Origin of the sequence: Citrobacter sp. CF971, assembly GCF_006385635.1 — a bacterium.
Lineage (GTDB): Bacteria > Pseudomonadota > Gammaproteobacteria > Enterobacterales > Enterobacteriaceae > Citrobacter > Citrobacter freundii.
This window is the reverse complement of sequence record NZ_CP041051.1, coordinates 4,602,464-4,833,149: the sequence shown is the minus strand read 5'-3', so window position 1 is coordinate 4,833,149 and position 230,686 is coordinate 4,602,464. Positions and strand designations below refer to the sequence as shown.

The following is a 230,686-nucleotide window of genomic DNA, read 5'->3' as shown; positions in this document are numbered from 1 at the left end:
GGTTCGCCAAAGCACCCTGGTGGTTAAACATATCCACCTTAATCTCAGTGATGAATTCCTGCTCTGTTTCTTTATCCCATTCCACCGCCATAAATTTCTCTGGCTCTTTCTGGTAGCCACGAATATTACGGCAGGACTCATGGTGAATCACCAGACCTTTACCCGGACTGACGTGGGCAATGATGGGATCGCCTGGAATTGGACGGCAGCATTTCGCGAAGGTGATCAGCACGCCGTCTGCACCTTTGATCGGCAGATGACCATGGCCAGATTGTGCCGGTACGTTCGCTGTTGCTTCGCCCTGCTGGAGGTTTTTCGCTACCACCACGCTCATGGCATTACCCAGACCGATTTCTGCGAGCAGATCGTCAAGAGTGGCGAGCTTCATGCGCTCAAGCTCACGCTGGATGCTCTCTGGCGGGATCTCAGCCAGTTTACGGCTACCGCCCAGGGCATGGTTGAGCAGTCGACGGCCCAGACTGACGGAATCATCGCGCTTGAGGTTTTTCAGCAGTTGGCGAATCTTGGCGCGCGCTTTCGAACTGACGACGAAGTTGAGCCACGCGGCATTCGGGCGCGCACCCGGGGCGGTAATAATCTCAACTGTCTGACCGCTAAAGAGCGGTTGTGAAAGCGGGTAAGGCTGTCTGTCGACGCGCGCGCCGACGCAAGCGTGACCGATATCGGTATGCACGGCGTAGGCGAAGTCGACAGGCGTTGCACCGGCGGGCAGTTCGACAATGCGCCCTTCCGGTGTGAAAACATAAATCTCATCCGGGAAGAGATCAGATTTAACGCTTTCAATAAATTCAAACGAGCTACCGGCGCTCTGCTGCAGTTCCAGCAGGCTTTGCATCCAGCGTTGAGCGCGGATTTGCGCAGTGGTGCTGCTTTCGCCGCCGTGCTCTTTGTAAGCCCAGTGCGCTGCGACACCCATCTCTGCCATCTGGTCCATGTCTTCAGTACGAATCTGTACTTCAACCGGGACGCCATGAGGGCCGATCATTGAGGTGTGCAAAGACTGATATCCGTTCGCTTTTGGGATGGCAATATAGTCTTTCACGCGGCCAGGACGTGGTTTGTACAGGCTGTGCATCTGGCCGAGTACGCGATAGCAGGTATCGGAATCATGAACGATGACGCGAAATGCGTAGATATCCATGATGGAGTGAAAACGCTGCTCTTTGAGCACCATTTTGCAGTAAATAGAGTACAGGTGCTTCTCACGCCCGCTTACGCGACACGGAATACCTGCCTCCTGCAAACGCCCTTCGATTTCCGAGAGGATTTTTTGGATCATCTCTTTGCGGTTGCCGCGAGCGGCTTTAACCACTTCTTTAATCACGCGATAGCGGTTCGGGTACAGCGCTTCAAAACCCAGCTCTTCCAGCTCGGTTTTAATGTGATGAATACCTAAACGGTGTGCCAGCGGACTATAGATTTCGAGGGTTTCACGGGCGATGCGGCGACGCTTGTCCGGGCGTAATGAGCCCAGCGTGCGCATATTGTGGGTACGGTCGGCAAGTTTGATGAGAATGACGCGGATATCCTGCACCATCGCCATAATCATCTTGCGAAAGTTTTCGGCTTGCGCCTCTTTCTTATCGCGAAACTTAAGCTTATCAAGCTTCGATACCCCTTCTACCAGCTCTGCAACGCTTTTACCAAAAAGCTGTTCCATGTCCTGATAGGTGGCAGGGGTATCTTCAATCACGTCATGCAGCAGCGCAGCCATCAGCGTTTCGTAGTCGAGTTTCATCTCGGCCAGAATACAGGCTACCGCTACCGGGTGCGTGATATAGGGTTCACCGCTTGAACGTGTCTGGCCCTCGTGAGCGTCACGTGCAACGAGATACGCCTGCCGAAGACGCTTAATCTGGTCTTCCGGCAGGTAGTTTTGAATCAGTTGATTCAGGCTTTCAAACAGATACAAGGGCGACCCGCTTTGTGATTAACGACGACCTTCAGCAATAGCGGTAACGGCTTGTAATTCAGCGGCTTCCTGCTCTTGCTGTTCCTGGCGCTCACGCACGTCGAGGATCTGGTTGTTGATCAGACCTTCTTCGATTTCGCGCAGCGCGATAACGGTAGTTTTATCGTTTTCTTCCGGTACGAGCGGATCCTTTCCGCCTACCTGCATCTGACGAGCGCGACGCGCGGCGACCAGTACCAGGTCAAAACGGTTACCAATTTTCTCTACAGCGTCCTGAACAGTTACGCGTGCCATACTTAAAATGCTCCACAGGTGAAGAAATGACTGGGCATGATACTGAATGTGGGTTCAGTCTGCCAACAGTTTGCTGATTAAAGCGTCATGACGCTGCTTTTGGCGGCTCATGCGCAGACGTTCGGCGCGAATGATGGTTTTCAAATCGCCCAGGGCGGTATCGAAATCATCGTTCACAATAAGATAATCATATTCGGCGTAATGGCTCATTTCTGCAACAGCTTGCGCCATACGTTTTGCGATCACGTCTTCGCTATCCTGACCGCGGCCACGCAGACGGCGGTCCAGCTCAATCTTAGATGGCGGCAAAATAAAAATACTGCGCGCATGCGGCATTTTTTCGCGAATTTGCTGCGCACCTTGCCAGTCGATATCTAAAAAGACGTCTACGCCGGATGCTAATACTTGCTCAATGGTTTCACGTGAGGTGCCGTAGTAATTACCGAAAACCTCCGCGTGTTCCAGGAACGCGTCTCTGCCAATCATGGTTCTGAATTCATCATGGTTCACAAAAAAATAGTGTTCACCGTGCACTTCCCCCGGGCGCGGTGCGCGCGTGGTGTGCGAAACAGAAACCTGGGTGTCATACAACGGTTGGGTCTTTAATAAAGCCTGAATCAGGCTGGATTTACCCGCGCCACTGGGGGCAGAAACAATATAAAGCGTGCCTTGAGCCATGAGTATCTTAATGTATGTGATTGTCGAAAGAGAGCCTACATACGGGCTTATTATACACGTAGCCGCTATGTGACGTAGCCCTTGTCACACTTTTTGCGCATGTTTATTGCGTTTTGCGTATCAGTTTCCTGTTTTATCGATGATTTGCAGCAATACGTGCAAATGTCAGGAACGGTGCTCGCAGGATGCTTTTTTGCCGCTCTGTTTCCCTATTATTTCGCGCTATACCTGCCAGGAAATGCAGTGCTCAGCGGAGGTAACATGGGATTATGGAAAGGCATAGGGCTGGTTTTGCTAATGGGGTATCTACCCGCATGGGCGGTATGCCCCGTCTGGTCGCCTGCCAGGGCAAACGAGGAAATTTCACGACTACAGCAGCAGATAACACAGTGGAATGACAGTTACTGGAAACAGGGTGAAAGTGCCGTAGATGACGGCGTTTATGACCAGCTCAATGCGCAACTAATTCAATGGCAGCGCTGTTTTGGTGATGAAGTTCCACCAGATCTGTCTGCGCCACCAATGGGTGGCACAGTATCGCACCCCGTTCCCCACACGGGTGTTCGAAAACTTGCCGATAAGCAAGCGCTACAGCAATGGATGCACGCGCGCAGCGATCTCTGGGTGCAACCGAAGGTGGATGGCGTGGCAGTGACGTTAGTCTATCGCAATGGCAATCTGGTACGGGCGATTAGCCGTGGTAATGGCCTGAAAGGCGAAGACTGGACGCAAAAGGTTCTTCAGATCCCTTCCGTACCACATTCCACCAAGGGGAATCTCGCTAACAGTACGTTGCAAGGTGAGATTTTTTTGCAGCAAGAGGGGCATATTCAGAAGCAGAGAGGGGGAATGAACGCCCGCTCGAAGGTTGCTGGATTGATGATGCGCCAGAGCAATCAGGAATTATTAGGCTCGCTGGCTATTTTTATCTGGGCCTGGCCCGATGGTCCTGCGGTCATGTCTGAAAGACTGGAGCAGCTCACTGCTGCCGGGTTCAGTTTCACGCAACATTTTACCAAGGCCGTGAAGAGTGCGGATGACGTAGAGCAAGTGCGAGCAAAGTGGTGGACTTCAGGATTACCTTTTGTCACTGATGGCGTGGTCGTGCGAACAGGAAAAGAGCCGCAGGCGCGATACTGGCTACCCGGACAGGGAGACTGGCTGGCTGCGTGGAAATATCCTCCCGTGGCCAGGGTATCTGAGGTAACCGGTATTCAGTTCTCCGTTGGTAAAAGCGGGAAAATTGCGGTGGTAGCATTGCTGACTCCCGTCATGCTGGATGATAAACGCGTACAGCGCGTCAATATTGGCTCCGTTCGACGCTGGAATGAATGGGATATCGCGCCTGGCGATCAGATTCTGGTGAGCCTGGCCGGACAAGGGATCCCCCGTATAGATGAGGTGGTCTGGCGCAGTACCCAGCGTATTAAGCCAGTGCCACCTGAGGGGCGCTTCAATTCATTAACCTGTTTTTATGCCACAGCGGAGTGCCAGGAACAGTTTGTTGCCAGACTGGTCTGGCTGGGGACCAAAGAGGTGCTGGGGCTGGAGGGCATCGGAGAGGCGGGATGGCGGGAGCTCCACCAGGCGTATCGTTTTGAGCATATCTTTTCCTGGCTCGGGCTAACTCAGGAACAACTACAGTCCACATTTGGTGTAAGCAAAGGGGAGAAGTTATGGCATCAATTCAACCTGTCACGCGATCTTCCGTTCACGCGCTGGGTGATTGCCATGGGAATACCGTTAACACAGGCAACGCTGAATGCCAGCCGGGATGGTTCGTGGCAGCAATTGCAAGAACGCGATGAACAAAGCTGGCGGCAGCTTCCTTTCATGGGGGAGCAGCGGGCACGGCAGGTTATGCAGTGGCTGGAGGATCGAGAGGTCACAGCGCTGAGCAACTGGTTAGCTGCTCAGCGGATCGCGGGCTTTATGCCTTAATGGCCTTCATGGCGATAGTAAAATACTGGCAGACCTAACTTCAGGCGCAGCGCCAGTAGTCGGGCGGTAAAGCCGAAGAGCAGGGTAGAGATAACTACCACATCATGACTGGAGACATAATGCTGCAGCACGATGTACAGCACGGCAGCGGCAAATGATACGCCGGCATACAGTTCTTTCTGGAACACCAGCGGGATGCGTTTGCAGAACATATCGCGTAATACGCCGCCGAAAACCCCGGTAGTGACCGCAGCGACCACGGCGATAATCGGTCCATGGCCCATATCCAGTGCCACCTGAGCCCCGATAATAGAAAAGACCACCAGGCCCAGCGCATCCAGTACGAGGAATATTTTGCGCAGATAGGGCATCACGGGAGCAATAATAGTGGTCAGTACCGCGGCAGTGGCTACGATAATGACGTATTCAGGGTGCTTTACCCAGCCGAGCGGATAATGGCCGAGAAGAATATCGCGTACTGAACCACCGCCAATGGCTGTCGCGGTGGCAATGATAATGACGCCAAATGTATCCATACGACGACGCCCAGCCGCAAGCGCACCGGTCATGGCTTCGGCAGTAATACCAATTAAGTATAAAACGTGTAACAGCATGTATTCCCCCTGATTTGCTGGGGGCTAAGGTTAACGATTTGTGCGCACTGTCACGATTGAGATTTTCTAAGGTGAAGTGATTCTAATAACTACAGCTAATGCGAAATTGTTGTAAACACGTTATGGCATGCGCTTTGTGATATGAGTGGTGACAATAAATGATGAGAAAATATAAGTCTGATCGCATAGATGAGAACTGATAGCGTCGGGAAAAGCACGTAGCGCCGCCGTTTATTGACGGGCTACGTGAGATGGTGACTTACTCGATATTCTGAATTTGCTCGCGCATTTGCTCGATCAATACCTTCAGTTCAATTGCGGAGTTAGTCACTTCGGCATTGATAGACTTCGATGCCAGAGTATTCGACTCACGGTTGAATTCCTGCATCATGAAGTCCAGACGACGGCCAACCGCCTCTTTTTTCTTCAGAATGTTGTAGGTTTCTTTGACGTGAGCTTCCAGGCGATCCAGTTCTTCAGCCACGTCGATACGCTGTGCCATCAGCACCAGCTCTTGCTCAAGGCGGTTATTTTCCAGCTGCACCTGAGCATCTTCCAGTTTGGCTACCAGACGCTCGCGCTGCCATTGCAGGATTTCCGGCATATGTGCGCGCACTTTTGTGACTTCAGCGCTGACGCCTTCCAGACGCTGCTCGATCAACGCCTTCAGTGCCTGACCTTCGGTTTCACGCGCAACGATAAAGTCATCCAGCGTACCGTCAAGCGCGGCGAGGATTTCGGCGGCAATGGCGTCCAGATCTTGCTCCTGGGCTGCCATTACGCCTGGCCAACGCAGGATATCAACCGGGTTAATTTCACCTTCATCACTCTGCATTTTGACCCAGTTAGCAGCGCTAACGAGCTGTTTAGCGAGTTTTTCATTCAGAATCAGCTCGCCTTGTGCACTGGCATCAGGCTCAAAACGCAGCGTACATTCGACTTTACCGCGCGTCAGACGCGTGCGAATACGTTCGCGAACTACGGGTTCGAGACTACGGAACTGCTCCGGCAGGCGAAAATAAGTTTCCAGATAACGCTGGTTTACCGAGCGCATTTCCCAGGTAGCGCTACCCCATTCACCCTTGATTTCACGCCGGGCGTAAGCGGTCATGCTGCGGATCATAGACGTTCCTGTTTTTAAAGATGAGATGGGAGGATTATAGCCATCCACGTCTTGTCAGGATAGGAATAACAGTCGGAAGTCCGTATAATGCGCAGCCACATTCGTTTCAAGCCGGAGATTTTATCATGCGTCCAGCAGGTCGTAGTGCCAATCAGGTGCGTCCCGTCACCCTGACCCGTAATTATACAAAACACGCTGAAGGCTCCGTGCTGGTCGAATTTGGTGATACCAAAGTGCTATGTACCGCTTCTATTGATGAAGGCGTACCGCGTTTTCTGAAAGGTCAGGGCCAGGGTTGGATCACCGCAGAATACGGCATGCTGCCACGCGCCACACACACCCGTAACGCCCGTGAAGCAGCAAAAGGTAAGCAGGGCGGTCGTACCATGGAAATCCAGCGTCTGATCGCTCGTGCGCTGCGCGCTGCCGTTGACCTGAAGACGCTCGGTGAGTTCACCATTACGCTGGACTGCGATGTTATCCAGGCCGATGGCGGTACGCGCACTGCATCAATTACCGGTGCATGTGTTGCGTTAGCTGATGCGCTGAACAAGCTGGTCGCGAGCGGTAAACTGAAAACTAACCCGATGAAAGGGATGGTCGCCGCGGTTTCCGTGGGCATTGTGAACGGTGAAGCACTCTGTGACCTTGAGTACGTTGAAGACTCTGCTGCAGAAACCGATATGAACGTAGTGATGACTGAAGACGGTCGCATTATAGAGGTTCAGGGCACGGCGGAAGGTGAGCCATTCAGCCATGAAGAACTTCTCACCCTACTGGCGTTAGCCCGAGGGGGAATCGAATCCATTGTAGCGACGCAGAAGGCGGCGTTAGAAAATTGATTTAAAGGCGACTGATGAGTCGCCTTTTTTTTGTCTGTAATAAAGTGAGATGAGGAGCGAATCCATGAAACCGTATCAGCGCCAGTTTATTGAGTTTGCGCTTAGCAAGCAGGTACTAAAGTTTGGCGAGTTTACGCTGAAATCCGGGCGTAAAAGCCCCTATTTCTTCAACGCCGGACTGTTTAATACCGGGCGCGACCTGGCTCTGTTAGGCCGTTTTTACGCCGAAGCGCTGGTGGATTCCGGTATTGAGTTCGATTTGCTGTTTGGTCCAGCGTACAAAGGTATTCCGATTGCGACTACAACGGCCGTTGCGCTGGCTGAACACCACGATAAAGATTTGCCGTACTGCTTTAACCGTAAAGAGGCGAAGACCCACGGTGAAGGTGGCAATCTGGTCGGTAGTGCACTTGAGGGGCGCGTGATGCTGGTGGATGATGTTATCACCGCAGGTACGGCGATTCGTGAGTCGATGGAAATTATCCAGGCGAATGGCGCCACTCTGGCGGGGGTACTGATTTCTCTCGATCGTCAGGAACGCGGTCGCGGCGAGATTTCCGCTATTCAGGAAGTGGAACGTGATTACGGTTGCAAAGTGATCTCTATTATCACCCTGAAAGACCTGATTGCGTATCTGGAAGAGAAACCGGAGATGGCGGAGCACCTGGTGGCAGTACGAGCTTATCGCGAAGCATACGGTGTATAAGGACAGCCGGATAGCGCTGCGCTGATCCGGCCTACGCACTTACCGGGCCTACGGTATACGTAGGCCGGACAAGACGAAATCGCTACTGCAATTGAGCGGCAACCAACGGCCAGCGGGTGTCAAAATCATCCGTTGGGCGGTATTTAAATTCGCTACGTACAAACCGGGATAGCATACCTTCGCAGAAAGCCAGTAACTGGCTGGCCAGCAGCGTTTCATCCACGGTGTAGCCTTCACCTTCACGCATTCTTTTTTCTCGTAGAACCTGGCGCAACTGCGCTTCAATGCGCTCAAAAAGTTGGTTAATGCGACCTTGCAGACGGTCTTGCTCGAACATCAACGCGTGTCCGGTCAGAATTCGCGTCAGGCCCGGATTACGCTCACCAAACCCTAAAATCAGCAGAACGATCAGACGCAGACGCGCGCTGGTGTCCTTTTCATCTTTCAAAATCAGATTGATACGGGTAATCAGACTATCTTCGATAAACTCAATCAGGCTATCGAACATGCGAGTCTTGCTGGGAAAATGGCGATACAATGCCGCTTCGGATACGCCAACTGAGGCTGCCAGCTTTGCTGTGGTGATGCGTTGGCTACCATCGCTGGACTCAAGCATCAGTGCCAGAGACTGAAGTATTTCTTCGCGACGATTCCTTTTCGCAGTTTGCTTTTCTACCATGTTACAAAATACCCCTGAAAATAAGCTCTTGCCAGGCAGGCATCCACACAGCGACCGCAAACTGTTGTTTGCGGTGTGTTATTGCGTTATTACGCTATGGGATACTTTTCTGCGGGTTACTTGCGCCCGGAATGGCCGAAGCCACCTTCGCCACGATCGGTGGTTTCAAACTCTTCCACCAGATTAAATTCAGCCTGCACGACCGGTACAAATACCATCTGCGCGATACGTTCGCCCGGCTCAATAGTGAAGCTGTCCTGACCACGGTTCCAGATGGACACCATCAGTTGGCCCTGGTAGTCGGAATCAATCAAACCAACCAGATTGCCCAGCACGATACCGTGCTTATGGCCCAATCCGGAGCGCGGGAGCATCACCGCTGCCAGAGAAGGATCGGCAATGTGGATAGCTAACCCGGTTGGCACCAGCGTTGTTGCGCCCGGTGCCAGTTCTACGGCGTCATCAAGACAAGCACGCAGGTCAAGTCCGGCAGAACCAGAAGTGGCGTACGTCGGGAGCGGAAATTGTTGCCCTACGCGCGGGTCCAGAATCTTAACGTCGATTTTTTTCATCATAACGGGTCACGATCTCGTCGAGTAATAATTGGCCCAGGAGTTCTTTACGCTCAAGCGGTAAGACTTTGTCTCCATCCTGCCAAAAAAGGTGTAATGCGTTGCTATCGCTGTTAAACCCTTGAGTTGACAGCGAAACGTCGTTCGCACAGATCACATCAAGGTTTTTGCGGATGCGTTTTTGCCGGGCATATTCTTCCACATTATTTGTTTCGGCGGCAAACCCAACGACAAAAGGACGGTTAGCATCCAGTGCGGCAACACCGGCGATAATGTCCGGGTTTTTGACCATTTTTACAGTTAATTCATCACCCTGCGTCGCTTGTTTTTTTATTTTTTCGTGGGCGACAGTTTCAGCGCGATAATCAGCGACTGCAGCGCAGCCGATAAAAATATGCTGTTGTTGCACTGCAGACTGCACAGCGGCTTCCATTTCCAACGCGGTCATCACATCAACCCGCTGAACAAATGGTGGTGTGGATAACGAAACCGGACCCGACACCAGTGTGACGTTTGCCCCGCGCTTTGCTGCAGCGGCCGCGATAGCAAATCCCATCTTCCCGGAGCTATGGTTGGAAATATAACGCACGGGATCAAGCGGTTCACGCGTTGGACCCGCCGTAATCATGATGTTGAGATGTTGCAGATCGTTGACAGGCGAAAAATGTTCTGCCGCCATATCCACAATCGTTAACGGATCCAGCATACGTCCAGGACCGACATCGCCACATGCCTGGCTACCGCTGTCTGGGCCCCAAATGAGCAAACCGCGTGAGGCAAGAATACCCAGATTGTGCTGGGTCGCGGCTGCGCGATACATCTGCTGGTTCATGGCTGGCAGTACAGCAACAGAAGCAGGCGTTGCCAGACAAATCGTTGACACCAGGTCGTTGGCCATACCTGCGGCGACACGAGCAATCAGGTCTGCTGTAGCGGGCGCCAGGATGACCAAATCGGCCCATTTTCCCAGCTCAATGTGGCCCATCGCAGCTTCGGCTGCGGGATCAAGCAGGCTGTCGGAAACGGGATAACCTGAAACTGCCTGTAAACTCAGGGGAGTAATAAATGCTTTTGCCGCTTCGGTCATCGCCACGCGGACGTCAGCGCCGCGTTCCCGTAAACGACGCACCAGCTCAGGGGTTTTGTACGCAGCAATACCGCCACTGACGCCAAGTACGATTTTTTTACCGGCCAGGCTCATCATGATCTTTCCTGTTGGGTTTCACCAGAAGGCGGATATTTTATCACAATCCGCAATTTGTCGTGCTTTTGACCGCCTTCTACTTTGCGAGGCACTACGAAGAAGTGAAAACAGCGCGTCGATTCACCGTCGGTGTTATGCCACTATGCGGACGCGAAAGGAGGGAAAAGTATGGACAATACAGGAAGTATGATGCCCAGGGAAAAGCTGTTGGCACAGGGGGCCAGTTCGCTGACCGATGTTGAGTTACTGGCGCTTTTTTTACGTACCGGCATTCAGGGTAAAGATGTGCTTACGCTGGCGAAAGAGATGCTTCAGCATTTTGAGTCGTTGTATGGTTTGTTGTCTGCTGATTACATGGATTTTAGCTATGTTTCGGGAATCGGTATCGCGAAGTACGCACAGTTGAAGGGTATTGCGGAGCTGGCAAGACGCTACTACAACGTGCGAGTGATAGAGGAGCGTGCCCTACTTAGCCCGGAAATGGCGCGTGAATTTCTGCAAAGCCAGCTCTCGCAAGAGGAACGCGAGATCTTTCTGGTGATCTTTATGGATTCTCAACATCAAGTGATTAAACACAGCAAACTTTTTTCCGGGACACTAAGCCACGTCGAGGTACATCCGCGAGAAATTGTCCGCGAAGCGATAAAAATGAATGCTTCCGCCGTGATCCTTGCTCATAATCACCCTTCGGGGTGTGCAGAGCCGAGTAAAGCAGATAAACTCATCACCGAGCGTGTTGTGAAATGCTGTCAGTTCATGGATATCCGGGTGCTTGATCATCTGGTCATTGGGCGCGGAGAGTACGTTTCTTTTGCGGAACGCGGTTGGATTTAACGCACTTTACGCGATCCATCGGGATCTTTGTCTGTTCGGGACTTGAGCATAACGCCGGGTCAGCGTATACTACGCCACCTTTGAGAATCTCGGGTTTGGCATTTGGGCCTGGCAATCGAGAGTTCACTTAGAACTATGCGATGACCGGGCTGTAAAGCCTGACGAGGCGCCGATACCCCATACGAAGCTCGAGCTAATTTGATTTTTGGAGAATAGACATGTCCCGAGTCTGCCAAGTTACTGGCAAGCGTCCGGTGACCGGTAACAACCGTTCCCACGCACTGAACGCGACTAAACGCCGTTTCCTGCCGAACCTGCACTCTCACCGTTTCTGGGTTGAGAGCGAGAAGCGTTTTGTCACCCTGCGTGTATCTGCTAAAGGTATGCGTGTAATTGATAAGAAAGGCATCGAAACAGTTCTGTCTGAACTGCGTGCCCGTGGCGAAAAGTACTAAGTACTAAGAGGAAATAAATCATGGCTAAAGGTATTCGTGAGAAAATCAAGCTGGTTTCTTCTGCTGGTACTGGTCATTTCTATACCACTACGAAGAACAAACGTACTAAGCCGGAAAAACTGGAACTGAAAAAATTCGATCCAGTTGTACGCCAGCACGTACTGTACAAAGAAGCTAAAATCAAATAATTTTAGTTTCGATGTAGCAAAAAACCTCGCCTCGGCGGGGTTTTTTGTTTTCTGGCCGTCCCCATATAAATGAGACCTGATACACCGCCGGAGATACTATGCCTGAATTACCTGAAGTCGAAACCAGTCGCCGTGGGATTGAGCCGCATCTGGTGGGGGCAACGATTATGCACGCGACTGTGCGTAACGGTCGTTTGCGTTGGCCGGTATCAGAGGAAATCTATCGCCTGAGCGATAAACCTGTCCTGAGCGTACAGCGGCGCGCAAAATACCTGCTTCTGGAGCTGCCGGATGGCTGGGTAATCATTCATCTGGGGATGTCGGGTAGTTTGCGTATCCTTCCTGAAGAGCTTCCGGCAGATAAGCACGACCACGTTGACTTAGTGATGAGCAATGGCAAAGTTCTGCGTTATACCGATCCCCGTCGCTTTGGTGCCTGGCTGTGGACTAAAGAGCTGGATGGACATAATGTCCTCGCCCATCTTGGCCCTGAGCCGCTGAGTGACGATTTCAACGCCGGTTATCTACAGCAGAAATGTGCAAAGAAGAAAACGGCGATTAAACCCTGGCTGATGGATAACAAGTTAGTGGTGGGGGTGGGAAACATCTATGCCAGCGAGTCGCTGTTTGCGGCTGGTATCCATCCTGACCGTCTGGCGTCATCGCTGTCACAGGATGAGTGCGAACTGCTGGTACGCGTTATCAAGGCGGTTTTGCTGCGTTCTATCGAGCAGGGCGGGACGACGCTGAAGGACTTTCTGCAAAGTGACGGTAAGCCGGGCTATTTTGCCCAGGAGCTGCAGGTCTATGGGAGAGAAGGTGAACCTTGCCGCGCATGTGGCGCACCGATTGTTGCGACAAAACACGCCCAGCGTACAACGTTCTATTGCCGTCGCTGTCAGAAATAGTGTCATTGCTGGCCGGATGCAGCATCCGGCCAGGCACATTACTTCAACTTACTCATTAACGCCTGATGGACGTTTTCCGGCAGAAAGTGCGTCACATCACCCTGATGGCGGGCGACTTCTTTCACCAGTGACGATGAGATAAATGACCACTCTTTAGACGGCATCAGAAAGACGCTTTCCAGTTGCGGCATTAGGTGGCGGTTCATGTGCGCCAGCTGCATTTCATACTCAAAATCTGCTACCGCGCGTAGGCCTCGGATCAGAATGTTAGCCTGATTATCACGGGCAAAATTTGCCATTAAGTCGCTGAATCCCAGAACTTCCACATTGCCGAGATGCGCCGTTGCCTGTTGCGCCAGCTCGACGCGCTCTTCAAGGGTAAACATCGGTTTTTTACTGGGACTTGCAGCAATCGCCAGGATCACGTGATCGAACATGCTGGTCGCACGCGTCACGATATCAAGATGGCCGTTAGTTATGGGATCAAAGGTTCCTGGATAAATCGCCCGTTTTTGCATGGCTTGCCTCAATGCGTTTTGGGTGGCAGATAAGGTTCCAGCAGCTGCAGCAGACGCTGTAACGCGCCCTGATTTTGATACAGAACTTCAACTGCGTGACGGCCATAAAAATTACGATAATCTGCATCGGTCAGTAAAGAAGATACTTCTTTTACCAGCGTAGGTGCGTCGGTGACGGTGATCAATCCGCTTGCCTGTTCGAGGCGGGCGCAAATATCTTTAAAATTAAACGTATGTGGTCCCATCAGCACTGGAATAGCATGTGCCGCGGCTTCCAGTGGATTGTGCCCACCACGTTCAACCAGTGAACCGCCGACAAAAGCAAGGTCGGCAATGCCATACAGCAACATCAGCTCACCCATGGTATCGCCGATCACAACCTGAGTGCCTGAGGACGGAACTTCACCCGAAGAACGAGTGGTATAGCTTAGCCCAGCCTGGCGTACGAGGTTAATTGCATCCGGGAACCGTTCAGGATGTCTGGGAACCAGAATTAGTAAAAGATTCGGGAACTGATTTAATAACGCCTGATGGGCGGCAATGATGATGCTTTCTTCGCCGTCGTGGGTGCTGGTTGCAATCCATACCGGACGGTGAGGAGCCCATTGACGACGTAATGTCACCGCTTTTGCGGCCAGTTGTGGCGTGACGGATATATCAAACTTCAGGCTGCCAGTAACGGTGACCTGATTGCTTCTGGCACCAAGTGTAATAAAACGTGCGCCATCTTCTTCGTTTTGTGCGGCAATTAACGTAATTCGACGCAGTAGTCTGCCAACAAATTTACCTAATTTCGCATAGCCAGCTGCTGAACGAGCAGAAAGACGTGCGTTGGCAATAACCAGAGGAATGTGGCGCTTATGGAGTGCCGCGATCAGATTTGGCCACAGCTCGGTTTCCATAATTAACACCAGTTTGGGGTCAACTTTATTCAGAAAACGGTTCAGGGCATCCGGTAAATCGTAAGGCAGATAAATATGCTGAACGTCAGTGCCAAAAGCAGATTGTACGCGCTCGGAACCGGTTGGCGTCATAGTGGTGACCGTGATCGGCAAGTCGGGATAACGGTGGCGCAGAGCGCGAACTAATGGGATTGCAGCCAGCGTTTCGCCCACAGAAACCGAATGAAGCATGATCCCGCCGGGTTTTAGCGGGCGGCGATAAAAGCCGTAGCGTTCGCCCCAGCGTTTACGGTAGGCCGGAGCCTTACGTCCGCGCACCCAAAGCCGTATCCAGATCAAAGGCTGAATAAGGTAGAAAAGGGCGGTGTAAAGCAATTCGAGCATAATGGTAGCTGACTTATGAATGTGCTGGGGATTCTATGTATTTAGCTGTGGCTTTACCAATACTTTTCCTATTTTTAAATTAAATAGCGTCCTTTGTGGGAACTGCCAATGGGAACAACATCTTTTTCATCTTTACGTTTTTTGTTGAAATTTTCAGGTTTAGTCGAGATATAGTGCTAAAACTCAAAAACATGTAACATATCAACATATTGATTTAAAAGAATAAAAAACATTATTTGTGCAAAGATTATTCGAGTCGGAACATGGCAAAAGAAGTGATACACTAGCACGTAAAAATCAGTGCGATATCAGTAATCAGGTAGCTGTTGAGCCTGGGGCGGTAGCGTGCTTTTTTCTGCTTAACTTAACCAGACAATCACAACAAAAGAGTCGCTTGTGGAAAAGCCATTTCGAAAAATCCTGGTCATAAAAATGCGTTTTCACGGAGATATGTTGTTAACAACTCCTGTTATTAGTACGCTAAAGCAGAATTATCCTGACGCTAAAATAGATGTGCTGCTTTACCAGGATACGATCCCAATTTTATCTGAAAACCCTGAAATTAATGCACTTTATGGGATCAGTAATAAGGGGGTAAAAACCACAGATAAGATTAAAAATGCCCTTTCGCTGATCAAAACTTTGCGCGCCAACCAGTATGATCTTGTCGTCAATCTCACCGATCAGTGGATGGTGGCAGTCATTGTACGTTGTCTTTCTGCTCGTGTGAAAATCTCACAGCTTTATGGTCACCGACAACATGGTTTTTGGAAAAATAGCTTCACACAATTAGCACCTATTCATGGTACTCATATTGTTGAGCGTAATTTATCTGTGCTGGAGCCTTTAGGTATCACTGATTTTTATCAAGATACTACTATGAGCTATGCTCCCGAGCACTGGCAGAAAATTCATAAAAATTTGGATACCTTGGGAATTAAAGGGCGCTATGTAGTTATTCAGCCAACCGCAAGACAGCAGTTTAAATGCTGGGATAACGACAAATTTTCTCGTGTAATTGATGCACTACATCGTCGTGGATACAAGGTTATTCTGACGTCAGGCCCTTCGGCAGATGACCTGGCTTGTGTGGAAGAAATTGCACAGGCATGCGAAACCCGGCCCGTTACGGAACTTGCTGGCAAAACCACTTTCCCCGAGTTGGGAGCATTGATTGACCATGCGGATCTCTTCATTGGCGTCGATTCTGCGCCTGGTCATATTGCTGCAGCGGTAAAAACGCCAGTGATTTGCCTGTTTGGTGCCACCGATCATATTTTCTGGCGTCCCTGGACTGACGATATTATTCAGTTTTGGGCAGGCAATTATCAACCCATGCCACAGAGAAACGAGCTCGATCGGAATAAAAGATATCTTTCCGTTATTCCCGCCGAAGATGTGATTGCTGCTACGGAAAAAATGTTACCGCAAAATGTGCAAACCGACATCCGAGATGTATCGCTATGATCGTCGCTTTCTGTTTATATAAATATTTCCCGTTTGGTGGCTTGCAGCGGGATTTTATGCGAATTGCTCAAACTGTTGCCGCCCGCGGACACCACGTTCGGATCTACACTCAGTTTTGGGAAGGGGAATGCCCTGATGTTTTTGAGTTGATTCGGGTTCCGGTTAAATCGCGAACGAATCATGGTCGTAATGCTGAGTATTATTCATGGGTACAAGTGCACTTACGTGAACATCCTGTCGATCGCGTTGTGGGGTTTAATAAAATGCCGGGGCTGGACGTTTACTATGCTGCAGACGTCTGCTATGCCGAGAAAGTGGCACAAGAAAAAGGTTTTTTCTACCGTCTAACGTCACGTTATCGTCACTATGCTGCTTTTGAACGCGCGACGTTTGCGCAGGGTAAACCGACACAGCTATTAATGCTAACTGACAAACAGATTGCTGATTTCCAGAAGCATTATCAGACCGAGGCTGGGCGTTTTCATATTCTCCCTCCGGGAATTTATCCGGACAGAAAATATAGCCAACAGATCCCAAATAGCCGTGAAGTTTATCGCCAGAAAAACGGCATAACGGAGCAGCAGCATTTATTGCTGCAGGTGGGGTCTGATTTTACCCGTAAAGGGGTTGACCGTTCTATTGAGGCGTTGGCATCCCTGCCCGAAATGTTGCGGCATAATACGTTGTTGTTTATTGTTGGGCAGGATAAACCGCGAAAATTTGGAGTGTTGGCGGAAAAGCATGGAGTTCAGGCTAATGTCCATTTTTTCTCTGGGCGGAATGATGTCGCAGAATTAATGGCTGCTGCCGATTTGCTCTTGCATCCAGCGTACCAGGAGGCTGCGGGTATTGTGCTTCTGGAGGCAATTACTGCGGGGTTGCCAGTTTTGACATCGTCGGTATGTGGATATGCGCACTATATTGAGGATGCAAATTGTGGTGTGGTAATTGAAGAGCCCTTCCGGCAGGACATGTTAAACAAAGTCTTATGTGAAGCGCTGACGCAACCTTCATTGCGTGCTGCGTGGGCAGAAAATGCACGGCATTATGCGGATACACAGGATTTGTATAGTTTGCCGGAAAAAGCGGCAGACCTCATTACAGGTGGTTTGAATGGTTGAGTTGAAAGAGCCGTTGACCACACTTTGGCGCGGCAAAGATGCTTTTGAGGAAGTCAAAACATTGCAGGGTGAAGTATTCAGAGAGCTGGAAACTCGCCGAACTTTGCGATTTGAACTAGCTGAAAGAAGCTATTTCCTCAAATGGCATCGGGGTACTTCTCTTAAAGAGATCGTGAAAAATCTGCTCTCTTTTCGCATGCCTGTTTTAGGTGCGGATCGAGAGTGGAATGCTATTCACCGGCTTAGTAATTTAGGCGTAGATACGATGCATGGCGTTGGTTATGGCGAAAAGGGGTTGAATCCTCTGACCAGAACGTCGTTCATTATTACAGAGGATCTGACGCCAACGATTAGTCTGGAAGATTATTGTGCCGATTGGGCGATGAATCCTCCTGATATCAAAGTTAAGCGGATAATTATAAATCGTGTCGCCACGATGGTCCGTAAGATGCACGCAGGAGGGATTAACCATCGTGATTGCTATATTTGTCATTTCCTACTGCATTTACCCTTCACTGGTTATGAGGATGATTTAAAGATTTCTATTATTGACCTGCATCGTGCTCAGATTCGCAGTAAGGTTCCTCGCCGCTGGCGAGATAAAGACCTGATAGGGCTCTATTTTTCATCAATGAATATTGGTTTGACGCAGCGCGATATTTTCCGGTTTATGAAAACTTACTTTGGCATTTCTCTAAGAAATGTTCTTTCTCGGGAAGAAAAATTGCTGACCCAAACAGAGATGAAAGCTGAAAAAATTCGTGAACGTACACAACGAAAATCTCTTTAAAATATAATAAACTAACTTTATGAAAATAACATTCGTCGGTGAAGCTGTTTCCGGATTCGGTGGAATGGAGACAGTAATTAAAAATGTCATCAGTACTCTTCAGACCAAATCACAACCTGATGAGTGCAGTGTTTTCTTTTTTTGTCGAAATGATAAAATGGATAAAAATTGGTTGCGTGGAATTAATGTCGAATACTCTCTCTCCAGGCAAAAAATTTCCTTTTTAAGACGGATGAAACTAGTTTCTGATTTTAAAAAATGGCTTAAAAAAAATAATCCTGATGCTGTTATTTGTATCGATGTTTTATCCTGTCTTCTGGTAAATAAGGCCAGATTGAAGTCAGGGGTAAATTTCAAAATTTTTTCATGGCCACATTTTTCTCTTGATCATAAGAAGTATGCTGAGAACATAGTCTATGCCGATCATCATCTGGCAATCAGTTCTGGTATTAAACGGCAGATTATGGCGAGAGGTGTACCAGAAGGCTCGGTCAGTCTCATTTACAATCCAATCGCTAGGAAAGAAGAAACAATTCCATCACCAGGTAAAGAAGATGTAACAACCTTCCTCTATATCGGCCGTATGAAATTTGAAGGACAGAAGCGAATAAAAGATTTACTTGATGGGCTTTCTAATGCGAACGGAAAATGGAAGCTTCATGTCATCGGTGATGGTTCAGATTTTATTAAGTGCCAGAGTTATGCTAAGGAGCTTAAAATTGATAATCATATTACTTGGCACGGTTGGCAATCGGATCCCTGGGCTCTGGTAAAAAATGAGATAAAATATGTTAGTGCATTATTACTAACATCATCCTTTGAAGGATTCCCTATGACATTGCTAGAGGCTATGTCATATGGCATACCATGCATCAGTTCTGATTGTGAGTCTGGTCCTGAAGATATAATAAAGAATGGTATAAATGGTTTTTTATATTCACCGGGTAATCTAACTGAATTCACTATGCTATTAAATAAAATTATTTCTGAACCTCTTACTATATCTGCGAAAGAAATCAAAGAATCAATGTTTGAATTTTATGATTCCGTATATTATAAAAATATGAATGAGACCATCTTATCTGTAGTCCATAAAAGTGAGAAGTAAATCGTATGTGCTTAAATGATAATAGATTTATCCTTTCTCAAATAGATTATAATTATTCTGGATATGATGAGACGGAATGTTTTAATGTCTGTTATGGATTGGACAAAAATTTCTTATTTGGATGTGGTGTATCTATTGCCTCAATTTTAATTAATAATCCACAAGAAAAACTTGCTTTTCATGTATTCACGGACTATTTTTCAACGGATTTTCGTGAAGAATTTGAAATGTTGGCCAAAAAATACAAAACCCGTATTTTTATATACTTAATAAACGGAGATACGCTAAAAACACTCCCTAGCACAAGCAGTTGGTCTTATGCGATCTATTTTCGGTTTATTATTGCTGATTATTTTTCTGATAAACTTGATAGGATTCTGTATCTTGATGCTGATATTGTCTGTAAAGGAAGCATTCAAGAGTTAATTGACTTCAACTTTGATCCTGATGATATTGCTGCTGTTGTTGCCGAGGGCGATGAAAAATGGTGGAAACGGAGGGCAGAGCATTTATCAACACCGGGTCTAGTTGATGGGTATTTTAATTCCGGCTTTCTTTTAATTCAGCCACCTGTTTGGGCTGCTCAAAGAATATCCTCAAATGCTATTGAACTGTTGAATGATCAAGAAATAACGAAAAAAATTACACATTTTGATCAGGATGTTTTGAATATTTTGCTAACGGGTAAAATCAAGTTTATAGATAGGAAATTTAATACTCAGTATAGTATTAACTACGAATTGAAAGACATTACTGTAAACCCGGTACGAAATTCAACTGTACTTGTGCACTATATCGGGCCAACGAAGCCTTGGCATTCATGGGGAGATTATCCTGTCTCAAGTTTTTTCTATCAGGCAAAAGATGCCTCACCGTGGCAGAATACAAAACTTTTTGAACCTCAAAATACAGTGCAAAGTCGGTATGCAGCTAAGCATTTTTTGAAACAGAAAAAATTTACTCAAGCATTTCTCTGTTGGGGAAAATACTATGCCTATAAAGCAAAAGCAATCATCAAGTAATTTGGTTGTCTCAAATCCAACGATTTGTTTGATTTCTTTTGGGTGGAAAATATGGATGTATTAACACAATATATTAAGAAAGAGTATTCATTTACTAATAATAATCTATTGCGGGTTCAAGATGGTTACTTTAACATTGCATATGGTACAGATGCTAATTACCAGATGGGAGCTGCAATTTCCATAGCATCTATTCTCGAAAATAATAAAAAAAGAAAACGAAATTATTGTTTCCATGTTTTTACTAATGCTATATCAGAAGAATACGCTAGGCGCTTGAAGTTAATTTCTGAGCAGTTTGATGCCGTCATTAATATTTATACGATTGATGAGAGAATTCTCGGTAAATTACCAGTAAGTGCAATATGGCCATTGTCAATATATTACCGGTTATTGGCATTTGATTATCTATCTCAAAGTGTGAATGTGCTCCTCTATCTTGATTCTGATGTAATTTGTAAAAATGAACTGACAGAGTTAGAGGAGTTGTATTTAGGCGATAAGTTTGCCGCTGTTATCCCTGATGTTGAATCTACGCAGAAACGGAACCAGCAGCGATTGAATATTGATTTTCAAGGTAAATATTTTAATTCGGGTGTTATTCTTGCTAACTTGCTGCAGTGGAAAGAAAAAAATATCTCAGATCAAATATTTTCTCTAATTAGAAATGAGGGAGATAATTTAAAATATCCTGATCAAGATGCATTAAATATAATTTTCCGCGGGCGGTTGGTCTATCTCGATAGAATATATAACTCAATTTATCCGTTGAAGTCTGAGTTTGAAAAAAAAGATAAAAGTAATTATAAAAAATACATTACAGAAAAAACCGTCTTTATTCATTATACAGGTGTCACGAAACCATGGCATGAATGGGGAGCATATGACGCCTCAAGTTATTTCCGGACTGTTTATGAGTTAACACCATGGAAAAATGACAGGTATTTAAAGGCAAAGACGAAACCTGAATATAAAGAAGAGTATAAGCACTATATATATCAAAGGAGTTATATAAAAGCTTTATGTTCATTGTTTCTATATCAAAAAATTAAGATTTTTAATTAGGCTGTAATGCAGTGAATACTATACCTATGAATAATAACTTTCCTGTTTTTATCATTTCTCTTAAGAATGATGTTGAGCGAAGAGAAAATATCTCGAGGCTTCTTGCCAATGTAAATATTGGCTATGAATTTTTTGATGCAATTGATTACCGGAGCGAATTATTTCAAGATAAAAAAAGGAACGTCCCTATTAACTCAGGGAAAGTATATGGTGAGATGACTGAACCAGAAATGGCTTGTACATTAAGCCATCTCAGTGTGTATCAAAAAATATTAGATAACAATTTCAAGTGGGCTCTTATACTTGAAGATGATGTCTCATTTGATTCTAGGTTGGCTGCTGTGGTACACACACTTTCTCAATCAACGGATATACTTAAGAATGGTTGCTCATATGTACTTGGTGGTCAACAGGGAACTTCTGACCATCAGCTTTTTGGCTTAAGTTTACTTAATGTTTCAAAGATTGGACCTGTTAATTTTCGGAAGGCAACATATAAGAAGCACAAAGTAACGCGGACGTGCTGTTATATTGTTGATAGACAATACTGTCAACGAGCTTTGTCATTACTCTCCACCCATGGATTTTATTTGGTCGATGATAGAAAAATTCTATTAGATAATGGTGTGATGAATGATATTTATTTTTGTGATATAGTCTCTCATCCCTTGGTTAACTCATTGAACTCACATCTGGAAAATAGTCGTATTAATAAAAAAAACCAGACTAAAGTAAAAAAAAGAAACTATTTAATTTCCAAGTTGCTATTATGGCGATATAAGTTTAGGGTGTTACTTGGTTGCTTTATATAATAAAAAGCCAGGATTTTATAATTCTGGCTTTTTTTGTCAGATTTTTTCTTTGTTATTAACTAGTGAGCATATTAATGTTAATGTTAATAACCATGCGAGTGGTACTGGGACTGCGTATGTCAAAATGTCACTTAATCCATATAATACTATTGCCACCACATAAGTATACATCATCGGTATATTTTTCTTGTGTATGAATGTAATTATAGAGATTAAGAATAAGATATTCAATATTACGCCTAACCAACCAGTGGTTGATAGTGTATCAATTATCTGATTATGAAGATGAATGTTAAGAAATAACAGTGCTCCAGATAGTTCCTTATTATTTTCGACAATTTTTTTGATTTTATATCCTCGTTCTTCAAGCGATTGTCCTGTGAAGTTATTGTACGAGGATTCGATACCCGTTTTATACATCGCAAAGCGAGCTCCCACAGACGTCACTGTGTTATTCTCATGGTATTGCTCTATATCTGACTTTAAATTGTTCACCCTTTCAATAATTGGCTTATATAATAATACACCGGAGAACATCGCAAGTACAATAATAGAGAAAATACTGGTTTTTCTTGCTTTTACACTGTGTCTTTTTAGCTCATTCCAAAAAATAAAGATAATAACTAATGGATATATAATAATTCCTGCTCTTGTGCCTGTTGCAGAAATAGCAATGAAGTTTGCAAAGCTAATAATTATAAGCAGTGGTAATCTAAATTTTGTGACAAGCGTTGATATCGCGATTAATGCATACAATGAAATAAAAGTAATTGTATATGCTGCACCTGTTGCATTTGGTCCATACGCCAATGATAAAGTTGCTCTGTTTTCATTAAGGATGAAAAATTGATAGTACGCATATACTATATATATCAGATTAACTAATAGAGCGATGAAAAGATGAATATTTTTCATTATCTTTTCTGAGCGATCTCTTATGCTGGTCACGACAGGAATAGTAAATGCTGTAAATAACCCTGCCAGGCTCCAGTCTCGATAGTTCATATAAGCACCTACATATTCTGAATCTGGTGTTTTATATATCCTGAACCATAAAAATGACAAAATTGACAGGGCTAAGAGACTGAGTGCTATATATCTATGTTCTGATTTTAAATATTTATTTGGCGAAATTATGATAGCTAGTAATGCAATTTCTCCAGCAATTCTTAGCGATTTTAAGGCAAAGCCTTGCTCAAATGGTAAAAGCAATAACGCAAGGAAACATAATCCCATTGTTATTGAATACATTATGCTATCGGCGTTATTTCTATTTATCATAAAAAAGATGATCCACAATTTTTTAAATGCATATGTTTGTTTTTATTATGTCCAGTATATCTTGAGATGGGATATCTTCAAGGTCATGCGATGATGAAATACATGCTATCTGATTCTTCCCATATCCACCAATCAATCCCGGGTCTGTCGGGCCATACAACGTAATATTGGGGCGATCCAAGGCGGCGGTTAAATGGCTGAGACCTGTATCAACCGACACCACAAACTTTGCCCCCGCCAGAATGCGAGCAACCTCTTCCAGACTCATTCGCGGCAGGACATCAACGTAGGGAAAACCTTCCGCCAGCCTTTTGGCGCGCTCTTCTTCATGAGGGGCGCCCCAGGGGAGTTTAATACGGATGCCCGTATTATTTAACAGCTCAATCAGCTCCCGCCAGTTGGCTTCTGGCCAGTGCTTATCATCACGTGTTGTGGCATGCAAAAATACGGCATATTGGCCTGTATCAGCATTACATTCATTCACAAAATGCTGAGCGATAGCGTAATCACCCTGCGACTGCGGTTTGGCATATCCCAGACTTTTGGCGAACAATTCACGCGTACGTTCTACCGCGTGCTGCTGTTTGGCAATGTGATGTTTGCGATTATAAAACAGGCTAGCCAGCGGCTCGCGGGCCGTACTCCAGTCCATACCATGCTTGACGCCACGTGCCAGACGCGTCACCAACGCCGCACTTTTAACCAGACCCTGCGCATCAATTATCGCGTCATACTGCTGCAAACGTACCGCATCGCGAAACGCTTTACGCTCGGCTTTAATCGGCGCTGAAAACCAGGCTTTACGCCAGCGGCGAATCGCCACTGGGATGACCCGGTCAACGGCTGCATGCCAGGAAGGGATCTGCGCGAATCCTTCTTCCACCACCCAATCAAATTGAATACCCGGAATAGCCTGCTGCGCATCGGTTAATGCGGGCAACGTATGCAGTACATCGCCCATAGACGACGTTTTAACGATCAGAACCCGCATCCGTCAGGCTTCCTCTTGTAACAACAGGTCGTTGAGTTCTTCCAGTACACGCTGGGGTGTGATGTCAATCAGGCTTTGGTGATAGCCTTCAGCCGCATCGCCCTTGCGCACTTTGTGATAGCCCGTAATCAGACGAATGACCCGCGCTTTGTGCGACAACGGCGGGGTAAAGTCCGGACTACTTGGGCCATACAATGCTACCAGAGGTCGATTCAACGCTGCGGCAACGTGCATTAATCCAGAGTCGTTGGTGACGACCGCTTTGCAGGCGGCGAGCAGAATAACGGCCTGCTCCAGCTGCGTTTCGCCCGCCAGATTACGACACCAGGCCTGCTGCTCAACGCTTAACGTTGCCAGGATTTCATTTCCGGCTTCATGATCTTTTGCCGAGCCAAACAGCACAATCTGATGACCTTCGTCGATCAGCTGTTTTGCCAGTTCAGCATAATGGTAGTGTGGCCAGCGTTTCGCCGGACCAAATTCCGCACCCGGGCAAAAACCGATGATGGGGCGTTCGGCAGAAAGGGAGAACTGGCTACAGGTCAGAGACTTTTCACCTTCGCTGACCTGCAACTGTGGCCACAGCAGAGGTTGCGGCAAATCTTTAGCCGACAGCATCACGCCTTTATCGTAGGCCAGGGCCACATAGCGTTCGACCATCAGCGGCCATGCGTCTTTATCCAGCACGCGCGCATCGTTGAGCAGGCCGTAGCGCATTTCACCACGCCAACCGGTACGATGCGGAATACCTGCAAAAAAGGGCACCAGCGCGGATTTAAACGAGTTAGGCAGCACATAAGCGCGGTCATAGCGCTTTTCACGCAGGCTATGACCGAGCTTACGCCGTTCACCAATTTCCAGAGCGCCATGCCCAAGTGGCATCGCGATCGCTTCATTGACTTCCGGCATCCGCGATAACAGCGGACGGCACCATGCAGGTGCCATCACGTCGATTATCGCCTGGGGATAGCGCGCCTTGAGCGTGCGATAGAGACTTTGCGACATCATCATGTCGCCCACCCAAGACGGGCCAACCACCAGAATCCTCATAGATTGCCTGCCTTATGCGTCGCGGTTCAGCCAGGCCATATATTCCGTTACGCCTTCAGCAACGGTCTTAAACGGCTTGTCATAGCCCGCTGCGCGCAGGTTGGTCAGGTCTGCCTGAGTAAACGCCTGGTAGCGGCCTTTCAGTTTTTCCGGGAATGGAATGTACTCAATGCTGCCTTTTTTGTGGTACGCCAGCGTTGCGTCAGCAACGGCCTGGAAAGATTCCGCACGACCGGTACCGAGGTTAAAGATGCCGGATACCCCGTTTTCCAGGAACCACAGGTTTACCGCAGCCACATCGCCAACATAAACGAAATCACGTTTGAAGTTTTCGCTGCCTTCGAACAGTTTTGGTGTTTCGCCATTGTTAAGCTGAGTATTGAGGTGGAAAGCGACGCTCGCCATGCTGCCTTTATGGCCTTCACGCGGTCCGTAGACGTTGAAATAGCGGAAGCCAACAATCTGAGAGTTGGCTTCTGGCAGGATCTGACGCACGTACTCGTCGAACAGGAATTTTGAGTAGCCATAGACGTTCAGCGGTTTCTCATATTCACGGGATTCGATGAAATCAGAAGTGCGACCGCCATAGGTGGCGGCAGAGGACGCGTACAGGAACGGGATTTCACGCTCCAGGCAGTAGTGCAGCAGCTCTTTAGAGTATTGATAGTTGTTGTCCATCATATACTTGCCGTCCCACTCGGTGGTGGAAGAGCATGCGCCTTCGTGGAAAATAGCTTCGATATCGCCGAAATCTTCCCCGGCCATAATCTGGATCAGGAAGTCTTCCTTGTCCATGTAGTCAGCAATATTCAGATCCACCAGGTTAACAAACTTGGTGCCGTCTTTCAGGTTGTCCACCACCAGGATGTCGGTGATGCCTTTATCATTCAGGGACTTAACGATGTTGCTGCCGATAAAGCCCGCGCCGCCGGTAACGATGATCATAAATGTAACCTTCGAATTATGGAGTCAGAGACAATCTCAGACACGAATACTTTCTATCATATCACTACATGGCTCAGGCTTCAGCCATTCACCGATAAGCCGTGCGGGTACACGTGATTTATGCTTCATTTTGAAGAAGTGATGATGCGTCATCTCGTATCAACGTATAGCTTTGGGTAATATGTGCTGAAATTTGCCCAGTCTGGAGAATTGAAATGCGTGGGGATTTTTACAAACAGTTAACCAACGATCTCGACACCGCACGTGCGGAAGGATTGTTTAAAGAAGAGCGCATTATTACATCTGCCCAGCAGGCAGATATCACCGTGGCGGACGGAAGCCACGTTATTAACTTTTGTGCGAACAACTATCTGGGACTGGCCAACCACCCGGAGCTGATTGCAGCGGCAAAAGCGGGTATGGATTCTCACGGATTTGGTATGGCTTCGGTTCGCTTTATTTGCGGTACCCAGGATAGCCATAAGCAACTGGAGCAAAAACTGGCGGCATTCCTCGGTATGGAAGATGCCATCCTTTACTCTTCCTGCTTCGACGCCAATGGCGGCCTGTTTGAAACGCTGCTGGGCGCAGAAGACGCAATTATTTCCGATGCCCTGAACCACGCTTCTATCATAGATGGCGTTCGTCTGTGTAAAGCAAAACGTTTCCGTTACGCCAACAACGATATGGTGGAACTGGAAGCTCGCCTGAAAGAAGCACGTGAAGCGGGCGCTCGTCATATCCTGATCGCCACTGATGGCGTGTTCTCTATGGATGGTGTGATCGCTAACCTGAAAGGCGTTTGCGATCTGGCGGATAAATACGACGCGCTGGTCATGGTTGATGATTCCCATGCCGTCGGTTTTGTCGGCGAAAATGGTCGTGGCTCCCATGAATACTGTGACGTGATGGGTCGCGTGGACATCATCACCGGTACTCTGGGTAAAGCACTCGGCGGCGCATCCGGTGGTTACACCGCAGCGCGCAAAGAAGTTGTTGAGTGGCTTCGTCAGCGTTCCCGTCCTTATCTGTTCTCCAACTCACTGGCGCCAGCGATTGTTGCGGCCTCCATTAAAGTGCTGGAAATGGTTGAAGCAGGCAGCGACCTGCGCGACCGCCTGTGGGCGAACGCACGTCAGTTCCGCGAGCAAATGTCTGCCGCAGGCTTTACGTTAGCCGGTGCCGATCACGCGATTATCCCGGTGATGTTGGGTGATGCAGTGATCGCGCAGGACTTTGCTCGTGAACTGCAAAAAGAGGGAATTTACGTTACCGGATTCTTCTATCCGGTGGTTCCAAAAGGCCAGGCGCGTATCCGTACCCAGATGTCTGCGGCGCATACCCCTGAGCAGATTACGCGTGCTGTTGAGGCGTTCACACGCATTGGTAAACAACTGGGCGTTATTGCCTGAGGATGTGAAATGAAAGCGTTATCCAAACTGAAAGCGGAAGAGGGCATTTGGATGACTGACGTTCCTGAACCGGAAGTCGGTCATAACGATTTGCTGATTAAAATCCGTAAAACAGCCATCTGCGGGACTGACGTTCACATTTATAACTGGGATGAATGGTCGCAAAAAACCATCCCAGTACCGATGGTCGTTGGGCATGAATATGTCGGCGAAGTTGTTGGCATCGGCCAGGAAGTTAAAGGCTTTAAAATCGGCGATCGTGTTTCTGGTGAGGGTCATATCACCTGCGGACATTGCCGTAACTGCCGCGGTGGACGTACTCACCTGTGCCGCAATACGACCGGTGTCGGTGTAAACCGTCCGGGCTGCTTTGCGGAGTACCTGGTGATCCCGGCATTTAACGCATTTAAAATCCCGGACAATATCTCCGACGACCTGGCGTCTATCTTCGATCCGTTCGGTAATGCAGTGCACACGGCGCTGTCGTTCGATCTGGTTGGGGAAGATGTACTGGTGTCCGGTGCGGGTCCAATCGGTATTATGGCGGCGGCAGTCGCGAAGCACGTTGGCGCACGCCACGTGGTGATCACCGACGTTAATGAGTATCGCCTTGAGCTGGCGCGCAAAATGGGTATCACCCGCGCGGTCAACGTATCGAAAGAGAATCTGACCGACGTGATGGCTGAACTGGGTATGACCGAAGGGTTTGATGTGGGCCTGGAGATGTCCGGGGCGCCGCCAGCGTTTCGCGCTATGCTGGACACCATGAATCACGGTGGCCGTATTGCTATGCTGGGTATTCCGCCATCTGATATGTCCATCGACTGGACGAAAGTTATCTTTAAAGGACTGTTTATTAAAGGTATCTACGGTCGTGAGATGTTTGAGACATGGTACAAAATGGCTGCACTGATCCAGTCTGGTCTGGATTTGTCGCCGATCATCACCCATCGATTCTCCATCGATGAATTCCAGCAGGGCTTTGACGCGATGCGTTCAGGCCAGTCAGGGAAAGTGATCCTGAGCTGGGATTAACCGTATCCACCCTGTGGATTCTGTGTGTTGTCCCCGGATGTTGATTATCATTAATCATCCGGGGCGTTTTTTGCCTGCACAATCTCCCCCGCCCGGCGCATTTTCCGCTAAAGAATTAATAATTTTTTCTGAAAATCTACCGCTTAATATGCTAAAAAGTGCCGATTACTCTATTGTCTGGCTGGATTTGATATGACCTATATCCCTGGTCTCCTGAGCGTCATTATGCCGCTTTACAACACGGGTGAACCGTTCATTGCGTGTATGGATTCGCTGATTGCGCAAACCTGGAAGAACCTGGAGATCATCATTGTTAATGATGGCTCTACGGATAACTCTGCGGAGCTTGCTCAGTCTTATGCGGATCGTTATCCACACGTTCATCTGCTGCACCAGCGCAATGGGGGCGTTTCGGCGGCGCGCAATACCGGGATGAAAGTCGCCAGGGGGGAGTACATCGCGTACGTAGACGGCGATGATATTGCCTATCCGGAAATGTATGAAACGCTGATGACTATGGCGCTTAAAGACAACCTGGATGTTGCGCAGTGCAACGCTGATTGGTGTATTGCGGAAACCGGCCACACCTGGGCATCCATTCCTACCGATCGTATTCGTTCTACCGGTGTGATGACCGGGCCAGACTGGTTACGCAAAGCGTTAGCCAGCCGCCGTTGGCGACACGTTGTCTGGATGGGCGTTTATCGTCATCAGACTATCCGCGACGCGGGGCTGACCTTCCTGTCTGGCCTGCATCACCAGGATATTATCTGGACGACGGAGTTTATGTTTAATGCGAAGCGCGCGCGTTACACGGAAATCCCTCTGTATAAATACTTCCTGCACGGCGCATCTGTTAGCCGTCTGCCGCGCACCGGGCTGAAAAATCTCGCTTACCAGCGCCACTACATCAAAATTACCCGTCTGCTGGATAAGATGAATCATGATTACGCCGGGCGCATTCCCATTTACCCGGAATTCAAACAGCAGGTGATTTACGAAGCGCTACGCGTTTGTCATTGCATCCGTAAAGAACCGGACGAGAAAATCCGCCAGCGCATGATTGCTGAAGTATTCGTGTCAGGTATGTTCAAGCGTATGGTAAGCAATATTTGCAGCGTTAAGCTGGGTTATCAGGTGCTGTTGTGGGCCATCCGCTTTAGCCAGTGGCGCGATAAAGCACTGACGCCGCGCCGCCTGGCTCATTTAACGCTGGATAGCAAAGACTGATTATTGCCAGCCCTGCCACTGCAGGCGCATATACTGCACCAGCGTGCTTTGGGTAATGCTTTCGCCGAGCACGCTGAAGAAGCGGCTGGCGTACACTGGCTCTAACGGCTGCTTCGGTTTGCATAATTTCACCCCGCGGAAAGGATTACGCGGCGCATCAGGTATACCGTTCTTCGGTGGCGTGAGGTTTGGTCTGGAGGTATCCACCTGCGGTTCATTGAGCAGGCTGCTTGGGCGAACCAACGTGATGTCGGCTGGCAGGCTATACAGCATCTGCTGCAGGACACGAACCGTAGACGGGTGAGGATGGCCAATGGCGATTGCGGAACCGTTGCGGCGCGCCAGCTCGACGGCACGATTAAACTGACGGCGAATATCGGCTTCGTTTTGCGTGTCATCCAGGAAGACTTTGCGTTTGATGACTTTCACACCGGTCCCTGACGCTGCGCGCATTGCCTGGCTGTTACCAATGGTCATGCTGTCCAGGAAGTAGAGATCGTATCGCTCCAGCGCCTGCATCACCTTCTGCATGCCAAACAGGCTGGAGGTCATCGCGCTGCCCATATGGTTGTTCAGACCGACCGCATTCGGTACTTTGCTTACCGCGTCGCGAATAATTCGCTCAATCTCTTCGCTGCTCATTTCAGGGCGTAATGTATCTTTCTCTAACGGCTGCTTGCTCAGCGGCGCCATTGGCAGATGGATTAATACTTCATGCCCGCTGTTATGCGCTTTGATTGCCATTTCACGTGCATGTGGGGCGTTAGGCAGAACGGCAACGGAGATGGTAGAAGGCATCGCCAGTACCTGGTTTTCAGTGTGTGGGCGATAGCCGAAATCATCAATGACGATGGCGAGTTTGCCAGCAAAAACAGGTGTTGCGAAGGCCAGCAGGCTGGCGAGAGAGAGTAGTAGACGACGAAATTGTTGTGGCAAAACTTATCTTCCCAACCACGGCTGTGGATTGACCGCCTGACCCTGGCGACGAATTTCGAAATAGAGTGCCGGCCTGCCCTGACCGCCGCTGCTACCCACTAGTGCTATAGGCTGCCCGGCGCGAACCTGCGTACCGACGCTGACCAGTGCGCTCTGGTTATAACCGTACAGGCTCATATCGCCTTTACCGTGCTCAACGACGACCACCAGGCCATAGCCCTGCAACCAGTCCGCCAGAATGACGCGACCATCGGCAATGGCTTTAACTTCGGTGCCTTCGGATGCGCCAATAACCATCCCCTTCCAACGTAGCTCACCCTGCAGTTGTTCGCCATAACGATGTAGGGTTGGACCCCGAACGGGCCAGAATGCCTGGCCGCGTGGCGAACCCAAACCGCCGGTACGGGACATCAGTGATTTTTCGCTTTCGGTCGGCTTGTAGGTCGAGCCTTTTCGTGACGCATCCTTCTGCTTATCACGTACGGCCTGCGCCTCGCGCGCTTCACGTTCCGCGCGCGCTTTGGCCGCAGCTTCGGCGCGAGCAATGCTGTTGCGCAGACGGGATTCGTTAGCGCGCATTTCGCCCAGTTGCTGCTGGCCCTGTTGAATCGAGGACTCCAGACCCGCCAGTGTTTTCTGGCGTTCGTTACGCGCCTGCTCCAGCTTAGCCTGCTGAGCGCGTTGTTCGTACAGCAGGGTCTGCTGTTCGCTCTGCTTATCTTCCAGCTCGGCTTTTTGCGAATCGACCTCTTCGCGCGTTTGTTTCAGCTGCGCGATAGTTTCTTGCCTCGCCTGGTTCAGATAGCCGAAATAGGCCTGCAGACGCTGTCCGCGCTGGCTTTCTTCGCCGCTAAGGATGAGCTGAATACCGGTGTGTTCACCCTGGCGAAACGCGGCGTCTAACTGGGCTGCCAGACTGCGCTCTTGCGCTGCTCGTTGCTTTTCCAGCTTCGCGAGTGCTGCGTTCATCTCTGCGATTTGCGCGTTCAGTTGTGCCAGTGAGTTCTGCGTTTCGCGTAACTGCCTTGCGGCAACGGCGATGGCTTGTTCCTGAGCTTTAAGCTGAGCGAGGAGAGTGGAACGTTGTTGTTGCTGTTGGCGTACCGCGCGTTCTTTTGCCGCGATATCGGCCTGAATAGATTTGAGCTGATCGCGTTCGTCCGCGTGGGCGGAAAAGGAGCACAGCAATACGCCAGCGCTAAGCGCGCTGGCGTAGAACAAGGGCCTGACTGAAAACTTACGCGGTTTCACGGCCCGAGTGATGGTATTAATCGCCTTTCCCCTCATGGGGAGGGATTATTCCACGATGAACAGCGGCTTACCAGTCATCTCTTGCGGGATTTCCATACCCATCAGCGTCAGCATCGTCGGGGCGATATCAGAAAGTTTGCCGCCTTCGACTGCTTTGACGTTCTTACCACCGACATAAATCAGCGGAACGGGCAGGTTGGTATGTGCAGTATGTGCCTGACCGGTGGACGGATCGCGCATCTGCTCTGCGTTACCGTGGTCTGCGGTGATCAGCAACTGGCCGCCAACGGACTCAACCGCTTTAGTCACCTGCTCAACGCAGTGATCCAGCGCTTCAACCGCTTTAACTGCTGCTTCCATCACCCCGGTGTGACCAACCATGTCGCCGTTCGGGTAGTTACAAATGATGGTGTCGTATTTACCGCTCTCAATCGCTGCAACCAGCTTCTCAGTCAGTTCAGCAGAGCTCATTTCCGGCTGCAGATCGTAGGTCGCAACTTTCGGAGAGTTGATCAGGATGCGGTCTTCGCCTTTGAACGGCTCTTCTACGCCGCCGTTGAAGAAGAAGGTCACGTGCGCATATTTTTCAGTTTCGGAAATACGCAGCTGCGTTTTTTCGTTCTTCGCCATCCACTCACCAAAGGTGTTGGCCAGAGATGCTGGTGGGTAAGCAACCGCAGTTTTGATGTCTGCCGCGTATTCGGTCAGCATCACAAAGTTGAGGTTAACGACTTTCTTACGGGCGAAGCCGTCGAAATCAGCGTTAACAAACGCACGGGTGATTTCACGCGCACGGTCAGCACGGAAGTTCATGAAAATCAGCGTATCGCCATCTTCCATAGCAGCATCTGCCTGACCTTCGGCACGGATCACGGTGGCTTTAACGAATTCGTCGTTTTCGTCGCGGGCATAAGCAGCCTGCAGACCTTCAACCGCCGTAGCGAACTGGAACTCGCCCTTCGCCAGCGTCATCAGATCGTAAGCCTGTTCTACGCGATCCCAACGGTTGTCGCGATCCATAGCGTAGTAACGACCGATGATGGACGCTACTCGGCCTTTGCCCAGCGCGGCAAATTTCTCTTCGAATTTCTGCAGTGAATGTTCAGCGCTGCGCGGCGGGGTATCACGACCATCAAGGAAAGCGTGCAGATAGATTTTTTCAGCGCCGCGTTCAGCGGCCATTTCTACCATCGCCATGATGTGATCTTCGTGGCTGTGAACGCCGCCAGCAGAGAGCAGACCCATGATGTGTACCGCTTTTCCGGCATTCTTTGCCTGGTCGACCGCGTTGGTCAGCACCGGGTTAGCGAAGAAAGTACGTTCTTTGATTTCAACGTCCAGACGGGTAAGGTCCTGATACACGATACGGCCCGCGCCCAGGTTGACGTGACCCACTTCGGAGTTGCCCATCTGGCGATCGGGCAGGCCGACTTCCAGACCGGACGCATCAATCAGGGTATGCGGACGTTTTGCCCACAGCGCATCCATTACCGGGGTTTTAGCACTAAAAATGGCGTTATCCTGGCTGTCTTCGCGATAGCCGTAGCCATCCAGAATCACCAGTACCATAGGTTTTTTAGAAACCGACATTGCGACAACCTCACACTCAAGAGATAAAAAATAATTGCGTAATTTTACTACAGCTGAATCGATAAAGTAGCCCCCGAAGATCAAATAATGGGGGATCGCGTGCTAAGGGGAACACCGATTTACATTTTTTTTTCCGTAGCGCCCCGCAAAAATGCAATCCAATGCACGCTCTGGCTGTATTTGCGCCAACGCGCAGGTATACTCCTTTCCTGGTTTTTTAATCACTGAGTCGGGAGTTGTTACCCCCCATGCAAGAAATTATGCAATTTGTTAGTCGCCACCCTGTCTTGAGTATCGCCTGGATTGCGTTACTGGCGGCTGTATTATTTACCACGTTTAAGAGCCTGACCTCAAAAGTGAAGGTGATTACTCGCGGCGAAGCTACACGTCTCATCAACAAAGAAGACGCCGTTGTTGTGGATTTACGCCAGCGCGACGACTTCCGCAAAGGCCATATCGCAGGCTCCACTAACCTGCTGCCGAGCGAAATCAAAGCCAACAATTTTGGCGAACTTGAAAAACACAAAAACAAACCTGTGATTGTGGTTGATGGTTCAGGCATGCAGTGCCAAGATTCAGCAACTGCGCTGATTAAAGCCGGTTTTGAGCAGGTATCCGTACTGAAAGACGGCGTAGCGGGCTGGAGTGGTGAGAATCTGCCACTGGTTCGCGGCAAGTAATTTACCCGTCTTCTTTCATGCCGCAGGGTAAAAAGAACACTGGAGATAAGTCATGGCCAATATTGAGATCTACACCAAAGCAACCTGCCCGTTTTGCCATCGCGCAAAAGCGCTGTTGAATAGCAAGGGTGTGAGTTTCCAGGAGCTTCCGATCGACGGCGATGCCGTAAAGCGTGAAGAGATGATCAAGCGCAGTGGCCGTACGACGGTTCCGCAGATTTTTATTGATGCACAGCACATTGGCGGTTGTGACGACTTGTATGCGTTGGATGCGCGTGGTGGACTGGATCCCCTGCTGCGATAAGGCGTACTGAAAGTATTTAAAGGACAACACTAAGGGTTTTCTAAACATGTCAGAACAAAATAACACTGAAATGGCTTTCCAGATCCAACGTATCTATACCAAGGATGTGTCTTTCGAAGCGCCAAATGCACCGCATGTTTTCCAGAAAGATTGGCAGCCAGAGGTTAAACTTGATCTTGATACCGCATCTACCCAACTGGCAGATGACGTGTATGAAGTAGTGCTGCGTGTCACTGTAACGGCTTCTCTTGGTGAAGAAACTGCGTTCCTGTGCGAAGTTCAGCAGGGCGGTATTTTCTCCATCAGTGGTATCGAAGGGACTCAGATGGCGCATTGCCTGGGCGCATACTGCCCGAACATTCTGTTCCCGTATGCCCGCGAATGCATCACCAGCCTGGTTTCACGCGGTACGTTCCCGCAACTGAACCTTGCGCCGGTCAACTTTGATGCGCTGTTCATGAACTATTTACAGCAGCAGGCTGGCGAAGGTACTGAAGAACATCAGGATGCCTGATGAACCAAAGTAATGCTTCAATGACTGTGATTGGTGCCGGCTCGTACGGCACCGCTCTTGCCATCACCCTGGCAAGAAATGGCCATCAGGTTGTCCTGTGGGGCCATGATCCGAAACATATCGCGACCCTTGAGCACGATCGCTGCAACGTCGCGTTCCTTCCTGATGTGCCTTTTCCTGACACACTGCGCCTGGAAAGTGATTTAGCCACTGCGCTGGCCGCCAGTCGTAATATTCTGGTGGTGGTGCCGAGCCACGTCTTTGGCGAAGTGCTGCGAAACATCAAACCATTGATGCGTCCTGACGCACGACTGGTCTGGGCGACAAAAGGTCTGGAGGCGGAAACAGGGCGTCTGCTGCAGGACGTCGCGCGTGAAGCGCTGGGGGACTCAATTCCACTGGCGGTTATTTCCGGCCCGACGTTCGCCAAAGAGCTGGCTGCGGGCATGCCGACGGCGATTTCTCTGGCCTCGACGGACGACGCCTTTGCTGACGATCTCCAGCAGTTGCTGCACTGCGGCAAAAGCTTTCGCGTTTACAGCAACCCGGATTTCATTGGCGTGCAGCTTGGCGGCGCGGTGAAAAACGTCATTGCGATTGGTGCGGGGATGTCTGACGGCATCGGTTTTGGCGCGAATGCGCGTACCGCATTGATCACCCGTGGACTGACCGAAATGTCTCGCCTTGGCGCGGCGCTGGGTGCCGATCCTGCCACCTTTATGGGAATGGCGGGTTTAGGCGATCTGGTGCTGACCTGTACCGACAACCAGTCGCGTAACCGTCGTTTTGGCATGATGCTCGGCCAGGGTATGGACGTGCAGGGCGCGCAGGACAAGATTGGTCAGGTGGTTGAAGGCTATCGCAATACGAAAGAAGTTCGTGAATTGGCGCACCGTTTTGGTGTCGAGATGCCAATAACCGAGGAAATTTATCAAGTATTGTATTGCGGAAAAAACGCGCGCGAGGCAGCATTGACGTTATTAGGTCGTGCGCGCAAGGACGAGCGAAGCAGCCACTAGCCGTAAGGAACCGTTTCAATCTAACGACCCGACCCGCGAAGAACGGGTCGGTCGTTTTGCTACCTTCTGGAGTACGCAATGCCGTGTGAAGAACTGGATATCGTCTGGAAAAACATTAAAGCGGAAGCCCGGGCACTGGCGGAATGTGAGCCAATGTTGGCCAGTTTTTACCACGCAACGCTGCTCAAACATGAAAATCTCGGCAGTGCGCTAAGCTATATGCTGGCGAATAAACTCGCTTCTCCAATCATGCCCGCCATTGCGATTCGCGAAGTCGTGGAAGAGGCCTATGCCGCCGATCCTGAAATGATTGCCTCAGCGGCCTGTGATATTCAGGCGGTACGTACGCGTGACCCGGCTGTCGATAAATATTCCACCCCACTTCTGTACCTGAAGGGTTTTCATGCGCTTCAGGCCTACCGTATCGGTCACTGGCTGTGGCATCAGGGGCGTCAGGCGCTGGCGATCTTCCTGCAAAATCAGGTGTCCGTTACCTTCCAGGTAGACATTCATCCGGCGGCAAAAATTGGCCGTGGGATTATGCTCGATCACGCAACCGGCATTGTGGTCGGTGAAACGGCAGTGATTGAAAATGATGTCTCTATTCTGCAATCCGTCACGCTCGGCGGGACCGGTAAAGCCGGCGGCGATCGTCATCCGAAAATTCGTGAAGGTGTAATGATTGGCGCGGGAGCAAAAATTCTCGGCAACATTGAAGTCGGGCGCGGCGCGAAGATTGGCGCAGGTTCCGTGGTTTTACAACCGGTACCCCCGCATACCACTGCGGCAGGCGTACCTGCACGCATCGTCGGTAAGCCTGACAGCGATAAACCGTCTATGGATATGGATCAGCATTTCAACGGGATTCATCATACTTTCGAATACGGCGATGGCATCTGATTTCGAGCTATGCCCGGCGGCGCAGTGCTTACCGGGCCTACAAATCTCGTAGGTCGGATAAGGCGTCAGCCGCCATCCGACAAAAATCAACTACGCAATACCGCGCCAGGATAACCTAACTGGCGCCAGGCCTCATACACCACCACCGACACCGCATTTGACAGGTTCATGCTGCGGCTGTCCGGCATCATCGGAATTCGAATTTTTTGTTCGGCTGGCAGCGCGTCGAGGATGCTGGATGGCAGACCGCGAGTTTCCGGGCCAAACATCAGATAATCCCCATCCTGATAGCTTACCGCGCTATGCGCTGGCGTACCTTTGGTGGTCAGGGCAAACAGACGTTGCGGGTTTTCTGCGGCGACGAAGCTGGTGTAATCAGGGTGGCGCAGCACGGCGGTAAACTCATGGTAATCCAGCCCCGCGCGACGCAGGCGCTTGTCGTCCCAGGTAAAGCCCATTGGCTCAATAATATGCAGACGAAAGCCGGTGTTGGCGCAAAGACGGATAATATTGCCGGTATTTGGCGGGATTTCTGGTTCGAATAAAACGATGTTAAGCATACTGCCCCCTTGATAACGGGGGGCAGAATAGCAGAAAGAGCGGGTACTATGCGACGGTCAGCGCGTGCGGTTTATAGCGTTGCAGTTTGTAAATCGTTGCGGCAGCCGCAACCAGCGCCGGAAGGCTGAGGAACATTAATATACTGTCTGCCTGCCATTGCAGGGAAAGCAACTGGGCGCTCATCATCGTTCCGGCTACGCCACCGAAGCGGCCCACGCCCTGCATCCAGGCAATGCCCGTTGCGCGGCAGTGGGTTGGATAAAACGTGGCGGCCAGCGTCTGCAGCCCGGACTGCGCGCCGTTCATGGTAATCCCCATCAGGAAGATCAGTGCGCCGAACAGGATGATATGGTTATGTTCAAACCCGAGAGCGAGGGCAAACAGCATCGTCAGAATAAAGCCAAGTGACACCACTTTATGTGCTTCCCAGCGATCCATTAACCAACCGGCCAGCAGGATCCCCGCAGTACCGCCGAAGGTAAACAGTGACGTCAGCCAGGCGGATTCAGCCAGCGGATAGCCCATTCCCAGCATCAGCGTTGGCATCCAGCTCAACAGCACGTAATAGATAACCAATCCCATAAAGTAGGTCATCCAGAGCATCAGCGTGCCCGGCAGCCAGGGCATACTGAATAGCTGTGCCACGCTGCCTTTTTTGACCGTGACGCGGTCTTCATCCAGATAAAACTGGGTAACCTGTTCCAGACTTCCCGACATAAAGCGTTGAGCAATGCGTTTAACCTGTGCAATCCCTTTACCGCGGTGAACCAGATACTTCACCGACTCCGGCAGGAACAGCACCAACAATACGGTGAGGGCCAGCGGGGCGATCGCACCGGCAAGCAGGACGCTGTGCCAGCCGTAGTTGGGGATAAGCCAGGAGGAGATCACCCCGCCGCCTGCAGCCCCTAACGGAAAGCCGCAGTACATGGTGTTAATCGCCATTGAACGACAGCGTTTTGGTGCAAATTCTGACACCAGGGTGATGGCATTGGGCATTGCCGCGCCAAGACCCAGCCCGGTGAGAAAGCGCCAAAATGTGAGCATATTCAGCGTCTGGGCATAGGCTGTTCCCAGACTGGCGAGGCCAAAAAACAGACAGGAAAAGACCAGCACGCGTTTACGGCCCATACGATCGGAAATCGGCCCGGCAAGCAGTGCACCAAATGACAGGCCCAATAGCGCGGCGCTTAACACCGGTCCGAGATCCTGTTTCTTGATGCCCCAGTCGGCTGAGAGCGTGGGCGCAATATAGCCCATCGCCGCCGTATCGAAGCCGTCGATGGCCAGGACCAGAAAACCCAGGACAATAATGACCCAGTGGAAGCGCGAAAAAGGACTGTCATCTATCGCCTGCTGGATATTCACTTTTCCGGAATAAGCCATGTTACCCTCGCCCGTTATGATGGTTGTTATCTGTATATTTCGCCCTTGTATTAGCTTGTATATACATCTGACAGGTGGATAAAAAGTTGTCAAATATATTGGTTGTAAATGTTAACTGGTCGTTATTTTTGGATAAAAAATGGCCGGGCTGAGAACAGACCGACCATGCAGAAAGTGGGTTTTATGGGGATATTGTTACGCCGCGCTACCCTGAACCAGAGGTGCCAGCGCAGCAGGCAGGTTTTTTCCCAGTTCTTGTACCAGCGAATCATGACTGATGTCGCTAATCGATTTTGCACCGGTCAGGGTCATTGCCACCTTCATCTCTTTCTCGATCAGATTCAGCAGATTCGCTACCCCAGCCTGACCGTGGGTTGCCAGCGCGTACAGATAAGCACGTCCCAGCAGAACACTATCCGCACCCAGCGCAATCATGCGTACGACGTCCAGACCGTTGCGGATCCCGCTGTCTGCCAGAATGGTGATATCGCCTTTTACCGCATCGGCAATAGCGGGTAACGCGCGAGCTGAAGACAGCACGCCGTCTAACTGGCGACCACCGTGGTTAGAGACAACGATGCCATCAGCGCCGAAGCGTACGGCGTCGCGAGCATCTTCAGGATCGAGGATCCCTTTGATCACCATCGGACCATCCCAAAATTCGCGGATCCACTCGAGGTCTTTCCAGGAAATCGACGGATCGAAGTTATTCGCCAGCCAACCGATGTAATCCTCAAGGCCGGTGGGTTTGCCAAGATACGTCGAAATATTGCCTAAATCATGCGGGCGACCGTTCAGGCCAACGTCCCATGCCCATTGTGGATGGGTGACTGCCTGCCAGTAGCGGCGCAGTGCGGCATTTGGGCCGCTCATCCCGGAATGGGCGTCACGGTAGCGTGCGCCAGGTGTGGGCATATCGACGGTAAAGACCAGCGTGGAACAACCCGCCGCTTTAGCGCGTTCCAGGGCGTTACGCATAAAGCCGCGATCGCGCAGAACATACAGCTGAAACCACATCGGACGCTTGATAGTCGGGGCGACTTCTTCAATCGGGCATACGGATACTGTGGAAAGCGTAAACGGAATGCCTTTGGCATCAGCGGCGGCGGCGGCCTGAACTTCGCCCCGACGCGCATACATGCCGCACAGACCGACAGGTGCAAGGGCCACCGGCATGGAGAGCGTTTCGTTGAACAGCTTTGTCTCCAGGCTCAGGTCGGACATATTCTTCAGCACGCGCTGGCGAAGGGCCACCTCCGACAGGTCTGCCACGTTACGGCGCAAAGTGTGCTCTGCATACGCCCCACCGTCAATATAGTGGAACAAGAAGGGGGGTAGGATGCGCTGGGCTGCGGCGCGATAGTCGCTGGCTGCTGAAATAATCATGTGTTGTTCTCCCTGCTATTCTCACCAGGGTCACCGGGCAGGCGGGTGATTCGCGCCTGGCGGGCCTGATCTTCATCAAATCGTTTAATCGTGGTGTGGACAAAACTGAGGTGCGCCATCATCGCTTTACGCGCGCCGTCGGCATCTCCGCCAACAATCGCATCCAGTACGGCCTGATGCTGTGCCGTCAGCTGTGAAAATACGGGCGGCACGAGGTACATACGCTGGCGGCTCTGTTTCACCGAAGACTGCAATACGTCGAAGAAACCGCGCATGGTCTGTAACAGCACCACGTTGTGTGAGGCCTCTGCAATGGCGAGATGAAAGCGAACGTCTGCCTGCGAGGCGAGATCTGGATCTTCGCTTTGTGTGGCCTCGAAACAGAGCCTGATCTTCTCTTTGTCGGCAGCAGTGGCACGCATCGCTGCGTGCCAGGCGGTACTGGCTTCGATGGCGTGGCGGGCTTCGAGAATATCGAAGCTGTAATCAGGGTCATCCGCCATCAGGCTTTTCAGTGGCTGAACAATGTTTTGTTCGGACCACGCTTCATGCTGCCAGCGGATAAACGTCCCACCGCCACGACGGCTAATCAGCACGCCTTCACTTACCAGCTTTGCTAGCGCCTCGCGTAGCGAATTGCGCGACACGCCAAGCTGTACGGCCAGCTGGCGCTCAGCGGGCAACTTCATGCCCGCTTCCAGCTGTTGTTCTTCAATCAGCGCCCGCACACGAGATGCGACCTCGTCTGACAAGCGTCTGGGCATCACTATCATGGAATCATCCAGGTTAAGACATAGGCCTGCAGTGTGGTAATCACACCCACCATGCAGGTGAAAATCAGACTGTGCTTCACGGTAAAGCGGAACAGGTCAGACTCTTTTCCCACTAATCCCACTGCCGCACAGGCGATAGCGATAGATTGCGGAGAGATCATCTTTCCGGTCACGCCGCCGGTGGTATTTGCAGCCACCATCAATACATCCGAAACGCCGATTTGCTGAGCGGCCGTGGCCTGTAGGGCGGCAAACAGTGCGTTTGATGAGGTGTCGGATCCAGTCAGGAATACCCCCAGCCAGCCGAGGAACGGCGAAAAGAAGGTAAATGCGCTGCCGGTGTGCGCCAGGGCCAATGCCAGGGTGGATGAAAGCCCGGAGTAGTTAGAGATAAAGGCGAATGCCAGCACCATCCCGATGGAGTAGATAGGTAGCGCCAGATCTTTCAGCGTGCTACCAAAGGTCTGAAGCGCAGCAGACGGCTTCATCTTCAGCCAGACGATGGACAGCAGGGCGGCAAACAGTATTGCGGTACCGGTCGCGGAGAACCAGTCAAATTTGTACACCGCCGCGTAGGCTGTGGCTTCGTGTACGACCGGCGGCATACGGGCAACCAGCTTGTCGAGGAACGGAACCGGAATATTGACCACCCAGTGGTACATCGCGCCGCCTGGCGCAAACAGCGCTTTGAACGGCGGTATGCTCCACAGCGTGACGGTAGCTGTCAGGAACAGGAACGGCGACCAGGCGCGGATGATTTGCCCGGCGGTGTAGCGGGTGCGCGACAGATCCATATCGACCTGCGAAGCGCCCATATCACCAAAGCGGAAGATGCGTACCGGCTGCCAGCGCTTCAGGAACAGCGTCAGACAGACCAGGGAAACCAGAGAAGAGATGATGTCCGGCAGTTCCGGTCCGATAAAGTTAGAGCTGAGATACTGCGCGATAGCAAACGAGCCGCCAGCGACCATCACCGCAGGCCAGGTTTCTTTCACGCCACGCCAGCCATCCATAATCGCCATAATCCAGAACAGCACGATAATGGTCAGGAACGGCAGTTGACGGCCCACCATCTGGCCAATCTCGAAGCTGTCCAGCCCGGTAACCTGACCGGCAACCAGAATCGGAATGCCCATTGCCCCAAAAGCGACTGGAGCGGTGTTTACGATCAAGCACAAACCTGCCGCATACAGCGGGTTAAAGCCAAGGCCAACCAGCAGCGCGGCGGTAATCGCTACCGGAGCACCGAAGCCTGCCGCCCCTTCGAGGAATGCCCCAAAGGAGAAACCGACAATCAACATTTGCAGACGCTGGTCTGGGGTAATCGAGAGTATCGAGGAGCGGATAATGTCGAACTGCCCAGTCTTCACCGAGATTTTATAGACGAATACCGCGGCGATAATGATCCAGGCAATTGGCCACAGACCGTAGAAGAAACCGTACACTACGGATGCCAGAGCGTGATCGACCGGCATTTTGTAAAACAGCAGGGCGACCGACAAAGCGATCACCACCGTCCATGACGCCGCAACGTAGCCTTTCAGCTTGAGCTTAATCAGGGCGAAGAAAAAGAACAGGATGGGGAGCGATGCGATCAGACTGGAAAGCCAGATGTTACCGGCCGGGTCGTAGTTCTGTTGCCAGAGATTCATTGCAGGTCTCCTGGGGGCCGCCGACATAATGGAATGAGTCTTTGCTCAAATCTTCGTCACATTATGTGTAAAAGTGGCCCTGCCAATATTGTTGTGTAGGGGTAATGACAATGAATGGTTAATCAAATGTTACTTATTGGCAACGGTATTGTACGCACATTTTAATGAAATGTGAGGTGCTGGTATGATCTGGCTAAAATTGGTAGGGCCAATTGCGAGGGGGAAGTGAAGGACCGGGCAAGCGGATGTTGCCCGGTGGGAGATCAGAACTCGCTCTTCGCGAAGCCCGTCATCTCTTTCAGGCCCATTTCACGGCCAAGCTCGGTCATCGGGTGAACGACAATCAGGCCGCGCACGCTCTTCTTCAGCTTGCCCATGTCGGCCTGTTCTTTTTTGGTGATGGTACGACGGAAAGGGAGTTTCGTCAGTTTTTGCGCTTCTTTGCTCAGCTTCTGACCATGGACTTCACGCAGACGCGCAATCTCGTTTTCCAGAGTTTCTTTCTCTTGCTCTAGCTCGGCATATTTGTCGGCGGCTTCAACCAGAGACAGGTCGGCCTGCTGGTGGCGGATAGCGTCCAGACGATCGCTCAGGCGTTTAATTTCGTTTTTTTCGACTTCTTTCATAGGATAGCTTCTGATAAAAATAGGATGAATATCCTATAGTATGCGCGCAGAGCGGGATTATTCACAACTAATCGAAGATAAATAATCAAATGTTGCAAGTATTATTCAGCTAATGAAAATATTACTATTTTGATTAATAAGGAATTTTAAGCGATAAGATCGACCATGGTGCATTTTGTTGGCGGGTTCATAGTGAAGCACGTTTTCCTTAATGTAATTGCCAAACCGATCCTAAACTTAAATGATCAACCGCGCAGGCTGAGCGCGGTTAATACATGGAGGAGGGAAGATTATGGCGAAAATAGGTGAGAACGTTTCGGCTCTAATTGATAAGACGGTCGATTTTATGGCTTCAAGCCAGGCTTTTCGCGAGTATCTGAATAAAACACCGCCACGCAACGTTGTCCCTTCTGAAATACCGCAGGAGAATGCGCAGTTGTATCTGCAACGTCTGGCGTACTATCGGCAGCTTTATCGACCGCAGCAGGAAGAGAAATAAGCAAGCATCGTCTTATTTTTGAAAGGCTTTTTTTAAGCTGATTTTAGAAATCAGCTCGGTCAGGGAAAGTACCATCGTGGAGCGCACCATCTGCTGGTAGCGCTGGATCTGCATCGCGTGCAGACCTGAGTCTGAGGTATCAAACTGCGGTGGCGGCGGGAGTGCCGTCACGCAGTGGAGTTCGCCAAACGGACCAAGAATTTCATCGTCGGTGAACGCATATTCATTGCCGTCATGGTTTAACTCTTCCCGCAGCGCCATCAGAAGCTCGGCGTCTTCATACTCCGGTCGGCTGAGCACGCCCAGACCGTAGATGAGCTTCAGGCGAACGGAAAGATCGCCCAGCGGACCGTCGCCGTCAAGCAGTGGTTCTACAGCATATTTCACCGCATAGTCGTCTTTGCGAAATACCTGAAGCACAAGAATATTCACCGCCTCGGTGAGCAGTTCTACGGCGGTGATGAGGAAGCTGCGTACGGTTTTGCCAGCATTCAGACGCTCAAGCACACGATTTTCAAAGGCCTGCGTTTGTTCCATTATTGCCTGCATATCTGACAATCTATTATTCAGGCGCAGGATATCCTGCGCCAGGTCCTGCATCATTTCTTTGCGTTATACGCGTTAACAGCCTCAAGCACGACATCGCTGTTGGCATCCAGCCCGGAAACTTGCGCCAGCGCGGCCTGCGGACCTTTTTCGTCAATCAGCGCGGCCAGTTCCTGTGCCTGCGGATCTTCTTCGCTGCGATAGTGCATCGCTGCCGCAATACCGATAACCAGATTCGCATGCGGCAAACCATACTCCAGCGTACCCAGCAGCGGTTTAATCAGACGATCTCCCGCGCTCAGCTTACGCAGCGGCTGACGACCCACGCGCTCAACGTCATCTTTCAGATACGGGTTTTCAAAGCGGCCGAGGATTTTCTGAATGTATGCCGCATGTTTTGCTGCATCAAAACCATAGCGTTTGATCAGTACCGCGCCGCTCTCTTCCATCGCACCTTTTACCACTGCGCGGATTTTCTCGTCGAGAATCGCGTCACGGATGGTCTGATGACCGGTCAATTTTCCGAGGTACGCGGTTATAGCATGCCCGGTGTTCAGCGTGAAGAGTTTACGTTCGACAAATGCCATTAGGTTATCAGTTAATTCCATTCCTGGGATATTTGGTAGTTCACCTTTGAACTGTGTTTTGTCGACAATCCACTCACTGAAGGTTTCTACGGTAACTTCCAGCGGGTCATTGGTTGCTGAAGCCGAAGGCGGAACAATGCGGTCCACGGCGGAATCGACGAAGCCAACATGTTCTTCAACCCAGGCTTTGTCTTCATCTGCCAGCGCGTTCATTACATGGCCTTTCAACTGGGTCGTTCCGCGCACCATGTTTTCACAGGCGATGATATTCAGCGGAGTAGCTATGCCCTGTGCCTTGCGTTTAACCAGCCCTTTGGCGATGGCCGGAGCGATACGCTCAAGCACGACCGGACCGACGGCGGTAGTGACTAAATCTACATGGGCAATCAGGTCGACGACATCATCGCCGATGCTGCTCACGGCGTTGACGCCGGAGACGGTATCAACCTGTTCGTTTTCACCTACGACATGAACCTGATAGCTATGACGGGCATTCAGGGCATCGAGCACGACCTGATTTACATCCGCGAACGTCAGCTGTATCCCCGCGTCCGCCAGCAGTTTGCCGATAAAGCCACGACCGATATTACCTGCGCCAAAATGTAATGCTTTCATAGTATTAACCTTCATCAATGTTTTTACCCAAGAGGGCTGGGGTGAGGCTTTTCCCTCAACCTAACCCTCTCCACAAGGGAGAGGATATCGCCTTCATATTTCGAACTGCAGATGCGTTGGCTCTCCTCGCTCACCCCAGTCACGTACTTATGTACGCTCCTGGGGATTCACTGCGTTGCCGCCTTCCTGCAGCTCGAACTATTTTGGAGATACTTAACCGTTAAGCTTTTTTACCCGCCAGCAGCTCCAGAACTTCATCCACGCTGGTGGTATGGGCCAGACGTTCGATCACGGATTCGTCATCCAGCGCGTTGGTCAGGCTGGTAATCACCTGGATGTGCTCGTTGTTACGTGCTGCGATACCAATCACCAGGCGGGCAATATCGTCTTCTTCTTCACCGAAGCGAACGCCTTCCGGGTACTGGCAGAACACCACACCGGTTTTCAGCACACGGTCTTTGGCTTCAACCGTTCCGTGCGGTACTGCAATGGACTCGCCGAGGTAAGTCGGAGTCAGTTTTTCGCGGTCCAGCATCGCCTCGACGTATTCTGGCTCAACGTAACCGCCTTTCACCAGTTGCTCACCAGCAAAGCGAATTGCTTCCTCTTTGTTAGTGGCTTTACGACCGAGGAAGATATTCTCCGCACCCAGTTTGAACAGGTGAGTATCACCCTCTTCAAAGCTGTCTTTCAGGTGATCGCGGACTTTCTCTTCGTTCACGTTGTGGCGCTGTGCAGCGACCAGACGTTCGGTCAGGTTGGAGTACAGGCCACTGTCGAGGAAGTTGGTCAGCGAAATGTGCTGTGCCTGAGGCACCTGGCGCATCGCGCGTTCGGTCAGGTCACGGTGGGTAATGACCAGATCCACATCCGGCGGCAGATTGTTAATCGCGCTGTTAGTGACGGAAATCTGAGACAGACCTGCATCCTGCACTTTCTTACGCAGTACGCCCGCACCCATGGCGCTGGAACCCATACCGGCATCGCAGGCAACAATGATTTTACGCACATGGCTCAGGTCGTTGGTCACGTCGCCAGCCGCCAGCGGAGATGCGCCTTTGGATTCCGCTTTCATGTCGTGCATACGACGGGTTGCGGCATCAATGTCATCATCTTCTTTCACTTTGCTGGTTTTTAGCAGAATGGCTGAAACCACAAAGGAGACTGCCATAGCAGCACAGATAGCAGCGATGTTAGCGAAGTAAGCGCCCTTCGGCGTCATGGCCAGCACGGCCAGGATAGAACCCGGAGAGGCCGGAGAAACCAGACCGCCGTTCAGGATAGTCAGGGTAAATACGCCAGTCATACCGCCGAGGATAACGGCCAGGATCAGACGTGGGTTCATCAGCACGTACGGGAAGTAAATTTCGTGGATACCACCCAGGAAGTGAATGATTGCCGCGCCGCCCGCAGACTGCTTAGCGCTGCCGCGACCGAAGAACATGTATGCCAGCAGAACGCCCATACCCGGACCCGGGTTAGCTTCAATCAGGAAGAAGATGGATTTGCCCATCTCATGGGACTGCTGAATACCCAGCGGTGAGAAAATACCGTGGTTGATGGCGTTGTTGAGGAACAGGATTTTCGCCGGTTCAACGAAGATAGACGCCAGCGGCAGCATGTCATGGACAACCATGAAGTTAACGCCTGCCGCCAGGATTTTGGACAGTGCTTCAACCAATGGGCCAATGCCAAGGAATGCCAGAATGGCGAGGATCATCCCGATGATGCCTGCGGAGAAGTTATTCACCAGCATCTCAAAACCGGACTTGATCTTACCGTCTACCCAGTTGTCGAAATGTTTAATAGCCCAGCCGCCCAGCGGACCTGCGATCATCGCGCCGAGGAACATTGGCATATCTGCACCGACGATAACGCCCATGGTGGTGATAGCACCAACCACGCCGCCACGTTCGCCGCCAACCAGCTTACCACCGGTATAACCGATCAGCAGCGGCAGCAGATAAGTGATCATAGGACCGACAAGCTTCGCCAGCGTTTCGTTCGGCAACCACCCTGTCGGAATGAATAATGCGGTGATAATACCCCACGCGATAAACGCGCCGATATTTGGCATCACCATGTTGCTGAGGAATCGACCAAAGCTTTGCACCTTGATCTTAATATCGGATGACATAAAAACACCCCTTCTTATGTTTGCTATCGCGCAGGCTGAAAGCCCGAGGTTTGTTAATGTAGCGGCAGAAGGTAGCCGGACCCTGTAGATACTGCGAAATCTGGCACTGAATCGTTCAACTGTCCAGTCGACGACCTTTTATGTGATATTCGTCACGTAAATATAGGGTGTATGGCGTTAGTTAATGTGATCTTAATCACAAAATATCGGTACAAAAAAACATCACTGGATCAGAATTCGCCAAAAATGGGGGGTAAATGTGAACTGATTCACATTTTATCCTTTGCTGTTTGTTGAATCTTTGTGATGCAGATCGCAAAGTATTTTCATCTGCATTTGCTCGGATGTGATCTACAGCAGGTTCTACCCCCCGATATTTTTATTGCAAAAGAAAGCAACTTCTCACCAGAAAAAATATTTATTTTGTGGTATGGCGAAAACCCCAAACTGCAGTTATGTTCAAAACATCAGCCTGGGTGCATGCGGCTGCCGGCATAAAAAAACTCTAATTAGCGTGAATTCGAGGCAGGTATGTTTCTAAATTATTTCGCACTGGGCGTGCTGATCTTCGTCTTTCTGGTTCTGTTTTACGGAATCATCGCCATTCACGATATTCCCTATAATATGGCTAAAAAACGCAACCATCCTCATGCTGATGCCATTCATACGGCGGGTTGGATTAGCCTGTTTACACTCCATGCAATATGGCCGTTCCTGTGGATTTGGGCGACGCTCTACCAGCCTGAACGGGGGTGGGGCATGCAATCACACATCATGTCGAACGGAAAGGACCCAGACCCCGAGATTGCCGCACTGGCAGAGCGCATCACCCAGTTGGAAAAAAGACTGGATGGGGAGAAGAAAACAGATAACTCCACCTTTCCGGAGATTTAATCATGGATTTGTTGATAGTCCTGACCTATGTGGCCTTTGCCTGGGCCATCTTTAAAATATTCCGTATTCCGGTAAACCAATGGACGCTCGCTACTGCTGCATTAGGTGGGGTATTCATTGTTGCGGGACTGATCTTATTAATGAACTATAACCACCCGTATACCTTTACGGCGCAAAAAGCGGTTATTTCAATTCCGATCACTCCGCAAGTCACAGGAATTGTTAGTGAGGTAACGGATAAAAATAATCAGTTGATTAAAAAAGGCGAAGTGTTATTTAAACTCGATCCAGGCCGCTATCAGGCACGTGTTGACAGACTGCAGGCTGATCTTGTTACCGCCACACACAACATCGACAATCTGAAAGCCCAACTTTCTGAAGCCGTCGCCAATACTACCCGCGTTTCCGCTGAACGCGATCGTCTGTATAAAGATTATCAACGCTATTTGAAGGGCAGCCAGGCGAAGGTTAATCCCTTCTCTGAAAGCGATATCGACAACGCCCGGCAGAACTATCTGGCACAGGACGCGCTGGTAAAAGGTTCCGTTGCCGAACAGACGCAGATTCAGAGTCAGTTAGACAGTATGGTCAACGGGGAGCAATCTCAGGTTGCGTCTCTGCGCGCTCAGCTCGCTGAAGCCAAATACAATCTTGAGCAGACTATCGTCCGTGCCCCCAGCAACGGCTATGTTACGCAGGTGCTTATTCGGCCCGGGACCTACGCCGCCGCACTACCTCTGCGCCCGGTGATGGTATTTATTCCGGAACAGAAACGGCAAATTGTGGCGCAATTCCGCCAGAACTCGTTGCTGCGTCTTAAACCGGGTGATGAAGCGGAAGTGGTCTTCAACGCGCTGCCTGGTCAGGTTTTCTCCGGTAAGTTGACCTCCATTCTTCCGGTTGTGCCGGGCGGTTCTTATCAGGCGCAGGGGGCATTACAGTCCTTAACGGTGGTGCCGGGTACCGATGGCGTGCTGGCTACGATTGAGTTGGATCCTAATGCCGATGTGGATGCGCTGCCGGACGGTATCTATGCTCAGGTGGCGGTCTATTCCGACCATTTCGCTCACGTTTCAGTGATGCGTAAAGTGCTGCTGCGCATGACCAGTTGGATGCATTACCTTTATTTGGATCATTGAGATCGTCATCACCTGCCAATTACGGTGACCTGAGCCATACTGATATTTTTGTTGGCAAAAAGGACCCGGCATGAAACTCATTGGCAGCTATACCAGCCCTTTTGTGCGTAAAATTTCTATTCTGTTACTGGAAAAGGGCATCACCTTCGAATTTGTGAATGAACTTCCCTATAGCGCGGATAGCGGCGTGGCGCGTTATAACCCGCTAGGAAAAGTACCCGCGTTGGTCACCGATGAGGGTGAGTACTGGTTTGACTCTCCGATCATCGCAGAATACATAGAGTTGCTGGATATTGCGCCAGCCATGCTACCGGGTGAACCGTTAGCGGCACTCAAAGTTCGTCAACTGGAAGCGCTGGCCGACGGTATTATGGATGCGGGATTAGTCTCGGTGCGCGAGCAGGCTCGCCCCGCCGCGCAGCAGTCAGAAACTGAATTGTTACGCCAGCGGGAGAAGATCACCCGCAGTCTGGATATGCTGGAAGGCTATCTGGCGGACGGTACGCTGAAAACGGATACGGTTAACCTGGCTACCATCGCGATTGCCTGTGCCGTCGGTTATCTCAATTTCCGTCGGGTCGCGCCCGGCTGGTGTGTGGACCGCCCACGTCTGGTCAAACTGGTGGAAACGCTTTTTCAACGCGAAAGTTTTGCCCGCACAGAACCGCCAAAGGCTTGATGCAGATAATACCTGCCTGAGCAAAGTCACGGTACAATCCTTCCTATATCGATAGCCCTCTCCGCGGTGGAGAGGGCCACCAACAGCCAGGCCCTTTCATGACAACCGACATGCGTTCACTCTACAGCCAGCTTCCAGCTATCGATCGTTTATTGCGCGATAGCGCCTTCCCAGCCTTACGTGAATCTCACGGTCATACCCGGGTGGTTGACCTGCTGCGTCATATGCTTGACGAAGCCAGAGATACGATTCGCGACACGCACGCGCTCCCGGCATGGTGTGAGGACTGGGCGCAAGAAGCCAGCGCCCGGCTGGAACGAGAATCGCAAAGCGCGCTGCGTCCGGTGATTAACCTGACCGGAACGGTGCTGCATACCAACCTTGGGCGAGCGTCGCAGGCCGAAGAAGCGATCGAGGCGGTGGTGCAAGCCATGCGCACGCCAGTGACGCTGGAATACAGCCTGGATGATGCCGGACGTGGACATCGGGATCGGGCGCTGGCGGATTTACTCTGCCGTCTGACGGGAGCGGAGGACGCCTGTATCGTCAATAACAATGCGGCAGCGGTTTTACTGATGCTGGCCGCCACGGCCAACGGCAAAGAGGTGGTCGTTTCGCGCGGTGAGCTGGTGGAAATTGGCGGCGCGTTTCGTATTCCGGACGTGATGTGCCAGGCCGGATGTGTTCTGCGCGAAGTCGGTACCACCAACCGGACCCATGCGAAAGATTACCGTCAGGCGGTGAATGAAAATACCGCTCTGCTGATGAAAGTCCATACCAGTAATTACAGCATTGAAGGCTTTACGAAGTCGGTGGATGAGGCTGAGCTGGCCGCTATTGGCAAGGAACTGGATGTGCCGGTGGTGGCGGATCTCGGCAGCGGCTCACTGGTCGATCTCAGCCAGTATGGATTACCGCAGGAGCCGATGCCGCAACAGCTGATTGCCGCTGGCGTCAGTCTGGTGAGCTTCTCTGGCGATAAATTACTGGGCGGGCCGCAGGCCGGGATTATCGTCGGTAAAAAAGAGATGATCGCTCGCTTACAGAGCCATCCGCTGAAACGCGCATTACGGGCTGATAAAATGACACTGGCTGCGCTGGAAGCGACGCTGCGACTCTACCTGCACCCGGAAGCGCTGGCGCAGAAGTTGCCGACGTTACGCCAGCTCACTCGCTCGCAGGAGGCTGTCCACGCGCAGGCCCAACACTTAAAGGCACGGCTTGCCGAGCATTACGGTGACGAATTCGCCCTGAACGTCATGCCTTGCCTGTCGCAAATTGGCAGCGGCTCGCTACCGGTTGATAGGCTGCCCAGCGCGGCATTAACCTTTACCCCCCATGACGGACGCGGTAGCCGCCTCGAAGCACTGACCGCCCGTTGGCGTGCACTGCCCGTGCCGATCATTGGCCGGATTTATGATGGCCGCATGTGGCTGGATCTGCGCTGCCTTGAAGACGAGACCCGGTTTATGGAGATGATGCTGAAATGATTATTGCAACCGCCGGACACGTTGACCACGGAAAAACAACGTTATTACAGGCGATTACCGGCGTGAATGCCGACCGTCTGCCGGAAGAAAAAAAGCGCGGTATGACCATCGATCTCGGCTATGCCTACTGGCCGCAGCCGGACGGGCGGATACTGGGATTTATCGATGTACCCGGACACGAAAAGTTTCTGTCTAACATGCTGGCGGGTGTTGGTGGGATTGATCACGCGCTGCTGGTGGTGGCGTGTGATGACGGCGTGATGGCGCAAACGCGTGAGCATTTGCAAATTCTGCAACTGACGGGTAATCCGCAGATCACCGTGGCGCTTACGAAAGCCGACCGCGTGGACGAAGCAAGAATTGAAGAGGTGCGTGCGGAGATTAAGGCCACGCTGGGGAATTATGGTTTCGTGGAGTCGGTGCTTTTCGTCACTGCCGCCAGTGAAGGCCGTGGCATCGAGGAACTGCGCGAACATTTGCTGCAATTAACGTCGCGCGAGCATGCCCGCGATCACAGCTTTCGCCTGGCGATTGACCGTGCCTTTACGGTCAAAGGCGCGGGACTGGTGGTGACCGGGACGGCGCTCAGCGGTGAAGTGAATGTCGGTGACACACTGTGGCTCACGGGCGTCAACAAACCGATGCGCGTACGTAGCCTGCATGCACAAAATCAGGCCACCGATCGCGCGCAGGCGGGACAACGTATTGCGCTAAATATTGCCGGTGATGCGCAAAAAGAAGAACTTAACCGCGGCGACTGGCTGCTTGCTGATGCGCCGCCAGAGGCGTTTACCCGCGTGATTGTCTCTTTAGAACATGCCGCGCCGCTGATGCAGTGGCAACCGTTGCATATTCACCACGCTGCCAGCCACGTTACCGGGAGAATCTCGCTGCTTGAAGGGACGCTGGCGGAACTGGTGTTTGATACGCCGCTCTGGCTCGCCGATAACGATCGTCTGGTGCTGCGCGATATTTCGGCTCGCACGACGCTGGCAGGTGCGCGCGTGGTCACGCTCAATCCGCCGCGTCGCGGGAAGCGTAAGCCGGAATATTTGCAGTGGCTGTCGGCGTTGGAAAACGCACAGAGTGATGGTGACGCTCTGGCGTTGCATCTGACGCGTGGAGCGGTAAATATTCCCGACTTCGCCTGGGCGCGTCAGCTCAACGGTAACGGCATGCGTCCGTTGATCGAGCAGCATGGTTTTATTCAGGCAGGATACAGTCTGTTGGATGCCACTGTTGCAGCGCGCTGGCAGCGCAAAATCCTCGATACGCTGGCGACTTACCACGACCAGCACCGCGATGAGCCTGGACCTGGGCGCGAACGCCTGCGCCGGATGGCTTTGCCGATGGAAGATGAAGCGCTGGTCCTGCTGCTGATTGAAAAGATGCGCGAGAGCGGCGTCATCCATAGTCATCATGGCTGGCTGCATTTGCCCGATCACAAGGCCGGTTTCAGCGATGAGCAGCAGGCTATCTGGCAAAAAGCAGAACCGCTTTTTGGCGATGAGCCGTGGTGGGTGCGCGACCTGGCAAAACAGACGGGCACGGATGAGCAAATGATGCGTGTGGTGTTACGACAAGCGGCGCAGCAAGGCATCATCACCGCGATCGTGAAAGATCGTTATTACCGTAACGATCGGATAGTGGCCTTTGCCAATATGATCCGCGAACTGGATCAGGAAAGGGGATCGACATGTGCCGCTGATTTTCGCGACAGGCTTAACATCGGGCGCAAATTGGCTATTCAGATTCTGGAATATTTTGATCGCATTGGTTTTACTCGCCGTCGGGGAAATGATCATTTATTACGCGATGCATTGCTGTTCCCCGAAAAGTAATGAAACAATTAATTCAGGAATTAAATGAATTAATACAAAATAGATATTGATTGAAATAAGCACATTAGATTATGAACCTAATGTGCTTTTTAATTGTGGTTGTTATTAAAATAACAACCATGATCATATTCTGTTGGATATTTCACTCGTATGCTTCCTGACTCTTTTAGAGTAATTAAGGATCGTACAATGGCTGCTTCAACATTTTTTATTCCTTCCGTGAATGTAATCGGCGCTGATTCATTAAAAGACGCAATGAATACAATGGCGGAATATGGTTTTCGCCGTACGCTGATTGTCACGGATGCCATGCTGACGAAATTAGGTATGGCTGGCGAGATTCAAAAGGCATTACAGGAACGTGATATTTTCAGCGTAATTTACGATGGTACGCATCCTAATCCCACAACCAGCAACGTTGCCGCTGGCCTGCAAATGTTGACTGAAAACGACTGTGATAGCGTTATTTCTCTCGGTGGCGGTTCTCCACACGATTGTGCAAAAGGTATTGCGCTGGTGGCGGCTAATGGTGGGGATATTCGCGATTACGAAGGTGTAGACCGTTCTGCAAAACCGCAGCTGCCGATGATCGCCATCAACACCACGGCGGGTACGGCATCTGAAATGACCCGCTTCTGCATCATCACCGATGAAGTACGCCACATTAAAATGGCGATTGTCGATAAGCACGTTACGCCGCTGCTGTCGGTTAACGACTCCTCGCTGATGGTCGGCATGCCGAAGTCTCTGACGGCGGCTACCGGTATGGATGCGTTAACCCACGCTATCGAAGCCTACGTGTCGATTGCTGCCACGCCGATTACCGATGCATGTGCGCTGAAAGCGGTCACCATGATTGCGCAAAACCTGCCGGTCGCCGTTGAAGAGGGCAGTAATGCTCAGGCGCGCGAAGCCATGGCCTATGCGCAGTTCCTCGCAGGTATGGCCTTTAACAATGCCTCTCTTGGCTACGTGCATGCAATGGCGCACCAGCTGGGTGGCTTCTACGATCTGCCACACGGAGTATGTAATGCCGTACTGCTGCCGCATGTACAGGTATTTAATAGTAAAGTTGCTGCCGCCCGCCTGAGCGATTGCGCCTCGGCAATGGGTGTGAACGTTGCTGGTCTGAGCGAAGAGCAAGGGGCAGAAGCCTGCATCGCGGCGATCCGCGAACTGGCGCAGAAAGTGAATATTCCGGCCGGTCTGCGTGAGCTGAACGTGAAGGAAGAAGATTTTGCCGTTCTGGCGACTAATGCCCTGAAAGATGCCTGTGGTTTCACTAACCCGATTCAGGCGACACATGAAGAAATCATGGCGATTTATCGTGCTGCCATGTAATTCGTGATACCTGTCGTAAAGCAGTAAAAGGCTGGCGAATAATTCGCCAGTCCCGTCTACCCTTGTAGTACCCCTACAGCAAGGAGACGGTCATGACCAATAACCCCCCTTCAACGCGTATTTACCCCGGCGAGTATGGTTACCCCCTGAAGTTAAAAGCCCGATACGATAACTTTATCGGTGGTGACTGGGTTGCCCCGGTGGACGGCGAGTATTACCAAAACCTGACGCCGGTAACCGGGCAATTACTGTGCGAAGTGGCCTCTTCCGGCAAAAAGGACATCGATCTGGCACTGGATGCCGCGCATAAAGTAAAAGATAAATGGGCGCAGACTTCCGTGCAGGACAGGGCGGCGATTTTGTTCAAAATTGCCGATCGTATGGAGCAAAATCTGGAGCTGCTGGCAACGGCTGAAACCTGGGATAACGGTAAACCCATCCGCGAAACCAGCGCGGCCGATGTGCCGCTGGCAATTGACCATTTCCGCTATTTTGCCTCCTGTATTCGTGCGCAGGAAGGGGGAATCAGCGAGGTTGATAGCGAAACCGTGGCTTATCACTTCCATGAACCTCTTGGCGTGGTAGGGCAAATTATCCCGTGGAACTTCCCGCTGCTGATGGCCAGCTGGAAGATGGCACCCGCGCTGGCGGCGGGTAACTGCGTGGTGCTTAAACCCGCGCGCCTGACGCCGCTGTCCGTACTGTTGCTGATGGAAGTCATCGGCGATCTGCTCCCGCCTGGCGTGGTGAACGTGGTAAACGGCGCGGGTGGGGAGATCGGTGAGTATCTGGCGACGTCAAAACGTATTGCGAAAGTGGCGTTTACCGGCTCAACGGAAGTTGGGCAGCAGATCATGCAGTACGCCACGCAGAACATTATTCCTGTCACGCTGGAACTGGGCGGGAAATCACCCAATATCTTCTTCGCGGACGTGATGGATGAAGAAGATGCGTTCTTTGACAAAGCGCTGGAAGGTTTTGCATTGTTTGCCTTCAACCAGGGCGAAGTGTGTACCTGTCCGAGTCGTGCGCTGGTTCAGGAATCCATTTATGAACGTTTTATGGAAAGAGCCATTCGTCGGGTGGAAAGTATCCGTAGCGGCAACCCGTTAGACAGCGTGACGCAAATGGGCGCGCAGGTGTCGCATGGTCAACTGGAAACTATTCTGAATTACATCGACATTGGTAAGAAAGAAGGAGCAGATGTTCTCACCGGCGGGCGGCGCAAGCAGCTGGATGGCGAGTTAAAAGAGGGGTACTACCTCGAACCAACCATTCTGTTTGGTAAGAACAACATGCGGGTTTTCCAGGAGGAGATCTTCGGGCCGGTGCTGGCTGTCACAACGTTTAAAACCATGGAAGAGGCGCTGGAAATCGCTAATGACACCCAATATGGGCTTGGCGCTGGTGTCTGGAGTCGTAATGGAAATCTGGCGTACAAAATGGGACGTGGGATTCAGGCGGGGCGAGTTTGGACCAACTGTTACCATGCGTATCCGGCACATGCGGCGTTTGGTGGCTATAAGCAGTCGGGCATCGGGCGCGAGACGCATAAGATGATGCTTGAACATTATCAGCAAACCAAGTGCCTGTTGGTGAGCTACTCTGATAAACCACTGGGGCTGTTTTAATTTCACGTCACTGATTGCCCGGTTTTGCACCGGGCATATCTTTATTCTGCAGTTATATAGAAACCCATATATCGTTATATAAATAAGAAAATTGCATCCAGTCTGGTCATTCCAATACTATTATCAACTCTATTGTTTAAATCAAATTGCATCTGAATTTCTTAATTTAAATCCCTGAGGCAAATATGTTCCTTAATTATTTTGCATTAGGAGTGCTTATTTTTGTATTCCTGGTCATTTTTTACGGGATTATTATTCTGCATGATATTCCCTATCTAATTGCAAAGAAACGTAACCATCCTCATGCCGACGCAATACATGTTGCGGGTTGGGTTAGTTTGTTTACCTTACATGTTATTTGGCCCTTTTTATGGATCTGGGCAACGCTTTATCGTCCGGAGCGCGGATGGGGTATGCAGAGCGCGGATTCTTCCCTGATCCAGCTTCAGGCAAGGGTTGCGGATCTGGAAAAGAAACTGGGTGAGGCCAAGACCTCTCCGGCGGAGTAATATCGATGGATTTACTAATTGTTCTGACCTATGTGGCGTGTGCATGGTCAATATTTAAAGTTTTTAAAATTCCTGTAAATAAATGGACAGTTCCTACCGCAGCATTAGGCGGTATATTCATTGTTTGCGGGCTTATATTACTGATGAATTATAACCATCCGTATACATTTAAGGCACAAAAGGCGGTCATTTCTATTCCCGTGGTGCCGCAGGTAACGGGTGTAGTGACAGAAGTGACGGATAAGAAGAATACGCTAATCAAAAAAGGCGAGGTTCTGTTTAAGCTTAATCCAGGGCGTTATCAGGCACGGGTCGATCGCCTGAAAGCTGATATTGTCACCGCACAGCATAAAGAGCAGGCTCTGGTTGCGCAGTTAGACGAAATGAAAGCCAACACGCAGCGGGCAAAGGCCACGCGTGACAAACTGGCAAAAGATTACCAGCGCTATGCGCAGGGTAGTCAGGCGAAGGTGAATCCTTTTTCTGAACGCGATATTGATGCGGCGCGGCAAAACTATCTGGCGCAGGAAGCGTCGGTGAAATCTTCCGTCGCGGAGCAGCAGCAAATCCAGAGTCAGTTAGACAGCCTGATACTGGGCGAGAATTCGCAAATTGCCAGCCTGAAAGCGCAGTTAGCCGAAGCGGAGTTCAACCTGGACCAGACGGTGGTTCGCGCGCCCAGCGATGGCTATGTGACGCAGGTGCTGATGCGCCCGGGAACCTATGCCGCCGCGCTGCCGATGCGTCCGGTGATGGTATTCATCCCGGATCAAAAAAGGCAAATTATCGCCCAGTTCCGTCAGAACTCGCTGCTGCGTCTGGAACCTGGCGATGAAGCGGAAGTGGTATTTAACGCGCTGCCGGGTAAGGTATTCAGCGGTAAACTGGCTGCAATTAGTCCGGCAGTGCCGGGCGGGACATACCAGTCGAATGGAGCGCTGCAATCCTTAAATTCTACGCCCGGTTCGGAAGGGGTAATCGCCACGATTGATCTGAATGATAATGCGGAGGTTAGCGCGTTACCTGATGGGATCTACGCGCAGGTCGCGGTTTATTCTGACCACTTCGAACATGTGTCCGTCATGCGCAAAGTTTTGTTGCGCATGACCAGTTGGGTGCATTACCTGTATCTCGATCATTAAACTCAGGCTATTTTGCTTGCTCAGTCTGCTGATCCAGCGACTGAGCAAGTTGCCGGCGAATCTCCGCCAACATCTCATCAAGAATAAACTGTACCCGCCATGGCTGATATTCACGTTTGCGGAAAATCGCCACCAGATCCAGCCACCATTCATGCTGTCCGGAGAAACACGGAACCAGCCCGTTAGGCTGACTTTCTTTTTGTACGCTCGCCTTGGGTGCAAAAACAATGCCCAGATGGTTTCGCGCCAACGACAGCGCAGATTGCGTATTGTCGCAAACATAATTACCCGTTACGCGATAGTCATGCATCTCTTTACCTCCGGGGGAGGAGAATCGCCAAATGTTAGCATCATCAATCATCATGGAATCAATCAGAATACAGGAGTGATGCTCAAGTTCTTCAGGAGTGCTGATGGGATGTTGGGCCAGATATTGATTACTGGCGAAAGCGGTAACTACATATTTGGTAATAAAACTGGCGACCAAAGATTCATCTTTTGGATGTGCATAAGTAATTAAAACATCACAGTCATCAGGAAATTCGACTCCTTCATAAAAGGCTTTACGTTCCAGGTTATAGGTTTTTAGCACCAGACTGATATCGCCAATATCCATAATTTTTGCAATAACATGTTGCGATAAGTAAGCGATAATTCCGGTTGGTGCATATACCGTTACTTTTCCACGTTTCTCGTGCTTATAATCAGCAATGAAATTATTTAACTGCTCGTTTCTGTCTAACATGTCATTGATGTAAGGAAGTAACGCTATACCAAACGGCGTGAGGGTCAGTTGCCGGGTGGTGCGGTCAAACACCTTTAATCCAACTTTTGATTCAAAATCAGCAAGATATTTACTGACGTTGGCCTGTGCGATGCCGAGAACAGTCGCGGCATGACTGATATTTTCACTGGCAGCGATTACCGAAATAATCTTCAGCTCCCGGTGTTTAAGTTGTAATTTATTCATCGCCAAGCCCAATATATATAATTTTTTATATATTACTATATAAATATGAACCTTGCACCGATGAAATTGTAAGCATTATTATGCACCAGTTTTGTAGCTTATTTTAAAATGGAATGTTGGCATGTTAATTAAACACAATATTGTGGCGCTGCTCGCCTTTTCTTTTATGACGAGTGCAACTGCCGCAGAGTTTTCAATTGGCGCTGGTGCTGTATATAATGAATCACCTTATCGCGGGTATAATGATAATGTTCACGCAGTACCGCTAGTCAGTTACGAAAGTGAATCATTTTATTTTAGGCAAACAACGCTAGGTTATATTTTGTCTAAGAGTGAAAGTAATGAATTTAGTATTACTGCCTCTTATATGCCGCTTGAGTTTGATCCCGGCGATAATGACGATCATGCGATGAAAAAGCTGGATAAGCGTGACGCAACTGCAATGGCGGGTGCCGCGTGGTATCACCATGAAAGATGGGGTAGCGTGAAAGTCTCCGCCGCTGCGGATGTGCTGGACAACAGTAATGGCTGGGTAGGGGAAGTTTCACTGTTCCGTCCAATGCCGATGGGCAAGCTGACGCTGACGCCATCGATTGGCGTGCTCTACTATGACGAAAACTTCAATGAATACTACTACGGCATATCGGGTAATGAGTCCCGTCGTAGTGGCTTATCAAGCTATTCCCCAGGCGATAGCTGGACACCGTATGTTGGCCTGTCCGCTAAATACGCATTGACCACTAACCTGACGCTGCTGGCAAGCGCCAATTATAGCGCGCTGCCGGATGACATTAAAAATAGCCCGATGGTTGATCGCGATGACAGCTTTACCTTTATGTCCGGTCTGACCTGGCGTTTCTGATTCTCACCCGTTTGTCCTCAGGGAGGAGGGCAATCTTTTCATGAGACATTGACGGATGGGGGCTAACCGCCGCCATCCGCCTTATTATTACTGCTCGTTTATCCAGATACGCATTTCGCCTTCACCACGGTTTGCCCAGCTAAACCACGGAATAAACGTCAATGTATGCGCCTGACGCGAAGTTGGGGAAACATCGTAGTGCCACAACGATTGTTGTGCTGCATCGGCTGCACTTTGCTTCACACCTTCAGCCTGAATTAACATTTTATGGCTGAACAATCCCTTACCTTCGAATACTCTGAACTCACTCTCTTTTGGCAACCACAGATTATGCAATTCCTCGCCGTTGTCGGCCTGCTCCAGGCAATATACCAGTGGTCCACGCTGAATAGCGACCTTACCGGCAACATGACGCACTAATGGATTTCCGTATACCCGACGCACCGGCATTGGCAGGGTCAAACTGAGCGTATCGCCTTCCTGCCAGGTTCGACTGATGTGCAAATAGCCTTTGCGAATATCCTGCTCAACCGGCTGACCATTCAACAAAACCTGCGGCGCGGAGCACCAGTCTGGCAGGCGCAGAGCCAGAGTGTGATAAACCGACCGCGGTGATTCGATGGTGATTTTTACCTGCTCATGCCATGGGTAATCTCCGCTAATACGCAGTTTAAGCGAGCCGTTTACAACAGGGACCTCCATGCTATTGCCCACGTACATATTGATATACAGCGCGTCCTGACGCGGTGTATAGATGTAGTGGCCAATTGAGGTTAGCACGCGGGCGATATTCGGCGGGCAACAGGCGCAGCCAAACCAGCGCTGACGAACGGGTTTCACGTGGTCATAAATATGATTGAATTTTAATGATTTAGGATGTACTTCCAGCGGGTTCACATAGAAGAAGTGCTTGCCATCGAGCGCCATCCCGCCCAATACGGTATTATACAGGGCGCGCTCCATCACGTCGGCATACTGGCTGTCGGCTTCCATTTCCAGCATTCTGCGGGCGAACATCATCAGGCCGATAGAGGCGCAGCTTTCCGCATACACGGAGTCGTTGGGCAGATCGTAATCGCAGCTAAACGCCTCGCCGCTGCTTTGTGAACCGATCCCGCCGGTAATGTACAACTGGCGCTGGGCCATGTTTTTCCACAGACGCAGGCAATCCTGACGCTTGCCTTCGTCCTGGCTTAAGCGTGCCAGATGAGCGACGCCGGTCATCAGGTAGACAAAGCGCACCGCATGCCCGATCGCCGTTTGCTGTTCTGAAATGGGCTGATGAGCCTGGCTATAGGGTTTATCCTTCACCATCCATGCCGGACCGTAAGTATGCCAGTAAGAGGTTTGGCCGCGCTTTTCGTACTCTTCGTCATAGAAATGGGGCTGTGCGCCGCGCTGTTCCACAAAGTAATTTACCAGCGCCATATAGCGTGGTTGCTGGGTCACTTCGTATAAGCGCATTAAAGCCAGTTCGATTTCCGGGTGTCCTGGGTAGCCGCGCAGTTGATTCTCCCTGAGTCCAAATACGCTGTCGATGTGATCTGCCAGGCGACACACCACCTCTAACAGACGGCGTTTACCCGTCGCCTGAAAGAACGCGACGCCTGCTTCGATCAAATGACCTGCACAGTACAACTCATGACACTCGGCGAGGTTGGTCCAGCGTTCATCCGGTGCTTTCACTGTGAAGTACGTATTGAGATAGCCATCTTCACACTGGGCGGCCGCCACCAGTTCAATGACTTCATCGGCCGTTTTTTCAAGTTCCGCATCGGGTTTCTGGCACAGGGACCAGGCAACGGCCTCCAGCCACTTTGCTACGTCGCTATCCTGAAAAACCATGCCGTAAAATTCGCCATCCTGCAGGCCCGCGGCGATACGGAAATTCTCTATCGCATGACTTGGTTCCGCCTCTGCAATGCGGTCATTGAGCGCATCCCATTGATAGGGGATCACCACGTCACGCACCAACTGCTGATATTGTCCGAGGAACGGATCGCTGACGGTGAGCTTATGCAGGTCGACTTCCAGTACGTTCATTTCGTGCTCCTTAAGGCTGTACATGACGCTGACGCAGATCGGTGGCAATGCGCGACATCATCGGATTATTGAGTTTGCAGATGCGGATGGACAGCGCCAACAGCAGGTGGAACAGCGCGGGCAGCAGCGTCTCCATCGCGGTAATTCCTTGCAGCGAGCTGGCGGTTTGGTTACCAGCGCCTGGCTGATAGGCGACAAAAATAAACAGCAGGCTGATGATCCCCGCACTTGAGGCCCAGGCCAGCTTGATGAAGAACAGATTGAAGGCGAAATTCATGCCGGAGGAACGTACGCCGGTTTTCCACTCGCCGTAATCGTCGGCGAAGGCCATCAGTGAGAAGTGCAACGGCAGCGTGAAGCCTAAAATAATGCCGTTACCGAGGATGACTGCCAGCCACAGCGTCTGATAAGCCGGGCCGGTTGGCAGGAACCACATCAGTATCGCCAGGGCCGTCAGCACCAGATTGGTGTAGTAATAGAGTTTGACGGTATCGATGCGGCGGGTCAGGGGGCTGACGATCACTGAACCGATGATGGACGCGAAAGTGACCATGGTGAAAAACAGCGACGTATAGGCGGTGCTGCCTTCCAGCACGTAGGTAATAAAATACATGTACCCGCCGCCGCGAATATTAAAGACGTTGATCAGCAGGAAAGACATTACCAGCATCAACAATAGCTGATCGTTTTTGCGCAGCCCTCCAATGTGTTCACGCAGGGTAAATTTCCCCATCATCGCCAGCGGCACACGCTCGCGAACCCAGAAGAAACAGCACAGGAACATCACCACCGCGATGGCACACAGGATGCCCACGCCAAACTGATAACCCTGTGCGGCATTGCCCTGACCCAGAATATCCACCATCCATGGCAGACCAACGGAAACCAGGAATCCCGCCACGCCGCACAGCACAAAGCGCCAGGACTGACAGGCGATCACCTCGTTATGGCGGGTCGTCATGGTGTTGATCAGCGCACAATACGGTACGTTGATGGCGGTATAGCCGACAGAGAGCAGGAGATAGGTGCCGAATGCCCAGGCGATCTTGACCCCCATGCTGGCGTCCGGGACGGTAAAAGTGAGCACGCCAATAATACCGATCGGAATCGCAACCCACAGTTGCCACGGGCGAAAGCGCCCCCAGCGGCTTTGCGTACGGTCGGCTAGCACACCCATGATGGGGTCGGAAATGGCGTCAAATACACGCAGGGCAATAAATAATGTGCCGACCAGCGCAGGCGTTAACCCGAAGACATCGGTGTAGAAAAATGTCAGGAAGTTCATGATCAGGCAGGTAATTACTGTCCCGCCAGCATCGCCTAGTCCATAACCAATTTTTTCACGCAGGGATAATTTGTCGTCCTGGGCACGCTGTGCCAAATCAGATGTTGTAATCGGAGCCGAAGTCATAAATAACTCCCGGAGAGGATGTTCAGAAAGTATCCCGCTACGTTGCGGGTTATTTGTTTGTAATTTGCAAAATACGTTATTTATTCTGCACGAAATGTTTGGGTCAACAAGGGAAGAGAAAAGTATAAAAAGATGACAATTCCGACTTCATTATAAAAATGTGATTTCGATCCGGCGGAAAGCGGATTTATCGTGAATAATCAATGATGAAAATCGGTTTAAATAATGTAGAAAGCGGGAATTTTAATATATATGCTCGAATTGTCCATGTCTCTTCCGATTAAAGTGCAAAATGGTGGGCTATTTATTTCCCGGGGCGTGGGCAGTCATCCTGCGCGACGATTGCAATCCTGGGAAATTATCTTTGTTGAAAAAGGGATATTAACGATTCGCGAAGGCCAGACAGTTTTTTGCGTGAATGCTGGGGAAAGTTTGCTGCTGTGGCCGCAGCGCTTGCATATTGGCGTTGGGCAATTTCCGGCTGATTTGAAATTTTACTGGCTGCATTTTGAGGTGACGGCAGAAAACGACGCATCAATAACGGAACCGTTACTTGCTATCCCTCAACATACCCGGGTGGGCGAGCCCCAATATATTATTTCGCTGTTTCGCCAGTTCTTACGCGAGCAGGAAAATATTCATCGCAGCATGGCGCTGGAACTGATCCTGCTGCTGATTTTGCAGCAAATATCCGCAGCCGCCAGCGAGCAACCTGTCGACAGCCCCGGGAATGCGTTGGCCTGGAAAGCGCAGCAAATCATTCACACCCGGTTCCACCTGCCGATTTCCGCCTCAACGTTGGCGAAAGAGCTGCATTGCAATGCGGATTATCTGGGGCGCGTTTTCCGTGGCGCTTTCCGGCTGACGCTAACCGAAGCGTTGCACCGTCAGCGGGTAAGGGCGGCAGAAAAACTGTTAATCAGCGATTCGCTGTCGCTAACCGAGGTGGCGATGAAATGTGGATTTAATGATGTGGGTTATTTTCGCAAAATATTCCACAAGCACACCAGCCTGACGCCCGCGGCGTGGAAACGGCGCTATTGCAAAGAACATATCAATAGCGCCTGACCCGTTATTGTCCGTAATACGCATTCGCCCCGTGTTTGCGCAGATAATGTTTATCCAGCAACTCAGACTGCATATCCGGCAACTGCGGGGCTAACTGGCGAGAGAACAACCCCATGTAGGCGCACTCTTCGAGCACCACAGCGTTATGCACCGCGTCTGCGGCGTCTTTACCCCAGGCGAACGGTCCGTGGGAGTGCACCAATACCGCCGGAACCTGCAGCGGATTGAGATCGCGCTGCTCGAAGGTCTGAATGATCACCTCTCCGGTTTGATATTCATATTCGCCGTTGATCTCTTCAGCGGTCATTAGACGCGTACACGGAATAGAACCATAGAAATAATCGGCATGCGTGGTGCCCCATGCAGGGAGATCCAGACCCGCCTGCGACCAGATTGTCGCGTGGCGAGAATGGGTATGGACGATCCCGCCGATCTGTGGATAACGACGATACAGCGCCAGATGGGTTGGCGTGTCGGACGACGGTTTTTTGTTGCCTTCCACTACGTTGCCGCTGGCAATATCCACTACCACCATGTCGTCGGCGGTCATCACCTCATATTCCACGCCGGATGGCTTAATCACCATCAGTTTACGTGTTTCATCCACTGCGCTGACGTTGCCCCAGGTAAAGGTGACTAAGCCATGAGCCGGGAGCGCCAGGTTTGCCGCCAGCACCTCGGCTTTCAGTTGTTCTAACATGGAAATCCTCCTTCCTGCATGCGTGCTTCTATCCAGCGCCGTGCCTGGATAATTTCCAGTACCGGCTCCTTCGCTTTTTCAGTCCACATTTCAATCAGAAACGACCCGCGATAGTTCAGCTGATGCAGCGTTTTGAAGATGCCAACAAAGTCCACGCACCCTTCGCCAAACGGCACATCGCGAAACTGGCCCGGATGAGTTTCGGTTACCGGCAGCGTGTCTTTCAGATGGATAGCAGCGATGCGGTCAATGCCCAGCGTCAATTCGGCAGTGACGTCATTCCCCCAGGCGCTGAGGTTGCCCACGTCCGGATAAACGGTGAACCACGGCGATGACAGCATTTCATCCCACTTTTTCCACTTGCTGATCGAGTTCATAAACGCGGTATCCATGATTTCTACCGCCAGCATCACCTGCGCGGCAGCGGCTTGCTCGACGGCCCATGCCAGCCCTTCGGCAAAGCGCTGCTGCGTTCCTGCGTCATGTTCTTCGTAATAGACGTCGTAACCAGCCAGTTGAATAGTGCGGATACCCAGATCGCGCGCCAGACGAATGGCTTTGCTCATTATTTCTCGCGCCCGCTCACGCACGGCTTCATCGCGGCTGCCAAAGGGAAAACGACGGTGGGCGGACAAGCACATTGATGGGATCGCCACGCCGGTTTCCAGCATCGCGCTCACCAGCGATGCGCGCTGAGCCGGACTCCAGTCGAGACGCGACAGACGTTCATCGGTTTCATCCACCGACATCTCGACGAAATCAAAACCGCAGCTTTTTGCCAGCACCAGCCGTTCCGGCCAGGAGAGGTCTTTCGCCAGCGCTTTTTCATAGATACCTAATGGATGATTACGCATGCTGTGTTCCCCAGATGGCGTCGATTTGCGCATGGAATTCGCCAGCAACCTGCGCTGGGTTTTGCGCTCCCGCCAGCGCGCGCCCGGCAATAAAAGCTTTGACGTTAATATCGCGAAACAACGACAGATCGGCGGGCGTGATCCCACCGGTAATCGACAGTTCCAGACCAATATCAGAAAGCGCCTTCATACGCGCCAGGTCTGCTTCTCCCCACTGTTGTCCGCTGGCCTGAGCATCGCGGCCACGATGGTAAATCGCCTGGCGAACGCCAACGCGATACCAGTCGCGGGCATCATCCAGCGTCCAGTTGCCGAACAGCTCCATCTGAATTTCGCCGCCGCAGGACTGCGCGATGCCATGACCTTTCTCTACCGTCGCCAGCGGCGCAGCACAGATAATGGTCATCCAGTTTGCACCTGCTCCAAAGGCTTGCTGCGCGAGGGTTTCGCCCGCATCGGCCACTTTCCAGTCGGCGACGATGATTTTATTCGGGCACTGGGCACGCAGTGCTTTCACGGCGCTCAGCCCTTCGGTTAAGCAGAGAATCGTCCCCGCTTCAACGATATCGACGCTCTCTTGTAGCAGCGCGACGTCGCGTTGTGCGGCTTCAAGGCTGGTGTGGTCGAGCGCCAGTTGCAGTAATGGTCGACTCATCATTCGTGCTCCTTAATGCGGGCGTGGTAGCCCTGTAGTGCGGTAATTAAATCCAGGTATTGGCGGTATTTATGCTGATAGCTCGCCTGCGCGGCGGCGTCCGGCAATAGCGTGCGCACCGGGTGCTGTAGGCTGCGCTGGGCGTCGCTGAAGTTGGAATAAACGCCGGTGCCGACGCGGGCGGCGAGCGCAGCGCCAAAGCAACCGGTCTCTTCAATCTGTGGCAATTCGATACGTAAACCGCTGACGTCTGCCAGCATTTGCATCCAGATGTCGGAGTGCGCCGGACCGCCGGTGACGCGCAGGGTATGCGCCTTCGTAAAACGTTCGCGCATGCGGTTGAGGTGGGTCATGTGGCTAAAAACCACGCCTTCGTAGATGGCCTGTAATAAGTGGGCGCGAGTGTGTATTGCCTGCATGCCATAAAAGCCGCTGGTCATCTCCAGCCCGGCGTTGCTGCCGTACAAAAAGGGCAGGAAGAAAAGCTCGCTACCGGCTTTCGGTAAGCTGGCGACGGCCTGATTGATCTCAGCAAAAGAGAGTTCGCCCCACTGGGCGGTAAACCATTCCAGATTGCCGGAAGAGGTCGGGCTAGCTTCGTGAACGATGTACTGCCCGTCGTTGACATAGCGCCCATAAACATAGGGATGGGCCTCGTGGTCGCGCAGACCGTGAGCGATCCCGCTGGTGACGGCCCAGGTACCCATCACCGCGTTGAGGGTGTATTCATCTTCGATACCGGCGCAGAGTGCGGTGGAAACCACATCAAACAGTCCACCGACGACGGGCGTGCCCGCCGCCAGACCGGTTATGGCGGCTGTCTGAGCGGTGATTTCCCCGCATATTTCTGCTGAACCGACAATCGGCGGTAGCGCATTGTCGATCTCACTGATGCCCAGCCACTGGGTCAGGCGCGAGTCGTACTGACCCGAAGTCATGTTGTAGAGGTTCGACTCGGAGATATTGCTCTCTTCACAGCCTTTGATGCCGGTTAAGCACCAGCGCAGATAGTCATGGCCCATCATGACGCAGCCAATTTGCGCGTAACGGTGAGGTTGATTCTCTTTCACCCAGCGCAGCAATGATGCCGGATGCCCGGTCCACAATGTCTGGCGGGTTACCGGGTAGAGCTGCTCAGGGATCCCATCCTGCTGCCAGCGCTGAACGATATCCATCGCCCGGCGGTCGGAAGAAAGGATGGCATTGCCCAGCGGTTTATCCTGCTTATCGAGAAGGAACAGGCCTTTGCCCTGAGCGGAAATACCGACGCCTTTGATTTGATCGCCGCAGACGCCGGTGCGCGCTAACAGCCCGGCGATCATGGCTACACACTGTTGCCACAACTGGTGCATATCGCGTTCGGCGTAACCGGGCAATGGCGATGCGGTCTGCAACGATTGCCGGTTAATGCCATGTTCATGACCTTTGGCGTCATACAACCCGGCTTTCAGATACGTACCGCCACAATCAATACCCAGCCAGAAGGTCTCTTTCTCACTCATCTTGTTATCTCATTTTTGCCGGATGGCGCTGCGCTTATCCGGCCTACGACGGTTGCTACCTGTAGGCCCGGTAAGCGCAGCGCCACCGGGCATTGTTTTACGCTGTACGTTTATGTGGATTCAGTGTCTTTAGCGGAGTGGCACCGGCGTCGCATTTGGCTGGCAGCAGCAGCGCCATCAGCGCGGCCAGAGCCAGTGAGATAGCCAGGCAGTAAACCCCCGCATCTTTGCTATACAGGGTGATGAGTACGCCGACCGCATAAGGACCGCAGAAGCCGCCGAGGTTGCCCAGCGCGTTGATGACTCCACGCGCGCCACCGGCCATTTCCGCACTGAACAAACGCGCCGGAATGGTCCAGAACACGCCCGCTGCCGATTGCAGGAAGAAGCCGCAGCCGACCAGCGCGGCATAAGCCAGCCAGACGTTATTTTTCAGCGCCACGGAAAGGAACATGCACAGGGCAAAGCCAATCAACGGCAGGCAGACGAACAGCTTGCGTTTGCCGGTGCGGTCAGAGAGAGAAGAGAACAGGAACATCCCGGCAATGGCCCCGACGTACGGCAGAATGGCGAGCATACCGACCTGTCCCATACTGCTGTGCGTCAACTCTTTGAGGATGGTCGGCAGCCACAGGGTGTAACCGTAAATCCCGGTCTGATAGAAGAAGTTCAGCGCGATGAGCTGCCACATGGTTTTATCGGAAAGCACCGCGCCCAGAGAGGCATTTTTGACTTCCGTTCCGGCAATGGCTTTTTGCTCGGCGGCCAGCGTTTCGACCAGGTAATTTTTCTCGGCCTCAGAGATCCAGCGCGCCTCCTGCGGACGGTCGTAAACGGTATAGGCCCACAACACCAGTACAACGACGGAAAGCAAACCTTCAATGATGAACAGCCAGCGCCAGTCGAGAACGGTGATAATCCAGCCCGAGAGCGGGGCGGTAATGATCCCGGCAATCGGCACAAACATAATCACAATCGCATTGGCGCGACCACGCTCGGCGTCGGGGAACCAGTTACTGATCATCGTCAGCACCACCGGCAGCATGCCGCCTTCGGCAACGCCGAGTAAAAAGCGCAGAACCAGCAGTTGGTACTGATTAGTGATTAACCCCGTGAGGACGGAAATAACCGCCCAGGCAACCAGCGACCAGCCGATAAATTTCTTGCCGCTGCCGTGAACGGCAATTTTTCCGCCGGGAACCTGTAAAAACAGATAACCGATAAAGAAAATACCGCCAGCCAGTCCTGCCATGGTGGCGGAAATACCTAATTCCTCATCCATTCCGCCCGGCATCGCGAAAGCGATATTGACGCGGTCCATATAAGAAATAATACAGGCGATGAGAATAGGTGGAATAATCCGCAGCCAGCGCTGACGGGGTATATCTTTGAGTGTAGGGCGAGAGGTCATGTTCATATTAATATTCTCGTAGAGTAGTATTTTATTTTTATAGTTTTGCTTTATTTAATGCGGCGATACCGTCGCGCAATATTGCTACGCGATGGTTCACATCTGCATTGGCGTTTATTTCCAGCAATTTAATACCGGCAAATTGCAATGGTTCGGCTTTTGCGCAGGCGAATAATTCGCGGGCATGGTCGGTGGTCATCAGGCTTTGTGGGCAGAATGGGGCAAACGGCGCGTGTAAGTCCTGCCATTCGCCGTATTCCCCCGCAAGCGTGGTACCGGAGAACATCAGCGCACCCAGTTTTCCAGCCCGTTTGGCCTGCTGCGTGTGGGCCAGCGCCAGGGCGGGATTCTGCCCTTCAATGGTCGATCGCGCCCAGTTAATGCACACGCTGATGTCATACCCGGCAATGACCTCCAGCACATTGTCTAACGGCAGAAAGCCTTTGCGCGGCGCAATGCCGGTCATGGCGTCGCAATGTTCCAGCACCAGATCGCAGGACCAGTCCCAGGAGGTAATCTCTTTCAGCGAACGGGCAAACGCGTCGGTGGCCTGTGCAACATTTGGGTTGCTGGCATTGGGGGCGGCATGCAGTTCCAGCGCAATCACTTTTCCGGCGTGTGCCGTATTGATATGGTTGATTTTCTGCTGCAGATGACGGTAATACGCCACGCAGGCTTTACGCTGTTCTTCGTCGCTGGAGGCCAGCCCAAAAGCGCTGTTTGCGGCGCGACGGCGCATGGTTTCCATAATGGCGGTGACCACGATTTGCCAGTCGCCCGGCGTATGACGTAATAACCATTCGTCGCCTAACGGATGAAGATGTTCAAGGCAGGGCTGCTCCAGACCGCGAATATCCGGAGTATCGGCGAGCTGTCGCCAGAATTCCTTCTCTTCCTCTTCACTCTTTTGGTGAAATGAGGGTGCACAGGGGTACGCGCCGATAATATAACCGGCATTATTAACGCTCATGTTGTGCTCCTTTTATAAAACTGAAATAGCAACCTTCACAACTATTTTGCGGATCGCCGTGGCGACAGTTTTATGACATGCAGGACGGTGAACATCCTGCGGGAAAAATATGGCGTAGCTTCCCGGAATCATTTCAATGAAAGATTCATGTTCGCTGGCGTGATAAAAAATAATATCGCGCTGTTCTAATAACGATTCGCTGATTTGGTTATTCCCGGTATCAATCGCGATCCCGATTTTCTCTTCGCCCCAGGCCAGAAATTGAATATCCAGGTAGCGGCGATGCACCTCCGGGCGATTTTCGGCAACGTCACGCGTGGTTAAATCGATAACCTGCGCAAAGATATTTTTACCGTCGATTTCTACCACGCCCGGTTCCAGATTGCGGAAGTCTGTGCTGCGCAGAAAGTCGAGTGCCCTTTCAATCGCCGCGGGTAAACGACATGGGTTAGGCTGAGCGATATGTCCAAAGATCATACACTGACTCCTTACAACGCCTGAATTTTGGCCCAGACGCTGTCATCAACGGTGATACCGTTACGGCGGTTTTCTTCCAGCAGCTTTGTAAACTCGTGGCCCGGCAGGCGGACAGGTGTGTTTTCATCGGCGCGTTCGGCGGAGGTGATGAAATCCATAATCCGCTGTAGCTTGGCATCACGGGTGGCGCCATCGATCAGCTTATCCACTTCAATGGCGATGAAAATCTGTGAAACGCCATATTCATCGCTGTTGTCCTGGGTGACCTCGGCCACGGAAGAACCGTCTGAAAGCAGGGTGGCGATCATATCCAGCACAATCGACAGACCTGAACCTTTCCAGTAACCCATTGGTAAAATGCGGCGGTTTTTTTCGATAACGCCCGGCTCTTTAGTGAGATTGCCTTCATCATCAAAGCCACCATCTACCGGCAGTTCGCGACCGGCCAGGCGATTCACTTCCAGCATGCCGTAGGAGAACATCGACATCGACATATCAACCATGGTGATTGGCGATGAGGGGATCGCGACGATCAACGGGTTAGTACCAATGCGGCACTCTTTCGAACCCCACGGCGGCATGACGGCAATCGAGTTAGTCCAGCAGATACCGATGTAACCTTTCTCCGCCGCCTGCCAGCCATAGCTGCCGCCGCGCATCCAGTGGTTGGCGTTACGCAGTGCGACCAGGCCAATACCGTGATCGGAGGCCAGCTCAATGGCTCTGTCCATCATCTTTTTCGCCGTCAGATTTCCGATCGAACGCTGGGCATCCCATTGTTCAATCGCTCCCAGGCTAGTAATGCGTTGCGGTTTGGCCTCAGGAATGATGTCGCCGTTATCTAATTGCTGAATAAAACGAGGAAAACGATTCACGCCGTGTGAATACACGCCGGACTCGGTGGTGCGCGCAAACATTTCGGCACAGGCATCGGCGGTTTCAACGGCGATACCGCGTGCCAGCAGTACCCGATTGAACGCATCTTTCAACTGCTCAAAAGTGACTTTCATTCCTGTTTCCTTGTTTAAATTTGATCGCTTTTTTATCTCTAAATTTCACTATGCGAAATCTGATTTCAAATATAGCGATCAAATTTTGACAGATCAACGGGGTGGTCTATTTTTTAAAATCATCAAAATCAAATAGTTGTGTTTTTTCGGTTCAGATCGTGAACTGAAACACACTTTGCGCTACCATCAGAGCGCGACGAAAAGGGGAGCGGAAGCGATGGGCACAAAAGAGAGTGAAATGACGCAAGACAAAGAGAGGCCAGCCGGAAGTCAGAGCCTGTTCCGTGGTTTGATGTTGATTGAGATTCTGAGTAACTATCCGAATGGGTGCCCGTTGGCGCATTTGTCTGAACTGGCAGGGCTGAACAAAAGTACTGTGCATCGACTCCTGCAAGGGCTGCAATCCTGTGGGTATGTCACCCCCGCGCCAGCGGCAGGGAGTTATCGCCTGACCACCAAATTTATTGCCGTGGGTCAGAAGGCGTTGTCGTCACTGAACATCATCCATGTTGCTGCGCCGCACCTCGAAGCGCTGAATATCGCCACCGGTGAAACCATCAACTTCTCAAGCCGTGAAGATGACCACGCGATTCTGATTTATAAGCTGGAACCGACGACGGGCATGCTGCGTACCCGCGCTTATATCGGCCAACATATGCCGCTGTATTGCTCGGCGATGGGTAAAATTTACATGGCGTTTGGGCATGCGGATTATGTGGAAGCCTACTGGGAGAGCCATCAGGATCTTATTCAGCCCCTGACCCGCAATACCATTACCGGTTTACCGGCGATGTACGACGAATTGGCGCAGATCCGCGAAAGCAGTATGGCGATGGATCGGGAAGAGAACGAACTGGGCGTTTCCTGTATTGCCGTGCCGGTGTTTGATATTCATGGTCGGGTGCCGTACGCGGTGTCAATTTCACTCTCTACCTCGCGACTTAAGCAGATAGGGGAAAAAAATCTACTCAAGCCACTACGGGAAACCGCGCAGGCGATTTCAAATGAGCTGGGTTTTACCGTTCGCGATTAGGCAGAGATCCATAGTTATTCAGGTACCTGACAATATTTAACCGTTTCCCCTGTCCGATCAAAGCGACAAGGGCGACCTCTCTGGCACTCTGTGGTTTTCACGCAGAGGGAGGGGACAATGAACGCGTTTATTATGGCGGATGCGGCAAAATGTATTGGGTGTCGTACCTGCGAAGTTGCCTGCGTCGTCGCGCACCAGCAAAACCAGGACTGTGCGTCGGTCTCTTCTTCTGCGTTTATACCGCGGATTCGGGTAATCAAAGATGACGCCTTTACAACGGCGGTCGCCTGCCATCAATGCGAAGACGCTCCCTGTGCGAATGTTTGTCCAACTTACGCCATTCGTCGTGAACATGGGCATATCTTCGTTGAACAGACACGTTGTATTGGTTGTAAAAGCTGTATGCTGGCTTGCCCGTTTGGGGCAATGAATGTCGTTGCCCGTTCGTCGCGGGTGCAGGCGATAAAATGCGATTTGTGCTGGCATCGTGAGACGGGGCCAGCGTGTGTAGAAGCCTGCCCGACCAGCGCGTTGCAGTGTATAGATGCGGTCAGCGTCCAGAAACAGCGTCTACGTTCCCAGCCGCTGTGAAAGTAGCCCGACCCGTGCCTGGGTCGGGTTTATCATCAGCCTTCCAGCCAGGCGCGTTCGATCTCTTCAGCCAGAATCTTCACGCCAGCCTCGATTTTCTCCGGTTCCGGAACGTAGTTCATGCGCATGCACTGATGGGTATGCGGCCACGGTTTATCCAGCCCCGGGAAGAAGTAGTCGCCGGGAACCATCAGCACGCCACGCGCTTTCAGGCGCTGATACAGCAGTTCAGTCGTGATGGGCAAATCTTTGAACCACAGCCAAAGAAAAATCGCGCCCTCTGGTTTATGGATAAGGCAGCGATCTTCTGACAAGTAGCGGCGAATAATCGCAATCGTCTCCTGAACGCGCTGATAGTAAAACGGTTTAATTACCGTTTCGGACAGGCGCAGTAGATCGTTACGTTTAATCATCTCGCACATCATCGCCGGTCCCATCCCGCCAGGAGCAAGGCTGATGATGCCGTTCATATTGGTAATCGCAGTGATGATTTTTTCATTGGCGATAATGATGCCGCAGCGGGAACCTGGCAGACCCAGCTTGGAAAGGCTCATGCACAGCACAATGTTGGGGTTCCACAGCGGACGCGCTTCGCTAAAGATGATGCCAGGGAATGGTACGCCATAGGCGTTATCAATCACCAGCGGGATCCCATGCTGGTTGGCCAGCCGGTCCAGCTTCATCAGCTCGTCGTCTGTGATCACATTGCCTGTCGGGTTAGTCGGGCGTGACACGCAGATCATCCCCGTCTCTTCACCGATGTGCAGGTGTTCAAAATCAACGTGATACTTAAACTGGCCTTCCGGTAACAGTTCGATGTTCGGACGTGCGGATACGAAAAGATCTTCTTCTAGCCCGGAATCGGCATAGCCAATGTATTCCGGGGCTAATGGGAATAACACTTTTTGCGTTGTTCCGTCAGCGCGGCGTCCGGCGAACAGATTGAATAAGTAGAAAAACGCGCTCTGACTGCCATTTGTCAGTGCAATATTTTGTGGCTCGATATCCCAACCCTGCTTCTCACGTAGCAGTTTCGCCAACTCAGACAGGAGCTCGGTTTTCCCTTGCGGACCGTCATAATTGCAAAGCGCATCAGTGGCTTTGCCGTTTGCCAGCATATCTGTTAGCAGAGACTGGAAGTAATTTTGCATCTCTGGAATTTGCGCCGGATTACCACCGCCGAGCATGATGGCGCCTGGGGTGCGTAAACCGTCGTTGAGGTCCTCCATCAGGCGGGTGATGCCTGAATGGCGGGTAAATTTGTCGCCAAAAAGTGAGAATGTCATAGCAGGGGGTCTGTCGAACTGAGTAGTAAAGTGGCTAACCATAGCGCTACCCATGGCAGGGTGCAAATCAGGGGAAGCGGACCGGATTGATGTTTTGTGCTGCAGATGTTTGCCTGGCTGGTTTTTTATTTTGTGTTGGGCTTCCCGCCGCATGCACAGCGGGAAGCCTGTTGGGATCAGGGCTGGCCGGCCCACACCACCATCACCTTATCGTCGCCATGCTCGCGGATAAATCCGTATCCCTGCTTCAATGTCAGCGTAGTCTGTTTACCGGCGCCGATGGCGGGATGTCTGGCTCGGAACTGACTGATGCGCTGCCAGTGTGCGACGCTGGCGGCAGATTTCCCGCTCACATCCTGCCAGTTCATTTCTGAGCGCGTGCCCTGCAATGGGTCTGAGCCTGTTGGTCCAAAGGGTCGGGCCGACTCGTCACCGTAAAAGAGTTGTACCGCGCCAGGTGCCAGCAGCAATAGCTCTGCGGCTTTGTCTCCACCTTCGCGAAACAGACGCGTATCGTGTGAGGAGAGATAGCTCAGGACGTTGAAATCCTGCAGTTTTTCAGCCATTTGTTGCCAGGTGACATCCATATTTGCCAGACAATCGACGGCCTTTGTCGCCTGCTCCTGATAGTCGAAATTGATCATCGCATCAAAGCCGTGACGGTAATAGTCGCTTTGCATCACGCCGTGACCCCAGGCCTCGCCGGTCATCCAGAAAGATTCATCATCCAGCGCTTTATCCGGGTTGGCTTTCTTCCACTCAGCCAGCGCTGCGCTGGCCTGTGTTTTTAATTGCTGCCAGGCGGGAAGCTCGACGTGTTTGGCGGTATCAACCCGAAAGCCGTCAATCCCGTAATCACGCACCCACTGGCTGAGCCAGTGCGTCAGATAATCGCGGGGCGTGTAACCGGCGATAGCTTTAGCGTGCGTATCTGGCTTATGCTGATAAAAGTTTGGCAGCCCGGAAGGTGTGGTGGATTCGGTTTTCAGATCGGGCAGGAAGGCCAGTGACATGGTCAGGTCGTCAAAGCCAGGATTGTCGTAATCGCCAATATCGGTACGGATCCAGTTTTTCCCCCACCATTTTTCCCAACCTGCTTTATCGCTGAAGTTGATGTAATCATTAAAGCTGTGCCAGCTTTGCCCGGCGGCTGGCTTCCAGTCCGTCCAGCGTTCACCGAGCGTGTTTTTCAGTTCATCGCCCGACAAGTACAGCGCTCCAAACTGATACTCCTGCATATCCGCCAGCGTGGCGTAGCCGGTATGATTCATGACGACATCGAACAGGATACGAATGCCGCGCTGGTGCGCACCGTCAACCAGGGCACGCAGGTCAGCTTCATTACCCATATTCGCATCGAGCGTGGTCCAGTCCTGAGTGTAATAGCCGTGATAAGCGTAGTGGGGGAAATCGCCTTTGGTGCCGCCGCCGACCCAACCGTGAATTTGCTCAAACGGTGCGCTGATCCACAAGGCGTTGACGCCCAACTGTTGCAGGTAGTCGAGTTTACTGGTGAGTCCGCGCAAATCGCCACCGTGGAAAGTGCCAATTTCCTGCATGCCGTCGTTGCGACGTCCGTAGCTGTGGTCGTTGCCTGGGTCACCATTTACAAAGCGATCCGTCAGAACGAAATACACCGTAGCGTTATGCCAGTCGAAAGTAGCCGGGGCATCGGTTTCTGCCCGTTCCAGCAGCAACAGCCCGTTACTGGCTGCGGCAGGCTGTAGGGTAATCGACCCATTCTTTACGGTTGCCGTTTGTTTGCTGTAGTAATCGCGCACCACGGCACCTTCCGGAAAGGTCTGGCTCACATCCAGTGTTAACGGCGAACCATCCCATTTCGGGCACTGGCGAATCTGGGTCGTGACAGGGTCTGCGGCGCTTTTTACCGAAAGCATCAACGTTGGCGTTCCGGAGCGGGTATCGACTTCCAGCGTGTAATCGCCGTCTTTGAATAAACGCCACTGCGGCGGCGCGCCTTCACACGGTTTTAGCGATAGCATCTGGTTGAGTTTTATCGCATCAGCAGGCTGCCAGCACTGTTGGTCAAAATTCAGGATTAAAGGACGAGTACCCTTCGTCAACGCTGCATGGCTGACGAATTTACCCGTACCTTCCGCTTCGAAGTTGGGGAGTCCCTGAGAAGTCCATGATGAGGCGATGGCAATGCCGGGCATGAGCGCCAGCGCAACGGCGGCAAGTTTCATAATGCTGTCCTTGGTGCTGCTGTTTTCGCCAGTTTGCCAGTGAAATCAGGCTGGAAACTCATCCTTTGAGTCGATTCCGCCAGGAGGAGAAGTGAGGGTGAGCGATCGCGTTCAAAAAATGAACTAATTTTGCGATAACCTCCACATTTTCTTCGAATTAATGGCACCCTGAACTGTTAATGCGTGACATAGTTTCAGAATTGGACTATTCCTTTGGGTGCTCTTGACGGCTATTTTTGATATGATTTGAGATTCATCTCTCATTTTTGTGAAAAATATAAGGTGTTGGAATGTATAAATCCGACCAGGAGACCTAATGATATTGACTCCCATTCGACGATATGGGGCAATGATTCTTATGTTACTCACCGTTGCATTTTCGGGTGAGGTGCTGGCAAAGACACACACGGCGACAACGAGTCACAAGCCCCAGATAACCAAGGCAAGTAATAAACAGGTTAGCAGTAAACAAGAGTATTCTCGCAATAGTGCAAAGAGTAGTTCACTTCCTGATTTGCGAAAATACCCTTCCGGAACACCAAGGAAAAAAGCGTTTCTCCGGACGGTTATGCCTTATATTACCAGTCAAAATGCTGCCATTACTGCGGACCGTAACTGGCTGATTTCAAAACAGTACCAGAATCGCTGGTCACCGACTGAGCGTACGCGTATGAAAGACATCGCGAAGCGCTACAAGGTGAGCTGGTCTGGCAACACGCGTAAAATTCCGTGGAATACGCTGCTTGAGCGCGTAGACATTATCCCGACCAGTATGGTGGCAACCATGGCTGCGGCCGAAAGCGGCTGGGGTACGTCGAAGCTGGCGCGTAGCAACAACAACCTGTTTGGCATGAAATGTGGCAAAGGTCGTTGTAACAATGCCCCTGGTAAGGTGAAAGGCTACTCACAGTTTGAATCGGTGAAAGAGTCGGTGAATGCTTACGTCATCAACCTGAACACGCACCCGGCTTACTCTTCTTTCCGTAAATCACGTGCGCAGCTGCGTAAAGCCGATCAGGAAGTCACCGCTACCGCGATGATCCATAAGCTGAAGGGTTATTCCACTAAAGGACAGAGCTACAACAACTATCTGTTCGCAATGTATCAGGATAACCAGCGTTTAATCGCCGCGCATATGTAATTCTGTGTGCCGGATGGCGGCTTCGCCGTATCCGGCAATAATCCTCACAGCAACACTTCGCTGTTCACATCGCGATACTCTTTTGGCGTCGTGTCGTACTCTTTCTTGAAGACCGAATAGAAATACTGCAGAGACGGATAGCCGCACATCTGTGAAATTTCGTTGATTGAAAGCGTGGTAGAAATCAACAGACTGCGCGCTTTTTCCAGCTTTTCGGCATGAATCACGGCGTGGATAGTCTCTCCGACCTCTTCTTTAAAACGCTTCTCCAGATTTGAACGTGAAATCCCTACTGAATCAAGAACTTGCTCAACCTTAATCCCTTTGCAGGCATGATTGCGGATAAAGTGCATCGCCTGAATGACGGCAGGATCGGTCAAGGAGCGGTAATCGGTTGAGCGCCGCTCAACCACGCGCACCGGAGGAACCAGAATGCGTTGCAGCGGCAGCGCCTCATTCGCCAGCAAGCGGTGCAGAAGTTTTGCGGCCTGGTAGCCCATCTGCCGGGCTCCCTGAGCCACGGATGACAGCGCTACCCGTGACAAGTAACGGGTCAGTTCTTCGTTATCTATTCCTATCACGCATAGCTTTTCCGGTACCGGGATATGTAGGTGCTCGCAGACCTGCAGGACGTGTCGTGCCCGCGCGTCGGTGACCGCGATAATGCCGGTTTGCGGCGGCAACGTTTGTAGCCAGTCTGCCAGACGATTTTGCGCGTGCTGCCAGTTTTCCGGCGCAGTTTCCAGCCCCTGGTAGACGACGCCTCGGTACTTTTCTTTAGCCACCAACTGGCAAAAGGCATATTCACGTTCTGCGGCCCAGCGTTTACCGCTTGAGGAAGGCAGGCCGTAAAACGCAAAACGGTTAACCCCTTTCTCTTTCAGATGCAGAAAAGCGCTTTCTACCAGCGCGTGGTTGTCGGTAGCAATGTAATGTACCGGGGGGTAATCTTGCTCCCGATGGTAGGAACCCCCAACGCCGATGATCGGAACATCGACATCGGCAAGTAATTGCGCAATGTCATCATCGTCATAATCGGCAATAACGCCATCGCCTAACCAGTCTTTAATATTATCGATACGGGCGCGGAAATCTTCCTCAATGAATATATCCCACTCGGATTGCGATGCCTGTAAATATTCACCCACTCCTTCTACCACCTGACGGTCATAGGCTTTATTGGCATTGAATAACAGAGTGATGCGGTGACGTTTATCAAACATAAGAACCTGTCCTGGAAAGGTTAACGTGGGCCTGTCGATACTAGCAAAACCGCCGGTACGACTGCTTGATGAAGCGTGACAAATTTCCTGATTGCCTGAGGCCAGGCAAAATTTACATACTGTCAGCGGGATGACAATTGTCATTTTTCATCTGCGCATTACGGTTTTTTGTTTAATGGCTAACCTTCGATCGCGATCGCTTTTTTATTTCGTTTTTCAGCGTGTTTTTTTGGGAGCCAGCGCACGTTTGGGTATTCTCTTAATAGCGGTGTGAAATAACGTAATTGAGCAATAAATCAGGAAATTCCAGTATAGCCATATCGCAGTTTACTTACCGTATTACCTGATTATGGAGCTTATTATGCCGGCTTATTTTGACCAACTCGATCGTGTTCGTTTTGAAGGTACTCAATCCACCAACCCGCTCGCATTTCGCCATTACAATCCTGACGAAATCGTGTTGGGCAAACGTATGGAAGATCATCTGCGTTTTGCTGCCTGCTACTGGCATACCTTCTGCTGGAACGGTGCGGATATGTTCGGTATGGGCGCTTTCGATCGTCCGTGGCAGCAGCCTGGTGAAGCACTGGCGCTGGCGAAACGCAAAGCGGACGTGGCATTTGAGTTCTTCCACAAGCTGAACGTGCCTTACTACTGCTTCCATGATGTGGATGTCTCGCCTGAAGGGGCTTCACTGAAAGAGTACAAAAACAACTTTGCGCAGATGGTTGATGTGCTGGCGGCAAAACAGGAACAGAGCGGCGTGAAGCTGCTGTGGGGAACAGCAAACTGCTTTACCAACCCACGCTACGGCGCGGGTGCGGCAACAAACCCGGATCCAGAAGTGTTCAGCTGGGCCGCCACGCAGGTGGTTACGGCCATGGATGCCACGCACAAGTTAGGCGGTGAAAACTACGTTCTGTGGGGTGGTCGTGAAGGCTATGAGACGCTGCTGAATACCGATCTGCGTCAGGAACGTGAGCAAATTGGTCGCTTCATGCAACTGGTGGTGGAGCACAAACACAAAACCGGTTTCCAGGGCACTTTGCTTATCGAGCCGAAACCGCAGGAACCGACCAAGCACCAGTACGACTACGATGCGGCGACCGTCTACGGCTTCCTCAAGCAGTTCGGTCTGGAAAAAGAGATCAAACTGAATATCGAAGCTAACCATGCCACGCTGGCGGGCCACTCGTTCCATCACGAAATCGCCACCGCTATCGCGCTGGGTCTGTTTGGCTCTGTCGATGCCAACCGTGGTGACGCGCAGCTGGGCTGGGACACGGATCAGTTCCCGAACAGCGTAGAAGAGAACGCGCTGGTGATGTACGAAATCCTGAAAGCGGGCGGTTTCACCACCGGTGGCCTGAACTTCGATGCCAAAGTGCGTCGTCAGAGTACCGATAAATATGATCTGTTCTATGGTCATATTGGCGCGATGGATACCATGGCACTGTCGTTGAAAATTGCGGCCCGTATGATTGAAGACGGTGGTCTGGATCAGCGCGTGGCAAAACGTTATGCCGGTTGGAATGGTGAGCTGGGCCAGCAAATTCTGAAAGGGCAGATGACGCTGACGGAAATTGCGCAGTACGCTGAACAACATAACCTGGCGCCGGTGCACCAGAGCGGTCATCAGGAATTGCTGGAAAATCTGGTGAACCATTATTTGTTCGACAAATAACGGGTTTCTGAGAACGTCCGTAAGCCCGGTCAGCTCGCGCTACCGGGCCTTTCTTTAAGGAACGATGCCTTATGTATATCGGGATAGATCTTGGCACATCAGGCGTAAAGGCCATCCTGCTCAACGAGCAGGGGGATGTGGTCGCTTCGCACACGGAGAAACTCACCGTCTCGCGCCCGCATCCGTTATGGTCTGAACAAGACCCTGAGCAGTGGTGGTCGGCAACGGATCGGGCTGTGAAAGCGCTGGGTCAGCAGCATTCGCTTCGCGAGGTGAAAGCGTTGGGGATTGCCGGACAGATGCACGGCGCGACGCTACTGGATGAGCAACAGAAGGTATTGCGTCCGGCTATTCTGTGGAACGATGGTCGCTGTGGTGAAGAGTGCGTGATGCTGGAGAATCAGGTTCCGCAGTCTCGTGCGATCACCGGCAACCTGATGATGCCTGGCTTTACCGCGCCAAAACTGCTGTGGGTGCAACGCCACGAGCCGGAGATTTTCAACCAGATTGATAAAGTCCTGCTGCCGAAAGATTACCTGCGTTTGCGCATGACCGGTGATTTTGCCAGCGATATGTCTGATGCGGCAGGGACAATGTGGCTGGATGTCGCGAAGCGTGACTGGAGCGATGTCATGCTGACTGCCTGTAAACTGACTCGCGCACATATGCCTGCGCTCTATGAAGGCAGCGAGATTACCGGAACCTTGTTGCCAGACGTCGCTAAAGCCTGGGGAATGCAGGAGATTGCGGTTGTTGCCGGAGGTGGTGATAACGCGGCGGGGGCGGTTGGCGTAGGCATGATGAATGCCGGTCAGGCGATGCTTTCGCTGGGGACGTCCGGTGTCTATTTTGCGGTGAGTGATGGTTTCCTTAGCAAACCGGAAAGTGCGGTTCACAGTTTTTGCCATGCTTTGCCTGAGCGATGGCATCTGATGTCTGTGATGTTAAGTGCGGCATCGTGTCTGGACTGGGCGGCAAAATTAACCGGACTGGCGAGCGTTCCTGCATTGATCGACGCTGCGCAACAGGCTGATGAACTCGCGGAGCCGGTCTGGTTTTTACCTTATCTTTCCGGTGAACGTACGCCGCATAACAATCCGCAGGCCAAGGGCGTATTTTTCGGTCTGACGCATCAGCATGGTCCGGCAGAACTGGCGCAGGCGGTGCTGGAAGGTGTGGGGTTTGCGCTGGCTGACGGTATGGACGTGGTACATGCCTGCGGCGTGCAGCCCGCCAGCATTACGTTGATTGGCGGCGGGGCGCGCAGTGAATACTGGCGTCAGATGCTATCTGACATCAGCGGATTGCAGCTGGATTATCGTACCGGCGGTGATGTCGGCCCTGCACTTGGTGCGGCGCGACTGGCGCAAATTGCCATGAATCCGCAGCGGCCTTTATCAGACCTTCTGCCTCAGCTTACGCTGGAACAAGCGCATTATCCTGACGCCGGGCGCCACGCGCTTTACCAACAACGTCGGGAAACCTTCCGCCTAATCTACCAGCAGTTGCAACCGCTGATGTCCTGATCCTCGTTCCCCTCTGGTAAACAGAGGGGATTTATCAAATGTATATTTCAATCCAATAAATAGTTAGTACGCATGGATTTATTCTGAAAGTCCGGCGTAGTGCCATTTTTCTGTGTTGTCTTTAGCGGGTTATTCATATTGTATCCATGATGGATAAGGAGATCCCAATGAAGACGACAAGGCTGTTGCTATGGATGTTATTCCTCTCTGGCGCACTGATTTACGTTATTGGTTTTTGGCGGGCATGCCCGTTATTGAGTGGCAAAGGCTATTTTTTCGGCGTGCTGATGACGGGAATGTTTGTGACATATGTTTATCAGCGTGCTGAAAATCTCGATCAGAGCGACGAGCGCTTAACCTCTGTATGTCAAATGGTCACACTCATCACGGTAGGGTTGCTGCTGGTGGGCGTCTGGAACGCCCCATTATCGCCCCTTGAAAAGGGGCTTTACCCGATGGCATTCATCGTATGTTTACTGGGGCAAGCTTTATTGCTGCGCCTGCAAAATACGGGGGATTAACTCACCAGCCTGCGCGTATCGATGCGTTGCAGCAGCATGGATAGCAGCAGGCTTCCCGCCAGCGTGGCGCTGAAAATCCACAGCATATCGAGCGGCGGCCAGTTCTTGAGTTCGATGCCATTGGTGCGCAGCGCGTGAATGATCAGCGCATGAAAACCATAAATGCCCAATGAATGGCGAGAAATAAGGCCCAGTAGCGGCAGAGTACGTGTGCTGAGCGTATTTTTGACCAGCGTCAGGAGTGAGGCGGCGCAAATAAATACCGCAGGGCCGCAGTAGAGGTACCAGGTGTCGGCAAAATTGCCTCGCCAGCGCAGTTCATGCAATGTGCCACGAGAAATAATAAATACTGCGGTAATGAATAACGCCGCACAGAGCCAGCTGAGCGCGCGCTTTTGCGTATCCATCATGCCAATCGCCCGGCCCAGCATGCCGTACAGGATGTAATAGAAGGTGTCGCCGCTGATGTACAGGTTAATGGGTAGCCATTCAAAACCGCCAATTTTTTGCGAGACGGTATTGGGATTGGCAATCACGCCTATCACCACCATCAACGCCAGCAGCATCTTGCCGCTGATATTTTTCACCTGTATCAGCGGAGAAACCAGGTAGATGACGGCGATCGCGAAGAAAAACCACAGATGATAGAACACCGGCTTTTGCAGCAGGTTCTTCAGCGACAGCTCAGCGTTGATCGAGGTAAACAGCAGGATATAGGCCAGCGCCACGCTGCTGTAAAACAGAATGCAGAGCGTGATGCGCAGGAAATGGCGCGGTTTGGCGCTACGCTCGCCAAAAAACAGATAACCCGAAATCATAAAGAACAGCGGGACGCTGACGCGAGAGGCTGAATTGAGCACGTTAGCCAGATCCCAATTCAACGGGCTGACGCTTTGCGCATTGGTGATGTACCAGGTCGTGGTGTGGATCATCACGACCATTAAACAGGCTATCCCGCGCAGGTTATCAATCCAGAAAATTTTGGGCTGCATCAGTTCCTCTGTGTCCATTAAAAAAAGTCTGACCGATATTTTGCGAACGTAGCTCACTGGAATAATCCGAGTTCTTACGCTAAAGCTTGAGATGGTCTGATGAGATTCTCAAAATAGGATCTGTTTCCAGACACTAATAATAAGACTGACCAGCAAACCAGGCGGTAATAAAATGATGATGAAGTATTTCTTTCCCACAATCGCTACCCTTTTGCTGGTAGCGTGCGCTGACACACAACCGTCTGCACCCGCGCAGAAAGCGCAAAAGGTTAAGGTCAGTGCCACACGTTCGCTGGATATGGAGTCATTGTGCAAAAATGAGGCGGCGCAACGCTACAACACTGGCGCGCAGAAAATTGATATCTCCGGCCTGGAGCAATTCCAGGGCAGCTATGAGATGCGTGGTTCTACCTTCCGTAAAGAGAGTTTTGTCTGTTCTTTTGATGCAGACGGGCAGTTTTTGCACCTTTCCATGCGCTAAGTTCCCCCTTTTTCCCGTTTCGTACTGTATATCTTGCAGCCAGCGGGTATACTGATCGCTTCCTTTAAATCCACACGTATCCAGCACGAAATAATATGCAAAAGTTTGATACCAGGACCTTCCAGGGCTTGATCCTGACCTTACAGGATTACTGGGCTCGCCAGGGCTGCACCATTGTTCAACCATTGGACATGGAAGTCGGCGCGGGAACATCTCACCCAATGACCTGCCTGCGTGCGCTGGGGCCGGAACCGATGGCGACTGCTTATGTGCAGCCTTCCCGTCGTCCGACCGATGGCCGCTATGGTGAAAACCCGAACCGCTTACAGCACTACTATCAGTTCCAGGTAGTGATTAAGCCGTCACCGGACAACATTCAGGAGCTGTACCTGGGTTCTCTGAAAGAGCTGGGTATGGACCCGACCATTCACGATATTCGTTTCGTGGAAGATAACTGGGAAAACCCGACGCTGGGTGCCTGGGGTCTGGGTTGGGAAGTGTGGCTGAACGGCATGGAAGTAACTCAGTTCACCTACTTCCAGCAGGTTGGTGGTCTGGAATGTAAACCAGTAACCGGGGAAATTACCTACGGTCTGGAACGTCTGGCCATGTACATTCAGGGCGTAGACAGCGTTTACGACCTGGTCTGGAGTGACGGCCCGCTGGGTAAAACCACTTACGGTGACGTGTTCCATCAGAACGAAGTGGAGCAATCCACCTACAACTTCGAATACGCCGACGTGGACTTCCTGTTCACCTGCTTCGAGCAGTACGAGAAAGAAGCGCAGCAGCTGCTGGCGCTGGAAAATCCGCTGCCGCTGCCTGCGTATGAACGTATTCTGAAAGCCGCCCATAGCTTCAACCTGCTGGATGCGCGTAAAGCCATCTCCGTCACCGAGCGTCAGCGCTATATCCTGCGCATTCGCACCCTGACCAAAGCAGTGGCAGAAGCTTACTACGCTTCCCGTGAAGCCCTTGGCTTCCCGATGTGCAACAAAGACAAATAAGAGGCGGCCATGTCTGAGAAAACTTTTCTGGTGGAAATCGGCACTGAAGAGCTGCCACCAAAAGCACTGCGCAGCCTGGCTGAGTCCTTTGCTGCAAACTTTACCGCGGAGCTGGACAACGCTGGCATCGCGCACGGCAACGTTGAGTGGTTTGCTGCACCGCGTCGCCTGGCGCTGAAAGTCGCGAATCTGGCGGAATCTCAACCCGATCGTGAAGTTGAAAAACGCGGTCCGGCCATTGCCCAGGCGTTTGACGCTGAAGGCAAACCGAGCAAAGCGGCAGAAGGTTGGGCACGTGGCTGCGGCATCACGGTTGATCAGGCTGAGCGTCTGACTACCGACAAAGGCGAATGGCTGCTGTATCGCGCGCATGTGAAAGGCGAAAGCGCTGAAACGCTGCTGCCAAACATGATCGCCACTTCGCTTGCGAAGCTGCCGATCCCGAAACTGATGCGCTGGGGCGCGTCTGACGTTCACTTCGTGCGTCCGGTTCACACCGTGACCCTGCTGCTGGGCGACAAAGTGATTCCGGCAACGATTCTGGGCATTCAGTCCGATCGTGTGATCCGTGGACACCGCTTTATGGGCGAGCCGGAATTCACTATCGATTCTGCCGATCAGTATCCGGAAATCCTGCGTGAGCGCGGCAAAGTCATTGCGGATTACGCTGAGCGTAAAGCGAAAATCAAAGCCGATGCTGAAGAAGCGGCGCGTAAGATTGGCGGCAACGCCGATCTGAGCGAAAGCCTGCTGGAAGAAGTCACCTCGCTGGTAGAATGGCCGGTAGTGCTTACCGCGAAATTCGAAGAGAAATTCCTCGCTGTTCCGTCTGAAGCGCTGGTACACACCATGAAAGGTGACCAGAAGTACTTCCCGGTATACGCGAATGACGGCAAACTGCTGCCGAACTTTATCTTCGTTGCCAACATTGAATCGAAAGATCCGACCCAGATTATCTCCGGTAACGAGAAAGTCGTTCGTCCGCGTCTGGCGGATGCTGAGTTCTTCTTCAATACCGACCGTAAAAAACGCCTGGAAGACCATCTGCCGCGTCTGCAAACCGTGCTGTTCCAACAGCAACTGGGTACGCTGCGCGATAAGACTGACCGTATTCAGGCGCTGGCGGGCTGGATTGCTGGTCAAATTGGCGCTGACGTTAACCACGCAACGCGTGCTGGCCTGCTGTCCAAGTGCGACCTGATGACCAACATGGTCTTCGAGTTCACCGACACTCAGGGCGTGATGGGAATGCACTACGCGCGTCACGATGGCGAAGCGGAAGATGTCGCTGTGGCGCTGAACGAGCAGTATCAGCCGCGTTTTGCCGGTGATGACCTGCCGTCTAACCCGGTGGCTTGTGCCGTGGCGATTGCTGACAAGATGGACACCCTGGCGGGTATTTTCGGTATTGGTCAGCATCCGAAAGGCGATAAAGACCCGTTTGCGCTGCGTCGTGCTGCGCTGGGCGTGCTGCGTATCATTGTTGAGAAGAACCTGAATCTGGATCTGCAAACGCTGACGGAAGAGGCTGTTCGTCTGTATGGCGACAAGCTGACCAACGCCAACGTGGTGGATGACGTTATCGACTTTATGCTTGGTCGCTTCCGCGCCTGGTATCAGGACGAAGGTTATACCGTCGATACCATTCAGGCCGTGCTGGCGCGTCGTCCGACTCGTCCGGCTGATTTCGACGCACGTATGAAGGCGGTTTCGCACTTCCGTACCCTGGAGGCCGCGTCCGCGCTGGCTGCCGCGAACAAGCGCGTATCAAATATTCTGGCGAAGTCTGAAGAAACGCTGAATGACCGTGTGAATGCGGCAACGCTGAAAGAGCCGGAAGAAATTGCGCTGGCGATGCAGGTTGTGGTGCTGCGCGATAAGCTGGAGCCTGTTTTCGCCGCTGGCCATTACCAGGAAGCGCTGGTTGAGTTAGCGGAACTGCGTGAGCCAGTTGATGCGTTCTTCGAGAAAGTGATGGTCAACGTAGAAGATAAAGATCTGCGTATCAACCGTCTCTCCATGCTCGAAAAACTGCGCGAACTGTTCCTGCGCGTGGCGGATATTTCGCTGCTGCAGTAACGGTCCTGAGCTGACTTAGAAAATGCCGGATGGCAGCTTCGCCTTATCCGGCCTACGAGATAAACACCAGTAGGCCGGATAAGCATTGCGCCATCCGGCATTTTTTTATGTTGTTAGCGCAGCTGTAATTTAGTCAGACAGGTCTGGCTGTCTTCCATGGTCTTAATGGGATACTTCGCTTTTTTGCCGTTGTAGCTTACTGCGATGGTGCCTGCCATATTGCGCGGTAGCCAAACCCCGACGAAGCCATTTCGACCGCTCTTCATCTCTTTTTGTAGCACTACGTCACCCTTGTTATCCGTCACTTTGACATTGAATGTCTTCTCCGGCATTTCGCCCTGGCAACCGGAAAGGCTGTGGTTGAAGCAAGGATGTGTTTGCCATTCATAAGGGGCAAATGACAGATAGAACTTGTCACCGAGCGGCAGGGTATAGATCTGATCGCCTGAAGATAGCTTCAGTTCAGTGCTGGTGACGGATGCCGAGTAGGGCAGTGGGCGGCTCTGGGGAGACTGGTCAATGGCCTCGACGATTTGCTCGACGGATTTTCCGCTGAGCCCGTGTTCCGCCAAAAAAGTGGCTTCAGGGGTTGCGGCGAACGCGCTACCGGTGGTGAGTAAACCTAAAACCAGCAGCAATGAGGATTTCGACATAGCTTCAATTCCTTGTGAACGTTGTGGAATACAGACTGGCTCACTATAAAGCTTGCCCTTAGGGAAAGGTCAAAGGGGCGACGGGTAAAGTAATGCAAAGACGCGTGTGGGCGAGGCGTTTTAAGAAGTACAGATAAAAAAAATCCCCGCCGTTTGGCAGGGATTCAGAATCTTGAGCTTTTTAAGCTTACAGGCTGGTTACGTTGCCAGCTGCCGGGCCTTTAGCGCCGCTTTCGATGGTGAAGGAAACTTTCTGACCTTCGTCCAGAGATTTGTAGCCATCGTTCTGGATAGCAGAGAAGTGTACGAACACGTCTTTAGAGCCATCGTCAGGAGTGATGAAGCCGAAACCTTTGTCAGCGTTGAACCATTTTACGATACCAGTCATTTTACCGGACATAGTGTATTACCTTTTAAAAAATAAGTGTGCCTTTCGGCGATATGGCGTGCTTTACAGATTTTTTAACAGTAAAGGAAATGCTCACTACGAAGGGTATCAACGATAACTCTTGAAGGGACTTGCCTTACTAACTGCTGTAATGGTCTGTACGTCAAACCGTTGAGGGCATTAACTCATTTTACGCATGTGGATGCAACTACTATTTTCTTTTTTGTGGATAACCTTCGTAAGGGAACGGCCCCGTTACAGGACCGTTCTTAAGCAAAATTGAAAAATAGTTCAATCCATCAGTTGCTTACTTAATCTTGGATCTGCCTGGATCAGGCGCATTAACTTCAATTCGGTAGTGGAAGGCTTTACGCGTTTAGACTCCCATTCATGAACCATCGCGACTGTCACGCCCATTACTCGGGCAAAATCATCTGTTTTTAAACCCGTCCCTCGTCGTAACTGTTCAAATTCGGTGAAAGGGTTGGTTTTTTGCGTCAGAGTGACCGTCTGCGATACATCTTTAAAAACAATCTGCTCCAGACTGCTCAGCAGTTCAAACATAGGATCTTTGTATTCCATTGAGAACTCCTACAAATCACACAGCGGGATCGTGAATTTCTTCGAAGCTCATTAAGAGTAGTCGGAAAAAATGAAGTCGGATTCGGGGTTTGAGAGATGGATTCGTTTCAGCAAACGGTGGGTAACAATCTTTCGCAGGCTAACAAACTGATAAAGGTCGGGATCTCCGAACGATCGATTCCGATTGTAAAGATGACTAAAATATGACGCCGAGTAGTAAATGCAGCATTGTTTAGCAAAACGAACGGTGGTGGGAACGGTTATTTTCCCCCACAAGATTATGCGGAAAGGGTATCTTGCGGGGCTGACCTGGACTATCCTTGTTAACGTCAGGCACGCGGGTGTCGTTGTGCGCATTTTTGGGTGAAAGGAGTATTAAAATGGCGACAGGTAAGTCCTGCTCTCGCTGGTTTGCGCCTGTTTTGGCGCTCTTAATGGTAGTTGGCCTGAGTGGGTGTTTTGATAAAGAAGGCGATCAACGCAAAGCGTTTATCGATTTTCTGCAGAATACTGCAATGCGTAGCGGAGAGCGTTTACCAACGCTGACCGCCGATCAGAAAAAACAGTTTGGCCCGTTTGTGTCCGATTACGCGATTCTGTATGGCTATTCGCAGCAGGTTAATCAGGCGATGGACTCCGGTCTGCGTCCGGTGGTTGATAGCGTAAATGCGATTCGTGTTCCTCAGGATTATGTGACTCAGCGTGAGCCGCTGCGTCAGGCAAATGGTGCGCTAGGTGTATTAGGGCAACAGTTGCAGAATGCGAAACTACAGGCAGATGCTGCGCATGGCGCGCTGAAGCAGGGCGAAGATCTGAAGCCGGTCTTTGACCAGGTTTACAATAAAGTCGTCACTGTACCTGCAGAGGCGTTACAGCCGCTGATCCCTGCAGCGCAAATCTTCACGCAGCAGTTAGTGCAGGTTGGTGATTTTGTGGCGCAGCAGGATACGCAGGTGAGCTTTGTCGCCAACGGTATCCAGTTCCCAACGTCACAGCAGGCAAGTCAGTACAACACGCTGATTGGCCCGTTGGCTTCTCAACATCAAGCATTTAACCAGGCCTGGACTGCTGCGGTGAATGCCGCTCAGTAATTAAGTCGCTGTAAGATATGAAGGGCCGGGTGAGCGTAAGCGCTACCCGGCCTTTTGTTTATCGCGCGACCTGCGGGTTTACGCAGTTCTTCTCAACGCGTCCTTGCAGCGCATCGATTAAGTTATCCACCGCACAGGCCGCCATGTTATAGCGCGTTTCGTGCGTGGCTGAACCAATGTGCGGCACAGCAACCACGTTTGGCAGCGACAGCAGCGGTGAGTCTGCCGGTAATGGCTCCTGCTCAAACACATCCAGGCCAGCGGCATGAATTTCGCCGTTTTGCAGGGCGGCAATCAGTGCTTTTTCATCGACCACCGGCCCACGTCCGGCGTTAATGAAAATGGCGGAAGACTTCATTTTGGCAAACTGTTCGGTGCTGAACAGATGATGCGTTTCGTCGGTTAACGGCAGGATCAGGCAGACAAAATCGGATTCTTGTAACAGCGTATCGAGGTCGCAGTAGCGCGCATTGAAGCGTTCTTCTGCTTCCTGATGATGACGGCGCGCATTATAGAGAATCGGCATGCTAAAGCCGAAATGCGCACGTTGTGCCAGCGCCAGCCCAATGCGGCCCATGCCGACAATTCCCAGCGTTTTGTGGTGCACATCCGTACCGAACCAGTCCGGCCCGATACTTTTGGTCCATTCACCGACCTTCACCCGTTCAGCCACTTCTACCACGCGGCGAGCGGTGCTTAACACCAGCGCCATCACCGTATCGGCGACGGTTTCTGTCAGTACGGTTGGCGTGTGCATCAACAGTACCTTACGCGCGTTAAGGGCATCGACGTCGAAGTTGTCATAGCCGACGGAAATCGTGGAGGTCGCACGCAGTTTCGGCATTTTCTCCAGTAGAGCAGTATTGACGGCTTCACTGGAGCCCAGCAGACCTTCCGCATTGGCAAACGCTTCGGCGTGCTGTGCGACCGTTTCCGGGCGCAGGTTAGGCACACGAGTCACAGTAAAATGCTCTTCCAGGCGATGCAGTAAATCGTCAGGTAACGCTTTATAGAGAATAATGGACGGCTTCATGCGAATCTCCGTAAGTTAAAATTTAAGCGTGGCGTGCGCCAATAGGTAGCTGTTGATTATTAGCAGGCTCAGGCCGAGTCCTGCCGTTGCACACGCACGTCGCTGGCGGTTATTTTTGCCCAGTGCAAGGCACGAGCAGAGAAGTTTGGTGAACCAAACGAGCTGGGAGTAACGCCGCAATGGGCAAAAATAGCCCCAGCCCTTCGGGACACGCGTCAGAACCACGAACTCTTCGTTGTCTGGCTTGGGCATAGTTCACTATGCCCAGCGCCCTCCGCCTTGATTACGCGGTTCTGCCACAGTGTCGACGGTGTGTTCAATGGCAGGACTCGGCCTCACAATGAGAGTTAGCCATACTGAGACAAAAAGCGCTACCCCCATAAAAATGTACGAGGCGGACGGGCTGCCGGTAGCGCCATTGAGGTAGCCGACAAACCATGAACCAAAGAATGAGCCTAGTGCGCCCATACTGTTAATCAGCGCCATTGCACCCCCGGCAACGTTACGCGGCAGCATTTCCGGAATGATGGCAAAGAAAGGACCATAAGGGGCATACATTGCCGCACCCGCAATAACCAACAGCGTGTAAGAAATCCAGAAGTGGTCTGCGCCCACGGCCTAGGAGCCGATAAAAGCGAAAGCAGCTATCAGTAACAGTGGCCAGACAAACAGCTTACGATTTTGCAGTTTATCGGAGGCCCAGGAAACGAGGATCATCGCCGCAGTCGCCGCCAGATAAGGTACGGATGACAGCCAGCCAACCTCAACCATCCCCAGATTTGCACCGCCGTTGCGGATAATCGACGGCAGCCACAGGACAAAACCATAGACGCCAATACTCCAGGTGAAATACTGCATACACAGCAGGATGACGTTACGTGAGCGGAAAGCCTCGCTATAGTTCCGTACGGCTTTGATTCCTTGCTGCTCTTTTTCCAGTTGTGCCTGAAGGGCGGCTTTTTCAGATTCTGACAGCCAACCGACCTGAGACGGTTTGTCTTTTACCAGCACCCACCAGCAGAACGCCCAGATGATGGCCGGGAAGCCCTCGATGATGAACATTTCCCGCCAGCCCAGCGCCTGGATCAGATACCCGGAAACCACGGACATCCACAGGACGGTAACCGGGTTACCGAGGATCAGGAAAGTGTTTGCGCGCGAACGCTCGGACTTCGTAAACCAGTTACTGATATAAATCAGCATTGCGGGCATGACCGCGGCTTCAACGACGCCAAGAATAAAGCGGATGGCGGCAAGCATTGGAATATTGCTGACCATGCCGGTTAACGACGCACAGGCACCCCAGAGGATCAGACAGACAAAAATCAGTTTTCGTACGCTGCGGCGTTCGGCGTAAATTGCGCCCGGGATTTGAAAGAAGAAGTAGCCGAGGAAAAACAGCGCGCCCAGCAGGGAAGAGATCCCTTTGGTAATGCCGAGGTCCTCGTTGATACCTGCGGCGGAGGCGAAGCTGAAGTTCGCGCGGTCAAGGTACGCCAGGCTATACGTGATAAACACGATTGGCATGATGTACCACCAGCGTTTTGCTGCATTAGTTGAGCTATTCATAGACTGCCCTCTGGTTATACTGATACGCCGCCTCTGAATGTAGGGTACAGAGACAGAGTTGGCCGGGAATTTATTCCCCTAATTGTTCACGTGTGGGTAATCCTTCGCTGTCGCCCTGAACCTGAATGGCCAGTGCGCCAATTTTATTGCCGCGGGTCACCGCCTGATGCAGCGAGCGGCCTTCCAGCAGGGCGCTAATAACGCCCACGGCAAAACCATCACCTGCGCCGACCGTATCAACCACGTTGTCGACTTTTACCGGTGCAACGCAGCCTTGTTCACCGCCGGCGGTTTTGTACCAGGCGCCATCAGCCCCGGTTTTGATGATCACGGCCTTCACCCCGTGGCGCAGATAAAAGTCGGCGATGGCTTCAGGCGTCTGCTGACCGGTTAAAATCATGCCCTCTTTTAATCCAGGCAAAACCCAGTCGGCCTGGAATGCCAAACGGTTCAGTTTTTCCACCATCTCGGCTTCGCTTTTCCACAGCACAGGGCGTAAATTCGGGTCGAACGAGATGGTCTTCCCTTGTGCTTTCAGCGTGCGGGCGGTATGGGCTAACAGTTCATAAGAGCTGGCAGAAAGCGCCGCCGCTACGCCGCTCAGGTGCAGGTGGCGCGCGCTGGCGAAGTAGGTTTCGTGATAATCCTCAATGCTGAGGTGGCTGGCAGCGGAACCTTTGCGGAAGTATTCCACAATGGGATCGGTTCCATTTTCGACTTTAGATTTAAGCTGAAAGCCGGTAGCGTAACGCCCGTCCTGGGTGACTCCCTGCGCATCAATCCCTTCTTTTTCCAGCGACTTAACGATAAAACGGCCAAAACTGTCGTTGCCTACACGGCTTACCCAACCGACCTTCAGGCCCAGCCGGGCAAGACCGGTCGCCACATTGAGTTCAGCGCCAGCAACGCGCTTGATAAACTGCTCCACATCCGCCAGTTCGCCGGTTTGCGTGGCGACAAACATCGCCATCGCTTCACCAATAGTGACCACATCCAGTGAATTTTTCATGCGTTACTCCTCGCGTAACAACTCGACGTAACGGCGGGTAACCGCCGCCAAATCCTGCCCTTCCAGGGGAAACTCAATGCCGCGTGGAACATCGCCCGGCAGCGTTTTCAACAGCGTCAGCCAGCGCGGATCGGCTGCATCAGGCGGTACGGCACGGTAGCTGTCGCGATGTGCAACGGCGGCTTTGACATGGATATACCCAACGGTTGACGCCAGTTTCTGCGCCGCCTGTTCCGGGGAGTCGCCCACCCACAGCCAGTTGCCCATATCGAAGGTCAGAGATATCGGCAGATTTTGCGTCTGGCAGGCTTCGTTAAAGCGCTGCATCGGCTTCAGGCGTCCGCAGGCGGTCTGATCGTTTTCGACAACCAGTTCCATTCCGCTGTTGTCCAGCCATTCACGTAACACGTTGAACTGTTCGGTATGGGAGAAATGACCGAGGGAGACTTTTAGCCACAGCGCCTGCAGGGCCTGTGCTTCTTCAAGTAGCGCAGGAAGTCGGGGATTGAGGCTACTGTCCTCAAGGAACAACGGCTCAGGCGCTGAGTAACAGGTCAGCAGGCCGAAGATTTCGATAGCAGATGCCACCGTGGACAGCGTGTGCAGCTCGGCGTCGGTCAGCAATTCGCGGCGGATTTCGACGCCGTCAGCACCGGCTTCAGCGATAATGGGCAGCATTGCCGTTTGCCCGCCAGCGGCCCGTACCTGGTCGTGGCCGTAAGCGGCGGTGACCACCATAATTTTTCTTTTCATGGAAACTCCAGACTAGCGTTCTTGCTATAACGCTAGATGGAACCGGTTCCAAAGAAAAGCTTATGATGTTGAATTTATGATCACCATCACGAAGGAAATTTAACGGGCGGTAGAGCCGCGAACGATCAGTTCGCCGGAGAAGACCTGTTCCTGAATGGCAGCAGGGCCGCCATCGATCCGGCGTACAACCTGCTCAACGGCGGTGTAGCCAATCTGCCAGGTAGGTTGTTTCAACGTGGTAATACCAACGCCCGCCAGTTCGGCCCATTCCAGTTCGTCAAAACCGAGCAGGCCGATATCGCTGCCCCAGTTAAGGCCAATGCGTTTCAGGGCGCGGGCAACCTGCAGTGTGAGAGCGCCATTAGCTGAGATAACAGCTTTGCGCATTCCCCGGTGCTGCTGGTGGAACTGGCGCAGGGTTTCGTCCAACTGCGTATTGTCCGTGAGCGGGACTTCGGCATTTTGCGCGATAACGCCGGGGTACTGTGCGAGGGTGGCGCGAAAAGCGCTCAGGCGCTCGCGGCGGGTATTCACCATGCCGAGCGGTTCGCTGAGGAACAGGATGGCTTCAAAACCTTGTTCGACCAGATGTTCCGTGGCAACCGTTGCCGCCTGGGTGTTATCCAGCCCGACCATATCACAGGCGAAATCGGGAATTTTACGGTCAATCAGCACCATCGGCAGCGCAGACTGCTGCAGGCGGTTCAGCCCCTCTTCGCGCATCCCGACGGCGTTGACCACAATCCCTTCGACCTGGTAGCTGCGCAGCAGGTCAAGATAATGCAGTTCCTGATCCACTTCGTTGTTGGTGTTACACACCAGCGGGGTAAAGCCTTTATCGCGGCAGGCGGCTTCAATGCCGCTTAACACGTTGACGGAGTAGGGATTGGTAATATCGGCGATGATCAGACCAATCAGGCGGGTACGACCGTGTTTCAGGCCTCTTGCCATCAGGCTGGGACGGTAGTCGAGATCGGCAATGGCTTGTTCAATGCGGGCCAGTAGCGCGTCGGAAAGCAGGTGCTTTTCACCGTTGAGATAGCGTGAAATGCTGGTCTTGCCGGTTTTTGCGGCTTTCGCCACATCGCTGATGGTTGCCCGTGTTGATTTGCTCATCGCTGATTTCCCTGAATTTCGTGTGAATACCTTAGCGGGAAAATCTGACGAAGCAAGTAATTTGCCCGGTGGCGCTGCGCTTACCGGGCCTACTTGTCGAACGTAGGCCGGGTAAGGCGAAGCCGCCACCCGGCTCAACGATTACTGCATAGGACTCAACGTAATCTCAACGCGACGGTTTTGCGCTTTACCTTCCGCCGTGCTGTTGCTGGCGATCGGATTTGACGGACCCATGCCCTGAGTGCGGATACGATTAGCGGCAACCCCTTGCGTGATTAAGGCGCTGGCCACGGAGTCCGCGCGTTGCTGAGACAGACGCATATTCAGATCCTGGCTGCCGGTGCTGTCGGTGAAGCCCAGCACATTGACGGCGGTTTTATTGTACTCTTTCAGTACCATTGCCACGCCGGTCAGGGTGTTGGCACCAGCAGGTTTCAGGTTGGCGCTACTGCTGTCGAAGGTGACGTTATTCGGCATATTCAGAATGATGTTATCGCCACTACGCGTCACGCTGACGCCCGTTCCCTGCATTTTGTCGCGCAGTTTGGCTTCCTGCACGTCCATGTAATAACCGACACCGCCGCCAACGGCCGCACCCGCCGCTGCGCCAATCAGTGCACCTTTACCGCGATCTTTCTTCGAAGAAGAGAGTGCGCCAATGCCCGCGCCGACCAGAGAGCCAATACCCGCGCCAATGCCGGATTTACCTGCTTCGCGTTCGCCGGTGTAAGGGTTTGTTGTGCAGCCAGAAACCGCCAGGGCGCCGCTCACGATGGCAGCAATAACAAAAACACGTTTCTTCATCTTAATTCCTTAATGACTTTTTCTTCTTTGCCACAGCGACCGTGGCGGTTGATTATGACGTGTGAACATGAAGAAAATTCCAGGGAAGACTCTGAAATTTGTAAGTAACATTGAACGGCATAATAAATAAGCCGTCACATCGCATTCAGGAGCGCCATCTTGGCTAATTCACCCGCACATTACTCGGTGTTAACCGCCGCCCACTGGGGACCAATTCTCGTCGACACCGATGGTGAGACGGTTTTCTCCTCGCGTGGCGCGCTGCCCACTTCCCATCCCAACTCTTTGCAAACCGTGGTGCGCGACCAGGTTCACAGTAAAACGCGGGTACGTTTTCCAATGGTGCGTAAAGGCTTTCTCGCCTTGCCGGAGAATCCCCAGGGCGTGCGTGGGCAGGATGAATTTGTTCGCGTCAGTTGGGACGACGCGCTGAATCTTATCCATACGCAGCATAAACGCATCCGTGACAGCTACGGCCCGGCCTCGATTTTTGCCGGTTCCTACGGCTGGCGCTCTAACGGCGTGTTACACAAAGCGGCAACCCTGCTACAACGCTATATGGCGCTGGCAGGCGGTTATACCGGGCATCTGGGAGATTATTCGACGGGGGCTGCGCAGGCGATCATGCCGTACGTGGTGGGCGGTAACGAAGTTTACCAGCAGCAAACCAGCTGGCCTGTGGTGCTTGAGAACAGCGAGGTGGTGGTGTTATGGAGCGCTAATCCGCTGAATACACTGAAGATTGCCTGGAACGCGTCCGATGAGCAGGGGCTCGCTTACTTTGAGGCTTTGCGCGACAGCGGTAAACGGTTGATCTGTATCGATCCGATGCGATCGGAAAGCGTCGATTTCTTTGGCGATAAGATGGAATGGATTGCCCCGCATATGGGAACCGACGTAGCGCTGATGCTGGGCATCGCGCATACGCTGGTGGAAAACGGCTGGCATGACGAGGATTTTCTCGCCCGGTGTACCACCGGCTATGACCGTTTTGCAAACTATCTGTTGGGTAAATCTGATGATGTTGTGAAAACGGCAGAGTGGGCTGCGGAGATTTGCGGTATACCCGCAACAAAAATACGCGAACTTGCGGCGATATTTCACCAAAATACCACCATGCTGATGGCCGGATGGGGGATGCAGCGCCAACAGTATGGTGAGCAGAAACACTGGATGATCGTCACCCTGGCCGCCATGCTCGGGCAAATCGGGACGCCAGGCGGCGGTTTTGGGCTGTCGTATCATTTTGCCAACGGAGGCAACCCAACGCGCCGGGCTGCGGTGCTGGCTTCAATGCAGGGCAGCGTTAAAGGCGGTACCGACGCGGTAGATAAAATCCCGGTAGCGCGAATTGTTGAAGCGCTGGAAAATCCCGGTGGTTTTTACCAGCACAACGGCATGGACCGCCATTTCCCGGACATCCGCATGTTGTGGTGGGCTGGTGGCGCTAACTTCACCCATCATCAAGACACTAACCGTTTAATTCGCGCCTGGCAAAAACCGGAGCTGGTGGTTATCTCGGAGTGTTTCTGGACCGCCGCAGCGAAGCATGCCGATATCGTACTGCCGGCGACCACCTCCTTTGAGCGCAATGATTTGACCATGACCGGCGACTACAGCAACCAGCACCTGGTGCCGATGAAGCAGGTTGTGCCGCCGCAGGACGAAGCGCGAAATGATTATGATGTTTTTGCCGAGCTGAGTGAACGCTGGGAAGAGGGCGGTTACGAGCGATTCACCGAAGGCAAAAGCGAGCTGGAATGGCTGGAGACGTTTTACAATATTGCCGGGCAACGTGGGGCCAGTCAGCAGGTGACATTGCCGCCTTTCGCCGAGTTTTGGCAGCGCAACGCCCTGATCGAAATGCCGGAAAATGCCGCCAGCGCGCAGTTTATCCGTTTTGCGGATTTTCGCCGCGACCCGCAGGCTCATCCGCTGAAAACGGACAGCGGAAAAATTGAAATCTACTCCGCGAGGATTGCTGGTTACGGCTACGCGGACTGTGCGGGGCACCCGATGTGGCTGGAGCCGGATGAGTGGTTCGGTAATGCCGAACCGGACCAGCTACAGCTGCTTTCTGCCCATCCGGCGCACCGTTTGCACAGTCAGCTTAACTACAGCGCGTTGCGTGAGCAGTATGCGGTAGCGGATCGTGAGCCGGTAACGATTCATCCGCAGGATGCCCACGCGCGCGGCATTGCGGATGGCGATACGGTCAGGGTGTGGAATCAGCGTGGACACGTTCTGGCGGGGGCTGTGGTGACGGAGGGCATCAAACCTGGCGTCATCTGTATTCATGAAGGCGCCTGGCCGGATTTGGAGCCGACAGCTGACGGTATTTGTAAAAATGGCGCCGTCAATGTGCTGACCAAAGATCTCCCCAGCTCGAAGCTGGGGAATGGCTGCGCAGGCAACACCGCGCTGGCGTGGCTCGAAAAATACAGCGGACCCACGTTGACGCTTACGGCGTTTGATCCGCCTGCCAGCCCATAATCCACGTGGGATGGTGAGTCTCTTCCTGCCATGCGCCGTCTTCAATGCGAAAACCCAGCGCATGGTAGAAGTTCACCGCTGATTGATTCTTCTGGTAGACCTCCAGGCTGAGTAACGAAAAGCGCTGCTGCACATGCTGTACCAGCGCTTTGCCGATCCCGCTTCTGATGGCGGCAGGCGCGACAAACAGCGCGCCGAGGAAGCGGTCATCAATGACGCTGACAAAACCTTTGAGCTCGCCTTCTTCTTCCCACACCCAGGTTTGCGCGGCTGGCAGATAAACATCCCGCACCACTGATTCACTTTCGCGCCAGTAGCGCTCTTCGATAAACGGATGGGCATGGATTGTGCTTTCCATCCACAGCGTCAGAATCGCTGATATATCTTCAGCCTTTGATTCACGAATCATGTTGTTCTCCCGGATAACAGATGCAGCTGGTGACATGATCGTTGACCAGGCCGCATGCCTGCATAAAGGAGTAACAAATGGTGGTGCCGACAAACTTAAAACCGCGTTTTTTTAACGCTTTAGACAGCGCGTCTGACGCAGGCGTGGAGGTGGGAATATCGCTCAGGTTGGCGGCGCGGGTCACTTGTGGTTGGTTATCAACAAATGACCAGACGAACTCGCTAAACGACTCTCCGTTTTGTGCCATCGTCAGAAAGGCGCGAGCGTTGCCGATAATGGCCTGAATTTTTCCGCGATGGCGAATTATGCCGGCATCCAGTACCAGCCTTTCCACATCCTCTTCGGTCATGGTCGCCACTTTTTCCGGGTCAAAATGGTGGAAAGCGTGGCGATAATTTTCCCGTTTCTTGAGTACGGTAATCCACGATAACCCGGCCTGCTGGCCTTCGAGGCAGATCATTTCGAACAGCTTTTTGCCATCGGTTTCGGGGACGCCCCATTCCTTGTCGTGGTAGGCAATGTAAAGTGGATCCTGACTGACCCATCCGCAACGCTGCATATTCTTCCTCGCTGTTTTTACTGGCGTAAAAATTTCATTCGGCCCGCCTTGACGCGCCAGCTAAAAAGACAATATTTAATACAAGGCCTGCTGGCCCAAATACTTCACACAATGACAATAATATCGCCGAATTCGGCTCTTTTCTGGAGTCGCGTTGATGCTTATAAGAAACAGTAGTGGTCGCCAAAGGTTAACTCTGGCGAGCGTCATAGTTTGTGCGCTGTCCATCAATACAGCATATGGCTGGCAACAAGAATATATCGTTGATGCGCTGTCAGGGCATACGGCTGAACGTTATACATGGGACAGCGATCACCAACCACGTTATAACGACATTCTGGAAGAACGTATTCGTTCCACTCAGAACGTGGCGGGGCCCGTGGTGAATCTGGCGGATGAGACACCAATGGATGCCACCAGCGGCATGAGTATGGGCTGGAACTTCCCGCTTTCAAGACAGGTGACAACCGGTCCGGTTGCCGCGCTGCATTATGACGGTTCCACCACATCTACTTACAACGAATTTGGCGATAGCGCGACGTCGGTAACGCAGAACGATCCGCTGTGGCATGCCAGCGTGAGCTCGTTGGGCTGGCGAGTCAATTCGCAGTTCGGTGATGTGCGACCGTGGGCGCAAATCAGCTATAACCAGCAGTTTGGCGAAAATATCTGGAAGGCGCAGTCGGGTCTCAGTCGCATGACGGCGGCGGGTCAGGACGGTAACTGGGTAGATGTTACCGTCGGTGCGGATATGCTGTTGAACCCGCACATGGCGGCTTACGCGGCGCTGTCGCAGGCGGAAAATAGCACCAACAACAGCGACTATATGTACACCATGGGAGTGAGCGCCAAATTTTAACGTAAACAATCATCACATAAACATCTTGATTACATGTTGAGATCAACAATCACACGCACTCCAGCGATAGCGTGTACTAACTCATGCGATAAAATTCAGTAACCCGACTTTTTGTCTCGTCATTCATTCCGCATTCCAGGCATTTCATTCCGTCCTGGCGGCATTTCATGCCGTTTTCCCCTGCTCATAAAAACGCTTCGGTATGGTTGTTGGCAGAGAATTTCCCATTTTGTTTATGCAGGAAGACTGCCATGAAAACTTCTGATTATCAGCGTACCCGCTGGCTGACACTGATCGGCACCATCATTACCCAATTTGCTTTAGGTTCTGTTTATACCTGGAGCCTGTTTAACGGTGCGCTTTCTTCTAAGCTTGATGCGCCGGTGAGTCAGGTTGCCTTTTCCTTTGGCCTGCTGAGCCTCGGGCTGGCAATTTCTTCTTCCGTCGCCGGGAAACTGCAGGAACGTTTTGGCGTGAAACGCGTCACCATGGCCTCCGGTATTTTACTCGGTGTGGGCTTCTTCTTAACCGCCCACTCTGACAGCCTGATTATGCTGTGGCTGAGCGCTGGTGTGTTGGTTGGTCTGGCGGATGGCGCAGGCTACCTGTTAACACTTTCCAACTGTGTAAAATGGTTCCCGGAGCGTAAAGGGCTGATTTCCGCCTTCGCTATCGGTTCTTACGGTCTTGGCAGCCTCGGTTTTAAATTCATCGATAGCCAACTGTTGAGCACCGTGGGTCTGGAAAAAACCTTCATGATCTGGGGCGCGATTGTGCTGGTAATGATCGTCTTTGGCTCCACGCTGATGAAAGACGCGCCGAATCAGGAAGTGAAAACGAAAAATGGCGTGGTTGAGAATGACTACACCCTGGCGCAGTCCATGCGTAAACCGCAGTACTGGATGCTGGCGGTCATGTTCCTGACGGCATGTATGAGCGGGCTGTACGTAATTGGCGTGGCGAAAGATATCGCACAAAGTCTGGCACATATGGATGTGGCAACGGCGGCAAACGCGGTGACCGTGATTTCTATCGCTAACCTGTCCGGTCGTCTGGTTCTGGGGATTCTGTCCGACAAAATCTCTCGTATTCGCGTTATCACCATTGGTCAGGTCGTTTCGCTGGTGGGTATGGCCGCACTGCTGTTCGCGCCGTTGAATGATGTGACCTTCTTTACGGCGATTGCCTGTGTGGCATTTAACTTTGGCGGCACCATCACCGTGTTCCCGTCACTGGTGAGTGAGTTCTTCGGTTTGAACAACCTGGCTAAAAACTACGGTGTCATTTACTTAGGTTTCGGTATCGGCAGCATTTGTGGTTCCATTATCGCCTCGCTGTTCGGCGGATTCTATGTGACCTTCTGCGTTATCTTTGCGCTGTTAATTATCTCGCTGGCGCTTTCTACCACTATTCGTCAGCCGCAGCGTAGCGTCTATACCGAGGCACACGCCTGAATCTATTAGTGGTCTGATTAATGCCCGGCGCATATATTTACAAAAATATATGCGCCGTTTGCATTCTCTATAAGCACTTTTCTTCCCTCCTGTGGTCTACTTACCTGCGCTGTAGAATTTGACCTGCCCCCACGATTAGATACAACACTCAGTTAGTAACGTCGGAATCTTCATTCTCAGAATGACCCTTTCTCCAGCCCGCTGCAAATTCAGACGGTGTCTGATAATTCAGCGTGGAGTGCGGGCGGCATTCGTTATAATCCTGCCGCCAGTCATTAATAATTTTCCTGGCATGAACGATATCGCTGAACCAGTGCTCATTCAAACATTCATCGCGAAATCGTCCGTTAAAGCTCTCAATAAATCCGTTCTGCGTTGGCTTGCCCGGCTGGATTAAGCGCAACTCAACACCATGCTCAAAGGCCCATTGATCCAGTGCACGGCAAGTGAACTCCGGCCCCTGGTCAGTTCTTATCGTCGCCGGATAGCCTCGAAACAGTGCAATGCTGTCCAGAATACGCGTGACCTGAACGCCTGAAATCCCAAAGGCAACAGTGACCGTCAGGCATTCCTTTGTGAAATCATCGACGCAGGTAAGACACTTGATCCTGCGACCGGTGGAAAGTGCGTCCATGACGAAATCCATCGACCAGGTCAGATTGGGCGCCGCCGGACGGAGCAGCGGCAGACGTTCTGTTGCCAGCCCTTTACGACGTCTTCTGCGTTTTACGCCCAGGCCACTGAGGTGATAAAGCCGGTACACGCGCTTATGATTAACATGAAGCCCTTCACGGCGCAGCAACTGCCAAATACGACGGTAGCCAAAACGCCTGCGCTCCAGTGCCAGCTCAGTGATGCGCCCTGATAAATGCGCATCAGCAGCCGGACGGTGAGCCTCATAGCGGCAGGTCGACAGGGATAAACCTGTAAGCCTGCAGGCACGACGTTGCGACAGACCGGTCGCATCACACATCAACATCACGGCTTCCCGCTTCTGGTCTGTCGTCAGTACTTTCGCCCAAGAGCCACCTGAAGCGCCTCTTTATCCAGCATGGCTTCGGCAAGCAGCTTCTTGAGTCTGGTGTTCTCTTCCTCAAGCGACTTCAGGCGCTTAACTTCAGGCACCTCCATACCGCCATACTTCTTACGCCAGGTGTAAAACGTGGCATCGGAAATGGCATGCTTGCGGCAGAGTTCACGGGCGGGTACCCCAGCTTCGGCTTCGCGGAGAATACTGATGATCTGTTCGTCGGAAAAACGCTTCTTCATGGGGATGTCCTCATGTGGCTTATGAAGACATTACTAACATCGGGGTGTACTAATCAACGGGGAGCAGGTCAAATTTTCTTATTATCTGCACTTGTCGCACTTTTCCCCTGTATGGCCTGACAGGCTTTTGCGCAGGGTGTTTTTATCCCTTCCTCCAGGGTTTGTTTGCATGAGATATATCAAATCGATGACGCAGCAGAAGCTGAGTTTCTTGCTGGCGATCTATATCGGTCTTTTTATGAATTGCGCTGTGTTTTTCCGTCGCTTTAGCGGATATGCGCACGAGTTTACCGTCTGGAAAGGACTCTCTGCGGTTGTTGAATTAGCTGGCACTGTGCTGGTGACCTTCTTTTTACTCCGTGTTCTCTCTTTATTTGGCCGACGCGCCTGGCGTGTACTGGCAACGTTTGTGGTGCTCTGTTCTGCCGGCGCCAGCTATTACATGACCTTCCTGAACGTGGTCATTGGCTACGGTATTATTGCCTCGGTCATGACCACCGATATTGATTTATCAAAAGAAGTCGTCGGCTGGCATTTTATCGTGTGGCTGGTTTCGGTCAGCATTTTACCGTTGGTTCTGATTTGGAGTAATCGCTGCCGCTATACCCTGATGAAACAGATTCGTACGCCAGGCATGAGATGGCGTAGCGTAGCGGCGGTTTTATTGGCTGGCCTGATGGTGTGGGCGCCCATTCGTCTGCTCAGCATGCAACAAAAAAGCGTTGAGCGTGAAACAGGGATCGATTTACCCAGCTACGGCGGAGTCGTTGCGAACTCCTATTTGCCGTCAAACTGGCTCTCTGCGCTGGGTTTATACGCCTGGGCGCAGGTGGATGAATCTTCAGACAACAAATCGCTGATGAACCCGGCGAAGAAGTTCACCTACGTTGCCCCCAACAATCTCGACGACACCTATGTCGTGTTTATTATCGGTGAAACCACGCGCTGGGATCATATGGGGATTTTTGGCTATGAGCGAAACACCACGCCAAGGCTGGCTCAGGAGAAAAACCTGGCGGCTTTCCGAGGATATTCCTGTGATACGGCGACTAAACTTTCGCTGCGCTGTATGTTTGTGCGCGAGGGCGGGGCGGAAGAAAACCCGCAGCGTACTCTGAAAGAACAAAACGTCTTTTCTGTGCTCGGCCAGTTAGGGTTCAAGACCGATCTTTACGCGATGCAAAGCGAGATGTGGTTCTACAGCAATACCATGGCGGAAAACATTGCCTATCGTGAACAGATTGGCGCAGAGCCGCGTAACCGTGGCAAAAACGTTGACGATATGCTGCTGATTAATGAGATGCAGCAATCTTTACAGAAGACTGATGATGGCGAAAAGCGTCTGATTATTCTGCACACCAAGGGCTCGCATTTTAACTACACCCAGCGCTACACCCGCGAATATGCACAGTGGAAGCCGGAGTGTGTCAATGTTGATAGTGGCTGCTCGAAAGCTGAGATGATTAATTCATTTGATAATTCGGTAACCTACGTTGATCACTTTATTACCCAGGTGTTTGATCAGTTGCGCGATAAGAAAGCGATCGTGTTTTACGCCGCCGATCACGGTGAGTCAATTAACGAACGTGAGCACCTGCACGGTACGCCGCGTAAAATGGCGCCGCCTGAGCAGTTCCGCGTTCCTATGATGGTGTGGATGTCAGACAAATATCTGGAAGACCCTGACCATGCGAAGGCATTTGCGCACCTGAAGCAAGAAGCTGAGATGAAGGTGCCGCGTCGTCATGTGGAACTGTACGATACCGTTCTGGGTTGCCTTGGTTATACCTCGCCAAATGGGGGGATTAACGAGAATAACAACTGGTGTCGTATCCCGGACGCGAAGAAGGTTACAGCCCAGTAACAGAGCTGCTGACTTTCTCGCCGATCAAATGGCATTTTGATACTAAGGGATTGACGGGCGCGCGGCTGAGCAGTAAGATGCGCCCCGCATTCGGTGATTGGCGCAGCCTGGTAGCGCACTTCGTTCGGGACGAAGGGGTCGGAGGTTCGAATCCTCTATCACCGACCAAATTCAAAACCCTGCTCAACGAGCAGGGTTTTTTGCTTTATAGCCCAGGAGGATGAGAACCTCCGGGGGTAAGAGGTTCGACTCGAGCGTAGCGAGAGAACGTTGCGTCAGCAACGGCCCGCAGGGCGAGCCACGTAGTGGCGAGTAATCCTCTATCACCGACCAAATTCAAAACCCTGCTCAACGAGCAGGGTTTTTTGCTTTATAGCCCAGGAGGATGAGAACCTCCGGGGGTAAGAGGTTCGACTCGAGCGTAGCGAGAGAACGTTGCGTCAGCAACGGCCCGCAGGGCGAGCCACGTAGTGGCGAGTAATCCTCTATCACCGACCAAATTCAAAACCCTGCTCAACGAGCAGGGTTTTTTGCTTTATAGCCCAGGAGGATGAGAACCTCCGGGGGTAAGAGGTTCGACTCGAGCGTAGCGAGAGAACGTTGCGTCAGCAACGGCCCGCGGGGCGAGCCACGTAGTGGCGAGTAATCCTCTATCACCGACCAAATTCAAAAACCCTGCTCAACGAGCAGGGTTTTTTGTTTTGTAGGCCTGATAAGCGAAGCGCCATCAGGCAATATTGGAGACATTGCCGGATGGCGGCGCAAGCGCCTTATCCGGCCTACAGACCCAGTTTCATCCCGGCGTGTATGGCGTTATTCCAACCCCACCTTTGACCTTCCTTTTATCTGCAAAAATTGTGCATCACTTCCCACTGACAGTTAACGATTCTGTGACATATTCCATTGCCTTTTTTTATGTTTGCTTGAAACTTTTTTTGCGCTACTTATGGCTGGCGCTGGCATTTTCCGCTGTGCGTTTTAACGTTCATGGCATTAATCGCTCAGATATGCAGCATTCATTGGGAAAATTTGAATAAATTGCATAAATGTTAATCTCCAAATGTTGCGAAGTATGAAGATGTTTATTCTGGCATAGTGCGCGTAGCACAAATTTCCCTGCTGAAAATACCCGCTTGCACTTTTTTTAATCTTTGTTTGCCAATTCTCACCGTTGGTGTAAATCGCGGTTACCTGTATTGACGTTTTCACATTCTGTTGACAGATTGTAGGGTATGAGGGGCATTTCATGGAGAATCCGCACTGCAACTCAGTCGCTTATGTGAACGGAATCCCCATCCTCTTAACGCTGACCCGGCCGGGTAAAAAACAAAAAAGGCCAGGCGGTGCAAACCCATTGCAAAGGGTAAAACAACAAACATCACATTTGGAGCAGAAGAATGAGTATTTCCTTGAAGAAGTCAGGGATGCTGAAGCTTGGTCTGAGCCTGGTGGCTATGACCGTCGCAGCAAGCGTACAGGCTAAAACTCTGGTTTATTGTTCAGAAGGATCTCCTGAAGGCTTTAACCCGCAGCTTTTCACCTCTGGTACCACCTATGATGCCAGCTCCGTGCCGATCTATAACCGCCTGGTCGAGTTCAAAACCGGCACAACTGAAGTGATCCCGGGACTTGCTGAGAAGTGGGAAATCAGCGAAGACGGTAAAACCTATACCTTCCACCTGCGTCAGGGCGTGAAGTGGCAGGACAACAAAGATTTCAAACCGACGCGCGATTTAAACGCCGATGACGTGGTGTTCTCTTTCGATCGTCAGAAAAATGCCCAGAACCCGTACCATAAAGTTTCTGGCGGCAGCTATGAATACTTCGAAGGGATGGGTCTGCCAGACCTGATCTCCGAAGTGAAAAAAGTGGATGATAAAACCGTTCAGTTCGTGCTGACTCGCCCGGAAGCACCGTTCCTGGCTGACCTGGCGATGGACTTCGCTTCTATTCTTTCCAAAGAATATGCGGACAACATGCTGAAAGCCGGTTCCCCGGAGAAAGTGGATCTGAACCCAATCGGTACCGGTCCGTTCCAGCTGCAGCAGTACCAGAAAGACTCTCGTATTCTGTATAAAGCATTCGAAGGTTACTGGGGCACTAAGCCGCAGATCGACCGTCTGGTCTTCTCCATTACGCCTGACGCTTCTGTGCGTTACGCCAAACTGCAGAAGAACGAGTGCCAGGTGATGCCGTACCCGAACCCGGCTGACATCGCACGCATGAAGCAGGATAAAAATATCAACCTGATGGAGCAGGCCGGTCTGAACGTTGGCTACCTCTCTTTCAACACCGAGAAGAAACCGTTTGATGATGTGAAAGTCCGTCAGGCGCTGACCTACGCGGTAAACAAAGAAGCGATCATCAAAGCGGTTTATCAGGGTGCTGGCGTTGCCGCGAAAAACCTGATCCCACCGACCATGTGGGGCTATAACGACGACGTTAAAGACTACACCTACGATCCTGAGAAGGCCAAAGCGCTGTTGAAGGAAGCCGGTCAGGACAAAGGCTTTACCGTTGAACTGTGGGCCATGCCGGTACAGCGTCCTTACAACCCGAACGCTCGTCGTATGGCGGAAATGGTTCAGGCTGACTGGGCGAAAATTGGCGTTCAGGCCAAGATTGTGACCTACGAGTGGGGCGAGTATCTGAAACGCGCCAAAGCGGGTGAACATCAGGCGGTGATGATGGGTTGGACCGGTGACAACGGGGATCCGGACAACTTCTTCGCCACCCTGTTTAGCTGTGCGGCAGCGAAAGACGGCTCCAACTACTCTCGCTGGTGCTACAAGCCGTTTGAAGACCTGATCCAACCGGCGCGTGCGACCGACGATCACAACAAACGTATTGAACTGTACAAGCAAGCTCAGGTTGTTATGCACGATCAGGCCCCGGCTCTGATTGTTGCTCACTCCACCGTGTATGAACCAGTGCGTAAAGAAGTAAAAGGCTATGTGGTTGATCCATTAGGCAAACACCACTTCGAAAACGTCTCTGTCGAATAATTAAAAGCAATCAAGGAAGCGCTGCGCCCCGGTATTGTGTAGGCCGGATAAGCGCAGCGCCATCCGGCGTAATGCTTTACCCACGATGCAGTTTGCGTGGGATAAGATTTGTGAGCAATGCAGACTCACGGTTCCAGGCCGTGCGTCATTAGAGAGAATCCGGGTTATGTTGCAGTTCATTCTCCGACGTTTGGGACTCGTCATCCCCACGTTTATCGGTATCACTCTTCTCACCTTTGCCTTCGTCCATATGATCCCCGGCGATCCGGTTATGATCATGGCAGGTGAACGTGGGATCTCCCCTGAGCGTCATGCTCAACTGCTGGCTGAACTCGGTCTGGATAAGCCTATGTGGCAGCAGTACCTCCACTATATCTGGGGGGTTATGCATGGCGATTTAGGTATCTCACTGAAAAGCCGCTTACCGGTGTGGGAAGAGTTCGTACCTCGATTCAAAGCCACGCTGGAACTCGGCGTCTGCGCGATGATTTTCGCCGTCGCAGTGGGTATCCCGGTGGGTGTACTTGCTGCCGTTAAGCGCGGCTCCATTTTCGATCACACCGCCGTTGGCCTGGCGCTGACCGGTTACTCCATGCCGATTTTCTGGTGGGGCATGATGCTGATCATGCTGGTTTCCGTGCAGTGGAACCTGACGCCAGTTTCTGGGCGGGTGAGCGACATGGTGTTCCTTGATGATTCCAATCCGCTGACCGGTTTTATGTTGATAGACACCGCCATCTGGGGTGAAGAGGGCAACTTTATCGATGCGTTGGCGCATATGGTCTTGCCTGCGATGGTGCTGGGTACCATTCCTCTGGCGGTCATTGTGCGTATGACCCGTTCGTCGATGCTGGAAGTGCTGGGCGAGGATTACATTCGTACCGCGCGCGCTAAAGGTTTGACCCGTATGCGCGTCATCATCATTCACGCTCTGCGTAACGCGATGCTGCCCGTTGTAACCGTTATCGGCCTGCAGGTTGGTACGTTGCTGGCTGGGGCAATCCTGACCGAGACTATCTTCTCGTGGCCGGGGCTGGGACGCTGGCTGATCGATGCGCTGCAACGCCGTGATTATCCGGTAGTGCAGGGCGGGGTACTGCTGGTCGCGACGATGATTATCCTCGTCAACCTGCTGGTAGACCTGCTGTATGGCGTGGTGAACCCGCGTATTCGGCATAAGAAGTAAGGGGCCATCATGTCACAGGTTACTGAAAACAAAGTTATTGCTGCACCGGTGCCGATGACGCCGCTGCAGGAGTTCTGGCACTATTTTAAACGCAACAAAGGCGCGGTTGTTGGGCTGGTGTATGTGGTGGTAATGATCCTGATTGCGGTCTTTGCCAACGTCCTTGCACCCTACAACCCGGCAGACCAGTTCCGCGATACGCTACTAGCTCCTCCTGCGTGGCAGGAAGGCGGTTCCATGGCGCATCTGTTTGGTACTGATGATGTGGGCCGCGACGTGCTGTCCCGCCTGATGTACGGTGCGCGTCTGTCGCTGTTGGTTGGCTGTCTGGTGGTTGTACTCTCCCTGCTGATGGGCGTGGTTCTTGGGCTGATCGCCGGCTACTTTGGTGGAATTGTCGATAACGTCATCATGCGTGTGGTCGATATCATGCTGGCATTGCCGAGCCTGTTACTGGCGCTGGTGCTGGTGGCGGTATTTGGTCCCTCGATAGGCAACGCTGCGCTGGCGCTGACGTTTGTGGCATTGCCGCACTATGTGCGTCTGACGCGCGCCGCTGTGCTGGTGGAAGTTAACCGCGACTACGTCACCGCATCCCGCGTGGCGGGAGCCGGCGCGATGCGCCAAATGTTCGTCAATATTCTGCCTAACTGTCTTGCGCCGCTGATTGTTCAGGCGTCGCTTGGCTTCTCTAACGCCATTCTCGATATGGCTGCCCTCGGCTTCCTGGGGATGGGCGCACAGCCGCCTACGCCGGAATGGGGCACCATGCTCTCTGACGTTCTGCAGTTTGCCCAAAGCGCCTGGTGGGTTGTGACCTTCCCGGGGCTGGCGATCCTGTTGACGGTGCTGGCATTTAACCTGATGGGTGACGGTCTGCGTGACGCGCTCGATCCCAAACTGAAGCAGTAAGAGGTTCGAGATGGCGTTATTAAATGTAGATAAATTATCGGTGCATTTCGGCGACGTAGGTTCCGAATTCCGCGCCGTAGACCGCATTAGCTACAGTGTGAATCAGGGTGAAGTGGTTGGCATTGTTGGGGAGTCTGGTTCTGGTAAGTCCGTCAGCTCGCTGGCGATTATGGGACTGATTGACTACCCTGGTCGTGTTATGGCCGAAAATCTGGAGTTTAATGGTCGCGACCTGAAGCGCATCTCTGAGAAAGAGCGTCGCCAACTGGTGGGTGCGGAAGTGGCAATGATCTTCCAGGACCCGATGACCAGTCTTAACCCCTGCTACACCGTCGGCTACCAGATTATGGAAGCCATCAAGGTGCACCAGGGCGGCAACAAAAAAACGCGTATTCAGCGGGCAATTGACCTGCTGACGCTGGTGGGGATCCCCGATCCGGCCTCGCGTCTGGATGTCTATCCGCACCAGTTGTCCGGTGGGATGAGTCAGCGCGTGATGATCGCGATGGCGATTGCCTGTCGTCCGAAGCTGCTGATTGCCGATGAACCGACAACGGCGCTGGATGTGACCATTCAGGCGCAGATCATCGAGCTACTGCTGGAATTGCAGCAAAAAGAGAACATGGCGCTGGTCTTAATCACGCACGATCTGGCGCTGGTAGCTGAAGCGGCGCACAAAATCATCGTGATGTACGCTGGGCAGGTAGTGGAAACCGGGGCCGCGCAGGATATCTTCCGCGCGCCGCGTCATCCTTACACCCAGGCGCTGCTGCGCGCGCTGCCGGAGTTTGCTCAGGATAAAGCGCGTCTGGCCTCACTGCCGGGCGTGGTTCCCGGTAAATATGACCGCCCGAGCGGCTGTTTGCTGAATCCACGCTGCCCCTATGCGACCGACAAATGCCGCGCTGAAGAACCTGAACTGAACCTGCTGGAAGGCGGTCGTCAGTCGAAATGCCACTACCCACTTGATGATGCCGGGAGGCCTGGGCTATGAGTACGCAAAAGGCCGCCGCGCAACAGCCGCTGTTGCAGGCAATTGACCTGAAAAAACACTACCCGGTGAAGAAGGGCATGTTCGCCCCGGAACGCCTGGTGAAAGCGCTGGATGGCGTTTCCTTTACTCTGGAGCGCGGTAAAACGCTGGCGGTGGTAGGTGAGTCGGGCTGTGGGAAATCCACCCTTGGCCGTCTGCTGACGATGATTGAAATCCCGACTGGCGGTGAGCTGTATTACCAGGGACAGGATTTACTCAAGCATGACCCGCAGGCGCAGAAGCTGCGTCGGCAGAAAATCCAGATAGTGTTCCAGAACCCCTATGGTTCCCTGAACCCGCGTAAAAAAGTAGGGCAGATTCTGGAAGAGCCGTTGCTGATCAACTCCACGCTCAGCAAAGAGGAGCGTCGTGAAAAAGCGCTGGCGATGATGGCGAAAGTGGGGCTGAAAACCGAGCACTACGACCGCTATCCGCATATGTTCTCCGGCGGCCAGCGTCAGCGTATCGCCATTGCCCGCGGTCTGATGCTTGACCCGGATGTGGTGATTGCTGACGAACCGGTCTCGGCGCTGGACGTTTCCGTACGTGCGCAGGTGCTGAACCTGATGATGGACTTGCAACAGGAACTGGGGCTGTCATACGTCTTTATCTCGCACGACCTGTCGGTGGTAGAGCACATTGCCGATGAAGTGATGGTGATGTATTTAGGCCGCTGTGTGGAAAAAGGAACCAAGGATCAGATCTTCAATAATCCACGGCATCCGTACACTCAGGCGCTGCTCTCCGCAACGCCGCGCCTGAACCCGGACGATCGCCGCGAGCGTATCAAGCTGACCGGTGAGCTGCCAAGCCCGCTGAATCCGCCACCAGGCTGCGCATTCAACGCCCGTTGCCGTCGTCGCTTTGGTCCGTGTACTCAGCTTCAGCCACAGTTAAAAGACTATGGCGGTCAACTGGTGGCCTGTTTCGCCGTTGACCAGGACGAAAACCCACAGCAATAAACGTGGGTTATAACCCGATAACCGGAGCCTTGTGCTCCGGTTTTTTTATATTTTGTTTTTCCGTCCACAATGTGAGTCCTCTGGCAGAACATTATTCCACAGCGTCTAAAATGTAGTCAGTTTTCCTCTCGTCACAGAAATATCTATTTCGCAGTTGCTAACTATCAGGAGCAAATGTGGTCACGATACGCTGGGATATTAAAACAATTGATCGTCTGTCGATGGTTGAGGATGTCCTGAAGGAATTTTCCTGCTGCGATATCAATATCATCTCCATGAAAGTCACACCTGGACGGATCCTGATTAAATCCTGGTGCCGCCAGCTACAGGATATTTCCTGTGTGCAATCCTGTTTAAGCCAGCGCGCCGATATTATTAATGTCGCTTACCTCTGTGAGGAGATAAGCGAGCTGTCAACGCCGGAGCCGGAACGCCCGCGTTATTTCTCTGACATTATTTGCAGCAGCCAGAGCATGCACGCGCTTATCGAAAAGGCGATAAAAATTGCTGACAGCAAATATACCGTTCTGATCCGTGGCGATACGGGTACCGGCAAAGAGCTGCTGGCCCGGGCTATCCATAATTCCGGGCAGCGACGTTTTTATCCGTTTATTCCGGTCAACTGCTCTGCACTACCTGAGTCGCTTATGGAGAGTGAATTCTTTGGCTATGAGAAAGGGGCTTTTAGCGGCGCGGATTGTAAAGGCAAAAAAGGGCTGTTTGAAATGGCCGATAAAGGCACCCTTTTTCTCGATGAGTTTGGTGAAATGTCGCTGGGCTTACAGGCTAAATTATTGCGCGTCCTGCAGGATGGTGGGATCCGTCGCGTTGGTGGGGCGCAAATTATTCCGGTTAATGTACGCATTATTGTGGCAACCAACGCCAATCTGGAAGATATGGTGGAACAACGTCTGCTGCGCGCCGATCTCTATTACCGCATCAATGTACTTTCCCTGACTATTCCGCCCTTGCGGGAGCGTCCGCAGGATATCAGTCTGTTGATTCGCCACTTTGTGCAGAAATACGCGAAGGAATTCCAACGGCGGATCATTCTGGATAAAGCTTGTTTTGATGCCTTGCACCATCACAGCTGGCCGGGAAACGTGCGCGAACTGGAAAATACCATTATTCGTCTGATGCTAATGGCGGAATCCGATGTCATTACGCCCGAAGAATTAGGGATGGTGAATTTGCCCGCCGCTGAGCAAGGCCCGACAGAACGTCCTTTTAAAGAGCAGGTTTTGTATGCGGAACGCCAGCTTATTGAACAGATGATGGAAGAGAATGTGTCGTCGCGGCATATCGCCAAAGCGCTGGGGGTGTCACATACCACGGTACTGAATAAAATTCGCAGCTATCAACTGGAGAGTGTGAGCTAAGCGCCGCCAGGAGCTGACGGCGCAGTTTACGCGGGTTATTCAATCAGCTTCAGTAATGGCGACAGGCACAGCAGGATCCCGTACAGCAGGATTAGCCAGGTTTTCAGCCCGCGTAGTTTTTCCAGCTGTGTGACTTTATAGATCAGGAAAAACGGAATAATACACGACACAATCCCGTACAGCGGGCTGCCTAACTGGAAGAACACCAGTACTGATACGCGAAACGATACCCAAATCACCAGGGTGATAACAATAAAGGTACAAATACCCAGCGTAAGTACCAGAGGATTAATTTTTTCCACGTCAATAACGCGGCTCAGTACGTTAAGAATAATTCCTTTGATCGCCTCGTGGAATCCCAAATAAATACCAAAGAACGCGGTTAATACGGCGAAGATATTTAATACCGTTGAGGTGATATGAATAATCTGTCCCGGAATCACCTGTGCCGCCAGCGCCAGAGCGGAAATATTTTGTTCGAAGGCTGAAACGGCTTCTTCATGGCTAATGGAAAAGGTAAAAGAAAAAGAGAAAAACAGGATGACCGCAATCAGCGTAATGTAACTGATCCGATGCGTACGTATAGCCATACGAGTGGCCAGTACCCGGTCTGCCACCCGTTTGCGGTAGGCGATGTTCATAGGGTTCAACACCTGAATAAACACCGCGGAGAAGAAGCAGAACGGGATGGTTAGCAGCACATCGCGAAAGAACACCGAGGCTTCAGGGAACGCGCTGATATTAGCGAAGTTCCAGTGTGGAACCATCGCAAAACCAAATACGATGATGATACCCACTTTGACCACTACCATCGGGCCGGAGATTTTGAATAGCAGTTTTTCTCCCCCGGAAGCAATGGCGACCAGCACGGCAAAAATGGCCACTTTGTAGATTATCGACTGTGAAAGATCGGACTCGGTCAAGCCGAAGGTTTTGATATATGAGGCGCTGTCAAAAACCACCGATAAGGAATAAATAAATATGCCGTGAATAATCATCAGAAAATAGATGACACCAAGAAATACGCCCCAGTTTTTTCCCAGATAATGACTTATAATATCCGTGTAGTCATTACAGGTTTCACTTTCTGATAATGTTTTTAAATAAATATCCTGCACAATATAAGTTGCCGGATAAGCAATAATAAAGGCGACAATAAATACCCAAATGCCTGTTAGGCCAATTTGTACCGGCATCAGTACCGTTCCGGCACCAATGGCCATGCCTATGCACAGTAATACCCAGCCAAAATCGTATTTCGTAAACGGTATTTTTTTTGAGAATGGTACGGCGGTTGCTGTATTGTTGCTTAATTGTAATGTGTTGTCCTGCATAGAACCCCCTGCCCAAAATACACGTTCTCCCCGAAAGAGGATTGCGCGTATTGCCAGACTGTTGTGCCTTGATTCTCAACAACCTGAACCGAACGGCGTCGGTTCAGGCCATATTGGTCAGAATGTTGCCTTTCTGATGGCGTGTTCAAGGTCGTTAATAATATCTTCTGGATCTTCAAGACCCACAGAAAGACGGATAAGCCCGTCGGTAATACCTGCTTTAAGCCGTTCCTCTGGCGCAACGGGCGAATGTGTCATAGACGCTGGGTGCTGAATGAGGGTTTCGGTATCACCGAGACTGACCGCGAGGAGGCATAATTCTACAGAATTGATCATCCGTCTGCCAGCCTCGAGGCCGCCGGCGATTTCGAAGCTGATAATTCCACCTGGCAGGCTCATTTGTCGCTGGCCCAGCTCATACTGCGGATGCGATGACAGGCCTGGATAATACACCCGAGTAATGGACGGATGCCCTTCGAGGAAGCGGGCGATTTTCAGCGCATTTTCACAGTGACGCTCCATACGAATGCCCAGCGTTTTAACGCCGCGCAGCGTCAACCACGCATTGAAAGGACTCATGCAGCCGCCGGTGATATCTTTCAGGCCAACAAACCGCGCCTGGTCGATAAACTCCTGCTTACCAACAATGATGCCGCCAATCACATCCCCGTGACCGTTGATATATTTGGTGACGCTGTGCACCACAATATCCGCGCCCAGTTGCAAAGGCTGCTGACAGTACGGCGACATAAAGGTGTTATCCACCACCAGCAATGCGCCTTGCTGATGGGCGATACCGGCTACCGTTTCAATGTCGACCAGCGACAGCGTCGGGTTAGCGGGCGTTTCGATATATACAACTTTGGTTTCCGGGCGCATGGCGGCGCGGATTTCTTCAGGCTTTGCCGCGTCGACAAAGCTGACGTTAATCCCAAACTTCGGCATGCTGTGCGACAAAAACGCGTGGGTACAACCGTAAATCGCGCTGGCGGAAACGATATGGTCACCCTGCTGACAAAGCGTCAACAGCGTTGTGGTGATAGCTGAAATACCGGACGCGGTTGCCAGTCCGGCTTCACCTCGTTCCAGTACCGCCAGCTTTTTCTCCAGCGCATCGGTGGTGGGGTTACCCAAACGGGTGTAAATGTACCCGGACTCTTCGAGCGCAAAGCGGGCGGCACCTTGTTCGGCGCTGTCAAAAACAAACGTTGAAGTCTGGAAAATAGGCGTACTGAGCGCGCCAGTTGAAGGGTCGGGTTGTTGCCCCGCGTGAACGATCTGGGTGTTGAATCCGTAAGTACGACAGTCAGACATGATATCTCCTTTGATTCGGAACAGAACAGCTCACAGTCATATAGCAATCGCTGTGCCAGAAAATAAACTAATAGATATCAATGTGTTAGTGGTTTTATCGTGCGGGTAGCCGTCAGGAAAGTTGCCAGTTGGCAAGAAACTTTCCAGCGCTTGGCGGATTTATTAAGCCGTAATTGCGAGGCTTTACGCAGACTGGATCACTCCGGGGTGATGAGACGGAAGTGTTACCGTAGAATCAGCGGCAAGCCGGGTTTACCCGGTGAGGCGCAATGTTGCGGGGGCTTGATCCCCGGCGGCATAGGTTGCTGGAAAGAGAAAACCCCCGCACGTTGTTCGGTATAAACCTGGCAACAAAACGGGGGCTAACTTGAACCTCAACAACTCAAGAATAGCCGCGAACAGTTGCCATTGCAACACAGGCGGCTATATGACGCTCGCACAGTTAGGCGTGGCTTTCTGGCACGATTTAGCGGCTCCAATTATCGCTGGCATTATTGCCAGCTTGATTGTGAACTGGCTGCGTAACAGGAAGTAATGCACTTTGCGGGCGTCTGCCTGCCGTAATGGCAACATGCGCCCGAACCAGGCCGCAGGGGGTAACCTTGCGGCCTTTTTCGGCTTAAATGCAGATAAATCTCGTCGTCAGGTGCCTATCCTGTCGCGATAATGCACGCTGGGAAGTTTTCAGATACCGCCTCTCTTAATACCGCTACGATCGGGTATACTCTGACGGCAGTTTCGTCTATCCGTGGAGAGTCAGTTTGCGTGTCAGTCGCTCGTTAACAATTAAGCAGATGGCAATGGTTGCGGCCGTTGTTATGGTGTTCGTTTTTATTTTTTGCACCGTTTTGTTGTTCCATCTGGTCCAGCAAAACCGCTATAACACGGCTACGCAACTGGAAAGTATCGCTCGCTCCGTTCGTGAACCTCTGTCGAACACTATCCTGAAAGGGGATATTCCCGAAGCGGAAGCTATTTTAAGAAGTATTCGGCCAGCAGGCGTGGTAAGTCGCGCCGATGTGGTGCTGCCTAATCAGTTTCAGGCGCTGCGGATGAGCTTTATACCTGAACGTCCGGTTCCGGTTACGGTGACTCGCCTGTTTGAGCTTCCGGTACAAATTTCGCTGCCTATCTATTCTCTTGAACGTTCCGCTAACCCACAACCGCTGGCGTATCTGGTGCTGCAGGCGGATTCGTACCGCATGTACAAATTCGTGATGAGTACGCTCTCGACGTTAGTGACCATTTACTTACTTTTGTCGCTAATACTGACCGTCGCTATCTCCTGGTGCATTAACCGCTTGATTGTGCACCCCTTACGTAAAATTGCCCGTGAGCTGAACGACATTCAACAGCAGGACCTGATTGGTTATCAACTGGCATTGCCGCGTCTACATCAGGATGATGAGATTGGTATGCTGGTGCGTAGCTACAATCTTAATCAGCAGTTGATTCAGCGACATAGCGAAGATCAAAGCGACTTAGCAATGCGTTTCCCGGTTTCCGAACTGCCCAATAAGTCGTTTTTAATGGGGCTGCTGGAGCAGGTTGTTACCCGCCAACAGACGACGGCGCTGATGATTGTCACCTGCGAAACCCTACGTGACACCGCGGGTGTGTTAACCGAAACCCAGCGAGAAATCCTGTTACTTACGCTGGTCGAAAAACTGAAGTCTGTATTGTCTCCCCGGATGGTGCTTACCCAGGTGAGTGGCTACGACTTTGCCATTATCGCCCATGGTGTAAAAGAACCCTGGCACGCTATTACGCTAGGTCAGCAAGTACTCACTATCGTTAATGAGCGGTTACCGATTCAGGGCATTCAACTACGTCCTACCTGCAACATTGGGGTGGCGATGTTTTATGGTGATTTAACCGCAGAGCAGCTCTACCGCCGCGCCCTGTCAGCTGTGTTAACGTCGCGTCATAAAGGTAAAAACCAAATTCAGTTCTTTGATCCGTTGCAGATGGAAGAGGCGCAGCAGCGTTTAACCCAAGAGAACGATATTTTAACCGCCATGGATAACCAGCAATTTGCGCTCTGGATGCAGCCCCAGGTTGAGATGTCCAGCGGCAAGGTATTGAGCGCAGAAGCATTGTTGCGGATGCAGCAGCCGGACGGTAGCTGGGAGCTGCCGGAAGGGTTAATCGACAGAATTGAGTCTTGTGGTCTGATGGTGACCGTCGGTTATTGGGTGCTGGAAGAAACATGCCGCCAGCTGTCAGCCTGGCAAGAACGCGGTCTCATGCTGCCGCTCTCGGTGAATTTATCCGCTCTCCAGTTGATGCACCCAAGTATGGTGTCTGATCTGCTGGAGTTGTTAACGCGCTATCGCATTAAGCCAGGCACATTGATTCTGGAAGTGACTGAAAGCCGGCATATTGACGATCCCCACGCCGCAGTGGCCATTTTGCGACCGCTGCGCAACGCGGGCGTGCGCATCGCCCTGGACGACTTTGGCATGGGGTATGCGGGTCTGCGACAGCTACAGCATATGAAGTCGCTGCCGGTGGATGTACTCAAAATCGATAAGATGTTTGTCGATGGCGTGCCCGAAGATTGCAGCATGATCTCCGCCATCATTCAGCTGGCACATAGCCTCAACTTGCAGATGATCGCCGAAGGCGTTGAAACCGAAGCGCAACGCGAATGGTTATCAAAAGCCGGGGTGGAAGTGGCGCAAGGATTCCTGTTTGCCCGACCCGTTCCGGCAAATATCTTTGAAGAACGTTATCTGGCACCGGAAAGCGCTGATTACAAAAGTTAAAAAAGGTCTCGCTTGTGCGAGCCAGCTCAAAATTTTTAACATTTTTGTATCAATTATGATCCAGGTGCATTTCTGTCATGTTGAGTGGGTGTTACTTTAAGGCCGCAGGTTAAACAAAACCTTACAAGACCTGTGGTTTTTACTTTAAGGACACCCTATGAAGACCTCTATATTCAAAAGCCTTTACTTTCAGGTCCTGACAGCAATTGCCATTGGTATTCTCCTTGGCCATTACTACCCTGAATTAGGCGCCCAAATGAAGCCGCTTGGTGATGCTTTCGTTAAGCTCATCAAGATGGTCATCGCACCTGTCATCTTCTGTACTGTCGTGACCGGCATTGCAGGCATGGAAAGTATGAAAGCAGTAGGCCGCACCGGTGCGGTTGCACTGCTCTATTTTGAAATTGTCAGTACGATTGCGCTGATCATCGGCCTTATCATCGTCAACGTGGTGCAACCCGGTGCCGGAATGAACGTCGATCCGGCGACGCTGGACGCTAAAGCGGTTGCCATTTACGCTGAACAGGCAAAAGACCAGGGGATCGTAGGCTTCCTGATGGATATTATCCCGGGTAGCGTGATTGGCGCGTTCGCCAGTGGTAACATCCTGCAGGTATTACTGTTTGCGGTAATGTTTGGTTTTGCGCTGCACCGTCTGGGCAGCAAAGGCCAGATGATTTTCAACGTGATTGAAAGCTTCTCGCAGGTTATTTTCGGTATCATCAATATGATCATGCGTCTGGCGCCGATCGGTGCTTTCGGGGCCATGGCCTTTACCATCGGTAAATATGGCGTCGGAACGCTGGTGCAACTGGGTCAGCTGATAATCTGCTTCTACATCACCTGTATTCTGTTTGTGGTTGTGGTTCTGGGCTCCATTGCTCGCGCAACCGGCTTCAGCATTTTCAAATTCATCCGCTATATCCGTGAAGAACTGCTGATCGTACTGGGTACGTCTTCTTCTGAATCCGCGCTGCCGCGTATGCTCGATAAGATGGAAAAACTGGGCTGCCGGAAGTCGGTTGTCGGGTTGGTTATACCCACGGGCTACTCGTTTAACCTTGATGGGACATCAATCTATCTGACGATGGCGGCGGTGTTTATCGCTCAGGCAACTAACAGCCATATGGATATCTTCCATCAGATAACCCTGTTGGTGGTGCTCCTGCTCTCCTCAAAAGGTGCAGCGGGTGTGACCGGCAGTGGCTTCATTGTTCTGGCCGCGACGATCTCTGCTGTGGGCCATTTGCCGGTTGCGGGTCTGGCTCTGATTCTTGGTATTGACCGCTTTATGTCTGAAGCACGTGCGCTGACTAACCTGGTCGGCAACGGTGTGGCAACTGTCGTCGTCGCTAAATGGGTCAAAGAACTGGACCATAAAAAGTTGGACGATGTGCTGAATAATCGTGCGCCGGATGGCAAAACGCACGATTTATCCTCTTAATCTCGTCACTTATGCCCGTAGTCCCTTCCAGGACTGCGGGCGTTTGCGCATAATTACCCCCTGTGCCTGAAACCGTCGATTCGGCGGCTCGGGATTTTTTCACTTCTTCCGTGACATTTTTATGTTCTCGCGGTCTAACACGAAGTGTTTTTAACGTCATATTCAGAGAGTCCTTTCGAGGGCTGTCTTTTTATTTCCAGGATAGTTGATCAGGGGTTCACATGCAGGGCACAAAAATTCGACTTTTAGCGGGCGGCTTGCTGATGATGGCCACTGCCAGCTATGTGCAGGCAGATGCGCTCCAGCCTGACCCGGCGTGGCAACAGGGCACGCTGGCAAATGGTCTACAGTGGCAAGTGTTAGCCACTCCCCAGCGCCCCAGCGACCGTATTGAGGTCCGCCTGCTGGTTAATACCGGTTCACTCACCGAAAGTACGCAACAGAGTGGTTTCAGCCATGCGATCCCACGTATCGCGCTGACGCAAAGCGGTGGCCTCGATGCCACGCAAGCCCGTTCATTGTGGCAGCAGGGGTTCGATCCCAAACGTCCCATGCCGCCGGTTATCGTTTCCTATGATTCCACGTTGTACAACCTCAGTCTGCCAAACAGCCGTAACGATCTACTGAAAGAGTCACTTTCTTACCTGGCGAATATCTCCGGCAATCTGAGCATCACCTCTGAAACGGTCAATCATGCGCTGAGCAGCGAAGATATGGTTGCAACCTGGCCGTCAGATACCAAAGAAGGGTGGTGGCGTTACCGTCTGAAGGGATCGACTCTGCTGGGACACGATCCCGCCGATCCGCTGAAAACGCCTGTAGATGCGGCGAAAATTCAGTCTTTCTACCAGAAATGGTATACCCCGGACGCGATGACGCTGATCATCGTCGGTAACGTTGATGCACGCAGCGTAGCTGAGCAAATCAATAAAACCTTTGGCGAGTTAAAAGGAAAACGCGAAACGCCTGCACCGGTACCTACGCTCTCTCCGCTGCGAGCAGAAGCCGTAAGCATTATGACCGATGCGGTACGCCAGGATCGCCTGTCTATTATGTGGGATACGCCGTGGCAACCGATCCGTGAATCTGCCGCGTTGTTACGATACTGGCGCGCTGATTTAGCTCGTGAGGCGCTGTTCTGGCACATTCAGCAAGAGCTAACCAAAAACAATGCCAAAGACATTGGCCTCGGATTTGACTGCCGGGTGCTGTTCCTGCGCGCGCAGTGTGCGATTAACGTTGAGTCGCCAAACGATAAGCTGAACGCCAATCTGGGTACGGTTGCGCGTGAGCTGGCGAAAGTGCGTGATAAGGGACTTCCGGAAGAAGAGTTCAATGCGCTGGTCGCGCAAAAGAATCTGGAACTGCAGAAGCTGTTTGCCACCTATGGTCGTACCGATACCGATATTTTGATCAGCCAGCGTTTGCGCTCGCTGCAAAATCAGGTGGTGGATATTGCGCCTGAACAGTATCAGCGTTTACGCCAGAGCTTCCTCAACAGCCTGAGCGTTGAGATGTTGAATCAGGACCTGCGACAGCAGCTGTCGCAAGATATGGCGTTAATTCTGCTGCAGCCGAAGGGTGAACCTGAATTCAATATGAAGGATCTGCAGGCGACGTGGGATAGCATTATGGCGCCCGTTACCGCAGCGGCAACATCTGTTGAAACGGATGAATCACACCCTGAAGTGACGGATATCCCGCCGGTACAATAACCTGTAGGCCGGATAAGACGGTTACGCCGCCATCCGGCATTGGAGATGCCGGGGCGCTTCGCTTGCCCGGCCTACGGTATGCAGACCGGATAATCGACGTTATTGCGGCATAGCGTCGCGTGGGATAATCGCCCCGCGATGCTGAATCACGGTGCTTGCTGTCAGGTGGCCGCGTTTTGCGGCCTCAGCAGCATCGCCACCGGTCAGACGTACCGCCAGATATCCGGCGCTGAAGGAGTCTCCGGCCGCAGTGGTATCGATCACCTTCTCTTTCGGCAATTTAACGGCCGGAACGTCGATGAGCGCTTCGCCCGCGATGGAAACCAGGCAAGAGTCTGCGCCACGCTTCACAACCACTTCCTGTACACCAGCTGCGTGAGTACGGGCAATCACCTCAGCAACGGGTTTTTCACCCCACAGCGCGTCTTCATCGTCCAGCGTCAGGAATGCGATATTGGTGCATTCCAGCATCTGCTGATACACCTGCTGGGTTTCTTCTTTGCTGCTCCACAGACGTGGGCGGTAGTTATTATCAAAAATGACCTTTCCACCGTTGGCACGGCATTCACGCAGCAACGACAGCAGCTTGTCACGACTTGCCGGGCTTAAAATCGCCAGGCTGATTCCGCTCAGATACAAGTAATCAAATGTCGCCAGCTCTTCGCAAATCGCGGCAGACTGCTCGCTCTCCAGCCAGAATTTTGCGGCGGCTTCATTACGCCAGTAATAGAAGGTGCGCTCGCCAGTGCTGTCGGTCTCAATGTAGTAGAGACCCGGCAGGCGGTTTTCCATGCGCTGGGTTAATGAGGTATCCACGTTTTCACCCTGCCAGGACTCCAGCATTTGTTGGCTAAAACTGTCAGTACCCAGTGCAGTCACATAGTGTACGGAAAGTGCCGTAGCATCGACCTGACGGGCGATATAAACGGATGTATTCAACGTGTCGCCACCGAATCCGCGCTGAACGTCAGCGCCTTTCTGTGACAGCTCAATCATGCATTCGCCAATCACGGCAATCTTTCTGGACATAGTCGTAACCTGCTCTGAAAAAAATTAGCGTTAGTGTGCGCTGTGGGTTTTAAGTGGTCAACTATATTAAAACAACGTTCCATTATTTTTTTGAGCCAGCACGTGTTCTGCGTTGTTTTTGCCGCTTAGTTTTTATTTTTGCGCACAGCTGAACGTAAAGTTCTGCGTCTGAGCGCCGATAACCTTTGACGAGTCCGGTCAGTCACACTCTTATTTACAGGACATCTCAGATGATAAAGCAGGTTACCCAGCAGCTCATTACGCTCGATGCGAGTATTGAAAACTTGCAGGAGAGACGCTATTGGCTGCAGTGCGAGCGTGCTTACACCTACCAGCCAATTTACCAGACCAACGGACGACTGATGGCCGTTGAACTGCTGACTGTCGTGAGCCATCCTGATAATCCATCCCAACGTATTGCGCCAGACCGCTATTTTGCCGAAGTAACCGTCCGACATCGTGTTGATGTGGTGATAGAGCAACTTCTTCAACTTGAGCTGAAAGGGGACTTTTTCAGAGCCAACAACCTGCTGGCTTCCGTGAACGTCGACGGACCAACGCTCATAGCGATGCGCCAGGATCCCGAAATCCTGAAAATCATTGAAGGCCTGCCGTGGCTGCGTTTTGAGCTAGTGGAACATATCCGCTTACCGAAGGGGTCGTCCTTCGCCTCAATGTGCGAGTTTGGCCCGCTCTGGCTGGATGATTTTGGTACCGGAATGGCGAACTTCTCGGCGCTTAGTGAAGTGAATTATGACTATATCAAAGTGGCGCGAGACCTGTTCGTCATGCTGCGCAAGACGCCGGAGGGACGTAATCTCTTCACACTACTATTACAGCTGATGAACCGCTATTGCCGCGGCGTGATTGTCGAAGGCGTTGAAACGCTGGAAGAGTGGCGCGATGTGCAAAACTCACCGGCTTTTGCCGCACAAGGCTATTTTCTCTCTCGTCCAGTGCCTCTGGACACGCTTGAAGAGGTGATCCTGTCGCTTTGATGAGGACGTAGCACACCTCCTTTTCATCCTGCTGGACTATCTTTAGGACAGGCAAGGAAGGAAGTAGAGAGGTTAGACATGACGAAAACAGGTAAAATAACCACTTCAGTAATAGGGGTTTTCTTGTTGTTGATCGTCGTACTCATCATTGTGATTGCGACATTTGACTGGAACCGGCTCAAACCGACCATCAACCAGAAAGTCTCTACAGAACTCAACCGGCCCTTTGCTATACGGGGTGACCTGGGCGTGGTTTGGGAACGCCAGAAGCAGGAAACCGGCTGGCGTAGCTGGGTTCCGTGGCCGCATGTTCATGCTGAAGATATCATCCTCGGCAACCCGCCAGACATTCCTGACGTTACCATGGTGCATCTCCCGCGTGTTGAAGCTACGCTCGCACCACTGGCACTGCTGACAAAAACCGTCTGGCTCCCGTGGGTCAAGCTGGTCAAACCCGATGCGCGGCTGATCCGCCTGTCGGAGAAAAACAATAACTGGACCTTTAACTTAGCTGGGGACGAAAACCGCGATTCTAATGCGCCGCCATCCGCGTGGTCGTTCCGGCTGGATAACATTCTGTTTGACCAGGGACGCATCGCCATTAACGATAAGGTGACGAAGTCGGAGATTGAGATCCTGGTCGATCCGCTTGGCAAACCGTTGCCCTTTAGCGAAGTGACCGGCGCAAAAGGTAAAGAGAGCAACGCCCGCGTCGAGGACTACGTGTTTGGTCTGAAAGTGCAAGGGCGATATAACGGCGAACCGCTAAGCGGTAGCGGAAAAATTGGCGGAATGCTGGCGCTGCGTGGTGAAGATACGCCTTTCCCGATTCAGGCTGATTTCCGTTCGGGCAATACGCGCGTAGCGTTTATCGGCACGATAAACGATCCGATGAACATGGGCGGGGCGGATCTGCGACTTAAATTCTCGGGAGATTCGCTAGGGGATTTATACGATTTGACCGGCGTGCTGCTCCCGGATACGCCGCCGTTTGAAACCGACGGACGTCTGGTAGCGAAAATTGACCCGGAAAAATCCTCTGTTTTTGATTATCGCGATTTCAATGGCCGCATTGGCGACAGCGATATTCACGGAACGCTGGCCTACACCACCGGCAAGCCGCGACCCATGCTGAAGGGCGATGTGGAATCACGCCAGCTGAGGCTGGCCGATTTGGGGCCGCTGATCGGGGTGGATTCAGGCAAAGGGGCGGAGCGGGCAAAACAATCTGAACAGCGCAAAGGTGAGAAGAGCGTTCAGCCTGCGGACAAGGTGTTGCCGTATGACCGTTTTGAAACAGACAAATGGAACGTAATGGACGCTGACGTGCGTTTCAAAGGACGGCGTATTGAGCATGGCAGTAGTCTGCCGATCAGCGATCTCTCCACTCATATCATCCTGAAAAATGCCGACCTGCGTCTGCAACCGCTGAAATTTGGTCTTGCGGGAGGCAGCATTGTTTCCAGCATCCATCTGGAAGGGGATAAAAAGCCGATGCGGGGGCAGGCGGATATCCAGGCTCGCCGCCTGAAGCTTAAAGCGCTGATGCCGGATGTGGAACTGATGCAAAAAACGCTTGGTGAAATGAACGGTGACGCCAGGTTTAGTGGGAGCGGAAACTCGGTGGCGGCGCTGTTGGGTAACAGCAATGGCAACCTGAAACTGCTGATGAATGACGGTTTGATCAGCCGGAATCTGATGGAAATTGTGGGCTTGAATCTGGGGAACTATCTTGTCGGGCAGATATTTGGCGATGACGAAGTGCGGGTGAACTGCGCGGCGGCGAATCTGGATATTGTTAACGGCGTGGCGCGTCCGCAGATTTTTGCTTTTGATACAGAAAACGCAGTCATTAATGTCACCGGTACGGCAAGTTTTGCGTCGGAGCAACTGGATTTAACCATCGATCCGGAGAGCAAAGGGATTCGTATTATTACTCTGCGTTCGCCGTTGTATGTTCGCGGCACCTTTAAGAATCCGCAGGCAGGCGTGAAGGCTGGACCGCTGATTGCGCGCGGTGCGGTTGCTGCTGCGCTGGCAACGTTGGTGACGCCAGCGGCAGCCCTGCTGGCGCTGATTTCACCTTCTGAAGGGGATGCTAATCAGTGCCGGACAATCCTGTCGCAGATGAAGAAGTGATGAGAGCGCCGGATGAGGTGTAAACACCTTATCCGGCCTACGGGGGATTGCAGTCAGTAGGCCTGATAAGCATAGCGCCATCAGGCAATCAAATTACAGCGATTGATGCCGTGTCTCATGGGTTAACAGCAGCGCAATCAGCGTTAACGCCGCCATCGATGCCAGATACGTACCGACCGCCGCCAGGCCGTAATTCGCCTGCAGCCATGCGGCAATGTAAGGGGCAACGGACGCACCAAGAATCGACGAAACGTTGTACGAGAACGACGCTCCCGTATAGCGCACTTCAGTCGGGAACAGCTCCGGCAGCAGCGCACCCATCGGACCAAATGTCAGCCCCATCAGGCTTAAGCCCAGCAACAGGAAGGCGAAAACCAGCACCGGATTGCCAGAGCCGAGCAGTGGTTTAAAGGCAAACAGCGCAAACAGAATGATAAGCGTGGTGATGATGAGCATGCTCTTGCGACGACCAAATGCGTCGGCCAGCAGGCCCGCCACCGGCACCATGACGCCAAAGCCAATCACCGCCATCATCAGCATCCACAACACTTCATTACGCGGCAGGCCAAGTCCCACAGGCGCGGCAGCGGTACTGAACGTCATCGAATAGACGGTCATGATATAGAACAGCGTATAGGTCGCCAGCATGATGAACGTGCCGAGGATCGTCACGCGAACATGTTTGGTCAGCAGGGTACCCAGCGGGATTTTCACCTGCTTTTTCGCCGCGGCTACTTTGGCGAAGACCGGGGATTCATGCAGCGAAACGCGAACGTACAGACCGATAATCACCAGTACCGCAGAGAAGATGAACGGTACGCGCCAACCCCAGCTCATGAACTGCTCGTCGGTCAGCAGCCAGGAGAGCAGCAGAAAGGTACCATTGGCGAAGAAGAAGCCGATAGGCGCGCCCAACTGCGGAAATGATCCGTACAGAGCGCGTTTGCGCGGTGGCGCGTTTTCCGTCGCCAGCAGCGCAGCACCGCCCCATTCACCGCCCAGACCTAACCCCTGGCCAAAACGCGCCAGCGCCAGCAGCAGTGGGGCGAAAATGCCGATCGTTTCATAGCCCGGCAGCAGACCAATGACGACCGTCGAAATCCCCATGGTGAGTAACGAAGCAACCAGCGTGACTTTACGACCGACGCGATCGCCGAAATGCCCGAATACCGCAGAACCGATCGGGCGTGCCACAAAGGCGATAGCAAAAGTCGCCAGGGACTGTAGCGTCGCGGCAGTCGGATCCCCCTGCGGGAAGAAGATATGCGGGAACACGATCACCGCGGCGGTGGCGTAAATATAGAAGTCGAAGAACTCAATGGCGGTGCCAATGAGCGAGGCGACGACGACTTTATTGCGCGAGTTGACCGGGGTGTGTTCCTGTTCGTTGTCGAGTGTTGTGGCTGTTGCTTGCATAATATTTTCTTATTTTTGGCCGAACGAGAGGCCATATTACGCACAGCAAAAGAGACATTTCAATCTGTAACAAACTTTGAGAGCGGTCAAAAATAGAGCAAAAAGGGGATAATTTTTAGGCTCGAGATTTCACTTCCATGAAATGCTTCACATAATTTAAAACTTAGATGATAAAACTGGTTTTTGGTTAAATAAAAGTTACGGGTTGGATTTATTCACTAAATCGGTGAGATTGGGCGGCATTATAATTGCCGGATGGCGCTGCGCTTATCCGGCCTACAAAACTCACCCGTAGGCCGGATAAGACGCGTGCGTCGCCATCCGGCAATTAACAACTAATCCGGCGGCGGCTACTGCGTTTTCCCCGGCATACGCGGGTCGTCTTTGTATTCTGCTGTGGCAATCCAGGCAGCGCAAAACAGAGTCAGACGAGCGAAGAAGTAGAAGAACGCCATCAATCCAAGTACGGAACCAAACGCCGCGCCTGACGGCGATTGCACCAGTGACGGCAGGGTATATGTCATGATCATTTTGATGACTTCAAACCCCAGAGCCGCGATAAATGTGCCGCGTATGAGCGCTTTTTTACGCGGTCGGTGACGCGGTAGCCGCCAGAAAATCCAGAAGAACAGCAAGTAGTTGGCGAAAATAGAGATGGTCAGGCCGATCAGTCGCCAGGCGGGCTTCAGCCATTCGATACCGTCGAGATACAACGCAGAGATAATCATCTGCTGGGCGGAGCCGGCAATGGAGGTAATGGACAGAGTAACAATCAGCGCAATCAGTAAGCCAATCAATGAGATAAAATCACGCAGATATTTGACCCAAATTTTTTCCTGATCCTGCGGGGTACGCTCCCAGACATCCCGCGACTGGGCACGAATTGCTTCGCGCAGGTTTCCCATCCAGTTAATGCCGGAATAGAGCGCGATGCCAAGCCCCACCAGACCGACGGTGGTACGTTGCTGTACGGCAGTATTAATGGTGTTTTTCAGCGTAGAGGCGAGCGTCGGATCGCTGACGTTGAGCAGAATTTTGCCGAAGATATCCTGTAACAGCGTAGGATGCGAAGCGAGAATAAAACCCGCGGCGGCAAACGACACCATCAGAATAGGGATCATCGACAGAAACGAGAAGTAGGTAATCGCGGCGCCAAACTGATTTCCCATGCGATCGTTAAACCGCTCCGCAGCCCGAATCAGATGGGCAATCATGGGCTGGCGTTGAACTTTTTCAGCGAAGGTCAGGGCAGTTTTCAACGCCTGGTTGGTCTTACCATTGGTTTCTGTATTTTCCTGCTCCAGGGGCTCAATTTTTAGGATGGGGGCGTGCTCAAGTTCCTGAATGGGGCGTTTAATCTCTTTTTCCTGCGTCATCAGGGCAATAATCCTTGTTCTGTTCATTCTCAGGACAGTATAGCTTGTCAGTCCACATAGTCTTTCATCACGCCAGTCAGCCATTCCATAAACAGATGTACCCGGCGAGAGAGGTTGCGTCGATGCGGATAAAGCAAAGAGACCGGCATTGGCTCGGCGCGATATTGCGGCAACACTTCGACCAGCGTACCGGCGCGCAGGGCATCACGCACGCCAACGCGCGGTACCTGAATAATGCCCAGACCGGCAAGGCATGCCGCGTGATAGGTTTCGGTACTGTTTACCGTTAGCATGCCGCCGGTTTTAACCCATTGCGTGCCGTTTTCTGTCGCCACTTCGAAACCTTGCGCACGCGTTCCCAAATTGACCGAGTAGTGCACCACTGCATGTGAAGCTAAATCCTCCAGGCTTTCCGGATAACCAAAGCGGGCGAGGTACTGCGGGCTGGCGCAGTTAATCTGCGTGAGTTTCCCCACTGGGCGCGCAATCAGCCCTGAATCTTTCAGCGTGCCTACGCGTACCACACAGTCGAAACCTTCGCGGACCAAATCCACCAGGCGGTCGCTGCTGCTGAGTTCGAGCTCAAGGCCGGGATACTGATGCAAGAAAGTGGGTAAGCGGGGCATCACCAGGTTTCTCGCCACGCCAACCGGCATATCGACGCGCAGCTTGCCGCTGATGCTGGATGGATCGTGATGAAATAGTCCATCCAGTTCATCCAGATTGCTCAACAAATCTTTTGCGCGTTCGTAATAGATCATACCGTCTTGTGTGAGCTGAACGCGGCGGGTAGTGCGGTGCAACAACTGTGTGCCCAGATGATTTTCCAGGGCCTGGATTTGGCGCGATACGCTACCTTTAGGAAGACCAAGGGTGTCTGCCGCACGCGAAAAGCTCTCCAGTTCTGCGACGCGGATGAATAACTGCATTGCGTGAATTTTATCCATTCTTATGCCCTATTGTTGTTCCAAATGAAACAGTAATGCGCAACAGACGACATTTATTGTTTTTCTATCACCTAATAAGCTTTATCTCAATCATCACAACGTCGGAAATGAGGTTTCTTATGACGCAACGTATCGCATTAGTGACTGGTGGTAGTCGTGGGCTCGGTAAAAACGCCGCACTTAAGCTGGCTGACAGAGGAACGGACATTATCTTTACCTACAACAGCCAGCAGCAGGCGGCGCTGGATGTGGTTGCTGAAATTGAGCAAAAAGGCAGAAAAGCTGCGGCAATACAACTGAATGTCAGCGATGTGGCTGGCTTTGAGTCCTTTACCCATGAGGTACAAGCGCAGCTGAAGAGCATGTGGAATCGTGAGGCGTTTGATTATTTAGTGAACAATGCCGGAATTGGTCTGTATGGCGCTTTTGCCGATACCTCCGAAGCGATGTTTGATCAATTTGTGAACATTCACTTTAAGGGCCCCTTCTTCCTGACCCAACGTCTGTTGCCGTTGATCCAGAATGGCGGCAGGATCCTGAATGTTTCATCGGGACTGGCGCGTTTTGCGCTGCCAGGGTATGCCGCCTATGCCTCAATGAAAGGGGCGATGGAAGTACTGACGCGTTATCAGGCGAAAGAACTGGGAGAGCGGGGTATTTCAGTAAATATCATCGCGCCTGGGGCGATTGAAACCGATTTTGGCGGCGGTCGACTGCGGGATAATAAAGAGCTGAATGCATATGTGGCATCGCAAACGGCGTTGGGACGCGCGGGCTTGCCGGATGATATTGGCGACGCGATTGCCGCGTTGCTCAGCGATGAGCTGGCCTGGATGACAGCGCAGCGTATCGAAGTATCGGGCGGAATGTTCCTGTAAATCGCTCGTATCTTATTCAGCTTTTGAGCAATAGAAAACCGGTGCGCCACTCCAGGTAAAAATATAGCTGGTGGCGTTTACCGGTATTATCTGCAATCTAATTCAGCGATCGCGGTGCCGAAAGAAATCCGGGATAAACTTTCTGAATAACTCATTTTTCTTCGACAGCGGATTTGTCTCAGAAGAAACCATGATCACTTCCTCATCCCGCACGGATTCAGAATTTAATTCTTTGAAATGTTAAAAATTCGACATTAAAAATTGAGCGTTCGATCGCGTATGTGAAAACATGGCCTATGTGCTAAAAATTTCGCATAGGAAGAATAATAAATCGTGAATTTCATTTATAACCTTAAATCTACCATAAACGAATACTAAACGACCGCTTCCTCATAGTAGATTGGGATGAAGATTGGAAAGCATTTATAGCAGTCATATAATCCACCATACAAACGGTATGGATTATCTCAACGCTTATATGTAGAGGTGCATGTTCGTCTTCATTTAACGTGGGTATAAGATATGGGCTATCGTCTATATGGATTTATGATTGGTGCTGAAATTCATTTTGACATTTCTAATCGCCGACTGTATCGGCTTACTGGTAGCCATACCGAGAAAAACATCGTTTTTGCGTCAATTTACTTTAATGAAACAATGCTCAGGCTTTTCCTGTATTTATTAATAAATGCCAGGAGCCAGCCGGTACCGAAAGAAGAATTATTTGAGAAAATCTGGGAAGCGCATAATCTGAGCCCCTCTGCGCAAAGATTATGGCAAGTCCTGCACAATCTTAATAATAAACTTGGCCTGCTGGGGTTACCCAGGGATTTTATCCTTAATATAAGAGGTCAGGGTTATGTCATCAATTATCCTGATGTCATTCCCGTTTATTACAAAGTGAGCGAACTCCCAACTCATGCTGTCAAAAAAAGGGAGAAAATAGATAACCTGAGTGAGTGATGTCAACCCAGGTATTTGCCCTGAGCATGCAGTGCGAGGGGCTTTTTTTATCGTTATCTTTACTTTTTATTTTCAATGTATTTTCGCTAAATAGCGTTATTGTTCGATAGATACCAATAACGGCCAGGGCGATTGGGTCAGGTTCTGATGATTGCTGTGCGGTTGCCCTCAATAGGCCGCCGCACGCTTGAGGCTCGTGATGATTACCACAACCAGGCAACTCCCGATATTATTCTCTGACGCCAGCGAATTACTGGCCCGTTTCCTCACCTGTGCACCGGTAAAAACGTTGAATGCAGCCATTCTTCAACGGCAGTTCCAACCGGTGTATCAACCCATTTTTAACAGCCAGACGGGTGAAATTGCAGGTATTGAGGTACTCGCCAGGTGGACGCATCCCCAGTATGGCGCTATTCCCCCTGATATATTTATTCCCCTTGCGGAAGAGCATGGTCTTATCGCCTCGCTGACGCATCAACTTATTCAGCAAGTCATTGCCGACCTGCAGTCGCGGCTCCCCCTTTTCCCAAATGGACTTTACCTTAACCTAAATCTGAGCCCCGAAAACTGCCTCGATCCGCGCTTTGAGTCGGACGTCGTGGCGCTCATGCAAAAGCTTGCCCCGGTTCAGGTTCAACTGGTTATCGAAATTACCGAAAGACGCCCTCTGCACTTTACCCCTCAGCTAAGCGAGTGGTTTGCCGCGTTGAGAAAATCCAATATCGCCGTAGCGTTAGATGATTTCGGGACGGGATACTCGAATCTGTGTTACCTCCACGCGCTGGAACCGGAGTTTATTAAGATAGATAAACTGTTTGTCAGCCAGATTGGTGAGGGGGGCGATACCCGCATTGTCGATACGCTTATTGAGCTGGCGCAGAAGATGGGTCTGCGAATGATTGCCGAGGGCGTTGAGACTCAGGTTCAGGCCGATTATCTGCGCATGAAACGCTGTGATTTTTTACAAGGGTATTATTTATGCAGACCCGTTCCACTTGAAGATCTGATCGGAGTGATGCAATCGCCCGCAACCTTTAGTGTCGATTGATACAGCAATACTGCCTGGGGAAACCACAGGTGATGATCAATTGATGCGACATTTTATTTTGTAACATATTTGTCTGTTACTGTGAGTTCCTTATTTTTATTAGAAAATATAGACTCCAAAAATTAATATTAATAAGCTAGTTTTGAGTATTGGATATTAAGGATTTCCTTAATGTTTAGCGCCACTTTTGTCCCTTTGTGTGATTATTTGGTTTGAGCTGTAACTATTTGCGATTTCTACTTTTTTCTTCTCCGTCTATCGGTAAAATGGCCCCCGCCAAATGGTGACTTCTTATTTTACCCCTCGGGTAATACCCTTCCGCGTGTTAAGGCTAGTATCTTATTCAGACGGAGATAAGTAATGCAGGTAATAATGTTTGACAGGCAGTCGATATTTATTCATGGAATGAATGTAAGTTTACAAGAGCGTATTCCAGGAGTGGATGTTCAGGGTGTCAGTCAGGCAGATGACCTTTGGCAGAAACTGGAAGACACCCCTGATGCACTGATAATGCTGGATGGCGACCAGGACGCCGAGTTCTGCCGTAACTTGCTACAGCAGATAGCGCAACGCTTTTCGACAGTAAAAGTGCTGGTAACAGCAACGGACTGCCGTAAAAAATGGCTGCAGGAGGTTACGCAATTGAATGTGCTGGCCATTGTTCCACGCGACTCTGACGCGGAAACCTTCACGCTGGCTCTCAATAGCATTGCGATGGGAATGGTATTTATCCCCAGAGATTGTATGACAACCCCCGAGAGCAGCGGGCAAAATATCAGATCGCTTAGTGCGCGTCAGCGAGAGATTCTGACTATGCTTGCCGCCGGAGAATCAAATAAACAAATTGGTCGATTGTTAAATATCAGCACCGGAACGGTCAAAGCCCATCTTGAATCGCTGTATCAGCGCCTCGAGGTAAAAAACCGTACGCAGGCGGCAATGATGTTAAACGACGCTATTTAACGGGCGAATATTTCACAGTCAGAACGATTCTGGCTGTGAAATAACCCCCGAGCAGAATTCTGCAGCACAAAACCGGCTTATCCCCACGCTGAGCATCCACGCAATTAACGCTTCCTGTTGAAACCTTTCTTTTATTTGCGGCATTTTCTGGTGTATGAATTCCTCGCAGATTTCCAGATCCGCGAGCAGTAGTGTTTCTGCCTGCGTTACCGAAACAGGCGCAGGAAAGCTTTCATCGGATGTGATTTCGTGCCCGTAGCCAATCACCCAGACACCATTTTTGTCCTGATACTTTTCCAGTGACAGGCCTTGCCATTGTTTAATAAATGCAACACAGGCGGGCGTGAAATACGTTGAATGGAGTGGCATATTCATCTCTGTACAAAGAGACCTATTTTAAGAAACCGCCTCCGTTACGCCAGTTGTCATACAGCCAGTTTTTTCAGCAAAATGTCTTATTCTGCGGGTGGCTGATAGTCGTGTTTTAACAGGCCGAAAATCCAGTCATCATTCCAGGTTTGATGCAGCCAGTAGCTTTCCCGCAGCGTGCCTTCGTGAATGAACCCGACCTTTTCCAACAGACGCCGTGAGGCTTCGTTTCCTGCGGTGACGCAAGCCGTAAGCCGGCGTAGCCCTCCGGTGGTAAATGCAAAATCGCAAACTGCATGCAGAGATTCAGTACCATAACCTTTCCCCTGCGCTTCAGGGGCGAGCAGAAAACCGACCTCGGCACATTCATTGTTTTCATGAATATATCCAGTCACTCCAAGCGGTGCTCCCGATGCCTTATCGCACAGGACCAGACATAGCCAGTGCGGGCTGCCGGGAGACCATTCAGGCAGGCGGGAGTTGAAGGCTATCCGTATCTCCTCTTCAGTACGCGTGTCAGCGACAAAGCGCATCACATCTGGATTCTTCTGTAGCGTTAAGAAGAACGTCCAGTCATTTTCTGTCAGTGGGCGGCAGAGCAGACGTGATGTTTGCAATACAGGCACAGGCTTATCTCCAGAATAATTTTCAATGATTGTGCGGAAGTCACTGTAAAACTTATTTATTTGCTATATGAATGTGTTTTAGTCTACATCGGCACAACGTTGCGTTTAAAAAAGATAATTACATACCATGATGAGGCCGCACGTTTTGGGTCCTTTTAGGGAAGATGATGACCAATAGCGCGTTACAAGCGACATGTACACCCTTTGAACATTGTCTGGGGATTATCCGTCAGGCGTCGATAGAAATATTATTGCTGTTAGGCGTACATGTCACAGAAGGCAAAGACCCTCGGTGGTTTCTCGAACAACTGGATCAGGCTCGACTGAATCTGGGCGGCTGGGGGGCTGTCGCCAGACGGTTGCAGATGAATGATGCGCAATTGAGCCAGTTCACTCTGCGGCTACGCCATCTTCAACAGAGTGTACCCCAATATGAAAATGGCCAGGACGTCAGTGAAAACCAGCTGATTTCAGCGCTGCGCTTTGTGGCCTCTCTGGAACAATTACGCCAGCAACAGCCCATCCTGAAGTATCAAACCGAAATTCCACCTGTAGAGCCGGATGCTCAGATGCGGGCGCAGCGTCAACTTCGCGCAATAGAATTAACCCTCAAATCCCTGATTGCGCGGGTATGGCCGGATCAACATCCTCTCAACAGCTTTCTGAAACAGCACTTTGGCGGTGAACGTCTGCGTCGCTGGCTAAAGTTGGGCGAAGGACGAGATGCGCTGGACGGTATGATGTTTAGCGAGCTGGCACTGATGGTCGTCGATAAGAAATTATTTGTTCGCCACTTTACACAGATTTTTAACGATACCTCGGTGCTGATGTCGTTTGTTGAGCCGCGCATCACGCTACGCATGTTTTTGGATGATTGCCGCCTGGCTCGTAACTGTGTTATCGCGCAACAACCGCTAACCTCAGTACAATTGCTGTTGCTGGACTACCAGTACCGGCAGATAACTCATCCTGTGCAACGGGCGTTTGAAGAACGACGTACGCGCATTAATCCTGCGTCGTATCTGGAATCTGATGAGTCCATGGTCCGCCAGTTTTGGGAAACGGCAAAGCAAAAAGACGAGCAAGCAGGAGGCGATAAGCATGAAATCGCAGACAGTATTGATCCGCCGGAGAAGCGAGCCAAACGTTCGGCGGAAGAACGTGAACAGCTGATTTCCGGCATGTTGTGGGTAGCAGTCGGCGTGATGGTGCTGGCGATTTCGCTGGGTGCGTTCTGGTTATTCACTTCGCCAGCGCCACAGGCGTCATCCGGACAATCCGTTGAAATTGTGCAGGAGGAACCACGGCGTGATGCCCCCAGCGCGCGGGAGGCGGTGACCCGAATGGGTATCACCTGGGATGCCTTTAACATGCGGGCGGCTATTGATCGCAATGACACCCGCGTGACGTCACTGTTCCTGCAGGGTGGGATGGACTGGAAGCTGGCGTGGACGGAGCAGGCGTTCTCAGCGGGCAATACCGAGGTGTTGAGACTGCTGCTGCGTTACCCTTCGCAGATGGATGAAAGCAAACCATGCCGACAGTTTATGACTACGCTCAGCCATGCGATGTCGAATGGGGCGTCACTCACATCGCTGCATAAAAGTTATCTGCAAAGTTTTTGTTCGGTGCCTGCGGTCGTTGCGCGTCAGCAATATAATCTTGAGCAGGCCGAGCTGCGTGTTCGCGCCCAGCCAAGCCCTGAGAACAAGAAATGGCAGAAAATTCACGCCGAGTTGTACGATGCGATTAACTGACATCCTGATGAATCAGACCGTCAACCGCTAGGGTTCGCCATACAAACCGATGAGTCGGCGCACCACGCCATTGGTCCAGCCAAAGCCGTCCTGCAACGGATATTCCCCGCCGCCGCCTTCGCGCGGCGCTGCGTCGGCTATGTGGTATTTTTCGATAAGCTTGTGGTGTTCCTGATAAAAGAGATTCACCGTTTTCAACCAGTTACGGGCGATTTCATCCCCGAGATGGTCGTCACCGTACAGTTTGAAGCCCTGAATCGCCATCCACTGCAGCGGCGCCCAGCCGTTCGGTTTATCCCACTGTTCCCCAGTTTCATGCTCCGTGGCTAAAATACCACCGGGCGTGAGCAGGCGACTGCGAACCGCGTTAGCAAGCCGGTCGGCTTGTTCATGTGTTGCCATACCGACATACAGCGGCACAATACTGGCGGCAGAGAACAGGGCCATTTGTTCGCGCCGCCAGTCGTAATCGCGATAGCAGCCGTTTTCATCGTCCCACAGATAGCGGTTTACCGCATCGCGACGGTCACTGGCTTTCTGGCGAAACTGCGCTTCCGTTTCTTTGTCGCCTTTCAGCGCGGAAATATTGGCGATAGTGCTTTCCAGCTTGTAGAGGAAGGCGTTCAGATCAATCGGGATGAACTGCGTGGTGCGTATGCTGGCAAGGCGGCCTGCATCGCGTAGCCAGCGCGAGGAATAATCCCAGCCGGAGGCCGCGCCCGCGCGCAAATCCCGATACACCTCATTGGGTGGACGACCCGAATGCTTGGCGGTCTCAACGTCTTCAAGCCATGATTCATCACGCGGGGTATCACGATCGTCCCAATAGCGGTTGAGCAGAGAGCCGTCCGACATTCTGATCACGTGACGGTAGGCCTGGTTGAGCACCAGGGAATCGGCGCCATCCATCCAGAATGCGTATTCCATTTTCAGATGTTCAAGGTAACGACGTGCGCCGCGTACGCCATCCTCTTCAAACAGTTCCACCATCAGCGCAAAGACCGGCGGCTGCGAACGGCTTAGATAGTAAGTACGGTTACCGTTGGGGATGTGGCCATAGTTTTCAATCATCCAGGCAAAGTTATCCGCCATACATTTCAGCAGGTCTTCGCGACCGCTCTCTGCCAGACCCAGCATGGTAAAGTAGGAATCCCAGTAGTAGGTTTCGCTAAAACGTCCGCCGGGCACAATATATGATTGCGGTAACGCCAGCAGCGAGGACCAGGGAATATGATCCTGCGGCTCGCGCGTCAGCACAGGCCACAGTTGATCGATATGCTCTTTCAGCGAGCTTGCCGGATCGGACACATATTCACTGGAGGGCGTTTCCGGTAGCCAGAAATGGTTCTCGACGAAACGTCGCAGATCAAAGTCGCGGTGGCGTTTAACTTTGCGATAGCGGATCAAAATGTCCAGTGGGTCCATTTTGGGCGCACAATCAGGGAAGGTTTTGCTATCAGCAAATAGTTTGGATGACTGGACGTGTTCAAACAGCTCGAGGTAACGATCGGCGGGGGTTAACGCATCTGACGCGGGTAACCCTGCAATCATCTCCGGCTCTGGCTCTGCCTCAATCATTTCATCCAGCTTTAACTCGCACGGATCCATTTCATAAAGCAGATCGATATCGATCGTCATTTCTTCTGAAGGGGCGTGGGGTAGTTTCTGGTTGAGCATAATGAGAAAGACCTCCGATGGACGTTGAAAGATTAAGGCTATTGCCCGGTCGTCAGTTAAGCGTAGACATTCGCTTCGGTGTCTGGTGAGTAAAGCGTGCGGTTGATCACATTTTAGTGCTGTATATTATTTAGAAAATAAGACTATCCCAATGAATATAATGAAGAATTCATAATTCTGCGTGACCTGAAGATATTTCATTTTCAGAACATTCGATTGCAACGAGTTGTGAACGGAAAACCATAACGGCTTATCTCCGTAATAGGCACAGGCTATTCTATCGATAGTTATCCCCCATGTAATTGCTTGATACTTATCAAAATAATAAATCCCTTACTTTCTATGATGGTTAAGTCTGATAAAGACTATGCACTCATTATTCTAATTTTTCTGGGTCACAATAACTCACAACGGTGAGGGTAAAATAATGAAAATCATTACCCGTCTTACCGCGATAGCCATAGCTGGCGTCGTGATTTGTTATTTTGGATTATCCGGTTATGTGTGGTATCACGATAATCAACGTAGTAAACAGGCAGATGTTCAGGCCTCTACGCTGGAAGAAAATAATAAAGTATTAGGTTTTTTACGCGAAAAAGGATGCGATTATTGTCACACGCCTTCAGCTGAATTACCTTTCTATTCTTCTTTTCCTGTCGCTAAGCAGTTGATGAATTACGATATTCAACTGGGATACAAATCATTCAATCTTGAGGCCGTTCGTGCGGCGCTGGTCGCAGATAAACCCGTTTCGCAAAGCGACCTGAATAAAATTGAATGGGTGATGCAGTACGACACCATGCCGCCGACGCGTTATACCGCACTGCACTGGGCCGGCAAGGTAAGCGATACGGAGCGAGCAGAGATCCTGGGCTGGATTGCGAAACAGCGCGAGCAGTATTACGCCAGTAACGATACCGCCGTGCAGCATCGTAATGAGCCTGTGCAGCCGATACCGGAAAGCATTCCGACCGATGCCCGCAAAGTGGCGCTGGGCTTTACGCTTTATCACGACCCGCGTATTTCCGGTGACAGCACGATTTCTTGCGCGCACTGCCATGCCCTGAATGCGGGCGGCGTGGATGGCCGCAAAACGTCAATCGGCGTAGGCGGCGCGGTTGGTCCTATCAACGCGCCGACGGTATTTAACTCAGTCTTCAACGTTGAACAATTCTGGGATGGCCGTGCGCCAACATTGCAGGCGCAGGCAGGCGGCCCGCCGTTGAACCCTATCGAGATGGCGTCTAAATCCTGGGATGAAATTATTCAGAAACTGGATAAAGATCCGCAACTCAAACAAGAGTTTATCGCGGTTTATCCGCAGGGATTCAGCGGAGATAATATTACCGATGCGATTGCTGAGTTTGAGAAAACGCTAATTACGCCAAATTCGCCGTTTGATAAATGGCTACGCGGCGATGAAGCGGCGTTAACTGCCCAGCAGAAACATGGCTATCAGTTGTTTAAAGATAATAAGTGCGCGACCTGTCATGGCGGTATTATTTTAGGCGGGCGTTCATTTGAGCCATTGGGTTTGAAAAAGGACTTTAATTTCGGCGAGGTCACTGCCGCAGATATTGGCCGCATGAACGTCACTAATGAACTACGTGACAAGCTGCGTCAAAAAGTCCCTGGCTTGCGTAACGTTGCGCTGACCGCGCCTTATTTCCATCGAGGTGATGTGCCTACGCTCGACGGTGCGGTAAAACTGATGCTGCGTTATCAGGTGGGTAAAGAACTGCCGCAGGAAGATATCGACGATATCGTGGCGTTCCTCGAAAGCTTAAACGGCGTGTATACGCCGTATATGCAGGGTAAATAGATTTTGCCCTGGTCCTGATTCGGACGTAAAAAAACCGACTTCACGTCGGTTTTTTTACGCTTCAGCCCGAGTTGGTGGCTCTGGCCGAAGTGAGATAGTTATCATCTAACGCTTCAATCCTATTACCTTAACGGTACTATTGCAAGAATGCGCTGGCAGTTACGATTAAAAGAACTGTATACTTATCCAGTTAGCTCTGTAACTAATCCCTTCCGGACGCGCGCTAAACGCTTTCTAAGTCCTGATCGGCGAAACGGGTGGTGCCGTTGACCGATGCTCTGGCCGGGGTGAGATAGTTATCATCTAACAATGGAGCATGCCCCGTGACAGGCAATGGATGAGTAAGCGGGTGCATTCTCACTCCATCTGATGGAGAAAACGGGTGATTGATAAAGCAATCATCGTTCTGGGAGCGTTAATCGCGTTGCTGGAGCTGATCCGCTATCTGCTGCAACTTTTGAACTGATAGCGGAAACGTAACTAAGGGCAAAGAGCTAACCCCTCTTTGCCCTTTAACACTCATGAAGTGCGATTAACGCATGGTAACGAACTCTTCTGCTGCCGTTGGGTGAATCGCAACGGTGTTATCAAAGTCTTTCTTGGTTGCGCCCATTTTCAGCGCGACCGCGAAGCCTTGCAGCATTTCATCCATTCCAAAACCAATACCGTGAATACCGACAATCTTCTCTTCCGGACCGACGCAAACCAGCTTCATGCGGCACGGCTGACGGTGCGTGGTGACAGCGGTATACATCGCGGTAAACGATGATTTATACACTTTTACCTGGTCATCGCCGTGCTGTTCGCGAGCCTGCTGCTCGGTCAGGCCGACGGTGCCAATTGGCGGATGGCTGAAGACCACGGTCGGGATGTTGCTGTAGTCCAGATGTTCGTCCGGTTTGTTGTTAAACAGACGCTCGGACAGGCGACGGCCCGCGGCAACAGCAACCGGCGTCAGCTCTACGGCGCCGGTATTATCGCCGACGGCATAAATACCCGGCACGCTGGTGTTCTGGAATTTATCAACGACGATGTAGCCTTTTTCGTTGGTTTTCACGCCAGTAACTGCCAGGTTGAAGTTATCGGTGGCTGGTTCACGACCAATTGCCCAAATCAGGCAATCTACCGTTTCGCTACGACCATCTTCCAGTTGCAGGGTCAGGCTGCCGTCAGCGTTTTTAACGACCGCTTTCGGAATCGCGTGAGTATGCAGAGTCGGGCCTTCGGCGTTCATCACCTCAACCAGCGTGTCGACGATCATCGGGTCGAAGCTGCGTAGCGGCGCGTGTTTACGCACGAACAGATGCGTTTGGGCACCCAGGCCGTTAATCACGCCTGCCAGCTCAACGGCGATGTAACCTGCGCCGACGACCGCAACACGCTTCGGCAGCGCGGGCAGCTCAAAGAAGCCATCGGAGTCGATCCCGTATTCCACACCCGGAATGTTCGGATGGCTCGGACGACCGCCGGTAGCAATCAAAATATGATCAGCAGTAATAGTTTCACCGTTCACTTCAATGGTTTTGGCATCCACAAAGCGGGCAAAACCTTTAATCACATCGACATTATTTTTGCCCAGCACATTGTCGTACGAGGTATGAATACGATCGATATAAGCGGTACGCGTGGCGATCAGTTTATCCCAGTCGAACTTATTGATGGTGGTGTCGAAACCGTAATCCGGCCCGTACATGTGGATCGCTTCGCGAACCTGGGCGGCATGCCACATCACTTTCTTTGGTACGCAGCCCACGTTAACGCAGGTGCCGCCTAACTCTTTGGCTTCAATAAGTGCGCATTTCTGGCCATACATTGCTGCACGGTTAATGGAGGCAATACCGCCGCTGCCGCCGCCAATAGCGATGTAATCATAGTGCTTGGTCATGACCGCTCCTTCATGTTCATTGTAGGGCGGAGACGCGTTACGCCATCCGCCAAAATATTCGCGATTGTATACCTGATATTAAAAGGTTCCACCGATGGCTGCGATTACTCCGGCACGATCCAGCTTACCGAGGTATGACCGGTTCCTGCCGGAACCAGTTTGCTGTGCAACCACGGCAGAACGTTGTTCATCTGCTGCTCCAGCTTCCACGGCGGGTTAATCACAATCATGCCAGACGCTGTCATACCGCGCTGATCGCTGTCCGGGCGCACCGCCAGTTCAATTTGCAGAATTTTGCGGATGCCGGTGTCTTCGAGATCGTGGATCATGCGCTTGATTTGCTGGCGCAGAACCACCGGATACCACAGCGCATAGGTGCCGGTCGCGAAACGCTTGTAGCCTTCGTTAATACCGGTGACCACCGCCTGGTAGTCGCTTTTGATTTCGTAGGGTGGATCGATAAGGATCAGCCCACGACGTGAAACCGGCGGCAATTTTGCTTTCAGCTGCTGATAACCATCGGCTTTGGCCACGCGTGCGCGCTCATCTTTCTGGAATTCGCCGCGCAGCAGGGGAAAGTCGCTCGGGTGCAGTTCAGTTAATTGCAGGCTATCCTGTTCGCGCAGCAGCTGGCGAGCAATTAACGGAGAGCCCGGGTAGTAGCGCAACTGACCGCTACGGTTGAAGTGTTGCACTACGCCAATGTAGGGTTCCAGTTCGGCAGGCAAATCGTCCTGCTGCCAGATACGGGCGATCCCTTCCAGATATTCACCGGTACGTTCGGCATGCTCACTGCTCAGCTGATAACGGCCAGCGCCAGCATGGGTGTCCAGATAGAGAAACGGTTTTTCTTTCTCTTTGAGCGATTCAATGATCAGGCTCTGGACGGTGTGTTTCAGGACGTCGGCGTGGTTGCCTGCGTGATAACTGTGGCGATAACTGAGCATGGGTAATGAAATTCCGCTGAAATGACGATTTGCCACAGTTTACAGCAGATCGGCACAGATTACCCGTAGGCCCGGTAAGCGCAGCACCACCGGGCGTCTTTCCGTCACGGTTAGCATTGAAATCCTCTACACTTAACCCCATTGTACAAATTAATATGCACAGCGCCGGATACGCGCTTCATTCACTCTTTTCAACAGGACCGCGCTAATGACCAATCCATTGCTGACTCCCTTCGAACTGCCGCCGTTTTCTAAAATTCAGCCTGAGCATGTCGTGCCTGCCGTCACTAAGGCGCTGAACGATTGCCGCGAAAATGTTGAACGTGTGGTTGCGCAGGGCGCGCCGTACACCTGGGAAAATCTCTGCCAGCCGTTGGCGGAAGTTGACGATGTGCTGGGGCGTATTTTCTCTCCTGTTAGCCACCTGAACTCGGTGAAAAACAGCCCGGAACTGCGTGAAGCCTACGAACAAACGCTGCCGCTGCTGTCTGAATACAGCACCTGGGTTGGACAACATGAAGGCCTGTACAAAGCGTACCGCGACCTGCGTGATGGCGATCATTACGCCACCCTGAACACCGCACAGAAAAAAGCGGTCGATAACGCGCTGCGCGATTTTGAGCTTTCTGGTATTGGTCTGCCGAAGGAAAAACAGCAGCGCTATGGTGAAATCGCCACCCGTCTGTCTGAGCTCGGCAACTTGTACAGCAATAACGTCCTTGATGCCACGATGGGCTGGACGAAGTTAGTCACCGATGAAGCTGAGCTGGCTGGTATGCCGGAAAGCGCGCTGGCTGCGGCGAAGGCCCAGGCGGAAGCCAAAGAGCAGGAAGGCTATCTGTTAACGCTGGATATCCCAAGCTACCTGCCGGTGATGACCTACTGTGACAACCAGGGACTGCGTGAAGAGATGTATCGCGCTTACTCCACGCGCGCGTCTGACCAGGGGCCGAACGCTGGCAAATGGGACAACAGCCCGATAATGGAAGAGATCCTCGCGCTGCGCCACGAACTGGCGCAACTGCTGGGCTTTGAAAGCTACGCCTTTAAATCTCTGGCTACCAAAATGGCGGAAAACCCGCAGCAGGTCCTCGACTTCCTGACCGATCTGGCGAAACGTGCCCGTCCGCAGGGGGAGAAAGAGCTGGCTCAACTGCGCGCCTTTGCGAAAGCGGAATTTGGCGTTGATGAGCTTCAGCCGTGGGACATCGCTTACTACAGCGAGAAACAAAAACAGCACCTCTACAGCATCAGCGACGAGCAGCTTCGTCCTTATTTCCCGGAGAACAAAGCCGTTAACGGTCTGTTTGAAGTGGTTAAACGTATTTATGGCATCACTGCCAAAGAGCGCACCGATGTTGACGTCTGGCACCCGGAAGTTCGTTTCTTCGAGCTGTACGACGAAAACAACGAGCTGCGCGGCAGCTTCTACCTCGACATGTATGCCCGTGAACATAAACGCGGCGGGGCGTGGATGGATGACTGCGTCGGCCAGATGCGTAAAAGTGACGGCACGTTGCAAAAACCGGTTGCCTACCTGACCTGTAACTTTAACCGTCCGGTGAACGGCAAACCCGCGCTGTTTACCCACGATGAAGTGATTACCCTGTTCCACGAGTTCGGCCACGGTCTGCACCATATGCTGACCCGTATCGAAACCGCGGGCGTTTCCGGTATCAACGGTGTGCCATGGGATGCGGTCGAACTGCCGAGCCAGTTTATGGAAAACTGGTGTTGGGAGCCACAAGCGTTGGCGTTTATCTCCGGCCATTATGAAACCGGCGAACCGCTGCCGAAGGAACTGCTGGATAAAATGCTGGCGGCGAAAAACTACCAGGCGGCGCTGTTTATTCTGCGTCAACTGGAGTTCGGTCTGTTTGATTTCCGTCTGCACGCGGAATTTAACCCGCAGCAAGGGGCGAAAATCCTCGACACACTGGCCGAAATCAAGAAACAGGTCGCCGTGGTGCCGGGCCCAACCTGGGGCCGCTTCCCGCATGCCTTCAGCCATATTTTTGCAGGGGGCTACGCGGCGGGTTACTACAGCTATCTGTGGGCCGACGTGCTGGCGGCGGATGCCTTCTCTCGCTTCGAAGATGAAGGGATTTTCAACCGTCAAACCGGACAATCGTTCCTCGATAACATCCTCACCCGTGGCGGTTCTGAAGAGCCGATGGAACTGTTCAAACGCTTCCGTGGCCGCGAGCCACAGTTGGATGCAATGCTGGAGCATTACGGGATTAAAGGCTGATTTACCCGTCATACTTCAAGCTGCCTCTTCGGCAACTGCGCTCACTCACCCTGGTCACGTACTATTTGTACGTTCCCAGGGATTCCTTCACTTGTTGTCTTGATGCAACTCGAATTATTTAGGGTAAAGCGGAATTGAAAATCTGCTTAATTGATGAAACAGGCGCCGGAGACGGCGCCTTATCTGTTCTGGCCGCCCGCTGGGGACTGGAACACGATGAAGATAACCTGATGGCGCTGGTGATGACGACAGCACATCTGGAACTGCGCAAACGTGACGAACCTAAACTCGGCGGTATCTTCGTGGATTTCGCGGGCGGTGCGATGGCCCATCGGCGCAAATTTGGCGGTGGCCGCGGTGAAGCGGTGGCGAAGGCGGTCGGCATTAAAGGCGATTACCTGCCGGATGTGGTCGATGCAACCGCAGGGCTGGGGCGCGATGCGTTTGTACTGGCCTCGGTAGGCTGTCGCGTACGAATGCTGGAACGAAACCCGGTGGTTGCTGCGCTGCTTGACGATGGCCTGGCGCGCGGGTATGCCGACCCGGAAATCGGTCCGTGGCTGCAGGAGCGTTTGCAGTTGATTCACGCGTCGAGCCTGACGGCGTTAACCGATATCACGCCGCGCCCGCAGGTGGTGTACCTCGACCCGATGTTCCCGCATAAGCAGAAAAGCGCGCTGGTGAAAAAAGAGATGCGTGTGTTTCAGTCGCTGGTGGGGCCGGATCTGGATGCGGATGGGCTGCTGGAGCCTGCTCGTCAGTTAGCCACCAAACGAGTGGTGGTGAAGCGTCCGGACTACGCGCCGCCGCTGGCCGACGTGGCAACGCCGAACGCGGTAGTTACAAAAGGGCATCGGTTCGATATTTATGCGGGAACGGCATAGGCCAGATGGTCAGCTATAGTGCCCTTATCGGGTCTACAGCTCGGTGCCGTTAGTAGGCCGGATAAGGCGGTAGCCGCATCCGGCATCACGGGTTAAACAAACGGTGCCAGCGGATCGGCAATCTCAAACGCTACCGCGCGGTCCGCCTTCGGCGGGTAAATCAGCTCACTGACAATCGACACCTTCAGCTTTTTCGCTTCTGCGCGCGTCAGTTTCACCTGCTGATCCCATCCTTCGCTATACACCGCACCCCAGGCACCAAGATCCAGGCAGGTGACGTAGTTTTCCTGACGATATGGCAGTGGTGTTATGTTTAACAGGTCTGCCGCGGCGTTATTACCGGCAAATTTACCCAGCAAGATGGCGTGCTGGCAGGTCATCAGCGCATGATTGCCTTTGTCGTCGGTGGCGGCGTAGGCTACATCGCCAGTGGCGTAGATATCATCGTGACCCACAACCTGCAGATTGGCATTTACATGCAGACGGCCCTGGCGATCGCGCGGGGCGTTAATCTGTGCTGTCAGGCTATTAGCCTGAACGCCGACGGTCCAGATAACTGTCTGGGAAGAAATCACCTGTCCATCTTTTAGCGTGACGCCAGAGGCATCCACGCACTCTACTTCCGCATTGACCAGCCACTCGACACCCAGTTCAGCAGAGGCTTCGATAATCACGTCACGTAATTCCTGGCTCCAGCGTCCGCCCGGCTGAGCGCCGCGTTCAACTACGACAACTCTGGTCTTAGCATCAGCGCCCAATATTTCGCGCAAACGACCTGGTAATTCCAGCGCCATTTCAATGCCGGTAAAGCCGCCGCCGCAGACCACTACCGTATTGCGAGCCTCACTTTCCGGTTGTAATGCCAGATCGTTAATGTGCTGCTCCAGTACGGCGGCGCTCTCAAGTTGGTCGAGGTCAAACGCGTGCTCGGCGGCACCGGTGACGGCGTCGCGGTTTACGTGACTTCCGCTGGCAAGCACCAGGCGGTCGTAGCGGCGCAGATGAATGTCACCGTTGGCATCTTTCCAGCTCACCTCTTTAGAGTCCGGGAGGATTTGCTCGACGTGACCTTGCAGGAAGTTGACGCCGGTAACGTCAAACAGCGGTTGCAGTGGTGCGACCAGCGTATGAACGGCGCTTTCATAAAAACGTGGGCGGACACGCAGCTCTGGCTGTGGCGCAATTACTGTAATATCAATGGCCTGCAGATGTTTATCCGCCAGTCGTGCGGCGCTTAATGCTGCCCACATACCGGCAAAGCCGGCGCCCACGATCAGAATTTGTTTACGCATTGGGGTTTTCTCACTGGTGACTACGAATTATTTACTCGGATTTTATTTGTCGTAGTTAAGAATTGCAATGCGATCGAGATCCTTTTTGCTTCAAAGGGTGAGGGTTTTTTATTATCTATTTGATAAATATGTATTTAAATTTTTATTGTGAAGAGGGGTTACTTTGCTGTCTGGAATGAGTGAACCGAAAAAGCTACAATAAACTCAGATTAATTTTGACTGAGATAAGAGAATGGCATTCTACAGTTCTGGGGTTGAGTACGGCATTCATAGCCTGATGTGTATGGTCGATAGTAAGGGCGACGCGAGGGATATGAGCGTGCGGGAAATTGCCGAACTGCAAAGTGTGCCATATGACTATCTGGCAAAAATTTTCACCCGTCTGTCCAAAGCGGGTCTGGTGCGCAGCATTGAAGGCAAGGGCGGTGGTTTCCAGTTAGCTAAACCTGCTGAACACATCACTGTGCTGGATGTGGTGAATGCTATTGATGGTGATAAGCGCATCTTTGAATGTCGTGAAATTCGCCAGCGGTTGGCGGTATTTGAGGAGCATCCACCAGAGTGGGCCTGTGAAGGCATTTGTGGTGTGCGTTCGGTAATGGACATGGCCCAGCAGCGGATGGAAGAAGCGCTCGGTCAGCATACGATTCTGGACTTGGCGCGCAAAATGTACCGCAAAGCGCCGGACACCTTTGTGGTGGAAGTGCAGGAGTGGATAGACGCGCGTAAAGGGTAGCGAGTGAAAATGCCGGATAGGGCAATAGCCGCCATCCGGCACTGAAGGTTATTGCTCGGTGCTCGGCGTATTAATCATGCGGTTCAGCCATGGCACCATAATCGCCATCACCACCGTTACGGCCAGGGTCACCAGACCAATCTTACTGAAGACGTTGGTATAGATAGGCAGCGTTTGCAGCGGGTCGGTGATGTTCTCTGGTACGGCGGTGAATGTCGCGACATAACCCCCCATCAGGAAGGCTGCTGCCTGGGTCAGGAACCACATCCCGAGGATAAAGCCCATCAGGTGTTGTGGCACGAGAGCGGCGACCATAGCCAGCCCCAGGGCGCTAATCAGCAGTTCACCCAGGCTCTGGAACAGATACACCAGCACGATAAACCACGGCGACGTCAGCCCCTGCGCATCGGCAAACCACATTCCGGCTGCAGCGGCGGTCAGGAAACCCAGCGAGCACAGGAACATACCGAGCGTAAACTTCATCGGCATGGTCAGGTCTTTACCTTTGTTGCCCAGACGGGTATAGATTGCAGCCAGTACCGGACTCGCCAGTACCACCCAGAACGGGTTCAGCGCCTGGAAGCTTACCGGGTTGATGGCGAAACCAAGAATTTCATGGTGCACGTTATTGATAGCAAAGAAGTTCAGTGAAGTTGGCATCTGCGCGTACAGGACGTAGAACACCACCGCTTCCAGCATCAGGATAAAGGCCACGAACATTTTGTTGCGCCCGGTTTTATCCAGTTTGAAGGCCTGACGGAAGAAGATGATCGTCACGGCAATTGACAGGACGATCAGCACCAGGTTGGCAATCTGCACGTTGTGCATCAGCCAGGCGCAGATAAATACCATCACTACCGTTCCAGCCAGCACGCAGAATAGATTACGGAAATTCAGCGGCTTATGGTCCGGCTCTGAACCGATATTCTTCACCATTCCACGGCAGGCAAAGTAGACCAAAAGCGCGACAATAAGCCCGGCCCCGCACAGATTATAGGTCACCGCGTAGCCAAACTTATCGGCAATCACCGGTGCCAGCGACAACGACAGCAGTGAACCGATGTTAATCGACATATAAAACAGGGTGAAAGCACCGTCCAGACGGGCGTCTTTCGGTGGATAGCATTTTGACAGCAGGCTTGCCGGGTTGGCTTTAAACAGCCCATTACCGACGGCAATGGTACCCAAAGCAATAAAAATCAGGTCGGGCTTAAGCAGTGACATCCCGGTCATGAAGTAGCCGATCGCCAGCACAATGGCGCCGAGTACCAGCGTGCGCTTGGTACCTAACAGATGGTCGCCGACGTAGCCGCCGATCGAGATCAGGCCGTAGACCAGCGCGGCAAATGCACCAAAGGTGACAAATGCCTGTTCCTGCGAAAAGCCGAGCTGCTTAACAAAAAATACCGCCAGGATGCCCTGAACGCCGTAATAGCCAAATCGTTCCCATAATTCAACAAAGAAGATCATGAAGAACGGACGAGGTTGCTGCAGCAAGCCCGTAGGTGCAGTTTTATTCATATTCCATCGCCTTTCAAAGCCATCCCGAAAAGTATGAACGCGTATGCTTAAACGCGCCGAAAAAGTCTTATTTTGTTATAGACTGCGGTTATTGGCCGCAGGCTTAGAGTATTATAGAGATAGTTTTCGATCCAATTAGTTGATCACACTAATTATGATTTATTTGTTGGATTGATGTACTAATTGTGTCTGAATGATAAAAACAAAAACGCCCGCAAAGGCGGGCGTTTACAGGCTTAACGACTTGTAGCGCGTCGGGTTATCTCCCGACGGCCAGCGTTTTATGCTTCTTCGTCGTCACGCAGCGGAACAATCAACATGTCGACGTGGACAGTGTTGATCAGTTGGCGCGCGGAGGACATTAGCTTGCTCCAGAAATCCTGGTGGTGACCACAAACGACCAGATCCATGTCGTATTTTTTGATGGCATCAACCAGAACCTGACCCAGGTCGCCGCTACCGCTCAGGGTTTCGGTGATAGGGTAGCCTGCGTTGGTGGAAAGCTCGGTTAGCGCGTGGTGGGTTTCTTCAGAAATGCGTTTCTGCATGTCGCCCAGATTCACGTCGATAAGCCCGGTGTACAGGTCGGAATAGTTTACGTCAACGTGGATAAGGGAGACTTTAGCATTGTAAGGCCGCGCCATAGAGACCGCTTTTTCAACCAGAACTTTGCTTTCCGGAGAAAGATCAACCGCGATAAGAATGTGTTTATAAGCCATAGTGTTACTCCTTCCATAAGTTGTCGATGACTAGCCTGCTGGCGTTTACCTGCCGCCGCGTCATCCGCATCCTGCGAACCTTGCGCGCGGGGCTAGCCCAGTCGTAAAAACGTACCATATAAGGACTATCCTTACATTATAGCGACCAGGATAATCCGTCAATCCGCCTTGCTTGCCAAGCAGTTAAACAAATTTTTTAGTTAATTGCATTGATAGCGATTAACCTTCTGGCAAAAAAATTAACTAATCTCCTACACTATCTAGAGAGGCGTTCGGATGCGTGATACTAATACGAACGGTTCGGCTGTACTCTTCACTGAATGGTTTGGCAGGGTATCGGGGAGCGGTAGTCCCGGAAAGGAGTTCCGTGGGCGGGTCGCCGGGGAGGAGGTATGATAAGCACCATTGCATTGTTCTGGGCTTTATGTGTCGTTTGCATTGTTAATATGGCGCGCTATTTTTCTTCGTTACGCGCACTGTTAGTGGTACTTCGTGGTTGCGATCCATTGCTTTACCAGTATGTAGATGGTGGGGGCTTTTTTACCTCGCATGGGCAACCGAACAAGCAGATGCGTCTGGTGTGGTATATCTACGCTCAGCGTTACCGCGATCATCATGATGATGAGTTTATTCGCCGCTGTGAGCGGGTTCGCGGTCAGTTCATCCTCACCAGCGCGCTATGTGGCCTGGTGCTAATCAGCATGGTTGCGCTGATTATCTGGCACTGATGCCAACGACAGATACAAAAAAAGCGGGTCAGAAAACTGACCCGCTTTTTTACCGTGCATTCGCTTAGATAAGCTTCAGAGAGAGCCAGTAAAGCCCGCCGGAAAGAAGAATTGCGGCTGGCAGGGTGAAGACCCAGGCCATCAGAATGCTGGTCACCGTTTTACGCTGTAAACCGCCGCCATCAACAACCATCGTCCCCGCAACGGAAGAAGAGAGAACGTGGGTGGTGGAAACGGGCATACCGGTGTAACTGGCGAGACCGATAGAGACTGCGGCAGTCATCTGTGCCGACATCCCCTGGGCATAGGTCATGCCTTTCTTACCGATTTTCTCACCAATGGTGGTGGCTACGCGACGCCAGCCGATCATGGTACCAATGCCCAGCGCCAGTGCGACGGCCATAATGATCCAGATAGGCGCATACTCAATGGTGCTCAGCATGTCAGCTTTCAGTTTTTTCAGCAGACGCTGATCGTCAGTGCTTACGCCAGGCAGCTTAACCACTTTATCGGTGGTATCAGAGATGCAGAGCATAATGCGACGCAGCTGACCACGCTGTTCGACGCTTAACTTGTCGTAGGTTTCCAGGTTCGCCAGCATACCTTTCGCACGTTCCAGCGCGTTGATGGTATTCGCCGGGTGGCAATGGAACTCTGTCGTCGTCGCTGGTGCCGCGTCCGTCGGGGACGGAATCAACTGGTCTACGCCTGTAGCCTGTTTAAGCAGGTCAGGACGCTGCTGGAAGAAGACTTCGACGTTATTGATGGCATCACGGGTACGGGTAATCTCGTAACCGGAAGCATTCATATTCACCACGAAGCCCGCAGGCGCTACGCCAATCAGCACCAGCATCACCAGACCAATGCCTTTCTGCCCGTCGTTAGCGCCATGAGAGAACGCCACGCCGATAGCGGAGAGGATCAGTGCAATACGCGTCCAGAACGGCGGCTTTTTCTTACCGTCTTTCTTTTCACGTTCTGCTGGCGTCAGGTGGATACGGGCACGTTTTTTCGTACCGCTCCAGTAGCGACGCAGAATGAAAATAAGACCACCTGCAACCACCAGACCAACAATTGGCGAGATGATAAGCGAGGCAAAAATACCGATAACTTTCGGAATGTTAAGTGCATCTACCACAGAAGTGCCGGTCATCAGCGCATTGGTTAAACCAATACCGATAATGGCGCCAATTAGCGTGTGGGAGCTGGATGCAGGCAAACCAAAGTACCAGGTACCCAGGTTCCAGATAATTGCCGCCAGCAGCATGGAGAACACCATGGCGAGGCCATGTGACGATCCCATATTGAGCAGCAGATCCGTTGGCAGCATATGCACGATGGCATACGCCACGCTGAGACCGCCCAGCAAAACACCAAAGAAGTTGAACACCGCAGCCATGACCACCGCCAATTGCGAACGCATTGCACGGGTATAGATCACGGTTGCGACAGCATTGGCTGTATCATGGAAGCCGTTAATCGCTTCGTAGAACAGCACAAAAGCCAGAGCAAGCAATAGTAAAAGCCCGGTATGTAAATCCAGGCCAGCAAACAAATGTAGCATAGGACGTTACGCCATTTTGAGGACATGAACGCGGCGCATTATCAGTGACTTTGGCGGCGCGGGCAAAGTGAAATATAGAGTTTTTTTGATTTGTCTCCTGCTTTGTTTTACACCACTAAAGAATTATCCTATATATTTCAGTTAAATACCCTTTATCGGTAGTTTGGTGCTGGTGCGACCACTGAGGAATCTTTACAATTCACACCCGCTTTTTAGAGAGGATCGCAACGTGGAAAGGTTTGATACCGTTATTATAGGCGCTGGCGCAGCGGGTATGTTTTGTGCCGCGCAGGCAGGACAAGCAGGTAGTCGCGTACTGCTGATTGATAATGGTAAAAAGCCGGGGCGTAAGATTCTCATGTCTGGCGGGGGACGCTGCAACTTTACCAATCTTTATGTCGAGCCTGCCGCCTATTTGAGCCAAAACCCCCATTTTTGCAAATCGGCGCTGGCGCGTTACACGCAGTGGGATTTTATCGACCTGGTGGGCAAACACGGTATTGCCTGGCACGAAAAAACGTTGGGTCAGCTGTTCTGCGATGATTCCGCACAGCAAATTGTCGATATGCTGGTGGCCGAGTGTGAAAAAGGTAACGTAACTATGCGGTTACGTAGCGAAGTCCTGAGCGTCGAGCGAGAGGGTGATGATTTCATTCTCGAATTGAACGGGATGACCGTGGGCACGAAAAAGCTGGTTATTGCCTCTGGTGGTCTCTCTATGCCGGGGCTGGGCGCTACGCCGTTTGGTTATAAAATTGCCGAACAGTTCGGTCTGAACGTATTGCCAACGCGCGCAGGACTGGTGCCCTTTACGTTGCATAAGCCACTGCTGGAGCAGCTTCAGGTGCTCTCTGGCGTGTCGGTCTCCTCTGTTATCACCGCCGAGGACGGCACCGTTTTTCGTGAAAATCTGCTCTTTACGCACCGCGGGCTTTCTGGTCCGGCCGTACTGCAGATTTCCAGTTTTTGGCAGCCAGGCGAATTTGTCAGCATTAATTTGTTGCCGGATGTTGACCTTGCGAGCTTCCTCGATGACCAACGCAGCGCCCACCCTAATCAGAGCTTAAAGAATACGCTTGCTATGCAGTTGCCAAAACGGCTGGTGGAATGTTTACAGCAGTTAGGGCAAATCCCGGACGTCTCGCTGAAACAGCTTAACGTGCGCGATCAACAAACGCTGGTTGAGACGCTGACCGATTGGCGGGTGCAGCCGAACGGTACAGAAGGGTATCGTACCGCTGAAGTCACGCTGGGCGGCGTTGATACCAATGAGCTTTCATCGCGCACGATGGAAGCACGTAAAGTGCCGGGACTCTATTTTATCGGCGAAGTTATGGACGTTACCGGCTGGTTGGGAGGCTATAACTTCCAGTGGGCATGGTCGAGTGCCTGGGCGTGCGCGCAAGATTTAGCGCCAGTGTCCGAGGACAATAAAGTTGTACACAAAGCACTAAAGTTGTAACCATTCTCAAAAAACGACGCTAATGTTGTATACTTACTGAATGTGTGGTTATAGGGTTGGAGACTATAAAATGCACATATAGGTACGTATCAATGTCGTTTTTAGGGTACGATCATGGCTAGGGGTAGGCGTCTCAAATCCTATTTGGATTATGAAAATGCGCTAGGTGACGGCATAGGAGTGGGCTATGGCCAAAGTTATCAGCCCTGGCTTAGAGCTCAGGACGTTAAATCCCGTGGAAACCGTTCGATAGTCTTTGGCCTTAAGACGTTTCGAAACCATCATCTCCTTTCTTCTGTCGAAAGTAACTTTTTCTATCTGGCTGAGTTTAATGACTCGGTGATTGATATCCGGGAACAATTCCCACTCTTTCCTCTCCGGCTTACCCAACAAATAGCAAATCATCTACATTTTCAACATCCTATGGTGAGGGGAGTAAGAGGAGTACCTGTCGAAGTTCTGAATGTTATGACAACCGATTTTTTACTGACCTTGAGAACTCCTGAAGGCGGACTTCTGATGTAGCCCCCTGAAACACCGGACAGTAGCTGTATCTCCAGATAAGAGATAGGCTTGAATATATGTCTAACACTAACGCCAATTTTGAGATGACCGGGATCCTGTTAGGGCAAGAAGTCCGTAAACGTAAAACTCCTCAGGAGAAGATCGCCATTATCCAGCAGACGATGGAGCCGGGTATGAATGTCTCCCATGTCGCCCGCCTGCATGGTATCCAGCCCAGCCTGCTGTTTAAGTGGAAGAAGCAATATCAGGAAGGCAGCCTCACCGCCGTTGCGGCTGGAGAGGAAGTCGTTCCTGCTTCTGAGCTTACTGCTGCTCTGAAGCAGGTCCGGGAGCTTCAGCGCCTTCTGGGCAAGAAAACGATGGAAGTTGAGATCCTGAAAGAAGCCGTGGAGTACGGTCAGTCGCGAAAATGGATAGCGCACGCGCCCTTGTTGCCAAAGGACGGGGAATAGCCATGGTCAGCCGGACCATGGGCGTGTCGCGTGCGCAACTGTCACTGCGGATTAACCGTTCTGCCGACTGGCAGGACAGGCGCTGTAACCGGCGTAATGAAGAAGCAGACGCAGAAATACTGTCGGCTATCCTCAACATTATCAGCGATATGCCGAGTTATGGTTATCGACGCGTGTGGGGCATCCTGCGCAAGCAACGTCGCACAGAGGGACAGCCACCTGTGAATGCCAAACGGCTTTACAGGATAATGAGCGAGCATAACCTGTTGTTGTTGCATCACAAACCAGAGCGACCGAAGCGTGAACATAAGGGCAAGATAGCGGTGGCAGAAAGCGATATGCGCTGGTGTTCAGATGGCTTCGAGTTCGGCTGCGACAACGGCGAAAAACTGCGGGTAACGTTCGCGCTGGACTGCTGCGACCGTGAGGCCATAGACTGGGCAGCAAGCACGGGAGGCTATGACAGTTCGACCGTGCAGGATGTGATGCTGAGGTCGGTGGAAAAGCGCTTCGGCGACAGGTTGCCCGACACAGCGGTGCAGTGGCTGACGGATAACGGTTCAGCGTATACCGCGTATGAAACGCGGAGGTTCGCGAGAGAGCTGAATCTGGAGCCCTGCACAACAGCGGTGAGCAGCCCGCAGAGTAATGGCATGGCCGAACGGTTCGTGAAAACGATGAAAGAAGACTATATCGCGTTCATGCCAAAACCGGATGTGAGAACAGCACTGCGAAACCTTGCAGTAGCGTTCACGCATTACAATGAAAACCACCCGCACAGCGCGCTGGGATATCACTCCCCGAGGGAATACCGGCGGCAGCGGACATCGTTAACTTAAGATACAAAAGCTGTTCGGAGATGGAGGGTCAAGATCATGAAGGCGGACTTCGATACAAAGCTATAGCAGTAAAACATAACGAGAGCATACCTGAACGCGAAGCCCAAAAACTTGAAATAGAGAGGATGTTTTGGCAGTTGATTGATGTTGAGTTTCAAATTTATGTTGGCTCGGAACTCAATAACGTCGTCGGTAAAAACATTTGCTGGGCTACTTCTGTATTAAGAGATGGTTCTGAATTTTATGATAAATATCCTCTTGATAAAATCCTATGGAAGCTTAAACCAGATGTTTATCCCATAGTAGGACTACGTGCAATGATTTCATCAATCTTTGGGGTAGATGCACAAGAAGCGATGATGTTATTGCAGGCAATGATTGGATTAAAAATGATAAATGTTGATTTATCATATCCAATACTCGAAACCGGTCTGATAAAGATAATTTCCAATGACCACTATATAGGACTGAACGCAAATGGATATTATTAGGAATTCAGTCTGGCTCTCTCAAGGCACTGATTTGCTTGCAGAGGGACTTTACCGTGTTTTGGATTTTGACAGAAAGGTCGATTTGTTAATTTTGTTTAAAATAAAATCAGAAAGAACGGGTAAGCCAATCCCTTTCTCATTTTCAATGTTTAAATATTATATTGAATCAAATAGCATAACTTGTAAAGATTATATATATCCTTCATATATGTTAGTAGATGAGAAAGAATTAACAGATAAAGACAGAGGAAGGCGAGATGAAAATTACAATATCATTAAAGATCTTGTAGATGACAGAATGTTTCTGTTCGACTATGCATTACATAAAAAGTCGCACCTTTTAATGGATTACTCCAGAAATAAAAAAATATCACAATATACTATCAGAACGCTTCTGGCGTTGTATTGGCGACATGGGCAGGATATTTATGCATTGCTACCCGCATTCTCGAACTGTGGCGCCGCTGGGAAAAGTAGAATCAAACATGAAATTAAACTTGGGAATTCCAAAAAAAACAGAGCATTACCTAATGAACGATCACGTGTTTTCATTCTTAATGAAAGAGATATAAATAATATTAGAAAATCTCTCATTACGTATCATTATAAAGTTAACGGAGATACGATAAAGAAAACATTAGAGAGACATATTGATTTGTATTTTAGGGATGAAATTAAAACAGCAAACCTAGAAAATAGAGCTCCATATGTTCCTTCTTTAAAACAATTTTCATACTGGAATAAAAAACTCTTCACTAAAGATTTCTCGATAAATAAGAAGAACACGAAAAAAGAAATAGACCTCAAAATGCGGGCGCTTTTAGGTAGTGTGGCTAATACAACTGTTTTGCCGGGTGATGTTTTCGAAATAGACTCAACTGTCGCTGATGTACATCTTATTTCGAGTTTAAACAGACGAAAAGTCATTGGGCGTCCTACTATTTATACAGTGGTGGATCGTGCAACAAGAATGATTGTTGGCCTTCATGTTTCTTTATACCATGCTTCATGGCGAGCCGCCCGACAAGCGTTAGCAAATTGCTTTATGCCAAAAAAAGAATATTGTAGATTATTTGGAATCTCTATTACTGATGATGATTGGCCTTGTTCTCACATTCCATTAACATTGATGTGTGACAACGGGGAGATGATTGGTCTTAAACCTCAGGAAGAGATGACCCCCCTGACAAAACTTGAGTTTGCGCCAGTCGGTAGAGGCGACAGAAAAAGCATTGTTGAACGCTGTTTCGGCATTCTGAATGATGAGGTTATTCATAGGCTTATTGGAACAACACGAAGGGGAAAGATTGTTAAAGGAGAGCCAACACCGCAATCCAGGGCTTGTTTAACGATTCAGGAGGTCACGTCTTTACTGATTCGGGAGATACTTGCACATAATCAGAGAACGTATGAGGAACTGGCTTATATCAATCCCTTACTGATTGAAAATGATCTCGTAATATCACCAAAAAATAGTTGGATGATAAGCTTAAAGCACGGGAGATTCAGCGCAAGAGCCGTTGGGGCCGACGAAGTGATCGCACGATTGTTAATCCCTGTGAACGCTAACATTACCGCCGGTGGGATTCAGTACAATAATCTTTTTTATGAATGTGATCCTGAAATTGCATCAGGTGTCAGAGTATTTGGAAGAACCACTTGTGAAGCAAGAATAGATGACAATTGCGTAGATTATATATATGTAAGATTTGACAAAAATAGCATTTTCAAAAAACATTACCTACTTAAGAAAAGAGATGTATTTAAAGGGAAAGCTCATCTTGATACAGATGTAATGGCTGATTGGGTAGATACTCAAAAAGAAATTAATTTATTTACTCTGGATTCGCTCAGCAATATCAATAATAAAGATGAATTTAACAGGAAAGGTAACGAAAGATTAAATGAAATATACGAATCTCGTCGGGTACATGGTAAAGATATTAAAAAAAACAGGAAAAATGAACTTGATTCATTAGGGCGAACTCATGTTGCTAATGGAAGATCTGAACCCCTACTTCCTTCATCCAGTAATGTTCTGCTTTTGCCTGGCCGGGAGGAGAAACAAAGATGGTTAAAAGGTAAGAAGAAGACTGAGGACGCAGAATAATGAACCTTATACGGCGCGTTTCAGCGATATATAAAGAACAGGAGTTACCTGAGTATCGTGGCAATCCCTTAATTGAAGCACTTCCTGAAGCGCTTACGGAAGATGAAGTACTTCTGGAAATGAGTTATTTCCCCGAAATTGACGAAAAAATCCGCTGGACTGCCCCGGCGAATGTTAGAGAGCAGTATGTCGAACGTATAAAGAAATTCCGTTGCCCTCAAACCAATCTTATCCAGGCTTATAAGATGATCTTACGGGCACTTAGGGAAAGCTATGCAGCTCGTAATCCTTTAAAAAGCGGAACAATTCAATATCTTCATTACTATGGAAATGAGCGTCCTGATATTGAGCCAGAAAGTGGATATTTTAAATCCCAGGCTGAAACTATTACGATAGTTGGAATGAGTGGTTCTGGAAAAACTACCATGATTGAGCAAGTCATGGATCATTTCCCTCAGATTATAGAACACAGCAGCTATAAAGGAGTTTTTCCCGGCTTCAGTAAGCAAATTGTATGGGTAAAGATTAATTGTCCATACAATTCAAGTGTGAGAGACCTTTGTGAAGAGATTTTACAAAAATTAGATGATGCAATTGGTATTGAACGAACTACACCTGAGATTAGAAATGGTGCTCTGGCTCGCCAGATTGCACAAAGAATTAAATCATCATTTTTGGGTATCCTTGTTATTGATGAAATGCAGAGGCTTAAATTTTCAAGAACCGGGGGTGAGAGTAAGTTGATTGATTTTTTACATGAAATTGTAGATTCCATGGGGGTATCTATGGTTTTTTGTGGAAATCATCCTTTTGACGAGACGCTGACAAAGAAAATGAGAATTGCCAGGCGGGCAGAGTCTGGTGGTTACATGAAAATTAAGAATGTTAGATACGATTCACAAGACTGGCAATCGTTTATTCATTATTTATGGCCATTACAATGGACAAATGTTGAAACTCCATTAAATGATGAGTTAAACGAAAAATTATTCATTTTATCTAAAGGCAATATTGGATTGGCTCAGATGATTTATCGGGGGGCACAATTAAAGGTTATCGGTAGCGGCAATGAAATCATCACTGGCGCAGTCTTGTCGGCCTCTGTACCGGTACTCGTGAGTCATACGGAGGAATATAAGGATACTCCACTCCCGGGGGCCGCGACTGAAGATGAGGAAGCTAAATGGCTCTCTGCATCTAATGAGGGTGATGCTTCGGCTAAAATCATGGCAGAGAAGTCCCTAAAGTCTTTGATCCCTGGGGATATAGACAGGCCACAGCACAAGGAATTCGTAGGAAAAATAGACGAGGTTTTGCGCAATTTCGACGAGAAAATACTGTCTCTTGACCACGATCTTGTTATCAACAGAACAGCTGAAAAGAAAAATACCTACGATGCTCTTCAGCGTTGCGGGCTTATAAATATAGATCCACTTAATAAATTGTAATGAGGTAACAGTTCGTAACGGTCAAAGAGAGGTGTGGGAAATGAGAATGTTGCCTGTTTTGCCTGATGAATCCTTGTTCAGCCGGTTTTGTCGGACAACTACCGTGTACGGTATGTCCCCATCTTCTCTGTTAACGATCATTTTCAACAAACCTGATATGAACGTCCATCCAATTCTCAATTCAGGATTAAAGGCTATTTCTCTTCATACATCCGAAAGTGCAGATCAGCTCTGGCATGAACAGACTTTACTCCCTCTTTTTGCCTGGGCACTACCAATCAGTCGTAATGAAATTATGGATTTCAACACGACCCCTGCCAGGCTTAATCGATTGTGCCGCCTTAGTAATTTTTCACTAGGGCAGCGCACACTATTGAAGTTTTGCCCGGTTTGCGCTCGTGAAGATACTTTTCATTATGGTGTTACTTATTGGCATCTGGCGCATCAGCTTCATGGGGTTACAACCTGCCATCGGCATCCGGTAGCGCTTGAAAGCATCCATGTCCCTTCTTCACCGCACATACGTATTGGACTGATGCCTCCTGTTTCGTATACAGAACAACTTAGCAATGAGATAGACTTCGATTTTGCTAAGTTTTGTTATGAGTCCCTAAATATAATCAGAAGAAAAGATATTACACACCCCAATTACATGGATGTACTTAAAAAGTTGAATTTATTATCATTGGATGGAAATTTAAAGAAAAATGTATTCTACGCACATGTTTATGCTAAGTGCCAGTTATTTGGGGAGGGTTCATCGGGACTTATACCAACATCCCTAACTGATTATCATTACTGGGAGCCTATACTCAAAGACAAATGTTGTCAGCATCCCACAAAGCATCTTTTGCTTTGTTATTGTTTGTTAAATACTTGCTGGCCAACGTATGCAGGAAGTCGTACTAATAAAAAGAAAGAAATCTTTAAAAGTCATAAGAAATACAGTTTTCATATAGTTGAAAATAATACTAGTGTTAGCAACCTTGGGAAGGAATTTAGTCGCAGCAGATGTTACATTAAAACACTTATTTATAAAAAATACCTGAGGGCGTTTAAGCGAAACACAAAAATTAATATATTCACTGAATTGCTTATCAAGTCTATGGCTGTAAGGGGGTTTAGTCTGGCATCCATAGCTGAGAAAAACTCATTATCGGAAGGAGCTGTATCCTCTGTAATTTCATCTTGTTACGGTTTATGCTCATGGCGTAAAAAATGTAAAAAAGATTCTTTAAGACGGCGTCATAAGCAGAAAATATTAAGGTTTATACATAATCAATCCGTTTCTATAACACGAAAGTTAGTCAAAGAAAGTTGTTATGCAAGTTTCTATTGGCTAAATAAACATGAATGTGACTGGCTTAATTCCTGTCTTCCTAAAACAATACGATGCTATAAAAATAAAAGAGTAGACTGGAGCGAGAGAGATATTATCTCATCATCATTAATAAATGATGTTTTATCTCAGGGGCAGTACTCGATGTCACTTACAAGTCTAGATGCTTTACTGGGAGGGCATGGCTGGCTTTTGAAATACAGAGATAAACTACCAATGACAATGATACTTCTCAGAAAAATGGAACTAATTAAATAAGAGGGAGTTATATGGTTTACGAAAATGAATTGTGGCACAGTTTTCTTCTGCGTTCACAGATAATGTATAACTTATCCAATTGCAGGAACATAATATCAAAGCATGGCGCACTAAGGTACGATGCCTTTCCTCGTTTCGAACTGATTGATATGTACAAATTGCATAGCTTGCAGGATATATATGACATTCTTGCCACTAGAAATGGTTATATACTAACTTCCAATATAGTGTCGTTATCTTCTGGTGTTTACGGGTATTTTAACGCTGTTGAAGATGCCTGTCGGAAAAATTTTCACATAACTAATTCATATCCATTGGTAAACATCTCAAACATTCGTTACTGTCACAAATGTATTGTTGAAGATATACACTCTAAAGGCATTGGTTATCTGCGTCATAGATGGTTGTTTGAATCTAAATGTGCAGTTCATAGTACCAGTTTATATGAGGTTTGTTTTGATAACTATTTGAATGCAGTGAAAGGACTTAGTGACTTAATTATAAGTGGAATAAATCCTCATGGTTATTGTTCCCTTGTGGTTGACGTTTCAAACCCTTTCAAAAATCCAGTGTATATATTACCATGTGCACGTAATAAAATTTTAAAATGGATTTCGGACAATAAAAATATGCTGATTTACTTTCTCTTTGATCTCTTCAAATGTAAGTCGCATTCAAGTTTATCTAAGGTTATCGAAGTCAAGATAATGCATGATAGATATATTTCTGCGGTGTTCAAGATGTTAAGTGAAGTTAATTTTTGTAATTTCAACTCATTTATTTCTGATATTTTTGAGGACGTAAGTTATGCCTCTATCGGACTTGATGATTATTCTGTTAATGTGCATTTTCTCAGGCTAAGGGCTGCAGATTGTAAATTTTGCCAGTTGAATGGTAAATATTTTTGCTCACTTTACAATGTAAAACTTCTTCGCTAATTTCACTTCATTTATAAAATACTAAGAAAGCTAGTTAGATAAGGTTTTATATTTTGATTGGGGCAGGAATAAATTATCACTCATAGAGTTTCCCTGGGGGTTACCACCTGTGTATGATGCCGGTTAGCAACAACGTCTAAAAGACCTGCGATCACGTGGGTCCCTCTCCAGCAAAGGGGCAAGGGGTGCTATATAACGGTGTACTGCTTACCCAATACGGCCTTGTATTTGAAAGATGCCGCATCTTGGCAAGATTCGTATTACAGCCTATAGTCTGTTAATGAGCATTACAGCCTATATGCTGTAAATCCCTGCGTTATGCTTGTTAACCCGTCGATACGGAAGGTCACTTATGAACACTCAATACGCTTTGAAGACTTTGAATCAGTTACGTCCTGTTTTAATCGGCTTTCGCAAAGCCAACGGACTGACGCAAAAAGATGTTTCTGAACGTTTGGGTATAACACAGCAAACTTATGCCCGACTAGAGGCCAACCCTGCAAGTGCGGGTTTTGAGCGTTTGTTTAGGGTGTTCAGCGTCCTTGGAGTGGAGATCGTACTTTCATCCAGGGAACCATTGTCAGATGCAAAGCCCGAATACGGAGCTATGCACAATTATTCTTCACTTCCAGCCAGGCGGGAGAAATGGTGACGCCTGGCGCTTCCCGGTCTAATTTTTCTTCAACAAGATTAACCCCTTAGCGGCCTGAAGTATCAGGTTGCGATAGAGCCTTTCATTTCTTCTGTTATGTTAAATACACCATTTTGAGCTATTTCGCTCGGCCTTAAATTATCTCTTCATTCTTCAGTGAAAATTTTATGTCGATCACATTATCGATGAATTTAGGAAATAATCCGTAAATGAAAATCTATCTTCTTTTAAATTCATCAGTGTCAGTAGCAAATATTACGCATAAAAGAATGGTTATTATTATCATTTAAATTATAAAGCTCATGAGTCAATTCCAAAAAATATAATAAGCATTGAAATCATTACCCGTGATTCTGGAGTTTTAACTTTGCCATGTAACCAACCACAAGTTAGTTTCCGGTGTTTTGAGGGGCAGTAAAGTTCTGAAAGCGCGACCAGATCATAATCCCGAAATGTCGTTAAGATATTCTGAATAACGGTTATCCCTGCTTGTTGGCAGGCATTTGAAAATATATTTTGTATTCAGGTTGCAGCAAAACGCTTTCTTACACACAGGACTTCATATGCGGCTCAGAAAATTAAAACTGAAAAACTTCAGAGGCTACAAAAACTCTACTGAAATCATTATTGATGAAAGCATGACGGGTATTGTCGGTCGTAATGACTTTGGGAAATCAACGCTTCTGGAAGCGCTGGCTATTTTTTTTGAAACAGAAGGAATGAAGGCTGACAAGAATGACATGAACTGTTTCAGCCTAAGAGAAGGGGACGGCCGTTTTGAAATAGCCTGTGAATTTGATGACCTGCCCGATTTTATCATGATCGACGACAGGGTGCAGACCACGCTCGCCTCAGAACATCTGCTGAATGAGGACGGCAATTTTGAAATCGTCAAAACGTTTAAAGCAACGACCTCAGGAAAACCGGAGCAGACCTGCATCCGCTGCATCCACCCGGATGAGGAGCCCCTGAGAAATTTACTGGGCATGAAAATTTCTGAGCTCAAGGCGGTGGGAAAAGAAGTTGAAAAAAATGTGGCGGATAAACGCACTGCATCGTTATGGCGTCAGGCCATCAGGGAAGCCGCAGCCCCCTATACCTGTTCGGAAATTATGCTGGATGTCGATAAAGAGTTCGGAACCGACACAAAATCATTATGGGGTAAGATCCTCGATTTGCTGCCCACGTATGCGATTTTCAAAGCCGACAGGGAAAGCAGCGACGGGGATTCCGAAGCTAAAAACCCCTTACAGCAGGCCGTAAAAGACGCTCAGGCTGCGCTGCAGGACAAAATTACAGCGCTGGAAAATGAGATTCAGGACAGCGTCCTGGATGTCGCACAGAGAACGCTGGATAAATTACGTGAAATGGCCCCCGAACTCGCCAGTGAACTGACTCCACGATTTAAGGAGAAACCCAAGTGGACCTTCAATTTCACCCTGGACGGGGAAAATGGCATCCCCATCAATAAGCGCGGCAGCGGGATAAGGAGGCTTATCCTGTTGAATTTTTTTCGGGCTGAGGCTGAAAAGAATGTCGCGGGGACGCCCAGAAATGTGATTTATGCCATAGAGGAGCCTGAAACGTCACAGCATCCGAACTATCAGATGATGCTGATGAAAGCGTTACTGGCACTGGCAGGCCAGCCGCACCGTCAGATTATCGTCACCACCCATGTCCCGGCGCTGGCCGGATTAATCCCTGTCGAAGGCGTACGTTATGTTACCCGAAATGAGGCGGGTGAACCCGTAGTAAAAATGCCGGATGACGCAGTGCTGAAGGAAGCCACTGAAAGCCTGGGGGTGCTGCCAGAGACCGGTATGGAAAGGGCGCAGGGGATTGTTCTGGTAGAGGGAAAGTCGGATGTTACTTTCCTGAGGCATGCGGCCAGTTCATTAAAACAGTCAGGTGCGCTGCCAGCCTCTCTGGAGGACGTGAAAATAGTGCCAGTCCTCATAGGAGGGTGTGGTAGCGTCAAACACTGGGTTACATTGAATCTGGCCAAAGATCTGGGGCTTCCCTGGTGCGTATTTCTGGACTCCGATATTGGGGGAGACCCTGCACAGGTTCTGTCCATCCAGAAGCGTAAAAAAGAAGTAGAGGAGGCCGGTAAGGTATTTTTCGCTACGCGCAAACGTGAGATAGAAAACTATCTGTGCCCGGATCTTATCGAGGAAATTACTGGTGTAGCCGTCACGTTTACGGACACCTGTGACGCTAAAAAAATAATCGGCCGGGCTGTGGGAATGAAACCCGATAATGTACTAGATAAATTCTGGCCTCAGATGACATCAGAAAGAATCATCTCAAGATCAACCTATCATGACGGAACGCAGGAGAGAAGCGAGCTGGTTGAGATCCTGAGCGACATTGTATCCATGACGAGATAATGTATTAAATAAGCATCTCAGGTGCTTATATTCCGGTCCTCAACAAAGGACCGGAGTACAGAGTAGTAAAAACCCGCAATTAATCGGGTTTGAATTATATAAAGATTAACCGACTCCCGCGCCCAGGAACGATGTAAAATCACGCTTGTCGTGACATTTCTACAATGTTTACTTTTGACTATCAAGCCATTTATTCATCTGCTCAATTTCACCTTTTTGAGCTTTAATGATGTCCTGCGCGAGCTTTCTCATTTTCGGATCTTTTCCGTATTTGAGCTCGGTCTCAGCCATTGCTATTGCCCCTTCATGGTGCGCTACCATGCCTTTCGCAAAAGCCTTGTCGGGATCGGACTCATTTACGGCAGCCATCATTTTGTCATGCATGTCTTTCATGCCAGCCATATATTCCTGTGACGAAGCCGAGGTAGACATATCAGTCATTTTCATTTCTGAATGTTCTGCTGAAATCGCTGGCAGGGATAACATTAATACTGCAAATAAAGTGTTTCTGGCTTTCATAAAAAATATCCTTTTAGCGTTGATGCCCGTTAACTGTAGCAGAATCTGATAAAAATGCCCCCTGTAGGGGGCAAAGATGTTGCCATATATCCGGTTACGGAAAAATCTATCAAGGAAATAAGGACAGCACAGATACTTCCCTCGCCGTCAGCCTGCACTGAGCATGCGACGATGCGCTTCGGCCATGGCCTGATGTGGGCCAGACTGACCGTTATTCATAAATTCATGGGCAACTGCAGCTCTTTCATGCTCATTCATTGCCGCTAATGACTTCGACGGCCCGGTAGGGGAAACGGTCTGACTTCCCATCATCCTCTGATGACTTTCCACCATTTTCTGGTGCGCATCCGCCGACCCGTTCGTCATGGTTTCATGAGCAATAATGGCCTGTTCATGCTGGTCCATACCGGCCATACGAGGTGCAGTCCCCTGGATCCCGACAGGAGCCGCAGCAGACTGCATCTGGTGAGCAGGTGCCTGTGCATTGTTGACCCGCTCATGGATATTCACGGTTTCAGTGGCCCAGGCCGAAGAAATTAAGCCAAAGCCCAGCAAGGATGCTAATACGATATTTTTCATGATAACTCTCCATTTCTTAATTAGTGATGTCCGGGGGAGTACAACCGGTGTTTTCAGTTCCATAACTGAAACAGGTTCGGAAGTGTTTATTTCTCCGGGAGAGGACTGGATATTCATTTCCTGGCGTCCACTGACGCCGGATATTGATAAAGCAATCCAGCCTTCCTGATAAGTTGCACTAATTATATCGAATGGCTTCTGTTTGCTGCATGACAGGCTAATGACATCTTTGTCATTTAAATCTTTATTCCCAGCACTGGGTGTCCGGAATCATTTTCTCCAGTCTGGGCACGGATAAGATAAAACGCGTTGAGTGTACGTCCGATTCCACCTGCACTCTTCCGTGATGTGCTTCCACGATTGACTTCACAATCGCAAGGCCGATGCCGCTGCCTTCTCCTTTTCGTTGTCTGGACGGATCCACCCGATAAAAACGGTCAAACAACCTTGATAAATGCTCTTCAGGGATTGGTTTCCCCGGATTTTCAATCACAAGGTCAAAAAAGCTCTCCTGCTCTCTTATTGAGACGGTGATTGCCTGTCCCTCTGGGGTATAACGCAGGGCGTTGGATAACAGATTATTGATCGCTCTTCTGAACATTTGTGGATCTCCCTCAACCAGGCAGGGCATCCCGTTAAATTTGAGCATAATATTGCGTTCTTCGGCCCAGGCTTCGAAAAACTCGAAGACTTTCATGACTTCTGCTCTGAGGTCAAACCGAACCCTGTCAGGTATCAGCTGATTATTGTCCGCCTGTGCCAGGAACAGCATGTCGCTGACCATTTTGGTCATCCGGTTATACTCTTCAAGGCTGGAATAGAGGACATCCTCAAGTTCCTTCTGCGTTCGATCCTGACTCAGAGCGATTTCAGTCTGCGTCACCAGATTGGTGATGGGTGTTCTGATCTCGTGCGCGATATCGGCAGAGAAATTGGCCTGGCGGGTAAAAACATCCTCAATCTTTCCAATCATATGATTGAACGAGATAACCAGCTGCTCCAGCTCAATGGGAACGCGTGTCGGTTCCAGCCGCGCATCAAGATTCTCGGAGGTGATGTTTTTAATGGCATTGCTGACATTACGAAGGGGCAGGTGCCCCTGACGGACAGCAATGCGAATGATCAGAACAATCAGCAGGCTTATCACGACGGCAATCGCAATCAGATTTTTTTTCAGCGCATCGAGGTAATGGAGATGGAAATTAATGGAGAGGCCAGTCAGCATGACATAGTTCTGCTGTTTGCCCTGAAATGTCGCCTGGCCAGAGGAGGCGATAATCCGGTACGTTTCCATCTTCATTCCGGACCCGGTATCCATCGCTCTCGCAGTATCCTCCACCGTCCAGAGAAAGACATCCCGTGCGCGGCTGTGCTCGCTAAAATCGGCTGAATTCACGGCCGGGCGTAGTGCTGCTCCCTGCGCAGAGCTGTACAGCACCTCACCCCGGGGATTGAGGAGCAAAAGGGCAACGTTGCGGTAGCTGGCGATCGATTCCTTTATTTTGCTTACTTTTTTTTCATCCGGATCTGCCGGGGACTGGAGTATACGGCTCAGTGTGGTGCTGATTTGTTGCAGATCGCTGACATCCTGCTCGGCAAAATGCTTTTCAACAGAATGCAGCATAAACCAGGTGAAGGCGATAAACGCCAGTATTGTGGACAGGCTGATAAAAAAGGTCAGCCGCAGAGCGAGTGAGAAAGGTCGTCTGGACGGTTTGCTATGCATCCGGGATCTCCAGCATGTAGCCCACGCCCCGCACTGTCTGGATCAGTTTTGTCCCGTAATCGTTGTCTATTTTAGCGCGGAGTCGCTTTACTGCGACATCAATCGCGTTAGTGTCGCTGTCAAAATTCATGTCCCAGACCTGAGAGGCAATCAGGGAGCGGGGAAGAACTTCTCCATGATGGCGAATGAAGAATTCCAGCAAGCTGAACTCTTTACTGGTGAGCACAATGCGGTTCCCGGCGCGGCTGACTTTTCTGGATACGAGATCAACCGAGAGGTCAGCCACTTTAAGCTGGCTTTCCGTGATCATCGTGTTTCCCCGCCTGAGGAGGGTTCTTACCCGGGCGAGCAGTTCAGCAAACGCAAAGGGCTTCACCAGATAATCGTCCGCACCCAGCTCAAGTCCTTTGACCCTGTGTTCAATCGTGCCAAGGGCCGTCAGCAGTAATACCGGCATCCCCTTTCCGGCACTGCGCAGCATACGGATGATATCCCAGCCGTTTACATCAGGCAGCATGATATCCAGGATGACTAAATCATACTCGGCTGTCATGGCAAGATGATATCCGGTCAGACCATTATCAGCGTGATCCACGACGAACCCCGCCTCTGTCAGCCCCTTGCTGAGATATTCACCTGTTTTAATTTCGTCTTCAACGATTAATATTTTCATCATGCTCCCCGGCTGGCTGCTAATGTCATTTTATTGCGCCCACGATCGTTATCAACGGATTACAGCAAAAATGACAACATTGTCATTATCCTGTCACCCGGCAAACAGAGAGCGTTCGGTAAAGTATCCCTATCAATACTCTGGACTTCGTTTGAACCATTTACCAGGTCTGCCTGTACGAGAAGCGTTATGTTCAAATTAAAATTACTCAGCATCAGTACCATATTCATCCTGGCTGGTTGTGTTTCTCTGGCACCTGAATATCAGCGTCCGCCAGCTCCGGTTCCCCAGCAGTTTTCATTGTCTAAAAACAGTCTGACGCCTGCGGTAAACAGCTATCAGGATACGGGCTGGCGAAACTTTTTTGTCGATCCCCAGGTCAGCAGGCTGATCGGTGAAGCCCTGAATAATAACCGTGATTTGAGAATGGCTGCCCTGAAGGTTGAAGAGGCCCGGGCCCAGTTCAACGTCACGGATGCAGATCGTTATCCCCAACTGAATGCCTCATCCGGGATTACATACAGCGGTGGTCTGAAAGGTGACAAGCCGACCACGCAGGAGTACGACGCGGGTCTGGAGCTCAGCTATGAGCTCGATTTTTTTGGCAAACTTAAGAACATGAGTGAGGCTGATCGCCAGAACTACTTTGCCAGCGAAGAAGCCCGTCGTGCCGTACACATCCTGCTGGTCTCCAACGTTTCACAGAGCTATTTCAGCCAGCAACTGGCGTACGAACAACTCCGTATTGCGCGGGAAACGCTGAAAAATTATGAACAGTCTTATGCATTCGTTGAGCAACAACTGGTGACCGGGAGTACGAACGTTCTGGCGCTTGAACAAGCCAGGGGGCAAATCGAAAGTACCCGCGCCGAAATAGCCAAACGAGAAGGCGATCTGGCTCAGGCAAACAATGCCCTGCAACTGGTGCTGGGAACGTACCGCGCAGTTCCGTCAGAAAAAGGGATTAAAGGTGGGGAGATCGCACCAGTAAAATTGCCACCAAATCTGTCGTCACAAATATTGCTGCAGCGTCCGGATATTATGGAAGCGGAATACCAGTTGAAAGCGGCTGATGCCAATATTGGCGCAGCGCGAGCGGCTTTTTTCCCGTCCATTACCCTGACCAGTGGTCTCTCCTCAAGCAGTACGGAGCTGTCCAGCCTCTTTACGTCAGGAAGTGGAATGTGGAATTTTATTCCTAAAATTGAAATTCCTATATTTAATGCTGGCAGGAACAAAGCCAATCTGAAGCTGGCTGAAATTCGCCAGCAACAGTCCGTGGTTAATTACGAACAAAAAATTCAGTCAGCCTTTAAGGATGTTTCCGACACGCTTGCGCTGCGCGACAGCCTTAGCCAGCAACTTGAGTCACAGCAGCGTTATCTTGATTCACTTCAGATAACTCTACAGCGTGCCAGAGGATTGTATGCAAGTGGTGCTGTCAGTTACATCGAAGTGCTGGATGCAGAACGTTCCCTCTTCGCGACGCAGCAAACCATTCTCGATCTTACCTATTCCCGACAGGTTAACGAAATTAATCTGTTTACCGCGCTGGGTGGCGGTTGGGTAGAGTAAATTTATTCAATTAATCAGGAAATTAAAATGCGTAATTCACTTAAAGCCGTTTTATTTGGTGCCTTCTCTGTCATGTTTTCTGCCGGTCTTCATGCTGAAACACATCAGCATGGCGATATGAATGCTGCCAGTGATGCTTCGGTACAGCAGGTTATCAAGGGCACCGGTATCGTTAAAGACATTGATATGAATAGTAAAAAGATTACCATTTCGCACGAAGCAATCCCGGCGGTGGGCTGGCCTGCAATGACCATGCGCTTCACTTTTGTTAATGCAGACGACGCTATCAATGCCCTGAAAACCGGCAACCATGTCGATTTCTCGTTTATTCAGCAGGGCAATATCTCCTTACTCAAAAGCATTAACGTTACGCAATCCTGATTAACAGTCCGGAGCGAATACATCCAGTGCGCCTGAACATTCATTATGGGATTACTGTGAATGAATAATCGTGCGCATATGCCAGGTGTTTTGATTTTTCAGCGAGAAATTGTATGGCTTCTTTAAAGATAAAATATGCTGCAATAATTATCAGCAGCCTCATAGCAGGGGGGCTGATATCGGTTACTGCCTGGCAGTATTTAAACTCATCACAAAAAACAGTACCAGCAGAACAAAAGGCACCGGAGAAAAAGGTACTTTTCTGGTATGACCCTATGAAACCGGATACCAAATTTGATAAACCCGGAAAATCGCCTTTTATGGATATGGACCTTGTGCCGAAATATGCTGATGAAAGTGGCGATAAAAGCAGTGGCGGGATCCGTATCGATCCAACTCAGGTTCAGAATCTGGGATTAAAAACGCAAAAAGTCACGCGAGGAATGCTGAATTATTCTCAGACAATCCCGGCTAATGTCAGTTACAACGAATATCAGTTTGTCATTGTGCAGGCGCGTTCTGACGGTTTCGTCGAAAAAGTGTATCCCCTGACGATTGGCGATCATGTGAAGAAAGGCACTCCGCTTATCGATATCACCATTCCTGAATGGGTTGAGGCACAAAGTGAGTTTCTGCTGTTATCCGGTACAGGCGGTACGCCAACCCAGATAAAAGGGGTTCTGGAGCGACTTCGTCTGGCTGGTATGCCGGAAGAGGATATTCAAAGGCTGCGTTCAACCCGCACAATCCAGACCCGTTTTACCATTAAAGCACCTATTGATGGTGTCATTACTGCATTTGACCTGCGCACCGGCATGAATATTTCCAAAGATAAGGTGGTGGCTCAGATTCAGGGGATGGACCCGGTCTGGATCAGCGCTGCAGTGCCAGAATCTCTCGCCTATCTGCTGAAAGATACGTCGCAGTTTGAAATTTCGGTACCGGCTTATCCGGATAAAACATTCCATGTCGAAAAATGGAACATTCTTCCCAGCGTGGATCAGACAACCCGCACGCTTCAGGTCCGCCTCCAGGTTACTAACAAGGATGAGTTTCTCAAGCCGGGCATGAATGCCTATCTCAAACTGAATACCCAAAGTCAGGAGATGCTGCTGATACCAAGCCAGGCCGTTATCGATACCGGCAAAGAACAGCGCGTGATTACTGTTGATGATGAAGGCAAGTTTGTGCCGAAACAGATCCACGTTCTGCATGAATCACAGCAACAGTCCGGCATTGGCTCCGGTCTTAATGAAGGCGATACCGTGGTGGTCAGTGGCCTGTTCCTCATTGACTCCGAAGCCAATATTACGGGCGCGCTGGAACGTATGCGCCACCCTGAAAAAACAGAAAACAGTATGCCAGCAATGTCTGAGCAGCCTGTAAATATGCATTCAGGGCACTGAGGAGACGACGATGATTGAATGGATTATCCGGCGCTCTGTCGCCAACCGTTTCCTGGTCATGATGGGCGCACTGTTTCTCAGCATCTGGGGCACATGGACGATAATTAACACGCCGGTCGATGCGCTGCCTGACCTGTCAGATGTGCAGGTCATTATTAAAACCAGCTATCCCGGACAGGCTCCGCAGATTGTAGAAAACCAGGTCACCTATCCGCTTACCACCACCATGCTGTCCGTACCTGGCGCAAAAACCGTGCGTGGCTTTTCACAGTTCGGTGATTCGTATGTGTATGTCATTTTTGAAGACGGGACCGATCTGTACTGGGCCCGTTCGCGCGTGCTGGAATACCTGAATCAGGTTCAGGGCAAACTGCCTGCGGGTGTGAGCTCTGAAATCGGTCCGGACGCCACGGGAGTGGGCTGGATATTTGAATATGCCCTGGTCGATCGCAGCGGAAAACACGACCTTTCAGAACTGCGTTCTTTGCAGGACTGGTTTCTGAAATTTGAACTGAAGACCATCCCGAACGTGGCTGAGGTAGCCTCGGTTGGTGGCGTGGTGAAGCAGTACCAGATTCAGGTCAATCCGGTAAAACTGTCCCAGTATGGGATCAGCCTGCCCGAAGTGAAACAGGCTCTTGAATCGTCTAACCAGGAGGCCGGTGGTTCATCCGTTGAAATGGCCGAAGCGGAGTATATGGTCCGTGCCAGCGGTTATCTTCAGAGCATTGATGATTTTAATAACATCGTCCTGAAAACAGGTGAGAACGGCGTGCCGGTTTATCTGCGGGATGTTGCCCGCGTGCAGACCGGGCCCGAAATGAGGCGTGGTATTGCCGAGCTGAACGGCCAGGGAGAAGTCGCTGGCGGCGTGGTGATCCTGCGGTCGGGTAAAAATGCGCGCGACGTTATCACGGCAGTGAGGGATAAACTGGAGACGCTGAAGGCCAGCCTGCCGGAAGGCGTTGAAATCGTGACCACCTACGATCGCAGCCAGTTAATCGACCGGGCGATTGATAACCTCAGTTCCAAACTTCTGGAAGAGTTTATCGTGGTGGCCATCGTCTGTGCTCTGTTCCTGTGGCACGTACGTTCTGCCCTGGTGGCGATTATCTCTCTGCCGCTTGGCCTGTGTATCGCCTTTATCGTCATGCACTTCCAGGGACTGAACGCCAATATCATGTCGCTGGGAGGGATAGCGATTGCCGTCGGTGCGATGGTGGATGCCGCCATTGTGATGATTGAAAATGCGCACAAACGGCTTGAGGAGTGGGATCATCAGCATCCGGGTGAGCAGATTGACAACGCCACCCGCTGGAAGGTGATTACCGACGCCTCCGTGGAAGTGGGACCCGCGTTGTTCATTAGCCTGCTGATCATCACCCTGTCCTTTATTCCTATCTTTACCCTGGAAGGGCAGGAAGGTCGTCTGTTTGGCCCGCTGGCATTCACGAAAACGTACTCCATGGCGGGAGCGGCCGCACTGGCCATCATCGTCATTCCTATTCTGATGGGATTCTGGATCCGGGGGAAAATTCCTGCAGAGACCAGTAACCCCCTGAACCGGGTGCTGATCAAAGCGTATCATCCTTTGCTGCTGCGGGTCCTCCACTGGCCAAAAACAACCCTGCTGGTTGCGGCCTTGTCCATTTTCACGGTTATCTGGCCACTGAGTCAGGTGGGCGGTGAATTTCTGCCGAAGATTAACGAGGGCGATCTGCTGTATATGCCGTCGACCTTGCCTGGCGTCTCTCCGGCAGAAGCTGCAGCGCTCCTGCAGACAACAGACAAGTTAATCAAAAGCGTTCCTGAAGTGGCTTCTGTATTTGGCAAGACCGGTAAAGCAGAGACCGCAACGGATTCCGCGCCGCTCGAAATGGTGGAAACCACGATCCAGCTCAAACCTGAGGATCAGTGGCGTCCAGGCATGACGATTGACAAGATTATTGAAGAACTCGACAGGACCGTCCGTTTACCGGGTCTGGCCAACCTCTGGGTACCGCCTATCCGTAACCGTATTGATATGCTCTCAACCGGCATTAAAAGTCCGATAGGTATTAAGGTATCGGGTACTGTTCTGTCGGATATCGATGTAACAGCACAGAGTATCGAAGCAGTCGCTAAAACCGTACCTGGTGTGGTTTCCGCACTGGCTGAACGACTGGAAGGTGGACGTTATATTGATGTGGACATTAACCGGGAAAAAGCTTCCCGGTACGGGATGACTGTGGGCGACGTCCAGCTGTTCGTCTCTTCAGCAATCGGTGGGGCTATGGTGGGTGAGACGGTTGAAGGCGTGGCCCGGTACCCTATTAACATTCGCTATCCGCAGGATTACCGTAACAGTCCGCAGGCGTTGAGAGAGATGCCAATCCTGACCCCAATGAAGCAGCAAATTACGCTGGGCGATGTTGCCGATATTAAGGTCGTTTCCGGACCAACCATGCTGAAAACCGAAAATGCCCGGCCAGCCAGCTGGATTTATGTTGATGCCCGCGGCAGGGACATGGTGTCGGTGGTGAACGATATTAAGACGGCCATCAGTGAGAAAGTGAAACTGAGACCGGGGACCAGTGTGGCATTCTCAGGACAGTTTGAATTACTCGAGCACGCCAATAAGAAATTAAAACTGATGGTACCGATGACGGTGATGATCATCTTCATCCTGTTATATCTGGCATTCCGCAGGGTTGATGAAGCCCTGTTGATCCTGATGAGCCTGCCGTTTGCCCTGGTTGGCGGGATATGGTTCCTGTACTGGCAGGGCTTCCATATGTCAGTGGCGACCGGAACCGGGTTTATCGCCCTGGCCGGGGTGGCAGCAGAGTTTGGCGTGGTCATGCTGATGTATCTGCGTCATGCCATTGAAGCGCACCCGGAATTGTCCCGTAAAGAGACGTTCACACCGGAAGGCCTTGATGAAGCCCTATATCATGGTGCCGTACTGCGTGTCCGGCCGAAAGCCATGACCGTGGCGGTGATCATTGCGGGTCTGCTGCCAATACTCTGGGGAACCGGTGCAGGTTCAGAAGTCATGAGCCGTATCGCGGCACCCATGATTGGTGGGATGATCACGGCTCCGCTGCTGTCCCTGTTCATTATTCCTGCCGCCTACAAATTAATCTGGCTGCGCAAACATAAAAAAAGCGTGTCCTGAACCTGAAAGGGCACCCCCTGTGGGTGTCCTTCTTTACTGATTCACCCTGACGTCAGGGTTTATATCGATAATATACAGAGGTGAGTATGAAAAAAGTGGTTCTAATGGCGCTGGCTCTCGGCCTTTCACTACCCGCGATGGCGAGTGAAAAAGTGATTGATATGTACAAATCTGAAAACTGTGGCTGTTGTTCCCTGTGGGGCAAAGCGATGGAAAAAGACGGGTTTGAAGTACGAACTCACGTCATGAATGATCAGGCGCTGTCAGCCCTGAAAGAAAAGCATGCTATTCCTGCAGGACTACGAAGTTGTCATACCGCGGTTGCCGGTAATTTGATCATTGAAGGCCATGTGCCTGCGACAACGATACATAAGGCAATGCAGTCTGGTTCGGGTATATACGGTCTCGCCACCCCCGGTATGCCAGCAGGAAGTCCTGGAATGGAGATGGGAGCCCGAAAAGAGGCTTACGATGTTATCGCATTCTCACCGGATGGAAGTAAAAAAGTCTTCCAGCGAATCGAATAGTCAGCGGAACGGCTGATAACGGGACGCCGGTAGCAGGCACTCCTGTGCCGGCGATATTCGTGGTAATCGCATCCATGACATACCCTGAAGACAGAAGATGCTTCGGTATGCATAAGGAGAGTTACTGTGAAAAATGACAATGCAGTGCAACACAACAACCAGACTGCTTCTGAGCAGACATTATCCCCGGACGAGGGCCACGTATTGCATAAGGTGAGAGATCCCGTGTGCGGGATGGCCATCCTGCCCGACAGGGCGCACAGCAGCATTCGATACCAGGACCATCAACTTTATTTCTGCTCCGCCAGCTGTGAGAGTAAATTTAAAGCCCATCCCGATCGTTATCTTACCGAAGATGCCAGTGAACATTCCCATCACCATCACCACGATCATCACGAAGTCAGCCCTGATCAGATAAAACAGCCTCACCACCAGGCGGAAAAAGAGAATTCTGAAGGTGTGTGGACATGTCCGATGCACCCGGAGATACGCCGCAGTGGTCCCGGAAGCTGTCCTGTCTGTGGAATGGCACTGGAGCCGCTCGTAGCTACGGCATCCACGGGGCCGAGTGATGAACTTCACGACATGACAAGACGCTTCTGGCTGGGGTTGTTGCTGGCGTTTCCGGTTCTGGTACTCGAAATGGGATCTCATCTGTTTCCCGACTTGAGGAATACAGTACCGCCACAGTACAACACATGGCTGCAGTTGCTTCTGGCCTCCCCTGTCGTGTTGTGGTGTGGCTGGCCATTCTTCGCCCGGGCCGGAATGTCGTTACGTAACCGCTCCCTGAATATGTTTACCCTTGTTGCAATGGGGACCGGCGTAGCCTGGGTTTACAGCGTCATTGCAACCGTCTTCCCCTCCTGGTTTCCTGCATCGTTCAGAAACATGGATGGCCTGGTGGCCGTTTATTTTGAAGCCGCAGCAGTTATTACGGTGCTTGTTCTGCTGGGACAGGTTCTTGAGCTGCGGGCACGGGAACAAACCTCAGGCGCCATTACTGCGCTTCTGAACCTTGCCCCCAAAACCGCCAGACGGCTGGATCATGACGGTCATGAAACGGATATTAATGCGGAAGATGTCCTGCCTGGCGATAAGCTCCGCATCAGACCTGGAGAGAGTATTCCGGTCGACGGTATCGTGATCGAAGGCAAAACAACCGTTGATGAATCGATGGTGACCGGGGAGTCTATGCCGGTTACCAAAACGAAGGGTGACCCTGTCATTGGGGGGACGATTAATCAGACAGGTAGTCTTATCATCCGTGCAGAGAAAGTCGGTGATGAAACGATGCTCTCACGAATTGTTCAGATGGTCGCTGATGCACAGCGTTCGCGTGCCCCCATCCAGAGAATGGCTGACAGCGTTTCAGGCTGGTTTGTTCCTCTGGTGATACTTATCGCGGTTGTTGCTTTCGTGATCTGGTCTGTCTGGGGGCCCGAGCCCAGGATGGCGCACGGTCTGATTGCGGCTGTGTCGGTCCTGATTATTGCCTGCCCCTGCGCACTGGGGCTGGCCACACCGATGTCGATAATGGTGGGGGTAGGCAAAGGAGCCCAGGCCGGGGTGTTAATCAGGAATGCCGAAGCCCTTGAACGTCTTGAAAAAGTGGACACGCTGGTTGTCGACAAAACAGGCACGCTCACGGAAGGTTCGCCTACGGTGACAGGGATTATCAGTCTCAATCCGGGTGGGGAAGCATCTCTTTTACGTGTAGCGGCCGCAGTGGAAAAAGGCTCGCAGCATCCGCTGGGTATGGCTGTAGTCCGGGCAGCCCAGCACAGGGGGATCATGATACCCGCAGTCAGTGATTTCAATGCTCCGTCGGGGAAAGGTGTTTCAGGCGATGTTGAAGGTCAACGGGTTGTTATTGGTAATGAACTGGCTATGCAGGAAAACAGTATCGTTATTGATAATCAAAAGGCCGTTGCGGATACGTTGCGGATGGAAGGCGCTACCGTTATCTATGTGGCCACAGATGGGTACCTTGCAGGCCTGATAGCTATCTCGGATCCCGTGAAAGCAACCACGCCGGATGCGCTTAAAGCTTTGCGTCAGGCGGGGATCCGCATTGTTATGCTCACCGGGGATAACCAGCTTACTGCTGAAGCAGTCGCACGGAAACTGGGAATAGATGAGGTTGAAGCCGGGGTTCTGCCTGACGGCAAAAAAGCAGTGATAACCCGACTGAAAGCGTCTGGTCATGTGGTTGCGATGGCGGGGGACGGTGTAAATGATGCCCCGGCGCTGGCAGCGGCTGACGTGGGCATAGCTATGGGAACGGGTACAGATGTGGCAATTGAAAGTGCCGGAGTCACCCTTCTCAAAGGCGACCTGATGATACTGAACAGGGCCCGTCATCTGTCAGAGATCACCATGAAAAATATCCGACAGAATCTGTTTTTTGCATTTATCTACAACGCACTTGGCGTGCCTGTGGCTGCAGGTCTGCTTTATCCTGTGTATGGAATACTGCTGTCGCCAGTTATTGCGGCGGCGGCCATGGCTCTTTCCTCCGTCAGCGTCATTGTGAATGCGTTGCGTCTGAAAAGTGTCAGGCTCGGGAAATAACACTGAGTGAAGGGTCAGTTACGAACAGAAGGAGTCCAGTATGAAAAGTACCACCTATGCGCTTATTGCTGTCGCCGCGATCGCGGCATTTGCCCTCCTGCGAGAACACTGGTCACATGTGGCAGGTTACTGGCCATATCTGTTATTGCTGGTCTGCCCGCTAATGCATCTTTTCCACGGCCACGGAGGGCATGGGGATCACCAACATCACGGAAGTGAAAACGATAAAAAAAATTAATCCGGCAAACGGGGCCGCGTCGCGGTCCCGTTATCAGTCCAGGTATCGTTCGTAGTCTCTGGCATGCGCAAAGGCATGCTGTTCGAGTTTGTTATCAGCGGGTGCCGATGCCCGGAACGCCAGTGAATTAACAGGATTGTTATTGATGACCAGCTCGTAATGTAAATGAGGACCGGATGAACGTCCGCTGTTACCGGATAACGCAATAGCACCTCCCCGGGTAACTCTGGCCCCTTTAGTAACGAGTATTTTATTGAGGTGGAGATAGCGAGTTTTAACACCGGCTTTTCCCGTTACTTCAACAAAATATCCCATGGTACTGTTGTATTCGGCCCGGGTGATTTTTCCGTCGATGACGCTGACTATTTTCGTGTTCATGGGCATGGAATAATCAATGCCATTATGGGGACTCACTTTTCCCGATACCGGGTTAAGTCTTGCAGGATTGAAAGGTGAACTGAGTCTTGCTGTGGCTGGTAACGGATAATCGAGACTGCCTTTCCCGGAAGTATCGGAAAGATTATAGAACTTTTTGTCTGATATACGATACGCCGTGTAATTAAATGAGCCGGACGTAAATTTATAAGCCACTACACGTGATTTTCCCGCTTTCTTTTGCAGTACGAGTTTTAATGATTCATTTTTTTTCAAATGCCGAAGATTAAAGCGGGAAGGCAAAGAGCGCTGAAGGATAGCGATCTCGTTCGATTCCAGCCCCGAGCGGGTGGCTGAAAGGTAAGCATTTTCTTTTACGACATCGGTAGAATACATTTACTGGAATTCGCCGTTAGCATGAACACTGCGGCGTATGCTAGGGGTTTTCAGGAGGCGTGTCATCTGCCAGTTAATCGGGAGCACCGTTGATGGTCGTCATTTTTGTAACATATCTTGTTTCCCGTTTGCTCCTGAAGATCTGGGAACTGTATGACCAGCCTGACGGTGATGATTAACGGGACTGAAACAGGTTACGGCAGAGCAATATGGGGCTCATGTCCTGCTACGTAACCCGTCAGTAAAGCCCTGCTAAGCACTAACCCGCCTGCAGTTACCTGGAGGAATACAGGCCGCGAAGCTTTCTTGCCTGTGTCTGATGAGCTTCCGCACCGGCATTATTGACCTGCTCATGCACGAGGGCGGCTTTCTCTCCGGCATTCAGTTCGTTAAAAGAAGAAGAGGAGGTCTTTGAATTTGCACCACTGTCGGACAGCATTTTTTTATGTTCCTCAATCATTTTCTGATGTGCATAGGACGCGCTGTTGTTCATAAATGAATGAGCAACAATGGCCCTTTCATGTTCATTCATTTCAGAGAATGAGGGCGTGTTGTTTTTATTAACCCTGTCCGGTAAGTTTTCATGCGTCGAGGAATTCACATGACTGACGGCTGAGGCATTATTAACAAATCGATGTGCTTCATGGGCAATATCACTGGACTGAGCAAAAGCTGCCCCACAAAATAAAGCTGTAAACGCAGTGGCCGTGATTAATATATTCATGTGTAATTACCTTCTGAGGTACATAAAAGATGTCCTTATGATCATATATAAAAATAATCAACCTGTGGGGAAGATGACGTAAATGTAATACAGCTATGTACATTACACGATTGTAATGAATTTGTTTCTTAAGGTGTGCTAGATTCATTTCATTGTAAGTGGATGAACCAGTAATTTAATTTAAATCGGTTCTCGAATTCTGTCAGTAACCATACTTTAAATAAGGGAATGCGCATGCTGTTGAAAACGTCTCGACGAACTTTCCTGAAGGGGTTAACCCTCTCTGGCGTAGCCGGAAGTCTTGGCGTATGGAGTTTCAATGCGCGTTCCAGTCTGAGCCTGCCAGTTGCCGCATCCCTGCAGGGTACTCAGTTTGACCTGACCATTGGTGAAACGGCCGTCAATATCACGGGCAGTGAGCGTCAGGCCAAAACAATCAATGGAGGCCTGCCGGGGCCCGTTCTTCGCTGGAAAGAAGGTGACACCATTACCCTGAAGGTCAAAAACCGTCTTAATGAACAGACGTCCATTCACTGGCACGGCATTATTCTTCCGGCCAATATGGATGGTGTTCCGGGGCTGAGTTTTATGGGCATAGAGCCTGATGATACCTACGTTTACACCTTTAAGGTTAAGCAGAACGGGACTTACTGGTACCACAGCCATTCCGGTCTGCAGGAACAGGAGGGGGTATACGGTGCCATTATCATCGATGCCAGGGAGCCAGAACCGTTTGCTTACGATCGTGAGCATGTGGTCATGTTGTCTGACTGGACCGATGAAAATCCTCACAGCCTGCTGAAAAAATTAAAAAAACAGTCGGATTACTACAATTTCAATAAACCAACCGTTGGCTCTTTTTTCCGCGACGTGAATACCAGGGGGCTGTCAGCCACCATTGCCGATCGGAAAATGTGGGCTGAAATGAAAATGAATCCGACTGACCTCGCGGATGTCAGTGGCTACACCTACACCTATCTCATGAACGGGCAGGCCCCGCTGAAAAACTGGACCGGACTGTTCCGTCCCGGTGAAAAGATACGCTTACGGTTTATCAACGGCTCGGCAATGACCTATTTCGATATCCGTATCCCCGGGCTGAAAATGACGGTCGTGGCTGCAGATGGCCAGTATGTAAACCCGGTTACCGTTGACGAATTCAGGATTGCCGTTGCCGAAACCTATGATGTCATTGTGAAGCCTCAGGGTGAGGCCTATACCATCTTCGCACAATCCATGGACAGGACCGGTTACGCTCGAGGGACACTGGCCACGAGAGAGGGGTTAAGTGCTGCCGTTCCCCCCCTCGATCCCCGTCCTCTGTTGACCATGGAAGATATGGGTATGGGGGGAATGGGACATGATATGGCAAGAATGGACCACAGCCAGATGGGAGGCATGGATAACAGCGGAGAGATGATGTCTATGGACGGTGCTGACCTTCCGGATAGCGGGACATCCTCCGCGCCCATGGATCACAGCAGCATGGCCGGTATGGATCATTCCCGGATGGCCGGAATGCCGGGTATGCAAAGTCATCCTGCGTCAGAAACGGATAACCCACTGGTTGATATGCAGGCGATGAGCGTCTCTCCGAAATTAAATGATCCGGGTATTGGTCTTCGAAATAACGGAAGAAAGGTTCTCACGTACGCGGATTTGAAAAGCCGCTTTGAGGATCCTGACGGACGTGAACCTGGCCGTACCATAGAACTGCATTTAACCGGCCACATGGAAAAGTTTGCCTGGTCATTTAACGGAATCAAGTTTTCAGATGCCGCACCGGTGCTGCTGAAATACGGTGAGCGGCTCAGGATCACGCTGATCAACGATACCATGATGACTCACCCCATTCACCTGCATGGTATGTGGAGCGATCTGGAAGATGAAAACGGTAATTTCATGGTTCGTAAACACACAATAGATGTTCCCCCTGGTACAAAACGCAGTTACAGAGTGACAGCAGATGCGCTTGGCCGCTGGGCGTATCACTGCCATTTGCTCTATCACATGGAAATGGGAATGTTTCGTGAAGTCCGGGTGGAGGAATGATGCGAATGAAGAGAAATTTGAAGGCCATACCTGTTCTGGTCGCCGGTTTGTTTACCTCACAGCTTTCTATTGCGGCGGGCTCCGTCTCTGCAGATCCCCACGCCGGGCACGACATGTCTGCCATGCAGATGCCAGCAGATGAGAATTTCACTGAGATGACGTCAATGGAGCCCATTGTAACTGAGAGCAGAACGCCAATTCCGCCTGTTACCGATGCCGACCGGAAGGCTGCATTCGGCAATTTACAGGGGCATGCGATTCACGACAGTGCGATTAATTATCTGGTTCTGCTGGATCAACTGGAATGGCAACGGTCGGATAACACCAACAATTTCAGCTGGAGTGTTAACAGCTGGATTGGAGGCGACACAGATCGGATTTGGCTAAAGAGTGAAGGTGAACGAAGCAATGGGGAAACGGAGGCGGCTGAAGCGCAGTTACTCTGGGGACATGCGGTTGGCCCATGGTGGGATTTGGTTACGGGTGTCAGGCAGGATTTCAGACCTGCTTCTGCCCGGACCTGGGCTGCTGTCGGTTTTCAGGGGCTGGCACTCTATAATTTTGAGTCTGAAATTACGGGTTTTGTCAGTAATGGCGGAAAAGCAGCCCTTCGTCTGGGAGGAGAATACGACGTTTTACTGACTAACCGGCTCATACTCCAGCCATCCTATGAGGTGAATTTCTACAGTCAGGATGATGAATCGCGGGGTCGCGGCAGGGGACTGACTGACACAGAGCTGGGGCTCCGGCTGCGCTATGAAATACGCCGTGAGTTTGCACCCTATATAGGCGTTTCCTGGAATCAACTTTACGGGAAAACATCCGATATGGCGAAAAGAGAAGGTGAGAAAGACCATCAGGTAGTATTCCTGGCGGGAGCCAGAATCTGGTTTTAACGCACTGATATAAAACACTCAACTAAACAGGTAAATAAAATGTCGATTTTAAATAAAGCCATTCTTACAGGTGGCCTCGTTATGGGCGTTGCTTTCTCTGCTATGGCCCATCCGGAATTAAAAAGCTCTGTGCCACAGGCTGATTCAGCCGTAGCGGCCCCGGAAAAGATTCAGCTTAATTTCTCGGAAAATCTGACCGTGAAATTCTCAGGTGCAAAATTAACGATGACGGGTATGAAAGGCATGTCATCACATTCTCCGATGCCGGTCGCGGCAAAAGTGGCGCCAGGCGCTGACCCTAAATCGATGGTCATTATTCCGCGAGAGCCTTTACCCGCTGGCACTTATCGTGTTGACTGGCGCGCGGTTTCTTCAGATACGCACCCTATTACCGGTAATTACACCTTTACAGTGAAGTAATATTATGAACGACCTGATTATGATTGTTATTCGTTTTCTTCTTTATCTGGATTTGATGGTAATATTTGGATTGCCATTTTTTCAGATATATGGAATAAGCGGTGTCAGACATGAAACCTATAACCTGACTAATTTCAGGTCGTTTATAACCTTTGCTGTTGTTACAGGCATCATTCTTACTGGCATTAATATGCTCCTGGTATCTAATGCCATGAGTGGAGTAACTGACCTCAGAGAATTATCCATCCATGTTATCGAGATGGTGATAGAAGAAACTGATGTGGGTATTAGCTGGATTGTCAGGCTCTGTGCCCTGTTTACCACACTCGGTGCTTTGTTCCTTTACACTAATAAGAGAGTATTGTCCTGCCTGCTGATGACGATGAGTGGGGGCGTGGCGCTGGCTACACTTGCCTGGGGAGGACACGCCGTTATGCATGACGGTCTGCATTACTATCTCCATTTACTGAGCGATCTGACCCATCTCGGCGCTGCAGGTGCCTGGACAGGTGCTCTGGTTGCATTTGCTATCCTGCTGATGCGCAGAAACGAGCATAATGCACAGAGCGTCATTGTGATATCTGACTCCCTGGCAAAATTTGCCACGGCAGGAACGGTGATTGTTGTAGCCCTGATCCTGAGTGCGCTGGTCAACTATCTGTATATTGCTGAGGGTAACTTAACTCCCTTATTCAACAGTTCCTGGGGGAGGATATTGCTTGCCAAGACGGCTCTGTTTGTTCTGATGCTTCTTCTGGCTGCAGCAAACCGGTTTCACCTGGGTCCCCGGCTTGAAGTTATGGTCAGGGAAGGGAATTATGATCGCAGCGTTGCCCTGATGCGAAACAGCATCCTGACAGAATTCGTTGTTGCGATTATCATTCTGGGCGCCGTAGCGTGGCTCGGAATGCTTGCTCCGTCTCAGGTCAGCTAGGGGACAGCCAAAGCTCATGCGTGAGATTTTTACTTTCATATCAGCGAGTTGACCATGCAGCGTATTTTAATCGTTGAAGACGAACAAAAAACAGGTCGTTACCTGCAGCAGGGACTGGTTGAGGAAGGCTATCAGGCCGATCTCTTTAATAATGGCCGCGATGGTCTCGGGGCCGCGTCGAAGGGACAGTATGATTTGATAATACTGGACGTGATGCTGCCTTTCCTCGACGGGTGGCAAATCATCAGCGCACTGAGGGAGTCCGGGCACGAAGAACCGGTCCTGTTTTTAACCGCAAAGGACAACGTGCGGGACAAAGTGAAAGGACTGGAGCTTGGCGCAGATGACTACCTGATTAAGCCCTTTGATTTTACGGAGCTGGTTGCACGTGTAAGAACCCTACTGCGCCGGGCACGCTCGCAGGCCGCAACAGTCTGCACCATCGCCGATATGACCGTTGATATGGTGCGCCGGACCGTGATCCGTTCGGGGAAGAAGATCCATCTCACCGGTAAAGAATACGTTCTGCTTGAGTTGCTGCTGCAACGCACCGGAGAAGTGTTACCCAGGAGTCTTATCTCGTCCCTGGTCTGGAACATGAATTTTGACAGTGATACGAATGTGATTGATGTCGCCGTGAGACGTCTGAGAAGTAAAATTGATGATGACTTTGAGCCAAAACTGATCCATACCGTTCGCGGTGCCGGATATGTCCTGGAGATCAGAGAAGAGTGAGGTTCAAAATTTCCCTGACCACACGCCTGAGCCTGATTTTTTCTGCGGTGATGCTTACGGTATGGTGGTTATCAAGTTTTATCCTGATTAGCACCCTTAATGGCTATTTCGATAATCAGGACCGCGATTTTCTGACAGGTAAACTTCAGCTCACCGAAGAGTTTCTTAAAACAGAGACGTTCAGGAACAAAACGGATATTAAGTCATTATCAGAAAAAATAAACGATGCGATGGTGGGGCACAATGGCTTATTCATTTCTATAAAAAACATGGAAAATGAAAAAATTGTTGAACTCTATGCCAAAAATTCTGTTGTTCCAGCGGTCCTGCTTAATAAGTCGGGTGATATTCTCGACTATATGATCCAGACGGAAGAAAATAACACCGTGTACCGCAGTATCTCGCGGCGGGTTGCCGTGACGCCGGAACAGGGTAAAAGCAAACATGTCATCATTACGGTTGCCACGGATACTGGGTATCACACCCTGTTTATGGACAAACTCAGTACCTGGCTGTTCTGGTTCAATATCGGTCTGGTCTTTATTTCTGTTTTTCTGGGCTGGCTGACCACACGTATTGGTCTGAAACCGCTACGGGAAATGACCAGTCTGGCTTCCTCCATGACCGTACACAGCCTGGATCAGCGTCTAAATCCCGATCTGGCTCCGCCGGAAATCTCTGAGACCATGCAGGAGTTCAATAATATGTTTGATCGCCTGGAGGGGGCATTCCGGAAACTGTCAGATTTCTCGTCTGACATCGCGCATGAGCTGCGCACACCAGTCAGTAATCTGATGATGCAGACGCAGTTTGCACTGGCTAAGGAAAGGGATGTTTCGCATTACCGCGAAATTTTATTCGCTAACCTGGAAGAACTGAAAAGGTTGTCACGAATGACCAGTGACATGCTTTTTCTGGCACGTTCAGAGCATGGTCTGCTGCGGCTGGATAAACATGATGTGGATCTGGCAGCCGAACTGAATGAATTACGTGAGTTGTTCGAGCCCCTGGCAGACGAAACAGGAAAGACAATCACGGTTGAAGGAGAGGGCGTTGTTGCCGGAGACAGCGATATGCTCCGACGTGCTTTCAGTAACCTGCTTTCCAATGCAATCAAGTATTCTCCCGATAACACCTGTACAGCGATACACCTTGAGCGTGACAGTGACTGTGTGAACGTGATGATTACGAATACGATGTCCGGCCAGGTTCCCGCTAATCTGGAACGTTTGTTTGACCGGTTCTATCGCGCAGACTCATCAAGGTTCTACAACACGGAAGGCGCGGGGCTGGGATTATCAATTACAAGGTCGATCATTCATGCTCACGGCGGCGAGCTGTCAGCAGAACAGCAGGGGCGTGAAATTGTGTTCAAAGTGCGCCTGTTAATGGATTAATCCCGTTGTTCAGGAGAAACCTGGAAGGTGACAAAATTGTCATCATTCAGTCACGCGATAAACAGAGGCGGTTTTTTATAATTATTCATAAATCAGGAGCAGCGTGATAACACAATCACCTGGTTCCTGGAGTGATGATTAACCCGCCCTGAGATCAACTGCTTTCTCTGTTATAAGCCATTGATTGTTTGGGTATGTAAACACCGGAGACCCAACCATGAAAAAGATTCTCGTATCATTTGTTGCCATTATGGCTGCCGCTTCATCTGCCATGGCTGCAGAGACAATGAACATGCATGACCAGGTAAATAATGCACAGGCACCTGCCCACCAGATGCAGTCATCTGCTGAAAAAAGTGCAATTCAGGGAGACAGCATGACAATGATGGATATGAGCAGTCACGATCAGGCCGCAATGTCCCATGACATGATGCAAAACAGCAATTCTGCTGCCCACCAGGACATGGCTGAAATGCATAAAAAAATGATGAAAGCTAAACCCGGAGCTACCAACGAAACAGCAAAGTCATTTTCTGAAATGAGCGAGCATGAGAAGGCCGCAGCTGTACATGAGAAGGCGAATAATGGTCAGTCTTCCGTTGTTCACCAGCAGCAGGCTGATAAGCATCGCAGTCAGATCACCCAGAATTAACCCGCAGCTCCACTTGTTAGACCCTCATTTGACGCCGAAGTCACTGACTTACGCTCCCGTCCGGGAGCGTTTTTTTTTCCCATATATCAAACTTTAACTCTGAAGAGGTGGAAGTATCTGACCAACACTGTCACGTAACGCCAGATAACTACAAAAACACCTTTTTCCTCCTGTAAATTGCAGTTCCTGCAAGAACATCAAGGCATAATGTTGGAACAGCGTGTGATACACACTTAGCATCATGTTTTGTATGTGTTTTTTTTTAAACTTTACAACTTTAAAGTCTTTTTCAGGTTAAAGGATACAACTTTAATGTCTCTACACAGCCAGCCTGACTGTGACGCCCGACAACCTGAGCTGCCGGGCGTTATCATTAGTTCAGACCAAGAAAGTGCTGGGCGATTTTAAAGTAGATAATTAACCCGGTACCGTCGATAAGCGTGGCGATAAACGGGGCTGAAACCACGGCGGGATCAATGCCGATACGCTTGAGCACCATGGGGATCACTGATGACACCACGGCGCTCCACAGCGTAATGCAAACCAGCGTCAGGCTGACGATCAGCGTGATTTCCATACCGATGCCCATCATCCACGCGCGCAAGCACCCTGCCAGGCCCAGCGTCAGAGCGATCAGCAGCGAAGTTGAAACTTCTTTGCGGATCACCCGACCCATATCGCGCAGCCGCACTTCTCCCAGCGCCATTGAACGTACCAGCGTCGAAGTGATCTGCGTACCGCTGTTGCCGCCAGTACCAATTAATAGCGGAATAAAAAAGGCCAGGGCAATTGCAGATTCCAGCGCCTCTTCAAAATGCTGAAGCACGCTGCTGGTATAGGCTTCTGCGACAAACAGCAGCAGGAGCCAGACCGAACGTTTTTTCCACAATGTCCACGGACTAATTTCCAGATAGGGTTTTTCCAGCGGTAGCGTGGCGCCCTGAAGCTGAACGTCTTCGGTAACATCATCTTCCTGTAGATGAGCGATCTCTTTTTCCATCAGACAACCGACCAGCTCACCTCTCTCAACGACAGCAACCAGATCGACTTCGCGTTCGGCTAACTCGGCAACGACCTGCGCCCGTTCATCATCAGGCTTTACATGAAATAAACAGCTGTCCATAAGATGGTTGATGTTCAGCGACGTATCTTTTTCCTGCAATAAGCGCTTGATGGATAACACCCCGCGCAGCGCTTTTCCAGCCACAACAAAGACCTGGCCTGGGATGTCATCCGTTGTGAGTTGGGAGACAAAGTACTCGCGAGCGCCGTTCACGCTGAGATGGTCCGGCAGAGTAATAAAATCGGTGCGCATATATTGGGCGATAGCGTCGCCATTGAAATCCGGCATAGGATGATGAGCGGCGCAGAGTGGCATAGATGACATGGTGTAATTCCCTATAAAAATCTCTCATAGGGGCGAACAAGACAGGGTTAGCACAGGCAGATCCCTACGTCCTGGTTTTAGCACTGAACAACGTATCTGTCCGATGGTGAAATCGTCAGAAGTTACCTTGGCAACACCTTGATTCGATGGATGCCTGTATTTCCCTGAGTGGTCTCTCTCGATACCAACAGGGCGGTAACTTGTATTTGTACAGGAGCCTCGCCATAACGAGATCGGTAAATGAGCCGCTATTATAGGGATGCCTAATCATTGATTATGTTTATAGTTGCGATTGTTTATCAATCGTTGATATACGAAATATTTCTTGTGCCAGGGCTGAACTGGAAACGACAACCGAATAGACATATTGAATCCAGGTGTTAGTATTCAATAGACAGCAGTTATGAGTATGCGTGTTTCATTTCCGGCCAGGAACGCTGATGATGACAACATTAGTACCCGATTTCGCAGCATTTTCGTCACTCACTTCCTTCGCGGTGTGCGTTGCTATAACGCCTGTCCGCACTCTGGCCATTATTTCTCATTCCTTCTCATCCCGGATGGAATCTCCCGCTGAATAGCTGTTCAGTGGGCTTTGTGACACGCATCGTTTGATAACAGGGATTACGGCGGGTCGGATATGGAAAAGATTAAGCGTCATCTGGTGTGGTGGGGCGCGGGTATTGTGGTGGTGGTTGCTGCAATAGCATGGTGGATGTTGCGTCCTGCGGGGATTCCGGAAGGTTTCGCGGCCAGCAACGGCAGAATAGAAGCTACCGAAGTGGATATTGCCACCAAAATTGCCGGGCGTATCGATACGATCCTCGTATCGGAAGGACAGTTCGTTCGTCAGGGCGAGGTACTGGCGAAAATGGATACCCGCGTGCTGCAGGAGCAGCGACTGGAAGCTGTCGCACAAATCAAAGAAGCCGAAAGCGCGGTGGCGGCGGCACGAGCGCTGCTGGAACAGCGGCAAAGTGAAATGCGCGCCGCGCAGTCGGTGGTAAAACAGCGAGAGGCGGAACTGCAGTCGGTCTCTAAACGTCACGTTCGCTCCCGTTCGCTATCCCTGCGTGGGGCTGTATCCGAGCAACAACTGGATGACGACAGGGCTGCGGCTGAAAGCGCTCGCGCGGCACTGGAATCCGCAAAGGCGCAGGTCTCTGCGGCAAAAGCCGCAATTGAAGCCGCTCGTACCAGCATCATTCAGGCGCAAACCCGCGTAGAAGCCGCGCAGGCCACCGAACGTCGCATAGCCGCTGATATTGATGACAGCGAGCTGAAAGCCCCGCGCGATGGTCGCGTGCAGTACCGTGTCGCCGAACCGGGCGAGGTGCTTTCCGCGGGCGGTCGCGTACTGAATATGGTCGATCTCAGCGATGTCTACATGACGTTCTTCTTACCTACCGAACAGGCTGGTTTATTGAAGATTGGTGGTGAAGCTCGCCTGGTGCTGGATGCCGCGCCGGATCTGCGTATTCCGGCGACCATTAGCTTTGTGGCTAGTGTTGCGCAGTTCACACCGAAAACGGTCGAAACCAGTGATGAACGGCTGAAGCTGATGTTCCGCGTTAAAGCGCGTATCCCGCCAGAGCTGTTGCAGCAGCATCTGGAGTACGTGAAAACCGGTCTGCCGGGCATGGCGTGGGTGCGTGTTGATGAAAATCGTCCCTGGCCTGACGACCTGGTGGTGAGGTTGCCGCAATGACGCATCTGGCGCTGGTTCCCGTTCCTCCCGTGGCGCACCTTGACGGCGTGAGTCAGCATTACGGGAAAACGGTCGCGCTAAACAACATCACGCTGGATATCCCTGCCCGCTGTATGGTGGGGCTTATTGGCCCGGATGGCGTCGGAAAATCGAGCCTGCTGTCGCTCATCTCCGGCGCGAGGGTCATTGAACACGGCAACGTGATGGTGTTGGGCGGCGATATGCGCGACCCAAAACATCGACGGGATGTCTGCCCGCGCATTGCCTGGATGCCGCAGGGGTTAGGGAAAAACCTGTACCATACGCTGTCGGTGTATGAGAACGTCGATTTCTTTGCCCGGCTGTTTGGTCATGATAAAGCGGAACGCGAAGCGCGGATTACCGAGCTGCTGAACAGCACCGGCCTGGCACCGTTTCGCGACCGTCCCGCCGGGAAACTCTCGGGCGGGATGAAGCAAAAACTGGGGCTGTGCTGCGCGTTAATCCACGACCCGGAACTGTTAATTCTCGATGAACCCACCACCGGGGTCGATCCGCTGTCCCGCGCCCAGTTCTGGGATCTAATTAACAGCATTCGCCAGCGGCAGACCAACATGAGCGTGCTGGTTGCGACCGCTTACATGGAAGAAGCCGAGCGCTTTGACTGGCTGGTAGCGATGAACGCCGGGGAGGTGTTAGCCACCGGGAGCGCCCAGCAGCTACGCGAACAAACCAACAGCAACACGCTGGAGCAGGCGTTTATCGCGCTGCTACCTGAAGCCCAGCGCCAGGCGCATAAGCCGGTGGTGATCCCGCCGTATCACGCTGAGCAGGAAGAGATTGCCATTGAGGCGAAAGACCTGACTATGCGCTTCGGTAAGTTTGTCGCCGTTGACCACGTTAACTTTCGTATTCCGCGCGGGGAAATCTTCGGTTTTCTCGGCTCCAACGGCTGCGGTAAATCCACCACCATGAAGATGCTCACCGGTCTGCTACCCGCAAGCGAAGGTGAGGCCTGGTTGTTTGGGCAAGCGGTTGACCCGAAGAATATCGATACCCGCCGCCGGGTGGGCTATATGTCGCAGGCGTTTTCGCTCTACAGCGAGCTGACCGTCCGGCAAAACCTCGAACTACACGCGCGGCTGTTCCATATCCCCGAAGCGGAAATCCCCGGGCGTGTACAAGAGATGAGCGAGCGTTTTTCGCTGACCGATGTCGAAGACGCGTTGCCCGGCGCGCTGCCGTTGGGGATCCGTCAACGCCTGTCGCTGGCGGTGGCGGTGATCCATCGCCCGGAAATGCTCATTCTTGATGAGCCGACCTCCGGGGTCGATCCGGTGGCGAGGGACATGTTCTGGCAACTGATGGTCGATCTGTCGCGGCAGGACAAAGTGACCATTTTTATCTCCACCCACTTTATGAACGAAGCGGAGCGCTGCGACCGGATGTCGCTGATGCACGCCGGAAAAGTACTGGCCAGCGGCACGCCGCAGGAACTGGTGAAACAGCGTGGCGCCGCCAGTCTGGAAGAGGCGTTTATCTCCTGGTTACAGGAAGCGGCAGGCCCGGCTCCGGAAGCTCAGTTACCGCCAGCCAATGTTCCGATAGCGCATGAAAATAGTCAGCCGCCGCGGCAGGGCTTTAGCCTGCGGCGGTTGTTCAGCTACAGCCGCCGTGAAGCGCTGGAACTACGACGCGATCCGGTACGTTCAACCCTGGCGCTGATGGGCACAGTGATCCTGATGCTGATCATGGGCTACGGCATCAGCATGGATGTGGAAAACCTGCGTTTTTCGGTGCTCGATCGTGACCAGACCGTCAGCAGCCAGGCGTGGACGCTGAATCTGGCGGGATCGCGCTATTTTATCGAACAGCCGCCGCTCACCAGTTATGACGAGCTGGACAAACGGATGCGTTCGGGCGAAGTGGCGGTAGCAATAGAGATCCCGCCAAACTTTGGCCGCGATATCGCGCGTGGCACGCCGGTGAAGATTGGCGTCTGGGTCGATGGCGCAATGCCGAGCCGCGCTGAAACGGTCAGAGGCTACGTACAGGCGATGCACCAGACCTGGCTGCAGGATGTGATGGCGCGTCAACCCAATGCCAGTGGGCAAAACGGGCTGATGACCATTGAAACTCGCTATCGTTACAACCCGGATGTAAAGAGTCTGCCGGCGATTGTTCCGGCGGTGATCCCGCTGCTGCTGATGATGATCCCCTCGATGCTCAGCGCCCTCAGCGTAGTGCGTGAGAAAGAGCTGGGGTCGATTATCAACCTGTACGTTACGCCCACGACCCGCAGCGAGTTTTTACTCGGCAAACAGTTGCCGTACATCGTGCTGGGGATGCTGAACTTCCTGCTGCTGTGTGCGCTGTCGGTGTTTGTGTTCGGCGTCCCGCATAAAGGGAGTTTTTTAACCCTGACGCTGGCCGCGCTGCTGTACGTCACCATTGCCACCGGGCTGGGTCTGTTAATTTCCACGTTTATGAAAAGCCAGATCGCGGCTATTTTTGGTACGGCGATTATTACGCTGATCCCGGCGACGCAGTTTTCCGGGATGATCGATCCGGTCGCCTCGCTCGAAGGGCCTGGACGCTGGATTGGTGAAATTTACCCGACCAGCCATTTTCTGACCATCGCGCGTGGGACGTTCTCTAAAGCGTTGGATCTGACCGATCTCTGGCAGCTGTTTATTCCGCTGGCGGTAGCCATTCCGGTGGTGATTGGTCTGAGCGTATTACTGCTGAAAAAACAGGAGGGGTGATGCGCCGATTACGCAATATTTATAACCTCGGCATCAAAGAGTTGCGCAGCCTGCTGGGTGACAAAGCGATGCTGACGCTGATCGTCTTTGCCTTCACGATTTCGGTTTATTCTTCCGCGACCGTCCTGCCGGGTTCGCTGCATTTGGCTCCGATTGCTATTGCCGATATGGACCAGTCGCAGTTGTCGAACCGGATTGTGAACAGCTTTTATCGCCCGTGGTTTTTACCGCCGGAGATGATCACCGCTGATGAGATGGATGCCGGACTGGACGCCGGGCGCTACACCTTTGCCGTGAACATTCCACCTGATTTTCAGCGTGATGTGTTGGCCGGTCGGCAGCCGGATATACAGGTTAACGTCGATGCCACGCGGATGAGCCAGGCCTTTACCGGCAACAGCTATATCCAGAATATCATCAGCGGCGAGGTGAACAGCTTTGTGGCGCGTTACCGTGACAACAATGAGCCGCCGGTGGCGTTGGAAATGCGTATGCGCTTTAACCCTAATCTGGAACCCGCCCGCTTTGGCGCGGTGATGGCGATTATCAACAACATCACCATGCTGGCGATCGTGCTTACCGGGTCGGCGCTGATCCGCGAGCGCGAGCACGGGACAATAGAACATCTGCTGGTTATGCCGGTGACGCCGTTTGAGATCATGATGGCAAAAATCTGGTCGATGGGTCTGGTGGTGCTGGTGGTTTCCGGTTTATCGCTGATGCTGATGGTAAAAGGCGTGCTCGGCGTACCCATTGAAGGTTCGATACCGCTGTTTATGCTGGGCGTGGCGCTGAGCCTGTTCGCCACCACCTCGATCGGTATTTTTATGGGCACGCTGGCGCGCTCTATGCCGCAACTGGGGTTACTGATGATTCTGGTACTGCTGCCGCTACAGATGCTCTCTGGTGGTTCTACACCGCGTGAAAGCATGCCGCAGGCGGTGCAGGACATAATGCTGACTATGCCAACTACCCATTTTGTCAGCCTCGCGCAGGCGATACTTTACCGCGGCGCTGGATTTGGCATCGTCTGGCCGCAGTTTCTGACGCTGTTGGCGATTGGCAGCGCGTTCTTCCTGATAGCGCTGCTGCGCTTTAGAAAGACGATTGGCACGATGGCGTAATTGGTTGGCTTCATATCTTGACTGCATTGTATGCTGTTATAATATGACTTCAAAGGATGAAGTCATAAGGACATGCGATGAAGGAAAAAGTGTTGTCTTTACGCAAAAAGCAAAAGAACACGCTGGATCAGCTTTTTAAAGCACCGACGCCGCAGGGAATCAAGTGGTCGGAAATTGAGTCACTGATCAAGGCGTTAGGTGGCGAAATCAAAGAAGGACGAGGCTCGCGATGTAAATTTCTTTTAAATAAGAGCATTGCGAGTTTTCATAGACCACATCCTTCTCCGGATACAGATAAAGGCGCGGTCGAAAACGTACGTGACTGGTTAACAAGTATAGGGGTAAAACCATGATCAAACCCAAAACGCCAAACTCAATGGAAATCGCCGGTCAACCTGCGGTGATTAATTATGTCCCTGAGCTTAATGCGTTTCGCGGTAAGTTCCTGGGATTGTCAGGCTATTGTGATTTTGTCTCTGACAGCATTCAGGGGCTGCAAAAAGAGGGGGAGATCTCCTTACGAGAGTATCTTGATGATTGCTCTGCCGCAGGGATAGAACCTTACGCAAACCCGGAAAAGCTGAAGACGTTTACTCTGCGCTATCCAGAGTCTTTCGGAGAACGTTTAAGTTTTGCGGCAGCGGAAGAACAGGTATCAGTCAATACATGGATCATCGAAACGCTCAGCAAAAGTCTCAAACAGGCATAGTTGCTAGTTGGTTTGCTCATTATTGCCAGGGGGGCTTCGCTTGCCTGGCCTACAAACGGTAACGGAGTAGGCCGGATAATGCGTAGCCGCCATCCGGCAACGAAACAGGCAATTACTCTTCTTTCGGCAGGCACTGCAAATGACCGTGGCGCACGCCGCGTTGGGAGATCACGTCATCGGCAAAATGCTGTACATCGCCCATGTCGCCTTTTAGTACGGCGATTTCCAGGCAGTCGTCATGATTGATGTGCACGTGCAGCGTGGCGACCGATAAATCGTGGTGGTGGTGTTGGGTAGAAACAATGCGGCTCGCCAGGTCACGCTTCTCATGCTCATAAACATACGAGAGCACCGCGAAGCCCTGAGTGCCGTGCTCCTGAGTGGTTTCCTGCGCCAGTGCGCCGCGCAGAATATCGCGGATCGCTTCGGAACGGTTGTTGTAGCCACGGCGCTGACTCAGGCCGTCGAGCGTTTCTAATAAATCGTCATCAAGTGTGATGGTGATACGTTGCATCAGATTTCAACCTTACGATATTGCGCGGCGGCGCACGGGAATGAAAACATTACAGCCTGTGTACGGCGTCGGCGGTCAGGGTAAATGGCGTGGGGGTGCAAACCGCCAGGCTCAGGGTATCGATCTGGCACTGGCTGACGGAGAGTGAGGAGGTCAGTGCGGTACTGTCGACGCTGACGATTTGCCAGGCACTGCCGCCGCGCTGTTTCACGATAGCTTCTTTACGCGTCCAGATGCGCCAGAACGCCGCCAGCTGTTGCTCCGGGTGTTCGGCTTCAACTTCAGCGTGTTCCCCAAGACTGAATACCGTATTTGCCAGCGTTTGCCAGTTATCGCGCGGGCGAATAACTTCAATATCGCAGCCGACTTCCCCTTCGTCGCTGAGCAGCAGGACGATGTCATCGCCGCTATGGCTGAGATTGAACCACAGCGGCGTGTCGGCGGAAAAGGCCGGTTTTCCTTGCTCGCCATAGATGATGTTCGGTAATGGCGAAAGGGCATGGGAAAGCAGCACGCGACCAGCCAGCCAGCGCGCACGGCGAACACCTTGCGGCGCTTGCTCTTTCATCGCGGCAGGCAGTTCGCCAGCGCTTAAAACAGAAACTTTCCCAAGAACGATCCGGTACATATCAGGACTAACCTTTAATAATAATGGGGTTGTGTACCACTCTTCACATGCTGTTTGCAAGTTTATCCCGGTAATCGACTTTTGGGCCTGCCGGGTCCAAGCAAAATTGCCAGTTTGCTGCCACCTGTGGTCGTTTCCATCCAGATTTTACACACGCTGGTTAGCGGCACAGAGAGCAGCATGCCTACCGGGCCGAGCAGCCATCCCCATACCAGCAAAGAGAGGAAGACGATAAGCGTCGATAATCCCAGCCGATGCCCCATCATGCGGGGTTCGAGGATATTGCCAATGACCATATGCACCACCAGGAACAGTGCGCCAACCAGTACGCATTCGTAAATGCCGTTGAACAGCAGCGCCTGGATCATGGGCGGGACGGCGGAAATGACCGAGCCAATGTTGGGCACGTAGTTTAGCAGGAAGGCCAGCACGCCCCACATCAGAGCAAACTGAATCCCCATCAGCGCCAGACCCAGCCAGATGATGGCACCGGTCCATAAGCTGAGCAACGTTTTCAGTGCCAGATAGTGAGATACGCCCTTGAGCGCCCGATGCAGCCCCGCAATATGGATTTGTGGGTTGTTCAGCGAAAAGCGCAGCTTATAAGGAACATGACGTACCTCAAACAGCATAAAGACGACCGTCATCACCAGCAGAACGACGCTGGCCATGGCGCCGGAAAGACTTGTCATCAGCGTGGTGGTGAAGGTCATTATTTTGTCGGAGTCCATGCGTTGTAGCATGCGCTCCGGGGACATATGCAGATTTAAAAAGGGAACCATCTCTTGCAGATGCAGGACCTTACGTGTCAGCTCCTTGTTGTATTTGGGTAGCATGGCCATGAATTCCGTGATCGAAGACGCGAGGACGCCGATCAGTGCCGTGAGGACGAACAGCATCACCACCACTACGAGCGTAATGGCAACCGGGCGACGTACTCCCCGGCGAATAAACCAGGCGACCAGCGGATTCAATACAATGGCAAAAAAGAGGGCCAGCAGCAGTTGCACAATGATATCCGCCGCGGCATGAATACCGGCGAGGATCACCACCAAAGCAGCCAGTTTGAGTAAAATGTGCAAACCCGTTTTATCGGGCTGAGCGGTTGTCATATTTTCTTCCTGTTTGCGTTTTTGCATTAAGTGTAGCGGCTGGCTTGCGGCTGAGATTCCTAAACTGACTGCTGATTTCTGCGCGGCAACATGGTAGAAATGAAACACTGTTGTGAAAACGTGGTGACCCTTCATGCCCGAACCCGTCGCTGAACCGACGCTGAGCGGTTTACGCCTTAATCTGCGTATTGTCTCTGTGGTGATGTTCAACTTCGCCAGCTATCTGACCATCGGCCTGCCGCTCGCGGTATTGCCGGGCTACGTCCACGATGTGATGGGGTTCAGCGCCTTCTGGGCTGGGCTGGTTATCAGCCTGCAATATTTCGCTACGCTGCTGAGCCGTCCGCATGCCGGTCGCTATGCCGACCTGCTGGGGCCAAAGAAGATTGTGGTATTCGGGCTGTGTGGCTGCTTTTTAAGTGGTCTGGGCTATTTGCTGGCGGGATCAACGAACGGCTGGCCGTTGGCTAGTCTGCTGCTGCTGTGTCTGGGGCGGGTGATTCTCGGAATTGGGCAGAGCTTTGCCGGAACTGGCTCTACGCTGTGGGGCGTGGGGGTTGTTGGCTCAATGCATATCGGACGGGTGATTTCCTGGAATGGCATCGTGACCTATGGCGCGATGGCGATAGGCGCGCCGCTGGGCGTTCTGTTTTATGCCTGGGGGGGCTTACAGGGGCTGGCGCTGACCGTGATGGGCGTGGCGCTGGTGGCGATACTGCTGGCGCTCCCTCGTCCTGCGGTGAAGGCCAGCAAAGGCAAACCGTTGCCGTTTCGCGCGGTGCTCGGGCGTGTCTGGTTGTACGGTATGGCGCTGGCCCTGGCTTCCGCTGGATTTGGGGTGATCGCCACGTTTATTACCCTGTTTTATGATGCCAAAGGCTGGGACGGCGCAGCTTTCGCGCTGACGCTTTTTAGCTGCACATTTGTCGGCACTCGACTGTTGTTCCCAAATGGTATCAACCGTTTAGGCGGGCTGAATGTGGCAATGATCTGCTTTAGCGTCGAGATTGTCGGGCTGCTGCTGGTCGGGATGGCTTCCATGCCGTGGATGGCGAAAATCGGCGTTCTGCTGGCTGGGGCTGGGTTCTCACTGGTTTTCCCGGCGCTGGGCGTGGTCGCGGTAAAAGCCGTCCCGCAGCAAAATCAGGGCGCTGCGCTGGCGACCTACACGGTGTTTATGGATTTATCGCTGGGGGTTACCGGGCCGCTGGCCGGGTTGATAATGACGTGGGCGGGCGTGCCGGTTATCTATCTGGCGGCAGCTGGGCTGGTGGCGGTGGCGCTATTGCTGACCTGGCGGCTAAAAAAACGGCCTCAGGTGGTGTCACCGGAGGCCGCGTCATCGTCTTAACCGTTACTGGATAACCAGCGTGTTAATGATGTTTTCTGCGGTAGTCTGCGCTTTTTGCTGATCGTCAGCAGGCAGCGTGATTTGCAGGGTCAGCAGTTGATTGTCCACTTTACCCAGCACTACGGAAGAGTAAGCGGTCTGGCCTTTGGCTGAGATGATGCTGTCTAACTGCTGCAGCGTGTGGCCTTTCAGCTCAATAGATTTATTGGTGACGACCTGCAGCTGTGGGTCGCGGCTACGCTGCTGATCTTCCAGACGTTTTGCCAGCACGGCCAGGTCTTCGTTGGTGTTGTCGCCAACAATCACAATCACCGCTTTCTGGCCGGTTGCGTCAGAATAGACGTGCATATTGTTCGCCTGGGTGCCCAGCTTGCCGCTCTGATCGGTCATATCCGCTGGCAGGGAAAAACTGAGTTTGCCGTCCAGCAGGCTGACCGGTTGTCCGCTGGCGCTACTTTCTGCGGCAGCACCCTCGGCTGGCGCTTTTGTATCGCTATTATCACAGGCTGCAAGCCCCATAACCAGCAGGCCAATACCGACATATTTAACCAGATTGCGCATTGACTTCTTCCTTTCGATAAACGGCCATAACGGCTCATTCGTCCATCTTATCACAACTCGGAAAATGAACCTTTAACTCGTCTGCAATGCAGCGATTTCGGATTTATCTGCCAGCCTTTTCAGCAACATATTCAGCAGCACGCCGTACATCGGCAGGAAGAAAATAATGCTGATCAGCACCTTGAAACAGTAATCGACCAGTGCGATTTCCATCCAGTGCTCGGCCATGAAGGCATCCGGGCTACGCCAGAAAGCGATAAAGAAGAAGGCCAACGTATCGCTGATATTGCCAAATAGCGTGGACGCTGTCGGTGCCAGCCACCAACGACGGTTCTGGCGCAGGCGGTTAAAGACATGCACATCCAGAATTTGTCCCAGCGCGTAAGCCATAAAGCTGGCGGCGGCGATACGGGCAACAAACAGGTTAAAGTGCAGCAGTGCGCCAAATCCCTGCCACGATCCCATATAAAACAGGGACGAAACGACATAGGAGATCAGCAACGCGGGGATCATCACCGCAAAGATGATACGTCGAGCCAGCGGCGCGCCAAAAATACGCACGGTCAGGTCGGTCGCGAGGAAAATAAACGGAAAGCTAAACGCGCCCCATGTGGTATGGAAACCAAAAATGGAGATTGGAAGCTGCACCAGATAGTTGCTGGAGGTGATCACCAGCAGATGAAATAGCGATAGCCAGAACAACGCTTTTACGCGCTGAGTTTGTGTAAACGGAGTCATATTGTGACCTTTTTGTTGGATGGGGTGAGGGAACCCAATAAAAAACCGTCGCATGATACTGCTTTAAGAGCACATTGCAATGGTTGTTTTTCACGCAATCGTTAACCTGATTGGCTTACGCCACAACAGAGCGTAAAATAACGCCGTTTTTGTATGAATGAGACGACGATGAGCGACCTGTTTACTTCCCCCGACCATACTCTTGATGCCCAGGGACTGCGCTGCCCGGAACCGGTGATGATGGTGCGTAAAACCGTACGTGGCATGCAGGCCGGTGAAACACTGTTGATTGTCGCCGACGATCCGGCAACAACCCGCGATATTCCTGGCTTCTGTACCTTTATGGAGCATGAGCTGGTGGCTAAAGAGACCGACTCGCTGCCGTACCGCTATCTGCTGCGTAAAGGTCACTAGTTTTGTTTGCCGGATGGCGCTAACGCTTATCCGGCCTACAAAGAACGTGTAACCCGTAGGCCGGATATGGCCACGCCGTCATCCGGCAAAAAACTATCCTTTACGTAACAACCGCAGCGCGTTAGCGGTCACCAGTACCGTTGCCCCCGTATCGGCCAGCACTGCCAGCCACAATCCGGTTATCCCGAGCAGCGTGGTGACGAGGAAAATCCCCTTCAGGCCCAGCGCAATCGCAATGTTCTGGCGAATATTGGCGTGGGTGGCCCGCGCCAGTTGAATCATTTGCACCAGACCGCGCAGGCGGTTGTGGGTCAGGGCGGCATCGGCGGTTTCCAGCGCAACGTCGGTACCGCTTCCCATCGCAATGCCGATGGTAGCCGCTTTCATTGCCGGAGCATCGTTGATACCGTCGCCAACCATCGCCAGCGGCGATTGTCGGTTGAGATGGGTAACGGCCTGCACCTTATCTTCCGGCAAGAGTCCTGCTTTAAATTCGAGACCCAGTTCACCGGCAATGGCGGCCGCCGCACGCGGGTTATCACCGGTCAGGATCACGCCTTTCACGCCAATCTGATCAAGCTCGGCGATAGCGCTGCGAGCGTCGTCGCGCAGCGTGTCCTGTAGGGCCAGCACGCCGAGTACAGTATCGTTACGCAGCACCAGCACCACCGTTTGGCCCGCGCTTTCCAGCTCGCTTATCTGCCCGGCAAAGGCATCAGCAGGCTGCTTACCGGCGGCGCAAATCAGCACGCGTTCGCCGTTGACCAGCGCTTCAATTCCAGAGCCAACCAGAGCCCGTTGCTCTCTTGCGACAGGAATAGTCAGTTCGCGTGTTTGTGCTTCCCGGACAATCGCTTGTGCCAGCGGGTGTGTCGCACCTTGCTCTACCGCTGCCGCCAGCGCCAGCAGTTCAGCTTCGCCAATACCACTCGCCGGGTGAATCGCAGTGACGCGCGGTTTACCCACGGTCAGAGTGCCGGTTTTATCAAACGCCACCTGCGTGACTCTACCCAACTGTTCCAGCGCGGCCCCGCCTTTGATTAACGCCCCACGACGCGCCGCGGCAGCAAGACCAGAGGTAATGGCTGCGGGGGTTGAAATCACCAGTGCGCAAGGACAGCCAATCAACAGCAGCGTCAGTCCTTTATAAATCCACTCCTGCCAGGATGCGGCAAACAGCAGCGGCGGTACGAGGGTGACCAGCAGCGCAACCGCCATAATGGCTGGAGTGTAAATTCGACTGAAACGGTCAATAAAGCGCTCAATGGGGGCGCGACGTTCTTCCGCTTCTTCAATCAGCTTCAGAATACGATCAATGGCGCTGGCGCCCGGTTCGGAGAGCACTTCCAGTGTAACCAGACGGTCCACGCTGGTGGCACCTGCCGGGACTTTCTCGCCGGTGGCGCGTTCAACCGGGATCGATTCACCGGTCAGGGCGCTTTCATCAAAACTGGCAAACCCGGAGACCAGTTTGCCGTCGGCAGGTAAACGCCCACCCGCGGCAACTTCAATAACATCGCCAGGGCGGAGGCTATTAATAGCCACCTCTTCGCGCTCGCCGTTACGCAGGCGCGTGGCGGTTTCCGGTTTGAGCGCCATCAGTGCGCTGACCCCTTTACGGGCGCGGCTGGCGGCCCATCCTTCCAGGCGTTCGCCAATTAAAAACAGCAGCAGCACCATAGCGGCTTCCGCCGTCGCGCCGATAAACAGTGCGCCGATGGCGGCCACGCTCATCAATGTTTCAATGGCAAAGTAGCTGCCGGTTTTCATCAGACGCAGGGCCTGACGGGCAATGGGATACAGACCGACCAGCGTGGTGGCGATAAACGCTATCTGACCGAAGGGATGATTGAACTGCTCCAGCCCCCAGCTAATCGCCATCATGATAATCAGCGAAATCAGCGGTAGGTTTTCTTTAAAACGTGACTCGCGGGCGGCGTCCGTCGCGTGCTCATCGCGCAGGGTATAACCTGCTTTTTGCACCGCGTTTTCAACTTGCTGGCGGATATCGGAACCGGCATCGACCACCAGTTTTTCAGTGGCGAACAGAACCTGTACCTGGTTGACGCCGCTGACCTGGCGGACAGCATTCTCTACTTTGCGGGCGCAGGCTGCACAGTCCATGCCCGCCACTTTCCAGGAATAGCGGGTACCTAGTACGGTATCGGATACGGGCGGTGTAGTGGAGCAGCTTCCTTCGCAGCAGCAGTCATCCGCCTTTTGTGGCGCAGGCGCTGGCTTGAAAGAAGAAAATTGTGGGGCCTTTTTGCCACTGGTATCAGGTGTCGACATGGCATCCTCCGGTTGATAATCATTTCGTATTAACCGGAGGATACACTCTGGAGTCGACTCCAGAGTCAAGCATTTTAAAGATACAACGAACGAACAATCAGGAAATGTCCGGCGAAGTAGCAGGCGGCGGCAATGGCGTTATCGGCGCGAAAGCGACGACGGTAATGGCTACCCAGCCAAACAATATTGCCAATGAACAGGAGCGATGCGCCCATAAATGCCGACAGCGCCGGAGCGGTCGGGCGGAAGAACCACAGTTCGCCAGCCATCCAGACCATCATCAGCGTGATGCCAATAAAGGTACAAATAGCAATGCGCAACTCTTCCAGACGCGTCCAGATCACGGCGATCAGCAACGCCCCCAGTACCGCCAGCACCAACGGCAAAGGCCAGAAGAACGACAGCGTCATTTGGCTGGCGAAGTAAATGGTATACAGCAGATGCGACAGGAAGAATGCCCCCACGGCGTACAGCAGGCGTTGGCGCGGCAATAACGTCAGCGCATCGCCCAGCAGCGAGGCCAGCAGACCAGCCAGCACCAGATAGCTGATAGCGTTAAACATTGGCGCCTGCCAGGCCAGCAGCGCCAGCAGGAGTAACGTCAGGGGTTTAAAGACCCAGCGTTGCCAGGCGGGCCCACGATAGGAAGCATCCACGAACAACCATGCGGAAAGGCAGACAGCGATAAACGACCAAAGCATCTTAGTTCCTTGAATTCGTTATTTTTTCGTAAGCGGGGTGCTTACGGCTCTACTGTCCAGTGTAGAGGTCGACACTGCCAGATGACAACACCATAACGGGCAATGTATGCTTATTTCCGCATTTTCTGATGGGTTAATACTATGAGCAAACCACCACTTTTTTTCATTGTTATCATTATCTTAATTGTTGTCGCCGCGTCGTTTCGCTTTGTTCAGCAGCGGCGTGAAAAAGCCGATAATGATGCGGCGCCGCTGGTGCAAAAGCAGGTGGTGGTGAGTAACAAACGGGAAAAACCGCTTAACGATCGACGATCCCGTCAACAGGAAGTGAGCCCGGCGGGAACCAGCATGCGCTATGAAGCCAGCTTTAAGCCACAAAACGGCGGCCTGGAGCAGACGTTTCGTCTGGATGCTCAGCAGTACCATGCGCTAACGGTCGGGGATAAAGGCACGCTTAGTTACAAAGGTTCGCGTTTTGAGGGGTTTACGCCGGTGCAATAATGCCGATCGGCGCTGTGTTTATCGCGTCAGCGCCGACAATAAATTTAAATTAAATATATAATGCTTCTGAAGTATATTTTTTATTAATTTCTCGATAATTATTTTGTAGGTTACATATTTATCGCTTACCTAAAAACATCGATTGCATCACTATTTTTCCACCCGCCTTTCACTATTCTGCTATTTCAACTTCATCGTATATATAAATATTTTTAAAAATAAACTAAGGAATTTATATGGCGAATACAATGTGGCTGGCCTTAAATGGGCAGGCGCAGGGTTTGATTTCTGCTGGATGTGCTTCGGTAAGTTCAATCGGAAATAAATCACAACCTGCCCATCGTGACCAGATAATGGTAATGACAGTTAACCATGGCATGAGCCGGGTGCAAAATGTGAACCATCAATGTTTGACATTTATTAAGCCGGTAGATAAATCCTCGCCTTTGTTAGGAAAAGCCATAACAGACAATGAAATATTGAGCTGTGAATTTAGCTTCTATCGCACGAGTCCGGCGGGTTTAAACGAGTGTTATTACGTGCTAAAACTTATCAATGCCAGAATATCCAGCATCCATTTGCAGGTGCCTCATACCATCGATGACAGTGCGGGTCAGCCAGAAGAAATCATTGAACTATCTTACGAATCTATTTCCTGGGAACATCTTATTGCTGGAACCAGCGCATACAGCCTTTGGGATGAGCGAATTTTTTAAGGAGCAATGATGGAAAGCTATTATGACTGGATAGGGAATCATCGTGAAGATATTCTTAGAGGAAATAACTGGCAGCGTAATCAGCGTATCGAGAACGAAATCAGAACGCTGAAAAATAACCTGAATAGCAATACACAACACATTATGCTGCTAACGCTTGAAGAGGCTCAGGGCGTGATTGATGATTTGCTGGGCAGTAAACCCGTCAGTTTTTCGACGAATTATGCCGGGAATATCAGAGATACGGTTTTTGCTACTAAAAACCTGTCGAAGCTTTTTTCTTATCAGCAGGCCGGGAAGATAGTCTTTACCTTAAAAGGCCTTGGGATTAAAGCTACGCAGTATGCTTATCAGGGAAAACTGTATGTGAAGATTACTGGCTACCCTTCTCTGCGACGCATTCTTAACGGAACCCGTTACGGGATTAATCATCCTAAGGTACTTGAAGTGGGCATTGGCAGCGCCGGGTTTCGAAATGGCATAATGTCAGGGGCCAAATTCTGCATCTGGTTTTCCGCATGCTGGCGGTTGATTGAGTTGATCTTTAAATCCGAACATGACGTTGCCGCATTGCTGGGAAACGTGACGATGGATGTGGCGAAGGTGATTGTGAGTGTTTTTGCCTCCAAATTAGCTGGGAGAACCCCTGTGTTGTTCTTATCTTCATTTATTGTAACGAGCGCAGCAGTTCCGGTTTGGGGAGAAATTGTTTGTGCTGTTGCATTAGGTTTCTTTATTGCTTATATCCTCAATGAAGTGGACGAAAAATACGAGCTGTCAGACAAACTTATAGCGTGTATTTGTGAGGGGATGAAAGAGCAGCAAAAAATTGCAGAGTGGAACTCTCGACACTCGGGATATAGCGGTTCACTTTACGGCGGAATTTATTGATATGAGCTTTAATATTAATCTGGAGAATATTAAGAAAAGATGTAAGTCGTTTTTTTTTATGCTTTTTGTTGGTGGGATTAGTTGGGGGTTTTATCACGCCAGTGTGCCAGACATTACCGATCTTATTGAATCCAGGAGCATTGTTTATTTTTTCTGGGGGTCATTTTCTCTGCTGCTGATGTTTCCTGTGGGTTTTTTCTTTACTTTATGTATTGCCTACGTGACCTTTACGAAAAGCATGCAGCCGCCCAAATTCTTCGACAGGGTATTTACTATCGGTATCCATGTTGCGGGTGTAGGGTTTGTTGTTGGAAATATCCTCTCTTTTATTGTTATTTTTTATCCTCTTGGTACTAACTATGTTTTATGCGAGCGTCCAGGCCCGACGTCTGGCACCTATTACACCCGGACCGAAGAGATTTGCGAGCAGGTGAAACACCTGCGGAAAACAAGAGCCAGTAGAGATATTCCAAAACTGAAAGATCAGCTGGACGGCGTATCACCACCGTGATGGTGTTTAACAGGCCCGGCTCGCAACGTGCCGCCGGGCGAAAAGATCGCAGTTACTTCTTCAGTTGATCTTTAATCTTCTTCTGCCACACCAGTAGCTCAAAGACGCCGAACAGAAAAATACGGATTTTCTCTCCGTTGGTCATCTGCGGGCCATCTTTAGGCATGGTGCTTTTTAGTAGCGCCAGCTGCATGCCATGCATCAGCACCATAAATATCAGTGCGACGTTAACGAAGATGTTAAGCGGGCGTGGAAAGGGTTGGAAAATATTCAGTAGTAAAAATGCCCAGACGCACAGCATCAGCAGGCGTCCCAGGTTAATCAACATCGTGTTCTCCTCGTGCTTCACGTTGGTACAGGCGATAGGCGACCTGTCCGGCAACTTTCTCACGGTAGAGCGACCAGTTCACCGGAACCGGCGGCAAACCGTTTTCTACTTCGCTTTCAACGTAAATATACGCTTCATTTGCCAGCCAGCCATGAGTTTCCAGAAGCGTTAATGTTTCTTCCAGTAACCCTTTGCGAAACGGCGGATCCACAAATACCACGTTATGCGGCGTACCCGTCTGAGCCAAAAATGCCAGCGTATTGGTATTGACGACGCGGGCATGGGAGGCTTTCAACGTGGCGAGATTCTTTTGTAGCTGCTGAGATACCGCGCGATCCATCTCCAGAAGCGTCGCATTTGCCGCATAGCGAGAGAGGGCTTCCAGCCCCAGCGCGCCGCTGCCGGCGAAGCAGTCCAGACAGTGAGCATCGACCATTACCGGGGCCAGCCAGTTAAACAACGTTTCGCGCACACGGTCGGTGGTCGGACGCAGGCCGGGGCTGTCCGGAACCGGGAGTTTACGGCCACGCCATTGCCCGCCAATAATGCGGATCTGGCCGCTACCAGAGTGATTCGGTTTTTTCATTTCTATTATTGCTCAATCCGCCTATAGCATGTCATTCCAGGCGGTGATGTGAGTTAAGTTAACCCGTCGCCTTTCAAGTTACCTCTTCGTTGGCTGCACTTACTCACCCGAATCACTTACTAAAAGTAAGCTCATCGGGATTCGTGCGCTTGCCGCCTTGACGTAACTCGAAATTCATTGGGTATAAGTGATAGACTATTTCATCATTTTTTTAGCTGCTATGTACATAGCGTTGACGCTGTGCCATTAAGCAACAGCGGGGGAGTGTAGTCGCAAATGGCGAAAGAGAAAAAACGTGGCTTTTTTTCCTGGCTGGGCTTTGGTCAAAAAGAGCAGGCACCGGAAAACGAGACAGAAGTAAAAAACGAAGAACAACAACCGGTTGCTGAAGAAACTACCGTCGTTGAAGAACAGCCGCGCGCCGAGGAAACCCGTAGCGAGGCGGAAACGCAAGCCTTTGCTGCTGAAGTCGTTGAAGTAACTGAACAGGTTGCGGAAATTGAGAAACTGCAGCCGGAAGAAGAACCTGTCGCCGAACAAGCGCAGCCGGAAATTGAGCCGGTTGCTGAACCCGTTGCTGAAACTGTAGTGGAAACGCCAGCGGCGGTGGTTATCGAACGCGAAGAATTGCCGCTGCCGGAAGAGGTGAAAACCGAAGAAGTTTCTGCCGAAGAGTGGCAGGCCGAAGCGGAAACCGTGGAAATTGTTGAGGCGGCTGAAGAAGATGCTGAAAACGAGCCGCAACTGACCGACGAAGAGCTGGAAGCACAGGCGCTGGCCGCTGAGGCTGCTGAAGAAGCGGTTATGGTGGTGCCGGTAGAAGAACCGGTAGAAGAAGAGGTAATCCAGGAGCAGGAAAAACCAACCAAAGAAGGTTTCTTTGCGCGACTGAAACGCAGCCTGCTGAAAACAAAAGAAAACCTCGGTTCCGGATTTATCAGTCTGTTCCGTGGTAAAAAGATCGACGATGATCTGTTTGAAGAGCTGGAAGAGCAACTGCTGATCGCCGATGTGGGCGTAGAAACGACCCGTAAGATCATTGCGAATCTGACAGAAGGTGCCAGCCGCAAGCAGCTTAAAGATGCGGAAGCGCTGTACGGCCTGCTGAAAGAAGAGATGGGCGAGATTCTGGCGAAGGTTGACGAACCGCTGAATGTTGAGGGCAAAACACCATTTGTTATCTTAATGGTTGGCGTCAACGGTGTGGGCAAAACCACCACTATTGGTAAGCTGGCGCGTCAGTTTGAGCAGCAGGGTAAATCAGTAATGCTGGCGGCGGGCGATACTTTCCGTGCGGCGGCGGTAGAACAGCTGCAGGTCTGGGGTCAGCGTAATAATATTCCGGTGATTGCTCAGCATACCGGTGCGGATTCCGCGTCCGTTATCTTTGATGCCATCCAGGCGGCGAAGGCGCGTAACGTAGACGTGCTGATCGCTGATACCGCAGGGCGTTTGCAGAATAAATCGCACCTGATGGAAGAATTGAAAAAAATCGTTCGCGTCATGAAGAAGCTGGACGAAGATGCGCCGCATGAAGTTATGCTGACTATCGACGCCAGCACCGGGCAGAATGCGATAAGCCAGGCCAAACTGTTCCATGAAGCGGTGGGCTTAACCGGTATCACTCTGACCAAGCTGGATGGTACGGCGAAGGGCGGGGTTATCTTCTCGGTTGCCGATCAGTTTGGCATCCCTATCCGTTATATCGGTGTGGGCGAACGTATCGAGGATTTACGTCCGTTTAAAGCGGACGATTTTATAGAGGCACTTTTTGCCCGAGAGGATTAACAATGATTCGCTTTGAACATGTCAGCAAGGCCTATCTCGGTGGGAGACAAGCGCTGCAGGGAGTGACCTTCCATATGCAGCCTGGCGAGATGGCGTTTCTGACCGGCCACTCCGGCGCGGGGAAAAGTACCCTGCTGAAGCTGATTTGTGGAATTGAACGGCCCAGCGCCGGGAAAATCTACTTTAGCGGGCATGACATCAGCCGTTTGAAAAACCGCGAAGTGCCGTTTCTGCGTCGTCAGATTGGCATGATTTTTCAGGACCACCACCTGCTAATGGACAGAACCGTGTTTGATAACGTGGCAATTCCACTGATCATCGCAGGCGCCAGCGGGGACGATATTCGTCGTCGCGTGTCAGCGGCGCTGGATAAGGTCGGGCTGTTGGACAAAGCGAAAAACTTCCCTATTCAGCTCTCTGGCGGTGAACAACAGCGCGTCGGCATTGCCCGTGCGGTGGTGAATAAACCAGCGGTGCTGCTGGCGGATGAACCAACGGGGAACCTGGATGACGCGCTGTCGGAAGGGATCCTGCGCCTGTTCGAAGAGTTTAACCGCGTCGGGGTCACGGTATTAATGGCCACGCACGATATTGGCCTGATCTCCCGTCGCTCCTATCGCCAAATGGTTCTGAGCGATGGACATCTGCATGGAGGCCTGGCGCATGAATAGACGTGACGCTATTAACCAAATCAAACAGTTCGGTGGCCGACTGGATCGCTTTCGTAAATCGGGCGGTGCGCCGGGTGACGGCGGTCGCAACGCGCCTAAGCGTGCGAAGGCCGCGCCAAAGCCGAACTCGCGTAAAACCAATGTCTTTAATGAGCAGGTACGTTATGCGTTCCAGGGCGCGTTACAGGACCTGAAAAGCAAGCCGCTGGCGACATTCCTGACGGTGATGGTTATTGCCATCTCCCTGACGCTGCCAAGCGTGTGCTATATGGTTTATAAGAACGTAAACCATGCAGCAAGCCAGTATTATCCGTCCCCGCAGATCACCGTTTACCTGCAAAAAACGCTGGATGATGATGCGGCGGCGCGGGTGGTTGGTCAGTTGCAGGCCGAGCAGGGCGTGGAGAAAGTGAATTATCTTTCCCGTGACGACGCGCTGGGCGAATTCCGTAATTGGTCTGGATTTGGCGGTGCGCTGGATATGCTGGAAGAGAACCCGCTGCCGGCCGTGGCGGTGGTGATCCCGAAACTGGACTTCCAGGGTACGGAGTCGCTAAACACGCTGCGTGACCGCATCGCACAAATCAACGGTATTGATGAAGTGCGGATGGATGACAGCTGGTTCGCTCGTCTGGCGGCGCTGACGGGCCTTGTCGGACGCGTTTCCGCGATGATTGGCGTGCTGATGGTAGCGGCGGTCTTCCTCGTCATCGGTAACAGCGTGCGTCTGAGTATTTTTGCGCGTCGCGATACCATTAACGTGCAAAAACTGATTGGCGCGACGGATGGATTTATCCTGCGTCCGTTCCTCTACGGCGGGGCACTGCTCGGTTTTTCCGGTGCATTTCTTTCACTGATTTTGTCAGAAATTTTGGTGATGCGTCTGTCGTCAGCGGTGACTGAAGTGGCACAGGTATTTGGAACCAAGTTTGATATCAATGGCTTATCATTCGATGAATGCCTGTTATTGCTGCTGGTGTGCTCGATGATTGGCTGGGTGGCAGCCTGGCTTGCCACGGTTCAACATTTACGCCACTTTACCCCCGATTAAAAAATCTCTGGTATAATCTTTCCCTGCACTGAGTTGTTCGCTCTGCAGGGAAAGAGTCCCTGTGATCTCTTCCCGGCGTATTCATTGTGATGTCACATTTTGTGCGTAATCTATACACATTACGACATGGAACTTGTGGATAAAATCACTGTCTGATAAAAGATTGAATGATATTCTCGTTGCTCATAAGCTCTGGCATGGTTGTTGCTATTGGTTTTAGCCAATGCGCCAGATGAAAAGATTGAGAGGATTTGAATGACCAAAGAAATGCAAAATTTAGCTTTAGCCCCTGTTGGTAACCTGGAATCTTACATCCGGGCTGCGAACGCGTGGCCGATGTTGTCGGCTGACGAGGAGCGGGCACTGGCTGAAAAGCTGCATTACCAGGGCGATCTGGAAGCAGCTAAAACGCTGATCCTGTCTCACCTGCGCTTTGTTGTTCATGTTGCTCGTAATTATGCGGGCTATGGCCTGCCGCAGGCGGATTTGATTCAGGAAGGTAATATCGGCCTGATGAAAGCCGTGCGCCGTTTCAACCCGGAAGTGGGTGTGCGCCTGGTTTCCTTCGCTGTGCATTGGATCAAAGCTGAGATCCACGAATACGTTCTGCGTAACTGGCGTATCGTTAAAGTCGCGACCACTAAAGCGCAGCGTAAGCTGTTCTTTAACCTGCGTAAAACCAAGCAGCGTCTGGGCTGGTTTAACCAGGACGAAGTTGAAATGGTTGCTCGCGAGCTGGGTGTTTCCAGCAAAGACGTGCGCGAAATGGAATCCCGTATGGCGGCGCAGGACATGACGTTTGACATGTCTTCAGACGATGAGTCTGACAGCCAGCCGATGGCCCCGGTGCTGTATCTGCAGGATAAATCTTCTAACTTCGCCGACGGCATTGAAGAAGATAACTGGGAAGATCAGGCCGCGAACAAACTGACCCACGCAATGGAAGGTCTGGACGAGCGTAGCCAGGACATCATTCGTGCTCGTTGGCTGGACGAAGACAACAAGTCGACGTTGCAGGAACTGGCCGATCGCTACGGCGTTTCCGCTGAACGTGTTCGTCAGCTTGAAAAGAACGCCATGAAAAAATTGCGCGCGGCGATCGAAGCATAATCTTCCAGCCGACCTGGAAATGCTGATAAACCCTGGATGACAATCCGGGGTTTTTTGTTTTTATCTCTCCCCCTCTCTCCTGACGTTTATGCTTTTTGTCATCAAGTTGTTATCTGCATGTCAAATTTAGCTATTCCAAAATAATAAAAATCGGGTATGTTTTAGCAGAGTATGCTGCTAAAGCACGGGTGGCTATCCAATAATCGAAATAAAGTGCTGAACAACAACATCACAACACACGTAATAACCACAATAATGGGGATTGTCAGGATGAATATGAAGGGTAAAGCGTTATTGGCAGGATGTATCGCCCTGTCTTTGAGCAATATGGCGTTTGCTAAGGATATTAAAGTTGCTGTCGTCGGCGCGATGTCCGGTCCGGTAGCGCAGTATGGCGATCAGGAATTTACTGGCGCAGAGCAGGCTATTGCAGATATCAATGCCAAAGGCGGTGTGAAAGGCGACAAACTGGTCATGGTGAAATATGACGATGCCTGTGACCCGAAACAAGCGGTAGCGGTAGCTAACAAAGTGGTCAACGACGGGATTAAATATGTTATCGGCCACCTGTGCTCATCTTCCACTCAGCCTGCGTCAGATATCTATGAAGACGAAGGCATTCTGATGATTACCCCAGCGGCAACGGCGCCGGAGCTGACCGCGCGCGGTTATAACCTGGTGTTACGTACCACCGGTCTGGATTCCGATCAGGGCCCGACTGCTGCCAAATATATCGTTGAAAAAGTGAAGCCGAAGCGCATTGCGATCGTTCACGACAAACAACAGTATGGTGAAGGCCTGGCGCGTTCCGTGCAGGACAACCTCAAGAAAGCCAACGCTGACGTGGTGTTCTTCGATGGGATCACCGCTGGCGAGAAAGATTTCTCTACTCTGGTGGCGCGTCTGAAGAAAGAGAATATCGATTTCGTTTACTACGGTGGTTACCACCCGGAAATGGGGCAGATTCTGCGCCAGGCACGCGCTGCGGGTCTGAAAACCCAGTTTATGGGACCAGAAGGGGTAGCGAACGTGTCGTTGTCTAACATCGCGGGTGAGTCTGCAGAAGGCTTACTGGTAACGAAACCGAAGAACTACGATCAGGTTCCGGCGAACAAACCGATTGTGGACGCGATCAAAGCCAAGAAACAGGATCCGAGCGGTGCATTCGTATGGACCACCTACGCCGCGCTGCAATCCTTGCAGGCCGGTCTGAACCAGTCTGACGACCCGGCTGAAATTGCCAAATACCTGAAAGCAAACTCAGTGGAAACCGTAATGGGGCCGCTGTCATGGGATGCGAAGGGCGATCTGAAGGGCTTCGAATTCGGCGTGTTTGACTGGCATGCAAACGGGACGGCGACCGACGCCAAATAATTTTCCTGGCGCCTTTCGCGCTGCAGACGCGTTGGCTGCGTTATTCAACCCCGGTCACTTACTTATGTAAGCTTCCGGGGACTTCATAACTTGCCGCCTTCCTGCAACGTGAAATTCTTGGAAAATTGCGAGGTGGTTTTTTATTTTTTGCTCCCAGCATGTAGGCCGGATAAGCGTCAGCGCCATCCGGCTTTTTTATCTTTTTTCCCAGCCATTTTCCTGGGCCGTAAACCCTAACGCCTGCATAAACGCGGCCATCACGCTGCGGTCTTCAACGCCGACGTCGGCCATCCACCATGAACTCACGTCAGGGTTTTCCCGGATCACTTCTTCGATCAAATACTGCCCGACGCCGCGGCGGCGGGTGATATCGCGTACGCGCAAGGAATCCAATGCGCCTTGCGTGCCGCTCAGGGTTACGCGAACTGCGCCTAACAGACGCTCGTTAAAGCGCGCGGCGTAGATCCGGTGCGTTTCATCTACGCTTAATGATGAGGCGGAATATTCCGGCCAGATTTTGCCCAGATCAATCTGGTCCTGGTCGCTAAAGTTCTCTAAACGAACGATGGTCAGCTTCATTAACAGCATGTCCAAATCACAAAAGATGGAATGAGTGTACCGAAATAATTCACCCGGATGCTTTCTCTTTTTTATGTGAATAACCAGATTAATAATTTTGTAACAACAGTAATGACAGTTTGAAACCGTAGAGATTGAAAAACAGGCAGAATAATACCCTGGAATGCAGCATTTTATTCGGCTCTTTGTACCGTTATTTTATGCTGACAAACGTGCTTTTTTTTGTTTATCTATAGTGAAAAGCAGAATATTATCTTTTCTTAATCGACTGAAAAATAGAGATTTTAGCCTGATTTTGCTTAAATAGCTGCGCTAAACCATTAATGAGACTGGTAAAAATAGTGCAGTTCAAAAAAAGCACAGACTGCTTTTTAACCACATAAATACAAAATATTAATTACGTCACGAATGGGGATTCAGGTAATGAAACGGAATGCGAAAACAATCATCGCAGGGGTGATAGCACTGGCAATGTCACACGCGGTCATGGCGGAAGATATCAAGGTCGCTGTTGTCGGCGCGATGTCAGGTCCGGTCGCGCAGTGGGGTGATATGGAATTTAATGGCGCACGTCAGGCCATTAAAGATATCAATGCTAAAGGCGGGGTCAAAGGCGACAAACTGGTCGCTGTGGAATATGACGACGCCTGCGATCCGAAACAGGCCGTTGCGGTAGCGAACAAAATCGTCAATGACGGCATTCAGTACGTTATTGGACATCTGTGCTCATCTTCCACGCAGCCCGCATCAGATATCTATGAAGATGAAGGCATTCTGATGATTTCTCCGGGCGCCACAAACCCAGAACTGACCCAGCGCGGATACGCTCACATTATGCGTACGGCGGGCCTGGACTCCTCTCAAGGGCCGACCGCCGCGAAATACATTCTGGAGAAGGTGAAGCCGCAGCGCATTGCCATCATTCACGATAAACAGCAATACGGTGAAGGCCTGGCGCGTTCAGTGCAGGACAGCCTGAAAGCGGGCAAAGCCAACATCGTTTTCTTTGACGGTATCACCGCCGGGGAAAAAGATTTTTCTGCGCTGATCGCTCGCCTGAAAAAAGAAAATATCGACTTTGTTTATTACGGCGGCTACTACCCGGAAATGGGGCAAATGCTGCGCCAGGCACGTTCCGTCGGGCTGAAAACCCAGTTTATGGGACCAGAGGGCGTCGGCAATGCGTCGCTGTCTAACATTGCTGGTGATGCCGCTGAGGGCATGCTGGTGACCATGCCAAAACGCTATGACCAGGATCCGGCGAATAAAGCTATCGTCGATGCGCTCAAAGCTGACAAGAAAGATCCAACTGGACCGTACGTGTGGATCACTTATGCAGCCGTCCAGTCATTGGCGACAGCAATGGATCGCAGCGGTAGCAAAGAGCCGCTGGACCTGGTGAAAGATCTGAAAGCACACGGGGCTGATACCGTGATTGGGCCGCTGAAATGGGACGAAAAAGGCGATTTGAAGGGATTTGAGTTTGGTGTCTTCCAGTGGCATGCGGACGGTTCATCGACCGTCGCGAAGTAATACCTGAAGACGAGTTATCCCACCGCCCGTGTAAAATGGGCGGGTATAAAAAGGTTACCTTATGTCCGAGCAGTTCCTCTATTTCTTGCAGCAGATGTTTAACGGCGTCACGCTGGGAAGCACCTACGCGCTGATCGCCATCGGTTACACGATGGTGTACGGCATTATCGGCATGATCAACTTCGCCCATGGCGAGGTGTATATGATCGGCAGCTATGTCTCCTTTATGATCATCGCAGCGCTAATGATGATGGGCATTGATTCCAGTTGGCTACTGGTCGCGGCGGGCTTCGTTGGCGCGATTGTGATTGCCAGCGCCTACGGCTGGAGCATTGAACGCGTGGCGTATCGACCCGTGCGCAGCTCTAAGCGCCTGATCGCGCTGATTTCCGCTATCGGGATGTCCATCTTCCTGCAAAACTACGTCAGCCTGACGGAAGGTTCGCGCGATGTGGCACTGCCCAGCCTGTTTAATGGCCAGTGGACCGTTGGCAGTAGCGAAAACTTCTCTGCTTCCATCACCACCATGCAGCTGGTTATCTGGATTGTAACCTTCCTGGCGATGCTGGCGCTGACGCTGTTTATCCGTTACTCCCGTATGGGTCGCGCCTGCCGTGCCTGCGCGGAAGACCTGAAAATGGCCAGCCTGCTCGGCATCAACACCGATCGCGTGATTGCGCTGACCTTTGTGATTGGCGCGGCAATGGCGGCGGTCGCGGGCGTGCTGCTTGGTCAATTCTATGGCGTAATTAACCCGTACATCGGCTTTATGGCCGGGATGAAGGCCTTTACCGCAGCGGTGCTTGGCGGCATCGGCAGCATTCCTGGGGCGATGATCGGCGGCCTGATTCTGGGCGTCGCGGAAGCGCTCTCCTCTGCTTATCTGAGTACTGAATACAAAGACGTCGTTTCATTCGCGCTGCTGATTCTGGTGCTGCTGGTGATGCCGACCGGTATTCTGGGTCGCCCGGAGGTAGAGAAAGTATGAAACCGATGCATTTTGCAATGGCGCTGCTCTCTGCCGCCATGTTCTTCGTCCTGGCGGGCGTCTTTATGGGCGTTCAGTTAGAGCTTGACGGCACCAAACTGGTGGTGGATTCCGCGGCGGATATTCGCTGGCAGTGGGTGTTTATTGGTACAGGCGTGGTCTTCCTCTTCCAGTTGCTGCGTCCAGCTTTCCAGAAGGGCATGAAGAGCGTCTCCGGACCGAAGTTTATTCTGCCGGCGATTGACGGCTCCACCGTTAAACAGAAGCTGTTCCTGGTGGCGTTGCTGGTGATTGCCGTGGCGTGGCCGTTTATGGTCTCGCGCGGTACGGTGGATATCGCCACGCTGACGATGATTTATATCATCCTCGGCCTCGGCTTAAACGTGGTGGTGGGGCTTTCCGGCCTGCTGGTGCTGGGCTACGGCGGCTTTTATGCCATTGGCGCTTACACCTTCGCGCTGCTGAACCACTATTACGGACTCGGCTTCTGGACCTGTCTGCCGCTGGCGGGGCTGGTTTCCGCTGCTGCGGGCTTCCTGCTCGGCTTCCCGGTACTGCGCCTGCGCGGTGACTATCTGGCTATTGTGACCTTAGGCTTCGGTGAAATCGTCCGTATCCTGCTGCTCAACAACACCGAAGTGACCGGTGGCCCGAACGGTATCAGCCAGATCCCGAAACCGACCTTTTTCGGTCTGGAATTTAGCCGTACCGCCCGTGAAGGCGGCTGGGATACCTTCAGCAACTTCTTTAACGTCAAGTACGATCCCTCTGACCGCGTCATTTTCCTCTATCTGGTGGCGCTGCTGCTGGTGGTCTTCTCGCTGTTTGTGATTAACCGTCTGCTGCGTATGCCGTTGGGCCGTGCGTGGGAAGCGCTACGTGAAGATGAAATTGCCTGTCGCTCGCTGGGCTTAAACCCTACGCGCATCAAACTGACAGCTTTTACCATCAGCGCCGCGTTTGCCGGTTTTGCCGGTACGCTGTTTGCCGCGCGCCAGGGCTTCGTCAGCCCGGAATCCTTCACCTTTGCCGAGTCGGCCTTTGTGCTGGCAATTGTGGTATTGGGCGGAATGGGCTCACAGTTTGCGGTGATCCTCGCGGCCATCCTGCTGGTAGTGTCACGCGAGCTGATGCGTGATTTCAATGAATACAGCATGTTAATGCTGGGTGGTTTGATGGTGCTGATGATGATCTGGCGTCCGCAGGGCTTGTTGCCGATGACCCGTCCACAGTTGAAGCTGAAAAACGGGGAAGCGAAAGGAGAGCAGGCATGAGTCAGCCATTATTATCCGTTAACGGCCTGATGATGCGCTTCGGCGGTCTGCTGGCGGTAAACAACGTTGAACTGGAACTGCGGCCGCAGGAAATAGTTTCGTTAATCGGGCCAAACGGCGCGGGAAAAACCACGGTCTTTAACTGTCTGACCGGTTTTTATAAGCCGACCGGCGGGACGATTAAGCTGCGCGACCAGCACCTGGAAGGACTACCGGGTCAGCAAATCGCGCGTATGGGCGTGGTGCGTACTTTCCAGCACGTACGTCTGTTTCGCGAAATGACGGTGATTGAAAACCTGCTGGTGGCGCAACATCAGCAACTGAAAACCGGCGTCTTCTCCGGCCTGTTGAAAACTCCGTCGTTCCGTCGCGCGCAGAGTGAAGCGTTGGATCGCGCCGCCACCTGGCTGGAGCGTATTGGTTTGCTGGAGCACGCCAACCGTCAGGCGAGTAACCTGGCCTATGGCGATCAACGTCGTCTGGAGATTGCCCGTTGCATGGTGACCCAGCCGGAAATTCTGATGCTCGACGAACCCGCTGCGGGACTCAACCCGAAAGAGACCAAAGAGCTGGACGAGCTGATTGCTGAACTGCGTAACCATCACAACACCACCATTTTGTTGATTGAGCACGACATGAAGCTGGTGATGGGTATTTCCGATCGTATTTACGTGGTGAACCAGGGCACGCCGCTGGCGAATGGGACGCCGGAACAGATTCGTAATAACCCGGATGTTATCCGCGCCTATTTAGGTGAAGCATAATGGGGGCGAGGATTAATATGGATAAGGCGATGTTATCGTTCGACAAAGTCAACGCCCACTACGGCAAGATACAGGCGCTGCATGACGTCAGCTTGTATATCAACCAGGGTGAAATCGTTACTCTGATTGGTGCCAACGGCGCGGGAAAAACCACGCTGCTCGGCACATTGTGTGGCGACCCGCGAGCGACCAGCGGGCGAATCGTCTTTGATGGTAAAGACATTACCGACTGGCAGACGGCGAAAATCATGCGCGAAGCGGTAGCGATTGTGCCGGAAGGGCGTCGCGTGTTTTCCCGTATGACGGTGGAAGAGAACCTGGCGATGGGCGGTTTCTTTGCCGAGAAAGACCAGTTTCAGGAACGCATCAAGTGGGTGTATGACCTGTTTCCTCGCCTGCATGAGCGTCGTATTCAACGTGCGGGAACGATGTCCGGCGGTGAACAGCAGATGCTAGCGATAGGCCGTGCGCTGATGAGCCAGCCGAGGCTGCTACTGCTTGATGAACCATCGCTGGGTCTGGCGCCGATTATCATCCAGCAGATCTTTAACACCATTGAGCAACTGCGCGAGCAGGGGATGACCATCTTCCTTGTCGAACAGAACGCTAACCAGGCGCTGAAGCTCGCCGATCGCGGCTACGTGCTGGAAAACGGTCATGTGGTGCTGGAAGACACCGGCGATGCGCTACTGGCTAACGAAGCGGTGCGCAGTGCGTATCTTGGCGGTTAATCATTCTCTGAATAGACAAGGGGCCCGCTGTGGCCCCTTTTTATTGCGCTATGTTATTATTGAGAATAGTTATCAATAATAAAAAATGAACATGGAGAAAGGATGATTCGTTCAGGTACCTGCATGATGATTGGCAGTTTGTTTTTGACGCTTTCTTTAACTACCCTGGCCTCGACACCGCCAGCGTTTGACCCGCGCGATCCCGCAATCTGGGAAGAGAAATCGGACAACCCGTTAGCGCAATCCGACTCGCCCTGCGAAGTGTTTACCAGCTCGGTATGCCCGGGCTGGGAAGATGATAAATCAGATATCCAACGTGAACGTGAGCGACGAGAGCAGCAGCGTTTACAGAATGAGTACGAACGACGCTGGCGCAGAGATTAATCTTTCTCCTGCAGCAACAGATAACGCCATCCTGGCCGGGTAAGGCATACCGCTACCCGGCTTTGTTGTGCACCACTCCGCATTTTCCTGTCACTACGCTTTCACCGCCTTGCCATCTGTTTGTCGCCTTACTATCTTTTTTTTGTAATAAAAAAGTTATTTTTCTGTCATTCGAGCATGTCATGTTACCCCCGCGAGCATAAAACGCGTGATATCGCGCATCCGGCACAACAAGAGAGATAACCGATGATATCGTTACGACATACAGCTTTAGGACTGGCACTTAGCCTGGCGTTTGCAGGTCAGGCACTGGCGGTCACCACCATCCCATTCTGGCACTCAATGGAAGGCGAATTGGGTAAAGAAGTTGATTCTCTGGCGCAACGTTTTAATGCCGCCAATCCCGACTACAAAATTGTTCCGCAGTACAAAGGCAACTACGAGCAGAGCCTGAGTGCAGGAATTGCCGCTTTCCGTACCGGAAACGCGCCTGCGCTGCTACAGGTTTATGAAGTGGGTACGGCAACGATGATGGCTTCGAAAGCCATTAAACCGGTCTATGAAGTATTCAAAGAGGCTGGTATTAACTTCGATGAGTCTCAGTTCGTACCGACGGTATCCGGTTATTACACCGACTCTAAAAGCGGACATTTGCTTTCTCAACCGTTTAACAGCTCCACTCCGGTGCTGTACTACAACAAAGATGCCTTTAAAAAAGCTGGTTTAGACCCTGAGCAGCCGCCGAAAACCTGGCAGGACCTGGAGGAGTACACCGCGAAGCTGAAAGCGGCAGGCATGAAGTGCGGTTACGCCAGCGGCTGGCAGGGATGGATTCAGATTGAAAACTTCAGCGCCTGGAACGGTCTGCCGGTCGCTACCAAAAACAACGGTTTTGACGGTACTGACGCAGTGCTGGAGTTCAATAAACCGGAACAGGTAAAACATATCGCTCTGCTGGAAGAGCTGAACAAAAAAGGCGATTTCAGCTACTTCGGGCGTAAGGACGAATCCACTGAGAAGTTCTATAACGGGGATTGTGCCATTACCACCGCCTCTTCCGGTTCGCTGGCTGATATCCGCCATTACGCGAAATTCAACTATGGCGTCGGAATGATGCCGTACGATGCCGATGTGAAGGGCGCGCCGCAGAACGCAATTATCGGTGGGGCCAGTCTTTGGGTGATGCAGGGCAAAGACAAAGCCACCTACGAAGGCGTGGCGAAGTTCCTCAACTTCCTGGCGAAGCCTGAAATTGCTGCCGAATGGCACCAGAAGACCGGCTATCTGCCGATCACCACAGCTGCCTACGACCTGACCCGTGAGCAGGGCTTCTATGATAAGAACCCTGGGGCTGATATCGCCACCCGCCAGATGCTGAACAAGCCGCCGTTGCCGTTCACCAAAGGGCTGCGTCTGGGCAACATGCCGCAGATCCGTACCATTGTGGATGAAGAGCTGGAAAGCGTCTGGACCGGGAAGAAAACCCCGCAGCAGGCGCTGGATGCCGCCGTTGAGCGTGGCAATCAGTTACTGCGCCGCTTTGAGCAATCGACCAAATCGTAATGTGAAATGCCGGGTGGCGGCTGCGCCTTACCCGGCCTACAAATGCGCGTAGGCCGGATAAGCGTAGCGCCATCCGGCGCTGTTCAGGAATCAAACTTCCATGTCTTCATCTCGTCCGGTGTTCCGTTCGCGCTGGCTTCCCTATTTACTGGTGGCTCCGCAGCTGGTTATCACCGTTATTTTCTTTATCTGGCCTGCCGGTGAAGCGCTGTGGTACTCGCTACAATCCGTTGATCCGTTTGGTCTTTCCAGCCAGTTTGTCGGACTGGAAAACTTTGTCGCGCTGTTTCATGATCCGTACTACCTCGACTCATTCTGGACCACCATTAAGTTCAGTACGTTAGTCACGGTAAGCGGTCTGCTGGTGTCGTTATTTTTTGCGGCGTTGGTGAATTACGTGGTGCGCGGCAGCCGTTTTTACCAAACGCTAATGCTGTTGCCTTACGCCGTTGCGCCCGCCGTTGCCGCCGTATTGTGGATCTTCCTGTTTAACCCAGGGCGCGGGCTGATTACCCATTTTCTCGGTGAGTTTGGCTATGACTGGAACCATGCGCAAAACAGTGGTCAGGCAATGTTCCTGGTGGTGTTCGCGTCGGTCTGGAAGCAGATTAGTTACAACTTCCTGTTCTTCTTTGCCGCACTGCAGTCTATTCCTCGCTCGCTGATCGAAGCCGCCGCGATTGACGGTGCGGGGCCGGTTCGCCGCTTCTTTAAACTGGCGCTGCCGCTCATTGCCCCGGTGAGCTTCTTCCTGCTGGTGGTGAATCTGGTGTATGCCTTCTTTGACACCTTCCCGGTGATTGATGCTGCCACTGCAGGCGGGCCGGTACAGGCGACCACGACGCTGATTTATAAGATCTATCGCGAAGGTTTTGTCGGGCTGGATCTGGCTTCTTCCGCTGCACAATCGGTGGTGCTGATGTTCCTGGTCATTATTTTGACGGTGGTGCAGTTCCGCTATGTGGAAAGTAAGGTGCGTTACCAATGATTGAGAACCGTCGTGGGCTGACAATATTCAGCCATGCCATGTTGATTATGGGGATCATGGTGATCCTGTTTCCGTTGTACGTCGCGTTTGTCGCGGCGACGCTGGACAACAAAGCGGTGTTTGAGACGCCGATGACGCTGGTTCCCGGCACACAGCTGCTGGAAAACATGAAATACATCTGGGTCAACGGCGTGGGCGTTAACAGCGCGCCGTTCTGGCTGATGATGCTCAACAGTTTCATCATGGCGTTCAGCATTACGGTAGGAAAAATTACCGTCTCTATGCTTTCCGCATTCGCCATCGTCTGGTTTCGCTTTCCGCTGCGCAACCTGTTCTTCTGGATGATTTTTATCACCCTGATGCTACCGGTTGAGGTGCGTATTTTCCCGACGGTAGAAGTGATCGCCAACCTGAAGATGCTCGACAGCTATGCGGGTCTGACGCTGCCGTTGATGGCATCTGCGACAGCGACTTTCCTGTTCCGTCAGTTCTTTATGACCCTGCCGGATGAACTGGTTGAGGCGGCGCGTATTGACGGTGCGTCACCAATGCGTTTTTTCCGCGATATCGTACTACCGCTGTCAAAAACCAATCTGGCGGCGCTGTTCGTTATTACCTTTATCTACGGCTGGAACCAGTATCTGTGGCCGTTGTTAATTATTACCGACGTCAATTTGGGCACTGCGGTGGCAGGTATCAAAGGCATGATTGCCACCGGTGAAGGCACCACGCAGTGGAACCAGGTAATGGCCGCCATGCTGCTGACGCTCATCCCTCCGGTAATCATCGTGTTAGCCATGCAGCGCGCGTTTGTGCGTGGTTTAGTGGACAGTGAGAAATAAAAATGGCTGGTTTAAAACTACAGGCAGTAACCAAAAGCTGGGACGGTAAAACCCAGGTGATTAAACCGCTGACGCTGGACGTCGCGGACGGGGAATTTATTGTGATGGTTGGACCATCCGGTTGCGGTAAGTCTACGCTGCTGCGGATGGTGGCCGGGCTTGAACGGGTAAGCGGCGGCGATATCTGGATTGATAATAAACGCGTCACCGAGATGGAGCCGAAGGATCGCGGCATTGCGATGGTCTTTCAAAACTATGCTCTCTACCCGCATATGAGCGTGGAAGAAAACATGGCCTGGGGGCTGAAAATCCGCGGGATGGGCAAGGAACACATTGCTGAGCGGGTAAATGAGGCGGCGCGTATTCTCGAGCTAGGTGAGCTGCTCAAACGTCGTCCGCGCGAACTTTCCGGCGGCCAGCGCCAGCGCGTAGCGATGGGACGAGCGATTGTACGTGACCCGGCGGTATTCCTGTTCGATGAGCCGCTTTCTAACCTTGATGCCAAGCTGCGCGTACAGATGCGTCTGGAGTTACAACATTTGCATCGCCGACTGAAAACCACCTCGCTGTACGTGACGCACGATCAGGTTGAAGCGATGACCCTCGCCCAACGGGTAATGGTAATGAACAAAGGTATTGCCGAGCAAATCGGCACCCCAGTTGAGGTGTATGAAAAACCCGCCAGCCGCTTTGTGGCGAGCTTTATCGGCAGCCCGGCGATGAATCTGCTCGATGGGCGCATCAGCGCTACGGGTACCCATTTTGAGTTGGAGGGCGGCATGACGTTGCCCATTGGCAGAAGCGCCAGGGAGTGTATTGGGCGTAACATGACGCTGGGTATCCGCCCGGAGCATATTGCGCTAAGCTCGCAGGCCGAAGGCGGCGTGCCGCTGGTCGTCGACACGCTGGAAATGCTGGGTGCGGATAATCTGGCACATGGACGTTGGGGTGAGCAAAAGCTGGTGGTGCGACTGGCGCATCAGCATCGCCCGACGGCAGGCAGTACGCTGTGGCTGCATCTGCCAGAACATCATCTGCATCTTTTTGATGGCGAAACAGGACAACGCGTATGAATAACTGGCCTTACCCCCATATTGTCGCCCATCGCGGCGGCGGTAAGTTAGCCCCGGAAAACACCCTGGCGGCAATCGACATGGGGGCGCAATATGGGCATACCATGATCGAGTTTGACGCTAAATTGTCGAAAGACGGTGAGATCTTCTTACTGCATGACGACAACCTGGAACGCACCAGCAACGGCTGGGGCGTGGCTGGCGAATTGAACTGGCAGGATCTATTGCGTGTTGACGCCGGCAGCTGGTTTAGCGGTGAGTTTAAAGGCGAACCGTTGCCGCTGCTCTCGCAAGTTGCTGAGCGCTGTCGCCAGCACGGCATGATGGCAAATATTGAGATCAAACCCACCACCGGGACGGGGGCGCTCACCGGGAAGGTCGTGGCGCTGGCCGCACGTGAACTGTGGGCGGGAATGACGCCACCACTGTTGTCATCCTTTGAAATTGATGCGCTAGAAGCGGCGCAGCAGGCGGTGCCTGAACTGCCGAGAGGTTTGCTGCTGGATGAATGGCGCGAGGACTGGCGTGAGCTGACCACGCGGCTTGGCTGCGTCTCTATTCATCTTAATCATAAGCTGCTGGATGAGGCGCGCGTGGATGCGCTGCGCGATGCTGGGCTACGTATACTGGTTTATACCGTAAACCGACCCCAGCGCGCGGCAGAACTGCTGCGCTGGGGCGTAGACAGCATCTGTACCGATGCCATTGATACCATTGGTCCGGATTTCCAGCCCAGTTAAGGCCCAATCGTTTTTAACGGAACGTTAGGTTGCGGCGTGCTGGAGGGCTTCAGCATGTCGCCGTTCTTTTTCTCCGACAGCATATGTTGCTTATTGAGCGAGCTGTCCGGATTACGGGTTCCACTCAACATCCCACCGTTACTGTTAGGCAGCATTTGCTGCTGTCCAGGATTCAACTCGCCCGGCTGAGACTGCAGCACGCGCTGGGTGTTCGTGTTGATTTGGTTTTCCATATGCTGTTGCTGCATGCGCGTCTGCGTTTGCAACTGCTGGTTGAGCATCCCTTTCTGCTGAATCTGCTGTGATTGCATTTGGGTTTGCATACGCTGCTGGCTCGGGATCTGATAACCGGGTTGATTCGGGTTATTCATGGTGTTGATGGGCTGTGCAAAGCCTGCAAACGGCAAGAGCATGGCTAAAAGTAAGAGTCGTTTCATCGCTTTTCTCCTCTCGGGGATCGTTTAAGTTTACTCCTTTCTCGCCGTTACGATGATTATTTCAGAGTTATGCACCAGGCTTAGTGGGGGCCGACCCCCGTACATCTGGAGAATAACGATGATAAAACCGACGTTTTTACGCCGGGTAGCCATTGCTGCTCTGCTCTCAGGAAGTTGTTTTAGCGTTGCTGCCGCGCCGGCTGCGCCACCGCCGGTATCCTACGGTGTAGAGGAAGATGTGTTCCATCCCGTTCGCGCGCAACAGGGGATGGTGGCTTCCGTAGATGCATTAGCCACCCAGGTTGGGGTGGATATTCTGAAACAGGGCGGAAATGCCGTTGATGCCGCTGTAGCCGTTGGCTACGCGCTGGCGGTGACGCATCCGCAGGCGGGCAATCTGGGCGGTGGCGGGTTTATGCTGCTGCGTACCAAAGACGGTAACACCACGGCGATCGATTTTCGTGAAATGGCTCCCGCTGGCGCGACCCGCGACATGTTCCTCGATGAACAGGGCAACGCCGATGCGAAAAAGTCACTAACGTCGCATCTGGCATCCGGTACGCCGGGTACCGTGGCGGGTTTCTCGTTGGCGCTGGAGAAATACGGCACGATGCCGCTGAACAAAGTCGTGCGCCCGGCAATGAAGCTAGCGGAAGAAGGCTTTGTGGTTAACGACGCGCTGGCAGACGATCTGAAAACCTATGGCAGCGAAGTGCTCCCTAATCACGAGAACAGCAAAGCCATTTTCTGGAAAGACGGCGAGCCGCTGAAAAAGGGTGACAAGCTGGTGCAAACGAACCTGGCGAAAAGCCTGGAGATGATTGCCGAGAACGGTCCGGATGCGTTTTATAAAGGGGCAATTGCCGATCAGATTGCGGAGGAAATGCAGAAAAACGGCGGGTTGATGACCAAAGAGGATTTAGCCAGCTATAAAGCCGTGGAGCGTACGCCGATTAGCGGCGACTATCGCGGATATCAGGTCTTCTCCATGCCACCGCCGTCCTCTGGCGGTATTCACATTGTGCAGATCCTCAATATTCTCGAAAACTTCGATATGAAGAAGTACGGGTTTGGCAGCGCTGATGCCATGCAGGTAATGGCTGAAGCGGAGAAATATGCCTACGCCGACCGCTCGGAGTATCTGGGCGACCCGGATTTTGTGAAAGTACCGTGGCAGGCGCTGACCAATAAAGCCTATGCCAAATCGCTCGCCGATCAGATTGATATCAACAAAGCCAAGCCTTCCAGCCAGATCAAGCCCGGCAAGCTCGCGCCGTATGAAAGTAACCAAACCACCCACTTCTCGGTGGTGGATAAAGACGGCAATGCCGTGGCGGTGACGTATACACTGAACACCACCTTCGGCACCGGGATTGTGGCGGGTAACACCGGCATTCTGCTTAATAACGAAATGGACGATTTCTCCGCCAAACCGGGCGTGCCGAACGTTTATGGGCTGGTGGGTGGCGATGCTAACGCGGTTGGGCCGAAGAAGCGTCCGCTGTCATCAATGTCGCCGACTATCGTGGTAAAAGACGGGAAAACCTGGCTGGTTACCGGCAGCCCTGGCGGGAGCCGAATCATCACCACCGTGCTGCAAATGGTAGTCAACAGCATTGATTTTGGAATGAACGTCGCCGAAGCGACCAACGCGCCGCGCTTCCATCATCAGTGGTTGCCCGATGAACTGCGCGTTGAGAAAGGGTTTAGCCCGGACACCATTAAGCTGCTGGAGCAGAAAGGGCAGAAAGTCGCACTGAAGGAAGCGATGGGCAGCACGCAGAGCATTATGGTAGGACCGGATGGCGCACTGTATGGCGCATCCGACCCGCGTTCCGTGGATGATTTAACGGCGGGATACTGATTTGAGAGGCCCTCTTCGGTGGAAGAGGGCTTGCTGTTTCTGCGCTGAGCCTCGATCAGAGTTATTTTTTCAGTAGCTTGTATCCTTGCTCTGAAACGCGGTAGTAAGGCATGGATTTATGTCCGCTATCTTCAATATTTACCAATCCCTCACTGGCCAATTTATTGACAATATTAACAACATTGCTGAAACCAGGTATTCCTTTAAAGGACAGTGCGCGATCCAGATTCATCCAGTTCCAGTTAATATCTTTTTCAGCCATAACTTTCAGTACGTTAAGTTCAATTTCAGTTATCATAGTTAAGTGCGTCCGGGTGGAATAAATCGTCAAGCGATCCTTTAAGTTTATAATCTTCTAGCGTGGCTGTGTGGGCATGATTCCAAAGGTCATATCCTGCATCACCGTCAGGCTGCCCAGTTTCCCAGCCTAAATTACAATAGCGTTGATACTCTCGACATTCATGAGTGTAGTAATTTAGATCTACCTGCTCTGGTGGCATTTTACCCTTTTCTATGTCTTTAAGCCTGCTAATCATAACGTCATTTGCAGGGTCGTGAATAAATCTGGAAATATGTTTTTCAACTGTAGTAATGCCTTCTTTGTTAATGTTAACACCACCAGTTGTCAGGTTCTCTATTGGCCCCCCTGCAAGCTCGGGATTGAATGTTCGTCCTGATACGGCTCCCCTAGCTCCAAAATGCTCCAGTTCTTCTAATTCAGGAAATTTCATTCTGCCCATGGTTAATCCAGCAACTACTGAAGCGCCAAGAATGAGTAATCCTTTGTTATCCATGACCTGCTCGTAACCCGCAGGCGCATCGCCTCCCAGCTTCTCCGCCGTTTCCCTAAAGCCGTCGATATTCCCGTTGTAGATCCCTCCGGCGGCAAGCAGTCTGCCAATCCCTTTGCTGTTTAACGTTTTGAGGCCGTTGTTTGCGGGAGTTTTTGGAGGGGGGATAAACAGGCGGTTGTAATTCTCGGGAAACGCCAGGTAACTGAACTCAGTGTTGGCAATAAGATGTTTGCAGAGGATATATTCATAGCTGATGGTTATTGTTTCTGTATCTAAACTATTTTCACTGAACTGCTGCTGAATACCGGATGATCTTGACCCTCCATCTCCGAACAGCTTTTGTATCTTAAGTTAACGATGTCCGCTGCCGCCGGTATTCCCTCGGGGAGTGATATCCCAGCGCGCTGTGCGGGTGGTTTTCATTGTAATGCGTGAACGCTACTGCAAGGTTTCGCAGTGCTGTTCTCACATCCGGTTTTGGCATGAACGCGATATAGTCTTCTTTCATCGTTTTCACGAACCGTTCGGCCATGCCATTACTCTGCGGGCTGCTCACCGCTGTTGTGCAGGGCTCCAGATTCAGCTCTCTCGCGAACCTCCGCGTTTCATACGCGGTATACGCTGAACCGTTATCCGTCAGCCACTGCACCGCTGTGTCGGGCAACCTGTCGCCGAAGCGCTTTTCCACCGACCTCAGCATCACATCCTGCACGGTCGAACTGTCATAGCCTCCCGTGCTTGCTGCCCAGTCTATGGCCTCACGGTCGCAGCAGTCCAGCGCGAACGTTACCCGCAGTTTTTCGCCGTTGTCGCAGCCGAACTCGAAGCCATCTGAACACCAGCGCATATCGCTTTCTGCCACCGCTATCTTGCCCTTATGTTCACGCTTCGGTCGCTCTGGTTTGTGATGCAACAACAACAGGTTATGCTCGCTCATTATCCTGTAAAGCCGTTTGGCATTCACAGGTGGCTGTCCCTCTGTGCGACGTTGCTTGCGCAGGATGCCCCACACGCGTCGATAACCATAACTCGGCATATCGCTGATAATGTTGAGGATAGCCGACAGTATTTCTGCGTCTGCTTCTTCATTACGCCGGTTACAGCGCCTGTCCTGCCAGTCGGCAGAACGGTTAATCCGCAGTGACAGTTGCGCACGCGACACGCCCATGGTCCGGCTGACCATGGCTATTCCCCGTCCTTTGGCAACAAGGGCGCGTGCGCTATCCATTTTCGCGACTGACCGTACTCCACGGCTTCTTTCAGGATCTCAACTTCCATCGTTTTCTTGCCCAGAAGGCGCTGAAGCTCCCGGACCTGCTTCAGAGCAGCAGTAAGCTCAGAAGCAGGAACGACTTCCTCTCCAGCCGCAACGGCGGTGAGGCTGCCTTCCTGATATTGCTTCTTCCACTTAAACAGCAGGCTGGGCTGGATACCATGCAGGCGGGCGACATGGGAGACATTCATACCCGGCTCCATCGTCTGCTGGATAATGGCGATCTTCTCCTGAGGAGTTTTACGTTTACGGACTTCTTGCCCTAACAGGATCCCGGTCATCTCAAAATTGGCGTTAGTGTTAGACATATATTCAAGCCTATCTCTTATCTGGAGATACAGCTACTGTCCGGTGTTTCAGGGGGCTACATCACTGCTGAATACCGGATAAGAATGCTCCTCGTAGTTGAATATAATAATATTTCTCCCATCTACCGAATCTATTGATGCGGTAGAAATAAAACTCCATATACAATTGCTCGTTGTTGTTAATCGCATTAATAAACAACGGCGTGCTTTTATCGATCAGCTTACAAAAGCGTAGTCCGTGCAACTGAGAGCCTTTGCCGGTACTGGTTATAC

Annotated in this window: 212 protein-coding genes, 1 tRNA gene, 3 other RNA genes, 6 pseudogenes and 1 riboswitch (2 of these 223 cut by a window edge); of the genes and pseudogenes, 129 read left to right on the top strand and 93 right to left on the bottom strand. The window is 51.4% G+C overall.

Going from position 1 to position 230,686, the window contains the following annotated elements:
- The 3 genes in view from spoT to gmk are tightly spaced (at most 54 nt apart) and all read right to left on the bottom strand, a layout consistent with a single transcriptional unit that may run on beyond the window.
- Positions 1 to 1,933, bottom strand: partial view of a bifunctional GTP diphosphokinase/guanosine-3',5'-bis pyrophosphate 3'-pyrophosphohydrolase gene (gene spoT / locus E6P06_RS26930; protein ID WP_003024038.1) — the 5' portion only. It extends 182 nt beyond the left edge of the window; the window shows 1,933 of its 2,115 coding nt (coding positions 1-1,933); the start codon lies at positions 1,931 to 1,933; its stop codon lies beyond the left edge, outside the window.
- An 18-nt stretch (positions 1,934 to 1,951) separates the two neighbouring features.
- Positions 1,952 to 2,227, bottom strand: a complete 276-nt coding sequence (rpoZ, locus tag E6P06_RS26925; protein WP_000135058.1) for a DNA-directed RNA polymerase subunit omega — start codon at positions 2,225 to 2,227, stop codon at positions 1,952 to 1,954.
- Between the two features lie 54 nt (positions 2,228 to 2,281).
- On the bottom strand, positions 2,282 to 2,905 hold the full coding sequence (gene gmk, locus E6P06_RS26920; RefSeq protein WP_003024042.1) for a guanylate kinase: 624 nt from the start codon (positions 2,903 to 2,905) through the stop codon (positions 2,282 to 2,284).
- Between the two features lie 261 nt (positions 2,906 to 3,166).
- Between gmk and ligB the strand changes: the two genes are divergently transcribed.
- Entirely contained in the window at positions 3,167 to 4,846 is a 1,680-nt protein-coding gene (gene ligB / locus E6P06_RS26915) for an NAD-dependent DNA ligase LigB (RefSeq protein ID WP_139935864.1), read from the top strand.
- Here the strand turns inward: ligB and E6P06_RS26910 are convergent.
- Complete coding sequence (locus E6P06_RS26910; protein WP_003024049.1) at positions 4,843 to 5,460, bottom strand: trimeric intracellular cation channel family protein; 618 nt, start codon at positions 5,458 to 5,460, stop codon at positions 4,843 to 4,845. The genes ligB and E6P06_RS26910 overlap by 4 nt on opposite strands.
- Before the next feature lie 259 nt (positions 5,461 to 5,719).
- Positions 5,720 to 6,583 carry a YicC/YloC family endoribonuclease gene (locus E6P06_RS26905; protein WP_003024052.1) on the bottom strand — a complete coding sequence of 288 codons (864 nt, stop codon included), beginning with the start codon at positions 6,581 to 6,583 and terminating at the stop codon, positions 5,720 to 5,722.
- Between the two features lie 125 nt (positions 6,584 to 6,708).
- Between E6P06_RS26905 and rph the strand changes: the two genes are divergently transcribed.
- Positions 6,709 to 7,425, top strand: coding sequence for a ribonuclease PH (gene rph, locus E6P06_RS26900; RefSeq protein WP_003024054.1), 717 nt, complete (start codon positions 6,709 to 6,711; stop codon positions 7,423 to 7,425).
- Between the two features lie 64 nt (positions 7,426 to 7,489).
- Positions 7,490 to 8,131, top strand: a complete 642-nt coding sequence (gene pyrE, locus E6P06_RS26895) for an orotate phosphoribosyltransferase (protein WP_003837602.1) — start codon at positions 7,490 to 7,492, stop codon at positions 8,129 to 8,131.
- A gap of 82 nt (positions 8,132 to 8,213) precedes the next feature.
- Here the strand turns inward: pyrE and slmA are convergent, their stop codons facing one another.
- The 3 genes from slmA to coaBC form a co-directional block, all read right to left on the bottom strand.
- Positions 8,214 to 8,810, bottom strand: a complete 597-nt coding sequence (gene slmA, locus E6P06_RS26890; protein ID WP_003024060.1) for a nucleoid occlusion factor SlmA — start codon at positions 8,808 to 8,810, stop codon at positions 8,214 to 8,216.
- Between the two features lie 116 nt (positions 8,811 to 8,926).
- The gene (gene dut / locus E6P06_RS26885) at positions 8,927 to 9,385 is read right to left on the bottom strand and encodes a dUTP diphosphatase (protein ID WP_168199057.1); all 459 of its coding nucleotides are present in this window, start codon (positions 9,383 to 9,385) and stop codon (positions 8,927 to 8,929) included.
- Entirely contained in the window at positions 9,363 to 10,583 is a 1,221-nt protein-coding gene (coaBC, locus tag E6P06_RS26880; RefSeq protein WP_003024066.1) for a bifunctional phosphopantothenoylcysteine decarboxylase/phosphopantothenate--cysteine ligase CoaBC, read from the bottom strand. Before coaBC ends, dut begins: the two co-directional genes overlap by 23 nt.
- Positions 10,584 to 10,754: 171 nt before the next feature.
- Here coaBC and radC point away from each other — a divergent pair, with 171 nt between their 5' ends.
- The 4 genes from radC (at position 10,755) to mutM (ending at position 12,971) form a co-directional block, all read left to right on the top strand.
- Positions 10,755 to 11,420 (top strand): DNA repair protein RadC, encoded by a 666-nt coding sequence (gene radC / locus E6P06_RS26875; RefSeq protein ID WP_086504682.1) that lies wholly within the window; start codon positions 10,755 to 10,757, stop codon positions 11,418 to 11,420.
- A gap of 218 nt (positions 11,421 to 11,638) precedes the next feature.
- Positions 11,639 to 11,875 (top strand): 50S ribosomal protein L28, encoded by a 237-nt coding sequence (gene rpmB / locus E6P06_RS26870; protein ID WP_003024071.1) that lies wholly within the window; start codon positions 11,639 to 11,641, stop codon positions 11,873 to 11,875.
- A 20-nt stretch (positions 11,876 to 11,895) separates the two neighbouring features.
- Positions 11,896 to 12,063: a 50S ribosomal protein L33 gene (gene rpmG / locus E6P06_RS26865; RefSeq protein ID WP_003024094.1), complete on the top strand. Its 168-nt coding sequence runs from the start codon at positions 11,896 to 11,898 to the stop codon at positions 12,061 to 12,063.
- Positions 12,064 to 12,161: 98 nt separating this feature from the next.
- Positions 12,162 to 12,971 (top strand): bifunctional DNA-formamidopyrimidine glycosylase/DNA-(apurinic or apyrimidinic site) lyase, encoded by an 810-nt coding sequence (gene mutM, locus E6P06_RS26860; protein ID WP_003024097.1) that lies wholly within the window; start codon positions 12,162 to 12,164, stop codon positions 12,969 to 12,971.
- 38 nt (positions 12,972 to 13,009) lie between these two features.
- On the opposite strand, the gene coaD is transcribed toward mutM, so the two are convergent.
- Positions 13,010 to 13,489, bottom strand: coding sequence for a pantetheine-phosphate adenylyltransferase (coaD, locus tag E6P06_RS26855; RefSeq protein WP_003024099.1), 480 nt, complete (start codon positions 13,487 to 13,489; stop codon positions 13,010 to 13,012).
- Between the two features lie 8 nt (positions 13,490 to 13,497).
- Positions 13,498 to 14,775 carry a lipid IV(A) 3-deoxy-D-manno-octulosonic acid transferase gene (waaA, locus tag E6P06_RS26850; RefSeq protein WP_003837609.1) on the bottom strand — a complete coding sequence of 426 codons (1,278 nt, stop codon included), beginning with the start codon at positions 14,773 to 14,775 and terminating at the stop codon, positions 13,498 to 13,500.
- 396 nt (positions 14,776 to 15,171) lie between these two features.
- Between waaA and rfaQ the strand changes: the two genes are divergently transcribed.
- The 7 genes from rfaQ to E6P06_RS26815 are packed head-to-tail and all read left to right on the top strand — an operon-like array spanning position 15,172 to position 22,160.
- A complete protein-coding gene (gene rfaQ, locus E6P06_RS26845; protein ID WP_046671031.1) occupies positions 15,172 to 16,242 on the top strand; it encodes a lipopolysaccharide core heptosyltransferase RfaQ in 1,071 nt (356 codons plus the stop codon).
- Positions 16,239 to 17,363: a glycosyltransferase family 4 protein gene (locus tag E6P06_RS26840; RefSeq protein WP_046671030.1), complete on the top strand. Its 1,125-nt coding sequence runs from the start codon at positions 16,239 to 16,241 to the stop codon at positions 17,361 to 17,363. The genes rfaQ and E6P06_RS26840 overlap by 4 nt, the downstream gene beginning before the upstream one ends.
- Positions 17,356 to 18,153 carry a lipopolysaccharide core heptose(I) kinase RfaP gene (rfaP, locus tag E6P06_RS26835; protein ID WP_139935863.1) on the top strand — a complete coding sequence of 266 codons (798 nt, stop codon included), beginning with the start codon at positions 17,356 to 17,358 and terminating at the stop codon, positions 18,151 to 18,153. The genes E6P06_RS26840 and rfaP overlap by 8 nt, the downstream gene beginning before the upstream one ends.
- 19 nt (positions 18,154 to 18,172) lie before the next feature.
- Positions 18,173 to 19,261 (top strand): lipopolysaccharide 1,6-galactosyltransferase, encoded by a 1,089-nt coding sequence (gene waaB / locus E6P06_RS26830; protein ID WP_134214868.1) that lies wholly within the window; start codon positions 18,173 to 18,175, stop codon positions 19,259 to 19,261.
- Between the two features lie 5 nt (positions 19,262 to 19,266).
- The gene (waaO, locus tag E6P06_RS26825) at positions 19,267 to 20,283 is read left to right on the top strand and encodes a lipopolysaccharide 3-alpha-galactosyltransferase (protein WP_134214870.1); all 1,017 of its coding nucleotides are present in this window, start codon (positions 19,267 to 19,269) and stop codon (positions 20,281 to 20,283) included.
- 51 nt (positions 20,284 to 20,334) lie between these two features.
- Positions 20,335 to 21,348, top strand: a complete 1,014-nt coding sequence (locus E6P06_RS26820) for a glycosyltransferase (RefSeq protein ID WP_139935862.1) — start codon at positions 20,335 to 20,337, stop codon at positions 21,346 to 21,348.
- A 26-nt stretch (positions 21,349 to 21,374) separates the two neighbouring features.
- Positions 21,375 to 22,160 carry a glycosyltransferase family 25 protein gene (locus tag E6P06_RS26815; protein WP_172616047.1) on the top strand — a complete coding sequence of 262 codons (786 nt, stop codon included), beginning with the start codon at positions 21,375 to 21,377 and terminating at the stop codon, positions 22,158 to 22,160.
- 36 nt (positions 22,161 to 22,196) lie between these two features.
- Here the strand turns inward: E6P06_RS26815 and E6P06_RS26810 are convergent, their stop codons facing one another.
- From E6P06_RS26810 to rfaD, 4 genes are read right to left on the bottom strand one after another with little or no spacing between them, the layout of a single operon-like run.
- A complete protein-coding gene (locus E6P06_RS26810) occupies positions 22,197 to 23,441 on the bottom strand; it encodes an O-antigen ligase (protein WP_139935861.1) in 1,245 nt (414 codons plus the stop codon).
- Between the two features lie 22 nt (positions 23,442 to 23,463).
- Positions 23,464 to 24,432: a lipopolysaccharide heptosyltransferase RfaC gene (gene rfaC / locus E6P06_RS26805; RefSeq protein WP_139935860.1), complete on the bottom strand. Its 969-nt coding sequence runs from the start codon at positions 24,430 to 24,432 to the stop codon at positions 23,464 to 23,466.
- A gap of 3 nt (positions 24,433 to 24,435) precedes the next feature.
- Entirely contained in the window at positions 24,436 to 25,482 is a 1,047-nt protein-coding gene (gene rfaF / locus E6P06_RS26800; protein WP_003837632.1) for an ADP-heptose--LPS heptosyltransferase RfaF, read from the bottom strand.
- A 12-nt stretch (positions 25,483 to 25,494) separates the two neighbouring features.
- Positions 25,495 to 26,427: an ADP-glyceromanno-heptose 6-epimerase gene (rfaD, locus tag E6P06_RS26795; protein ID WP_003827312.1), complete on the bottom strand. Its 933-nt coding sequence runs from the start codon at positions 26,425 to 26,427 to the stop codon at positions 25,495 to 25,497.
- Between the two features lie 215 nt (positions 26,428 to 26,642).
- On the opposite strand from rfaD, the gene kbl reads away from it, so the two are divergent.
- The 3 genes from kbl (at position 26,643) to E6P06_RS26780 (ending at position 30,104) form a co-directional block, all read left to right on the top strand.
- On the top strand, positions 26,643 to 27,839 hold the full coding sequence (gene kbl, locus E6P06_RS26790) for a glycine C-acetyltransferase (protein ID WP_003837635.1): 1,197 nt from the start codon (positions 26,643 to 26,645) through the stop codon (positions 27,837 to 27,839).
- A gap of 9 nt (positions 27,840 to 27,848) precedes the next feature.
- Positions 27,849 to 28,874 (top strand): L-threonine 3-dehydrogenase, encoded by a 1,026-nt coding sequence (tdh, locus tag E6P06_RS26785; protein ID WP_003024132.1) that lies wholly within the window; start codon positions 27,849 to 27,851, stop codon positions 28,872 to 28,874.
- Between the two features lie 192 nt (positions 28,875 to 29,066).
- The gene (locus tag E6P06_RS26780; protein WP_003844540.1) at positions 29,067 to 30,104 is read left to right on the top strand and encodes a glycosyltransferase; all 1,038 of its coding nucleotides are present in this window, start codon (positions 29,067 to 29,069) and stop codon (positions 30,102 to 30,104) included.
- Here E6P06_RS26780 and E6P06_RS26775 read toward each other — a convergent pair whose 3' ends face one another.
- Genes E6P06_RS26775 through gpmM form a run of 3 tightly spaced genes read right to left on the bottom strand, consistent with a single transcriptional unit; the run spans position 30,105 to position 33,881 of the window.
- The gene (locus E6P06_RS26775; RefSeq protein WP_048217053.1) at positions 30,105 to 31,040 is read right to left on the bottom strand and encodes a divergent polysaccharide deacetylase family protein; all 936 of its coding nucleotides are present in this window, start codon (positions 31,038 to 31,040) and stop codon (positions 30,105 to 30,107) included. It abuts the gene before it with no gap.
- Positions 31,041 to 31,043: 3 nt separating this feature from the next.
- Positions 31,044 to 32,303 carry a murein hydrolase activator EnvC gene (envC, locus tag E6P06_RS26770; protein WP_232481293.1) on the bottom strand — a complete coding sequence of 420 codons (1,260 nt, stop codon included), beginning with the start codon at positions 32,301 to 32,303 and terminating at the stop codon, positions 31,044 to 31,046.
- A 33-nt stretch (positions 32,304 to 32,336) separates the two neighbouring features.
- Positions 32,337 to 33,881, bottom strand: a complete 1,545-nt coding sequence (gene gpmM, locus E6P06_RS26765) for a 2,3-bisphosphoglycerate-independent phosphoglycerate mutase (protein WP_134214882.1) — start codon at positions 33,879 to 33,881, stop codon at positions 32,337 to 32,339.
- Positions 33,882 to 34,129: 248 nt separating this feature from the next.
- Here gpmM and E6P06_RS26760 point away from each other — a divergent pair, with 248 nt between their 5' ends.
- From E6P06_RS26760 to cysE, 5 genes are all read left to right on the top strand, one after another.
- A complete protein-coding gene (locus tag E6P06_RS26760) occupies positions 34,130 to 34,561 on the top strand; it encodes a rhodanese-like domain-containing protein (protein WP_003024148.1) in 432 nt (143 codons plus the stop codon).
- Between the two features lie 52 nt (positions 34,562 to 34,613).
- Positions 34,614 to 34,865 carry a glutaredoxin 3 gene (gene grxC, locus E6P06_RS26755; protein WP_003024152.1) on the top strand — a complete coding sequence of 84 codons (252 nt, stop codon included), beginning with the start codon at positions 34,614 to 34,616 and terminating at the stop codon, positions 34,863 to 34,865.
- Between the two features lie 46 nt (positions 34,866 to 34,911).
- Complete coding sequence (gene secB, locus E6P06_RS26750; RefSeq protein WP_003024155.1) at positions 34,912 to 35,379, top strand: protein-export chaperone SecB; 468 nt, start codon at positions 34,912 to 34,914, stop codon at positions 35,377 to 35,379.
- Positions 35,379 to 36,398: an NAD(P)H-dependent glycerol-3-phosphate dehydrogenase gene (gpsA, locus tag E6P06_RS26745; protein WP_003844543.1), complete on the top strand. Its 1,020-nt coding sequence runs from the start codon at positions 35,379 to 35,381 to the stop codon at positions 36,396 to 36,398. Before secB ends, gpsA begins: the two co-directional genes overlap by 1 nt.
- A gap of 78 nt (positions 36,399 to 36,476) precedes the next feature.
- Positions 36,477 to 37,298 (top strand): serine O-acetyltransferase, encoded by an 822-nt coding sequence (cysE, locus tag E6P06_RS26740; protein WP_003024160.1) that lies wholly within the window; start codon positions 36,477 to 36,479, stop codon positions 37,296 to 37,298.
- Positions 37,299 to 37,384: 86 nt separating this feature from the next.
- On the opposite strand, the gene trmL is transcribed toward cysE, so the two are convergent.
- The 6 genes from trmL to E6P06_RS26710 all read right to left on the bottom strand — a co-directional run bounded on the left by trmL (position 37,385) and on the right by E6P06_RS26710 (position 43,682).
- Entirely contained in the window at positions 37,385 to 37,858 is a 474-nt protein-coding gene (gene trmL, locus E6P06_RS26735; RefSeq protein WP_003844544.1) for a tRNA (uridine(34)/cytosine(34)/5-carboxymethylaminomethyluridine(34)-2'-O)-methyltransferase TrmL, read from the bottom strand.
- Between the two features lie 46 nt (positions 37,859 to 37,904).
- Positions 37,905 to 39,245: an aromatic acid/H+ symport family MFS transporter gene (locus tag E6P06_RS26730; RefSeq protein WP_003844545.1), complete on the bottom strand. Its 1,341-nt coding sequence runs from the start codon at positions 39,243 to 39,245 to the stop codon at positions 37,905 to 37,907.
- Between the two features lie 195 nt (positions 39,246 to 39,440).
- The gene (gene lldD / locus E6P06_RS26725) at positions 39,441 to 40,631 is read right to left on the bottom strand and encodes an FMN-dependent L-lactate dehydrogenase LldD (protein ID WP_003844547.1); all 1,191 of its coding nucleotides are present in this window, start codon (positions 40,629 to 40,631) and stop codon (positions 39,441 to 39,443) included.
- Positions 40,628 to 41,404, bottom strand: a complete 777-nt coding sequence (gene lldR, locus E6P06_RS26720) for a transcriptional regulator LldR (protein ID WP_139935859.1) — start codon at positions 41,402 to 41,404, stop codon at positions 40,628 to 40,630. The genes lldD and lldR overlap by 4 nt, the downstream gene beginning before the upstream one ends.
- On the bottom strand, positions 41,401 to 43,056 hold the full coding sequence (gene lldP / locus E6P06_RS26715) for an L-lactate permease (protein WP_003837651.1): 1,656 nt from the start codon (positions 43,054 to 43,056) through the stop codon (positions 41,401 to 41,403). Before lldP ends, lldR begins: the two co-directional genes overlap by 4 nt.
- 263 nt (positions 43,057 to 43,319) lie before the next feature.
- Positions 43,320 to 43,682 (bottom strand): YibL family ribosome-associated protein, encoded by a 363-nt coding sequence (locus E6P06_RS26710; protein ID WP_003024174.1) that lies wholly within the window; start codon positions 43,680 to 43,682, stop codon positions 43,320 to 43,322.
- Positions 43,683 to 43,974: 292 nt separating this feature from the next.
- Between E6P06_RS26710 and E6P06_RS26705 the strand changes: the two genes are divergently transcribed.
- Positions 43,975 to 44,181, top strand: a complete 207-nt coding sequence (locus E6P06_RS26705) for a hypothetical protein (protein WP_003024176.1) — start codon at positions 43,975 to 43,977, stop codon at positions 44,179 to 44,181.
- A 12-nt stretch (positions 44,182 to 44,193) separates the two neighbouring features.
- Here the strand turns inward: E6P06_RS26705 and mtlR are convergent, their stop codons facing one another.
- The 3 genes from mtlR to mtlA form a co-directional block, all read right to left on the bottom strand.
- Positions 44,194 to 44,781: a mannitol operon repressor MtlR gene (mtlR, locus tag E6P06_RS26700; RefSeq protein ID WP_003024179.1), complete on the bottom strand. Its 588-nt coding sequence runs from the start codon at positions 44,779 to 44,781 to the stop codon at positions 44,194 to 44,196.
- Positions 44,781 to 45,929: a mannitol-1-phosphate 5-dehydrogenase gene (gene mtlD, locus E6P06_RS26695; RefSeq protein ID WP_003024180.1), complete on the bottom strand. Its 1,149-nt coding sequence runs from the start codon at positions 45,927 to 45,929 to the stop codon at positions 44,781 to 44,783. The genes mtlR and mtlD overlap by 1 nt, the downstream gene beginning before the upstream one ends.
- 220 nt (positions 45,930 to 46,149) lie before the next feature.
- Entirely contained in the window at positions 46,150 to 48,066 is a 1,917-nt protein-coding gene (gene mtlA / locus E6P06_RS26690) for a PTS mannitol transporter subunit IICBA (protein WP_003024181.1), read from the bottom strand.
- Positions 48,067 to 48,597: 531 nt separating this feature from the next.
- On the opposite strand from mtlA, the gene E6P06_RS26680 reads away from it, so the two are divergent.
- From E6P06_RS26680 to E6P06_RS26640, 9 genes are all read left to right on the top strand, one after another.
- A complete protein-coding gene (locus tag E6P06_RS26680; RefSeq protein WP_003844553.1) occupies positions 48,598 to 48,960 on the top strand; it encodes a DUF3302 domain-containing protein in 363 nt (120 codons plus the stop codon).
- Between the two features lie 2 nt (positions 48,961 to 48,962).
- The gene (locus E6P06_RS26675; RefSeq protein WP_003024188.1) at positions 48,963 to 50,099 is read left to right on the top strand and encodes an HlyD family secretion protein; all 1,137 of its coding nucleotides are present in this window, start codon (positions 48,963 to 48,965) and stop codon (positions 50,097 to 50,099) included.
- Between the two features lie 70 nt (positions 50,100 to 50,169).
- Complete coding sequence (locus E6P06_RS26670) at positions 50,170 to 50,778, top strand: glutathione S-transferase (RefSeq protein ID WP_003024191.1); 609 nt, start codon at positions 50,170 to 50,172, stop codon at positions 50,776 to 50,778.
- A gap of 98 nt (positions 50,779 to 50,876) precedes the next feature.
- On the top strand, positions 50,877 to 52,268 hold the full coding sequence (gene selA, locus E6P06_RS26665) for an L-seryl-tRNA(Sec) selenium transferase (RefSeq protein ID WP_139935858.1): 1,392 nt from the start codon (positions 50,877 to 50,879) through the stop codon (positions 52,266 to 52,268).
- Positions 52,265 to 54,109 (top strand): selenocysteine-specific translation elongation factor, encoded by a 1,845-nt coding sequence (gene selB / locus E6P06_RS26660; RefSeq protein WP_139935857.1) that lies wholly within the window; start codon positions 52,265 to 52,267, stop codon positions 54,107 to 54,109. The genes selA and selB overlap by 4 nt, the downstream gene beginning before the upstream one ends.
- A 189-nt stretch (positions 54,110 to 54,298) precedes the next feature.
- A complete protein-coding gene (gene yiaY, locus E6P06_RS26655) occupies positions 54,299 to 55,450 on the top strand; it encodes an L-threonine dehydrogenase (protein WP_057063679.1) in 1,152 nt (383 codons plus the stop codon).
- Between the two features lie 92 nt (positions 55,451 to 55,542).
- A complete protein-coding gene (gene aldB / locus E6P06_RS26650) occupies positions 55,543 to 57,081 on the top strand; it encodes an aldehyde dehydrogenase AldB (RefSeq protein WP_003837670.1) in 1,539 nt (512 codons plus the stop codon).
- A gap of 185 nt (positions 57,082 to 57,266) precedes the next feature.
- Entirely contained in the window at positions 57,267 to 57,590 is a 324-nt protein-coding gene (locus tag E6P06_RS26645) for a DUF3302 domain-containing protein (RefSeq protein ID WP_003024200.1), read from the top strand.
- 5 nt (positions 57,591 to 57,595) lie between these two features.
- Positions 57,596 to 58,732 (top strand): HlyD family secretion protein, encoded by a 1,137-nt coding sequence (locus E6P06_RS26640; RefSeq protein ID WP_139935856.1) that lies wholly within the window; start codon positions 57,596 to 57,598, stop codon positions 58,730 to 58,732.
- 7 nt (positions 58,733 to 58,739) lie between these two features.
- On the opposite strand, the gene E6P06_RS26635 is transcribed toward E6P06_RS26640, so the two are convergent.
- The gene (locus tag E6P06_RS26635) at positions 58,740 to 59,702 is read right to left on the bottom strand and encodes a LysR family transcriptional regulator (protein WP_003844559.1); all 963 of its coding nucleotides are present in this window, start codon (positions 59,700 to 59,702) and stop codon (positions 58,740 to 58,742) included.
- A 121-nt stretch (positions 59,703 to 59,823) separates the two neighbouring features.
- On the opposite strand from E6P06_RS26635, the gene E6P06_RS26630 reads away from it, so the two are divergent.
- Complete coding sequence (locus tag E6P06_RS26630) at positions 59,824 to 60,564, top strand: MipA/OmpV family protein (RefSeq protein WP_139935855.1); 741 nt, start codon at positions 59,824 to 59,826, stop codon at positions 60,562 to 60,564.
- Positions 60,565 to 60,651: 87 nt separating this feature from the next.
- Here the strand turns inward: E6P06_RS26630 and E6P06_RS26625 are convergent, their stop codons facing one another.
- Both E6P06_RS26625 and E6P06_RS26620 read right to left on the bottom strand, forming a co-directional pair.
- Positions 60,652 to 62,607, bottom strand: a complete 1,956-nt coding sequence (locus E6P06_RS26625) for a glycoside hydrolase family 127 protein (protein WP_016151157.1) — start codon at positions 62,605 to 62,607, stop codon at positions 60,652 to 60,654.
- Positions 62,608 to 62,617: 10 nt separating this feature from the next.
- On the bottom strand, positions 62,618 to 64,018 hold the full coding sequence (locus E6P06_RS26620) for an MFS transporter (protein WP_003837680.1): 1,401 nt from the start codon (positions 64,016 to 64,018) through the stop codon (positions 62,618 to 62,620).
- Positions 64,019 to 64,270: 252 nt separating this feature from the next.
- Between E6P06_RS26620 and E6P06_RS26615 the strand changes: the two genes are divergently transcribed.
- Complete coding sequence (locus E6P06_RS26615; protein ID WP_139935854.1) at positions 64,271 to 65,086, top strand: helix-turn-helix domain-containing protein; 816 nt, start codon at positions 64,271 to 64,273, stop codon at positions 65,084 to 65,086.
- A 4-nt stretch (positions 65,087 to 65,090) separates the two neighbouring features.
- Here the strand turns inward: E6P06_RS26615 and araD are convergent, their stop codons facing one another.
- From araD to yiaK, 8 genes are all read right to left on the bottom strand, one after another.
- Complete coding sequence (gene araD / locus E6P06_RS26610; RefSeq protein ID WP_003024215.1) at positions 65,091 to 65,786, bottom strand: L-ribulose-5-phosphate 4-epimerase; 696 nt, start codon at positions 65,784 to 65,786, stop codon at positions 65,091 to 65,093.
- A complete protein-coding gene (locus E6P06_RS26605; protein WP_003024218.1) occupies positions 65,780 to 66,640 on the bottom strand; it encodes an L-ribulose-5-phosphate 3-epimerase in 861 nt (286 codons plus the stop codon). Before E6P06_RS26605 ends, araD begins: the two co-directional genes overlap by 7 nt.
- A complete protein-coding gene (ulaD, locus tag E6P06_RS26600; RefSeq protein ID WP_054528929.1) occupies positions 66,633 to 67,295 on the bottom strand; it encodes a 3-keto-L-gulonate-6-phosphate decarboxylase UlaD in 663 nt (220 codons plus the stop codon). The genes E6P06_RS26605 and ulaD overlap by 8 nt, the downstream gene beginning before the upstream one ends.
- Positions 67,295 to 68,797, bottom strand: a complete 1,503-nt coding sequence (locus tag E6P06_RS26595; RefSeq protein WP_139935853.1) for an FGGY-family carbohydrate kinase — start codon at positions 68,795 to 68,797, stop codon at positions 67,295 to 67,297. The genes ulaD and E6P06_RS26595 overlap by 1 nt, the downstream gene beginning before the upstream one ends.
- A gap of 97 nt (positions 68,798 to 68,894) precedes the next feature.
- Positions 68,895 to 70,214 (bottom strand): MFS transporter, encoded by a 1,320-nt coding sequence (locus E6P06_RS26590; protein ID WP_032937196.1) that lies wholly within the window; start codon positions 70,212 to 70,214, stop codon positions 68,895 to 68,897.
- A gap of 31 nt (positions 70,215 to 70,245) precedes the next feature.
- On the bottom strand, positions 70,246 to 71,178 hold the full coding sequence (locus tag E6P06_RS26585) for a DUF4862 family protein (protein ID WP_139935852.1): 933 nt from the start codon (positions 71,176 to 71,178) through the stop codon (positions 70,246 to 70,248).
- A gap of 12 nt (positions 71,179 to 71,190) precedes the next feature.
- Complete coding sequence (locus E6P06_RS26580) at positions 71,191 to 71,655, bottom strand: YhcH/YjgK/YiaL family protein (protein WP_016151153.1); 465 nt, start codon at positions 71,653 to 71,655, stop codon at positions 71,191 to 71,193.
- A gap of 11 nt (positions 71,656 to 71,666) precedes the next feature.
- Complete coding sequence (gene yiaK / locus E6P06_RS26575; RefSeq protein ID WP_003024235.1) at positions 71,667 to 72,665, bottom strand: 3-dehydro-L-gulonate 2-dehydrogenase; 999 nt, start codon at positions 72,663 to 72,665, stop codon at positions 71,667 to 71,669.
- Positions 72,666 to 72,882: 217 nt separating this feature from the next.
- On the opposite strand from yiaK, the gene yiaJ reads away from it, so the two are divergent.
- Together yiaJ and E6P06_RS26565 are read left to right on the top strand one after the other, a co-directional pair.
- Positions 72,883 to 73,698, top strand: coding sequence for an IclR family transcriptional regulator YiaJ (gene yiaJ / locus E6P06_RS26570; protein ID WP_003024237.1), 816 nt, complete (start codon positions 72,883 to 72,885; stop codon positions 73,696 to 73,698).
- A 117-nt stretch (positions 73,699 to 73,815) separates the two neighbouring features.
- Positions 73,816 to 74,289, top strand: a complete 474-nt coding sequence (locus E6P06_RS26565; protein ID WP_139935851.1) for a 4Fe-4S dicluster domain-containing protein — start codon at positions 73,816 to 73,818, stop codon at positions 74,287 to 74,289.
- A gap of 35 nt (positions 74,290 to 74,324) precedes the next feature.
- Here the strand turns inward: E6P06_RS26565 and avtA are convergent, their stop codons facing one another.
- Both avtA and malS read right to left on the bottom strand, forming a co-directional pair.
- Entirely contained in the window at positions 74,325 to 75,575 is a 1,251-nt protein-coding gene (gene avtA / locus E6P06_RS26560; RefSeq protein ID WP_003837697.1) for a valine--pyruvate transaminase, read from the bottom strand.
- A 176-nt stretch (positions 75,576 to 75,751) separates the two neighbouring features.
- Positions 75,752 to 77,782: an alpha-amylase gene (gene malS, locus E6P06_RS26555; RefSeq protein ID WP_139935850.1), complete on the bottom strand. Its 2,031-nt coding sequence runs from the start codon at positions 77,780 to 77,782 to the stop codon at positions 75,752 to 75,754.
- Between the two features lie 316 nt (positions 77,783 to 78,098).
- On the opposite strand from malS, the gene E6P06_RS26550 reads away from it, so the two are divergent.
- Entirely contained in the window at positions 78,099 to 78,923 is an 825-nt protein-coding gene (locus tag E6P06_RS26550) for a protein bax (RefSeq protein ID WP_003024247.1), read from the top strand.
- 44 nt (positions 78,924 to 78,967) lie between these two features.
- Here E6P06_RS26550 and xylR read toward each other — a convergent pair whose 3' ends face one another.
- Positions 78,968 to 80,146, bottom strand: coding sequence for a D-xylose utilization transcriptional activator XylR (xylR, locus tag E6P06_RS26545; protein ID WP_003024250.1), 1,179 nt, complete (start codon positions 80,144 to 80,146; stop codon positions 78,968 to 78,970).
- A gap of 361 nt (positions 80,147 to 80,507) precedes the next feature.
- On the opposite strand from xylR, the gene xylA reads away from it, so the two are divergent.
- The 3 genes from xylA (at position 80,508) to yiaB (ending at position 83,877) form a co-directional block, all read left to right on the top strand.
- Entirely contained in the window at positions 80,508 to 81,830 is a 1,323-nt protein-coding gene (gene xylA / locus E6P06_RS26540; protein ID WP_003024252.1) for a xylose isomerase, read from the top strand.
- A 71-nt stretch (positions 81,831 to 81,901) separates the two neighbouring features.
- Complete coding sequence (gene xylB / locus E6P06_RS26535; RefSeq protein WP_139935849.1) at positions 81,902 to 83,356, top strand: xylulokinase; 1,455 nt, start codon at positions 81,902 to 81,904, stop codon at positions 83,354 to 83,356.
- Positions 83,357 to 83,523: 167 nt separating this feature from the next.
- Positions 83,524 to 83,877: an inner membrane protein YiaB gene (yiaB, locus tag E6P06_RS26530; protein WP_054528877.1), complete on the top strand. Its 354-nt coding sequence runs from the start codon at positions 83,524 to 83,526 to the stop codon at positions 83,875 to 83,877.
- Here yiaB and E6P06_RS26525 read toward each other — a convergent pair.
- On the bottom strand, positions 83,874 to 84,869 hold the full coding sequence (locus E6P06_RS26525; protein WP_139935848.1) for an acyltransferase: 996 nt from the start codon (positions 84,867 to 84,869) through the stop codon (positions 83,874 to 83,876). The genes yiaB and E6P06_RS26525 overlap by 4 nt on opposite strands.
- Positions 84,870 to 85,041: 172 nt before the next feature.
- Between E6P06_RS26525 and E6P06_RS26520 the strand changes: the two genes are divergently transcribed.
- The 3 genes from E6P06_RS26520 (at position 85,042) to glyS (ending at position 88,436) form a co-directional block, all read left to right on the top strand.
- Positions 85,042 to 85,350: a YsaB family lipoprotein gene (locus tag E6P06_RS26520; protein ID WP_003024259.1), complete on the top strand. Its 309-nt coding sequence runs from the start codon at positions 85,042 to 85,044 to the stop codon at positions 85,348 to 85,350.
- A gap of 95 nt (positions 85,351 to 85,445) precedes the next feature.
- Positions 85,446 to 86,357 carry a glycine--tRNA ligase subunit alpha gene (gene glyQ, locus E6P06_RS26515; RefSeq protein WP_001168551.1) on the top strand — a complete coding sequence of 304 codons (912 nt, stop codon included), beginning with the start codon at positions 85,446 to 85,448 and terminating at the stop codon, positions 86,355 to 86,357.
- A 9-nt stretch (positions 86,358 to 86,366) separates the two neighbouring features.
- Positions 86,367 to 88,436 carry a glycine--tRNA ligase subunit beta gene (glyS, locus tag E6P06_RS26510; protein WP_003837705.1) on the top strand — a complete coding sequence of 690 codons (2,070 nt, stop codon included), beginning with the start codon at positions 86,367 to 86,369 and terminating at the stop codon, positions 88,434 to 88,436.
- A gap of 113 nt (positions 88,437 to 88,549) precedes the next feature.
- On the opposite strand, the gene cueP is transcribed toward glyS, so the two are convergent.
- The 3 genes from cueP to E6P06_RS26495 form a co-directional block, all read right to left on the bottom strand.
- Positions 88,550 to 89,089: a copper-binding periplasmic metallochaperone CueP gene (gene cueP, locus E6P06_RS26505; protein WP_139935847.1), complete on the bottom strand. Its 540-nt coding sequence runs from the start codon at positions 89,087 to 89,089 to the stop codon at positions 88,550 to 88,552.
- Positions 89,090 to 89,276: 187 nt separating this feature from the next.
- The gene (gene cspA, locus E6P06_RS26500) at positions 89,277 to 89,489 is read right to left on the bottom strand and encodes an RNA chaperone/antiterminator CspA (RefSeq protein WP_000014594.1); all 213 of its coding nucleotides are present in this window, start codon (positions 89,487 to 89,489) and stop codon (positions 89,277 to 89,279) included.
- Positions 89,490 to 89,768: 279 nt separating this feature from the next.
- Entirely contained in the window at positions 89,769 to 90,059 is a 291-nt protein-coding gene (locus E6P06_RS26495; RefSeq protein WP_003024273.1) for an HTH-type transcriptional regulator, read from the bottom strand.
- A gap of 380 nt (positions 90,060 to 90,439) precedes the next feature.
- Between E6P06_RS26495 and E6P06_RS26490 the strand changes: the two genes are divergently transcribed.
- Positions 90,440 to 91,150, top strand: a complete 711-nt coding sequence (locus E6P06_RS26490) for a DUF3053 domain-containing protein (protein ID WP_003837709.1) — start codon at positions 90,440 to 90,442, stop codon at positions 91,148 to 91,150.
- Positions 91,151 to 91,208: 58 nt separating this feature from the next.
- On the opposite strand, the gene ghrB is transcribed toward E6P06_RS26490, so the two are convergent.
- From ghrB to E6P06_RS26455, 7 genes and pseudogenes are all read right to left on the bottom strand, one after another.
- The gene (gene ghrB / locus E6P06_RS26485; protein ID WP_016151146.1) at positions 91,209 to 92,183 is read right to left on the bottom strand and encodes a glyoxylate/hydroxypyruvate reductase GhrB; all 975 of its coding nucleotides are present in this window, start codon (positions 92,181 to 92,183) and stop codon (positions 91,209 to 91,211) included.
- A 15-nt stretch (positions 92,184 to 92,198) separates the two neighbouring features.
- Entirely contained in the window at positions 92,199 to 92,435 is a 237-nt protein-coding gene (locus E6P06_RS26480; RefSeq protein ID WP_127790525.1) for a hypothetical protein, read from the bottom strand.
- 6 nt (positions 92,436 to 92,441) lie between these two features.
- Positions 92,442 to 93,752 (bottom strand): annotated as a pseudogene (locus E6P06_RS26475) (MFS transporter).
- A 70-nt stretch (positions 93,753 to 93,822) separates the two neighbouring features.
- On the bottom strand, positions 93,823 to 94,761 hold the full coding sequence (locus E6P06_RS26470) for a sugar kinase (protein ID WP_136397238.1): 939 nt from the start codon (positions 94,759 to 94,761) through the stop codon (positions 93,823 to 93,825).
- A 3-nt stretch (positions 94,762 to 94,764) separates the two neighbouring features.
- Positions 94,765 to 95,514 (bottom strand): sugar phosphate isomerase/epimerase, encoded by a 750-nt coding sequence (locus tag E6P06_RS26465; RefSeq protein WP_139935846.1) that lies wholly within the window; start codon positions 95,512 to 95,514, stop codon positions 94,765 to 94,767.
- A gap of 99 nt (positions 95,515 to 95,613) precedes the next feature.
- A complete protein-coding gene (locus E6P06_RS26460) occupies positions 95,614 to 96,630 on the bottom strand; it encodes a LacI family DNA-binding transcriptional regulator (protein WP_044700393.1) in 1,017 nt (338 codons plus the stop codon).
- A gap of 141 nt (positions 96,631 to 96,771) precedes the next feature.
- A complete protein-coding gene (locus tag E6P06_RS26455; protein WP_003837719.1) occupies positions 96,772 to 97,434 on the bottom strand; it encodes an OmpA family lipoprotein in 663 nt (220 codons plus the stop codon).
- A 159-nt stretch (positions 97,435 to 97,593) separates the two neighbouring features.
- On the opposite strand from E6P06_RS26455, the gene E6P06_RS26450 reads away from it, so the two are divergent.
- Complete coding sequence (locus tag E6P06_RS26450) at positions 97,594 to 99,927, top strand: molybdopterin guanine dinucleotide-containing S/N-oxide reductase (RefSeq protein ID WP_139935845.1); 2,334 nt, start codon at positions 97,594 to 97,596, stop codon at positions 99,925 to 99,927.
- Here E6P06_RS26450 and E6P06_RS26445 read toward each other — a convergent pair.
- Both E6P06_RS26445 and tag read right to left on the bottom strand, forming a co-directional pair.
- Complete coding sequence (locus E6P06_RS26445) at positions 99,896 to 100,336, bottom strand: N-acetyltransferase (RefSeq protein WP_003837722.1); 441 nt, start codon at positions 100,334 to 100,336, stop codon at positions 99,896 to 99,898. The two genes, E6P06_RS26450 and E6P06_RS26445, sit on opposite strands and share 32 nt — an antisense overlap.
- Entirely contained in the window at positions 100,326 to 100,895 is a 570-nt protein-coding gene (gene tag, locus E6P06_RS26440; RefSeq protein ID WP_003837723.1) for a DNA-3-methyladenine glycosylase I, read from the bottom strand. Before tag ends, E6P06_RS26445 begins: the two co-directional genes overlap by 11 nt.
- Before the next feature lie 157 nt (positions 100,896 to 101,052).
- Between tag and E6P06_RS26435 the strand changes: the two genes are divergently transcribed.
- Both E6P06_RS26435 and E6P06_RS26430 read left to right on the top strand, forming a co-directional pair.
- Entirely contained in the window at positions 101,053 to 101,754 is a 702-nt protein-coding gene (locus tag E6P06_RS26435; RefSeq protein ID WP_003846109.1) for an autotransporter outer membrane beta-barrel domain-containing protein, read from the top strand.
- 251 nt (positions 101,755 to 102,005) lie between these two features.
- On the top strand, positions 102,006 to 103,208 hold the full coding sequence (locus E6P06_RS26430) for an MFS transporter (RefSeq protein ID WP_003024301.1): 1,203 nt from the start codon (positions 102,006 to 102,008) through the stop codon (positions 103,206 to 103,208).
- A 148-nt stretch (positions 103,209 to 103,356) separates the two neighbouring features.
- Here E6P06_RS26430 and E6P06_RS26425 read toward each other — a convergent pair.
- A protein-coding gene (locus E6P06_RS26425; protein ID WP_085950818.1) for an IS3-like element ISSen4 family transposase occupies positions 103,357 to 104,477 on the bottom strand; the annotation gives its coding sequence in 2 pieces (ribosomal slippage) (positions 103,357 to 104,219 and positions 104,219 to 104,477; 1,122 coding nt in all).
- Positions 104,478 to 104,646: 169 nt separating this feature from the next.
- Between E6P06_RS26425 and eptB the strand changes: the two genes are divergently transcribed.
- The 13 genes from eptB to E6P06_RS26360 all read left to right on the top strand — a co-directional run bounded on the left by eptB (position 104,647) and on the right by E6P06_RS26360 (position 114,818).
- Positions 104,647 to 106,341, top strand: coding sequence for a kdo(2)-lipid A phosphoethanolamine 7''-transferase (eptB, locus tag E6P06_RS26415; protein ID WP_003846110.1), 1,695 nt, complete (start codon positions 104,647 to 104,649; stop codon positions 106,339 to 106,341).
- A gap of 91 nt (positions 106,342 to 106,432) precedes the next feature.
- Positions 106,433 to 106,509: transfer RNA gene (locus tag E6P06_RS26410), tRNA-Pro, on the top strand.
- Between the two features lie 31 nt (positions 106,510 to 106,540).
- Positions 106,541 to 106,674, top strand: a non-coding RNA gene (locus E6P06_RS26405) — RtT sRNA.
- A 31-nt stretch (positions 106,675 to 106,705) separates the two neighbouring features.
- A non-coding RNA gene (locus E6P06_RS26400) (RtT sRNA) lies at positions 106,706 to 106,839 on the top strand.
- Between the two features lie 31 nt (positions 106,840 to 106,870).
- Positions 106,871 to 107,004: non-coding RNA, RtT sRNA (locus E6P06_RS26395), on the top strand.
- Between the two features lie 74 nt (positions 107,005 to 107,078).
- On the top strand, positions 107,079 to 107,378 hold the full coding sequence (locus E6P06_RS27725) for a hypothetical protein (protein ID WP_131445299.1): 300 nt from the start codon (positions 107,079 to 107,081) through the stop codon (positions 107,376 to 107,378).
- Between the two features lie 209 nt (positions 107,379 to 107,587).
- Positions 107,588 to 107,824 (top strand): hypothetical protein, encoded by a 237-nt coding sequence (locus tag E6P06_RS27720; protein WP_127674029.1) that lies wholly within the window; start codon positions 107,588 to 107,590, stop codon positions 107,822 to 107,824.
- Entirely contained in the window at positions 107,739 to 109,346 is a 1,608-nt protein-coding gene (gene dppA, locus E6P06_RS26390; RefSeq protein WP_003837731.1) for a dipeptide ABC transporter periplasmic-binding protein DppA, read from the top strand. The genes E6P06_RS27720 and dppA overlap by 86 nt, the downstream gene beginning before the upstream one ends.
- 166 nt (positions 109,347 to 109,512) lie before the next feature.
- A complete protein-coding gene (gene dppB / locus E6P06_RS26380) occupies positions 109,513 to 110,532 on the top strand; it encodes a dipeptide ABC transporter permease DppB (RefSeq protein ID WP_003837733.1) in 1,020 nt (339 codons plus the stop codon).
- A gap of 9 nt (positions 110,533 to 110,541) precedes the next feature.
- The gene (dppC, locus tag E6P06_RS26375; protein WP_003837734.1) at positions 110,542 to 111,444 is read left to right on the top strand and encodes a dipeptide ABC transporter permease DppC; all 903 of its coding nucleotides are present in this window, start codon (positions 110,542 to 110,544) and stop codon (positions 111,442 to 111,444) included.
- Positions 111,445 to 111,454: 10 nt separating this feature from the next.
- Complete coding sequence (gene dppD, locus E6P06_RS26370; RefSeq protein ID WP_003024317.1) at positions 111,455 to 112,438, top strand: dipeptide ABC transporter ATP-binding protein; 984 nt, start codon at positions 111,455 to 111,457, stop codon at positions 112,436 to 112,438.
- Positions 112,435 to 113,439 carry a dipeptide ABC transporter ATP-binding subunit DppF gene (dppF, locus tag E6P06_RS26365; RefSeq protein ID WP_003024319.1) on the top strand — a complete coding sequence of 335 codons (1,005 nt, stop codon included), beginning with the start codon at positions 112,435 to 112,437 and terminating at the stop codon, positions 113,437 to 113,439. The genes dppD and dppF overlap by 4 nt, the downstream gene beginning before the upstream one ends.
- A 176-nt stretch (positions 113,440 to 113,615) precedes the next feature.
- Positions 113,616 to 114,818 carry a sigma-54-dependent Fis family transcriptional regulator gene (locus E6P06_RS26360; protein ID WP_003024321.1) on the top strand — a complete coding sequence of 401 codons (1,203 nt, stop codon included), beginning with the start codon at positions 113,616 to 113,618 and terminating at the stop codon, positions 114,816 to 114,818.
- Positions 114,819 to 114,853: 35 nt separating this feature from the next.
- On the opposite strand, the gene E6P06_RS26355 is transcribed toward E6P06_RS26360, so the two are convergent.
- Complete coding sequence (locus E6P06_RS26355) at positions 114,854 to 116,152, bottom strand: aromatic amino acid transport family protein (RefSeq protein WP_016151142.1); 1,299 nt, start codon at positions 116,150 to 116,152, stop codon at positions 114,854 to 114,856.
- 117 nt (positions 116,153 to 116,269) lie between these two features.
- Positions 116,270 to 117,466: a methionine gamma-lyase gene (megL, locus tag E6P06_RS26350; RefSeq protein ID WP_003023295.1), complete on the bottom strand. Its 1,197-nt coding sequence runs from the start codon at positions 117,464 to 117,466 to the stop codon at positions 116,270 to 116,272.
- A gap of 427 nt (positions 117,467 to 117,893) precedes the next feature.
- On the opposite strand from megL, the gene E6P06_RS26345 reads away from it, so the two are divergent.
- The 4 genes from E6P06_RS26345 to E6P06_RS26330 all read left to right on the top strand — a co-directional run bounded on the left by E6P06_RS26345 (position 117,894) and on the right by E6P06_RS26330 (position 123,393).
- Positions 117,894 to 118,001: a type I toxin-antitoxin system toxin Ldr family protein gene (locus E6P06_RS26345; protein ID WP_003023297.1), complete on the top strand. Its 108-nt coding sequence runs from the start codon at positions 117,894 to 117,896 to the stop codon at positions 117,999 to 118,001.
- A 226-nt stretch (positions 118,002 to 118,227) separates the two neighbouring features.
- The gene (gene hmsP / locus E6P06_RS26340) at positions 118,228 to 120,234 is read left to right on the top strand and encodes a biofilm formation regulator HmsP (RefSeq protein WP_003846127.1); all 2,007 of its coding nucleotides are present in this window, start codon (positions 118,228 to 118,230) and stop codon (positions 120,232 to 120,234) included.
- A gap of 157 nt (positions 120,235 to 120,391) precedes the next feature.
- The gene (gene dctA, locus E6P06_RS26335) at positions 120,392 to 121,678 is read left to right on the top strand and encodes a C4-dicarboxylate transporter DctC (protein WP_003837746.1); all 1,287 of its coding nucleotides are present in this window, start codon (positions 120,392 to 120,394) and stop codon (positions 121,676 to 121,678) included.
- A gap of 221 nt (positions 121,679 to 121,899) precedes the next feature.
- Entirely contained in the window at positions 121,900 to 123,393 is a 1,494-nt protein-coding gene (locus E6P06_RS26330; protein ID WP_016151139.1) for a pitrilysin family protein, read from the top strand.
- A gap of 99 nt (positions 123,394 to 123,492) precedes the next feature.
- On the opposite strand, the gene E6P06_RS26325 is transcribed toward E6P06_RS26330, so the two are convergent.
- A complete protein-coding gene (locus tag E6P06_RS26325) occupies positions 123,493 to 124,422 on the bottom strand; it encodes a sugar kinase (RefSeq protein ID WP_016151138.1) in 930 nt (309 codons plus the stop codon).
- A gap of 230 nt (positions 124,423 to 124,652) precedes the next feature.
- Here E6P06_RS26325 and pdeH point away from each other — a divergent pair, with 230 nt between their 5' ends.
- Together pdeH and E6P06_RS26315 are read left to right on the top strand one after the other, a co-directional pair.
- Positions 124,653 to 125,420 carry a cyclic-guanylate-specific phosphodiesterase gene (gene pdeH / locus E6P06_RS26320; RefSeq protein WP_003023308.1) on the top strand — a complete coding sequence of 256 codons (768 nt, stop codon included), beginning with the start codon at positions 124,653 to 124,655 and terminating at the stop codon, positions 125,418 to 125,420.
- Between the two features lie 78 nt (positions 125,421 to 125,498).
- A complete protein-coding gene (locus E6P06_RS26315; protein WP_060855205.1) occupies positions 125,499 to 127,559 on the top strand; it encodes an AsmA family protein in 2,061 nt (686 codons plus the stop codon).
- A gap of 93 nt (positions 127,560 to 127,652) precedes the next feature.
- Here the strand turns inward: E6P06_RS26315 and E6P06_RS26310 are convergent, their stop codons facing one another.
- The 3 genes from E6P06_RS26310 to E6P06_RS26300 form a co-directional block, all read right to left on the bottom strand.
- A complete protein-coding gene (locus E6P06_RS26310) occupies positions 127,653 to 128,975 on the bottom strand; it encodes an MFS transporter (RefSeq protein WP_003023312.1) in 1,323 nt (440 codons plus the stop codon).
- Between the two features lie 350 nt (positions 128,976 to 129,325).
- Positions 129,326 to 130,351, bottom strand: a complete 1,026-nt coding sequence (gene yhjD / locus E6P06_RS26305; RefSeq protein WP_016151136.1) for an inner membrane protein YhjD — start codon at positions 130,349 to 130,351, stop codon at positions 129,326 to 129,328.
- Between the two features lie 47 nt (positions 130,352 to 130,398).
- Complete coding sequence (locus tag E6P06_RS26300) at positions 130,399 to 131,298, bottom strand: LysR family transcriptional regulator (RefSeq protein WP_048218807.1); 900 nt, start codon at positions 131,296 to 131,298, stop codon at positions 130,399 to 130,401.
- Between the two features lie 119 nt (positions 131,299 to 131,417).
- Here E6P06_RS26300 and E6P06_RS26295 point away from each other — a divergent pair, with 119 nt between their 5' ends.
- The 4 genes from E6P06_RS26295 (at position 131,418) to E6P06_RS26280 (ending at position 135,150) form a co-directional block, all read left to right on the top strand.
- Positions 131,418 to 132,176, top strand: coding sequence for an SDR family NAD(P)-dependent oxidoreductase (locus E6P06_RS26295; RefSeq protein WP_139935844.1), 759 nt, complete (start codon positions 131,418 to 131,420; stop codon positions 132,174 to 132,176).
- Positions 132,177 to 132,698: 522 nt separating this feature from the next.
- Positions 132,699 to 133,139: a winged helix-turn-helix domain-containing protein gene (locus E6P06_RS26290; RefSeq protein WP_032937221.1), complete on the top strand. Its 441-nt coding sequence runs from the start codon at positions 132,699 to 132,701 to the stop codon at positions 133,137 to 133,139.
- A 199-nt stretch (positions 133,140 to 133,338) separates the two neighbouring features.
- The gene (locus tag E6P06_RS26285; RefSeq protein ID WP_044700373.1) at positions 133,339 to 134,187 is read left to right on the top strand and encodes an EAL domain-containing protein; all 849 of its coding nucleotides are present in this window, start codon (positions 133,339 to 133,341) and stop codon (positions 134,185 to 134,187) included.
- A 360-nt stretch (positions 134,188 to 134,547) separates the two neighbouring features.
- Positions 134,548 to 135,150, top strand: coding sequence for a response regulator transcription factor (locus E6P06_RS26280; protein WP_003837766.1), 603 nt, complete (start codon positions 134,548 to 134,550; stop codon positions 135,148 to 135,150).
- Between the two features lie 18 nt (positions 135,151 to 135,168).
- Here the strand turns inward: E6P06_RS26280 and E6P06_RS26275 are convergent, their stop codons facing one another.
- Both E6P06_RS26275 and E6P06_RS26270 read right to left on the bottom strand, forming a co-directional pair.
- Positions 135,169 to 135,519: a glycoside hydrolase family protein gene (locus E6P06_RS26275; RefSeq protein WP_003837768.1), complete on the bottom strand. Its 351-nt coding sequence runs from the start codon at positions 135,517 to 135,519 to the stop codon at positions 135,169 to 135,171.
- 86 nt (positions 135,520 to 135,605) lie between these two features.
- Positions 135,606 to 136,145, bottom strand: coding sequence for a GNAT family N-acetyltransferase (locus tag E6P06_RS26270; RefSeq protein WP_139935843.1), 540 nt, complete (start codon positions 136,143 to 136,145; stop codon positions 135,606 to 135,608).
- Between the two features lie 167 nt (positions 136,146 to 136,312).
- Between E6P06_RS26270 and E6P06_RS26265 the strand changes: the two genes are divergently transcribed.
- Complete coding sequence (locus tag E6P06_RS26265; RefSeq protein ID WP_139935918.1) at positions 136,313 to 137,902, top strand: STY4199 family HEPN domain-containing protein; 1,590 nt, start codon at positions 136,313 to 136,315, stop codon at positions 137,900 to 137,902.
- Positions 137,903 to 137,929: 27 nt separating this feature from the next.
- Here E6P06_RS26265 and E6P06_RS26260 read toward each other — a convergent pair whose 3' ends face one another.
- Complete coding sequence (locus E6P06_RS26260; protein ID WP_003837772.1) at positions 137,930 to 139,579, bottom strand: alpha,alpha-trehalase; 1,650 nt, start codon at positions 139,577 to 139,579, stop codon at positions 137,930 to 137,932.
- A 427-nt stretch (positions 139,580 to 140,006) separates the two neighbouring features.
- Between E6P06_RS26260 and E6P06_RS26255 the strand changes: the two genes are divergently transcribed.
- Complete coding sequence (locus tag E6P06_RS26255; RefSeq protein ID WP_003023339.1) at positions 140,007 to 141,401, top strand: cytochrome-c peroxidase; 1,395 nt, start codon at positions 140,007 to 140,009, stop codon at positions 141,399 to 141,401.
- A gap of 223 nt (positions 141,402 to 141,624) precedes the next feature.
- Here the strand turns inward: E6P06_RS26255 and E6P06_RS28105 are convergent, their stop codons facing one another.
- Positions 141,625 to 141,756 carry a hypothetical protein gene (locus E6P06_RS28105; protein WP_256376312.1) on the bottom strand — a complete coding sequence of 44 codons (132 nt, stop codon included), beginning with the start codon at positions 141,754 to 141,756 and terminating at the stop codon, positions 141,625 to 141,627.
- A gap of 27 nt (positions 141,757 to 141,783) precedes the next feature.
- Between E6P06_RS28105 and dinQ the strand changes: the two genes are divergently transcribed.
- On the top strand, positions 141,784 to 141,867 hold the full coding sequence (gene dinQ / locus E6P06_RS26250; protein ID WP_003837776.1) for a damage-inducible type I toxin DinQ: 84 nt from the start codon (positions 141,784 to 141,786) through the stop codon (positions 141,865 to 141,867).
- 66 nt (positions 141,868 to 141,933) lie between these two features.
- On the opposite strand, the gene gorA is transcribed toward dinQ, so the two are convergent.
- Entirely contained in the window at positions 141,934 to 143,286 is a 1,353-nt protein-coding gene (gene gorA, locus E6P06_RS26245) for a glutathione-disulfide reductase (RefSeq protein WP_003846150.1), read from the bottom strand.
- Positions 143,287 to 143,390: 104 nt separating this feature from the next.
- On the bottom strand, positions 143,391 to 144,233 hold the full coding sequence (locus E6P06_RS26240; RefSeq protein ID WP_003023347.1) for a 23S rRNA (adenine(2030)-N(6))-methyltransferase RlmJ: 843 nt from the start codon (positions 144,231 to 144,233) through the stop codon (positions 143,391 to 143,393).
- 208 nt (positions 144,234 to 144,441) lie between these two features.
- Between E6P06_RS26240 and prlC the strand changes: the two genes are divergently transcribed.
- Positions 144,442 to 146,484, top strand: a complete 2,043-nt coding sequence (prlC, locus tag E6P06_RS26235; RefSeq protein WP_139935842.1) for an oligopeptidase A — start codon at positions 144,442 to 144,444, stop codon at positions 146,482 to 146,484.
- A 134-nt stretch (positions 146,485 to 146,618) separates the two neighbouring features.
- Positions 146,619 to 147,368 (top strand): 16S rRNA (guanine(1516)-N(2))-methyltransferase RsmJ, encoded by a 750-nt coding sequence (gene rsmJ / locus E6P06_RS26230; RefSeq protein ID WP_003846155.1) that lies wholly within the window; start codon positions 146,619 to 146,621, stop codon positions 147,366 to 147,368.
- A gap of 92 nt (positions 147,369 to 147,460) precedes the next feature.
- On the opposite strand, the gene E6P06_RS26225 is transcribed toward rsmJ, so the two are convergent.
- The gene (locus E6P06_RS26225; RefSeq protein ID WP_106902572.1) at positions 147,461 to 148,660 is read right to left on the bottom strand and encodes an NAD(P)/FAD-dependent oxidoreductase; all 1,200 of its coding nucleotides are present in this window, start codon (positions 148,658 to 148,660) and stop codon (positions 147,461 to 147,463) included.
- 232 nt (positions 148,661 to 148,892) lie between these two features.
- Here E6P06_RS26225 and E6P06_RS26220 point away from each other — a divergent pair, with 232 nt between their 5' ends.
- A complete protein-coding gene (locus tag E6P06_RS26220; RefSeq protein WP_003023361.1) occupies positions 148,893 to 149,396 on the top strand; it encodes an Rrf2 family transcriptional regulator in 504 nt (167 codons plus the stop codon).
- Positions 149,397 to 149,444: 48 nt separating this feature from the next.
- Here the strand turns inward: E6P06_RS26220 and dtpB are convergent, their stop codons facing one another.
- Together dtpB and uspA are read right to left on the bottom strand one after the other, a co-directional pair.
- Positions 149,445 to 150,917, bottom strand: coding sequence for a dipeptide/tripeptide permease DtpB (gene dtpB / locus E6P06_RS26215; protein WP_003023364.1), 1,473 nt, complete (start codon positions 150,915 to 150,917; stop codon positions 149,445 to 149,447).
- A 281-nt stretch (positions 150,918 to 151,198) separates the two neighbouring features.
- Positions 151,199 to 151,636 carry a universal stress protein UspA gene (gene uspA, locus E6P06_RS26210; protein ID WP_003023368.1) on the bottom strand — a complete coding sequence of 146 codons (438 nt, stop codon included), beginning with the start codon at positions 151,634 to 151,636 and terminating at the stop codon, positions 151,199 to 151,201.
- A gap of 392 nt (positions 151,637 to 152,028) precedes the next feature.
- Here uspA and uspB point away from each other — a divergent pair, with 392 nt between their 5' ends.
- Positions 152,029 to 152,364: a universal stress protein UspB gene (gene uspB / locus E6P06_RS26205; RefSeq protein WP_003023371.1), complete on the top strand. Its 336-nt coding sequence runs from the start codon at positions 152,029 to 152,031 to the stop codon at positions 152,362 to 152,364.
- 64 nt (positions 152,365 to 152,428) lie between these two features.
- Here the strand turns inward: uspB and pitA are convergent, their stop codons facing one another.
- Positions 152,429 to 153,928, bottom strand: coding sequence for an inorganic phosphate transporter PitA (gene pitA, locus E6P06_RS26200; protein ID WP_003023373.1), 1,500 nt, complete (start codon positions 153,926 to 153,928; stop codon positions 152,429 to 152,431).
- Between the two features lie 229 nt (positions 153,929 to 154,157).
- Between pitA and E6P06_RS26195 the strand changes: the two genes are divergently transcribed.
- From E6P06_RS26195 to E6P06_RS26150, 10 genes and pseudogenes are all read left to right on the top strand, one after another.
- The gene (locus E6P06_RS26195) at positions 154,158 to 155,390 is read left to right on the top strand and encodes an NAD(P)/FAD-dependent oxidoreductase (RefSeq protein ID WP_139935841.1); all 1,233 of its coding nucleotides are present in this window, start codon (positions 154,158 to 154,160) and stop codon (positions 155,388 to 155,390) included.
- Between the two features lie 114 nt (positions 155,391 to 155,504).
- Positions 155,505 to 155,906, top strand: a pseudogene (locus E6P06_RS26190) (transposase); the annotation flags it as partial.
- Between the two features lie 92 nt (positions 155,907 to 155,998).
- Positions 155,999 to 157,206, top strand: a protein-coding gene (locus E6P06_RS26185) for an IS3 family transposase (RefSeq protein WP_089617520.1) whose coding sequence is annotated in 2 segments (ribosomal slippage) — positions 155,999 to 156,320 and positions 156,320 to 157,206 — 1,209 coding nt in all. Because the reading frame shifts where the segments join, the coding sequence is not laid out codon by codon here.
- Positions 157,207 to 157,244: 38 nt separating this feature from the next.
- A pseudogene (locus E6P06_RS26180) lies at positions 157,245 to 157,697 on the top strand (transposase); the annotation flags it as partial.
- Positions 157,684 to 159,807 carry a transposase gene (locus tag E6P06_RS26175; RefSeq protein ID WP_000351437.1) on the top strand — a complete coding sequence of 708 codons (2,124 nt, stop codon included), beginning with the start codon at positions 157,684 to 157,686 and terminating at the stop codon, positions 159,805 to 159,807. The pseudogene E6P06_RS26180 and the gene E6P06_RS26175, both read left to right, overlap by 14 nt.
- Complete coding sequence (locus tag E6P06_RS26170) at positions 159,807 to 161,255, top strand: ATP-binding protein (protein ID WP_001049180.1); 1,449 nt, start codon at positions 159,807 to 159,809, stop codon at positions 161,253 to 161,255. Before E6P06_RS26175 ends, E6P06_RS26170 begins: the two co-directional genes overlap by 1 nt.
- Positions 161,256 to 161,295: 40 nt before the next feature.
- A complete protein-coding gene (locus E6P06_RS26165; RefSeq protein WP_001324699.1) occupies positions 161,296 to 162,852 on the top strand; it encodes a TnsD family Tn7-like transposition protein in 1,557 nt (518 codons plus the stop codon).
- 11 nt (positions 162,853 to 162,863) lie between these two features.
- Positions 162,864 to 163,790, top strand: a complete 927-nt coding sequence (locus E6P06_RS26160; RefSeq protein ID WP_000262423.1) for a hypothetical protein — start codon at positions 162,864 to 162,866, stop codon at positions 163,788 to 163,790.
- A gap of 352 nt (positions 163,791 to 164,142) precedes the next feature.
- Complete coding sequence (locus E6P06_RS26155) at positions 164,143 to 164,442, top strand: helix-turn-helix transcriptional regulator (protein WP_001097216.1); 300 nt, start codon at positions 164,143 to 164,145, stop codon at positions 164,440 to 164,442.
- Between the two features lie 563 nt (positions 164,443 to 165,005).
- A complete protein-coding gene (locus E6P06_RS26150) occupies positions 165,006 to 166,832 on the top strand; it encodes an AAA family ATPase (protein WP_001239413.1) in 1,827 nt (608 codons plus the stop codon).
- 168 nt (positions 166,833 to 167,000) lie between these two features.
- Here E6P06_RS26150 and E6P06_RS26145 read toward each other — a convergent pair whose 3' ends face one another.
- The 4 genes from E6P06_RS26145 to silR all read right to left on the bottom strand — a co-directional run bounded on the left by E6P06_RS26145 (position 167,001) and on the right by silR (position 170,329).
- Positions 167,001 to 167,351, bottom strand: a complete 351-nt coding sequence (locus tag E6P06_RS26145; protein ID WP_000647571.1) for a DUF305 domain-containing protein — start codon at positions 167,349 to 167,351, stop codon at positions 167,001 to 167,003.
- Positions 167,352 to 167,498: 147 nt separating this feature from the next.
- Complete coding sequence (gene silE, locus E6P06_RS26140; protein ID WP_000790485.1) at positions 167,499 to 167,930, bottom strand: silver-binding protein SilE; 432 nt, start codon at positions 167,928 to 167,930, stop codon at positions 167,499 to 167,501.
- Positions 167,931 to 168,174: 244 nt separating this feature from the next.
- Positions 168,175 to 169,656: a copper/silver sensor histidine kinase SilS gene (silS, locus tag E6P06_RS26135; RefSeq protein WP_000555733.1), complete on the bottom strand. Its 1,482-nt coding sequence runs from the start codon at positions 169,654 to 169,656 to the stop codon at positions 168,175 to 168,177.
- On the bottom strand, positions 169,649 to 170,329 hold the full coding sequence (silR, locus tag E6P06_RS26130) for a copper/silver response regulator transcription factor SilR (RefSeq protein ID WP_000697967.1): 681 nt from the start codon (positions 170,327 to 170,329) through the stop codon (positions 169,649 to 169,651). The genes silS and silR overlap by 8 nt, the downstream gene beginning before the upstream one ends.
- 189 nt (positions 170,330 to 170,518) lie before the next feature.
- On the opposite strand from silR, the gene silC reads away from it, so the two are divergent.
- The 7 genes from silC to E6P06_RS26095 all read left to right on the top strand — a co-directional run bounded on the left by silC (position 170,519) and on the right by E6P06_RS26095 (position 180,187).
- Positions 170,519 to 171,904, top strand: a complete 1,386-nt coding sequence (gene silC / locus E6P06_RS26125) for a Cu(+)/Ag(+) efflux RND transporter outer membrane channel SilC (protein ID WP_000475514.1) — start codon at positions 170,519 to 170,521, stop codon at positions 171,902 to 171,904.
- A gap of 27 nt (positions 171,905 to 171,931) precedes the next feature.
- The gene (locus tag E6P06_RS26120) at positions 171,932 to 172,285 is read left to right on the top strand and encodes a Cu(+)/Ag(+) efflux RND transporter periplasmic metallochaperone SilF (RefSeq protein ID WP_001246152.1); all 354 of its coding nucleotides are present in this window, start codon (positions 171,932 to 171,934) and stop codon (positions 172,283 to 172,285) included.
- A 113-nt stretch (positions 172,286 to 172,398) separates the two neighbouring features.
- The gene (silB, locus tag E6P06_RS26115) at positions 172,399 to 173,691 is read left to right on the top strand and encodes a Cu(+)/Ag(+) efflux RND transporter periplasmic adaptor subunit SilB (protein ID WP_001324703.1); all 1,293 of its coding nucleotides are present in this window, start codon (positions 172,399 to 172,401) and stop codon (positions 173,689 to 173,691) included.
- A gap of 10 nt (positions 173,692 to 173,701) precedes the next feature.
- A complete protein-coding gene (gene silA, locus E6P06_RS26110; RefSeq protein ID WP_000574031.1) occupies positions 173,702 to 176,848 on the top strand; it encodes a Cu(+)/Ag(+) efflux RND transporter permease subunit SilA in 3,147 nt (1,048 codons plus the stop codon).
- 86 nt (positions 176,849 to 176,934) lie between these two features.
- On the top strand, positions 176,935 to 177,375 hold the full coding sequence (locus E6P06_RS26105; RefSeq protein ID WP_000758228.1) for a DUF411 domain-containing protein: 441 nt from the start codon (positions 176,935 to 176,937) through the stop codon (positions 177,373 to 177,375).
- Positions 177,376 to 177,501: 126 nt separating this feature from the next.
- Positions 177,502 to 179,949, top strand: coding sequence for an Ag(+)-translocating P-type ATPase SilP (gene silP, locus E6P06_RS26100; RefSeq protein ID WP_001514621.1), 2,448 nt, complete (start codon positions 177,502 to 177,504; stop codon positions 179,947 to 179,949).
- 40 nt (positions 179,950 to 179,989) lie between these two features.
- A complete protein-coding gene (locus E6P06_RS26095; RefSeq protein WP_000843494.1) occupies positions 179,990 to 180,187 on the top strand; it encodes a DUF2933 domain-containing protein in 198 nt (65 codons plus the stop codon).
- Positions 180,188 to 180,220: 33 nt separating this feature from the next.
- Here E6P06_RS26095 and E6P06_RS26090 read toward each other — a convergent pair whose 3' ends face one another.
- Both E6P06_RS26090 and E6P06_RS26085 read right to left on the bottom strand, forming a co-directional pair.
- Entirely contained in the window at positions 180,221 to 180,958 is a 738-nt protein-coding gene (locus E6P06_RS26090) for a peptidoglycan DD-metalloendopeptidase family protein (RefSeq protein ID WP_000287499.1), read from the bottom strand.
- Positions 180,959 to 181,232: 274 nt separating this feature from the next.
- Positions 181,233 to 181,682 carry a hypothetical protein gene (locus E6P06_RS26085; protein ID WP_001023231.1) on the bottom strand — a complete coding sequence of 150 codons (450 nt, stop codon included), beginning with the start codon at positions 181,680 to 181,682 and terminating at the stop codon, positions 181,233 to 181,235.
- Between the two features lie 234 nt (positions 181,683 to 181,916).
- On the opposite strand from E6P06_RS26085, the gene pcoA reads away from it, so the two are divergent.
- The 7 genes from pcoA (at position 181,917) to pcoE (ending at position 188,768) form a co-directional block, all read left to right on the top strand.
- Positions 181,917 to 183,734, top strand: coding sequence for a multicopper oxidase PcoA (gene pcoA / locus E6P06_RS26080; protein WP_139935840.1), 1,818 nt, complete (start codon positions 181,917 to 181,919; stop codon positions 183,732 to 183,734).
- Positions 183,735 to 183,739: 5 nt separating this feature from the next.
- Complete coding sequence (pcoB, locus tag E6P06_RS26075; RefSeq protein WP_023063424.1) at positions 183,740 to 184,630, top strand: copper resistance outer membrane transporter PcoB; 891 nt, start codon at positions 183,740 to 183,742, stop codon at positions 184,628 to 184,630.
- Positions 184,631 to 184,669: 39 nt separating this feature from the next.
- A complete protein-coding gene (pcoC, locus tag E6P06_RS26070) occupies positions 184,670 to 185,050 on the top strand; it encodes a copper resistance system metallochaperone PcoC (protein WP_000025662.1) in 381 nt (126 codons plus the stop codon).
- Between the two features lie 55 nt (positions 185,051 to 185,105).
- Positions 185,106 to 185,984 (top strand): copper resistance inner membrane protein PcoD, encoded by an 879-nt coding sequence (gene pcoD, locus E6P06_RS26065; protein ID WP_229692861.1) that lies wholly within the window; start codon positions 185,106 to 185,108, stop codon positions 185,982 to 185,984.
- 54 nt (positions 185,985 to 186,038) lie between these two features.
- Positions 186,039 to 186,719, top strand: coding sequence for a copper response regulator transcription factor PcoR (gene pcoR / locus E6P06_RS26060; RefSeq protein WP_001188930.1), 681 nt, complete (start codon positions 186,039 to 186,041; stop codon positions 186,717 to 186,719).
- A complete protein-coding gene (gene pcoS / locus E6P06_RS26055) occupies positions 186,716 to 188,116 on the top strand; it encodes a copper resistance membrane spanning protein PcoS (protein ID WP_001211180.1) in 1,401 nt (466 codons plus the stop codon). The genes pcoR and pcoS overlap by 4 nt, the downstream gene beginning before the upstream one ends.
- Positions 188,117 to 188,333: 217 nt before the next feature.
- Positions 188,334 to 188,768 carry a copper resistance system metallochaperone PcoE gene (pcoE, locus tag E6P06_RS26050; RefSeq protein ID WP_000723069.1) on the top strand — a complete coding sequence of 145 codons (435 nt, stop codon included), beginning with the start codon at positions 188,334 to 188,336 and terminating at the stop codon, positions 188,766 to 188,768.
- A 373-nt stretch (positions 188,769 to 189,141) separates the two neighbouring features.
- Here pcoE and E6P06_RS26045 read toward each other — a convergent pair whose 3' ends face one another.
- Complete coding sequence (locus E6P06_RS26045) at positions 189,142 to 190,155, bottom strand: magnesium transporter (RefSeq protein ID WP_057101813.1); 1,014 nt, start codon at positions 190,153 to 190,155, stop codon at positions 189,142 to 189,144.
- Positions 190,156 to 190,210: 55 nt separating this feature from the next.
- Positions 190,211 to 190,394: riboswitch (M-box (ykoK) riboswitch) on the bottom strand.
- A gap of 401 nt (positions 190,395 to 190,795) precedes the next feature.
- Between E6P06_RS26045 and E6P06_RS26040 the strand changes: the two genes are divergently transcribed.
- From E6P06_RS26040 to E6P06_RS26020, 5 genes are all read left to right on the top strand, one after another.
- Positions 190,796 to 191,863 (top strand): HlyD family secretion protein, encoded by a 1,068-nt coding sequence (locus E6P06_RS26040; RefSeq protein ID WP_003023381.1) that lies wholly within the window; start codon positions 190,796 to 190,798, stop codon positions 191,861 to 191,863.
- Positions 191,860 to 194,607: a ribosome-associated ATPase/putative transporter RbbA gene (gene rbbA / locus E6P06_RS26035; protein WP_049025788.1), complete on the top strand. Its 2,748-nt coding sequence runs from the start codon at positions 191,860 to 191,862 to the stop codon at positions 194,605 to 194,607. The genes E6P06_RS26040 and rbbA overlap by 4 nt, the downstream gene beginning before the upstream one ends.
- Complete coding sequence (locus E6P06_RS26030; protein ID WP_003837801.1) at positions 194,607 to 195,731, top strand: ABC transporter permease; 1,125 nt, start codon at positions 194,607 to 194,609, stop codon at positions 195,729 to 195,731. The genes rbbA and E6P06_RS26030 overlap by 1 nt, the downstream gene beginning before the upstream one ends.
- A 77-nt stretch (positions 195,732 to 195,808) precedes the next feature.
- Positions 195,809 to 196,084 carry a type II toxin-antitoxin system HicA family toxin gene (locus E6P06_RS26025; RefSeq protein ID WP_003837806.1) on the top strand — a complete coding sequence of 92 codons (276 nt, stop codon included), beginning with the start codon at positions 195,809 to 195,811 and terminating at the stop codon, positions 196,082 to 196,084.
- On the top strand, positions 196,081 to 196,440 hold the full coding sequence (locus tag E6P06_RS26020; RefSeq protein WP_003837808.1) for a type II toxin-antitoxin system HicB family antitoxin: 360 nt from the start codon (positions 196,081 to 196,083) through the stop codon (positions 196,438 to 196,440). The genes E6P06_RS26025 and E6P06_RS26020 overlap by 4 nt, the downstream gene beginning before the upstream one ends.
- Before the next feature lie 112 nt (positions 196,441 to 196,552).
- Here the strand turns inward: E6P06_RS26020 and nikR are convergent, their stop codons facing one another.
- From nikR to E6P06_RS26005, 3 genes are all read right to left on the bottom strand, one after another.
- Positions 196,553 to 196,954 (bottom strand): nickel-responsive transcriptional regulator NikR, encoded by a 402-nt coding sequence (nikR, locus tag E6P06_RS26015; protein WP_003023387.1) that lies wholly within the window; start codon positions 196,952 to 196,954, stop codon positions 196,553 to 196,555.
- 49 nt (positions 196,955 to 197,003) lie between these two features.
- A complete protein-coding gene (gene acpT / locus E6P06_RS26010) occupies positions 197,004 to 197,582 on the bottom strand; it encodes a 4'-phosphopantetheinyl transferase AcpT (RefSeq protein WP_003023390.1) in 579 nt (192 codons plus the stop codon).
- A 62-nt stretch (positions 197,583 to 197,644) separates the two neighbouring features.
- Positions 197,645 to 198,694, bottom strand: coding sequence for an AI-2E family transporter (locus E6P06_RS26005; protein ID WP_003023393.1), 1,050 nt, complete (start codon positions 198,692 to 198,694; stop codon positions 197,645 to 197,647).
- Between the two features lie 133 nt (positions 198,695 to 198,827).
- Between E6P06_RS26005 and E6P06_RS26000 the strand changes: the two genes are divergently transcribed.
- Positions 198,828 to 200,045 carry an MFS transporter gene (locus tag E6P06_RS26000; RefSeq protein ID WP_016151126.1) on the top strand — a complete coding sequence of 406 codons (1,218 nt, stop codon included), beginning with the start codon at positions 198,828 to 198,830 and terminating at the stop codon, positions 200,043 to 200,045.
- Between the two features lie 3 nt (positions 200,046 to 200,048).
- Here E6P06_RS26000 and E6P06_RS25995 read toward each other — a convergent pair whose 3' ends face one another.
- Together E6P06_RS25995 and E6P06_RS25990 are read right to left on the bottom strand one after the other, a co-directional pair.
- Positions 200,049 to 200,606, bottom strand: a complete 558-nt coding sequence (locus tag E6P06_RS25995) for a DcrB family lipoprotein (RefSeq protein ID WP_003837816.1) — start codon at positions 200,604 to 200,606, stop codon at positions 200,049 to 200,051.
- Between the two features lie 72 nt (positions 200,607 to 200,678).
- Positions 200,679 to 201,344, bottom strand: a complete 666-nt coding sequence (locus tag E6P06_RS25990; RefSeq protein WP_003837818.1) for a 7-cyano-7-deazaguanine/7-aminomethyl-7-deazaguanine transporter — start codon at positions 201,342 to 201,344, stop codon at positions 200,679 to 200,681.
- A 168-nt stretch (positions 201,345 to 201,512) separates the two neighbouring features.
- Between E6P06_RS25990 and tusA the strand changes: the two genes are divergently transcribed.
- Positions 201,513 to 201,758 (top strand): sulfurtransferase TusA, encoded by a 246-nt coding sequence (gene tusA, locus E6P06_RS25985; protein ID WP_003023404.1) that lies wholly within the window; start codon positions 201,513 to 201,515, stop codon positions 201,756 to 201,758.
- Between the two features lie 93 nt (positions 201,759 to 201,851).
- Here tusA and zntA read toward each other — a convergent pair whose 3' ends face one another.
- Together zntA and E6P06_RS25975 are read right to left on the bottom strand one after the other, a co-directional pair.
- Positions 201,852 to 204,050, bottom strand: coding sequence for a Zn(II)/Cd(II)/Pb(II) translocating P-type ATPase ZntA (gene zntA, locus E6P06_RS25980; protein WP_139935839.1), 2,199 nt, complete (start codon positions 204,048 to 204,050; stop codon positions 201,852 to 201,854).
- Positions 204,051 to 204,124: 74 nt separating this feature from the next.
- A complete protein-coding gene (locus tag E6P06_RS25975) occupies positions 204,125 to 204,751 on the bottom strand; it encodes a lysoplasmalogenase (protein WP_003846172.1) in 627 nt (208 codons plus the stop codon).
- Between the two features lie 141 nt (positions 204,752 to 204,892).
- Here E6P06_RS25975 and E6P06_RS25970 point away from each other — a divergent pair, with 141 nt between their 5' ends.
- The 4 genes from E6P06_RS25970 (at position 204,893) to E6P06_RS25955 (ending at position 207,370) form a co-directional block, all read left to right on the top strand.
- On the top strand, positions 204,893 to 205,252 hold the full coding sequence (locus E6P06_RS25970) for a DUF2500 domain-containing protein (protein ID WP_003837824.1): 360 nt from the start codon (positions 204,893 to 204,895) through the stop codon (positions 205,250 to 205,252).
- Positions 205,253 to 205,488: 236 nt separating this feature from the next.
- A complete protein-coding gene (locus E6P06_RS25965; RefSeq protein ID WP_003837826.1) occupies positions 205,489 to 205,968 on the top strand; it encodes an Hcp family type VI secretion system effector in 480 nt (159 codons plus the stop codon).
- Between the two features lie 6 nt (positions 205,969 to 205,974).
- Positions 205,975 to 206,859, top strand: a complete 885-nt coding sequence (locus E6P06_RS25960; RefSeq protein WP_223232884.1) for a hypothetical protein — start codon at positions 205,975 to 205,977, stop codon at positions 206,857 to 206,859.
- A 1-nt stretch (position 206,860) separates the two neighbouring features.
- A complete protein-coding gene (locus E6P06_RS25955; RefSeq protein WP_099975503.1) occupies positions 206,861 to 207,370 on the top strand; it encodes a DUF1240 domain-containing protein in 510 nt (169 codons plus the stop codon).
- 52 nt (positions 207,371 to 207,422) lie between these two features.
- Here E6P06_RS25955 and E6P06_RS25950 read toward each other — a convergent pair whose 3' ends face one another.
- Positions 207,423 to 207,698, bottom strand: coding sequence for a DUF1145 family protein (locus E6P06_RS25950; protein ID WP_003023415.1), 276 nt, complete (start codon positions 207,696 to 207,698; stop codon positions 207,423 to 207,425).
- Positions 207,688 to 208,284: a 16S rRNA (guanine(966)-N(2))-methyltransferase gene (rsmD, locus tag E6P06_RS25945; RefSeq protein ID WP_016151121.1), complete on the bottom strand. Its 597-nt coding sequence runs from the start codon at positions 208,282 to 208,284 to the stop codon at positions 207,688 to 207,690. Before rsmD ends, E6P06_RS25950 begins: the two co-directional genes overlap by 11 nt.
- A 276-nt stretch (positions 208,285 to 208,560) precedes the next feature.
- On the opposite strand from rsmD, the gene ftsY reads away from it, so the two are divergent.
- The 5 genes from ftsY (at position 208,561) to livJ (ending at position 214,278) form a co-directional block, all read left to right on the top strand.
- Positions 208,561 to 210,072 (top strand): signal recognition particle-docking protein FtsY, encoded by a 1,512-nt coding sequence (gene ftsY, locus E6P06_RS25940; RefSeq protein WP_044713920.1) that lies wholly within the window; start codon positions 208,561 to 208,563, stop codon positions 210,070 to 210,072.
- A 2-nt stretch (positions 210,073 to 210,074) separates the two neighbouring features.
- On the top strand, positions 210,075 to 210,743 hold the full coding sequence (ftsE, locus tag E6P06_RS25935) for a cell division ATP-binding protein FtsE (RefSeq protein ID WP_003023420.1): 669 nt from the start codon (positions 210,075 to 210,077) through the stop codon (positions 210,741 to 210,743).
- The gene (gene ftsX / locus E6P06_RS25930; RefSeq protein ID WP_003837835.1) at positions 210,736 to 211,794 is read left to right on the top strand and encodes a permease-like cell division protein FtsX; all 1,059 of its coding nucleotides are present in this window, start codon (positions 210,736 to 210,738) and stop codon (positions 211,792 to 211,794) included. Before ftsE ends, ftsX begins: the two co-directional genes overlap by 8 nt.
- A gap of 255 nt (positions 211,795 to 212,049) precedes the next feature.
- Positions 212,050 to 212,904, top strand: coding sequence for an RNA polymerase sigma factor RpoH (gene rpoH / locus E6P06_RS25925; RefSeq protein ID WP_003023425.1), 855 nt, complete (start codon positions 212,050 to 212,052; stop codon positions 212,902 to 212,904).
- Positions 212,905 to 213,174: 270 nt separating this feature from the next.
- Positions 213,175 to 214,278 (top strand): branched chain amino acid ABC transporter substrate-binding protein LivJ, encoded by a 1,104-nt coding sequence (gene livJ / locus E6P06_RS25920; RefSeq protein ID WP_003023428.1) that lies wholly within the window; start codon positions 213,175 to 213,177, stop codon positions 214,276 to 214,278.
- A gap of 83 nt (positions 214,279 to 214,361) precedes the next feature.
- Here livJ and E6P06_RS28325 read toward each other — a convergent pair.
- Positions 214,362 to 214,489, bottom strand: a pseudogene (locus E6P06_RS28325) (hypothetical protein).
- Entirely contained in the window at positions 214,474 to 214,857 is a 384-nt protein-coding gene (panM, locus tag E6P06_RS25915; RefSeq protein WP_003846184.1) for an aspartate 1-decarboxylase autocleavage activator PanM, read from the bottom strand. The pseudogene E6P06_RS28325 and the gene panM overlap by 16 nt, the downstream one beginning before the upstream one ends.
- Before the next feature lie 423 nt (positions 214,858 to 215,280).
- Here panM and livK point away from each other — a divergent pair, with 423 nt between their 5' ends.
- The 11 genes from livK to ugpQ all read left to right on the top strand — a co-directional run bounded on the left by livK (position 215,281) and on the right by ugpQ (position 225,737).
- On the top strand, positions 215,281 to 216,390 hold the full coding sequence (gene livK / locus E6P06_RS25910) for a high-affinity branched-chain amino acid ABC transporter substrate-binding protein LivK (RefSeq protein WP_003023433.1): 1,110 nt from the start codon (positions 215,281 to 215,283) through the stop codon (positions 216,388 to 216,390).
- Between the two features lie 61 nt (positions 216,391 to 216,451).
- Positions 216,452 to 217,378: a high-affinity branched-chain amino acid ABC transporter permease LivH gene (gene livH, locus E6P06_RS25905; RefSeq protein WP_003023435.1), complete on the top strand. Its 927-nt coding sequence runs from the start codon at positions 216,452 to 216,454 to the stop codon at positions 217,376 to 217,378.
- Positions 217,375 to 218,652, top strand: coding sequence for a branched chain amino acid ABC transporter permease LivM (gene livM / locus E6P06_RS25900; protein ID WP_032950432.1), 1,278 nt, complete (start codon positions 217,375 to 217,377; stop codon positions 218,650 to 218,652). Before livH ends, livM begins: the two co-directional genes overlap by 4 nt.
- On the top strand, positions 218,649 to 219,416 hold the full coding sequence (gene livG, locus E6P06_RS25895) for a high-affinity branched-chain amino acid ABC transporter ATP-binding protein LivG (RefSeq protein ID WP_003023438.1): 768 nt from the start codon (positions 218,649 to 218,651) through the stop codon (positions 219,414 to 219,416). The genes livM and livG overlap by 4 nt, the downstream gene beginning before the upstream one ends.
- Before the next feature lie 17 nt (positions 219,417 to 219,433).
- Positions 219,434 to 220,147 (top strand): high-affinity branched-chain amino acid ABC transporter ATP-binding protein LivF, encoded by a 714-nt coding sequence (gene livF, locus E6P06_RS25890; RefSeq protein ID WP_003827581.1) that lies wholly within the window; start codon positions 219,434 to 219,436, stop codon positions 220,145 to 220,147.
- A gap of 102 nt (positions 220,148 to 220,249) precedes the next feature.
- Complete coding sequence (locus tag E6P06_RS25885) at positions 220,250 to 220,531, top strand: hypothetical protein (protein WP_003023442.1); 282 nt, start codon at positions 220,250 to 220,252, stop codon at positions 220,529 to 220,531.
- A 246-nt stretch (positions 220,532 to 220,777) separates the two neighbouring features.
- Positions 220,778 to 222,094: a sn-glycerol-3-phosphate ABC transporter substrate-binding protein UgpB gene (gene ugpB / locus E6P06_RS25880; protein ID WP_087879325.1), complete on the top strand. Its 1,317-nt coding sequence runs from the start codon at positions 220,778 to 220,780 to the stop codon at positions 222,092 to 222,094.
- Between the two features lie 100 nt (positions 222,095 to 222,194).
- Entirely contained in the window at positions 222,195 to 223,082 is an 888-nt protein-coding gene (gene ugpA / locus E6P06_RS25875) for a sn-glycerol-3-phosphate ABC transporter permease UgpA (protein ID WP_003837841.1), read from the top strand.
- Entirely contained in the window at positions 223,079 to 223,924 is an 846-nt protein-coding gene (gene ugpE, locus E6P06_RS25870; RefSeq protein ID WP_003023450.1) for a sn-glycerol-3-phosphate ABC transporter permease UgpE, read from the top strand. Before ugpA ends, ugpE begins: the two co-directional genes overlap by 4 nt.
- A 2-nt stretch (positions 223,925 to 223,926) precedes the next feature.
- Positions 223,927 to 224,997 carry a sn-glycerol-3-phosphate import ATP-binding protein UgpC gene (locus E6P06_RS25865; protein WP_003023452.1) on the top strand — a complete coding sequence of 357 codons (1,071 nt, stop codon included), beginning with the start codon at positions 223,927 to 223,929 and terminating at the stop codon, positions 224,995 to 224,997.
- Positions 224,994 to 225,737 (top strand): glycerophosphodiester phosphodiesterase, encoded by a 744-nt coding sequence (gene ugpQ / locus E6P06_RS25860; protein ID WP_049003511.1) that lies wholly within the window; start codon positions 224,994 to 224,996, stop codon positions 225,735 to 225,737. Before E6P06_RS25865 ends, ugpQ begins: the two co-directional genes overlap by 4 nt.
- Here ugpQ and E6P06_RS25855 read toward each other — a convergent pair.
- Positions 225,734 to 226,174 carry a DUF2756 family protein gene (locus E6P06_RS25855; RefSeq protein WP_003023456.1) on the bottom strand — a complete coding sequence of 147 codons (441 nt, stop codon included), beginning with the start codon at positions 226,172 to 226,174 and terminating at the stop codon, positions 225,734 to 225,736. The two genes, ugpQ and E6P06_RS25855, sit on opposite strands and share 4 nt — an antisense overlap.
- Positions 226,175 to 226,292: 118 nt before the next feature.
- Between E6P06_RS25855 and ggt the strand changes: the two genes are divergently transcribed.
- Positions 226,293 to 228,038 (top strand): gamma-glutamyltransferase, encoded by a 1,746-nt coding sequence (gene ggt, locus E6P06_RS25850; protein WP_048218792.1) that lies wholly within the window; start codon positions 226,293 to 226,295, stop codon positions 228,036 to 228,038.
- Positions 228,039 to 228,099: 61 nt separating this feature from the next.
- Here ggt and E6P06_RS25845 read toward each other — a convergent pair whose 3' ends face one another.
- The 4 genes and pseudogenes from E6P06_RS25845 to tssD all read right to left on the bottom strand — a co-directional run.
- Positions 228,100 to 228,336: a hypothetical protein gene (locus E6P06_RS25845; RefSeq protein ID WP_044713905.1), complete on the bottom strand. Its 237-nt coding sequence runs from the start codon at positions 228,334 to 228,336 to the stop codon at positions 228,100 to 228,102.
- A pseudogene (locus E6P06_RS25840) lies at positions 228,326 to 229,126 on the bottom strand (type VI secretion system tube protein Hcp); the annotation flags it as partial. The pseudogene E6P06_RS25840 and the gene E6P06_RS25845, both read right to left, overlap by 11 nt.
- A 52-nt stretch (positions 229,127 to 229,178) precedes the next feature.
- Positions 229,179 to 230,386 (bottom strand): IS3 family transposase gene (locus tag E6P06_RS25835; RefSeq protein WP_089617520.1). Its coding sequence is split into 2 segments (ribosomal slippage): positions 229,179 to 230,065 and positions 230,065 to 230,386, totalling 1,209 coding nucleotides; the frame shifts between segments, so codons are not numbered across the junction.
- Between the two features lie 97 nt (positions 230,387 to 230,483).
- A pseudogene (tssD, locus tag E6P06_RS25830) lies at positions 230,484 to 230,686 on the bottom strand (type VI secretion system tube protein TssD); its annotated part runs 139 nt beyond the window's last position; the annotation flags it as partial.

Bases quoted from the DNA above. Each gene is read 5' to 3' on its own strand.
- ugpQ (WP_049003511.1), top strand. From the start codon at position 224,994: ATGAATAACTGGCCTTACCCCCATATTGTCGCCCATCGCGGCGGCGGT.
- pcoE (WP_000723069.1), top strand. From the start codon at position 188,334: ATGAAAAAGATTCTCGTATCATTTGTTGCCATTATGGCTGCCGCTTCA.
- mtlD (WP_003024180.1), bottom strand. From the start codon at position 45,929: ATGAAAGCATTACATTTTGGCGCAGGTAATATCGGTCGTGGCTTTATC.
- nikR (WP_003023387.1), bottom strand. From the start codon at position 196,954: ATGCAACGTATCACCATCACACTTGATGACGATTTATTAGAAACGCTC.
- E6P06_RS26645 (WP_003024200.1), top strand. From the start codon at position 57,267: ATGTTCCTTAATTATTTTGCATTAGGAGTGCTTATTTTTGTATTCCTG.
- E6P06_RS26240 (WP_003023347.1), bottom strand. From the start codon at position 144,233: ATGCTCAGTTATCGCCACAGTTATCACGCAGGCAACCACGCCGACGTC.
- dppF (WP_003024319.1), top strand. From the start codon at position 112,435: ATGAGTACGCAAAAGGCCGCCGCGCAACAGCCGCTGTTGCAGGCAATT.
- lldR (WP_139935859.1), bottom strand. From the start codon at position 41,404: ATGATAGTGATGCCCAGACGCTTGTCAGACGAGGTCGCATCTCGTGTG.
- pcoA (WP_139935840.1), top strand. From the start codon at position 181,917: ATGCTGTTGAAAACGTCTCGACGAACTTTCCTGAAGGGGTTAACCCTC.
- E6P06_RS26625 (WP_016151157.1), bottom strand. From the start codon at position 62,607: ATGAACGTACTGGAAGTCGACCTGCATAAGCTCACCGTCAGCGATCCG.
- E6P06_RS25845 (WP_044713905.1), bottom strand. From the start codon at position 228,336: ATGATAACTGAAATTGAACTTAACGTACTGAAAGTTATGGCTGAAAAA.
- pyrE (WP_003837602.1), top strand. From the start codon at position 7,490: ATGAAACCGTATCAGCGCCAGTTTATTGAGTTTGCGCTTAGCAAGCAG.
- E6P06_RS26225 (WP_106902572.1), bottom strand. From the start codon at position 148,660: ATGCGTAAACAAATTCTGATCGTGGGCGCCGGCTTTGCCGGTATGTGG.
- prlC (WP_139935842.1), top strand. From the start codon at position 144,442: ATGACCAATCCATTGCTGACTCCCTTCGAACTGCCGCCGTTTTCTAAA.
- aldB (WP_003837670.1), top strand. From the start codon at position 55,543: ATGACCAATAACCCCCCTTCAACGCGTATTTACCCCGGCGAGTATGGT.
- rpoZ (WP_000135058.1), bottom strand. From the start codon at position 2,227: ATGGCACGCGTAACTGTTCAGGACGCTGTAGAGAAAATTGGTAACCGT.
- cysE (WP_003024160.1), top strand. From the start codon at position 36,477: ATGCCGTGTGAAGAACTGGATATCGTCTGGAAAAACATTAAAGCGGAA.
- gorA (WP_003846150.1), bottom strand. From the start codon at position 143,286: ATGACCAAGCACTATGATTACATCGCTATTGGCGGCGGCAGCGGCGGT.
- dppA (WP_003837731.1), top strand. From the start codon at position 107,739: ATGAGTATTTCCTTGAAGAAGTCAGGGATGCTGAAGCTTGGTCTGAGC.
- yiaK (WP_003024235.1), bottom strand. From the start codon at position 72,665: ATGAAAGTCACTTTTGAGCAGTTGAAAGATGCGTTCAATCGGGTACTG.
- malS (WP_139935850.1), bottom strand. From the start codon at position 77,782: ATGAAACTTGCCGCCGTTGCGCTGGCGCTCATGCCCGGCATTGCCATC.
- yiaJ (WP_003024237.1), top strand. From the start codon at position 72,883: ATGGGCACAAAAGAGAGTGAAATGACGCAAGACAAAGAGAGGCCAGCC.
- E6P06_RS26030 (WP_003837801.1), top strand. From the start codon at position 194,607: ATGCGCCGATTACGCAATATTTATAACCTCGGCATCAAAGAGTTGCGC.
- E6P06_RS25865 (WP_003023452.1), top strand. From the start codon at position 223,927: ATGGCTGGTTTAAAACTACAGGCAGTAACCAAAAGCTGGGACGGTAAA.
- gpmM (WP_134214882.1), bottom strand. From the start codon at position 33,881: ATGTCGGTTTCTAAAAAACCTATGGTACTGGTGATTCTGGATGGCTAC.
- gmk (WP_003024042.1), bottom strand. From the start codon at position 2,905: ATGGCTCAAGGCACGCTTTATATTGTTTCTGCCCCCAGTGGCGCGGGT.
- E6P06_RS26810 (WP_139935861.1), bottom strand. From the start codon at position 23,441: ATGATAAATAGAAATAACGCCGATAGCATAATGTATTCAATAACAATG.
- E6P06_RS26640 (WP_139935856.1), top strand. From the start codon at position 57,596: ATGGATTTACTAATTGTTCTGACCTATGTGGCGTGTGCATGGTCAATA.
- gpsA (WP_003844543.1), top strand. From the start codon at position 35,379: ATGAACCAAAGTAATGCTTCAATGACTGTGATTGGTGCCGGCTCGTAC.
- E6P06_RS26275 (WP_003837768.1), bottom strand. From the start codon at position 135,519: ATGCCACTCCATTCAACGTATTTCACGCCCGCCTGTGTTGCATTTATT.
- tag (WP_003837723.1), bottom strand. From the start codon at position 100,895: ATGCAGCGTTGCGGATGGGTCAGTCAGGATCCACTTTACATTGCCTAC.
- E6P06_RS26605 (WP_003024218.1), bottom strand. From the start codon at position 66,640: ATGCGTAATCATCCATTAGGTATCTATGAAAAAGCGCTGGCGAAAGAC.
- livG (WP_003023438.1), top strand. From the start codon at position 218,649: ATGAGTCAGCCATTATTATCCGTTAACGGCCTGATGATGCGCTTCGGC.
- cueP (WP_139935847.1), bottom strand. From the start codon at position 89,089: ATGTCGAAATCCTCATTGCTGCTGGTTTTAGGTTTACTCACCACCGGT.
- E6P06_RS26005 (WP_003023393.1), bottom strand. From the start codon at position 198,694: ATGACAACCGCTCAGCCCGATAAAACGGGTTTGCACATTTTACTCAAA.
- E6P06_RS26165 (WP_001324699.1), top strand. From the start codon at position 161,296: ATGAGAATGTTGCCTGTTTTGCCTGATGAATCCTTGTTCAGCCGGTTT.
- E6P06_RS26780 (WP_003844540.1), top strand. From the start codon at position 29,067: ATGACCTATATCCCTGGTCTCCTGAGCGTCATTATGCCGCTTTACAAC.
- selA (WP_139935858.1), top strand. From the start codon at position 50,877: ATGACAACCGACATGCGTTCACTCTACAGCCAGCTTCCAGCTATCGAT.
- E6P06_RS26910 (WP_003024049.1), bottom strand. From the start codon at position 5,460: ATGCTGTTACACGTTTTATACTTAATTGGTATTACTGCCGAAGCCATG.
- E6P06_RS26615 (WP_139935854.1), top strand. From the start codon at position 64,271: ATGCTCGAATTGTCCATGTCTCTTCCGATTAAAGTGCAAAATGGTGGG.
- E6P06_RS26260 (WP_003837772.1), bottom strand. From the start codon at position 139,579: ATGCTCAACCAGAAACTACCCCACGCCCCTTCAGAAGAAATGACGATC.
- silE (WP_000790485.1), bottom strand. From the start codon at position 167,930: ATGAAAAATATCGTATTAGCATCCTTGCTGGGCTTTGGCTTAATTTCT.
- E6P06_RS26670 (WP_003024191.1), top strand. From the start codon at position 50,170: ATGAAACTCATTGGCAGCTATACCAGCCCTTTTGTGCGTAAAATTTCT.
- rfaP (WP_139935863.1), top strand. From the start codon at position 17,356: ATGGTTGAGTTGAAAGAGCCGTTGACCACACTTTGGCGCGGCAAAGAT.
- ftsX (WP_003837835.1), top strand. From the start codon at position 210,736: ATGAATAGACGTGACGCTATTAACCAAATCAAACAGTTCGGTGGCCGA.
- dut (WP_168199057.1), bottom strand. From the start codon at position 9,385: ATGATGAAAAAAATCGACGTTAAGATTCTGGACCCGCGCGTAGGGCAA.
- E6P06_RS26840 (WP_046671030.1), top strand. From the start codon at position 16,239: ATGATCGTCGCTTTCTGTTTATATAAATATTTCCCGTTTGGTGGCTTG.
- silS (WP_000555733.1), bottom strand. From the start codon at position 169,656: ATGCATAGCAAACCGTCCAGACGACCTTTCTCACTCGCTCTGCGGCTG.
- E6P06_RS26820 (WP_139935862.1), top strand. From the start codon at position 20,335: ATGGATGTATTAACACAATATATTAAGAAAGAGTATTCATTTACTAAT.
- uspB (WP_003023371.1), top strand. From the start codon at position 152,029: ATGATAAGCACCATTGCATTGTTCTGGGCTTTATGTGTCGTTTGCATT.
- mutM (WP_003024097.1), top strand. From the start codon at position 12,162: ATGCCTGAATTACCTGAAGTCGAAACCAGTCGCCGTGGGATTGAGCCG.
- secB (WP_003024155.1), top strand. From the start codon at position 34,912: ATGTCAGAACAAAATAACACTGAAATGGCTTTCCAGATCCAACGTATC.
- E6P06_RS26300 (WP_048218807.1), bottom strand. From the start codon at position 131,298: ATGGATAAAATTCACGCAATGCAGTTATTCATCCGCGTCGCAGAACTG.
- ggt (WP_048218792.1), top strand. From the start codon at position 226,293: ATGATAAAACCGACGTTTTTACGCCGGGTAGCCATTGCTGCTCTGCTC.
- rfaC (WP_139935860.1), bottom strand. From the start codon at position 24,432: ATGCGGGTTCTGATCGTTAAAACGTCGTCTATGGGCGATGTACTGCAT.
- E6P06_RS26040 (WP_003023381.1), top strand. From the start codon at position 190,796: ATGGAAAAGATTAAGCGTCATCTGGTGTGGTGGGGCGCGGGTATTGTG.
- E6P06_RS26255 (WP_003023339.1), top strand. From the start codon at position 140,007: ATGAAAATCATTACCCGTCTTACCGCGATAGCCATAGCTGGCGTCGTG.
- E6P06_RS26145 (WP_000647571.1), bottom strand. From the start codon at position 167,351: ATGAAAGCCAGAAACACTTTATTTGCAGTATTAATGTTATCCCTGCCA.
- selB (WP_139935857.1), top strand. From the start codon at position 52,265: ATGATTATTGCAACCGCCGGACACGTTGACCACGGAAAAACAACGTTA.
- rfaD (WP_003827312.1), bottom strand. From the start codon at position 26,427: ATGATCATCGTTACCGGCGGCGCGGGCTTTATCGGCAGCAACATCGTT.
- pdeH (WP_003023308.1), top strand. From the start codon at position 124,653: ATGATAAAGCAGGTTACCCAGCAGCTCATTACGCTCGATGCGAGTATT.
- E6P06_RS28105 (WP_256376312.1), bottom strand. From the start codon at position 141,756: ATGCACCCGCTTACTCATCCATTGCCTGTCACGGGGCATGCTCCATTG.
- E6P06_RS26465 (WP_139935846.1), bottom strand. From the start codon at position 95,514: ATGAAAAGAAAAATTATGGTGGTCACCGCCGCTTACGGCCACGACCAG.
- coaBC (WP_003024066.1), bottom strand. From the start codon at position 10,583: ATGAGCCTGGCCGGTAAAAAAATCGTACTTGGCGTCAGTGGCGGTATT.
- E6P06_RS26760 (WP_003024148.1), top strand. From the start codon at position 34,130: ATGCAAGAAATTATGCAATTTGTTAGTCGCCACCCTGTCTTGAGTATC.
- rfaF (WP_003837632.1), bottom strand. From the start codon at position 25,482: ATGAGGATTCTGGTGGTTGGCCCGTCTTGGGTGGGCGACATGATGATG.
- silR (WP_000697967.1), bottom strand. From the start codon at position 170,329: ATGAAAATATTAATCGTTGAAGACGAAATTAAAACAGGTGAATATCTC.
- E6P06_RS26590 (WP_032937196.1), bottom strand. From the start codon at position 70,214: ATGAACATGACCTCTCGCCCTACACTCAAAGATATACCCCGTCAGCGC.
- slmA (WP_003024060.1), bottom strand. From the start codon at position 8,810: ATGGTAGAAAAGCAAACTGCGAAAAGGAATCGTCGCGAAGAAATACTT.
- E6P06_RS26580 (WP_016151153.1), bottom strand. From the start codon at position 71,655: ATGATCTTTGGACATATCGCTCAGCCTAACCCATGTCGTTTACCCGCG.
- E6P06_RS26565 (WP_139935851.1), top strand. From the start codon at position 73,816: ATGAACGCGTTTATTATGGCGGATGCGGCAAAATGTATTGGGTGTCGT.
- E6P06_RS25950 (WP_003023415.1), bottom strand. From the start codon at position 207,698: ATGTTGATTAACCTGGGACGCCTGCTGATGCTGTGCGTCTGGGCATTT.
- yiaY (WP_057063679.1), top strand. From the start codon at position 54,299: ATGGCTGCTTCAACATTTTTTATTCCTTCCGTGAATGTAATCGGCGCT.
- E6P06_RS26490 (WP_003837709.1), top strand. From the start codon at position 90,440: ATGGCGACAGGTAAGTCCTGCTCTCGCTGGTTTGCGCCTGTTTTGGCG.
- livF (WP_003827581.1), top strand. From the start codon at position 219,434: ATGGATAAGGCGATGTTATCGTTCGACAAAGTCAACGCCCACTACGGC.
- dppB (WP_003837733.1), top strand. From the start codon at position 109,513: ATGTTGCAGTTCATTCTCCGACGTTTGGGACTCGTCATCCCCACGTTT.
- E6P06_RS27720 (WP_127674029.1), top strand. From the start codon at position 107,588: ATGGAGAATCCGCACTGCAACTCAGTCGCTTATGTGAACGGAATCCCC.
- silB (WP_001324703.1), top strand. From the start codon at position 172,399: ATGGCTTCTTTAAAGATAAAATATGCTGCAATAATTATCAGCAGCCTC.
- E6P06_RS26520 (WP_003024259.1), top strand. From the start codon at position 85,042: ATGATGATGAAGTATTTCTTTCCCACAATCGCTACCCTTTTGCTGGTA.
- rpmB (WP_003024071.1), top strand. From the start codon at position 11,639: ATGTCCCGAGTCTGCCAAGTTACTGGCAAGCGTCCGGTGACCGGTAAC.
- eptB (WP_003846110.1), top strand. From the start codon at position 104,647: ATGAGATATATCAAATCGATGACGCAGCAGAAGCTGAGTTTCTTGCTG.
- rbbA (WP_049025788.1), top strand. From the start codon at position 191,860: ATGACGCATCTGGCGCTGGTTCCCGTTCCTCCCGTGGCGCACCTTGAC.
- E6P06_RS26315 (WP_060855205.1), top strand. From the start codon at position 125,499: ATGACGAAAACAGGTAAAATAACCACTTCAGTAATAGGGGTTTTCTTG.
- E6P06_RS25990 (WP_003837818.1), bottom strand. From the start codon at position 201,344: ATGACTCCGTTTACACAAACTCAGCGCGTAAAAGCGTTGTTCTGGCTA.
- E6P06_RS25995 (WP_003837816.1), bottom strand. From the start codon at position 200,606: ATGCGCAATCTGGTTAAATATGTCGGTATTGGCCTGCTGGTTATGGGG.
- rpoH (WP_003023425.1), top strand. From the start codon at position 212,050: ATGACCAAAGAAATGCAAAATTTAGCTTTAGCCCCTGTTGGTAACCTG.
- cspA (WP_000014594.1), bottom strand. From the start codon at position 89,489: ATGTCCGGTAAAATGACTGGTATCGTAAAATGGTTCAACGCTGACAAA.
- waaA (WP_003837609.1), bottom strand. From the start codon at position 14,775: ATGCTCGAATTGCTTTACACCGCCCTTTTCTACCTTATTCAGCCTTTG.
- zntA (WP_139935839.1), bottom strand. From the start codon at position 204,050: ATGTCGACACCTGATACCAGTGGCAAAAAGGCCCCACAATTTTCTTCT.
- pcoB (WP_023063424.1), top strand. From the start codon at position 183,740: ATGAAGAGAAATTTGAAGGCCATACCTGTTCTGGTCGCCGGTTTGTTT.
- ftsE (WP_003023420.1), top strand. From the start codon at position 210,075: ATGATTCGCTTTGAACATGTCAGCAAGGCCTATCTCGGTGGGAGACAA.
- E6P06_RS26680 (WP_003844553.1), top strand. From the start codon at position 48,598: ATGTTTCTAAATTATTTCGCACTGGGCGTGCTGATCTTCGTCTTTCTG.
- E6P06_RS26550 (WP_003024247.1), top strand. From the start codon at position 78,099: ATGATATTGACTCCCATTCGACGATATGGGGCAATGATTCTTATGTTA.
- ugpA (WP_003837841.1), top strand. From the start codon at position 222,195: ATGTCTTCATCTCGTCCGGTGTTCCGTTCGCGCTGGCTTCCCTATTTA.
- silC (WP_000475514.1), top strand. From the start codon at position 170,519: ATGTTCAAATTAAAATTACTCAGCATCAGTACCATATTCATCCTGGCT.
- ftsY (WP_044713920.1), top strand. From the start codon at position 208,561: ATGGCGAAAGAGAAAAAACGTGGCTTTTTTTCCTGGCTGGGCTTTGGT.
- E6P06_RS26310 (WP_003023312.1), bottom strand. From the start codon at position 128,975: ATGCAAGCAACAGCCACAACACTCGACAACGAACAGGAACACACCCCG.
- pcoC (WP_000025662.1), top strand. From the start codon at position 184,670: ATGTCGATTTTAAATAAAGCCATTCTTACAGGTGGCCTCGTTATGGGC.
- coaD (WP_003024099.1), bottom strand. From the start codon at position 13,489: ATGCAAAAACGGGCGATTTATCCAGGAACCTTTGATCCCATAACTAAC.
- E6P06_RS26220 (WP_003023361.1), top strand. From the start codon at position 148,893: ATGGCATTCTACAGTTCTGGGGTTGAGTACGGCATTCATAGCCTGATG.
- waaB (WP_134214868.1), top strand. From the start codon at position 18,173: ATGAAAATAACATTCGTCGGTGAAGCTGTTTCCGGATTCGGTGGAATG.
- rsmD (WP_016151121.1), bottom strand. From the start codon at position 208,284: ATGAAAAAACCGAATCACTCTGGTAGCGGCCAGATCCGCATTATTGGC.
- E6P06_RS26295 (WP_139935844.1), top strand. From the start codon at position 131,418: ATGACGCAACGTATCGCATTAGTGACTGGTGGTAGTCGTGGGCTCGGT.
- E6P06_RS26325 (WP_016151138.1), bottom strand. From the start codon at position 124,422: ATGTCCAGAAAGATTGCCGTGATTGGCGAATGCATGATTGAGCTGTCA.
- E6P06_RS26170 (WP_001049180.1), top strand. From the start codon at position 159,807: ATGAACCTTATACGGCGCGTTTCAGCGATATATAAAGAACAGGAGTTA.
- glyQ (WP_001168551.1), top strand. From the start codon at position 85,446: ATGCAAAAGTTTGATACCAGGACCTTCCAGGGCTTGATCCTGACCTTA.
- radC (WP_086504682.1), top strand. From the start codon at position 10,755: ATGGACAATACAGGAAGTATGATGCCCAGGGAAAAGCTGTTGGCACAG.
- lldP (WP_003837651.1), bottom strand. From the start codon at position 43,056: ATGAATCTCTGGCAACAGAACTACGACCCGGCCGGTAACATCTGGCTT.
- ugpE (WP_003023450.1), top strand. From the start codon at position 223,079: ATGATTGAGAACCGTCGTGGGCTGACAATATTCAGCCATGCCATGTTG.
- lldD (WP_003844547.1), bottom strand. From the start codon at position 40,631: ATGATTATTTCAGCAGCCAGCGACTATCGCGCCGCAGCCCAGCGCATC.
- E6P06_RS26730 (WP_003844545.1), bottom strand. From the start codon at position 39,245: ATGGCTTATTCCGGAAAAGTGAATATCCAGCAGGCGATAGATGACAGT.
- E6P06_RS26280 (WP_003837766.1), top strand. From the start codon at position 134,548: ATGCAGGTAATAATGTTTGACAGGCAGTCGATATTTATTCATGGAATG.
- E6P06_RS26435 (WP_003846109.1), top strand. From the start codon at position 101,053: ATGCTTATAAGAAACAGTAGTGGTCGCCAAAGGTTAACTCTGGCGAGC.
- E6P06_RS26620 (WP_003837680.1), bottom strand. From the start codon at position 64,018: ATGACTTCGGCTCCGATTACAACATCTGATTTGGCACAGCGTGCCCAG.
- E6P06_RS26595 (WP_139935853.1), bottom strand. From the start codon at position 68,797: ATGAGTGAGAAAGAGACCTTCTGGCTGGGTATTGATTGTGGCGGTACG.
- E6P06_RS26470 (WP_136397238.1), bottom strand. From the start codon at position 94,761: ATGAAAAATTCACTGGATGTGGTCACTATTGGTGAAGCGATGGCGATG.
- E6P06_RS26000 (WP_016151126.1), top strand. From the start codon at position 198,828: ATGCCCGAACCCGTCGCTGAACCGACGCTGAGCGGTTTACGCCTTAAT.
- ugpB (WP_087879325.1), top strand. From the start codon at position 220,778: ATGATATCGTTACGACATACAGCTTTAGGACTGGCACTTAGCCTGGCG.
- E6P06_RS25970 (WP_003837824.1), top strand. From the start codon at position 204,893: ATGAGCAAACCACCACTTTTTTTCATTGTTATCATTATCTTAATTGTT.
- E6P06_RS26815 (WP_172616047.1), top strand. From the start codon at position 21,375: ATGAATAATAACTTTCCTGTTTTTATCATTTCTCTTAAGAATGATGTT.
- pcoR (WP_001188930.1), top strand. From the start codon at position 186,039: ATGCAGCGTATTTTAATCGTTGAAGACGAACAAAAAACAGGTCGTTAC.
- E6P06_RS26445 (WP_003837722.1), bottom strand. From the start codon at position 100,336: ATGATTCGTGAATCAAAGGCTGAAGATATATCAGCGATTCTGACGCTG.
- E6P06_RS26150 (WP_001239413.1), top strand. From the start codon at position 165,006: ATGCGGCTCAGAAAATTAAAACTGAAAAACTTCAGAGGCTACAAAAAC.
- E6P06_RS26525 (WP_139935848.1), bottom strand. From the start codon at position 84,869: ATGCAGCCCAAAATTTTCTGGATTGATAACCTGCGCGGGATAGCCTGT.
- livK (WP_003023433.1), top strand. From the start codon at position 215,281: ATGAAACGGAATGCGAAAACAATCATCGCAGGGGTGATAGCACTGGCA.
- dctA (WP_003837746.1), top strand. From the start codon at position 120,392: ATGAAGACCTCTATATTCAAAAGCCTTTACTTTCAGGTCCTGACAGCA.
- E6P06_RS26155 (WP_001097216.1), top strand. From the start codon at position 164,143: ATGAACACTCAATACGCTTTGAAGACTTTGAATCAGTTACGTCCTGTT.
- E6P06_RS26090 (WP_000287499.1), bottom strand. From the start codon at position 180,958: ATGTATTCTACCGATGTCGTAAAAGAAAATGCTTACCTTTCAGCCACC.
- E6P06_RS26330 (WP_016151139.1), top strand. From the start codon at position 121,900: ATGCAGGGCACAAAAATTCGACTTTTAGCGGGCGGCTTGCTGATGATG.
- E6P06_RS26345 (WP_003023297.1), top strand. From the start codon at position 117,894: ATGACGCTCGCACAGTTAGGCGTGGCTTTCTGGCACGATTTAGCGGCT.
- E6P06_RS26495 (WP_003024273.1), bottom strand. From the start codon at position 90,059: ATGGAATACAAAGATCCTATGTTTGAACTGCTGAGCAGTCTGGAGCAG.
- E6P06_RS26285 (WP_044700373.1), top strand. From the start codon at position 133,339: ATGATTACCACAACCAGGCAACTCCCGATATTATTCTCTGACGCCAGC.
- E6P06_RS26085 (WP_001023231.1), bottom strand. From the start codon at position 181,682: ATGAATATATTAATCACGGCCACTGCGTTTACAGCTTTATTTTGTGGG.
- E6P06_RS26430 (WP_003024301.1), top strand. From the start codon at position 102,006: ATGAAAACTTCTGATTATCAGCGTACCCGCTGGCTGACACTGATCGGC.
- E6P06_RS26355 (WP_016151142.1), bottom strand. From the start codon at position 116,152: ATGCAGGACAACACATTACAATTAAGCAACAATACAGCAACCGCCGTA.
- E6P06_RS26480 (WP_127790525.1), bottom strand. From the start codon at position 92,435: ATGCCCAAGCCAGACAACGAAGAGTTCGTGGTTCTGACGCGTGTCCCG.
- tdh (WP_003024132.1), top strand. From the start codon at position 27,849: ATGAAAGCGTTATCCAAACTGAAAGCGGAAGAGGGCATTTGGATGACT.
- dtpB (WP_003023364.1), bottom strand. From the start codon at position 150,917: ATGAATAAAACTGCACCTACGGGCTTGCTGCAGCAACCTCGTCCGTTC.
- kbl (WP_003837635.1), top strand. From the start codon at position 26,643: ATGCGTGGGGATTTTTACAAACAGTTAACCAACGATCTCGACACCGCA.
- E6P06_RS26120 (WP_001246152.1), top strand. From the start codon at position 171,932: ATGCGTAATTCACTTAAAGCCGTTTTATTTGGTGCCTTCTCTGTCATG.
- xylA (WP_003024252.1), top strand. From the start codon at position 80,508: ATGCCGGCTTATTTTGACCAACTCGATCGTGTTCGTTTTGAAGGTACT.
- yiaB (WP_054528877.1), top strand. From the start codon at position 83,524: ATGAAGACGACAAGGCTGTTGCTATGGATGTTATTCCTCTCTGGCGCA.
- panM (WP_003846184.1), bottom strand. From the start codon at position 214,857: ATGAAGCTGACCATCGTTCGTTTAGAGAACTTTAGCGACCAGGACCAG.
- rpmG (WP_003024094.1), top strand. From the start codon at position 11,896: ATGGCTAAAGGTATTCGTGAGAAAATCAAGCTGGTTTCTTCTGCTGGT.
- E6P06_RS26635 (WP_003844559.1), bottom strand. From the start codon at position 59,702: ATGAATAAATTACAACTTAAACACCGGGAGCTGAAGATTATTTCGGTA.
- E6P06_RS26905 (WP_003024052.1), bottom strand. From the start codon at position 6,583: ATGATCCGCAGCATGACCGCTTACGCCCGGCGTGAAATCAAGGGTGAA.
- E6P06_RS26460 (WP_044700393.1), bottom strand. From the start codon at position 96,630: ATGAGCAAATCAACACGGGCAACCATCAGCGATGTGGCGAAAGCCGCA.
- livJ (WP_003023428.1), top strand. From the start codon at position 213,175: ATGAATATGAAGGGTAAAGCGTTATTGGCAGGATGTATCGCCCTGTCT.
- xylR (WP_003024250.1), bottom strand. From the start codon at position 80,146: ATGTTTGATAAACGTCACCGCATCACTCTGTTATTCAATGCCAATAAA.
- mtlA (WP_003024181.1), bottom strand. From the start codon at position 48,066: ATGTCATCCGATATTAAGATCAAGGTGCAAAGCTTTGGTCGATTCCTC.
- araD (WP_003024215.1), bottom strand. From the start codon at position 65,786: ATGTTAGAACAACTGAAAGCCGAGGTGCTGGCGGCAAACCTGGCGCTC.
- E6P06_RS26175 (WP_000351437.1), top strand. From the start codon at position 157,684: ATGGATATTATTAGGAATTCAGTCTGGCTCTCTCAAGGCACTGATTTG.
- E6P06_RS25955 (WP_099975503.1), top strand. From the start codon at position 206,861: ATGAGCTTTAATATTAATCTGGAGAATATTAAGAAAAGATGTAAGTCG.
- glyS (WP_003837705.1), top strand. From the start codon at position 86,367: ATGTCTGAGAAAACTTTTCTGGTGGAAATCGGCACTGAAGAGCTGCCA.
- waaO (WP_134214870.1), top strand. From the start codon at position 19,267: ATGTGCTTAAATGATAATAGATTTATCCTTTCTCAAATAGATTATAAT.
- E6P06_RS25975 (WP_003846172.1), bottom strand. From the start codon at position 204,751: ATGCTTTGGTCGTTTATCGCTGTCTGCCTTTCCGCATGGTTGTTCGTG.
- mtlR (WP_003024179.1), bottom strand. From the start codon at position 44,781: ATGCAGGACCTGGCGCAGGATATCCTGCGCCTGAATAATAGATTGTCA.
- livM (WP_032950432.1), top strand. From the start codon at position 217,375: ATGAAACCGATGCATTTTGCAATGGCGCTGCTCTCTGCCGCCATGTTC.
- yhjD (WP_016151136.1), bottom strand. From the start codon at position 130,351: ATGACGCAGGAAAAAGAGATTAAACGCCCCATTCAGGAACTTGAGCAC.
- E6P06_RS25885 (WP_003023442.1), top strand. From the start codon at position 220,250: ATGATTCGTTCAGGTACCTGCATGATGATTGGCAGTTTGTTTTTGACG.
- trmL (WP_003844544.1), bottom strand. From the start codon at position 37,858: ATGCTTAACATCGTTTTATTCGAACCAGAAATCCCGCCAAATACCGGC.
- ligB (WP_139935864.1), top strand. From the start codon at position 3,167: ATGGGATTATGGAAAGGCATAGGGCTGGTTTTGCTAATGGGGTATCTA.
- pcoD (WP_229692861.1), top strand. From the start codon at position 185,106: ATGGTAATATTTGGATTGCCATTTTTTCAGATATATGGAATAAGCGGT.
- tusA (WP_003023404.1), top strand. From the start codon at position 201,513: ATGAGCGACCTGTTTACTTCCCCCGACCATACTCTTGATGCCCAGGGA.
- E6P06_RS26020 (WP_003837808.1), top strand. From the start codon at position 196,081: ATGATCAAACCCAAAACGCCAAACTCAATGGAAATCGCCGGTCAACCT.
- dppC (WP_003837734.1), top strand. From the start codon at position 110,542: ATGTCACAGGTTACTGAAAACAAAGTTATTGCTGCACCGGTGCCGATG.
- E6P06_RS26585 (WP_139935852.1), bottom strand. From the start codon at position 71,178: ATGAGCGTTAATAATGCCGGTTATATTATCGGCGCGTACCCCTGTGCA.
- xylB (WP_139935849.1), top strand. From the start codon at position 81,902: ATGTATATCGGGATAGATCTTGGCACATCAGGCGTAAAGGCCATCCTG.
- E6P06_RS26160 (WP_000262423.1), top strand. From the start codon at position 162,864: ATGGTTTACGAAAATGAATTGTGGCACAGTTTTCTTCTGCGTTCACAG.
- pitA (WP_003023373.1), bottom strand. From the start codon at position 153,928: ATGCTACATTTGTTTGCTGGCCTGGATTTACATACCGGGCTTTTACTA.
- E6P06_RS25855 (WP_003023456.1), bottom strand. From the start codon at position 226,174: ATGAAACGACTCTTACTTTTAGCCATGCTCTTGCCGTTTGCAGGCTTT.
- ghrB (WP_016151146.1), bottom strand. From the start codon at position 92,183: ATGAAGCCGTCCATTATTCTCTATAAAGCGTTACCTGACGATTTACTG.
- E6P06_RS26290 (WP_032937221.1), top strand. From the start codon at position 132,699: ATGGGCTATCGTCTATATGGATTTATGATTGGTGCTGAAATTCATTTT.
- E6P06_RS26045 (WP_057101813.1), bottom strand. From the start codon at position 190,155: ATGTCATCTATGCCACTCTGCGCCGCTCATCATCCTATGCCGGATTTC.
- E6P06_RS26705 (WP_003024176.1), top strand. From the start codon at position 43,975: ATGGCGAAAATAGGTGAGAACGTTTCGGCTCTAATTGATAAGACGGTC.
- E6P06_RS25960 (WP_223232884.1), top strand. From the start codon at position 205,975: ATGATGGAAAGCTATTATGACTGGATAGGGAATCATCGTGAAGATATT.
- livH (WP_003023435.1), top strand. From the start codon at position 216,452: ATGTCCGAGCAGTTCCTCTATTTCTTGCAGCAGATGTTTAACGGCGTC.
- E6P06_RS26265 (WP_139935918.1), top strand. From the start codon at position 136,313: ATGACCAATAGCGCGTTACAAGCGACATGTACACCCTTTGAACATTGT.
- E6P06_RS26675 (WP_003024188.1), top strand. From the start codon at position 48,963: ATGGATTTGTTGATAGTCCTGACCTATGTGGCCTTTGCCTGGGCCATC.
- avtA (WP_003837697.1), bottom strand. From the start codon at position 75,575: ATGACATTCTCACTTTTTGGCGACAAATTTACCCGCCATTCAGGCATC.
- megL (WP_003023295.1), bottom strand. From the start codon at position 117,466: ATGTCTGACTGTCGTACTTACGGATTCAACACCCAGATCGTTCACGCG.
- acpT (WP_003023390.1), bottom strand. From the start codon at position 197,582: ATGTACCGGATCGTTCTTGGGAAAGTTTCTGTTTTAAGCGCTGGCGAA.
- uspA (WP_003023368.1), bottom strand. From the start codon at position 151,636: ATGGCTTATAAACACATTCTTATCGCGGTTGATCTTTCTCCGGAAAGC.
- E6P06_RS26105 (WP_000758228.1), top strand. From the start codon at position 176,935: ATGAAAAAAGTGGTTCTAATGGCGCTGGCTCTCGGCCTTTCACTACCC.
- grxC (WP_003024152.1), top strand. From the start codon at position 34,614: ATGGCCAATATTGAGATCTACACCAAAGCAACCTGCCCGTTTTGCCAT.
- E6P06_RS25965 (WP_003837826.1), top strand. From the start codon at position 205,489: ATGGCGAATACAATGTGGCTGGCCTTAAATGGGCAGGCGCAGGGTTTG.
- rph (WP_003024054.1), top strand. From the start codon at position 6,709: ATGCGTCCAGCAGGTCGTAGTGCCAATCAGGTGCGTCCCGTCACCCTG.
- E6P06_RS26095 (WP_000843494.1), top strand. From the start codon at position 179,990: ATGAAAAGTACCACCTATGCGCTTATTGCTGTCGCCGCGATCGCGGCA.
- E6P06_RS26630 (WP_139935855.1), top strand. From the start codon at position 59,824: ATGTTAATTAAACACAATATTGTGGCGCTGCTCGCCTTTTCTTTTATG.
- E6P06_RS26710 (WP_003024174.1), bottom strand. From the start codon at position 43,682: ATGAAAGAAGTCGAAAAAAACGAAATTAAACGCCTGAGCGATCGTCTG.
- ulaD (WP_054528929.1), bottom strand. From the start codon at position 67,295: ATGAGTCGACCATTACTGCAACTGGCGCTCGACCACACCAGCCTTGAA.
- silA (WP_000574031.1), top strand. From the start codon at position 173,702: ATGATTGAATGGATTATCCGGCGCTCTGTCGCCAACCGTTTCCTGGTC.
- dppD (WP_003024317.1), top strand. From the start codon at position 111,455: ATGGCGTTATTAAATGTAGATAAATTATCGGTGCATTTCGGCGACGTA.
- E6P06_RS26025 (WP_003837806.1), top strand. From the start codon at position 195,809: ATGAAGGAAAAAGTGTTGTCTTTACGCAAAAAGCAAAAGAACACGCTG.
- E6P06_RS26455 (WP_003837719.1), bottom strand. From the start codon at position 97,434: ATGAAGAAACGTGTTTTTGTTATTGCTGCCATCGTGAGCGGCGCCCTG.